The sequence below is a fragment of the Methylobacterium sp. AC832 genome (genome assembly GCF_979256025.1).
The window spans coordinates 1,102,705-1,329,149 of the sequence record NZ_CEEDMV010000001.1 but is presented as its reverse complement, the minus strand read 5'-3'; the positions used below and the strand labels follow the sequence as shown (position 1 = coordinate 1,329,149).

The following is a 226,445-nucleotide window of genomic DNA, read 5'->3' as shown; positions in this document are numbered from 1 at the left end:
CGGGATCGAGCCAGGCGACGTCGTATTGTCGTGCGAAGGATCGGCGTAGCTTGCGGTAACCGCGCTCGTCATGGATCGCCTCGACGCGCAGTTCGGCTTCGTCGGGATCGTCGACGACGTGGAACAGGCGCATGTCGCGCATGAGCTTTGGGCTGAGGAACTGCGCGATGAAGCTCTCATCCCGATAATTCGCCCAGATGTCGCGCAGGGTCGCCATCGCGTCACCCGTGCCGGCGATCTCGGGGAACCAATGCCGGTCTTCCTCCGTCGGCTGCTCCACAATGCGGGCGATGTCCTGCATCATCGCGAAGCCGATGGCGTAGGGATTGTGCCCGCCATAGCCGCGCTCGTTGTAGTTCGGCTGGCGAATGACGTTGGTGTGCGACTGCAGGAATTCGAGATAGGCGGCTTCGTTGATGAGCCCCTTCTCCGACAGCGAGGTCATGATCCGATAGTGGCAATAGGTGGCGCAGCCCTCGTTCATCACCTTGGTCTGGCGCTGGGGATAGAAATACTGCGCCACGAGACGGACGATGCGCAGGATCTCGCGCTGCCAGGGCCGGAGCCTGGGGGCGGCCTTCTCGAGAAAATAGAGCAGGTTCTCCTGCGGTAGCTCCAGCAGCGCCTTGCGGCGCTCCAGGGCCGCATCCGGTCTGGCTCCGGCGGTCTTTTGCGGGAGGGTTCGCCAGAGATCGTTGTAGATCTGTTCGCCATGCTCAGCCCGCTCCCGCTCGCGACGTTGCTCGGAGGCGAGGTCGGGCCGTTTCTTGCGGGGATAGCGATGGATGCCCTGGCTCATCAGCGCATGCGCGGCGTCCAGCACTTGCTCCACGGCATGGTGGCCGTAGCGCTCCTCGCATCGGGAGATGAAGCCCTTCGCGAAGTCGAGGTAATCGAGGATACCCTCGGCATCGGTCCATTGCTTGAACAGGTAATTGTTCTTGAAGAAGTGGTTATGGCCGAAGGCGGCATGCGCGATCACCAGCGTCTGCATCGTCGCCGTGTTCTCCTCCATGATGTAGGAGATGCACGGATCGGAATTGATGACGATCTCGTAGGCGAGCCCCATCATCCCCCGCCGGTAACCGGCCTCGTGCTGGGCGAAATGCTTGCCGAAGGACCAGTGCTTGTAGAACAGCGGCATGCCGATGGAGGCATAGGCGTCGAGCATCTGCTCGGCGGTGATGATCTCGATCTGGTTCGGGTACCAGGACAGGCCGAGTTCCCGCGCCTCGGCCTCGCACGCGTCATGAATGCGGCGGATGGTGTCGAAATCCCAGTCGTTCCCGCTGAACAGGGGTGTCTGGCGGCCCGAGATCGTTTGGGGAAGCGTGAGTGTCATGCGTGGTCCCGATCTATGCGTCGGTATAGTCCGTCCGCCTCATCGCTGAAGACCGAGAGGCCGGAACAGGTCTTCCCTCCTCCGTAGCGGGACGAGGGTCGCGCGCGAGAGCGCCGCTCACCCCTCCGCCTCCGCCCGGGCGTCCTTTCGCCCGAACAGGTCGCGGAAGACGGGGTAGATGTCGCGGCGGTGGTTGACCTTGCGCATGGCGATGGCGCCGCCCGATTTGGCTAGCCCCTCATAGGTGCGCCAAAGGGTGGTGCGGTGCTCCACGAAGCCGGCGCGAGGACCGTTCTCGTCGCCGACTTCGAGATAGGCGAAGTGCTGACAGGCGGGCAGGATATGCGCCCGCAGCAATTCGGTGGCAGTCGGCCCGTCGCTGGAGACGTTGTCGCCGTCAGAGGCCTGCGCGGCGTAGATGTTCCAGTCATCCGGGCTGTAGCGCTCGGTGATGACCCGCTTCATCTCCACCAGGGCCGAAGAGACCAGCGTCCCGCCGGTCTCGCGCGAGCCGAAGAACGTTTCTTCGTCCACCTCCGTCGCCTTGTCGGTATGGCGGATGAAGACGATCTCCACGTGGCGGTAGCGCCGCGTGAGGAAGATGTGCAGCAGGATGTAGAAGCGCTTGGCCAGATCCTTCATGTGCTCGGTCATCGAACCGGACACATCCATCAGGCAGAACATGACCGCCTGAGCGATGGGGCGCGGATAAGGCTCGAAGCGGCGGTAGCGAAGATCGATCGGGTCGACATAGGGAATGCGCCGGGTGCGCTCGCGCAGGGCTTCGAGGGCGAGCTTCATGTCCGGCAGAAGCGGGTCGGTCCCGTGGGCGTCGGCGATCCGCGCCTCGAGTTCCGCGATCTCGTTCGGCTTCGGCCGCTTGAGAGCGATGCGGCGCGACATGGAATTGCGCAGGGTGCGCGTCAGGGCGAGGTTGGCGGGCGAGCCGGACACCGTATAGCCCGCCCGACGCAGTCCCTCGGTTTCCACCACGGAGAGGCGGCGCTTGGCGAGGTCGGGGAGTTCCAAGTCTTCGAGGAAGAGTTCGAGGAACTCATCCCGCGTCAGCACGAAGTTGAAGGCGTCCTCGCTGTTCTCGGAGCCCTCACCGCCCTCCCCCGAGCCCTTTCCGCCGCCGCCGCCGGGGGGACGCTCGATCCGGTCTCCCTCCACGTAGGTCTTGTTGCCGGGAAGAATGTAATCCTGAAATCCGGTGCCGGATTGCCGGCTGAGTCTCGGTTCGCGAACGCCGTCGCCCGGAACCGTGACGCGGCCATCCTTGCCGAGATCTTTGATGTCCTTCTCGCGGGCCGATTCTCGCACGGCACGTTGGGCCATGTCTTTGACCCGGCGCAGGAAGCGCTGACGGTTCGCGAGGCTCTTGCCTCCTGGATTCAATCGACGGTCGACGATGTGCATCCGGTGTTTTCGCCCTCGCCTTCAAGACTCTGGCAGTTCGCTGGTCGTGGCGGGCGGACATCGATGATGCCCGCCCGTCTGTCCGTCGCGACGGGACGCGCTCGTAAAGCTAGCCCGCCTGTTTCACCCTCATGTACCATTCGACCAGCCGTCGGACCTGCCTTTCGGTGTAGCCGCGCGCCACCATGCGGTCGACGAACTCGCCATGCTTCTTCTCGGTGTCGCCGTCCTTCTTCGAACCAAAGGAGATCACCGGAAGCAGTTCCTCCACCTGGCTGAACATCCGGCGCTCGATCACCTCCCGCAGCTTCTCGTAGGAGGTCCATGACGGGTTGCGTCCGCCATGCTGGGCCCGCGAGCGAAGGGCGAACTTCACCACCTCGTTGCGGAAATCCTTGGGATTCGCGATGCCGGCCGGCTTTTCGATCTTGGTGAGCTCCTGGTTCAGAAGTTCACGATTGAGGAGCTGCCCGGTCTCGGAATCCTTGAAGTCCTGGTCCTCGATCCACGCATCGGCGTAGTCGATGTAACGGTCGAACAGGTTCTGGCCGTAATCGTGGTAGGATTCGAGATAGGCTTTCTGGATCTCGTGGCCGATGAACTCGGCATAACGCGGCGCTAGTTCGGTCTTGATGAATTCGAGGTAGCGCTTCTCCGTCTCCGGCGGCAATTGTTCGCGGCGCAAGGCCTGTTCGAGCACGTACATGAGGTGCACGGGATCGGCGGAAACCTCGGTGGTGTCGTGGTTGAACGTCGCCGCCATCACCTTGAAGGCGAAGCGCGTGGAGATGCCGTCCATGCCCTCGTCGACGCCTGCCGAATCCTTGTATTCCTGCATGGAACGGGCGCGGGGATCGACCTCGCGCAGGGATTCGCCGTCATAGACGCGCATCTTCGAGAAGGCGTTGGAATTCGCGTGTTCGCGCAGGCGCGAGAGCACGGAGAAGCGTGCCAGCATCTCCAGCGTGCCGGGAGCGCAGGCCGCGTCCGCCAGTTCGGAGCCCGAGACCAGCTTCTCGTAGATCCGCTGCTCTTCCGTCACCCGCAGGCAGTACGGCACCTTGATCACGTAGATGCGGTCGATGAAGGCTTCGTTGTTCTTGTTGGTCTTGAAGGTCTGCCACTCGGACTCGTTCGAGTGCGCCAGGATGATCCCGGTGAAGGGGATCGCGCCGATATTTTCGGTCCCGACGTAATTGCCCTCCTGCGTCGCCGTGAGCAGCGGGTGCAGCATCTTGATGGGCGCCTTGAACATCTCGACGAATTCGAGAACGCCCTGGTTCGCCCGGTTGAGGCCGCCCGAGTAGGAATAGGCATCGGGGTCGGCCTGGGACAGCGTCTCCAGGCGGCGGATATCCACCTTACCAACGAGGCTTGAGATGTCCTGATTGTTCTCGTCGCCGGGCTCGGTCTTGGCGATGCCGATCTGGCGCAGGCGTGAGGGCCGGACCTTGATGACCTTGAACTGCGAGATATCGCCGTTGAACTCGTCGAGGCGCTTCAGAGCCCAGGGGCTCATCAGCCCGGTGAGACGGCGGCGGGGAATGCCGTAGCGCTCCTGGATCTCGGCCCCCAGCACTTCGGGGTCGAAGAGGCCGAGGGGGCTTTCGAAGACGGGCGAGACCTCGTTACCGGCCTTGAGCACATAGATGGGGTGGACCTCCATCAGCGCCTTCAGCCGCTCGGCCAAAGACGACTTGCCGCCACCCACCGGGCCGAGCAGGTAGAGGATCTGCTTGCGCTCCTCCAAACCTTGCGCGGCGTGCCGGAAGAACGAGACGATCCGCTCGATCGTCTCCTCCATGCCGTAGAATTCAGAGAAGGCAGGGTAGATCCGGATCGTCCGGTTCATGAACACCCGGCCGAGGCGGGCATCCTTGGACGTATCGATGAATTCCGGTTTGCCGATCGCATCGAGGATGCGTTCGGCCGCTGTCGCATACATCAGGGGTTCGTCGCGGCAGGCCTCGAGAAATTCGGAGAGGCTCATCTCCGTGTCGCGGCGTGCTTCGTAACCCCGGGTAAAGCTCTGGAACAGGTCGTTCGTCGATGGCATTGGCATCCCGATCCCTTCACGACTGACGTAGCTTCATCCTGTCTCGGCTAGGATGCAACTGACAGGCCCAGTTTTGTCGCAGTGCGGTCGCGACGGCAATTGAGCGTGGGAAGCTTGCCACAGTGCGGAGTCCGGCGGCGTGGATACAGGCCGCCGGACGCGTCATGCCTGAATGGTCTCAGGCTAGGCTCACAGGTCGGTGGCGCCCTTCTTGCTCTCGTCACCGCCCTTTGTGGCCGAACCGCCGACGGTGATGTTGATCGTCTGGGTCGTGGTCTTCCCATCCGCCTTCTTCACCTCGACCACGACTTCGTCGGTTCCGGTGAACCCGTCCTTGCTCTGGTAGAAGACGCCCGTCGCGGCGGTCTTCTTGTTCGGGCATTTGTGGCTCGACGGGGTCGTGACGCTGCCGGTCTTGGTGATGAGCGATCCATTCTTGGGCGACGTGCTGATGCGGATCTCGGGCATCGAGCCCGGCTTGCAATCGTCCTTCAGGTTCGAGGCGATGAGAATGCGGACGCTCTTGCCGGGTGCCGCGGTCTCAGAGCGGGTCGCGGTGTCCTGGGCGATAGCCGGGACGCTGGCCAGGGCGAGAAACAAGCCTGCTGCGAGAGAGGTCTTCGATTTGACGGCGTACATCGGGCGGTCTCCGGTGATGCCTGGCGACCTTATGGGACGAAAAAAGTGCGACCGCCGTGGCCGGATGCATGTGGGAAGGCGCCTGCCCGCCGTCGAGGGCACCGGAACGTTTCCTTCGCGAGCAGGGGTCCGCACGCTCTCGGACACAAACGATCCATCAGGTGCAAAACGTCCCTCGCGCCGACCCCGATGGACGTCTCAGGAGTGAGCCGAAGGATCCGACGGGTCGCGGAGATGCCGTAGAGCATCCCGGCACGCGTAAAGGTCGTCCAGCACTGCCCTCAGAGCCTGTCGATCGAGGCTCTGGCGCTCGTCGCCGGCGAGATGGCTGACCGCTTCGTCCTCTGCCTCAGAATCCCCGGCGTCCAGATCGCGCTGGCTCGGCGCCGCCACCTCCGCTTCGCCTCGGCCGACCGATTGCACGAAGCGGATGCCATTCTCCTTAAGGACACGCTGGGCACCACGGATCGTGTAGCCCTGGTCGTGAAGCAGGCGGCGGATGCCCTTGATCAGGTCGACGTCTTCGGGCCGATAGTAGCGCCGACCGCCGGCACGCTTGACCGGCCTGACCTGGGTGAACTTGGTTTCCCAGAACCGAAGGACGTGCTGCGGAACGTCGATATCGTCGGCGACTTCGCTGATGGTGCGGAAGGCGCCGGGGCGCTTCTCCACGGTGTCGCGGTGATCCATCAGGCCGGGGATGCTCGCCTCGAAGGAGCCGTCCCTGCCGGAGGTCGGATCGGTCGGAACCTTGGCTGCCAGCGGCATGATGGACCTCAATCGTCGTCCTGTTCCGCAACGCCGTTCACGCCGTTGATCCGGGCCTTGAGCACGTTGGAGGGTTTGAACACCATCACCTGGCGCGGCTCGATGGCAACCTCGACGCCGGTCTTGGGGTTGCGGCCGACGCGCCGGCCTTTGCCGCGAACGACGAAGGAACCGAACGAGGACAGCTTCACCGTTTCACCGGATGCGAGGCAGCTGCAGATTTCCGACAACACGGTCTCGACGAGAGCCGCGGATTCCGTCCGCGACAGGCCGACCTGCTGATAGACGGCCTCGCTCAGATCGGCGCGTGTGACCGTCTTCCCTGCCATGCGTCATTCCCCAAACGAATCGTATTTTCTAACGTATCTCTATGATCGGACACGCTAATCTTCGTTTGCCCCGCGGTCAACCACGCGTCCGATCCAAAGCTTGGCCATGCCATGGAAGCGTGGCGCGCCCTACCAACGGATGAGTGAGGCGCCCCAGGTGAAACCACCGCCGATGGCTTCGATCATCACGAGATCGCGGCGCTTGATCCGACCGTCCTTGCGGGCCGCATCGAGGGCGAGCGGGATGGAGGCCGCCGAGGTGTTGCCGTGCTGGTCGACAGTGAGGACGACCTTGCTCCGGTCGATGCCGAGCTTGTCGGCGGAGGCTTCGATGATGCGCCGGTTGGCTTGATGCGGCACGAACCATGTCAGGTCGTCCGCGCTCGTCCCCGTGGCGGCGAACGCGTCGGCGATGACATCCGTCACCGAGCCTACCGCGAAGCGGAAGACCTCCTTGCCTTCCATCCGCAGGTGGCCGGTCGTGCCGGTGGAGCCGGGGCCGCCATCGACGTAGAGCTTCTCCCGGTGCCGTCCATCGGACCGCAGGTGGCTGGTGAGTACGCCACGATCGTCACTCGTCCCTTCGCCGTCCTGGGCTTCGAGCACGATCGCCCCTGCCCCATCGCCGAACAGCACGCAGGTCGTGCGGTCTTCCCAATCGAGGATTCGCGAAAAAGTCTCGGCGCCGACCACGAGCGCGCGTTTCACGCTCCCGGAGGCAATGAACTTGTCGGCGGTGGCGACGCCGTAGACGAACCCGGCGCAGACTGCCTGGAGGTCGAAAGCGAAACCCGACCGTATCCCCAGCCCCGCCTGGATCTGGGTCGCCACGGACGGAAAGGTATGGTCCGGCGTGGACGTGGCGCAGATGACGAGGTCGATATCCTCCGGACCGAGCCCGGCGTCTTCCAGGGCAGCGGCAGCGGCCTTGATGCCCAGGGTCGATGTGGTCTCACCGGCATCGGCCAAGTAGCGCTGACGGATACCCGTGCGCTGGACGATCCATTCGTCGGAAGTGTCGACGGTCTTCGTCAACTCGTCGTTCGTCACCAGGCGAGCGGGAAGGGCCGAGCCCGTTCCCGCCACTACGGAGCGTATAACCGCCATGTCAGATCCGATCCGGCATCGACCACCTCATGCGGAGGCGGCCATGGGCGTGAGTTCGAGCATGTCGCGAATGGTCCGCATCAGGTCGTGACGCGCCATATCGTGCGCAAGATCGACGGCGGCTGCGAAACCATGGGCATCTTCCGAGCCGTGGCTCTTGATGACGATACCCTCCAGACCGAGGAAGACGCCACCGTTTGCCCGGCTCGGGTTCATCTTGTCGCGGAGTGCCTTGAAAGCCTGCCGGGCGAAAAAGTATCCGATCTTGGCCGAGAGGGTCCGGCTCATGGCCGCGCGCAGGTAGCTGCCGATCTGCTTGGCCGTGCCCTCCGCGGTCTTCAGCGCGATATTGCCGGTGAAGCCTTCGGTGACCACCACGTCCACGGTGCCCTTGCCGAGGTCGTTGCCCTCCACGAAGCCGTGATAGGTCAGGTTCGGCAGATCGCTTTCACGGAGGCGCCGGGCGGCTTCCTTCACCGCCTCGTTGCCCTTCATCTCCTCGGTCCCGACATTGAGCAGGCCCACGGTCGGCTTATCGAGATCGAACACGATCCTGGCCATGGCGGCACCCATCAGGGCCATCTCCACGAGATGCTCCGCGTCTGTGCCAATCGTCGCCCCCACATCGAGGACGACGCTCTCGCCGCGCACGGTCGGCCAGAGGCACGCGATGGCAGGGCGCTCGATACCGGCCAAGGTCTTCAGGCAGATTTTCGACATCGCCATGAGCGCACCGGTATTGCCGGCGGAGACGGCCGCATCGGCCTCCCCGTCCTTCACGGCCTGAATCGCGCGCCACATCGAGGACTTGCCTCGGCCCGAACGCACGGCTTGGCTCGGCTTCTCGTCCATGGAGATCGCCACGGTGGTATGGCGGATCTCCACGGCGCCCTTCAGGCGCGGTTCGGCCGCCACCAGCGGGGCGAGGATGGCCTCGTCCCCGAACATCAGGAACGTCATCTCGGGATGGCGCTCGCGCGCGATGGCGGCGCCGGGGACCACGGTCGTAGGACCGTGATCGCCGCCCATGGCGTCGAGCGAGATGCACACTCTTTGAGACATGTGGTTCGGCCGGAGGCCTCTTTCAGGACGGACAGACCCCTCTTGCAAAAGGGTCGACGAGACGCCCTTCGGCGAGAAGGGATGGTCGAGAGGCATGGACCCGCATGAGCGGGCCCCTCCTCGGCGCGGCGGAAAATAGCGGTTCGAGCCCGGCGGGCAAACGAAATCTCAGCTTTTCCGGAATCCGTATCGCGACTTCGGCGCCGGAACCCTGAAAATCCGTCGCTCGGGCCGAGCGTCAGGCCTCGTCGCGCTTCAACGTCTTGAGGATGGCCAGCGGCGATTCCGTCGCGTCGGTCACGGGCTCGAAGTCGATGCCGGGCTTGCGCGGATACGGATCGAGGCCAAGCGCCAGGAATTCGGCGGTGACCTGTCCGAGGTCGATCGTACCGTTGACGATCGGATCCGGGATATCGGCCTCCTCGTCTCCGGCGTCCTTTTCCGGCTCGTGATCACTGAACACGATCTCGACCGGTTCGGAGATTTCCGCCTCGAACGGCTCGAGGCTGATTGTGCAGACCTGCGTGACGAAGGCCGAGACCGTGCCGGTGATGACGAGGCGGGCGGACGTTCCGCTCCAGTGTAGCCGGCCCACGAGATCGCGGATGGCCGGAATCCGGAAATCCGCCGCCAGCGCCGCTTCTTCCTCGGGGGTCGCATCAATGACGATCCCTGCCCTGTCCCTGGGCAGGCGGTCGACCCGGAATGGCCGCGACAATGGCCCGGCCGTCGACTTTGCCGTCATGTCAGATGTCTCCTGATTGGCTGAGGGTGAGCGGGGAGGGAAAGCCCGGCCCGTACGAGACGATCCGGTCGAGGTCGCGCGCATCGAGAAGATCGACACTTCTCAGCACGTAGCGCGCGAGGCCGGCACCCGCCTCCGGTGTCTCGGTGCCGATGACGTTGCGGGCCAGGGCGGCCTTGAGGCCGTCCTCGTCCCTCGCATCCAGGGCGCCGTCGTAACCCGCCGCGCGACCGTAGAAGGCCGCACCCAGTTTCTTCATGCGCTTGGGCACGCCGAAATCGCCGACACCGAGTTCGCGCAGCGAGGAATCGAGTTGAAGGAAGACCGCGTTGACCAGATCCTGGGCGATGTCCGCCGCGGGAGCCGGCAATTGGTTCATCCGTCGCAGAACCATGATGACGTGGAGCGTCAGGCATTCGAAACGGCCCTCCACGGTGTCGGGGACGCCGAGATGGGTATAGAGCCCCGGCGCCCGCGAGGCTTCGTTGATCCGCAGATGCAACGCCTCGACGACGCTGGCGCGCGCCGAGCTTCGCTTGAAGAATCGCGAAATCATGCCGTCCACCGGAGGCGCGAGGGGTGTGGCCGAGCTTGCCTTGTCAAAACCATAACCTCGCGGTACGGCAACCGACAGCCAGGGCGCAAGCTCCACCGGAACGTCCAGGTGGAGATCTGCACCGAGCTATGACGTTCAAACGTCGTGTTGTCTCAACGGATCAAGGGTGGCTGATGTCGCGCCGTTTCGTCTCGTCGATCAGCCGTCTCGCCGTCATCGGCTTTGTCGGAGTGGGAATCTCCGGCTGCATCGGTGAGGATCTCCGGCACGGATACCAGATCGATCAAGCCGCTCTCGCCACGGTGAAGCCTGGCATGAGCGCGGAGCAGGTGCTCCAGATCCTCGGTACGCCCTCCACGGTATCCACCGTCGGCAACAAGACTTGGTACTACATCACCCAGAACTCGCGCCGCACGGTGCTGTTCCTCGGGGAACAGGTGGAGGACCAGAAGGTCACCACCGTCTATTTCAACGCCGGCTTCAAAGTGGAGCGCATCGCTCTCTACGGCCTCCAGGACGGCAAGGTGTTCGACTTCATCGAGCGCACCACGCCCACGAGCGGCGCCGATCGTGCCTTCCTCGGCCAGTTGTTCCGCGGCCTCACCCGCTACGAGCCCTTCGGTAGCGGCTCGGGCGCTAGCATTGTGCCCGGGGCCAAGAACGGCCTGTAACCCCGTTTCCTAGGGAAACGAAAAAGCCGCGCGCCCCATGGGCGCGCGGCTTTTTCATGTCGATTCTGACTGTGGCGCGATGACGTCCTATACGAAGTCCCGGTGAGCCCGCCCCATGAGGGGCCCTCACCAAGGCCGGGTGTTACGCCGCTTTCCGGGCGATGGCGGCGAGCGCTTCGCGCGGATCGATGCGGCCGTCATAGAGCGCACGCCCGGTGATCGCCCCGGCGAGCATGGCGCAATCGGGTTCGAGCAGGCGATGGACGTCGTCGATCGAGGCCAGGCCGCCAGACGCGATAACGGGGATCGTCACGGCCTGCGCGAGGGCGAGGGTCATCTCGATGTTCAGGCCCTTGAGAATGCCGTCGCGTGCGATGTCGGTGTAGATGATGGCGGCGACGCCCGCATCCTCGAACCGGCGCCCCAGTTCCTCGGCCGTGGTGCTGGAGGTCTTGGCCCAGCCTTCCACCGCCACGCGACCGTCCTTGGCATCGACGCCGACGGCGATCTTGCCCGGATACAGGCGGGCCGCTTCGCGTACGAAGGCCGGGTCGCGTACGGCGGCCGTGCCGATGATGACCCGGCTGACGCCCTTCTCGATCCAGGCTTCCACCGTACGCATTTCGCGAATCCCGCCGCCGAGCTGAACCGGAAGGTTGGTGCGGGCGAGGATGGCGTCCACCGCCGACGCATTCATCGGCGCGCCCGCGAAGGCCCCGTCGAGGTCGACAACGTGAAGCCAGGAGAAGCCCTGCTCCTCGAACACGCTCGCCTGCGCGGCCGGATCGTCGCTGAAGACGATGGCCTGCGCCATGTCACCCTGGACGAGGCGAACGCAACGCCCTTCCTTCAGATCGATCGCCGGAAACAGGATCACGGTGGATGTCGCTTTCTGAATGTCGATGAGCGGTGGGGCGTCTACGGACGCCAACGCAGGAAGTTCGCGATCAGCGCCAGACCGAGATGCTGGCTCTTCTCGGGGTGAAACTGGGTTCCGGCGACGTTGTCGCGCGCAACGAGGGCGGTGACCGGACCGCCATACTCGCTGTCGGCCACGACATCGCGCCGGTCGACCGGATCGAGGGCGTAGCTATGGACGAAATAGGCGTGCAACCCGTTCTCGCCCGTGGCGATGCCATCGAGAAGCGCATGCGGACGCTCGAGCCGAAGGGTGTTCCAACCCATATGGGGAACCTTCAGGTCGGGGTCGGACGGGCGGATCGGGCTGACATCGCCGGCGATCCAGCCGAGCCCCGGCGTGACCTCGTATTCGAGGCCCCGGCTGGCGAGGAGCTGCATGCCGACGCAGATCCCGAGAAATGGGCGGCCGCGTTCGTGGGCGGCATGCGTCATCGCCTCGACCATGCCCGAGACGGAATCGAGGCCCTTGCGGCAATCGGCATAGGCGCCGACGCCGGGCAGCACGACGCGGTCTGCGGACGACACCACGTCGGGATCGCTGGTGACGACGATGCGGGTCGCGCTCAGTCCCGCTTCCCGGGCGGCGCGCTCGAACGCCTTGGCGGCCGAATGCAGATTGCCCGATCCGTAATCGATGATGGCGACGGTCTCGGACATCACGAACGACGCGGCTCGGCGAAGGGGAACATGCCGATGGCCGTATCGACCGGTCGCGCCGATGCGGCGGGATAGGCGCTCGGACCCGGCCTGACCACGGGGGGAGCCGTCAGCCAGCGGTTCACAGCCTTCATCTCGGCCTCTTCGGCGGAATGGGCGACCACGGCGTCACGGGCGGGACGACCGCGCCTGGCATAGGTCCACCGGCGCAGGCTGGATGCCTCCATCCCCACTAGAAGGAGCAGGAGAATCGTTATGAGGAAGCCCGCGAAGGTGCCGAGCCCCAGGAAACGACCGGCAAAACCGGCTGCCACGAGGAGGGCCAGCACACCGAGACCGGCCAGCCAGAGTCGGTGAAAAAAGAACCAGAGCGGACCGAAGACGAAGGCCTGGAGCGAGAACCCGTCGGGGACCAGGATTGCCCGGTCGAGACCGTGAGATTCGCCCGCGACGGCATCCGACGGCAGATGAATGGTGTAGGTGCGCATGCGTCTGTCCGCCTCTTCCCGCCCGCGAAGGCCCTACAGAGAACCCTTCGTCGAGGGAATCCGACCGTCTTCGCGGGGATCGACCGCAACCGCTTTCCGCAAGGCACGGGCCAAGCCCTTGAAGCAGCTCTCCGCGATATGGTGCGCGTTGTCGCCGTACAAAGTCTCCACATGCAGGGTGATCCCTGCATTCATGGCGAAAGCTTGGAACCACTCACGCACCAGCTCGGTGTCGAACTGCCCGATCTTCTCCACCTTGAACGTGGTGCGGAACACGAGGAAGGGTCGCCCGGAAATGTCGATGGCGACCCGCGTCAGTGCCTCGTCCATGGGCATGTGGATATCGGCGTAGCGCGCAATTCCACGCTTGTCGCCCAACGCCCGCGCAAAGGCCTGCCCCAGAGCGATGCCGGTATCCTCGACGGTGTGGTGGTGGTCCACATGGAGATCGCCGGTGACCTTGGCCTCCACGTCGAACAGCCCGTGCCGGGCGAAGAGTTCGAGCATGTGGTCGAAGAAGCCGACTCCCGTCGAGATCGTCGATCGGCCGGTTCCATCGAGTCCGATGGACGCGCTGACGTCGGTCTCCGCCGTCCGGCGGCTGATGCTTGCGGAGCGCATCGCTGAGGGTTCGCTCATGGTTTGACCGTCACGGACAGGGCCGCCTTCAAGAGCATCGGCTCATGGGGGACATCGCCCACGAGCCTATGCCGAACGAGAACTCCGGACCGTCGATCCGGATCGCTATCGGGACCGACGCTCTAGAGGCAAATGCCTTCCTCTGGAAAGGCCTTACTGTCGAATGCTGCCGGGTTCAGGCGTCGAGTACGCGCCCCGCTACGGCGTCGAGCTTGGCCAGCAACTCCGGATCGCGGTGGGATGGTGCGGTCATGATCGCGCCGTCCAGGGCACGGTGCGAGCCCGCCGGGCATTCCTCGCGCTCGGCCGGGAAGTCGCGGGCGATCCGCGAGATCAGCCGGGCCGCCTTGTCGGCATTCGCGCGCGCGACCGCGACGACCGAGGCGACGTCGACATCGGCATGGCCCGGATGCCAGCAATCGAAATCCGTCACCATGGCGATGGTGGCGAAGGTGATCTCCGCCTCGCGGGCGAGCTTGGCCTCCGGCATGTTGGTCATGCCGATCACGTCGTAGCCCAGGCCCTTGTAGGTCCGGGATTCGGCGAAGGACGAGAATTGTGGGCCTTCCATGCAGACATAAGTCCCGCCGCGATGGACAGGCAGCTCCTCGGCAGCGGCGGCTGCCGCGATGCGCGCCTGAAGGGCCGGCCCTACCGGATGGGCGAAGGGCACATGCGCCACGCAGCCATTGCCGAAGAACGACGATTCCCGGCCGTGAGTCCGGTCGACGAACTGGTCGACGAGGACGAACAGGCCGGGATGAAGCTCGCTCTTGAACGAGCCGCAGGCCGAGACCGAGACGATGTCGGTGACGCCGGCGCGTTTCATCACATCGATATTGGCGCGGTAATTGATGCCGGAGGGAGAGAGGCGATGGCCCCGTCCGTGACGGGCAAGAAAGACCACCTTGGTCGCGCCGATCCGACCGATCCGCAGCGAATCGGAGGGTTCGCCCCAGGGCGAGACGACGGCTTCTTCACGGATGTCTTCGAGGCCTGGCAGATCGTAGACACCGGATCCGCCTATCACGCCGAGCACTGCTGCGGTCATGCCGAATCTCCTGTGGTCTTCATTGAGGGCGCGCCGGGCGTGCCCGCAGGGTGGAAACGAAAACGGGCCCGCCACAGCGAGCCCGTCGGTCGTGAACCGCCTTTAAGGGGCTCAGCTCGTCTTGTGAAGCTCCGGCTGCAGGCCGTGGACCTCGCCGCCCACATCCGCCCAGACCTTCTTCTTCACGTAGTAGAGAAGGCCCGACAGGATGAGCAGGAACAGGATCACACGGAAGCCGAGGGCCTTGCGGGCTTCCATATGCGGCTCGGCCGCCCAGGACATGAACGCCGCCACGTCGTGCGAATATTGCTCGACCGTTTCGGGAACGACGGGGTTGCCCTCTGCACCCTTGGCGTAGGTCACCTGGCCGTCGCTCAGGGGCTTCGCCATCGCGATGAGGTGGCCGGGATAATACTTGTTGTAGTTCGTACCCGCCGGGACATCCATTCCCTTCGGGGCGTCCTCGTAGCCGTTCAGGAGCGCGTGGATATAGTCCACGCCCTGTTCCGAATAGCCGATGAAGGGCATCGCATCGAAGATGAAATACGGGAACCCGCGCTCGTAGGTGCGAGCCTTGGCCAGCACCGAGAAATCGGGCGGGGCCTTGCCGCCATTGGCGGCCGCGGCCGCCTTATCGTTCGGGAAGGGCGACGGGAAGGCGTCGGCCGGGCGGCCGGGCCGCTCGAACATGTCACCCGCGTCGTTGGGGCCGTCCTTGATCTTGTACTCGGCTGCCAGAGCCTTGACCTGACCGGCCGTGAAGCCCGGCCCGCCCTTCTCGGCGAGGTTGCGGAACTTCACGAGGCTCATGCTGTGACAGTTCGAGCAGACCTCACGATAGACCTGGAAGCCGCGCTGCAGCTGGGCCTCGTCGAACTTGCCGAAGATTCCGGCGAAGCTCCACTTCTCCCGCGGCGGGTTGGGCGTGGAGTGACCGTCCTCGGCGCTGACCGAGGCCGAGCCGAAAAGGGTCGCGACGAGCGTGACGGCGAGGATGCGCGATGTGTTCATGCTTTTCACGATCCGCACCTCAACCCTTCGACGATGGTGCGGCGGCCGCACCGGCTGGCATGCCCGAACCGCCATATTGCGGATGAGGTCCGGTCACGCTTTCCAGGATCGATCCCGGCATCGCCTTCGGCGTTTCGAACAGCCCCACCAGCGGCATTACGATGAGGAAATGCGCGAAGTAGTAGGCGGTGCAGATCCGCGACGCGAGGACGTAGCCACCCTCGGGCGGCTTGGCGCCGAGCCAGCCGAGCACCACGCACACCGCCACGAACAGCCAGAAGAACTGGCGGTAGATCGGACGGTAGTTGGACGAGCGGACACGGGACGTATCGAGCCAAGGCGCGAAGGCGAGGATGATCACGGCGCTGAACATCAGGATGACGCCGCCGAGCTTGTCCGGAACCGCGCGAAGGATCGCGTAGAAGGGCAGGAAGTACCATTCCGGCACGATGTGGGCCGGCGTCACCGAGGCGTTGGCGGGAATGTAGTTGTCCGCGTGGCCGAGGTAGTTCGGCTGGTAGAAGATCCAGTAGGCGAAGAAGACGAAGAACACGACGGTGGCGAACACGTCCTTGATCGTCGCGTAGGGCGTGAAGGGCACCGCGTCCTTGCCGGTCTTGATCGGGATGCCGGTCGGGTTATTCTGGCCGGTCACGTGGAGCGCCCAGACGTGGAGAACCACGACGCCGAGGATCATGAAGGGCATCAGGTAGTGCAGCGAGAAGAACCGGTTGATCGTCGGGTTGCCGACGGAATAGCCGCCCCAGAGCAGGCTCTGGATGGTGTCGCCCACGACCGGGATCGCGGCCAGGATGTTGGTGATGACGGTGGCGCCCCAGAAGCTCATCTGGCCCCACGGCAGGGTGTAGCCGAGGAAGGCGGTGGCCATCATCAGGAGGTAGATGATCACGCCCAGGATGTAGAGCACCTCGCGCGGGGCCTTGTACGACCCGTAATAGAGCGCGCGGAAAATGTGGATGTAGACCGCCACGAAGAACATCGAGGCGCCGTTGGCGTGCATGTAGCGCAGCAGCCAACCGTAATTCACGTCGCGCATGATGTGCTCGACGGAGTTGAAGGCGTTGCCGGCCGAGGGGTCGTAATGCATCGCCAGCCAGATGCCGGTGACGATCTGCGCCATCAGCATCGCGATCAGGATCGCGCCGAAGGTCCAGAAATAGTTCAGGTTGCGTGGGACGGGGAACGAGACGAACGACGAATGGACCAGCCCGACGATGGGCAGCCGCGATTCGAACCACTTGGCGATCCGACTCTTGGGGACGTAGGTGGCGTGACCGCTCATGAGGTTACCCGCTTCGAAGTCTGTTTCGCTCAGGCCCGTCGCTGCCGGACCCCTCCCCTCATCGCTCGTAAGCGATGCTGCCGAAGTCAGGCGACGGCCTTGCCGCCGTCTTCGCCGATCCGGATCTTGGTGTCGTTCAGGAATGCGTAGGGCGGGATCGGCAGGTTGGTCGGTGCCGGTCCCCGGCGCACGCGCCCGGACGTGTCGTAGAGCGAGCCGTGGCAAGGGCACGACCAGCCTTCATACTGGCCCTGGTGGCCGATCGGCACGCAGCCGAGATGGGTGCAGTTGCCGTAGACCACGAGCCACTTGGCGTGGCCTTCCTTCACGCGGGCGGAATCGGGCTGCGGATCCATGAGCTCGCTGAGCTTCGTGTCCTCCGATTCCTTGATCTCCTTCTCGGAACGGTTGCGCACGAAGATCAGCTTGCCGCGCCAGAACACGTTGACGATCTGGCCTTCCTGGATCGGCGACAGGTCGACCTCGAGGGGCGCACCAGCGGCGATCACCTCCGCATCCGGGGCCATGGACGCCACGAAGGGCCAGGCCAGGGCACCGGCCCCCACGGCGAGACCGGCTCCGGTCGCCAGGAACAGGAAGTCGCGGCGGGACCCGTCGTGACCTGATGAGGGAGGGGTGTTCGCCAAGATCGACACTCCGGTACAGGATGGCTCCGGTTCGGCGACCCGCAAAGTGAGGGCGCCGCTTCCGTTCGCCGAGATTTAGAGGCGCTCGAAAGAAGCGCGTAGGGCAGACGCAGACACGATTGCACAAATCTGTGCAATGCGACCGGGCGTCACCCGAGACGAGCCTTCTGAGGCAGGTTTCTCTGGCACGCCAGATGCGAACCTGTCCAGAGTAGGCCCGTGACGGGAAACAGTATTCGTCACGAGCGCGAAATGACGCTGCCGCTAAGCCATAGCCAGCGCCGCACCAGCATCACGGCGACCACCGCCAGACCGGCGCAGAACCCCATCCAGATCCCCGATCCGCCGAAGCCCAGGCCCCAGGCGGCGAGGATGCCGGACGGGATCCCGACGATCCAGTAGCCGAACAGGGCGATGGCCATGGGCACGCGTGTATCCTGCATGCCGCGCAGGGCGCCGAGGGCGACCGATTGGATGCCGTCCGCCATGGCGAAGAGCGCGGCAAAGCCGATGAAGGTGACGGCGTAGGGGATGACGTCGACATTTCCCGGCGCGTCGAGGTCGAGAAAGAGGCCGATGAGCGGTCGCGGCAGCGTCACCTGGATGAGCGCGCATGCGCTCATGAAGCCGAAGCCGAGGAGGATCGCGATGGCGCCGGCCCGTCGTATGGCCATGCGGTCCCCGGCCCCGAAGGCCCGTCCGACCCTCACCGTCGCGGCTTGGCCGATACCGTTGGGCACCATGAAGCAGATCGCGGCGATCTGGATCGTCACCGCATGGGCCGCCAGCGGGGCCGTGCCGAACAGGCCCATGCCGAGGACGGCGGCCTCGAACAGGCTCGCCTCGGCCAGACCCGTCGCCGCCATGGGCAGGCCGAGGCGGAACATGGTGGCGAGGCGCTCAGCATGAGGGCGCCAGACCCCGAGAAAGAGCCGACGCTGGCGCAGGGACGGCGCCAGCATCATCACGCCGACGAGGGCGGCCAAGGACAGAAACGCGGCGAGCGTCGTGGCGAGGCCGACACCGACCATGCCGAGGCCGAGCAGCCCCGGCCCCTCGAAGGCGAGCCAGATCGCCAGGCCAACATTCACCGGCAGCGCCGCGATGCTGATGGCGAGGGGCCAGCCCGGTCGTTCCAGGGCGGACAGACTGGCGCGCAACGCCATGAAGGCGAGTGCCGGCCACATCGACCATTGCAGGGCGCGCATGTAGAGCCCGGCATCCTCCGCGAGCTTCGGTTGCTGCCCCATGGCGAGCAACAGCGACTCGGTGTGCCAGAGCGCCAGCATCACCGGGACGATCGCGATGGTGACGGCCCAGAGCCCGGCGCCGACGATACGGCGCACGTCGTGCTCGGCCGAATCACCCCGGCCGATGGCGCCCGCGATCAGGGGAGAGACCGCCGAGGCGAGGCCGATCCCGCAGATGAACAGGATGAAGTAGAGGCTCGTCGCCAGGGCGCCTGCCGCCAGCGGCTCCGCCCCGAGACGCCCGAGCAGAACCACATCGGCCGTGACCAGGCCGTGCTGAGCGAGATTGGTCAGGATTAGAGGCGCGGCGAGCACCAGCGTCGCCCGCAGTTCGGTGAGCCACGGACCGCGCGAGGGCCGCTGCCGCTCAGCTGCCCCAGCCGAAGCATCGAGGGCGATCATTCCGCCGCGTCCTCGTAGACGGTCGGCGAGACGTCACCGAGAAAGCCGCCGGACTGGCGCTCCCATAGGCGCGCATAGAGCCCGCCGGTGCGGATCAGCTCCGCATGGGTCCCCTCCTCCACGATGCGGCCGCCATCGATCACGATCAGCCGGTCGAGAGCGGCGATGGTGGACAGCCGGTGCGCGATGGCGAGCACCGTCTTGCCCTGCATGAGGGTGTCGAGACTGTCCTGGATCGCCGCCTCGACCTGGCTGTCGAGGGCGGATGTCGCTTCGTCGAGGATCAGGATCGGCGCGTTCTTCAGGATGACGCGCGCGATGGCGATGCGCTGGCGTTGGCCGCCGGAGAGCTTCACGCCCCGCTCGCCGACCTGGGCGTCGTAGCCTGTCCGGCCCCTGTTATCGACGAGACCGGCGATGAATCCGTCGGCCTCCGCGAGTTGCGCCGCCCGCTGGATCTCCTCCAGCGTCGCGTCCGGCCTGCCATAGGCGATGTTGTCACGGATCGAGCGGTGCAGGAGCGAGGTGTCCTGGGTGACCATGGCGATCGCCTCGCGCAAGGAATCCTGCGTGACGCCCGCGATGTCCTGACCGTCGATGAGGATCCGGCCGTTCTGGATGTCGTGCAGCCGAAGCAAGAGCGCGGTCAGGGTGGTCTTGCCCGCGCCGCTGACGCCAACGAGACCGACCTTCTCGCCCGGACGGATATGGAGGCTGAAATCCTGGATGACCGACGGCGTGCCGTCGCCGTAGCGGAAGCCGACCCTGTCGAAGCGGATGTCGCCCCCGTCGACCACGAGTGTCCGCGCGTTCGGCACATCCACGATCCCGTGCGGGCGCGAGATCGTCTGCATGCTTTCCTGGATCACGCCGACATTCTCGAAGATGCCGCGCACCGTCTGCATGACCCAGCCAGACATCGCCATCAGGCGCAGGACGAGGGCGAGACCCGCCGCCGCCTCGCCAGTGGTCATTCCACCGCTGCGCCAGAGCAGGAGACAGGCAGTCGCGGTTGCGACGATGAGCGCGCTGTTGAGGATGCCAAGCAGCGTCGTCGTGGTCGTCACGAGGCGGAACTGGTGGAGATGCGCCGTGGTGTGGACGTCGATGGCGTCGCGCACGGCCGCGCGTTCTTCCCGGTCGCGGGCGAAGAGCTTCACGGTGAGGATGTTGGTGTAGCTGTCGACGATCCGCCCGATGAGAATCGACCGCGTGTCGGCCGTCACGAGGGAGCGCGCTCGGGCACGGGGCACGAACCACCAGGTCAGCACCGAATAGGCCGCCACCCAGACGATGACCGGCAGGGCCATCCATAACGAGATGGAGCCGAACAGGCCCACCGCCGTCACCGCGTAGATCGCCACGTAAAGAAGCGTATCGATGAAGACCACGGCCAGTTCGCGCACGGCCGGTCCGACCTGCACGACCCGGTTGGCGAGCCGTCCGGCGAAATCGGCCTGGAAATACGAAAGCGAGTGGCCGAGCGTATAGAGATGCGTACGCCAGCGGACCTGGTTGGTCGCCTGCGGCACGAGCAGCTGGTTGGACATCACCTCGTGCAGCCAGATCGTGAAGGGACGAACCACGAGGAGCAGCATTGCCGCGAGGCCGAGCTTCCATCCGTGGTCCTGCAGGATCATGGCCCGGTCGGCATTGTTCAAGAGGTCGATGAACCAGCCCATGAGCAGGTAGAGCGATGCCTCAACCGTCCCGGCAGCCACTGCCACGAGGAACAGCATCACCAAGGCGGTCCGCATCGGCCTGAGATAGAAAGCGGCGAAGCCCGTCACCGTCTTGGGCGGCATCCGCCCGTCTTCGAAAGACGCGAACGGGTCGATGCGGCGCTCGAGCCAATCGAGAAACATAATCTGGTCCGGTGTTGGAGGCTTGCCTGAGGTAGTGGGCCTTGACGACGTGCCAACCGCGAGGCGATGCCGCAGACGCAATGCAGCCGCCCGGTCCGATGCTCCGTCTCGCTCTCTACCAGCCTGACATTCCCCAGAATACGGGGACGATCCTGCGGATGGCGGCGTGCCTCGACGTGGCCGTCGACATCATCGAGCCGGCAGGATTCGATGTGTCCGACCGGCACCTGCGCCGCTCAGGACTCGATTATCTCGACCATGTGGCGATCACGAGGCATCGCTCCTGGGCCGCCTTCTCGCAGTGGCGGGAAGAGACCGGAACACGGGTCGTCCTCGCCACCACCGCCGGCGCCCTTCCCTACACCGCCTTTGGCTTCCTCCCCGGTGACTGCATCCTGCTCGGACGGGAATCGGCGGGTGTCCCCGCATCCGTCCACGAGGCGGCCGATGCCAGGATCGTCATTCCCATCCGCGAGGGAATGCGCTCGCTCAACATCGCCGTGGCGGCGGCGATGATCCTCGGCGAGGGGCAGAGACAGATCGGGTCGAGCGCGTGACATAATTTTGAACGGTGTGCAGTTCAGCACTTGAACGCCGTTCAAATATCGTCGAGACCATGAGTGTGAACAGCGTTCAAACGCCGGAGGCACACCATGCTCAAGTTGTTTCGGCTCCTCGCCCGCAGCGCAGCCGCCCAGGCCGAGGAAGCGGTTATCGATCGCCACGCCTTGCTCATCCTCGATCAGCAGATCCGCGAGACGCGGGTCTCGTTGGAGCGCAGCCGGCTCGCCCTCGCCGCCGCAATGGCGGGTGACAAGGCGGAAGAACGGCGTTTCGCCGAGGTCGAAGCCCGCGCGGCGGATCTCGAAGAGCGTGCCCTGGCGGCGCTGACGGCGGGACGCGAAGAACTGGCGTCTGAGGCGGCTGAGGCCATCGCCGAGCTCGAAGCCGAACGGGACGCCATCGGTGAGGCGCGCCTGAGATTTGCCCGCGAAGTCGCCCGCATCCGCTCCGTCGTCGCCGACGCGACCCGTCGTCAGAGCGAGCTGGAGCGTGGACGCCGCATCGCCGCCGCGGCGGAGGCGGCACGACGCCTCGGCGTTCAGGCCAACCCGAGCGAGCGGGCGACACTCAAGGAAGCGGAGGCGACGTTGAGCCGGCTGCGCGCCCTCCAGACGGAGGCCGCCGACACGGAAGCGGCGCTCGCCGAGACCGAGCCCGGCCTCTCCATCGCGGAACGGCTCGAGCGCGAAGGCTTCGGCTCCAGCACCCGCCCGAGCGGCGGCGCCGTCCTCGACCGCCTGCGGCGCAAGGCTGAGGCGCGCAGGACGACCTGAACCCCTCGCCGCTGTCGATACACACGTCGCCCCACCCAATCGAGAGAAAGACCACGACCATGACCATCAACAACGAGACCACTCAGCATTCCGGCGCCTGGGTGACCTTCACCTACGCGTCCTTCATCGGCTCGGCGGCCATGGTCGGCCTCGGCATCCTGTTCATGCCCATGGATATCTGGATCAAGGGCTACCTCGCCATGGGCACGATCATGCTGGTCCAGTCCTGCATCACCGCCACCAAGACCATCCGCGACGTCCATGAGGGCCGCCGCATGGTCAACCGGATCGAGGATGCCAAGACCGAGCGCCTGCTCATGTCGGTGGGTAAAGATTGACCGGACCTCGATTGACGATGGGCGGGAGGGATGGGACATCCCTCCCCCATGACGATGTCCGAAACGACCCCGCCACCGCCCCCCGAGGCCGAACTCGCGCTCCTCAAGGATGAGGTGACCACATGGTTCGCGAGCCTGCGCGACCGGATCTTGGCGGAACTTGAAACGATCGAGGCGGAGGCCGTAGGGCCGTTCCATCCCGATGCTCCGGCCGAGGCCGGACGTTTCGTGAAGACGCTCTGGCAGCGCACGGACCATAGCGGCACGCCCGGCGGCGGCGGCACCATGTCGATGCTGCATGGGCGCGTGTTCGAGAAGGCCGGTGTCCACGTCTCGCAGGTCTTCGGCGAGTTCGCGCCGGAATTTCGCGCGCAGATGCCGGGCGCATCGGAAGACCCGCGCTTCTACGCCACGGGCATCTCGCTCATCGTCCATCCCTGGAACCCGCATGTTCCGACGGTTCACATGAACACCCGCTTCGTCTCCACGACGAAGACGTGGTTCGGCGGCGGGGCCGACCTGACCCCCGTCCTCGACCGGCGCCGGACGCAGGACGATCCGGATACGCTGCGGTTCCACGCGGCGATGAAGGCGGCGTGCGACGCCCATGCGCCGGCGGCGGATTACGACCGCTACAAGGCGTGGTGCGAGGAATACTTCTTCCTCAAGCACCGCAACGAGCCGCGCGGGATCGGCGGAATCTTCTACGACTACCACTGGACCGGCGATCCGAAGGCCGATCTCGCCTTCACCAAGGATGTCGGCCTCGCCTTCCTCGATGCCTATCCGGCGATCGTGCACGCGAACCTCTCGACGCCATGGACGGAGGAAGACCGGTTGGAGCAGCAGGTGCGGCGCGGGCGCTACGTGGAATTCAACCTGCTCTACGACCGGGGCACCATCTTCGGCCTGAAAACGGGCGGCAACGTTGCCTCGATCCTGTCCTCGCTGCCGCCCACCGTGCGCTGGCCGTGAGCGACGACCTTCCGACCCGGTTCGCGCCCCAGCAGGACGCGGCGCTCAAAGCCATCGCCGAGTGGCGCAAGGCCGGCGGTCCGCAGGTGTTCCGCCTGTTCGGCTATGCCGGCACCGGCAAGACCACCCTGGCGCGCCGGATCGCCGACGATGTCGAGGGCAATGTCGTCTTCGGCGCCTTCACGGGCAAGGCCGCCTCTGTGATGCGGTCGAAGGGCTGCCACGACGCCGCGACGATCCACAGCCTGATCTATCGCAGCAAGGAGACCGAGGAGGGAGGGCCGGCCTTCACCCTCAACCGCACCGGGCTGGTCTCGAAGGCGGAACTCGTCGTCATCGACGAGTGCTCCATGGTCGATTCGGATCTCGGCAACGACCTGCTCTCCTTCGACAGGCCGGTCCTGGTTCTCGGCGACCCCGCCCAATTGCCGCCCGTTCGCGGCGGCGGCTTCTTCACCGAGGCTGAGCCCGACGTGATGTTGACCGACGTCCACCGGCAGGCCGCCGACGACCCGATCGTGCGCATGGCGATGACGATCCGGGAGGGCGGCCGGCTCAGCATCGGCGAGTATGGCGAGAGCCGCGTCGTCTCGCGCCGCTCCCTCGACCCGTCGAGCGTGCTCGAATGCGATCAGGTCCTCGTCGGGATGAACAAGACGCGGCGGCTCTACAACAACCGCCTGCGGGAACTCGCGGGCCATACCGATCCGATGCCGGCGGTGGGCGAGAAACTGGTCTGCCTGCGTAACGACCGCACCAAGGGCCTGCTCAACGGCTCGACCTGGACGGTCCATGCCCTTCGCGCCGCGCCGCGCGCCGACACGATCCGCCTCGATGTCGTGCCCGACGACGACCCGGCCCTGCGCCGCCGGCCCATCGACATCAAGGTCCTGCGGGCGGTGATGTCGGGCTCCGAGGAGGAGATCCCGGCCTTCCTCAAGCGCGAGACCGACGAGTTCACCTATGGCTACGCCCTCACCGTCCATAAGGCGCAGGGCTCGCAATGGGACAATGTCGTGCTCTTCGACGAATCCTTCGCTTTCCGCGAGCACCGGGCCCGCTGGCTCTATACCGGGCTGACCCGTGCCGCCCGCGCCATCACCGTGGTTGTGTGAGCGAGGGCGATGCCGACTTGCCCGCGTCATCGTCCTCTGGGACAACGGCGAGAACGAAGGGGGAACTCACATGGTCTTGACGGGACGGTGCCGCTGCGGAGCGATCCATTACAGCGCCGAGGGCGAGCCGAGCCATAGCGCCCTGTGTCATTGCGCCGATTGCCGGCGCTCGTCCGGTGCTCCGGTGGTGGCCTTTGCCCTGTTCCCAGCCGAGCGGGTGACGATCTCGGGTCACCCGACCGATTACGAATCCTCGCCCGGCGTTATCCGGCAGTTCTGCGGCACCTGCGGCACGGGGCTGTTCTACCGTAACGAGGCGGTCTTTCCTGGCCAGATCGACATCCATACCGCGACCCTGGACGATCCCGAGGCGCTGCCGCCCCAGGTCAGGATTCAGATCGCCGAGGCCGCCTCGTGGTTCGCTCGGTTCGAGACCCTGCCGGCCTTCCAACGCTACCCGGAATAGCGCGGTTACGCTCCGGCGGAGGTTGGAGTCCGCGTTCTGAAAGACTACCTGACACCGGTCAGAACCAGACCGGAGTCAGCCTTGTCCCATTCCGCATCCGGCGGCCCGCCGCAAATGCACGCCACCACGATCCTGATGGTCCGCAAGGGCGGCAAGGTGGTCATCGGCGGCGACGGGCAGGTCAGCCTCGGCCAGACCATCGTGAAGGGCAATGCCCGCAAGGTGCGCCGCCTCGCCAAAGGCTCCGTCATCGGCGGGTTCGCCGGAGCGACGGCCGATGCCTTCACCCTGTTCGAGCGGCTCGAAGCCAAGCTCGATCAGTATCCCGGTCAACTGACCCGCGCCTGCGTCGAACTCACGAAGGATTGGCGCACCGACCGCTACCTGCGTCGTCTCGAAGCGATGATGTTGGTGGCAGACAAGGATGTCAGCCTGCTTCTGTCGGGCGCGGGCGACGTGCTCGAGCCGGAAGGCGGCGTCATGGCGATCGGCTCCGGGGGAAATTATGCCCTCGCCGCTGCCCGCGCCCTGGAAGATGGCGAGCACGATGCAGAGGCGATCGTCCGGCGAGCACTCGGGATCGCGGCGGAAATCTGCGTCTATACGAACGGCAATCTCGTCATCGAGCAGCTTGAGTTTTCTGCATCTTAGTGCCGGATTGCAGCTTCGATTAACGTAAACTTGCGGATGTTCCCCTAGCGCTATCGGCTGTCTTTCTCGGAAAGCTGGCCGACGGCGATGCGCATCAAAGCTAAAATTCTAGGTTTCGTCGGTCTCTGCTCGATGGTGACGCTCGTCGTCGCCACGATTAGCATCATGTCGCTCCAGACCTTCAACACTGCGCTCACGGATGCGAAACTCGCCTCCCAGCGGGCCCTCGATGCCGCGAACATGAACCGGCTCGTCACCAGCGTGGTGGTCGAGTCGCGCGGCATCTACGCGGCCAAGGATACGCAGGATGCCGAGAAATACGCGGCCCGGCTGAAGAAGAACCTCGAGGCGATGAACGTTCTCCTGACCGCATGGGCTCCGAAAGTGCCCGCGAGCGAGCGGGCGCTCTTCGAGAAGATCACCGCCGAAGCCGCCGGCTTCACTACTCTGCGTACGGAAACCGCACGTCTCGGCACGCAGGTTTCGCCGAAGGCCGCCGCCGAACAGGGCTTCAACGAGGCCAACCGCGCCAACCGTCAGGCTTTCCAGGACAGTATCGAGACGCTCGTGGCTCATAGCTCGGCCGAGGTCGAGGCTATCGACCGCTGGACGGACACGCTCTACGCCGAGCGCCTGAACCTGCTCCTGGCCTTGGCGATCGGCGGAACCCTGGGCAGTCTTCTCATCGGTGGCTTCGTCGGAGCGCGGGGGATCGCCCGGCCCCTGGCCGGCGTCTCCGCCGCGATCCGCCGCCTGTCCGAGGGTGATCTCACCCTTCCCGAGACGAAGGCCCGACGCGACGAGATCGGCGAGATCTGGACCAGCATGCGGGTCTTCTCGGCAACGATGAAAGAGGCGGCGGAGCTGCGGATCCAACAGAACGAGGCCGCCGGTATCGCGGGCCGACGTCGCCATGCCGAGATGGGCGCCCTGGCGGATCGCTTCCAGGGAAGCGTCGGCCAGATGGTGGGCACCCTGGCTGGCTCGGCCGCCGAGATGGAACTCACCGCCCGCACCATGGCCGCCACCGCCGACCAGACCAACCGGCAATCCACCGCCGTGATGAACGCGGCCAACGAGACCGCCATGAACGTTCAGGCCGTCGCGGCGGCGACCGAGGAACTCGCGGCGACGGCCAACGAGATCGGCGCACAGGTGTCCCAGACATCCGCCGCCGCCGCCGGCGCAGTGGAAAGTGCGCGCCGGACTTCGGAACGTGTCCGTGTCCTCGCCGACAGCGCGTCCCGCATCGGCGACGTGGTCGCCTTGATCTCCAACATCGCCAGCCAGACCAATCTGCTCGCCCTGAACGCCACCATCGAGGCGGCCCGCGCCGGTGAGGCCGGTCGCGGCTTCGCGGTGGTCGCAGCCGAGGTGAAAGGGCTCGCCGCCCAGACCGCGAAGGCGACGGACGAGATCACGGTTCAGATCGCCACGATCCAGGAGGCGACCCGCGACACGGTGGGCGCCATCGAGGAGATCGGCTCCACCATCGGCACCGTCCACACGATCGCGATGGGCGTCGCGGCGGCGGTGGAGCAGCAGCAGGTGGCCACGCAGGAGATCGCCCGGAGCGTCAACGATGCCGCGCGCGGAACCCAGGCCGTCACCGAAACGATCGCGGACGTGCAACTGGCCGCCGTTCAGACAGGGGCCGGCGCGTCTCAGGTTCTGGCCGCCGCCGAGCAATTGACGCAGCAATCCAACAGCCTGGGCAACGAGGTCGAGGATTTCGTCGGCGGCATCCGCGCAGCCTGACCGTCTTGCCCGACCATCTGGAAAGGGCGGGTGCCGACGCTTAGATCGGGGTCGTGCAAGACCACGTGCTTCTCCTGACCCACCGCAACGATCCCGCCGCAGGCTCGCCGCATCTGGCCGGGCCGGCGGCGTTCCTGCATGAATGGGCTGGCTCTTCCGACAGGTCGGCGTCTCGTCTCATCGCTCGCTTGTCCCGGTGCTCGCCCGCTGCAGGCCGCGTCGGGTATCATTCGCTGACGGATCGGCTCGGCGCCCTCCCCTCATCCCGGGCAGCTCAACTGCCGCATTCGACCGGAGCGTGATGACAACTTTTTCTCCCCGTGAAATCGTCTCGGAACTCGACCGGTTCATCGTCGGCCAGCATGACGCCAAGCGTGCGGTCGCCATTGCCTTGCGGAACCGCTGGCGCCGTCAGCAGCTCGTGGGGCCATTGCGCGAGGAAGTCGCGCCGAAGAACATCCTGATGATCGGCCCCACCGGCTGCGGCAAGACCGAGATCGCCCGTCGACTGGCCAAGCTCGCCGGAGCGCCGTTCCTGAAGATCGAGGCGACGAAATTCACCGAGGTCGGCTATGTCGGCCGCGACGTCGAGCAGATCGTGCGCGACCTCGTGGAGGTCGGCATCGGCCTCAAGCGCGAGGAGAAGCGCCGTTCGGTCAAGGCGAAGGCCGAGGCAGCGGCGGAATCGCGCATCCTCGATGCCTTGGTCGGACCGACATCGGGCCAGGCCACCCGCGAGAGCTTCCGCAAGAAGCTGCGGAACAGCGAGCTCGACGACAAGGAGGTCGAGATCGAATTGTCGGGCGGATCGCCCACCGGTCTGCCGATGTTCGAGATTCCCGGAATGCCCGGAGCCTCCATGGGGGCGGTCAATATCGGCGACATGCTCGGCAAGGCGCTCGGCGGCCAGAAGGGCAAGCCGAGGCGCATGACCGTGCGCGAGGCTTACGCGCCCCTGCTCGCCGAGGAATCCGACAAGTTGGTCGATTCGGAATCGGTGACTCAGGAGGCGATCCGCGAGGTCGAGAACAACGGCATCGTGTTCCTCGACGAGATCGACAAGATCTGCGCGAAGGAAGGTCGTTCGTCGGCCGATGTCTCGCGGGAAGGCGTACAGCGCGACCTGCTGCCCCTGATCGAGGGAACCACGGTGGCGACGAAGCACGGTCCGGTGAAGACCGACCACGTGCTGTTCATCGCCAGCGGCGCTTTCCACGTCTCTAAGCCGTCCGATCTTCTGCCCGAGCTACAGGGGCGCCTGCCGATCCGCGTCGAGCTGCAGCCTCTCACGGTGGAAGATTTCAAGCAGATCCTCACCACCACGGAGGCGAGCCTGCTGAAGCAGACCGTGGCGCTGATGGCGACGGAAGGCGTGACCCTGGATTTCACCGACGATGCCGTGGACGCCCTGGCACGGGTCGCCGTGGAGGTGAACAACTCGGTGGAGAATATCGGTGCGCGCCGGCTCCAGACTGTGCTGGAACGGGTGATCGACGACATCTCCTTTACCGCCACCGACCGGTCCGGGGAGACCGTGGCGATCGACGCCGCCTATGTCCGCGAGCGTGTCGAAAGCCTCGCCGCGAACGCCGATCTCAGCCGGTTCATCCTGTAGCCCTCGTCCCGGCGAGGATTCAGGCCGCGACGGCCGTGAGGAAGCGTCCGATCTCGGCTTCGAGATCGGCCGCCACGTTTTCTACCTGGACGGCGCTGCCCTGGACACCTTCGGCCATCGTGGCTGTGCTGCGGGCTGCCCCCGTGACGGTGCCGAGATCGCGTGCGATCTCCACTGAGGTGGCGGCGGTGTTCCCGGCATTGCGTGAGATCTCGCCGGTCGCCGCGCCTTGTGCGGCGACGGCTGTCGCGAGCTCGGTGGTCATCGCGCTGATCGCACCCATCCGATCCGTCACGCGACCGATGGCATGGGCGGCCTGATCCGTCGAAGTCTGGACGGATGCGACCTGACTGGCGATCTCGTCCGTCGCCTTCGCGGTCTGGCTCGCCAGGGCTTTCACCTCCGCCGCCACGACCGCGAAACCACGGCCGGATTCGCCGGCCCGCGCGGCCTCGATCGTGGCGTTCAGGGCCAGGAGGTTGGTCTGTTCCGCGATGGCCCGGATGAGACCCACGACGGTGCCGATGCGTTGCGCGGTGTCGGCGAGCTGCCCCATCTGCTGATTGGTGGCGGACGCCTCGCTAAAGGCTGTGTCGATCTCGGCCTTGGCGACATCGAGGCGGGCGCCGATCTCAACGATCGAAGCGGAGAGTTCCTCGGCGGCGCTTGCGACGGTCTGCACGTTGGCGGAAGCCTCGCGCGAGCCGGCCGAGGCGCCTTCCACCGCACGGGTGGCGTCCGAAGACGCGTCCGACATGGCGGCGGCGCGGGCGCGAAGCTCGCCCGTCTGCGCGCCGACCAGGCGGACAGATTTTGCGACCTGGGCTCGGAAACGGGCGATCTCCGCATCGATGACCGCACGGCGCTCTTCAATGTCTTTGGCACTTGCCATCCGCTCGGCTTGCAGTTCACGCGCCTTCAGGCTGGTTTCGCGCAAAGCCTCGAGCGCACGGGCCACGGCACCGACTTCGTCCCGTGCGTCGCGATAGGGAATCGCACCCTCAAGATCCCCCGCCACCAGGTGAGAGGTCCGCTCCGCGAGCACGCGAATGGGACGAAACATGCGGAACGCTGCAAAGCCCAGGACGAGACAGGCCAGAACGGCCACGGACAGGATCGTCCAGCGCAGGGTCGAGAGGGTCTGCGCCTGGACGGCGTCATAGGTTTCGAGGGGTACGCCCACGAACAGGATGCCGTTGATCCCACCCTTCGCATCCTGCATCGGTTGATAGACTGTGAGATACCGGCGGCCGAAAAGAGTTGCAGGCCCGAAATATGCCTTGCCGCTTCGAATGAGTGAGTGCGCCGGGTGATCGGCGGCGAGGGCGGTGCCCACGGCTCGTTCGCCATTCTCCTTCTTCACCGTCGTGACGCGCCGCACGAAACGGTCGCCCGCGGGGTCGTAGGTGAAAACCGTAGCGGTTCCCCCGACATAGGCGACGGTGCGGTCGACGATGGATTGATCGCTTAATGCGCCGAGGTCCGGCGATCTGGCCAAGGTTACCCGATCCCCATCGAAATCGATCTCCGCCCCGGGGACCGCATCTCGGTACACCAAACTCAGCGTTCGCAGATGACGGTTCCCATCCGCAGCCTGCTTTTCCTTGAGTTGATGATCGATCTCCCAGTTAGTGACCATGAGAAGTGTCATGGAGACTAGAATTATCATTGCCGCCGTGAGGAGGATCACTTTTCCGGTCAATGATCGAATGTACACCATCATGCCGTAATCCAAATATAGAAATATGATCGAGGCTTGAATTGAAGCACAATAAGTTTATCGGCCTATTAATGCTTTCTATTGATTTGATAAAGGAGCGTAATTTTAAATCTATAATTATATTTCTTCTATATACTCGGTCCATGGCAGATAAGGATATGAGTTGCGCTACTAAAAGGTGCCCGTCTGGAACTGCCGGGCGCCGAACCGCTATCCGTTTCACCGGGTTTCCCAGACTTGTCCCGGACGCAGGGCGACGAACCGCTCCGGCGGAATTCCGCCCGCCGCGCATGCCACCGACAAAGCCTCCGCCGGCTGTTCGATGCCCTCATCGGTGAGGCGGAACGTGCCCCAATGGTGCCCGAGTACCTGGTCCGCCCCGAGCAACCCGGCCGCGACGACGGCGTCGGCCGGGTTCATGTGCTGGGCTTTCATGAACCACCGTGGCTCGTAAGCCCCGATCGGCAGGGTCGCTAGGCGGGGAGGACCGAAGCGCTCGCGGGCATCGCGGAAGATCGCGCCATCGGCGAGACCGGTATCACCGGAATGGTAGACGACACCGGATGGGCTGGTCAGGACGTAGGAGCACCACAGCGCCATGCGCTTGTCGTTCAGCCCTCGCGCCGACCAGTGGTTGGCCGGTGTCATATGCACGGTCAGGTCGCCGCCGAGATCGATGGACTGACCCCAATCACGCGTCTCCACATGCATCGTATCGTCGTAGGACCGAAGGATGCTGTCATTGCCCAGGGGCGCGACGATCAGGGGCTGATAGCTTTGCCAGAGCCGCGCCACGGTCGGCCCATCGAGATGGTCGTAATGGTTGTGAGTGATGAGCACGACGTCGATGGGCGGAAGCGCGTCGAAGGCGATGCCCGGAGGATTGACCCGCTTCGGACCCGCCAGGGAAAACGGGCTGGCGCGGGGGGCGAAAACCGGATCGACGAGGATGTTACGGCGCGCGACCTGGAACAGGTAGCTCGCATGCCCGATGAAGGAGACGCGCAACCCGTCGACGCGCTCGGGCGGCGTATCGCTGAAGGGGCTCGGAAACGACGTCGGCCAAGCGATGCCGGCCCGCTCCCGCTTCCAGCGCAGGATGTCGCCCAGCACCTTGTCAGGCGCCTGATCGACGCCGTGGAATTGAAGCCCGTCGAAATTATCGGTGACGGGGCCGTTGTAATAGGGGTTTCGGCCCTTGCTGCGCCGGTGCGCCGCGTAGCCGACGCCGCCTAGCGTCATGACGGTGACCGCGGACAGGGTCGCGAGAAGGCTTTGCCGTTTCATCGTTCCGAGATGGCGGTGGCCGCCGGGCAATCAAGACGCGTGCGTCAGGCTTCGCACTCCTTCGGCATCACGGCGACCAGTTCACCGGCGAGCGCGCGGATCTTGCGATGAGCCTCGAGCTCGACCTCCTCGCGGGTCTTGTTCTCGGTGGGAATGGCGACCACGCCGGTGATCCGCCCATGCGCGCCGATGAGCGTGAAATTGAATCGTCCCATGCGGCTGCGGCGAACGACGTAATGCGGCAACGGTTCCGTCCCTTCCAGAAGGCATCGGCCTGAAAGGAGCAGCTACGGGGCGGAGAGCCGAAAAGTTTCAGGACCGCCAGCGCAATTCCTGCTGAACCAGCGGGTTGCGGAAGGGCCGCGTCTCGCGCGCCGCCTGAAGGGCTTCCCGCTTGAGACGGAAGTACCATTGCGACGGTAGATCGCTCTGGCCGAACAGCACCATGGTCGGCTTCCGGTCGAGGCCGGCCTGGGCGTGCTGGAGCACCTGCTGGTCCTGCGTCAGGAACTGCCGCATGAGCGGCCGCGCAAGCGGCTTCAGCAGGTTGAGGAGCGGCATGTTCCAATAGAGGGCGTTCGTCAGCAGGGTGCGATTGTGCGTGAGCGGCGTCGCGAAGGTGTAGTTGGCCACCCGCTTGGCTCCGGCCTCGATCCGCTCCAGCCGCACGCCCGGCAGGCGAAACTCGATCTCGACCTCGGGTACACCGCCCAGCAACTTGTAGACCGGCGAACTCGTCGTCGTGGAATGGCTCGACATGGTGAAGCCGTGCGGCGTCGGCGTGAACGTCTTCACCTTCTCCCGTAATTCCTTCGACGGCCGGAACCACCAGGAATCGTGGACGAAGGCCACGTGGCCGGGGTCGACGAGGCTCAATGTGGTGAGGTCGAACGAGGCCTCGACCACGAGTTCGACCACGAGGGAGCCCGCCGCCTCGAAGCCGAGCTCCGGCAGGGGCGGCAGGTCACCGCCCGGCGCACCCAGGAAGGGATTCACCCAGACGAAGCCGGCGCTCTCGCGAATGGGGAAGCGCTGCACCGTGATCCGCGTGAAATCTGCCGCATCGGCGGAGGAGAGGGTCGGTACGTCGCGGCAGCGTCCATCCATGCCGAAGCGCCAGCCATGGAACGGGCAGGTCACAGCTTCGCCGTCGAAACGTCCCTTCGACAGGGCCATGCCCCGGTGCGGGCAGCGGTCCCGCATGGCGAAGGCGGCTCCAGCCCTGTCGCGGCCGAGCACGATCTGCTCGCCGTTGAGTTCGACCGCCCGCAAGGTCCCGGCTTTCAGCGTGTCGGAGCGGCCGACGCAGTAGAAGGCGTCGGGCAGCGGCTGGCGCATGGCGTCCGGGTCGAGGGCCGCGTCGTCGGTCGCCGAATGCGTCGCCGTATCGGCCTTTGCCTGGGTCGGCAGGGATGAGAGCATGACGGGCTGCGATTGTCCTGTATCGGTCTCGCCTCCGGCGACGCCCGATCCGTTCGGATATCGGCCGATGCGTGGCGAAGAGCGCCCCGTCTTACGCTTCGGTGGCGGCGGTGACCATAAGCGGCGGTGACCATGAGCGGGAAGGACCGGCCGCGTTCGGACACCCGCATGCTCGGCTCCGCGCAGCGCCCTTTTTCGCGCGTCTTCGGTGCCCCCCAGCGGCGAGGCGCCGCGCCCACCGCATCGGGGCTTTTCAAGCTGCGGATCCGTGATTAGCTTGGGGTTCTCGCAACGAACGAAAGGAGGTGATCCAGTGTCTCATTGCCTAAATCAGCCGCTTACCTCGGCTAACCGGACCTGGAACGTCGCCTCCGGCGCGCACGCCTAGCGCGTTAGAGGACCCCTCATCGGGTTCGGCCGAACGGATAAGTGGTTCGGCAATGGAAGGGCCGCCCTCATGGGGCGGCCCTTCGTCGTTTGGGTGTTGGCGGTTGGAGCGTTCAACGCTTCTGGAAGAGAGGCTGCGCCAGCGCCTCCGCACGGGCCATCCAGAGATCGCGGTCCGAGCAGGCCTCGGCGAGTTCAGCGGCCTCTCTCTCGGAGCGCATGCGCGCTTCGTCGAGTTCCTCGATCAAAAGGGCCTGCAATTCGCTGAGACGGTCGCGCTCGGCGCGCAACTCATGAAGTTCGGCCATCTCCTTCTCCACATGGGAGCGCAGGCGGCGTAGTTCCTGGGCGAGAACCCCTTGGAGCTGGTCGTACCGGTCGCCCTCGACCTGGAGCTTGGCCTTGAGCATCAGATTCTCGGCCATGAGTTCCGAGAGGTCGTCCTCTGCCGGTTCGGCTTGAGCGGGCGGCGGGACGACCCGGGGAGACCAGGACTGAGCCTGCGGCTCGGGCTTCTCGACCGCGGCCGGCCTCTCGAACAGCGCGACCTTGTCAGCCGCCGGCCTGTGCGGCTCGGCATGCTGCGACGCGACCGCCGCCTGTTCCTGTGCGGTGGTGGCGGCCTTCATGGCCGCCAGCCAATCCCGCAGGGGTCCGGGTGCCGGACGCCCATTTACTTCCTGTGCCTGGTTGTGACGGGCTGGTTCCGACATCGCTCGCGTCCTCATGTGTGAGGAGCATTGGATCAAACCATGCTTAACGAACCGTAAAAGTTAAGGAAAATTAGCTGTCCCGAAACGCGGAAAATCCGAGGCTTTCACATTGAGGCGGACGTCCTCGGGTTGCCTTTGCACGGCGTGGATCGCCCGGGATGGAACCTGCGTCATCGGGCCTCCGGCGACTGGCCCTGACCGGGCGCAATCCGCCAGTGCCGCCAAGCCACTCCCCTCTCCGGCGGGAGCCGGTGCTATAGGGTGGCCGACATTCTCCGAAGGACGGACACGGCGCATGCATATCGAAGCCCCCAGCCTCGCGGGCCAACCCGGCATCAGGCACGCCTTCTTCACCCGTCTTGGCGGCGTCTCGGACGGATTCTATGCCAGCCTCAATGGCGGCCTCGGCTCCCATGACGAGCCGTCCCTCGTCGTCGAGAACCGCCGCCGCATGGCCGAGCATCTCGGGGTCCCGGCGAGCCACCTCGTCAGCCTGTATCAGGTCCATTCGGCCGAGGTCGCCGTGATCGAAGGCCCGATGGCCCTCGCCGAACGTCCCCGCGCCGACGCCATGGTGACGCGGGTGCCGAACTTGGCCCTCGGCATCGCCACGGCCGATTGCGGCCCGATCCTCTTCGCCGATCCGGTCGGTCGTGTCGTCGGCGCCGCCCATGCGGGATGGAAAGGGGCGCTGACCGGCGTGATCGCCGCCACCGTCGACGCCATGGTGCGCCTCGGATCGGAGCGGAGCGACATCGTCGCCGTGCTCGGCCCGACGATCTCTCAATCCGCCTATGAAGTCGGGGACGATTTCCGCAGCCGCTTTTCCGCGGAGGTTCCGGGTTCCGATGTCCACTTCTCTGAAGGCGCGCGCGAGGGGCATGCCCAGTTCGATCTGCCGGGCTTCATCGCCCGTCGCCTGGGTGAGGCCGGTATCGAGAAGGCATCGGTCCTGGGCCTCTGCACCTACGCGGACGCGGAGCGCTTCTATAGCTATCGCCGTACGACCCATCGGGGCGAGGCGGATTACGGCCGTCTGATCTCCGCGATCAGCCTCGCTGCATAGCGGCCACCGTCATACGTTCCCTCGGTGCGACATCTTGTCATGATCTCGAGGCGAAAAAAGCGTGGCCGTAGTTGAACCTTGGCCGTTCATCTGAGTTTTCGGAGTGCACGACCTCCAGCGAGGTGGTCGCCGCCACAAAGGGGCCGTGTTCAACACACGCGGCGTGGTTGCGATGCAACAGCTTCCTGAGGGATGCTGAGATATAGACGGGGAACTGCGCTGGACCGCTCCGAAAAAAGCGGCCGCGCTAACGAGTAGAGGACCAGTCCATGAAATCCTTCCTTCGCGGCACCACCGCCCTTGCCGGCATCGTCATCGCCGGCTCCGCTTTCGCTGCCGATCTGCCGCGCCGCGCCGCTCCGCCGGTCTTCGTTCCCGTGCCGGTCTTCACCTGGACGGGCGCCTACTTCGGTATCAACGCCGGTTACGGCTTCGACGCTGGCAGCAACAGCGACCGTTACAACCTGCCGGCCGGCTCCGTGCTGAACGGCGGCCCGGTCAACCGGGTGTTCAACGCGAACAGCAGCAACGACCTCGAAGGCTTCGTCGGCGGTGGTCAGGTCGGCTACAACTACCAGTTCACCCCGGGTTCGGGCGTTGTCGTCGGTATCGAAGCTGACGCCCAGTACACCGATTTCGGCAACAAGACCCGCACCGTGAACGGCACGTTCAGCCCGGTCGTCGGCGGCCTCAACGGCACCACCGCCGTTCGCCTCCCCGGCAACGAGATGAACTTCTTCGGCACCGTCCGCGGCCGCATCGGTTACGCCTTCGACCGCACCCTCGTGTACGGCACCGGCGGCTTCGCTTACGGCGACGGCGGCACCGGCTCCGACGATTTCCGCACCGGCTACACCGCTGGTGGTGGTATCGAGTACGCTCTCCCCACGGACTCCTTCTTTAACTTCTTCAAGTCGTCCGCTGTGACGCTGAAGGTCGAAGGCCTGTACGTGAACCTCGAGCAGGACGGCCGCGGCAACCGCTCCGTCTACAACCCCACCACGAACGTGCTTTCGCTCAGCCCTTCGGCTCGCGAAGCCGAGTTCGCCGTGGTCCGCGCCGGCCTGAACTACAAGTTCGGCTCGTACTAGGCCTTACAGAACCAACGCTCCGCCTCAGGGCGGAGCACGAGGTCTCTCAGAAGGAGCCCGGCCGAAAGGCCGGGCTCTTTTTGTTGCGTGGCGAAGATGCGTAGCCTCCGGCTCCGTCACCTTTCCGAAATTTCATGCTCCGAACCGGAGCTCCCGTGCATCCGCAACGGCGAAGTTCGCGTTGACCCCCTGACAAAGCCAGTGGCGCCACCCCATCTCGGAGGCGCCGGGGCGGCATGGCCCGCAGGCTTCTCTCAGGAGGACGACCCCATGAATAGCGAAGAACGCGAGGTCATCGGCGGCATTTTCCAGCGTCTGGAGCAGGCCGCGAGCCAGCCCCGCGACGCCGATGCCGAGCGCTTCATCGCGGACAAGCTCCGCGCTCAGCCCTACGCGCCCTATGCGATGGCGCAGCTGATCTATGTCCAGGAAGAAGCGATCAAGAGCTTGAACGAGCAGCTCGAGCAGGCGCGTCAGGCGGCACAGCAGCCGCAGGGCGGCGGCGGCGGCTTCCTGTCGAGCATCTTCGGCGGCGGGTCTCGCCAGCCGGAGCCCCAGCGCCCGTCCGGTCAACCGTGGGGCGGCCAGGGCGGACCTCATCAGGGATATGGGCAGCAGCCGGGCTATGGGCAGCAGCCCGGTTACGGCCAGCAGCCGGGTTATGGCGGACCGCAGCAGGGTGGCCCATGGGCCGGCCAGCAGGCGGCACCCGCTCGCGGCGGCGGCTTCATGGCGACGGCCCTTCCGATGGCGGCCGGTGCGGCCGGTGGCATGCTGCTCGGCAGCGCCTTGTCCAACGCCTTCGCGGGCGGTCATTCGGCTCTCGGCAGCGCGGCGGCGGCAGGACTTCCCTCTGCGGGCGCGACGGCCGGTAACGAAGATCTCGGTTCGGCCCTCGGCGGCGGCAACGACTTCCAGGACGCGTCGTTCGACAGCGATCCGGGCGGGGATTTCGGCGGCGACCTGGGTGGCGGCGGTGACGACGACTGGGTGTGAGCGAAAGCCACATCTATCACCGCGCGTGATGGCCCCATGACAAGAAAGGCCCGGTGCGTGGAGACGCGCCGGGCCTTTCTCATGAGCGGCCCGGAGGCCGTTAGAGGACTTCGACCCGTGTTCCCACGGGGGTCCGTTCATACAGGTCGATGACATCCTCGTTCATCATCCGGATGCAGCCCGACGAGACGGATTGCCCGATCGTGTGCGGCTCGTTGGTGCCGTGGATGCGATAGAGGGACGAGCCGAGATAGAGCGCCCGCGCACCCAGAGGGTTGGCGGGGCCGCCGGCCATGTGGCGCGGCAGGTCGGGGCGACGCTGGAGCATCTCCGCCGGGGGCGTCCAATCCGGCCATTCGCGCTTCTGGCTGATCGTCTTCATTCCCGACCAGGCAAAACCCGGCCGACCGACGCCGATACCGTATCGGATGGCCTGACCGCCTGGCTGGACGAGATAGAGAAACTTCGTCTGGGTATCGATGACGATGGAGCCGGGCTTCTGCCGGCCATCGAACGAGACGACCTGTCGGGCAAAGCGCGCGTCGGGCGCGCGCTCGATTCCCGCGATTTGTCTTTCGGGATCGGCTTGAGCCGGCAGAGCTTGTGACGGCAAGGCAGCGAGCCGCGTGCGAACGGGGGTCTGGTATAGATCGGGATCGGGAATGCGATCGCCCGAATGGAGCACGCGCGGCATCGGCTCGCCACCGTAACCCTGGGCCGCCGGATGTCGTGGAAGCACGCCGTCATCCGCGAGGCCGGGACGCCGGGCGCGCGGCGGCGTTCCATGACCCGTCACCAGGAATTCGATGAAGCCCCCGCCGTATTGGCCGGAGGGAACCTGGGCTTGTGCGGCCCCTCCCGCCACCGTGGCGGACAGGCAGGCCATAGCGACGCACAATTCGAGACGCTTCAACACGCGCGATACTCCGGACCAACACGAACCTCGCGCTCAAGCTGGCCGGACGGGACGAGAATCGGGTGAAAAAACGTGGTGAATCGTTCAGGTCACCGCCGCTCTACTGCTGGCTTCAAAGAACAGCATGAATTGTTTGTAAAAGTGCATCGGCCGTTCTCTGTGTTGAAGAAATGGCAACGACTTTGTCGCATGGTGGCTCGAAGGCTTCTCGTATCGGGATTCGCGTCGTTCACCAGGATGACGGCCCCCGGTCCATGCTGCCCTGTCGCTGACCCAGTTACTCCTGCCGGCTGATCATCCCCGATGAACATGAAGCGCTACCGCATCGAAGACAGCCTCGGTTTGGCAAGCGTGCGACCCGTCGTGGAGGTCACGCACGCCAAGGAGCGTTCCGGCTCCGACGACGTGAAGCTCGATGAGATCCTCTCGGCGATCCAGGAGCTTCGCCGTGTCACGCAGACGAGCACGGTCGAGACCATCGAAGCCTGCCGGAAGGAGCTCAACGAGGCCTTCGCGATGCGCTCCGAACTCGACGTGATGAAAGATGCGATCACCCGAACGAAGAAGGAGATCGCGACGCTCTACCACTCGGAGAATACCGGGAAGGGAATGAAGCGGGTCGCGGGAGAACTCGACGCGGTGGTGGAATCCACCGAGCTGGCCACGAGCACGATCCTCGGCGCCCTGGAAGAGATCGAGACGAATGCCAGTGCGCTGCGGGCCATGCGGCAGGCCGCCGGCGGCGAAAACATCGACATGATCCTCGAGCGGGTGATCGTCGCCTACGAAGCCTGCAACTTCCAGGACCTGACCGGCCAGCGCATCAACAAGATCGTGGGTGTGCTCAAGTTCATCGAGGAACATCTCGACCGCATGATCGAGGCCTGGGGCGGCCTCAATTCGTTTAGCGAGATCCTCGGCGTCGTGCCCCAGGGCCCCAGCATCGACGACGAGAGCTCCCTCCTCAACGGACCCAAGCTCGACAGCGATCCGGGCCATGTGGACCAGGGCGATATCGACGCGCTGTTCGATTAAGACGCGCATGCGCCGACCTTCCCGGGTCGGCGAGACCGGGAGCCCCTTCCCTCTCGAATCCCCGGCGCTTAAGTCTCGGGCATGAGCCGCCAGCCCGCGAAAGACCTGTCTTCCCAGCGAGACCTGCCGCCGGATTCGTTCGACGAGCGCGAGGACGCGGACGAGACCCCGGAACGTATCGACGACGGACCGGAGATCGATTTCGATTTCGAGGAAGGCGCTGTCAAAGCCGGCACGGAGATCATCCGCCGGTTCTGGACGACGCTGCCGTCGGGACCGGGCGTCTACCGCATGTTCGACGAGAAGGGTGATGTCCTCTACGTCGGCAAGGCAAAGAACCTGAAGGCCCGAGTCGGCTCCTATGCGAGGGGCCAAGCCCATTCCAATCGCATCGCCCGGATGATCTCACAGACGGCGGCGATGGAGTTCGTCACCACGGCCACCGAGACCGAGGCGCTGCTGCTCGAGGCCAACCTCATCAAGCAGTTGAAGCCGCGCTTCAACGTGCTGATGCGGGACGACAAATCGTTTCCCTACATCCTGGTCACGGCCGATTCCGAGGCGCCGCAGATCGTCAAGCACCGCGGCGCACGGCGGCGCAAGGGCAGCTATTACGGCCCGTTCGCCACCGTCTGGGCTGTGAACCGCACGGTCAACGCGCTCCAGCGCGCCTTCCTGCTGCGCACCTGCACCGACAGCTATTACGAGAACCGCACGCGGCCCTGCCTGCTCTACCAGATCAAGCGCTGCTCGGGACCCTGCACCGGGGAGATCGGCCTGCCAGAATATCAGGCGCTCGCCGAGAATGCGAAGAGCTTCCTCGCGGGCAAGTCCAACGCGGTGAAGGACCGTATGCGCGAGGAGATGCAGGACGCCTCCGAGAAGCTCGAATTCGAGCGTGCTGCCCGCTTCCGGGACAGGATCAGCGCGCTCTCGGCGATCCAGGGGACCCAGGGCGTCAACACCCAGGGCATCGAGGAGGCGGATGTGTTCGCCCTCGACGAACAGGCCGGCCAGTTCTGCATCGAGGTGTTCTTCTTCCGGAACTTCCAGAACTGGGGCAACCGCGCCTATTTCCCGAAGGCCGATCGCAGCATGACGCCGGACGAGGTGCTCGCCTCCTTCATCAGCCAGTTCTACGACGACAAGCCGGCTCCCCGGATCGTCCTCGTCTCCCATGCGATCGAGGATGCGGAGCTGATGGCAGCCGCCCTGTCGAGCCGCGCCGAGAACAGGGTGGAAGTCCATCAGCCTCAGCGCGGCGAGCGCAAGGCCCTGGTGGAATATGCCCAGCGCAACGCCAAGGAGGCCCTGGCCCGCAGGCTCGCGGACACCGCCTCGCAGGGCAAGTTGCTCGTGGCGCTCGGGCAATCGTTCGGATTGCCCGCCCCACCCCGCCGCATCGAGGTTTACGACAACTCACACATCATGGGCACGAACGCGGTCGGGGGCATGATCGTCGCCGGCCCGTCGGGTTTTGCGAAGACGCATTACCGCACCTTCAACATCAAGTCGGAGGAGCTGACGCCGGGCGACGATTTCGGGATGATGAAGGAGGTGCTCCAGCGCCGCTTCAAGCGTCTCGTGAAGGAAAACCCCCGTACCGCCAACGAGGCGGCGATCTCAGCGAGCGAAGGCGGTGCGGCCGAGCCGGTTCCCGAATCGGACAGCGAGACCATGCCGGCCTGGCCGGATCTCGTCCTGATCGACGGTGGCAAGGGCCAGCTCGAAGCCGCCCGCACGGCGCTGGAGGAACTCGGAGTCACCGATGTCGCCCTCGTGGGCATCGCCAAGGGTCGCGATCGCGATGCCGGACGCGAGACCTTCTTCGTGCCCGGAAAGGCCCCGTTCAAGCTGCCGCCGCGCGATCCGACCCTCTACTTCGTCCAGCGCCTGCGGGACGAGGCCCATCGCTTCGCCATCGGCACGCATAGGGCCAAGCGCAAGCGCGAGATGATCAAGAACCCCCTCGACGAGATCGCCGGCATCGGCCCGACCCGCAAGCGCGCCCTCCTCCACCATTTCGGGACAGTGAAGGCGATCCAGCGCGCCTCCCTGGAGGATCTGGCGACCACGCCCGGCGTCAACGCAGCCACGGCACGTGCGGTGTATGATTTCTTCCATGCCGGAGGCTGAGGCTCAAAAACGCCTGCGTCAGGTGGGTTCGGTGCCGGGGTCGTCGTCTGACCGGCGATACAGAGCCTCGTAATCCTTCCCGCCATAGAAGATGTTGGTGATCCGGACCCTGTCGTCCTCGACCAGATAAGCGATCACGGCGGAACGCTCGAATGGTACCGTGCGAAGGCCGGATACGAGGTCGTCGCGTGGTCGACCGGCACGAGGCGCATCTCCGATCCGATCACATCGGAACTTGATGCGTCGTACGAACGACGCGGCGACCGAGACGCTTCCACTCGCTTCGCGAACTAAGCGAAAAATGTCGCCAGGTCGTCCAACGCATCCGGCCGGAAGAAGACCGGGAGTCTACGCACCCGAGGTCTTGGTGCCCTCGCCGGCGAACAGGCGTGCGAGGTGAAGGTCCGCTTCCATCGCCGTCAGATCCTGCCGGGCGTCACCAAGTGAGCGGCGAACACGAGCCCGTATCTCGGTCAAGCGCTCCGCTTCTTCGAGCCGTTGCCGCTGCCATAGTCGCAGCGCATCACGCATGACCTCGTTGGTCGATGAATACTCACCTGCCTCGATGCTTTCACGTACCGCCTGATGGAGATCGGGCGTCATGGTGATGCTGATCGTGTCTGCGGACGACATGCGTGAGCACTCTATTCCCTCAGCGCATTGGTAGCACAAAATCCGGCTCGGCACATTCGGTTGCGATGGGCCCAGCGCGACGGCCTAGGCGCTATCGAAGCAGCTTGTCCGTTTGCATCATCGTGGTTGACCCCTCCCCCCGCCCATGGTTTCACCGCGTCGATGACTGTCCTTCCTCTCCGACGCCGGTCACCGGCCTGGACGCTGGCGAATTGCCTGACCTACGGGCGGCTCGTCGCCGTCCCCGTCGTCGTGGCGCTGCTGTACTGGCCGGACGAGCATGCGGCACGGTTCGCGGCTCTCGGCGTCTTCATCGCGGCCGCCATCACCGATTATCTCGACGGCTACGTCGCCCGGACCTACGATCAGAGCTCGGCCCTGGGGCGCATGCTCGATCCGATCGCCGACAAGCTGCTCGTCGCCGCCTGTCTGCTGATGCTGGTGGCCGACAAGACGATCCATGACTGGAGCCTGTGGGCGGCCATCGTCATCCTGTGCCGCGAGATCCTCGTCTCGGGCCTGCGCGAATATCTGGCGGAGTTGAAGGTCAGCGTACCGGTCAGCCGCGTCGCCAAATGGAAGACCACCCTTCAACTCGTGGCGATCGGCTTCCTCGTGGCCGGAAAGGCGGGGGAGACGATCCTCCCCCATACCGTCATCGCCGGAGAGGCCCTGCTCTGGATCGCCGCGGCCCTGACGCTCTACACGGGCTACGATTATATGAGAGCCGGCATCCGGCACGTGATGGACGATCCGCGCTGACCCGCCGATGCCACAGCCGGAAGGGCAGACCATGAAGCTCGTCTATTTCGCCTGGGTGCGCGAACGCATCGGCAAGGCCGAAGAGGTTGTGACCCCGCCCGCCGGGACCGAGACGGTCGCCGACCTCGTGGCCTGGTTGAGTGGCAGGGGCGAAGAATACGCCTACGCGTTCGAGAATGCCGGCATCGTGCGGGCGGCCATCGACCGCGTCCATGCCAAGCCGGATGCGCCCATCGCCGGGGCCACCGAGATCGCGTTCTTCCCGCCGATGACGGGCGGCTGAGCCGCCTCGGATCGTCTGCGAGGAGACCCTCACGCGATGACGTCCGTGATCCGTGAATTCCAGGACGCCGATTTCGAGGGCGTCGCGGCCCTATGGCTCGCGGCCGGAATCTCTCGGCCGTGGAACGATGCGGGCAAGGACATCGCCTTCGCCCGCCGCGATCCGCACTCGACCATCCTGGTCGTCGAGCGCGAGGGGGCCGTCGCCGCCACGGTGGGCGAGGACGGTCACCGGGGATGGCTCTATTATGTCGCCGTCGACCCGCGGTATCGCGACATCGGCCTGGGCAGGGCGATCATGGAAGCAGCCGAGCGGTGGCTGTCCGCGCGTGGCGTCTGGAAGGTCCAGCTCCTCGTGCGCGAAGAGAATGAAGCGATCCGCCACTTCTACGAACATCTCGGCTACCGGGACACCCGGACGATCTGTCTGCAGAAAGTCATCGGCGAGACGGCGGGGTGAGTGGCTCCGGCCCAAAACCCCGCCGGGCACTCACTTCTTGCCGAGAGCCGCGCTGAAGGCGGCGATGTTGCTGCGCATCATGGCCACGTAGGTGGCCGCCGGGCCATCGGGACCGGACAGGGCGTCGGAATAGACCTTGCCGCCCACAATGGCTCCGCTCTCCCGCGAAATCTGCTGCATCAGGCGGGGATCGGCCACGTTCTCGAGGAAGACGGCCGGGATCTTGTCGCGCCGGATCTGCCGGATGATGCGGGCCACATCCTTCGGGCTCGCCTCGCTGTCGGTGGAGACGCCCTGCGGCGCGATGAAGTCGAGGCCGTAGGCGGCGGTAAAATAGCCGAACGCATCGTGCGTGGTGATGATCTTGCGATGTTCGGGGGGAATCGCCGCGATGGCCGCGCGGATGTCGGTCTCCAAACCCGCCAGGGTCGTCAGATAGGCCTTCGCGTTGGCTGCGTAGTCGGCAGCGTGTTCGGGATCGATGGTCGAGAGCCCGTCGCTGATGTTGCCGATGTAGATCCGCACATTGGCGATGCTCTGCCAGGCATGGGGATCGTCATGATGCGCGTGCCCCGCATGCCCTCCGCCATGGTCGTCGTCACCCTCGATGGGCTTCACGCCCTTGGTCGCGACGATGACGGGCGCCTTCGTCCCGGAGGCCTTGATCAGCCTGTCGAGCCAGCCTTCCAGGCCGAGGCCGTTGACCACGACGAGATTGGCGGCGGTGAGTTTGCGCGCGTCCCCGGGGGCCGGGTTGTAGCCATGCGCGTCGGCATCGGGGCCGACAAGGGTCGAGACCTCGACGCGGTCGCCGCCCACCTGCTTCACGAGATCGCCGAGGATCGAGAAGGTCGCCACCGCCTTCAGCGGCTCGGCGGCATCCGCATTCCCGCCGAAGGCCGTGAGAGCGAGGGCGATACCGACCCACGCCGTAAGGCCCGTCTTCATGGCGTGACGTCTCGATCGCATACCCGTCGTCCTTCGCATCGGTTCCCGGAAACGGGCAGACCAGATGATCCGTCGCGCCGTGTAATGTAACACTATCACATTGCCAAGCCCGATGGCCTCGCTTGATCTTCCGGTCTCCGACCGGCAAACCCCCGACCGAGAGCCGGGAGCCCCCCCGCGCGACAGACAACGGATGAGCATGGCCCGTCGGCCGCTTCTGAGGGGTGAGACCCTCCCCCTCCTCGGCCGGGTCTGGCGCGAATGGCTGCGGCCGCATCGGGGCACCCTCGCCGTGGTGCTGGTGCTCATCGCCATCATCGGAGCGGCGACGGGTTTGTATCCCGCCCTGATCAAGGGGGCGTTCGATGCGTTCGACCACAAGGACCCGTCGGCCCTCACCTACGGACCGCTCATCGTCATCGCCATCACCTCGATCCGGGGCTTCGCACTGTTCGGGCAGACCGTGCTGACCAATCGGGTCGTCAGCCGTGTCGAGGCCGACATGCAGGCGGCGCTCTACGGCCACCTCATCGATTCCGACCTCGCCCAGCTCGGCCGCGAGAGCCCGGCGGCCTTCACCCAGCGCTTCACCACGGATTTCGCCTTCATCAAGGAGGCGCTGACCCGCATCTCCACTGTGCTACTGCGCGATCTCGCCATGCTGATCGCCCTCGTCGTCGCGTTGCTCTGGATGGACCCGGTGCTCACCCTCGTGGCCGGCGTGGTCGTGCCCTTCGTCGCCGGCCCGATCGGCCGCATCGGCAAGAAGCTCAGGCGGGTCTCTACCACCACGCAGGAGCAGATGGGCCACACCGCCAGCCTCATCACCGAGAGCTTGCAGGGCGCGCGCATCGCCAAGACCTACGCGCTGGAATCCTACCTGAAGGGCCGTGCCTCAGGCGCGTTCGATACCGTCCGCCGCTTGAAGATGAAGGCGGCCAATGCCCGGGGACGCCTCGACCCGTTGATGGAGATAGGCGGGGGCTTCGCCGTGGCGGCGGTGCTGGTCCTGGTGGGCCAGCGCGTCATGTCCGGTGACCGCACGGTGGGCGATTTCACCGGCTACGTGGCGGCCCTGCTCCTGGCCGCGCAGCCCGCCCGCGCTTTGGGCACCCTCAACGCCATCCTTCAGGAAGCCGGGGCGGCGCTCCATCGCTACTTCGCCCTGATGGACGAAGCACCACGCATTCGTGAAAAGCCCGATGCCGTGCCGCTGGTCATCACCGGCGGCGAGATCCGCTTCGAGGAGGTCCGCTTCCGATATCGCGAGGATGCGCCGGCGCTGGAGGGCATCGACCTCACCGTTCCCGCAGGCGCCACCGTCGCCCTGGTCGGCCGTTCCGGCTCCGGCAAGTCGTCTCTGCTGAACCTCGTGCCCCGACTGTACGACGTGACGGGGGGCCGCGTTCTCATCGATGGCGCGGATCTGCGCGACGTGACGATTCCATCCCTGCGCGCGGCCGTGGCAGTGGTCTCCCAGGACGTGGTGCTGTTCGACGATACCATCGCGGCCAATATCGGGTTCGGCCGCCCCGGTGCGACCCGCGCCGAGATCGAGGCCGCTGCGGAGGCCGCCGCAGCGCATGGATTCATCACCCGGCTGACGGAGGGCTACGAGTTCCGCGTCGGCCCCTCCGGCGGGCGGCTGTCCGGTGGCGAACGCCAGCGCATCTCCCTGGCCCGCGCCTTCCTCAAGGACGCGCCGATCCTGCTTCTGGATGAGGCGACGAGCGCCCTCGATTCCGAATCCGAGCGGCTGGTCCAGGGCGCGCTGCTGCGCCTGATGCAGGGGCGGACCACCCTCGTCATCGCGCACCGCCTCTCCACCGTGCGCGATGCCGACATGATCGTGGTGATGGAGGCCGGCCGCATCATCGAGACGGGGACGCATGACGCCCTGATGGCCTCGCAGGGTGGCTATGCCCGTCTGCATCGCATGCAATTGTCCGGAGATGCGGAAGAGCCCGCCGCCCCCTGATCCGCATTCCGTGCGTTGAAGCGTCACGAATCCTCGCGCGTGAAACGGATGCCGGCATGGCAGGACAGGCCTTCGGACGAACGAAGGATGGGAGCCCCGTCACTCGATACAGCCTCGCCCGATCTCGCCTGCGGGTCGACATCCTCGATTATGGCGGCGTGGTCAGCCGGATCGATACGCCCGACCGCGAGGGAGCCTGGACCAATGTCGTCCTCGGTGCGCGTGACGTCGCGGGCTACGAGGCCAGCGACGCGCATTTCGGCGCCATCATCGGACGCTACGCCAACCGCATCGCCCAGGGACGCTTCAGCCTCGACGGACACGAATACCAATTGCCGCTCAATGTCGGTGGCAACACCATGCACGGCGGGACGAATGGGTTCGACCGTCGCGTCTGGCGGGTGATCCGGGCGGACGAGACGACCTTGGTACTCGGCTATCGCTCAATCGACGGCGAAGAGGGCTTCCCCGGCAATCTCGATGTGGAAGTCGCTTACTCCCTCAGCGACGACGAGACCCTGCGGATCGACTACAGGGCCTGGACCGACCGGCCGACCATCCTCAACCTGACCAACCACAGCTATTTCAATCTCTCCGGCGAGGGCTCCGGCGACGTGATGCAACATCGGGTCGCCATCGCGGCGGACCATTACCTCCCCACCGATGCCGACCAGATCCCCACGGGCGAGATCAGACCCGTGGCGGGCACCGCCTTCGATTTCCGCGAGCCCGAAGCCTTGGGCTCACGCATCCGCGACGGGGATTTGCAACTCGCTCTGGCCCACGGCTACGACCACACCTTCGTGCTGCGCGAACCCGGCTCCCTCCGGCATGTGACGTCCGCCGTCGATCCTGCGAGCGGGAGACGGCTCGACGTCGCCACCACCCAGCCGGGCCTGCAACTCTACACCGCCAACATGCTCGACGGCACGGTGATCGGGTCCGGCGGGCGGCTGTACCGATCCGGCGACGCGGTCTGTTTCGAGGCGCAGGGGTTTCCCGACGCGCCGAACCGGGCGGAGTTTCCCTCCACGACGCTCCGCCCCGGCGAGGTCTTCACCGCGACGACGACCTATCGTTTCAGCGCGGACTGACGCACCGCCCGTCATCGCCCGAAGCGGTGGTCGCTTGACTTGGGTTCTTTTATGTCTGTAATTTCTGTTATGACGGAAATTACAGACATCCCCGAAAAGCTCCCCGTGGCGGTGGAGCGCTTCATCCTCCACTGGGGCGATCTCGGCGGGCAATGGGGCGTCAACCGTTCCGTCGCCCAGATTCACGCCCTGCTCTACCTGTCGGACAGGCCCCTGGCGGCGGAGGAGATCGCGGCGACCCTCGGCATCGCGCGCTCCAACGTCTCGACGTCGCTCAAGGAGCTGTCGGGCTGGAACCTGATCCGGCGCGTCCCCGTGCTGGGCGAGCGTCGCGATCACTTCGTCGCCGAGACCGATCTGTGGGAGATGGTCACGCGCATCGCCGCCGGCCGCAAGGAGCGCGAGATCGATCCGGCGATCGCGGCCCTGCGCACCTGCGTGGCGCAGGCCGAAGGCGATCCGACCATCGGCGCCGTCGCCTCTCGCCGCCTCAAGGCGATGCTCGAATTCACCGAGACCATGGATCGCTGGCACAGCCAGATGCTCGGCGTCCCGCACGCGACCCTCGCCAAGCTGATCCGCCTCGGCAGTCGGATCGTGCGCTTCCTGCCCTCCAAGCCCGAAGGCTGAACCGGGGAGCCGCGATCATGACCATGACGGCGATGAGGCGGCCTTCCATGGGCCGGACGGCGCCTCCCCCCGGCGATAGTCCGGTGATGGCCCGTGCGCACGAGGCCGACCTCCGCGACCTGCGCTTTCGCAGCCTGATCGCGGACGAGGACTGGACCACTCTGTCGCCTGCGATCCGCCGGCGCTTCACCAAGCGTCTCCGCCCCGGCACCAGCGCCGTATATGTGGGAACCGTGATCGAGACGCGGATGAGCCGCCTCGGCTGGGTTCTGGCACAAGCCGCCCGCCTCATCGGCGGCCCGCTCCCCACCTCCCGGGCCACGGGCCTCGCCAGCGTCGTCTCCGTGACGGAGGACCGGTCGGGCGGCGGGCAGGTCTGGACGCGGCTCTATGCGCGGCCGGACGGATTTCCCCAGACCGTCAATTCGGCCAAGCGCTTCGCCGGGCCCACCGGCCTCGAAGAGCATGTGGGCGGCGGTCTCGGCATGAGCCTCGATGTCGCCGTCGTCGACGGCGGGCTGGTCTTTTCGAGCCGCCGCTACTTCCTCCGGCTGGGCGGATGGCGTCTGCCGCTTCCCGGTTTCCTGACGCCGGGCACCCTCACGGTGACCCACGGCGAGACCGGGACGAACCGCTTCGCCTTCATCCTCACCGTTCGTCATCCCTGGTTCGGCACGCTGATCCGCCAGGAGGCGGAGTTCCGCGACGTCGTCGACGCCTGATCCATCACGGGGGAGACCCGACATCATGACCTCGACCTTGCTGTGGTCGCTGATCGCCGTGCAGATCGCCATGGGGGCCTTCGACACCCTCTACCACCACGAACTGACCGAGCGCCTCGCCTGGCGCCCGTCCCAGCGCGGCGAGTTGCGTCTCCATGCCGTGCGCAACTGGCTCTATACCCTGCTCTTCCTCACCCTCGGTTTCGCCGAACCCAAGGGGCTGCTCGCCTGGGCCATCATGGGCGTGCTCATCGTCGAGGTCGTGATCACGCTGATGGACTTCGTCGAGGAGGATCTGAGTCGGCGCCTGCCGGCCACCGAACGGGTCAACCACACCCTCCTGGCGCTGAATTACGGTGCGATCCTCGTCCTCATTCTACCGGTGCTGCTCGGCTGGGCCAGGGAGGCCACGGGCATCGCCTGGGTGAGCCACGGAGCCTGGAGCGCCCTCGCCCTCGCCGCCTCGCTCTCCGTCGCGATCTTCGGCCTGCGCGACTGGTTCGCCGCCGGGCGGTCCGAGCGCCTGGGCCTGCCCGCGCCGGCCGGGCTCGCGGACGTGCTCGCTCCGGCGCGGGCGATCCTGGTGACAGGCGCTACCGGCTTCGTCGGCCAGCGCCTCGTGGCGAGCCTCGTGGCGGCCGGCCACGAGGTGACGGTCCTGACCCGTGACGGGGCGAAAGCCGCGGCACTGCCCGCGCCGTTGCGGATCGTCACCTCCCTCGACCAACTGCCGGACGGCGCGCGGCTCGATGCCATCGTGAATCTCGCGGGCGAACCGATCGCCGACGGGCTGTGGACGCCCGCCAAGCGCCGCGCGATCCTCGCGTCGCGCCTGAGGACGACTCGGAGGCTCGCCAAACTGGTGGCCCGCCTCGACAGGGCACCTTCCGTCGTCGTCAGCGGCTCGGCCGTCGGATGGTACGGCCTGCGCGGCGATGACAGCCTCACCGAATCGAGCCCGGCGGCTTCGGCCTTCACCCAAAGGGTGTGCGCGGCCTGGGAGCGGGAGGCGATGGCAATCGCGGCCCTCGGCCCACGGGTCGTCCTCCTGCGCACCGGGCTGGTGCTCGGAATCGAGGGCGGCCTCCTCGCGCGACTTCTCATGCCGTTCGAGTTCGGCCTCGGGGGACGGATCGGCTCCGGGCGGCAATGGATGTCGTGGATTTCCCGCGACGACCTCGTCCGCCTGATCTGCCACGCCATCGCGACGCCGACCATGGCGGGACCGGTGAACGCCACCGCGCCGGAGCCGGTCCGCAATGCCGATTTCGCCGCATCCCTGGCGCGGCAGCTCCACCGCCCGGCAATCTTCCCGCTTCCGGCGCGGCTCCTGCGCTGGCTGGGCGGCGACTTCGCCGAGGAGATGCTCCTGGGCGGGCAGAGGGTGCTGCCCGAGAAAGCGCTCGCCAGCGGGTTCGCCTTCCGGCATGCCCGGCTGGATTCGGCACTTGGATCCATTCTGGGCCGGAATGTCGGGCGGGAGGCGGAGGCCCGGCCCTCGCGGGCCGTCGTCCCGCTGAGAGAATGACCGGCATGGGAACGCGGCGCGCAGCCCCCCTTCGTGATGGAGCGAACCCCTGATCACCGCCCTCGTCTATACCGGCGCCGCTTTGGCCGAGATCGCCGGGTGCTTCGCCTTCTGGGCCTGGCTGCGACTCGGCCGGTCGGCCTGGTGGGCCCTGCCGGGCGTGGCGTCCCTCGTCCTCTTCGCCGTGCTGCTCACCAGGGTGGAGAGCGACGCGGCGGGCCGGGCCTATGCCGCCTATGGCGGCGTCTACATCGCCGCCTCCATCCTGTGGCTGTGGCTCGCCGAGAGCCAGAGGCCGGACCGGTGGGATATGACCGGTGCCGCAATCTGCCTCGTCGGCACCGGGATCATCCTGTTCGCGCCGCGCGCCTGACGACGCGCGTCACATCTCGTGCGGATCGGGCTCCACCAGGATCTCGCGTTTGCCCGCGTGGTTGGCCGAACCGACAATGCCCTCGACCTCCATCCGCTCCATGAGCGAGGCGGCGCGGTTGTAGCCGATCTGCAGGCGGCGCTGGATATAGCTGGTGGAGGCCTTCTTATCGCGCATGACCACCTGCACGGCTTGGGCGTAGAGATCGCCGCCGCTCTCGCCGAAGCTGCCCTGGTCGAAGACCGCGCCGTCGACCTCGATCTCGTCGATCGAGCCCTTGGCCGATTTTCCGCCTTTGGTCCCCTTGTCGTCGTCCTCGCCATCGTCGGCGGTGACAGCTTCGAGATAGGACGGCCGTCCCTGGCGCTTTAGGTGGGCAACGACGCTCTCGACTTCCGAATCCGAGCAGAACGGGCCGTGGACACGGGTGGTGCGGCCACCACCGGCCATGAACAGCATGTCACCCTGGCCCAGCAGCTGCTCGGCGCCCATCTCGCCGAGGATCGTGCGGCTGTCGATCTTGGACGTGACCTGGAAGGAGATCCGGGTCGGGAAGTTCGCCTTGATCGTGCCGGTGATGACGTCCACCGACGGGCGCTGCGTCGCCATGATGAGGTGGATGCCGGCTGCGCGCGCCATCTGAGCCAGGCGCTGGATCGCGCCTTCGATGTCCTTGCCCGCCACCATCATCAGGTCGGCCATCTCGTCGACCACGATGACGATGTAGGGGAGCGGATTGAGGTCCATCTCCTCGGTCTCGTAGACCGCCTCACCCGTCTCGCGATCGAACCCGGTCTGGACCGTACGGGTCAGGACCTCGCCACGCCCACGGGCCTCGGCGAGGCGCGCGTTGAACCCGTCGATGTTGCGCACACCGACCTTCGACATCTTTTTGTAGCGCTCTTCCATCTCGCGCACGGCCCATTTGAGGGCGATGACCGCCTTCTTCGGGTCGGTGACGACGGGGGAGAGCAGGTGCGGGATGCCGTCATAGACGGAGAGTTCCAGCATCTTCGGGTCGACCATGATCAGGCGGCACTCTTCCGGCTTCATCCGGTAGAGGAGCGACAGGATCATCGTGTTGATGGCCACCGACTTACCGGAGCCCGTGGTGCCGGCGACGAGCAGGTGGGGCATCTTGGCGAGATCGGCGATGATCGGCTCACCGCCGATATTCTTGCCGAGGCACAAAGCGAGGCTCTGCTTCGTCTCGACGAAATCCGCCGAAGCGAGAAGCTCGCGCAGATACACGGTCTCGCGCCTGGCATTGGGCAGTTCGATGCCGATGGCGTTGCGGCCGGGCACCACCGCCACGCGGGCCGAGACCGCCGACATGGAGCGGGCGATGTCGTCCGAGAGCGAGATCACGCGGCTCGACTTGGTGCCGGGGGCCGGCTCCAGTTCGTAGAGCGTGACCACCGGGCCGGGGCGGACGGCGAGGATGTCGCCGCGCACGCCGAAATCGCTGAGCGTCGCCTCGAGCAGGGTCGCGTTCTGCTCCAGGGCTTCCGTCGAGATCTGGCTCGCCAGGGACAGGCTCGGTGCTTCGGCGAGCAATTCGAGGGCCGGATGAGCGTAGCTCTCCGCGCCATAGTTTTGGGAGACGGGCGCGCGCCGGATCGGCGCCGGAGCGGGAGACGGTGCCACAGGGGCGACGCGGGAGCGCGGGGCCGGCACAGACGCGACCGGTTCCTCGTTCGCATAGTACTCCTCGCCGCCATCATCCGGCTCGTCGTCGTGCAGGATCGGCTCCGGGAGGGGCCGGCGTGTCACCGGCCGGGGCTCCGCCACGGGCTGCGGCTCGAAGACCGGCTCGCGACGCGCCGAGGCGGCATCGCCTCTCGCCGGGTTTCCCATCTCCTGCGGTGCGTGGGTCGACCAGGGCGCGTCGTCTCCATCCGAGAACGCGCGGCGCGCGGCCAGAGCCGGCGAGGCGCCCGCATAGGCGAGGTCCGTGGCCGCCGCCGCCCTTTCGGCACGCCATTCGGCGATGCGCCTGGCGAGGGCGGTCCGGCCGCCCATCAGGAGATGCGCCAGGGTGCCGAGGGAGACGATGCCGAGGCTCAGCTCGTCCTCCTCATAGCGGCCGTCATGCCGTGCCGAGGAGGGCGGACGCTGGTTGGACGCGGACGGAAGGGGCTGATCGTAGGGCTCCTCCTCCGGCTCCGCTCCGGCGCGGCAGGCACCCGTGAGGCAGAGGATCGCTACGGCCGCGAAGGCGAAGCCCACGAGGGCAGCCGCTGGCGACGCGATGGCGCCGACGATGAGTCGCGCGGTATGGATCAGGGCATCGCCCGCCACCCCGCCGAGACCGGTGGGAAGAGGCCAGCGGGCGGTGGGCGGCAGTGCGCTCGCCACCGCGCTCGCGGCAAAGAATCCGATGATCCAAAGGGTGAGCCGCAGCCCGCCCCGGGGCAATTCGCGCGATCGCATCAGCTGCACGCCCCAGAAGGCGGGCGGCAGGGCGAAAGCGAGAGAGCCCAGCCCGAGGAGCTGCATCGCGAGGTCCGACACCACCGCACCGCCGGTGCCGAGCACGTTGTGCGCGGCATGATCGGTGGCGTGGTTGATGCTCGGATCGTCGATGGACCAGGTCGCCAGAGCGACCGTGAGCGCGGTCGCGCCGGCAAAGAGGATGAGACCGCCCATCTCCGTCATCCGCTTGGCCAAAAATGGCCGAAAGCTGTCGACGAAGGTGTCGTAAGGCGATGCGGAACGGCGGAGCGAGCGCATACGGGACCAGACGCAGGGAGAAACGATCCGGTAACGCTATGGCGACCGAGTTAACGGCTGTTTAAGGCTTAGAGATCGTTAGCGCGGTGCGTACAGATGTCCGTGCTTTCATGCGCTGTCACCACGCGCCTTGCCGGAATTCATCCGCGCCGCCAACGAAGAAAGGCCCCGGATCGCTCCGGGGCCTTCTTTGTCCGTCGCTGAGCTCGGGGCTTAGCGGAAGAGGTTCAGGAGGCCGCCCGGCTCGGCATAGATGCCAGGAGCTGCAGTCGACGTCTGGAAGGTGATCGAGCCGATGACGGCATCGCCACACCACTTGGAGGTTCCGCCGTTGTTGAAGCCGCGGTAGTCGCCGGTGAAGTTGAAGCAGTCGGTCTTGCTCAGGTTGGTGTTGTGGTAGCGAACGTCGAGGACGATGTTCTTGTAGGTGTAGGACAGGCCGACGTTGCCGTAGAGGTAGCTCGGCAGGTTGAACGCGGTCTGGCCGGTAGCCGAGGTCTTGGCGGCGGTCAGGAAGTAGTAGCCGAGCTCGGACGAAAGCGAGAAGCCGCCCGAATAGGCCTCGGGAAGGAACGAGAACCAGTTCGCCGGCAGGGTGTAGGCGGCGGTACCCGAGGTGTAGGTGCCGTTGGCGTGCTGGCCGAGGAAGTTCGGCGAGAAGAACACGTTGAGGCCGAGGGTCAGCGCATCCGACGCTGCCCAGGTGCCCTTGGCGGCATATTCCATGAAGTCGGTGTTGGCGGTGGTCAGGAACGCGCCGCCGGGGCCGAGCAGGCGCTTCTCGTTCGGGTAGAAGTAGTAGAGCACGCCGAGATCGAGGGTGAACTTGTCGAAGGTCGGACGGATACCGGCGGCGAGATCGAACTCCATGTCCGGCTGCGTGGGCAGGCGGGTCTGGTAGGTGGCGAGGCCGGTATAGGCGAAGCCGCCGAAATACTGGGCCTCGAAGAAGGACTGGTAGCTGCCCTGGCGGTTCGACTGCGACACACCGCGGAAGTTGTAGTCCGTCTGGTAGCGCGAGCCGAACGAGAAGCCGATCAGCGGGTCGGCGACCTTCGCCTCGACCGGCATGACCTTCGGAGCGGCAAGGTCGGCGGCGTTGACGCTGCCAACGCTCAGGAACGCGGCGAGGGAAGCGGCAGTCCCCAGTGAAGTCAGCTTCAGTGTCATTAGAGTTCAGCCCCAGTTATTCTGTGAGAGCCAAGTTGCCCAATCCCGCCGATCTTCGCAAAACTAACTTTGATGCAATTGCCCAGCAAATAGGCAAATACGGCTTCTGGCGGGACTTGCCATCGGGATGTTGCATTTGCATCACATTCTCGCCCCAGTCCGGCGGGGTGAGCCGGCCCTGCCCGTATACCGAGGGGCGGTCGATGCCTCTTCGCGGGCTTTCACGGCCATGAAAAAGGCCCCGGTCGCATGGCGACCGGGGCCTCTTGGTGCGGTGAGATCGCGCTAGAGCAGGATCAGTAGTTGTAGGCGCGCTCGCCGTGATCGGCGATGTCGAGGCCTTCGCGCTCTTCGTCCTGGGTCACGCGCAGACCGATGGTCAGGTCGACGAGCTTGTACAGGATGGCGGAGCCGATGGCGGACCACAGGATGGTGAAGCCGACGGCCTTACCTTGGGCGAGGAGCTGGGCCGCCATATCGTAGGCGCCCACAACCAGTTCGCCGGGCTTGCTGGTGTAGTCGGGGATGCCGACGCCGCCGAGGTCCGGGCTCACAAGGATACCGGTGGCCAGGGCGCCGAGGATGCCGCCGATGCAGTGGACGCCGAAGACGTCGAGCGAATCGTCGTAGCCGAGGGCGTTCTTGACGGTGGAGCACATGATGAAGCAGGCGCCGCCGGCGACGAAGCCGAGGACGATCGATCCCATCGGGCCGGCGAAGCCGGCAGCGGGCGTGACGGCGACGAGGCCGGCAATGGCGCCCGAGAGCATGCCCAGGAGAGAGGGCTTGCCCTTCAGCATCCACTCGACGAACAGCCAGGAGACGGCGGCGGCGGCGGTGGCGACGAAGGTGTTGATCATGGCCAGACCGGCCGAACCGTTGGCTTCGAGGTTGGAACCGACGTTGAAGCCGAACCAGCCGACCCAGAGCAGCGAAGCGCCGATCGTGGTCATGGTCAGCGAATGCGGGGCGAGCAGGTCACGGCCGTAGCCGATACGCTTGCCGAGCATCAGGCAGCCGACGAAGCCGGCGATGCCCGCATTGATGTGCACGACGGTGCCGCCGGCGAAGTCGAGGGCGCCCCACTTGAAGAGCATTCCGGCATCGGCGTTGACGGCGTCCAGGGCAGCCTGAGCGGTTGCCTTCGAGGCATCGTCGGTCGCGGCCGCAAGAGCCTTGGCCGCATCGCCGACGACGTCCGGACCACCCCAGTACCAGACCATGTGAGCCATCGGGAAGTAGATCAGGGTGACCCACAGGATGGAGAACACGAGCAGGGCGGAGAACTTCATCCGCTCGGCGAAGGCACCGACGATGAGGCCGGGCGTGATCATCGCGAACGTCATCTGGAAGCAGATGTAGACGTATTCGGGGATCACGACGCCGTTGGAGAAGGTCGCCACGGTGGTGGACGGATCGACCCCCTTCAGGAAGACCTTGGAGAAGCCGCCGACGAAGTCGTTGAGACCGCCGCCATTGGTGAAGGCCATGCTGTAGCCGAAGGCGACCCACAGAAGGCTGACGACCGCCGCGATGGCGAAGACCTGCGTCAGGATCGAGAGCATGTTCTTGGTGCGCACGAGGCCGCCGTAGAACAGCGCCAGGCCGGGCACCGTCATCAGCAGCACCAGGACCGCCGAGATCATCACCCAGGCGGTGTCGCCCTTGTTCGGAACGGGTGCGGCGGCAGCCGGGGCCGAGACGACTTCTGGCGTCGGCGACTGTGCGAGGGATGGCTCGACGAACAGGAGGGCCAGCGCGGCGCCTCCCATCCCGAGCGCAAGGGCATTGCGAAGTTTCATGGAAACGGAACTCCCGGTCGCGGTGCGATGGTGATGTGGGGAAAGCAGGGGAAGGCAGGCCGGAGCGTCGTCCAGCCGGGCCTTTGGATCAGAGCGCGTCGACGTCGGTCTCGCCCGTGCGGATGCGGACGGCCTTCTCGAGCGGCACGACGAAGATCTTACCGTCGCCGATCTGGCCGGTGCGGGCGGCGGCGGCGATGGCGTCGATGACGCTGCTGGTGAGGTCTGACGCGACGGCGACCTCGATCTTCAGCTTCGGCAGGAAGCTCACCGCGTATTCGGCGCCGCGATAAATCTCGGTATGGCCCTTCTGGCGGCCGTAACCCTTGACCTCGGTCACCGTGAGGCCGTGCACGCCGATCCCGGTCAGCGCATCCCTGACCTCCTCGAGCTTGAACGGCTTGATGATAGCCATCACGATCTTCATGGGCGGCGCCCCCTTTGTTCTGGATGCCCCCGGTCACCGGCGCGATCTACGTCGCGGCCCGGCGATCCGGCATTTTCGCACCAGCCAGAATGGCCAAGCGATCGGCGCCCATCATTCAAGGATTATGCCAAAGGGAACTTTTCCCGATTTTGCCATCTGCACACAAAGTGACCGATCACTGACGCGGGATCGGGCGAAATTTCTGCGTCAATCGCCTAAAGAATACTCATTCAGACGATATCGTGAGCAGAGTGGCAGCCAGTAAAGCAAAGGTTGCAGAGGTTCAGGATCCATCGCCGGTCGGGCGTATCAGGCCTTCCTGAGCGACCGACGCCACCAGCTCGCCACGTCGAGTGAAGAGCGATCCTCTGGCGAAACCGCGCGCGCCGGAGGCGGACGGGCTGTCATGGACATAGAGCAGCCAATCATCGGCGCGGAACGATCGGTGGAACCAGAGCGCGTGATCCAGGCTGGCGGATTGGATCGACGCGTCGAACACCGTCTTGCCGTGCGGAATCAGGGTGGCGTCGAGGAGCATCAGGTCGGAAGCATAGGCGAGTACGGCCCTGTGTAGCGCCGGCTCGTCCGGTAGCCGCTCTCGCGCCCGCATCCAGACGTGGAACCGAGGCTCGCGCGGATCGCGCGACAGATAGCGTTCGACCTCCACCGGCCTCAACTCGATCGGGGTGGCCCGTCCGAGATAGGCGCGCATGGTCGCGGGGATCGCCGGCCCCGCCGCCGCGGCGAGAGCGGGGGCGTCGAGCAGCGCCTCGGGGGCCGGCACATCCGGCATGCCGGCCTGATGGAAAGCACCGTCTTCCTCGATGTGGAACGATGCCGAGAGGGTGAAGATCGCACGGCCATGCTGGTGGGCCACGACCCGCCGCGTGGCGAAGCTGCGCCCATCGCGAATCCGCTCCACCGCGTAATCGATCGGGGCGGCGGGATCGCCTCCGAGGATGAAATAGGCGTGGAGGGAATGCGCCGGGCGACTGGCCTCCACGGTGCGCGACGCGGCCACCAGGGCCTGCCCGAGCACCTGGCCGCCGAAGACGCGGAACCAACCGGTCTGGATGCTCTGACCACGGAACAGGTCGTCAGCGAGCGGTTCAAGGTCGAGGCAGGCGAGGAGTTCGTCGACGGATCCGGTCATGCGGGCCTTTGCAGGACAGTGACACCGAGGGTGTCGTGCAACGCGTATTATTGGGCATTGGCATCGCCACACCGGGCACGGAATGCAAGGCGCGCGGGTGAAAGCCACGCATCGGACGTCTCGCCCACGTGCCGAGCCTCGCCAATGCACCAAGCCTCGCCTTCGCGCGTTGGCTCCGGCAAAGCGCATGGCCTCGGGCAAGAAACGTTGCCTCGGATGAAACGCGGTGCCAGTGCAGGCCCGTCGGATCGCAGCCGGCGCGGAGGGGGACGAGGTGAAGAGCATGGGCGGATCGATGGACGGTCGCGCACCTCGCAAGGTGATCGTCGCGGGCGGCGGTATTCCCGGCCTCAGCCTGGCGCTGGCTCTGCGCCAGGCCCATGGCGAATCGTTGGATGTGGCTGTCTTCGATCCGGGGCTGGATCGTGCGGCTTTACGCCATCGGGGGCGTGCCTTCGCGGTGGCGGCCGGCGGGCGGCGCATGCTGACGAGGCTGGGGGTCTGGGACGACATCGCTCATGCGGCCGAACCGATCCTCGACATGGCGATCAGCGACAGTCGGCTGACGGACCCGGTCCGGCCCATCTTTCTCACCTTTGGCGGACATGGCGCCGATGACGTAGCGGAGGCCGGCGAGCCCTTCGCGCACATGGTCGAAGCGGAGTTCCTGGTGGAATCCCTGCTCTCGGCATCGAGAGCCTGCGGCGTTGTCCTGGAACCGGTCGGCATCCGCCATGCACAGGCGCGGGGTGCCGGCATCGCCGTCGCCCTGTCCGACGGGCGCGGGGCCGTCGCCTCCCTGCTGGTGGCCGCGGATGGATCGCGTTCGAGATTGCGCGAGGCCGCGGGGATCGGTTGGGTCGGACGCTCCTATCCGCAGATGGGCATCGTCGCGACGATCGGGCATGAGCGTCCGCATGGTGGCCGCGCCTTCGAACATTTTCTGCCGAGCGGCCCCTTCGCCATCCTGCCGCTGGTGGATGGCGGCGCGCTGGGTCATCGCTCCTCCATCGTCTGGACCGAGCGGACCTCGGATGTGGAGGCGCTGATCGGCGGCAGCCGGGAAGAAACGCTTGCGGAAATCGAACGGCGCTTCGGGCTCAATCTCGGTCGTCTCGTCCTCGAAGACGGGCCGAGCGCCCACCCGCTGTCCCTCGGCATGGCGCGGAGCTTCCGGGGCGAGCGACTCGCCTTGCTCGGCGACGCGGCCCACGTGATCCACCCCATCGCCGGGCAGGGATTGAACCTCGGCCTCGCGGATGCCGCTTCGCTGGCGGAGGAGATCACGGAGGCCTTGCGGCTCGGCCTCGACCCAGGGGCGAAGGATGTGCTGCAACGCTACGAGCGCAGCCGGCGCTTCGATACTTTCGCCATGGCGGCGGCCACGGATGGACTGAACCGGCTGTTTTCCAACGATGTCCTGCCGGTTCGCCTCGCGCGCGATCTCGGGCTCGGCCTCGTCGACAGGCTCCCCGGCCTGAAGTCGCTGTTCATCGGCGAGGCCTCGGCCTCGCGGGCTGCCTCGCCCCGGCTGATGCGGGGCGAGGCGTTGTGAGCGTTGGTGTGATCGGATTTCTCAGTGGCTGCTCAAGGCACAGTAGATCATCCAATCAGACCTCCTCATCCTGAGGCGCCCTTTGCCTGAGCAAAGGGCCTCGAAGGAGCCTTCCAGGGATCGCGCGACCACTGGAGCGCTCCTTCGAGGCCGCTACGCGGCGCCTCAGGATGAGGTAGAGCTTGGACAAACACCTCTTGAACAGGCCCTGAGAGGTCCGTGGTTCAGGCCTTCTCGGCCTTGGCGCGCTCGATACCCTCGTTGATGAGGCGCTGGGCCTCGGCCTTGTCGCCCCAGCGCTTGATCTTGACCCACTTGCCGGGTTCCAGATCCTTGTAATGCTCGAAGAAGTGCTGGATCTGCTGGATCGTGATGTCCGGCAGGTCGGTGTAGTTCTCGATCCGGTCGTAGCGCATCGTCAGGTGGCGCGAGGGCACGGCGATGATCTTCTCGTCCTCGCCGGCATTGTCCTCCATCACGAGGACGCCCACCGGCCGAACGCTGATGACCGCGCCGGGAGCGATGGCGCGCGTATTGGCCACGAGAACGTCGCATGGATCACCGTCACCCGAGAGCGTGTGCGGGATGAAGCCGTAATTCCCCGGGTAATGCATCGCGGTATAGAGAAACCGGTCGACCACCAGAGCACCGGATTCCTTGTCCATCTCGTACTTGATCGGATCGCCGCCGATCGGAACCTCGATAATGACGTTGACGTCGTCCGGCGGATTCTTACCGATCGAGATGGAATCGATGATCATGGGGTCCTCTCTCTAACCTGCAGCAACCTGGGGCGCTGTTTGACGCGTCTCTTAAATCCCTTCCCGGTTAAAAGAAATCGGCCTTCGCCCGTTGCGCGGGGCTTTTGCCCCAAATCGTTACCTCAGGGTGCAGCGACTCTCGCCCGGTGAAGCGTCCATCGAGCCCGCTTCCGGTTGATCGCCACGACGTCCACGTCGTCGATCAGGGCTTGTTCTTCCGCGAGCCGAACCAGCGCTGCCAGACGCCCTCGATCCAACGGGCCGAGCGTTCGAGCGGGACCTTGAGTGCCGGGATGTCCTGGCTGAGGAGAGCCAGTCCCACCGGCAGCATCCAAAGCCCGAGCACGGGCAGGATCGAGAAGATTCCGCCGAGGATGAACAGCAGCGCCGCGCCGATCCTGATCCAGCGGCGATGGGGTTCGCGAAGCCACTCGATGGCCTTGCGCAGCGTGTCGGGCAGCTTCTCGGTGAGGCGGGTGACGCGGTCGTCCCAATCCTGCGCCGTGCAATCGCGGCGCGACACGTCCTGCTGACTGGTGGTCATTGTGGTCCTTGTTCCGGCGCAGGGAAGTCCGGGCCGACCCACGACATGTGGGAGCGGTCCGGCTTCAGCGCAGGATCAACGATCCATGCCGTGCTCAGGGTTCCGTGACGGGGACGTCTGACCGGCCCGGCGGCCGGATGTCATTCGAAGCGGTAGGCCGCCTTGTCGAGGACGGCGCCGGCCATGCGGTCGACGGCCTCGGCCACCCTCTTGCCGCCGAGACCGGCGTAGAACGCGCAGGCGCGCTCGTTGCCCGTCAGCGTCCAGACCCCGATCCGTGTCAGGCCGTGGTCGATCAGGTCGTTGCGGATCGCGCGGAACAGGCGCCGGCCGAGCCCCAGGCCCTGATAGGCCGGCAGGATGTAGAGCTCGTCGATCTCTCCCGCTGCCTTGAGCGCGCTCCCCCTCGCCTGCCCGTAGATGGCGTATCCGACGATCTCGTCGCCGATCTCGACGACGACCAGGGGGCGGTTGCGCTGGGCCGCGCCGACCCACCATTGCGACGAGCGCTGGGAGATCATCCGCTCCAGGGAAATGCCGGGGATGATGCCGCGATAGGCCTCCCGCCAGGTTTCGTCGAAGACGTCGCTCAGCCGGTCGGCGTCTCCCGAACGGGCGCGGCGGATGCTGGTGGTGCTCGTCTTCATGACTGTCCCTACGCTCGGTGGAAACGGGAACGACGTCGCATCGAAATCCACGATACGGGCATGATGAAGGCAAGCCGGATGCCGAATTCTCGTGGCCGGGAATATCGATGCCCGATGGCGCCCTTACGCGACACGCGTTTGCCCGATCCTCTACCGGCTGTTAGAGCCGCAGCACTGTCCTCCCGACCGGTTCCAGCAGCCACCCGTGTTCAACAGATTCATCAAGCCCGAGATCCGCTATGCCCGGCGCATGGCGCGGATCGCCCGCTTCGAGCAGCCGATCTCCGGTCGGAGCGCACGCGTGCGGGCCTGGGCCAACATGCTGCTCGTCGACCACGGCGTGTTCCGTCTCGCCTATCTGAACCGTCACAAGATCGGGACCGGCAAGATCTGGCGCTCGGCCCAGCCCACACCCCACCAGCTCGCCTGGTTCCGGCGGCAGGGCGTGCGCACGGTGATCTCCCTGCGTGGCGGCCGCGAGCACGGCTCCTGGCCGCTCCAGCGCGAGGCCTGCGCCCAGCAGGGGCTGAACCTCGTCGAATTCGTGCTGCGCTCCCGCGAAGCGCCCTCGAAGGAGACGATCCTCGCCGCGAAGGCGTTTTTCGACGGCGTCCAGTATCCCGCCGTGATGCATTGCAAGTCGGGAGCGGACCGGGCCGGCCTCGGCGCTGCCCTGTTTCTGATCCTCCACGAAGGCGTGCCGGTCTCGGAGGCGATGCAGCAGCTCTCGGCCCGGTACGGCCATTTCCGCTTCGCCAAGACCGGGATTCTCGACGCCTTCTTCGACCTCTACCTGCGCGACGGCGAAGCGAAGGGTCTGGATTTCCTGACCTGGGTCGAGACGGTCTACGACCCCGAGGCCCTGAAGCGCGATTTCCGCCCCGGCTTCTGGTCCGACCTCGTGGTCGACCGGGTGATCAAGCGCGAATAGGTCCGCCGCCCGCGCCTACTCCGCCGCCAGCCGCGTCGTTTCGCGGAACGGATGGGCCGGGTAGGTGCCGATGATGCGCAATTCGCGCGAGAAATAGGCGAGTTCGTCCAGCGCGCGGGCGAGGCCCGGATCCTCCGGATGGCCGTCGACCTCCGCATAGAACTGCGTCGCCGAGAACTGGCCTTCGACCATGTAGCTCTCGAGCTTCGACATGTTGACGCCGTTGGTGGCAAAGCCCCCGAGCGCCTTGTAGAGCGCCGCCGGGATGTTGCGGACGCGGAAGATGAAGCTCGTCACCGTCGGTCCGGTATTGGCCGGCACCTCCACAGCCTCGGGCGAGAACACCACGAAGCGCGTGGTGTTGTGGCTCTCGTCCTCCACGTCACGGGCGAGGATATCGAGCCCGTAGACGCCTGCCGCCATGGCCGGCGCCAGCGCGCCGCGACTGGGATCCCCGGCCTCGGCGACTTCGCGCGCCGCGCCCGCCGTGTCGCCGGCCACGATGGCCTTCAGCCCCAGCCGCCGGATGATCTTGCGGCACTGGCCGAGGGCGTGGACATGGCTGTGCACCGTTTTGATCGCCTCGATCGGCGTGCCGGGAAGCGCCATCAACTGGAAATGGATCGGCAGGAAATGCTCGGCCACGATGTGCAGGCCGGATGTGGGGATGAGATGATGAATGTCGGCGACACGGCCGGCGATGGAGTTCTCGATCGGGATCATCGCCAGCGCCGCGCGGCCGTCATTCACCGCCGCAAAGGCTTCTTCGAACGAGGCGCAGGGCAGCGGGGTCCAGTCCGGATAGGCCTGGGCGCAGATGATGTGCGAGTTCGCGCCGGGCTCACCCTGGTAGGAGATCGTCTTACGGGATTCGGACGTGCGGGATTCGGACGTGCGGGGCTCGGTCGTCTGGGACATTGAGGTGATGACTCGGTTCGTCAGTTGAGGCGCCGGGCATTGAGCACGGCCCGCGCGCGCTCGAGGTCGGCGGGGGTGTCGACGCCCAGCGGCAGGTCGTCGACGATGGTGGCGTCGATGCGCATGCCCGCCTCCAGCGCCCGCAGCTGCTCCAGCTTCTCGCGGGTCTCGAGCTCCCCGGGCGGCAGGGCCATGAAGCGGGTGAGCGCACGGCGGCGATAGGCGTAAAGGCCGATATGGTGGAACAGCGGCCCCTCCCCCCAGGGCGCCTGCGCCCTGGTGAAATAGAGGGCGCGCAAGCGGTTCGGCGTCACGTGATGGCCCACGAGTTTCACCACGTTGGGATCGTGCCGCTCCTCGTCGCGGGTGATGAGGGCGCAGAGGGTGGCGATATCCACAGCCCGATCCGCGAGTGGCAGGATCGCGGCCGCGATGGCCGCCGGGTCGATCGTCGGCAGGTCGCCCTGCACGTTGACGATGACGTCGTGGTTGCCCTGCGGATCGATGATCTCGAGGGCCTCGGCCAGCCGGTCCGATCCGGAGGGATGATCGGCCCGGGTGAGGGTCGCGAGGCCACCGACCCGCTCGATGGCATCGACGATCTCGACGGCATCGGTCGCCACCACCACGGGGCCGATGCCGGCCTCCACGGCCCGGCGCCAGACATGCACGATCATCGGCTCGCCGGCGATGTCGGCCATGGGCTTGTTGGGCAGCCGCGTGGCCGCCATGCGGGCGGGGATCAGGACGAGGGGATCTGACATCGACCGGCGGATCTCTCCAGCGAGGGGGCGGATTAGCAGGGGCGATGCGGGTTGTCATCGTCGCCGGGGCGTCGCACGGGTGACAGCTTCGCCTCTGCGACTACGCGGCCAGTGACTCCGGCATTGTCAAGATCGGTCGAGTACCGCTATTCACCCTCGAACATTTCCAGAGTCCGGGGCATCCGCTCACCGGGCCTCGCATGCCGCCGCAACCGGCGGACGCCCCCGGAGTTGTCGAGAATGGACTCTTTCGAGCTGAACAAGGTCGCGGGCGCCGTACTCGGCACGCTTCTTCTCGCCATGGGCTCCGGGTTTGTCGCCGAGTTGATCTATTCTCCGAAGCCCGCCGGCAGCGCGGGCTACGCCCTCCCCGAGCCTCAGCCCGAGGCTGCGGGCGGTGGTGCGGCCGCCGCTGCCAAGGTCGAGCCGCTTCCGGTTCGCCTCGCCAGCGCCAGCGTCGAGAAAGGCACCGGCGCCGCCAAGAAGTGCGCCGCCTGCCACAGTTTCGAGAAGGGCGGCCCCAACAAGGTCGGCCCGCATCTCTGGGGCGTTGTGGATCGTCAGCGCGCCCATGAAGGCGGGTTCGAATACTCCGCCGCCTTGAAGGAAAAGGGTGGCACCTGGACCTACGACGAACTCGACCACTTCCTCGCCAATCCGAAGACCTACGTGCCCGGCACCAAGATGGCCTTCGCCGGGATCCAGGCTCCGCAGGAGCGCGCCGATGTGATCGCGTATCTGCGTTCGCTTGCCGATACGCCGGCTCCGCTCCCCGCCGTGGAGAAGGCCGCGGCTGCGGACAGCCCGGCTGGCGACAAGCCTGCCGATCAGAAAGCGCCGGAAGAGAAGCCCGCGCAGTAGGCTACGCGACCGGGGAAGTTCCCACATCGATGAACGATCAGAAAGGCCGGGCTTGTCCCGGCCTTTTGCGTTCCAGGACGTGAGCCGCGTTTCCAACGAGGGAATCACCCGGACCGACAGCATCCCGCACTGCAGCAAAATAATGTGAAAGCCGGCTCACCCATTGACTGAGGCGGTGCGGATCGCATGATCGTGATGACAGCAAATTAAGCACGATAATCTTGCGCTGTGAGTCGAAAAACAGTCTCCCTGTCGACTTTGTGGAAGGATTTCCCGGTAGGACGGGGGAGTGGGACACCACCACATTGAGTTAGAATTATATCAGTTATTGCATTGCACAATAAAAATGATGCAGGAAAGCCCCGTAATCTGGGCCGTGGAAACGGCGCATAGGTCGAACGGATTTGAAGGGCAGAGTGTTATGAGCGAGCATGCATCGATCCACCGTCGCAAGCTGCTGACGTATTTCTCGACCAGCCCGCTTTTCGCACCGAGCGCTGCCCGCGCCCTGGCCGGCATCGCCGCTTTCGGAACCACCGAAGCCGTGGCCCAGAGCTATGACGTGCTCCGCGCCGCTCCCGTGATGAACGGCGACCTCATCGCCTCCCCGGCGCAGGCCCTCAACGTGTTCGATTTCGAGCCCGTGGCGAAGAAGGAATTGCCCCCGGCGCATTACGGCTACCTCGCCAGCGGCGTCGATGCCGACAAGACGCTGAAGGCCAACCGCGACGATTTCGACAAGATCCATATCCGCGTTCGCCGCCTGATCGACGTGCGCAAGATCGACACGACCGTGACGATCTTCGGTGAGACCTGGGCAAGCCCGATCGCGCTCGCCCCCGTCAGCAGCGTGGGTGCCTTCCACCCCGAGGCGGAGGCCGCCGCCGCCCGCGCCTGCAAGGTGAAGGGTCACCAGATGATCCTGTCCACGGTGGGCAGCACCTCCATCGAGACCGTGATCAAGGAGCGCGGCGCGCCCGTCTGGTACATGCTTTACCCGACCGACGATTGGTCCGTGACCGAGAAGCTGGTGAAGCGGGCCGAGGCCGCCGGCGCCCCGGCCATCGTGCTCACCGTCGATCGCCAGGGCGGCCGCAACACCGAGACGCTGTTCCGCGAGCGCCGCGCCGACACCCGCACCTGTACCGATTGCCACACGCCGGGCTTCAAGAACGAAGTCAGCCGCAAGCCGATGTTCGACGAGATCGACGTGTCGAAGGTGACCAACCTCTACGGCACCGGCATGACATGGGATTACGTGAAACGCCTGCGCGGCATCGTGAAGGGCAAGCTCGTCCTCAAGGGCATAGTGACCCAGGAAGACGCCAAGATCGCCCTCACCCACGGCGTCGATGCCATCATCGTCTCCAACCATGGCGGCCGCGCCGAGGAGAGCCTGCAATCGACCATCGGCGCGCTGCCCGAGGTGGTCGCCGCCGTGAACGGCAAGGTCCCAGTCCTCATCGATGGCGGGTTCCGCCGCGGCACCGACGTGCTCAAGGCCCTGGCGCTCGGCGCCACCGCCGTCTGCGTCGGTCGTCCCTACATCTGGGGCCTCGCCGCCTTCGGCCAGCCGGGCGTCGAGATGGTGCTCACCCTGATGCAGCGCGAATTCGAGACGATCATGCGCCAGGTCGGCGCGACCAAGATCGCCGAGATCACGCCCAAGAGCGTTCAGATCGTCTGACGTCCGGTCGATCGGATTTGTCCTACGGTTGATCAGGCGTGAGCGGATCATCCGTAGAAGTCGATTATCCAATCAGACCACCTCATCCTGAGGTGCCCTTTGCCTGAGCAAAGGGCCTCGAAGGAGCCCTCCAGTCTGCTCTATGGGTTCTGGAGGCCTCCTTCGAGGCCGCTGCGCGGCACCTCAGGATGAGGTAAGCCCTTGGGAGAACAGCCTAAACAGGTTCTTCCCCTCTCTCACGAAACTCCCGCTCCCGCTACGGTGCGGTACGTCGCGGGAAAATCGACCCTGATCTAGAGTTCCGTCAAGCACTCCGACGTCCTTCGGAGGACGGTCCTCCCACGCGTTCAACCGACGCGCCTGGGACTTGCCCGCTTGGCGCGCCCCGCCCCGGCGTCCTAGAAGGACATGCCGCCTGAGCCCTCTACGGCTTCGGCCATGGAATTCGGGAGACAGCCGCCTCGTGAAGCGAACAGCCCTGATCGGACGCCTACTCGCCGCTACCCTGGCAGTCTCCCTCGCCGTGGCGAGCTTCGCGGAGAGTGCGCGCGCCGCCACGCAGGACGGTGGATGGGCCCATGCCCTCACGCTGATGGGCGAGCCGAAATATCCGGCCGATTTCAAGCATTTCGATTACGCGGACCCGAAGGCCCCCAAGGGCGGCCTCGTCCGCCTCGGGGCACAGGGCGGGTTCGACAATTTCAACCTCGTCGTCTCCGGGCTGAAGGGCGATCTCGAGAGCGGGATCGGCCAGATCTACGATACCCTCATGACGGAATCGCTCGATGAGCCCTTCACCTCCTACGGCCTGCTGGCCGAGGGGGCGAAACTCGCCGACGACCTCTCCTCCGTGACCTACCGCCTGCGCGAGAACGCCCGCTGGCACGACGGCAAGCCGATCACGCCCGAGGATGTGGTCTGGTCCTACGAGACGCTGAAGGCCAACAGCCCGTTCTACGCCGCCTATTACCAGACCGTGGCGAAGGGCGAAGTCACCGGCCCGCGCGAGGTGACCTTCACCTTCGCCGAGAAAGGCAACCGCGAATTACCGCAGGTCCTCGGCCAGCTCCGCGTGCTGCCCAAGCACTGGTGGACGGGCAAGGACGCGGAAGGGCGCCAGCGCGACGTCACCCAGACCACCCTCGAGATGCCGCTGGGCTCCGGCCCCTACCGCCTCGCCAAGTTCGAGCCGGGCCGCAGCGCCACCTATGAGCGCGTGGCCGATTATTGGGGCGCCGACCTGCCGGTGAATGCCGGCCGCAACAATTTCGGCACGATGCGCAACGAGTACTTTCGCGATTCCACCGTGCTGATCGAGGCGCTGAAGGGCGACCTGTTCGATTTCCGGGCCGAGAACGTCGCCCGCAACTGGGCCACGGCCTATGACGATTTCCCCGCCGTGAAGGAGGGTCGCCTCATCAAGGAAGAGTTCCCCGATCGCGGGAACGGCACCATGCAGGCCTTCGTTTTCAACACCCGCAAGGCGAAATTCGCCGACGAGCGGGTGAGGCGCGCCTTCAACCTCGCCATGAATTTCGAGGAGATGAACCGCTCGCTGTTCTACGGCCTCTACAAGCGGATCGACTCTTACTACTTCGGCTCGGAACTCGCCTCGTCGGGTCTCCCCCAGGGTGAGGAACTGGCGATCCTCGAGGCGGTGAAGGACAAGGTCCCGGCCTCCGTCTTCACGACCCCCTACGCGAACCCGGTGAACGGCACACCCGATGCCGTGCGCGCCAACCTGCGCGAGGCGGTGCGCCTCCTCAAGGAGGCCGGCTACGAGCTTCGCGACGGGCGCATGACCAACGTGAAGACCGGTGAACCGCTCACGGTCGAGTTCCTTGAATTCCAGAGCGTGTTCGAGCGGGTGATCCTGCCCTTCTCGGCTCAGTTGAAGCTCATCGGCATCCAGACCTCGCTCCGCGTCATCGACCAGGCGCAGTACCAGAACCGGCTGCGCGGCTTCGACTTCGACGTGACCACGAGTTCCTGGGGCCAGTCGCTTTCGCCCGGTAACGAGCAGCGCGAATATTGGGGCTCGGCCGCGGCCGACAAGCAGGGATCGCGCAACCTGATCGGCATCAAGGACCCGGCCATCGATACGCTGATCGAGCGTGTGATCTTCGCCAAGGACCGCCCGGGCGTGCTTGCCGCCACCCACGCCCTCGACCGGGTGCTCCTCGCCCACAACTTCGTCGTGCCGCAATGGGCCTCGAACGTGTCGCGGACCCTGCGCTGGAACCGGTTCGCGCATCCGGCGACCCTTCCGCTCTACGGCTCCTCCGGCTTCCCGACCACATGGTGGTACGACGAGGCGCTCGCCGCCAAGACCGGGGCGCCGCGGTGAAGTTCGCGCCGACCCGCCGGGACTTCGTCGCCGGGGCCGGCGCCCTCGGCATCGCCACCGCCCTGACGAAGCGGGCGTCGGCCGCCCCCACCGGGGCGAGCCACGGCATGTCGAGTTTCGGGGAACTGAAATACCCGGCCGACTTCCCGCATTTCGCCTATGTGAACCCGGCGGCCCCGCGCGGCGGCCGGTTCTCGGCGCAGCTCTCGGCGACCCTCGGCAACCAGGCCGGCGATACGTTCAACACCCTCAACATCTACGTCCTGCGCGGCGACGGCGCTGCCGGCATGAACCTCACCTTCGATTCGCTGATGGTGCGGGCGTTGGACGAGCCCGATTCGCTCTACGGCCTCGTCGCCCGCAGTGTGGAGGCGAGCGAAGACGGCCTCACCTACCGCTTCGCCCTGCGTCCCCAGGCACGGTTCCACGATGGCTCGCGCCTCACCGCCGCCGATGTCGCCTTCTCGCTGCTGCTGCTGAAGGAGAAGGGCCACCCCGAGATTTCCCAGGTGATCCGGGACATGGCGGATGCCGTGGCCGAGAGCGACGAGACGCTGGTGGTGCGTTTCGAGAAGGGCCGCAGCCGCGATCTGCCGCTCTTCGTCGCGACGCTGCCGATCTTCTCCAAGGCCTATTACGCCGGCCGCGACTTCGAAGCCTCCACCTTGGAGCCGCCGATGGGGTCCGGCCCCTACAAGGTCGGGCGCCTGGAAGCCGGCCGCTTCATCGAGCTGGAGCGAGTGGCCGATTACTGGGCCGCCGACCTGCCGGTGATGATCGGGCAGAACAATTTCGAGCAGATCCGCTACGAGTATTTCCGCGATCGCCAGGTGGCGTTCGAGGCGTTCAAGAGCGGCATCTTCACCTTCCGAGAGGAGTTCACCGCCCGCGTCTGGGCGACGGGCTACGATTTCCCCGCCTTCCGCGAGGGTCGTGTCCGCAAGGAAATCGTGCCCGATGCGCGACCCTCCGGCACGCAGGGCTGGTGGATCAATACTCGCCGCGAAGCCTTCAAGGATCGCCGGGTCCGCGAGGCGATCGGCCTGTGTTTCGACTTCCCCTGGGCGAACAAGAACCTGATGTTCGGCGCCTATATCCGTACGGCCTCGTTCTTCGAGAATTCCGACCTCAAGGCCACCGGGAAACCCTCGGCCGAGGAGCTCGCGCTGCTCGACCCCATGCGCGCCGGCCTGCCGGACGAGGTCTTCGGCGAGGCCTGGCAACCCGCGCAGTCCGACGGCTCCGGCCAGGACCGGGCGCTCCTCAGCCGCGCCGTGGCGCTCCTGCGCGAGGCGGGCTGCACGCGGGAGGGCGGCACCATCGCGCTGCCGGGGGGCAAGCCCCTGGAGATCGAGTTCCTCGACGCCGATCCGGCCCTCGAGCCGCACACCCAATCCTTCATCCGCAATCTCGGCCTGATCGGGATCAAGGCCACCATCCGGCGGGTGGACACCTCCCAGTATCAGTCCCGCCTGAAGGATTTCGACTTCGACATCACCTCGCGCCGCTATAGCAACGGCCCAACGCCCGGGCCGGAACTGAGGCAGGTCTACGGCTCGGCCAGCGCCGCGACGCCGGGCTCGGACAACCTCGCCGGGATCTCCAACGCTACGGTGGACGCCCTGATCGGCCGGGTGCTCGATGCGTCCACCCGCGCCGATCTCACCGTTGCCGCCCGCGCCCTCGACCGGGTGCTGCGCTCGGGCCGCTACTGGATTCCGATGTGGTACAAGGCCGATCACCGCCTTGCCCTCTGGGACGTCTACGGCCACCCATCGCCCGGACCGGCCTACGATCTCGGCGCCCCGGCGATCTGGTGGCACGATGCCGACAAGGCCCGGCGAATCGGCAGGAATTGAGGACCAGACGTGCTCGCCTACATCCTGCGCCGCATCGCCCTCATGGTCCCGACAATCTTCGGGATCATGCTCATCACCTTCGTCATCGTGCAATTCGCCCCCGGCGGGCCGGTGGAGCGCGTGCTGGCGCAGCTGCAGGGCCAGAGCGAGGGCAGCCTGTCCCGCGTCACCGGCGGGGCCGGCGATCTCGGCGGCGGCGGGCGCTCGGCCGGCGGCGGCTCGGAGGCGAGCTCGCGCTATCGCGGCGCACAGGGGCTCGATCCGGCCTTCATCAAGAAGCTCGAACAGCAATTCGGCTTCGACAAGCCGGCACCCGAGCGCTTCGCCAAGATGCTGTGGGACTACGCCACCTTCGATTTCGGCAAGAGCTATTTTCGCGACGTCTCGGTGCTGCAGCTGATCCGCGAGCGCCTGCCGGTCTCGATCTCCCTCGGCCTGTGGATGACGCTCCTGTCCTACGCGATCTCGATTCCGCTGGGCATCCGCAAGGCCGTGAAGGACGGCTCGCGCTTCGACCTATGGACCTCAAGCATCGTCATCGTCGGCTATGCCATCCCGAGCTTCCTGTTCGGCATCGCCCTCATCATCCTGTTCGCCGGCGGCTCGTTCCTGCAGATCTTCCCGATTCGCGGCCTCACCAGCGAGGGCTGGGAGACCTTCACCCTCTGGGGCAAGATCGTCGATTACGCCTGGCACATGACGCTGCCGCTCACCGCGCTGGTTCTCGGCGCCTTCGCCACCTCGACCCTGCTCACCAAGAACTCGTTCCTCGACGAGATCCGTAAGCAATACGTGATGACGGCGCGGATGAAGGGCCTCACCGAGCGGCGGGTGCTTTATGGCCACGTGTTCCGCAACGCCATGCTGATCGTGGTGGCGGGCTTTCCCGGCGCGTTCATCTCGGCCTTCTTCGCCGGCTCCCTGCTCATCGAGACGATCTTCTCCCTCGACGGGCTCGGCCTCCTGTCCTTCACCGCCATCGTCGGGCGCGATTACCCGATCGTCTTCGCCACGCTCTACATCTTCTCGCTGATGGGTCTGGCGGTGAACCTGCTCTCCGACCTGATCTACACCTGGATCGATCCGCGCATCGATTTCTCCGCTCGCGCCACATGACCAGCCTGCCTCTCGTCATTCGGCCCGAGCGGCCGGGCGATGCCGATTCCATCGAACGCCTCCACGCCCGCGCCTTCGGGCCGGGACGTTTCGCCCGCACCGCCTATCGCCTGCGCGAAGGCGCCCTGCCCATGGCGGATCTCTGCTTCACCGCGCTGGTCGGCACGTATCTCGTCGGCTCGGTCCGTGTCGCTCCGGCGGAGGCGGGAGGGCCGCTTTTGGTGCTGGGGCCGCTCACGGTGGATCCGAGCTTCGGTAAGCGTGGCATCGGCGGATCGTTGATGCAGGCGAGCCTCGACGCCGCGCGGGCCGGCGGCCACGGGCTCGTCATTCTGGTGGGAGACGCGCCCTATTACCGTCGCTTCGGCTTCGCGCCCGTGCCGCCGGGCCGCCTGCTGCCGCCGGGACCGGTCGACCCCGCGCGCTTCCTCTGGCTCGAACTCCGTCCCGGCGCCTTGGAGACGGTATCTGGGATCGTCAGGCCCGTCCGTCCGTTCGCAATCTTGGGCGGCGAGACGCGAGGCTGACCCTCCCTATAAGGGTGAGACGCGCGCTACTCCTTCTCCCCCTCTGCGGGAGAAGGTGGCCCGCAGCCAAGTCGGATGAGGGGAGCGCCATCATCGGAGAGGTCGCCCCCTCTCCCGGTCGCTCCGCGACCACCCTCCCCCGCAGAGGGGGAGGGTCGACAACCTCTACGCCGCCCGCCCGCGCCGGCCCTCCACCAGCCACATCGCCAGCACCGCACCGGCCAAAGCCACCAGCGCCCACAGACCGAGCGCCAGGGGATAGACCTCGACGCCGCGAATGACGGCGCTGTCGCTGGGGCGGATGCCGATCCAATCGGCGCCGGCCAGACGCCCGCTGCGCACGGCCTGGAGGCGCGGCACCACGGTGGTCCCGCCCGCATCGGCGACGCGGCGGATCGAGCCGCCGGTCCCTTCGGCCAGGGCCTTCAGACGCTCGGTATCGCTGAACACGTCGGTGAGTTCGCGCGGGTTCGGCGGCCCGACGCTGACGAAGGCAATGAGCGAGCCGGAGCGCAGGGTATGGAGCCCGAGTTCCGTCGCTTCGAAGGTCGTGCTGAACAGGCCGGGCTCCCCGGCCGTGAGGGTGAGCGTCCGCTCCGGTCCGGTCGGTCCCTTCACGGTGACGGGGTCGGTAGTCTCGGCCATGGTCTGGCGCTCGACGCGGACTTCGCGGCCATGCCCCGTCGTCTGCGCCCGCAAGGCCTCTTCTTCGAGCGCCGGCTCCTTCATCAGCCAATGGCCGAGGCGGCGCAGCAGGTCGAGATAGGGGCCGCCCTCCTGGTAGCCGCGTGCCCAGAGCCAGGCATGGTCGGACAGAAGAAGGGCGACCCGACCCTTGTCCTCCCGCGAGAGAGCGAGGAGCGGCAGGGCGTTCGGCCCCTGCAGGATCGGCTGGATGCCGGGCTTGGTCTGGGCGGAGACGATGCGCAGCCAGTCACCCCAGGCCGGGGGAGAGGCCTCCGAGCCCGGCAGGGCGCGGGTGACGGGGTGGCGGGTGCCGGTGCCCGTCAGCGCCGCCTTGTAGGGCTGCTCCACCACCCGACCATTGGGCTCGCCCGGCAGGATCTGGGAGAGCCGGGTACGGGCGAGGCTCGCCGAGGAGGCGAATTCCGGCCCCGCCGCGATGAGCAGCGCGCCGCCATCGCGGACATAGCGGACGATGTTGTCGAAATAGGCCGAGGGCAGCACGCTCTGGTTGGCGTAGCGGTCGAAGATGATGAGGTCGAAATCCTTGATCTTCTGGACGAACAGCTCGCGCGTCGGGAAGGCGATGAGCGACAGTTCGGAGATCGGCGTGCCATCCTGCTTCTCCGGTGGCCGCAGGATGGTGAAGTGGACGAGATCGACGTTCGCGTCCGATTTCAGCAGGTTGCGCCAGGTCCGCTCACCCTGGTGCGGCTCGCCGGAGACGAGGAGCACGCGCAGCTTCTCGCGGATGCCCTCGATGGGCAGGACGGCGCGGTTGTTGATGGTGGTCAACTCACCGGGCAGCGGCTCGACCTCGATCTCCACGACGTTGGGGCCGCCATGCTCGATCTTGGTCGTCAGCGAGAAGGGCTGGCCGGTGGGGAAGGTGCGGCGTCCGATCTCCTCGCCGTCGCGGCGCACGGTGACGGTGGCGTTGCCGGTGCCGCCCCGCTCCATCACCTCGGCGCGGATGGTGAGATCGCGCCCGACGATGCCGAAGCGCGGGGCCTCGATCAGCTTGATCTGCCGGTCGCGCTCGTCGGGATGGCCGGTGACGAGGACATGGAGCGGCGCCTTGATGCCGAGCGCCGCGACATTGGCCGGGATGTCGTGGACCACGCCGTCCGTCAGCATCACCACGCCGGCGAGGCGATCCGGCGGAACGTCGGCAAGCCCCTGGGACAGGGCCGTGAACAGCTTGGTGCCGTCATCGCCGTCCTTGGCGTCGGGCACATCGATGAAGCGCGGCTCGATGTTGCTGAGCGATCCGAAGCGCCTCTGCAACTCGGCCCGCACCGTATCGGTCATGGCCGGACGGTCACCGAGACTTTGCGACCCCGACCGGTCGACCACGATGGCCGCGATGTCCTTCACCGGCTCGCGGTCCTCGCGCACCAGCGACGGGTTGGCGATGGCCAGCAGCACGAGCCCGAGGGCCAGCGCCCGCAGGATCGCCGTGCGCCCCCGCGCCACGAAGGCGAGAACGACGAAGATGGCCACCAGAACGCCGAACCCGGCAATGACCGGCCAGGGAATGAGGGGGGTGAAGCTGAGGCTCAGCATGGGCTAGCGGCCTCTGTGGTTGTGATGAACTGGCACGGCGTTGCCGCCGAACCCCCTCTCCCCTCTGCGGAGGAGGGTGGCCCTCGCGTCAGCGAGGGTCGGGAGAGGGGAGCGCGCTGTCCGGAGAGGTCGCCCCCTCTCCCGGTCGCTCCGCGACCACCCTCCCCCGCAAAGGGGGGAGGGACGAGCCCGTCCCGATACGCAGTCTGAAAGCTCATCACTGTCCCAACCGCTCCAGCAGGGCCGGGACGTGGACCTGATCCGCCTTGTAGTTGCCGGTGAGCGTGTAGATCACGAGGTTGATGCCGCCGCGGAACGACATCTCGCGCTGGCGCTGGTCGCCGCCGACGATGGGGTAGAGCGCCTCGCCGCGCTTGCCCACCGCCCAGGCGGAAGCCAGGTCGTTGCCCGTGATGACGATGGGGGAGACGCCGTCGCCGGCCCGCGCGGGGCGGCGTTCAGCCCCGTCTCCGGCGGGCGGCAGGGTCTCGACCCACGTCTGACCGGTGGCGTAGCGGCCGGGAAAATTGTCCACGAGGTAGAAGGCCTTGGTGAGCACATGGTCCGCCGGAACCGGCTCCAGTTCGGGCACTTCCAGCGTGGAGAGCATCTTGCGCAGATAGGCCCCCTCCGGTGTCGGGGGGCCGCCCGGCCGTGCGGTGAGCGCGTCGCGGGTGTCGAACAGGACCGTCCCGCCATTGCGCATGAAGGCGTCGATCCGGCGGATCGCGGCTTCGCTCGGCTGCGGACGGCTGGCGACGATGGGCCAGTAGATGATCGGATAGAAGGCGAGCTCGTCCTTGCCCGGATCGATGCCGATCGGGTCGCCCGGCTCCAGGGCGGTCCGGCTGGCCAGCATCTGCGTCAGGCCGTTGAGCCCGGCGCGGCTGGCCGTATCCGTCGCCTCGTCGCCGGTGACGACGTAGGCCAGACGAGTGGCGAGGGCCGAGTCGAACGTGTTCGGCCGCGCACCCTCCTGCGCATGGGTGCCGCTCGACAGGCCGGCGACGCCGATGCCGGCCACGATGAGCACAGCCGCCGCCCGTCCGGCGAAGCGTCCGAACAGCCCCCCGCGCGACCGGTTGAAGAGGCCGCCGAGCCAGAGGCCGGCGAGGGTGTCGAGGATCAGGAGCATCAGCGCCAGGGTAAACAGCGTGGCGCGCAAGTCGAGGGTGTCTCCGCCGGTGAGCGAACCGGTGCGTGCGTCGGTGAAGGCCGAAAGGTCGAGGGGTTTCAGGCGGTCGTCGGGCCTGAGCGCGTTCACGGCGACGCCGCCATCGGCCGGGCCATAGAACCCGGCCGGATGTTCGAGGCTGGCCCGCTCGCCGTAATCGTCCGGCACCGCCGTGGCGCCGGCGGGCGGGCTGCCGAGTGCCCCGAAACCGTCGAGAGTGAGGCGAGGCGCCAGGACGGCGGCGGGCCGGGTCGACCCCTCCCCTCCGTTCGGCGCAGCGCTGCCCGACAGGGCGACCACGCGGCGCAACATGTCGATGAACAGGCCGGAGAGCGGCAGGTTCGACCAGGTCGTGTCGGCGGTGACGTGGAACAGAACGATCTGCCCCTTGCCGCGCTTCTCGGCGGTGACGATGGGCGTGCCGTCCTGCAGCGACGCCCAGGTGCGGCCCGGCAGGTCGCCATCCGGCTCCGCCAGGATCTGGCGACGCACCCCGATATCCGCCGGGGGGACCAGCCCGGCAAACGGACTCTCCGGGGCAAAGGTCGCGAGCGTCTTGGGGCTGTCCCAGGACAGCGTGCCGCCCAAGGTCCTGCCTCCCCGGCGCAGGCGCACGGGGACCAGGGTGTCGTTGCCGGCAGCCAGGCGCGGCCCGGCGAAGCGCAGCAGCAGGCCGCCCTCGTCCACGAAACTCGCCACCCGGCGCATGGTCGCCTCGTCGAGGGCGCCCACATCGGCGAGGACCAGCACCGAGACCTGATTGTCGAGGAGCTGCCCGACGGATTCGGCCACTCCCTTGGCCCCGCGTGCTTCCTGGACATCCGCGAACGGGGTCAGGGCGCGGGAGAGATAGTAGGTCGGGGCCAGGAGCGGCTGCGCCTGATCGTTGGTGCCGCCGAAGACCAACCCGACGCGGCGGCGCTTGCCGCGCTCGTCCATCAGCGTCACCGCGCCGGCCGAGCGCTCGGCGGCGATCTCGAGCCGGCTGATGCCGTTGCGGAGTTCCACCGGAAGCTCGAACTGAATCTCGGTTTCGGTGGCCCCGTCGGCGAAGCGGAAATCGTGCTCGGCCAGCGGTAGGCCCTTCTGGTCCAGGGCACGGACCAAGCCGGCATCGCGGCCATTGGCCGAAGCGCGCAGCACTCGGGCGGTCAGCCTGCCGCCGCTCTCGGCCGCGGCGAGGGCCAGAGCCGGTGGATTTTCCGCGCGCAGGATGGTGAGACGGGCGCCGGCCTTGTTCAGCGCGTCGGACAAACCCTTACCGAACGCGTCGGATGCGGCACCCGCAACGCCATCGGTGATCCAGACCACAGCGACCGCCGGATGGCGGTCGAGGAAGGCTCCGATGGCGGTCAAATGGACGTCGCGTTGCGGTAGATGCGAGCGCGGCGCGACGGCCCGGAGACGGTCCAGGGCGGCGGCGGGCGTCTTCGCTTCCAACGCGGCCGGGGCGTCGGCCAGGGCGATCACGGCCACAGGGCGACCGTCCCGCGAGGCCGCCTCGATTTCGTCGGTGGCGGCCCGCATGCGCTCGCGCCAATCATGTGCGGCTGAAAACCCGTTATCGATCATGACGATAAGCGGCGTCCGGCCCGAAGTCGCGCCGGTGCCCGATGGGTTCCAGACCGGCCCCGACACGGCGAGGATCAGGCAGGCGGCGGCAATCATCCGGAGGATCAGCAGCCAGGGCGGGGTCCGCGCCGGAGTCTCGCGCTTGGCCATGAGGTCGGCCATGATCCGCAGGGGCGGAAACTCGATCCGCTGCGGGCGCGGCGGGGTCACCCGGAGCAAATACCACAATGCCGGCAATGCGATAAGCGCCGCGAGCGCCAGCGGCGCGGCGAAGGTCAGGGGCAATCCGAACATGCGCTGCTCCTCACCCCGTCCCGCGCGCGGCGGCGACCAGCGTGAGGAGACGCAGGGCCGCCTCGCTAGCCGGCCGGTCGGTACGATGGATCGTCAGGGTCCAGCCCTGGGCTCGGGCGATCTCGGCGAGACCCTCCCGATGCGCGGCGATGCGGGTGCGATAAGCCGCCCCCCACGACGCCGCGTCACCGATATCGAGGCTCATCTTGGTCTCAGGATCGTGCAGCACGGCTTGCCCCGCGAAGGGAAAGGTCTCCTCCACCGGGTCGACCACCATGACGAGATGGCCTCTCGTGCCGGAGCCCGCCAGCGAGCCCACAGACTCTCTAACCTGTTCCAGAGGCGAGAGAAAATCGCTGATTAGGATCGCCTCGTCGAAGCGGCCCGGCGTGGCGCGCGGCGGCATGTCCTGCGTAAGACCTGCTTTGTCGGCCACCAGGGCGTGCGCCATCGTCTCGACAATGCGGCGTGAGGCCGTGGCTCTGGTGAGACCGAGAAGCCCCGCCCGCTCACCCCCCTCGACCAAGGCATCGGCGACGGCAAGGCCGAGCACGAGGGCGCGCTCGACCTTCGGCCCCTGTCCGAGGCTCGACGAGAACCCCATGGAGGCGGAACGGTCGATCCAGAACCAGATATTGTGGGTCGCCTCCCATTCGCGCTCGCGCACGTAGAGCCGGTCGTCGCGGGCGGAGCGGCGCCAATCCACCCGCGCCGCCGCTTCGCCAGCCACGAAGGGTCTGAACTGCCAGAAGCTTTCCCCCTGCCCCGCCCGGCGTCTGCCATGCAGGCCATGCGCGAGCGTCGAGGAGACACGGCGCGATTCAAGGATCAAACGCGGCATCCGCTCGGCGAGAGAGAGCGCGCCTTCGGTCTCGTGTCGCCCAGGAGCGCGCTGGGCCGCGTCGAGAACCCGGGTCGCGATCATCCGGCTAAAGCTTCGCAGCCAGCTGGGCGATGATCCCCGGCACGGTCTCACCGTCGGCGCGCGCCGCAAAGCTCAGCGCCATGCGGTGCTTGAGCACGGGCTCCGCGAGCGCCTTCACATCGGCGACCGAGGGTGCGACGCGGCCTTCGATCAAGGCGCGAGCGCGCACCGCCAGCGTCAATGCCTGACTGGCGCGGGGACCAGGCCCCCATAGGAGCTTTCCCTTCAGAGAAGGATCGCCCCCTTCCGGTCTTGCGGAGCGGACAAGGTCGAGGATCGCGTCCACCACGGCGTCGCCGACTGGCAGGCGACGCACGAGGCGCTGCGCCGTGAGAAGCGCCTCCGTGGACATCACCGCCTGCGGGCTATGGTCTCCGATTCCCGTCGTCTCGATGAGGATCCGACGCTCAGCCGCGCGGTCAGGATAGCCGACATCGATCTCGAGCAGGAAACGGTCGAGCTGCGCCTCGGGGAGCGGGTAAGTACCCTCCTGCTCGATCGGGTTCTGCGTCGCCAGCACATGGAACGGGCGCGGAAGGTCGTGCCGCTCACCGGCCACCGAGACGAAATTCTCCTGCATCGCCTGCAGCAGAGCGGATTGGGTGCGCGGGCTGGCCCGGTTGATCTCGTCCGCCATCAGCAATTGCGTGAAGACAGGGCCGCGCACGAAACGGAACGAGCGGCGGCGGTCCTGGTCCTCGTCGAGGATCTCGGTGCCAAGGATGTCGGAAGGCATCAGGTCGGGGGTGAATTGAACGCGCCGGGCATCGAGTCCAAGCACGGTGCCGAGCGTCTCGACGAGCTTGGTCTTTGCCAGACCGGGCAGTCCGACGAGCAGGCCGTGGCCACCCGCCAGAATGGTGATGAGGGCGAGGTCGACCACTTTTTCCTGGCCGAAGATGACCTTGTGGATCGCGTCGCGGGCCTGTCCCACCTGGCCGAGACACGCCTCCGCGGTGGCAACGATGCCGTCGTCGAGAGAGGTGGCCGTCGCCGGCGTGGAGCCTGAAGTCATGCGTTCGATCCCGGTTTGCCGCGCGGCCGATGGTCAGGATCGCGGTGGCACGTGGGTGCAGCCTGACGGCGGCATTGGGAGAGAGTGTGGCGTTCTTTCCCGCATGCTGGCAAGGTCGGCGCGACGACGCAGGCATTTTGCGGTCCGTCGTCGACGGTGAAGGACGATTTCACGTCTCGGCTACCGCTGGACCCGCTACAAGAATGGCGCATCCGCGATCAGGCTGGAGACGTGCAACGTCGGCAACTCAAGCTTCTCACCGCTGCGGGAAGTTGCCCGGTGATTCAGAAGTGGCTGAAGGAGCGCGTGGCGAAGGCGTACTCACTGCCGTCCGGCCGGCGGAACGCAGGCGGGCGGTCGCCTTCGACGACCGATCCTATCAGCGCCAGCGGAACCCCCAACGAAAGAGCTTCGGCGATGAACGCCTCGACCCGGTCCGGTGCCACCGCGCAAAGGATCTCGTAATCGTCGCCACCGGTTACAATCGGGCTGATCAGCGCCGGATCGAGAGCAAGCGCAGCACGGGCGGCATCGGACAGCGGCACATCGGAAAGCGTGATCTCAGCGGTCCGGCCGGCACCCATCAGCATCTTCGTCAGATCGCCGGCAAGCCCATCGGAGACGTCCATAGCGGCCCGCGCATGGCGGCGGAGAAGCGGTGCGAGGGCGACACGCGGGCGCGGGTGGCGATAGCGGTCGATCAAGACATCGCGACCTTCCCCTCCCAAGCGCTCGGCCCATTCAGGCGTCACCCCGTTCAGGGCCAGTAGGCCGAGGGCCGCGTCGCCGATCGTGCCGCTGACGCAGATGACGTCACCGATTTCCGCACTCATCCGCCGAACCATGCCGCCGCGCGGCACTTCCCCGAGGGCGGTCACGCCAATCAGGGCGGGACCCGCCGCGCGGACGGTATCGCCTCCGAGGAGCGGGCAATCGAAAGCGATCGCCGCTTCCCTGAGGCCGTCGGCGAAGCCGGCAAGCCACGCTTCCGTCCAATCGTCAGGCAGGGCGAGCGTCAGGAGGAACCCACGCGGCATCGCCCCCTTGGCGGCGATATCGGACAGGTTCACCCCGAGCGCTTTGCGTCCGATGGATGCGGGAGGGTCGCCGGGCAGGTAGTGGACGCCCGCCACGATAGCGTCTGCAGTCAACACCAGATCGAAGCCGGGACTTGGCACGAGGGTGGCGGCATCATCCCGCAGCCCATCCGCGCCATAGCCAGCCCAGGGCGCAAAGTAGCGCGCGATCAGCCCGTTCTCATCGGAACGAACGGTGGGGGGCGTGATCGTCAAGCGCGCCCGGAGCCGGGGAGCCCGGCGAATTCCGATCCGCGAACCTCACGGGCTACCTTATCGAGGACCGCGTTGACCATGCCGGGCTCGTCGCCGGCATAAAAGCTATGGGCGACGTCGACATACTCTGAGATCGCAGCGCGAGCTGGCACATCCTTGCGGAACATGAGTTCGTAGGCCCCAGCGCGCAGGATAGCGCGCAAAACTGCTTCGATGCGCTTCAGCGGCCAGCCGCTCGACAATGCCTTGTCCAATTGCGGATCGATCGCACGCTGCTCCTCGACGACACCACGCAAGAGATCGCGGAAGAATGAGATTTCGGCGGGGGGCTGTTCGACGCCGTCGACGTCGCGGCCGATCCAATACGCCTCGAACTCGGCAAGTGCTTCGATGACGCCCTTGTCGGAGATTTCCATCTCATACAGCGCTTGAACCACGGTGAGGCGTGCGCCGCTGCGCTCGATCGTCTTGGCCATGGGGTTCTCAATCCTCTCCCACGGGCGCGGCAGCCGCGGCACGTTTGAGCGCCAGGACGGCGAGGGCTGCCTCCGCGGCACCCGCACCCTTGTTCAGGTCGGAAACGCGGGCGCGGGCAAGCGCCTGCTCCATCGTTTCCACCGTCAGAATGCCGTTTCCGAGGGGAAGGCGACCCACCACGGACAAGTCCATGAGAGCCCGCGCGCTCTCAGTCGCTACGATGTCGTAATGGCCGGTCTCGCCACGGATGACGCAGCCCAAGGCAACGGCAGCGTCATAGGGCTGACCTGCACGGGCGGCCTCCTCCACCAGAATGGCAATGGCGGCTGGGATCTCGAGGGCACCTGGCACCGTCACCACGATGCCCTCGGCCTCCGCTGCGTCGAGGGCACCCTGTGCTCCGGCAAGAAGCTCATCGGAAATGTCGTCGTAATATCGCGCTTCTACCACGAGGACGCGCGCGCCCTTCACGTTCGTAGGCGTTGCCGGCCGGGCGGCGGGTGAGGGCGAAACCATCGTAGGCCTTGTCTGTAGTGGCGAAGGGCAAGATCGGCACGGATGTGACGAATGAGCCGTTAGCGCGGATCGTCGGCGTCGCCACCCAGTATGACCGGGTCGACCCGGTTCGAAATCTTGCGACCGATGACGCCTGAGACGCGGACCGGCGACGTGTCGTTCGCGGTGGGCGAGCGATAGACTGAAGGGTGGCGTATCACAAGATAGCGCGTCAGGAGGCACGATTCTCGAATAGGCGGGCAGCATAGCGAGCGATCAGGTCGACCTCTAGATTGAGCTTGTGGCCGGTTCGCCGGTCACCCCAGGTCGTAACCGCCAGGGTGTGCGGAATGAGCAGGACCGAGAAGAGGTCGCCATCCACAGAGTTGACCGTGAGTGACGTTCCGTCGAGGCAGATCGAACCCTTCTCTGCAATGAAGCGCGATACGGATGATGGCGCACGCAACACGAATCGGTCGCTTGGTGCCCATTGCGGATCGCCGGTCCCACCCGTCACGCTCTCGCGAGCGACGATCTCGGTGACGCCGTCCACATGCCCGGTCACAAGATGGCCGCCGAGTTCATCCCCGATCTTCAACGAACGTTCGAGGTTGAGGCGCGTACCTTCAGCCCAGCCGCCAACGGTCGTCCGCGCTAAAGTTTCGGCCGCGGCGTCAATGGCAAAGATACAGCCCTTGGCCTCGCGCTCGATCGCCACCACGGTGAGGCAGGGACCGGAACACGCGATGGATGCACCGAGGGCGATAGTTGCGGGATTGTAGGAGGACCGGATGCGGATTCGGCGCAGACGCTCATCACCCTCGACACTGAGGACCGATCCCACATCGCTTACCAAGCCAGTGAACATCTAGACGCTCCGTTCGTAGGTAACACACTGGTCCGGTCCGAAAGCGCGAGTTTCGGTAATGCTGAATTCGGGCTCTTGGAGGCGCGCCGTCAACGCATCGCCGACTGCCGGAAGGCCTCCCCCGCCGATGGCACGAGGGCCAGTCACGAGTGTGCAGACATCCACCAGATCTGCGGCTGCAAGAGAATCGGCGAGGTGGGGACCACCTTCGCAGCAGATCCGCGTCACTCCACGCTCGGCCAGTTGTGAGAGCGCGGCACACAGGTCGATCCGACCATGTGAGCAGGCCTCGACCTGGATCGTTTCGACCCCAAAAGAGACGAGCATCCGCTTGGCGTGAATGGGAGCCGATCGTGTCGTCACCACAAGAGTCGGGATGTCCCGTGCGCTTCGCACGAGGTGAGAGGCCGGCGAGAGACGAAGTGTCGAATCGAGGATGATGCGCAGCGGCGATCGTTGCGAGAGACCAGGTAATCGCACCGTCAGCGACGGGTCGTCAGCCCGCGCCGTTCCAATCCCTACGAGAATTGCGTCGGCATGAGCGCGCCAGAGATGGACCGCGCCATCGGCAATGGGGCCCGTGATGCGAAGGCGCTCATCAGGCGCGCCAGCCGCAAATCCGTCCAGGGTACGGGCAAGCTTGAGATGTAGGCTGGGACGTTTCTTCGTCACGCGCGTGACGTGTCCGCGATGATCCCTCGCGGCCTCGTCGCAGAGTACATCCTGTGTCACGGCGATACCGGCCTGGGCGAGGCGGGCATGGCCCCTCCCCGCCACGCGCGGATCCGGGTCTGCGATCGCAGTGACGACTCGAGTGATTCCCGAAGCGATGATAGCGTCGACACAAGGGGGGGTGGCCCCGTGGTGAGAGCAGGGCTCGAGTGTGACGTAGAGAGTCGCGCCGCGCGCGCGCTCTCCGGCCATCGCGAGAGCAAGAGGCTCCGCATGGGGACGTCCTCCCGGTGCCGTTATGCCCTGCCCTATAATGCGCTCCCTGCCCCTCTCACCCGCGACCACCACCGCGCCGACAGACGGATTAGGCCAGGTCCGCCCGAGATTGCGCCTGCCGATCGCCAGAGCCAAGCGTATGAAGCGACGATCATCCGTGCTGGCTGTCTGATAATCGTTCATGACCGCCCTCGCGTTTGGCGCTTCGCAGGCGGTTTGGCCGGCGGGCTACCACCGGGCAAGACTTCATGGAGAGCGTGTTGGTCGCTCATTCCATCGTCTCGTAGCCTCGTGATATCGGGAGTATCACCGAGGGTTCCGAGCAACACTTTGAAGTCGCTCGCCTCTCGGAAGTTCTTGTAAACTGAGGCGAAGCGGACATAGGCCACGTCGTCTAGGCCCTTTAGCCCCTCCATCACCAATTCACCGATGGCCTCGCTGGCAATCTCAGCCTCGCCGCCGCTTTCGAGTTGGCGGGTGATCCCACTGACCAGACGTTCGATCCGTTCCGGATCCACCGGCCGTTTGCGGACGGCCACGTCGATAGAGCGTTGAAGCTTATCGCGATCAAACGGTACGCGCTTACCCGAGCGCTTGAGCACCGTCAGCTCCCGCAACTGTACCCGCTCGAAAGTGGTGAAGCGGCCGCCGCAGTCCGGGCAGACCCGCCGTCGGCGGATCGCCGCCGAATCATCGCTGGGACGCGAATCCTTCACCTGGGTGTCGGGACCGCCGCAATAGGGACACCGCATCGGGCGGATACCTGCATGGTTGGTGAAAAAATGAGAACGGCCGCGGATATGGCGATCCGCGGCCGTCTCTATCATGAGGTCGTCTGCGGGGGCACCCGCAGACGGAGGCTTCAGCCGTAGATCGGGAAGCGGTGCGTGAGGGCGTGGACCTTGTCCTTCACCGCGGCCTCGATCGCCGGATCTCCGCCTTCACCTTTGGCCACCAGACCGTCGAGTACCTCAATGATGAGGGCGCCGATCTGCTTGAACTCCGCGACGCCGAAGCCGCGCGAGGTGCCGGCAGGTGTGCCGAGGCGGATGCCCGACGTGATCGTCGGCTTGGCCGGATCGAAGGGCACGCCGTTCTTGTTGCAGGTGATGTGGGCGCGGCTGAGTGCGGCTTCCGCCGCCTTGCCGGTCAGGCCCTTCTTCTGAAGGTCCACCAGCATGAGGTGGTTGTCGGTCCCACCGGACGTGATGTCGTAGCCGCCGGAAATGAGGGTATCGGCGAGCGCCTTGGCGTTCTCGATCACCTGCTTGGCGTAGATCTTGAACTCGGGCTTCAGTGCCTCACCGAAGGCCACGGCCTTGCCGGCGATGACGTGCATGAGCGGTCCGCCCTGCAGGCCGGGGAAGATCGCGGAATTGAACTTCTTGGCGAGCGCCTCGTCGTTCGTCAGGATCATTCCGCCGCGCGGGCCGCGGAGTGTCTTGTGGGTCGTCGTGGTGGCGACATGGGCGTGTGGGAACGGCGACGGGTGGACACCGGCCGCGACGAGACCCGCGAAATGGGCCATGTCCACGAAGAAATAGGCTCCGACCGCATCGGCGATCTCGCGGAACTTGGCAAAGTCCCAATGACGCGGGTAGCCCGAGCCGCCAGCGATGATGACCTTGGGCTTATGTTCATGGGCCAGACGCTCAACCTGTTCCATGTCGATGCGCTGGTCGTCGCGACGCACGGTGTAGGAGACGGGCTTGAACCATTTGCCGGACACATTCGGCGGGGCGCCGTGGGTCAAGTGGCCGCCAGCAGCGAGGTCGAGGCCCAGGAAGGTGTCACCCGGCTGCATAAGAGCCATGAACACGCCTTGGTTCGCCTGACTCCCGGAATTCGGCTGAACGTTTGCGAATCCGCAATCGAACAAGCGCTTAGCGCGCTCGATTGCAAGGTTCTCAGCGATGTCGACGAACTCGCAACCACCATAATAGCGACGGCCGGGATAGCCTTCCGCATACTTGTTGGTGAGGACCGAGCCCTGGGCTTCCAGGACCGCACGGGAGACGATGTTCTCCGACGCGATCAGTTCGATCTCGTGCTGCTGCCGACCGAGTTCCTGGCCCACCGCCTTCGCGACTTCCGGATCTGCATCGGCCAAGGATGCGCTGAAGAAGGAATTCGAAAAATGCTTGTCGCTTGCAGTACCGGCGCTCATGGAAAGCCTCGATTGTTGAACGGGCGAGGGCGTCCGTTATCCGCTGGCGTAGGGCGGGCGGTCGCTCGAAGCGTGATTTACTACACGTGCCGCGGGGCGAGGCCAAGCACAGCTAATTTGTAGCCCCGGGCAAAAAAAATTCGGTGCATCCTGTATTTGTCGGTGCGCCAATGACATCCGCGGGATACTGGCCGCGCCGATCGAGAGTTTGGCGACCCTATGTCGCGACGCTTGCATGCATGTGTCGCGCTCGAAAGCTGTCGGCGTCTCGCGACTAAGGGGCGAGCAGGAGCCGCGTCATACCATGGCGGCGAACCAAGCTTTCTCGAGGCGATCTGTTTTTCAAGACCTGCGATCGTATATCAAGACCAAAGAGGCGGGATTCGCTCTCGAATCCCGCCACCGGCTTTCGCGCACATAAGTGAAGTGATCAGTTCTCTTCGTCACCCGGTTCGAAGGTCTGAACTTGCTCAGCGCTGGCGACCGGAGTCGGCCCAGACAAGGTTGAAGGCACATTGACACCGTCGCGCTTGTAGATGTCGTCGCGGAACTGGACGAGACCGTCTGGGGTCGCCCAGGCCGTGATGTAGGTCCAGTAGACCGGAACCGGGCTGCTCAGAGTCGCGTCGACGCGCTTGCCGCTCTCGATCGCCTGTTCCACTTGGTCGCGGCCCCAACCGGGCGTGTCTTTGAGAAGCCAGGTGATGTACTCGCGCACATTCTGCACGCGAACACATCCGGAGGAGATGAATCGGAAATCGTCTCCGTACACACCCTTCGAATTCGTGTCGTGCATGAACACGCCGTGCGGGTTCGGGATATTGATGCGGACGATTCCCATCGAGTTGAAATCGGCGCCCGAGTCCTGACGGTAGCGATAGCGCGTACCCTCGTCCGAGTTCCAGTTTACCGAGGCCGGTGAAATCTCGGTGTCCCCAGTGAAGATGCGGATCTTATTCTCGGTGAGGTAATTCGGATCCTTCTGCATCTTGGGGATGAGGTCCTTCTTCACGATGGAAGCCGGAACCGTCCAGAAGGGGTTGAAATTGATCTGCGTCGCCTTGGTATTCATGATCGGCGACTGACGGTCGATCTTGCCGACGCCGGCGGCGTGCAAGGTCACGACTTGGCCATTCTCTACCGTCTGGACCAGGGCGGCGGGAATGTTGGTGATGACGAAGCGATTGCCGAGATTGCCCGCGTAGGAGCGCAGGCGGACGGCGTTCACCTCGAGCTGCTTCAGGCGGATATCGGCCGAGACGTTCATAGCCTGCTGGGTGGCGATGCTCATGGAACCGGTCTGGCTCAGACCGTGACGGGCCTGGAAGCGCTTCACCGCAGCGGCGACGTAGGAATCGTAGACACCCGAGCTGCCCGACGCCGAGTCGATGTCGCCGGTCACGGCGAGACGAGCGCGCAGAGCCGCCACAGCTGGACCCTTGGCGCCGACGCGCAGGCGATCCGCGCCGGAGACCGGGCGCCAACCGCCGCGTGCGACGATGTCCTTGTAGCGTTCGACCATCTGCTCAGTCGCCGCCATCGTCTGCGGAGAAAGAATCGGTGTCGAGGAACGCTGCACCTGCATCGTTGCAGGCGAGGCATAATCCTGGGCCCACTCCGCCTGAGCGAAGCCGGCCGCTTCGCGCGCAGTGGCCGTTTGGACGAAGGCGGCGGCGCTGGCGAGAAGCGCGAAGCCCAGCGAGCGGGCGATGGGAGCCTGTTTCAGCATCGGACGGAAACTCTAATCTGACCTGTGAAGCGGCACGAGGCCGTCGGGGCATGGTTGGGGTGGATACCGACCACCGAAAGTCCTGTGCCGCGAACGTGTCGGGGCACGGTTAAGAAGTCATGCCGTCCGGGCTAGATTGTGGCGCGGCCGCGATAAATCACAGGCTGTGCTGTACTGCAGCGCACATGCAACATGACGGCTCGTCCGATTGTGAAAGAGATGGCGGGATTATGTCCGTTGCGCTAAGCGCTGAAGGATGATGTCGCGAGATTCAGGGGCTGGCGGCTTGCGCGCGATCACTGCTGTGATCGCGCTCTACGCGTTGGTTCTTCAGGTCTTCCTTGGCACCCTGATGCCATTGCCCTCCCTCGGCCATGTCGGTCCGCTCTGCTCGAGTCTGACCGATGGGATGGATACCGATCAGAGCCCGGTGAAGTCCGGGCACGGCAAACACGACTTCTGCTGTACGTCCGCGTCCGCCGTTGCAGTGGCGACAGTGATTGGGCTCGTCTCGAGCCAGACGGTCTGGCCGCTCTCGGCGGGCATCCGCCTGACATGGCTTAGTGAGGCCCGACCCGGTGGGCGCGGTCCCCCTGGCACCATTCCTCAACCGCGTGGTCCTCCTATCGTCTGAAGTGATCCGAAATCTCGATCCCTTCAGACACGGACAGCCATCATGAAACGGATAGTGCGGGCAGAACTTGCCGCGACCCTTCTCCTCACCGTCTCGACCAATGTCGCTTTCTCTCACGCCACGCTCGAGCGGAAGGAGGCTAGCCCGAACGCCACTTATCGGGGCGTCATTCAGATCACCCATGGCTGCGAAGGCACGCCGACGAAACGCGTGAGCGTGACCATTCCAGAGGGCGTCATCGGTGCCAAACCGATGCCGAAGCCCGGCTGGACCCTGTCCTTAGAAAAAGCTCCCTATGCCAAGGCCTATCCATATTACCACGGCGATATTTCAGAAGGCGTGAAAACCATAACCTGGAGCGGAGGAGAACTGCCCGACGATCAGGTCGACGAGTTTACGTTCCTCGCCCGTGTCACGGATACATTCGCCCCCGGTGCGACCGTGTATTTTCCTGTGGAGCAGGATTGCGTGAAGGGCGCGTATCGCTGGAGCGAGATTCCCGCACTGGGCCAGAACGCTCACTCGTTGCAGTCTCCCGCTCCCGGCGTGACCATCGTTGCCGCGCGCACTAAATCGTCGTCGAGCGCTGCGTCCTCCCCTGCGAACACCATCCAGGCCGGTGATCTCGTCATCGATACACCGTGGATGCGTGCCACTCCCGGTGGCGCTACGGTTGCTGGCGGCTACGTCCGGATCACGAACACCGGAACGCGCCCGGACACGCTGATCTCCGCCTCCATTCCGTTGGCTAGCACCGGTTCAATCCATTCCATGACCATGGATGGCGGAGTGATGAAGATGGCCGCGGTGGATGGCGGCCTCGTCATCAAGCCCGGCGAAACCGTGGAGCTCAAGCCCGGCGGCTTCCACTTGATGTTCGAAGGGCTGAGTGCGTCGCTGAAGGTCGGTGAACCGGTTTCCGGAACACTGGGCTTTCAGCGCACGGGTGAGGTGCGAGTCACCTTCGCCGTCGCTCCCATCGGCGCCAAGGCCCCTAATGCGCCTGCTGCGACCGAACCCGCGGCCGGACATCATCAGCACTGACGAATCACGTCGACGAATGGGTTTCCCCTGGGGAAACGTGCTGAAGCATCGATACTGGATTTGATCCCAGGCTTTCCGCTGCCGCGTGATCGCCTGGGCTAAGGGCGATCCCATCTCTTTCTCTTTCAGGATCCGCTGCTCCTCCGCGCTGACCGCGTGGAGTGATTAAGGGCGCGGGGTCCGGAGCCTACTTCCATGCAGAATTCCTACTTGGGAAGTGCGCTCGCCTTCCTACTTCTGTCCTCGACATCGGCCCTCGCCCAAGAAGTGGCCAGTACCGAACTACCCGAACTTAGCGTTCAAGGCGCTTCGGCCGGCTCCCTCACGGTGCCGAGCATCGCGGCGCAACGCGCTACGGTGAATGCCACCGTCGGGTCCGTTGCCTTCGTCGATGCCAAGGATTTTCAGAACCGCTATGCCAACACGCTACGCGATGTTCTCAAAGATACGCCCGGTGTCTTTGTGCAGCAGCGTTATGGTCAGGAAATGCGCCTTTCCCTGCGCGGATCGGGCATCTCGCGCGGTTTTCACCTCCGCGGCATCGAGCTGCTTCAGGACGGATTTCCGGTGAATGCCGCCGATGGAAGCGGTGATTTCTACCAGATCGATCCCCTCGCCCTGCGCTCCGTCGAGGTCTACAAAGGCGGCAACGCCTTGACCTACGGCGCCACGACGCTCGGCGGGGCGATCAACTTCGTGACACCGACGGCGCAGACCGCCCTTGCGCCAAACGTCGTGCGCGTCGATGGCGGCAGCTTTGGTACGATCCGCGAGCATTTCCAGTTCTCGCGTTTATCAGGACCAGCCGATTTCCTCATCAGTGGTACGATCACCAATGCTGATGGGTTTCGGGATCACGAGGCCCAGCGGACGCAGAACTTCAACGCCAATCTCGGCTATCAGCTAGCCCCCGGTGTCGAAACGAGATTCTATGTTGGAGTTTACCTTACAGACCAGAAGCTCCCCGGCACCCTGAGCCTGTTCAACAGTCTGAAAAATCCGACCATCGCGAATCCTGGCGCCATCGCGGGCAATCAGTCCCGGAAGGTGGAGACTGAGCGCGTCGCCAACCGAACCTCGTTTGCCCTCGACGTCGGCAAGCTCGATATCGATACCTGGGCGATCCACAAGTCGCTCTACCATCCGATCTTTCAGGTCATCGACGAGGATGGCTGGACATACGGTATCTCACCTCACTGGGCCGGCACCTTCGACATCGCCGGCTACCGCAACGACACGATACTGGGTCTGCGCGCGTTTGCCGGGCAGAACTCGTCGCTTCGCTTCACCAATCTTGCCGGTCAGCGGGGCGCGCAGACTCTGAATGCGCTGCAAAGTTCATCGAATTACGAGGCTTACGGTGAGAACCGCTTCTGGTTCCTGCCTGATGTCGCGCTGATGACGGGCGCGAAGGCCTTCTCGTCGAACCGGACCTATAGTGACAAGGGCGGCTTCAGCTCGAACTCCGGCGCCAAATTTGACAACCAGACCTATCAGGGCGTCAACCCGAAACTTGGTGTGATCTGGCAGCCTGTGCCGGATGTCCAGGTCTTCGCCGACATCACACGTTCACGCGATGTGCCCGACTTCACTGATCTGACCCAGACCATCGGGGTAACGACGCAGTTCGTGCCGCTTCAGGCTCAACGCGCCTGGACTTACGAAGCAGGCACGCGCGGCCGGCTCGATGGGATTGCCTGGGACGTGACGCTCTATCGGTCGGAAGTTCGGGATGAGCTAGTCAATTTCAGCGTCAATCCGGGACTGAACATTCCGGCAGCTACGTTCAATTCACCGCGTACGATCCACCAGGGTGTCGAGGCGGCAATGACCCTCGACCTCGTTCGCGACGTCACCGGCAGTGGCGACCGTATCTCGGCTTCGCAGATCTGGACGCATAACGACTTTCGCTTCGTAAGCGACCCACAATTCGGAGACAACCGCATCGCCGGAATCCCGCAGGACGTGTTGCGGAGCGTCGTGACCTACACCCATCCGAGCGGTTTTCACCTGAGCCCATCAGTCGATTGGGTACCGCGCGGAGCTTTCGCGGATCATGCCAACACCCTTCAGGTGCCCGGCTACACCCTCGTCAACGTCCAGGCCGGTTTTGACTTTGCCAACGGAGTTTCGCTGTTCCTGGATGCGAGAAACCTGGGGGATATCCGATATGTCTCTGACATTTCGGTGTTGAACGACGCGGCCGCGATGGGCGGCAATCCGATCGCGTTCTATCCCGGCACCGGCCGCAGCGTATTCGGGGGGATCCGCGCCTCGTTTTGACGGCAGGTCGAATGAAGCCGCCTATTCACGCCAGCAGAAGGGCGTTTGATATCGGCACTTTTCTTCGATCGACCGGCGCCGTTATGGCGACACTTCCCGGACCACCGCTCGCCCGAGCGTCGGGTGTCCGGGAAGGGAGAGAGGCAGCCTAATACAATCCGCCTGCCTGCGCCGCACGGTCTGCATCCGCAGGCGCTGCAGCGGGCGCGGAAGGTGCCGCCACATAAGCGTCCGGCGGGGCAGTGCCCGGCTTGAAGGCTTCGAGGATCGTACCTGAACCCTCGCCCGAGCCGGCGCGCATGCCGGAGGCGACATTGACGCGGATCAGCTTGATCCCCGGAGGCACGCGGAAGGGGGTCGGTGGCTTGTCTTTGAGAGCCTGCTTGAGGAAGTCGAGCGCGATGGGCGCCGACAACCCGCCGCCGGTGGCCCGGTCGCCGAGTGAGCGAGGCTTGTCGAAGCCGAGATAGACACCGACCGCGAGATCCGGCGAGAAGCCCACGAACCACGCATCCTTGGCGTCGTTCGTCGTTCCGGTCTTACCGGCCAGGGGCTTCCCAACCTGTTTCAGGATCGTCGCCGTGCCGCGCTGGACCACACCCTCCATGATGGAGACCATCTGGTAAGCCGTCAGCGGATCGAGGACCTGCTCCGAATCGTCCACGAGCTTGGGCTCATCCTGGCCGGACCACTTCTCGGCATCGCAGCCAAGGCACTTACGGTTGTCGTGCTTATAGATGGTCTCGCCGACGCGGTCCTGAATCCGGTCGATCAAGGTCGGACGGATGCGGCGGCCACCATTGGCCAGCATGGAATAGGCCGTGACCATACGCATGACCGTGGTCTCGCCGGCCCCAAGGGACATCGGCAGGACAGGGAGCATGTCGTCATAGACGCCGAAGCGGCGGGCATATTCGGCGATGAGCGGCATGCCGACATCCTTGGCCAGCCGCACGGTCATCAGGTTCTTCGAATGCTCGATGCCGTAGCGCAGCGTGTGCGGACCACCCGACTTGCCGTCATAGTTCGAGGGCGACCACGCTTCCTGGCCTGGTCCAGCCTCGATGGTGATCGGTGAATCCTGCACGATCGAGGACGGGGTGTAACCATTGTCCAGGGCCGCCGAGTAGACGATCGGCTTGAACGAAGAGCCCGGCTGGCGCTGGGCCTGTGTCGCTCGGTTGAACTGGCTCTCGTCATAGGAGAAGCCGCCGACCATGGCGTGGACGCGCCCGGTGAACGGGTCCATCGCGACGATGGCACCAGAGATTTCTGGGCGCTGACGGAGGCGATATTGTCCGCGACCGCCGTCTATAGCTTCGACATAAATGACATCACCGGCGTTCAGCGCGGCCGAGGGTGAGCGACCGGTCCAACGAGTACCGTCAGCGGCGATTGTTCCGGTCTCGCGCTCCTTCGAGACTTGGCCAGAGGCTTCGCGGCGGGGCTGAAGACCGATCTGCGCGACGCCGCCCGTGGTGCTCAGGACGACGGCAAGCCGCCATGGCTGCACGTCGCCAAGGCCCGGAACTTCCGCTACGGCGAGGCCCCAATCACGACCGACGAGATCGACCTTGGCCTGCGCACCGCGCCAGCCATGCGACTGGTCGTATCGGATAAGGCCGTCCACCAGTGCCTTGCGCGCCCAGGCCTGCATCTTTGGATCGAGGGTCGCGCGTACGGAGAGGCCACCCTCATACAGCTTCTTCTCGCCGTAGCGCTCGGTGATCTCTCGCCGGACCTCTTCGGTGAAGTAGTTGGCGTTCGCCGCGTTGGCAAAGGCCACGCGCGGGTTCACGCCCAGCGGCATCTTGCGGGCAGCCTCACCTTCTTCCTTGGTGATGTACCCGTTCTGGGCCATCAGGCCGATGATCTCGTTGCGGCGGTCGAGGGCCTTCTGGGTCTGACGGTAGGGGTGGTAGTTGTTCGGGCCCTTCGGCAAAGCGGCGAGATAAGCGGCCTCGTTGATGGTCAGTTCGTGGACGGACTTGCCGAAATAATCGAGCGCCGCGGCGGCAACCCCGTGTAGGTTGCGACCGGGCACGATGGTGCCGAGGAAGATTTCGTTCAGATAGAGTTCGAGGATCTTGTCCTTCGAATAGGTCGATTCGATCCGAAGCGCGATCAGCGCCTCCTTGATCTTGCGGTCGAAGGTCTGCTCGTTGGTGAGCAGGAAGTTCTTCGCCACCTGCTGTGTGATGGTCGAGGCGCCCTGCTTTTTGCCGCTCTTGGCATTGGTCAGAATTGCGCGAACGACACCTTCGGGGTCGATGCCGCCATGCTTATAGAAATTCTTGTCCTCGGCCGAGAGGAAGGCCGCCACCACGACCTTCGGCATCGCCTGGATCGGTAGGTAGAGACGGCGCTCGTTGGCATATTCGGCGAGCAGGCTGCCATCCGCCGCGTGGACGCGGCTCATCACCGGCGGCTCGTAATTGGCGAGCGCGGCGTGGTCGGGCAGGTCCTGGCTGTAGGTGTAGTAAAAATACGCCCCGGCTGCGGATAGCAGTACGAACAGCATCGCACCGATGCTGAACAGGAAGCCGAAGAAACGAAGGATGAAGCGCATCCGGGTCCCGTCCGTCGATGATCTGCCGCTGCCGGTCCGGCCGAGAGGCGAGGATGACCGAGACCTCGATTATCCCGGAAAGGCAAGAGTGACGCGACGACCCGTGATCGACCGGAGGCGGTGGAACGCCTGTTCCGAGGCCGGGGCGCCGTGAGCCCCGGTTTCACACCGTATCTATGGTGAAACTGGGGCGATTGCCGCAGAGCGGCGCGGCGGCACAGGCCGGGTCAGCGAAGTGCGGTTGGCAAAGAACGCGTCGATCGCCTTCGCCATGCCCCCGGTGACGTCAGCGCGCCAAGCTTCGGATTGAAGCATCTCAAGGTCGCGCTTGCTCGACAGGTAGCCGAGCTCAACCAGCACCGAAGGCACGTCGGGCGAGCGTAGGACCACGAAGCCGGCCTCACGATGAGGCTTGTTGCTCAGCTCCATCACGGGGCTGAGATAGGACATCAGCCCTTTGGCGAAGCCCGACGAGAAGGTCCGCGTCTCGCGCAGGGTCAGTTCCTGGAGGATGTCGGCGATGTGGCCGGGGCCTTCGCTGGAATCCGTGCCGGCGGTCGAATCCGCCTTGTTCTCACGCTCAGCGAGCTTGGCCGATTCGGCGTCAGTGGCTTTCTCGGAGCCGGTATAGATGGTGGCGCCACGCACCTGCGGCGCGGAGGAAATGGAATCGGCGTGAATCGAGACGAAGAGGTCGGCGCTCGCCTCGCGGGCGATCCGCACGCGCTCTGACAGCGGCACGAACACGTCACGATCTCTGGTCATCCGGACACGGTAACGGCCGGAGGCTTCGAGCTTCCCAACCAGAGCCTGGGCGAAGCCGAAGACGATGTCCTTTTCAAAAACACCGCTGGCGGCGATAGCGCCCGGATCGATTCCGCCATGGCCAGCATCGATCATGATGAGTGGTCGGGAATCGGTGGGCTCCGCCACGGCTTCCTTCCGGCTCGGTGGAGACGGGTCGTTGGAAACGGCGGCACGGCGGAAGGCGTCGCGGTCGGCTTTCTGGAACTCGACCGTGAGCAGAATGGCGCCGTCACGCGTACGTGTCGTCGTCTCGATTCGTCCGACTGTAGCTGGCTGCGCGAGATCGACGACGATGCGGGAGCGTCCGGGCGCAAACAGGCCGTAGCGGAACGAGGAAACCAAGCCTTCGCGGCGGCGTCCAGTTTCCGGTCCAAGCTGAAAGTTCACTTCCGCGAGGTCGATGACCGCCCGGTCCGGCCGCTCCATAACGAAGACGCGTGCTTCGGTGGGCTTTGACAATGTCAGGGTCAGCTTCGTCGAGCCGCCCGAACCAGCGGAAAGGTCGGCGGCGATGGCGACCGCCGATTGTTGGCTGGATACCGCTGGGCTGGTTCGCAGACCGTCCTGGGCCACGACCGGAACGGCCGCCGCGACGACACACAGAATCAATGCGGAACGGAGCAGGCGAGCGAGAGGCAGCATCGGTCCGGCAGTCGTTGTCCTGGAACCATAAGGTCCTTCGGAAGCGCGAGCGTTGGTTAAGGGATACGATCGGGATGGTTAACCGTTCCTATCGTCCCTGATTCGCAAAGTGGCTAGGATGGTGCCGTGGGGCGACAGGTGCGAGCCGGATGCCGCGCACCCGACCACGGCGGCAAAGTTGAGACGGCGGCTGCGTTGCTGCTTGCCAAGCGCCCGCGACGATCTGTAATGGTAATGTCCCTTCCTGGGTGCCGTGCGGTCGTCACCGTGGCCCGCGGGTGCGTCATGGCCTTTCGCCGCGGCGCCTCGCAGTCGGCTCTCCGCGTCAAGTTCGCCGGTAACTTCAATCCGGGTGGGTATCGGTGCATGCGGCGATTGTTTCGCCGAAGCGCCGTTCTTGAAATCAGCGGCCGGCGATTGCTCGGCTTCAAATTATTCGTGAGGTCAGGGAGCGGATGGGCGGACGCACAGCATCGGTTGCCGTTGCTCGTGTTCAAAGCGTACGCGTTTCGCGTGGCGCCGGTTCCCCGTCGGCCTTGGCCAGGCTCAACCCCAGTCGCGCCGATCACCGGCGCCTAGCGGCGGTTGACGGCAATCCCTTCCCTAAAGCCCCCTTGGCCCGCTTCTGTGGGCCTAAGCGTGCTCTCCCCTCGACGGCCGATGGGCCGGGATCGGGCAGCGCTTCGCCGGGACAATTCGGCTGCAGAAGGACGACGTCGACCGCCATGAAAGTTCGTCATGGCCAACAACAACAAGATGCTCATCGATGCGATGCACCCGGAAGAGACCCGGGTCGTCACGGTGCATGGTTCCCGGGTTGAGGAGTTCGACTTCGAGGCGGCGAACCGCCGGCAGCTTCGGGGCAATATCTACCTCGCGAAGGTGACCCGAGTGGAGCCATCGCTCCAGGCGGCGTTCATCGAATATGGCGGTAACCGCCACGGCTTCCTCGCCTTCAGTGAGATTCATCCCGACTATTACCAGATCCCCCTCGCGGATCGTCAGGCACTGTTGGAAGACGAGGCGCGGGACGCCGAGGAGCATCGCGAGCGTGAGGAGCGCAAGCCACGCCGGCGCTCGCGCGGTCGCCGCGCTGAAGCCGCATCCGCCAAGACCAGCGATACGGTGAGCGTCGAGGACGTGTCCGAGGCCGTCGCGGCGCGTTCTTCCGACGACGCGACGCCGCAGGATCACACACCGCAGAACAACGAATCGGGTGAACATCCCATTGTGCCCGAGGCTGTCGGGACGCCTGATTCTGTCGTGTCCTCGGAGAATGCCGTCGACGAGTCTGTGAAGGACGAGGCCACTTCAGCCGATCCCGTCGCGCCTGACGCCACTTTCATCGAGCGCGGTTCGGACGCGTCGTCGGACCTGCCACCCGCATCCCTCGAAGGCGAGGCTGCTGCTCCCGTCGAGGCCCCTGCCCTCAACTTGGAGAGGACGGCTCCCTCAGAGGATGCTGTTGAAGAGCCGTCGCCTGAAGCCCATCCGGATGCCTCGGTTGCCGAAGACGAGACCGATGAGGACGACGATTCCGATGAAGACGAATCGGATGAGGACGATGATACGGACGACGAGGACGACTCCGATGACGAAGATTCGGACGACGAGCATGAAGGCGAGGATGGCGAGCACAAGATCGCCCAGGTAGGTGGCAACGGCGACGCGTTGGCCGAGATCCCCGAGCGGCCGCGCACCTATCGCCGTCATTATAAGATCCAGGAGGTCATCAAGCGTCGCCAGATCATCCTGGTTCAGGTCGTCAAGGAAGAGCGCGGCACCAAAGGCGCGGCGCTCACCACGTACTTGTCGCTGGCGGGTCGGTACTCGGTGCTGATGCCCAATACCGGTCGTGGTGGCGGCATATCCCGCAAGATCACTTCGGCAGCGGACCGTAAGCGCCTCAAGGAAGTCGCTCAGGATCTCGAAGTGCCGGAGGGCATGGGCGTAATCCTTCGCACCGCCGGTGCGTCTCGGACCAAGCCCGAGATCAAGCGCGATTTCGAGTATCTGATGCGCCTTTGGGAGAGCGTTCGCGAATTGACGCTGTCCTCATCCGCGCCGGCTCTGGTCTATGAGGAAGGCTCACTGATCAAACGCGCGATCCGCGACCTCTATAACAAGGATATCGACGATATCCTTGTGGCTGGCGACGAGGCCTACCGCGAAGCACGCGACTTCATGCGCATGCTGATGCCGGGCCAGTCCAAGGTGGTGCAGCCCTACCGGGACGCGACGCCGATCTTTGCGCGCCACGGTGTCGAGCAACAGCTCGACGCGATGTTCTCGACCCATGTCACACTCAAATCCGGCGGCTACCTCGTCATCAATCCGACGGAGGCGCTCGTCTCCATCGACGTGAATTCGGGCCGTTCGACCCGCGAGCACGACATTGAGGATACGGCGCTCCGCACCAATCTGGAGGCGGCCGAGGAAGTCGCCCGCCAACTCCGTCTGCGCGACCTCGCTGGCCTCGTCGTCATCGACTTCATCGACATGGAGGAGAAGCGCAACAACCGCGCTGTCGAGAAGAAGCTGAACGATTGTCTGAAAAACGATCGCGCCCGTATCCAAGTCGGTCGGATCTCGCCGTTCGGTCTGCTTGAAATGAGCCGCCAGCGCATTCGCACCGGCATGCTCGAGAGTTCGTCGCTCCCATGTGTCCATTGCGGCGGTTCGGGCTACGTCCGGGCTACGGCATCGGTTGCCCTGCAAATCCTGCGCGCCATTGAGGAATCGCTCCTCAAGAGCACGACGCACAACCTTATCCTGCGTACCCGTACCGAGGTGGCGCTCTACATCCTCAACCAGAAGCGCGCGCATCTGCGCGAGCTGGAGATCCGCTTCGGCGTCAGCGTTACCATTGCTGCAGACGAGCGCTTGGCCGCCACGTCCGCGTTCCAGCTCGATCGAGGTGAGCCGGCGATCCGAAGCGAGGGGCCCGCAACCGGTATACGCGCCGTGGCGATTTCGCCCCAGGTGGATACCGACGACGATTTCGACGGCGACGAGGAAGAAGAGACCGTCGTCGAGGCCGAGGCTGAGGCGTCCGAGGTTGACGGTTCGCGTGAGAATTCGAGTGACGGCAATGGCGAGGGGCGCTCCGGTGGCCGCCGCCGCCGTCGGCGCCGTCGGGGCGGTCGTCACGAGACCGGTGAATCGACGGGTGAGCACTCCGCTAGCGGCGATGATCATTCCGGTGACGGTGACGCCGATGGAGAGAGTCAAGATCCAGACGATCAGGCCGGCGAGGCTCAGGACAATACGGCTCTCGAGAATGCGGCCGACGAGATCGTCGTTGGGGATGCTCCGGACAGCGAGACGACGCCCCGCTCCGAACTGTCAGAAGACGAAGGCGCTGGCCGCCGGCGTCGCCGCGGACGCAGGGGTGGACGCGGTCGGGATCGTAACGAGAGCCGCCCGCGCGACGATGCCGATGAGGAGCGGAACGCTTCAGACCCCGTCCAAGAGGGGACTCCGGTTTCGGTCGATCTTCCGCCAGATGCATCGGAAGCGGCACTCGTACCTGTTTCGGTGGACCTGCCTATTGCTGACGAACCCTCGCTCAAGCCAATCGAGGCGGCGACTCCCGAGGCCCCGGACAACCTTCACGATACGTCTACATCGGACTTGTCCCCTGAGCCGGCTCCGGCGCCAATTCCTGCTCCCGAGCCGGTAGCGGTGGTGCTGACGCCGATTGATCCCGATCGTCCGAAGCGCGCCGGATGGTGGTCGCGGACCAAGGCTGCGCTCACAGGCGAATAATCCAACCTCCGACGCCGAGCGAACCAAAATGGGCCGCATCCTAACTGGATGCGGCCCATTTCATTTCCGGCTCCGTGTGCACCGTGCGAGACCACCGCGCGCGACTGGCCACTCCGCCTCATTGCAGATGAAGGTTCTTAGCGACGGCGATACTTATCGTGCATTTCAAGTATATTTCTTGCGCATATTGCACTTGTATTCGTCTATTTTCGGATTTTTCAATAGGGCCCATGTGATTGGTGGGCTCTGTTGCAGCAAAGTCATTTTTCTCAAAGGCGTAGTCCCTTAAGGACAAGCTTGAGTTAGGGGCGAAAGAGATGACGTCAGAAAAGACAGTCATCATCCCAGCCTTCACTGGCGCTAGAAAACCGAGCTGTTTGCACGTCGATCTAGAAGCCAGGGGGATCTCATTGAAATGGGGTTTGTGTCGCCACAGCCCCTTCGGCGACCACTAGAAGGATCGGGCCATGCGCCGTTTGTACACATCACTCCTGGCCTTCAGTACGCTTGCGAGCGTCGCTGTCTCGCCGACGATTGCAGCCGATCTTTCCGTACCCAAAGTCATGCCGGTCGAGGCGAAGGCTGCCGATCCACTGATCGGCTTCTCGTTCGGCTCTCGCTACCAGACGGATTATAACTTCCGCGGTGTGTCGCAATCGAACCTGCAGGGCAGCTACCAGACCTTTTTCGAAGCACAGTTCTTGAACAACTTCGCCTATGCGGGTTTCGCGACTTATCAGACCCGCCTGCCGACGCGACCAGACATGGAGTTCGATCTGATTGCCGGTATTCGCCCGACCTTCGGTAAGTTCGCCTTCGATCTCGGTATTCTGTACTATTTCTACCCGAACGAGCAGCAGGTCGTCCTGCCCGGCGGTACGGCGTTCTCCACCAAGAACTCTGATTTCTACGAAGCCGCTGGAAAGATGCTGTACACGGCGACGGATTCGCTGACGCTCGGTACGAATGTATTCTTCTCGCCGAACTTCTTCGGCACGCACGCCATCAGCACCTATGCTTCGGGTACTGCCGCTTACGCGCTGCCCGCCTCACTTTTCCCTTTCCTGCCTGAAGCCTATGCAGGCGGGTTCTCGCTGTCGTCAGAACTCGGCTACTTTTTCCTCGGTGCTGCAAAGAACTCCGCTACCGGATTCAACGCGGATATGGGGCGGTTCAACTCGATCAACCTGCCCAGTTACCTCTATGGGAACGTCGGCCTGTCCTACACCTACAAGAACATCGTTCTCGACGTACGCTACCACAACACCGATCTTACCAAGACCGAATGCGCCGTCTTCAGCGGCGACTTCCGCCAGGTTACCAATGGCGGGACCTCGAAATGGTGCGGTGACGCGGTGATTGGTTCGATCACGTTCCAGACCTCCACGGCGGCCCCGGGCATCTATGCCGAGCCGGGCGGATTCCTGAACCTGTTCCGCTAAGCGCGGCGCTCAGATACAAAAAATTGGCCCCGGAGCGCTTCGGAGCCATTCTCATGTCGATGGCCAAAAGCCTTCAACCGAGCCAAGCCTTCAGGCGACGAACCGCCTCTACGCAATCCCGTTCGGACCCCGCGAAGGAGAACCGCACATGGTGGCTTCCCTCCGCGGCGTCGAAATCAAGTCCCGGGGTCGCGGCCACACCGGATTGCTCCAGCATCCGGCGACAGAAGGACGATGCGTCGTCGGTGAGGTTGGCGACGTCGGCATAGAGGTAGAAGGCGCCATCGGCCGGATGGGTACTTCCCAGGCCGAGGGAGGGAAACGCGTCGAGCAACAATGCCCGGTTGGCGGCATAGCCGAGGCGAATCGTCTCCGCCTCTTCCATCGCGTCGAAGGAAGCCAACGCCGCCACCTGCGACAGGTAGGGCGCGGAGATGTAGAGATTCTGCGCTAATCGCTCGACGGGACGAGCTAGCCAAGGCGGAACCACCATCCAGCCAATGCGCCAGCCGGTCATGCAAAAGGTCTTCGAGAACGAGTTGATGACGATGGCATCGTCATCGAACTTCAGTGCGGTTTCGGTGGGCATACCGTAGCTGAGACCGTGGTAGATTTCGTCCGAAATGAAAGGCAGCCCCAAGTCGCGGGCCGTGGCGCAGAGTTCCGCGAGCCGGGCAGGCTCGATGACCGTGCCGGACGGGTTGGCGGGACTCATCACCAGGATGCCGGAAAGTGAGTCGCGACGATGCATGGTGCGCAGAGCCTCACTCGTTGGAGCGAAGCGGTCTTCGTCCCGCAGCGTCATAGGCACCGGAACGAGATCCAATGCGTGGAGAATGCTGCGATAAGCGGGATAGCCCGGTTGTGGCACCGCAACGCGCGCGCCTGCATCGAACAGTCCGAGAAAAGCCAGCACGAAGCCGGCTGAGGAGCCGCTGGTGACGACGATCCGATTGGGTGACACCGTGACACCATAGGTGTCGCGATAATGCCGGGCGATGCGCTCGCGCAGGGCCGGAATCCCACAGGCATCGGTATAAGGCAGCCTGCCGGTTTCCAAAGCACGCTGTGCAGCCTCGATCACACGACGCGGCGCGGGAGCCGAAGGCTGGCCAATTTCCATATGGATCACGCCGTCACCCTGCCTGTCACGCAGAGCAGCGGCGGCCATGATGTCCATAGCGAGAAAGGGCGCTACGCGGCTTGCGCGCAGTGAGGCTCTTGCGGCAATGCTGCTGTCGGGGCGATCGGCGGCTGACGTCATGGTGCTGGCTTACTCCCCTCCGCCCTTCTCTTCCAGGCAGCTTACCCATTCCTCGCCGCCACGGATTATGGCGCATCGGGCGATGCGATTGACCCGCCGCCGCGAAAACGCCTAACCCGGCGACTAACGACCGGTCGTCCCGAGCCGGATCACGGCCGACGGGACGCGACCCCGCGAGGATCAATGCGCCTGCTTCGCCACTTTATTTCGTCCGTCGCCCTCGCTGGCGCTCTGACCTCCGGCGTTTCGAACGCTAATGCGCAGGCGCCGGCTCCCGCTCAGATGGCCCCGGCTTCGGCTGCAGCCTTCACCGATGTGCAGCGCCAGGCGATCGAGGCGATCATCAAGGATTACCTCGTCAAGAATCCCGATGTTTTGCAAGAGGCCATCGCCGAGGGCGAGCGCCGCCAGCAGGAGACACAGAAGCTGGCCCAGGCCGCCGCGCTGAAGGAATCCCGCGAGGCCCTCGTGAACTCGCCGCACGGCGTAGTGGTCGGCAATCCGTCCGGCGACGTCACCCTGGTTGAGTTCTTCGACTATAATTGCGGCTATTGCCGAAAGGCGCTCGCCGACATCCAGACCTTGGTGAAGGGGGATCCCAAGCTGCGGGTCGTGCTGAAGGATTTCCCCGTCCTCGGAGCGGAATCACTGGAAGCCAGCAAGATCTCGCTGGCGGCCAAGCAGCAGCTCAAGGGCGAGAAGCTGTTCGAGTTCCACGTCAAGCTCCTGGAGAGCAAGGGGCGGGTCAACGGCGAGCGCGCGGTTGCGCTTGCCAAGGATATGGGTCTCGACATCGCCAAGCTGCAGAAGGATGCACAGGGAGCGGAAGTGAAGGCGGCGCTGGCAGAGAATGTCGGCCTCGGCGACAAGCTCGGTCTCTCCGGTACGCCGGCCTTCATCATCGGTGAGGAGATCATCCCCGGTGCCGTGGGCGTGGAGCCGATCCGCAAGACCATCAGCGATATCCGGCAATGCGGCCACGCGAGCTGCTGAGGCGCATCATGCCCGGCGATTGCCCGGGCAATGCATCTGTCGCTTCCGGCGGCGATCGTCTAGGACCACCGCCCCGGCTCATTGGTGCGGCCGGCGCTTCGAACGCGATGTCATGATCCCGATCCACGTCCTTCATGGACCGAACCTCAACCTCCTGGGACGCCGCGAGCCAGGCATCTACGGGACCGCCACGCTCGACGACATCGAGCGCGACCTACGCGCGCGCGCCGAAACCCTCGGCGTCATGTTGACCGTCCGCCAGACCAACCACGAGGGCGAACTGGTCGGTTTCGTGCAGGAGGCGGGCCTTGTGGGCGCCGGGGTGCTTATCAACGCCGCCGCCTACACCCATACCTCCGTCGCCCTACGCGATGCGATCGCCGGCAGTGGTGCCATCGCGGTTGAGGTGCATCTCTCGAACGTGCATGCGCGCGAGGCCTTCAGGCATGTTTCGCTCATCGCACCGGTCTGCGCTGGAATCGTCTGCGGTTTCGGTCCGCACAGCTACGGTCTGGGTCTGGAAGCCCTGGTGCGGTTGCTCCAGGCTCGCTTGCCGTCTCTCCCTTCTCTCCTGTCCGATGCTTCGTCGGACGCCAACTCTCAAGACTGACCGGAATGGCCAAGGTGCCGATGCCTAAGAACGAACCTTTCGATCCCGAGCTCGTACGCGAACTCGCCAAACTCGTGACCGAGACGGATCTGACCGAAATCGAGGTGGAGAAGGGTGACCTGCGCATCCGCGTGGTCCGTCGGATCGAGCCCGTCCACGTTCAGGTGGCTGCTCCCGCCCCTGCACTGGCGATGTCGGCTCCCGCGGCGGCTGCGGCGCCTGTCGCCGGCCCCGGCACCGCCGGTGATCGTACCAAGGCCGGGGCGGGACACCCCGGAGCCGTACCCTCGCCAATGGTCGGTACCGCGTATCGTCGACCCTCCCCGGATGCCAAGGCCTTCGTCGATATCGGCTCAACAGTCGCAGCTGGCGAGAAGCTCCTTCTGATCGAGGCCATGAAGACGTTCAATGAGATCGTCGCCCCCCGCGCCGGAACGGTGACCGCGATCTTCTTCGAGGATGGGCAGCCGGTCGAGTTCGGCGAACCTCTCCTCGTCATCGAGTGATTGCGCGTCCCATGTTTGAAAAGATCCTGATCGCCAATCGCGGCGAGATCGCACTTCGCGTCCTTCGCGCGGCCAAGGAACTCGGGATCGCCACCGTAGCGGTGCATTCCACAGCTGATGCCGATGCGATGCATGTGCGGCTTGCCGACGAAAGCGTGTGCATCGGGCCCCCGTCGGCCCGGGACAGCTACCTCAACATTCCGTCAATCATCGCCGCCTGCGAGATCACGGGGGCGGATGCGGTGCACCCGGGCTACGGATTCCTGTCGGAGAACGCCCGCTTCGCCGAGGTGCTGGCGCACCACAATATTGGTTTCATCGGCCCCAAGGCGGAGCATATCCGCATCATGGGTGACAAGATCGAGGCCAAACGAACGGCAAAGCGTCTGGGCATCCCTTGTGTGCCGGGCTCCGAGGGTGGGGTCGACGATCCGGTAGAAGCCAAGCGGATCGCGGCCGAGATCGGATATCCCGTGCTGGTGAAGGCCGCCTCCGGTGGGGGGGGGCGCGGTATGAAGGTGGCTCGGACGGAGGCCGATCTCGAGCAGGCCCTCGATATGGCGCGCACCGAAGCGAAGGCGGCTTTCGGTGACGATGCGGTCTATCTCGAGAAGTATCTCGAGAAGCCGCGCCATATCGAAGTTCAGGTTCTTGGTGATGGCCGAGGCCGGGCCGTCCACCTCGCGGAGCGCGATTGCTCGCTCCAACGGCGGCACCAGAAGGTCTGGGAAGAAGGCGGCTCGCCGGTGATCGACGAGGCGACTCGCGCCGAGATCGGCGGCATCTGCGCCAAGGCGATGCAGGAGCTCGAGTATATCGGCGCCGGCACCGTAGAATTCCTCTACGAGGATGGTCGCTTCTACTTCATCGAGATGAACACCCGCATCCAGGTCGAGCACCCGGTCACAGAGATGATTACGGGTGTCGATCTCGTGGCCGAGCAGATCCGTGTGGCCGCTGGCCTACCCCTCTCCGTGACACAGGACGACATCAAGGTGTCCGGGCATGCCATCGAGTGCCGGATCAATGCCGAACACCCGGCCACCTTTCGTCCATCGCCTGGTCTCATCACCTACTTCCATCCGCCGGGTGGACTCGGCGTCCGCGTCGATTCCGCCGCCTATCAGGGATATCGCATCCCGCCGAACTACGATTCCCTCATTGGGAAGCTTATCGTTCACGGGCGCACCCGCCAGGAATGCCTCATGCGCCTGCGTCGCGCCCTCGATGAGTTCGTTGTCGCTGGCGTCGACACCACGCTTCCGCTCTTTCGCACACTCGTGCGAAATCCGGAGGTCCTCGACGGAGCGTACGATATCCATTGGCTGGAGGGTTTTCTCGAAGCTGGCGGTCTCGCGGACGCCGCAGTCTGAAGAGGTTCTACAATCGGCTAAGCGGAACTGCTCCGCTAGAAGCTCGTTCTTTGGATGAACAGTTTCTCATTGTGCGCAATCGAGCGTGATTGTGCCACCGTGATGAGAACAGGAATCAGCAAGGACGAACTTCATGCGTATCGCAAAGCTCACTGTCGCCGCCATGCTTCTCGCAGCCTCCCCGGCTCTGGCGCAGTCACCTTCGGGTAACGTCTCGCAGCCGGAACGGGCCGTACCGCAGGCTGGCACGACCACAGGTGGGCCGCTCGACAACCCGTCGACGCGCGATATGCCGCCGGCCACGGGCAGCACGAGCCGTCCAGCCGGGGAGAACGGAATGTCGCCGGGTGCCGGCGCGGTCGATTCTGCGAAGGGCGGCAATGCCGATCAGACGAACAAAGGCATGGGGGCCAATACCGGCTCGACCTCCGGCGGCCCCGCCCGCTAATTGCACATAATTCCAAAGTGACGATACAGAACAGTCGGCCTCAACAGGTCGGCTGTTTTGTTTTGCTGGCCTCTGAAAGCGTAGGTCATTCTCGATTAGTGCGGATGAGCACGATGATGGATATTCCTACCTCCGTGATTTGGAAAGCGAGCTAGTCATTTTTTCTAAAAATCACTGCACTGGCGCCTATTAAGAGCAAAATACAGTTCTCTCTGGGGCATCCATAGCATGGCGGTCATCTGATCTGGTTTCTCACCCCCGGTGGGATGTGACACATCGCCGGCTCAATATCTCCGGAACGTCTTGGGTCGTCAGAGCTTATTCTACCAGTCCGGCCCGGCCAGCGCCTTTCTATTCTCACCAGGCAGCCACCGAGAGGCCGATTCTCTTCCTACCGACTGAGTTCCAATCATGCGCACCCTGACACTCGCCCTCGTGGCTGCTACCCTGAGCGCCACCGCCGTTCTGGCCCAGGCACCAACTGACTTTGTTGGTGCGTCCGACAGGATCGTACCGCTAGCGGGTACCAATGGTGTCGACGCAATCGATCGCCCGCCGGTCTACGGTACTTATCGCGATGCAGAAGGCCGTATCGACGTTGAGGACACAGGAAGTCTCCGCGGCGGTTCCTTCAACTCCAATCGTGAGGCCGTGTTCGAGGATTCTGCGAAGGGCGGTAATGCCGAGCAGAACCAGCGCTCCTACCCCAACCTTGGCACGACCTCGGGCGGCCCGGAATTCTAAGGTCGGTTCGTTTAAAACGTCAGTGGGCGGAGCGGAGGCTCCGCCCTTTTTCGTTGGGCGCGACGCTGGGTGACGTTATGTTGCTCTGGCTTTCGCGCGCGGGAGACGTCACATTAGTGGCCATGCACCACGACCACGACGGCGATTGCGTGGACATCACTCCGCAGATCCTGTTGAAAGCCTATGCTGCCGGCATCTTCCCCATGGCGGAGGATGCCGAGGACCCGACGATCTACTGGGTCGAGCCGAAGGCTCGCGGCGTCCTGCCAATCGACTATTTCCACGTTTCGCGTCGGCTTGCCCGAACCATTCGATCCGACCGTTTCGAGGTGCGGACAGATTTCGATTTCGATGGCGTCATCTCGGGCTGTGCCGCTCCGCGAGGCGATGGCGAGAAGACCTGGATCAATGCGCGCATCCGCGAACTCTACGGCGCACTTTATGATGCAGGCCACGCACATACGATCGAGGTCTATGCCGAAAGTCGGCTGGTCGGCGGGCTTTATGGCGTTTCGCTCGGAGCGGCCTTCTTCGGCGAGAGCATGTTTCACATCTCCCGCGACGCTTCGAAGGTAGCCCTCGCGCACCTGATGGCGAGACTGCGGAAGGGCGGATATCGCCTCGCCGACACACAGTTCGTCACGGACCATCTGATTCAGTTCGGAGCCGAGGAGGTTCCGCGCCATGTCTACAAGCGTCGCCTCGCCGAGGCGATCGCTGCCGAAGCAGTTTGGGACGTTTGGCCCAAGGAACGGGCGGTCAGCGGCGAGGAGGTGCTTGCCTCGCTTGCTCAGGCCCAGGAAACCTGAGTCGCGAGCCGCATTAGCGACCTCGATCGAGCGCCATACGAAGTGCGAGGCTCCCCAGGACGCCCCCCATGATCCAGCGCTGGGCCTTCAGCCATCCGGGATTGCGGGACAGGAAGACGGCGATCGATCCCGCCGCCAAGGCGATGAGCGCGTTCACCGCGATGCTGATCACGATCTGAACGGAGCCGAGCATCAGCGTCTGTCCCAGCACCGAGCCGCCTGTTGGCGTCACGAATTGCGGCAGCAGCGCGAGGTAGAGCATCGCGATCTTTGGGTTGAGGAGGTTGGTGAGGAAACCCATGGCGAAGAGCCGCGTCCGGCTGTCGGGGGCGAGCCGGCTCACCTCGAACGGCGAGCGACCGCCGGGCTTCAGGGCCTGCCAGGCGAGATAACCGAGATAGAGGGCGCCGGTCAGCCGCAGCGCGTCATACGCGTAGGGGACCGCCAGGATCAGCGCCGTGATGCCGAACGCAGCGCACAGCATATAGACGACGAAACCCAGCGCGACTCCACAGAGGGAGACCAGTGCTGCCGCGCGGCCCTGGCAGATCGCGCGGGAGACCAGATAGGCCATGTTCGGCCCCGGCGTCAGCACCATCCCAAGCGAGACGCCCGCGAAGGCCAGGAAGGTGACGGCGTCGGGCATGCTGGGGAACTCCGTTGCCCGGCCGATCCTACCGGAAGATCGCGTCGAAGATCGATTGTGGCTGCGGCGGCGGCGCGGGGGCTGGGCCTTCATTCGTCGGGAAGAACTTGCGCGAGGGCTTCTGCTTGGGCTGTACCGGAACGCCACGCGGCGCTTCCACGTCGACCTGCCCGTTTGGATTGACCTGCTGAGCCGTCCGCGTCGGGTCGGTATTTTTCTGGCGTTTCGTCCTTTCCGGCTTCGACGCCATAGCAGGCACGTCCTCCTGCTCTCGCGCCTCGGCGATGATGTCGTTGCCGCCTTTGCAATCAACGAGCCATACATCGTAGATCGGATGCTCGATGGCGTGCAGCCCCGGGCTGGCCGCGAACATCCAGCCCGTGAAGATGCGGCGGTACTTATTGTCGAGGGTCACCTCGTCGACTTCCAGGAAGGCCGTTGTCTTCGGGCTCTCGGTCGGCGGCCGGCTGTAGCAGACGCGCGGCGTCATCTGCAGCGCGCCGAACTGCACGGTCTCGTCGACAGCGACCTCGAAGGACACGATCCGCCCGGTGATCTTGTCGAGGCCGGAGAACACGGCGGTCGGGTTCTTGATCTTGTCGGCGAGGGCCTGCCCCGTCATCGGCAATCCGAGCGCCACCGCGCCCGCGAGCATGAGGCCGGCCCTCAGGGCAATGTGCAATCGGCGTTGAACGAGCATGCGGCTTACCCGGAGCGGGACGATGAGGCGTCTGCCCTAAGCCAGGGCGGTCGCGATGTCATGCACCGATAGACAGACCAAGCATGGTGTAAAAAGGGCGGCGTGCCTGTCCATGGGTGTCGGGCGTTCGCCGATGGCGCTTTACCCCTGCGGGCCGAGGAGAGGGAGCCAGATCGCCAGCGCCGCGAGGGTGACCAGCAGGACCGGCGGGGTGATCGCCATCCCGATCTTCATGTACTGGGCCCAGGTGATGGTCTGTCCCTTCGCGGCCAGCACATGCAGCCAGAGCAGGGTGGCGAGGCTGCCGATCGGGGTGAATTTCGGGCCGAGATCGCAGCCGATCACGTTGGCGTAGATCATCAGTTCGCGGGTCAATGGCGACAGGTCCGGGGCTTGCTGGATCGACAGCGCGCCGATCAGCACGCTCGGCATGTTGTTCATCACCGAGGACAGGATGGCGGCGGCGAAACCGGTGCCGATGGTGGCCACCCACGGCCCCTGCCCGGCCAGCCAGGTGAGGCCCTTGGCCAGTTCACCGGTGAGGCCGGCATTCCTGAGGCCGTAGACCACCAGATACATGCCCAGGCTGAACAGGACGATCTGCCAGGGCGCGCCGGTCAGCACCTTGCGGACCGGGATGATCCGGCCCCGCAGAGCGAGGACGAGCAGCAGCGCGGCACCGAGGCCGGTCACCGCCGAGACCGGCACGCCGAGCGGTGCGGTGAGCGTATAGGCGAGCAGCAGCAAGCCGAGCAGCGGGAATGCAGCCCGGAACACGACGGGATCGCGGATGGCGTCGCTGGGCGGTTCCAACGCGTGCATCGGATAGGCTTCGGGGATGTCGCGCCGGTAGGCGAGCCACAGAACCACCAGGGTCGCGGTCAGCGATACGAGGTTCACCGGCACCATCACGGCCGCATAGCGCCCGAAGGGCACGGCGAAATAATTGGCCGAGACGATGTTGACGAGGTTGGAAATCACCAGCGGCAGGCTCGTCGAATCGGCGACGAAACCGCAGGCGACGATGAAGGCTAAGGCTGCGGGCGGTTTAAAATCGAGCCGCAACAGGACCGCGAGCACGATGGGGGTCAGGAGCAGAGCCGCACCGTCATTGGCGAAGACCGCCGCAATGGCGGCGCCGAGCAGAATCACAAGGGGGAACAACCGCCGGCCCCTGCCGCCGCCCCAGCGGGCAATGTGCAGGGCCGCCCAATGAAAGAACCCGGCCTCATCGAGCAGCAGCGAGATGATGATGAGGGCGACGAAGGTGAAGGTCGCATCCCAGACGATGTGCCAGACGATCGGGACGTCGCCCGGCAGGATGACCCCGGCGGCGAGCGCCAAGGTGGCCCCGGCCAGGGCGCTCCACCCGATCCCGATCCCCTTCGGCTGCCAGATCACGAATACCAGGGTGACGAGGAAGATGGCGAGCGCAAGCATCCGGGTCGTTTCTCGTGATGGGTCGAACCGCGCTCAGGCGGTGGCGACGCGGCGTCCATGCTCGTCCACCACCCGCTCGCCATTCTCCTTGACGAACTCGCCGTGCTGGACCGGCAGAAGGTCGAGCACAACCTCGGAGGGCCGGCACAGGGCGACGCCCCTCGGCGTCACCACGAGCGGGCGGTTGAGCAGGATCGGATGCGACGCGATGGCGTCGAGCAACTCCTCGTCCGTCAGGGTCGGGTCGCTGAGGGCGAGCGACAGGTAGGGTGTGCCCGTCTCGCGCAGGATGTCCCGGACACAGAGCCCGGCCCGGCCGAGCATCCGGCGGATCAGGTCCGAGTTCGGCGGGGACTTCAGATACTCGACCACATGCGGCTCGATCCCTGCATTGCGGATCATCGCCAAAGCGTTGCGGGACGTGCCGCAATCCGGGTTGTAGTAGATCACGACGTCGAACGGTTCAGACATGGGTGCAGTCTCCATAGGCCTCGTCGCTGGTGGGACTGGGACAGGCGGCGAGCGCGTTCACGGCCGGTGCGCAGACCTCCGCCCTGCCCCGGCAGCAATCGCGCATCAGGAACTCGATCAGGCCCGACAGGGCCGGATAGGTGGCGCTGTAGATGATCGATCGGCCGTCGCGCCGGGATTGGATCAACCCGGCATGGCTCAGTTCCTTGGCGTGGAACGACAGGTTGGTGCCGGAGACGCCGACCTCGCCCGCCAGCGCGCCCGCGCTCAACCCGTCCGGACCGGCGGTGACCAGGGCGCGGATGATCCGCAACCGGTTCTCCTGGCCGAGGGCCGCGAAAGCCGCGACGGCTTGCCGTTCTTCGATCATCGGTGCAATATCTCAATCATTATTGAAATATAACGGGAAATTGATCCTTGGACAAGCTCGGACAGCCCTTCACCGACGGATTGCCAAGCCTCAGCGAAGCCCATTTCGCGGTGCCGCTACCGGAGCATCTGCGGGTCAACGAGCCCTTCAGCCACGCGCCGCGCTTCCTGATCCTGTACGGGTCGTTGCGTGAGCGGTCGTTCAGTCGATTCCTCGCCCACGAGGCTGCTCGCCTGCTTGAAGCCATGGGCGGCGAGGTACGCATCTACGACGCAGATGGCCTACCCCTGCCGGATGACGCCACCGCCGCTCATCCGAAGGTGCAGGAGCTGCGCCGGCTCTCGCTCTGGTCGGAGGGGCAGGTATGGGTGTCGCCCGAGCGCCATGGCACCCTGACTGGTGTGATGAAGAGCCAGATCGACTGGTTGCCCCTCAGCGAGGGGAGCGTACGCCCGACCCAGGGGCGCACCCTGGCGGTGATGCAGGTCTCCGGCGGCTCTCAGAGTTTCAACGCGGTGAATGCCCTGCGCCTGCTCGGACGCTGGATGCGGATGATCACGATCCCGAACCAGTCCTCGGTGCCGATGGCCTACAAGGAATTCGACGAGGCCGGCCGGATGCGGCCGGGGCCGCTCTACGAGCGCGTGGTGGATGTCTGCGAGGAACTGATGAAGTTCACGCTCCTGACGCGCGAGAGGGCCGACTACCTCGTCGACCGCTACAGCGAGCGCAAGGACCGCCAACCGGAGCGGCTGAAGGAAGTCGCCGCGGATACCGGCTTTACCAAGCCTCCGGAGGCGCCCTGAGTCACAAAGGGATAGCTGATAGGCGCCGCCCCGCCGGGCGACCGCCGGATTGAGATGCCGGTTCGCTCGGGCTCCGGGTTATTCCGGGCTCCAGGCCGCGTAATCGCCCGCCGTCAGCGGCTTGGAGCCGGGATTGAGCTGAGAGCCCTTCGGCCGGTAGGCCGCGCTGGTGCCGGTCAGATTCTCCACATGCGGCTTCTGCCATTCACGAGGGATGTAGGTCTCCTCGCTCGGAGGCACGTCGCTGTTATGGCACAGCCAGCCGCGCCAGCCGGGCGGTACCTTCGAGGCGTCGGCATAGCCGTTATAGATCACCCAACGGCGCTCCGGGCCGACCGAGCGATCGATCAGCGGGCCGAGCGCCTTGTAATAGGTGTTGCCGAAATCGTCCGTGCCGACGAGCTGGCCATGCCGGGCCGTCATGAGAGCGAGCGACATGGTCTGCCCGTTCCACCACGTGAAGATCCGCAGAAGCGTGTCCTTGAGAGCCATCGCACTTGCCTGAACCGGACCGGCTCGACCGCCCGCCCTTCGTGGGCCGGACTATGGTGAGGGGCCGATGCGAAGTCCAGCTTTTGTCGGGTCCTGCCCGCCGGTCCGGGCGGGACCGGTGCGGCCGGAATCCCACATCGCGAGCTTCTGCACCAAACGCTTACTTTGACCGACCCCCGCCCGGCCTGTGAACCGAAAATTTTCCGCGCCGAATCCTCCAAGCTGAAAGGACACTTATCGGTGTGGCTGCGATATCCACAGGTTTCTAAGCGGAACCACAACATCTAGCGCGGAACGTAGCCGGCACACACAAGTTGTTGACGGGAAGGCCCCGGTCGCGATAGCGTTCGATGGTCACCGGAGCGGTCGAGTCCGCTGGGTGGTTCAAGACATTTCCGGCCAGGGGACAGCGCATCGCGAGCGTTCGCGGGCGCTCGCCTTCGTCAGACTGAGCAAGAATTCGGCGGCGCGCGACGCGGCGTCGCCATCGATACTTCGGCAAGGGATACAGGGTTCATGCGGTTCGAGCGGCGTTACACCACGGCCGGGCAATCCCCCTACGCGACCATCGCCTTCCGCAAGGCGCTGAGCGAGATCCGCAACCCGGACGGATCCATCGTCTTTCGCCTCGACGGTATCTCGGTGCCGGAGAGCTGGAGCCAGGTCGCCAGCGATGTGCTGGCGCAGAAGTATTTCCGCAAGGCCGGCGTGCCGGCGCGTCTGAAGAAGGTCGAGGAGAACGACGTTCCCTCCTTCCTGTGGCGCTCGGTGGCCGATGAGGCCGCCCTGGCGGAACTGCCCGAAGCCGAGCGTTCGGGCTCTGAGATCTCCTCCACACAGGTGTTCGACCGCCTCGCCGGCTGCTGGACCTACTGGGGCTGGAAGGGCGGCTATTTCACCTCTGAGGAGGATGCCGCCGCCTTCCTCGACGAGCTGCGCTTCATGCTCGCCCGCCAGATGGTGGCGCCGAACTCGCCGCAATGGTTCAATACCGGTCTTCACTGGGCCTACGGCATCGACGGCCCGGCGCAGGGCCACCATTACGTCGATTACCGCACCGGCGAACTGGTGAAGTCGGCCTCGAGCTACGAGCACCCGCAGCCGCATGCCTGTTTCATCCAGGGCGTGCAGGACGACCTCGTGAACGAGGGCGGCATCATGGATCTGTGGGTCCGCGAGGCGCGCCTGTTCAAGTACGGCTCCGGTACCGGCTCGAACTTCTCGATGCTGCGCGGCGAGAACGAGAAGCTCGGCGGCGGAGGCAAGTCCTCGGGCCTGATGTCCTTCCTGAAGATCGGCGACCGGGCGGCCGGCGCGATCAAGTCGGGCGGCACCACGCGCCGCGCCGCCAAGATGGTCATCGTCGACATCGACCACCCGGATATCGAGCAATACATCGACTGGAAGGTGAAGGAGGAGCAGAAGGTCGCCGCCCTGGTGACCGGCTCCAAGATCGTTTCGAAGCATCTCCAGGCGGTAATGAAGGCCTGCACCCAGTGCGAGGCCGAGGGTGACGCCTGTTTCGATCCCGAGCGTAACCCGGCGCTGAAGAAGGCCGTGAAGGCCGCCCGCAAGGAGATGGTGCCGGATGCCTACACCAAGCGGGTGATTCAGTTCGCCCGCCAGGGCTTCACCAAGATCGATTTCCCCGTCTACGACACCGACTGGGATTCTGAGGCCTACCTCACCGTCGCCGGTCAGAATTCGAACAATTCCGTCTCGCTCACCGACGACTTCCTTCGGGCGGTCGAGGCCGATGGCGACTGGAACCTGACCGCCCGCACCACCGGCAAGCCGGTGAAGACCCTGAAGGCGCGTGAGCTGTGGGACAAGATCGGAGAGGCCGCCTGGGCCTCGGCCGATCCGGGCCTGCACTTCAACACCACGATGAACGACTGGCACACCTGCCCCTCGGCGGGCCGGATCCGCGCCTCGAACCCGTGCTCCGAGTACATGTTCCTCGACGACACGGCCTGTAACCTCGCCTCCGCGAACCTGCTGACGATGTATGACCGCGCCAGCGGCCAGTTCGACGTCGCCGCCTTCGAGCATCTCAACCGTCTCTGGACCGTGGTCCTCGAGATCTCGGTGATGATGGCGCAGTTCCCGTCGAAGGAGATCGCGGAGCTGTCCTACCGATACCGCACCCTCGGCCTCGGCTTCGCCAATATCGGCGGCCTGCTGATGAGCATGGGCCTGCCCTACGATTCGCATCAGGGCCGGGCCCTCGCCGGGGCGCTGACCGCGATCATGACCGGCGTTGCCTACGCCACCTCCGCCGAGATGGCGGCCGAGCTCGGGCCGTTCCCCGGCTACGATGAGAACGCGGACGCCATGCTCAAGGTGATCCGCAACCATCGTCGTGCCGCTCACGGCGAGGCCGCGGGCTACGAGTTCCTCTCTATCGCCCCCGTTCCCCTCGACATTGCCAACGTGCCCCAGGCCGATCTGGCCGAGCGTGCCAAGGTGGCGTGGGACCGGGCCCTGGCGCTCGGCGAAGAGCACGGCTACCGCAACGCCCAGGCCACCGTCATCGCGCCCACCGGCACGATCGGCCTCGTAATGGATTGCGACACGACTGGCATCGAGCCGGACTTCGCCCTGGTGAAGTTCAAGAAGCTCGCTGGCGGCGGCTACTTCAAGATCATCAACCGCGCCGTGCCGGATGCGCTGCGCTCCCTTGGCTACCGCGAATCCGAGATCGCCGAGATCGAGGCCTATGCGGTCGGCCATGGCTCGATGGGTCAGGCCCCGGCCATCAACCCGGGCTCCCTGCGTGCGAAGGGCTTCACCGACGACAAGCTCGCGGCCATCGAGGCGGGCCTGAAATCGGCCTTCGACATCAAGTTCGTCTTCAACCGCTGGACGCTCGGGGACGACTTCCTGACGAGTGTGCTGAAGGTCCCGACCGAGAAGCTGGCCGACCCTACCTTCGAGATCCTGCCCTTCCTCGGCTATTCGAAGAAGGACATTGAGGCCGCCAACACGCATATTTGCGGTGCGATGACCCTCGAAGGTGCGCCGTTCCTGAAGCAGGAGCATTACGCGGTCTTCGATTGCGCCAACCCGTGCGGCCGCATCGGCAAGCGCTACCTCTCGGTGGAAAGCCACATCCGCATGATGGCGGCGGCGCAGCCCTTCATCTCGGGGGCGATCTCCAAAACCATCAACATGCCGAACGACGCCACGGTCGAGGATTGCAAGAGCGCCTACAAGCTGTCCTGGACGCTGGCCCTCAAGGCCAACGCCCTTTACCGCGACGGCTCGAAGCTGTCCCAGCCCCTGAACTCGGCGCTCATCGCCGATGAAGAAGAGGATGCCGAGGAGGCGATCGAGGCGCTGGTGGCCCAGCCGGCCAACGCCAAGGCGGCGCAGCTCGCCGAGAAGATCGTCGAGCGCGTGATCGAGCGGGTGGAGCGCATCCGGTCCCGGGAGAAGCTTCCCGACCGGCGCAAGGGCTACACCCAGAAGGCCGTCGTTGGGGGCCATAAGGTCTACCTGCGCACCGGCGAATACGAGGACGGCCGCATCGGCGAGATCTTCATCGACATGCACAAGGAAGGCGCCGCCTTCCGCTCGCTGATGAACAACTTCGCCATCGCGATCTCGATCGGCCTGCAATACGGCGTGCCGATGGAGGAATATGTCGACGCCTTCACCTTCACCCGGTTCGAGCCCTCGGGCTTCGTGCAGGGCAACGACGCGATCAAGAACGCCACGTCGATCCTCGACTACGTGTTCCGCGAACTCGCCGTCTCCTATCTCGGCCGCATGGACCTCGCCCATGTCGACCCGTCCGAGATCGGCAACACGGTGATGGGCAAAGGCGAAGGCGAAGGCACCCGCAACGGCGACCGGCCGGACACGATGGCCTCGAGCGTCGTTTCGCGCGGGCTGCTGCGCGGCTCGGCCGACCGGCTCACCCTGATCCAGGGTGGCCCGGACGGCGGGACGGTGGGCGTCGGATCCGGCACGGCCGGAACCAGCGCTCCGGCTGGGGGCGTCGTCCACGCCCTGCGGGGAGCGACGGCGCTAAAGGCCGAGCCGGAAGTGGCGGGCCAAGCCGAAAGCCTCGTCACCGCCCTCCCCTTCGCCAAGGCCGAACGCACCGTGTCGGACCGCCGAGCCGAGGCCAAGTTGAAGGGTTATGTCGGCGAATCCTGCCCGGAATGCGCGAACTTCACCCTCGTGCGCAACGGAACTTGCCTGAAATGCGATACGTGCGGGTCCACGACCGGTTGTTCGTGAGAATTTGTCACCCGACCCATAACATGACGGACACTATAAAATTGCGTTTTTAGCGGTGTTTGTGACTATTAAAACAGCATAACGCTGCGTTTTGAGAAAAAGCGCTCGGTAAATTCCGAGCGTTTTTTCTTTTATTTACAGTGGTTTAGGATCCGGCGGCATCACGAGCGCTGAATCGCTCGCAATCATGGTCTTAGGAATCGGCCCTCGGAGCCTGGGGGCAACACCGAACGATTCCAATGCTCGAGCTACAGACCGCCGTTGAGTTCCGTAGAACCGCGCGCGCCTGTCGACGCCCGATGCGGTCGCGATGCGGGCGGACTGGACCAAGGCAGACCCGGTCATCCTCGCCTTCCTGCGCCGCTTCGGACGCTTTGGGATCCCGTTCGTGGCCGTCTACGGGCCCGTCCTGCCGCGCGGCGAGGCAATGCCGGAACTTCTGACGCCGGCAACGCTACGGGCTGCCATTGAGCGAGCGGAGCGCGAGAGTCCAGACAAGATCACGACGGATTTTTCGCCCTGACCAGTAACCGTCGTCGGCACCCCTTCGAAATACAATCCAGTACCGCCAAGATTTTCGGTACACCCCAGAAGGATCGCCTCACATGAGCACTCTCTTCCGCGTCGCCGCTGCTCTCGTCCTCGCCACCGCCGTCTCCGGTGCGCCGGCTTATGCCGTCGATTCCATGGCCAAGGACAGCATGGCGAAAGACTCCATGGCCAAGGACGGAATGAAGAAGGACGGGATGAGCAAGGATTCCTTGGTTAAGGATTCGACGGCCAAGGACAGCATGGCCAAGGATTCGATGGGTAAGGACGGCATGGCCAAGGACGGCATGGCCAAGGACTCGATGAAGAAGTAAGTTCGGCCTCATGCGGACGGTGCGGGTCGGCCATTCGGGCCGCCCGTTCCTCATGCCGGGTTTCTTCCCGGCTCTCCCCGCAGCGTCCGGAATCCCCGATCCCATGTCCGTTCGATCAGCGGCATTGTCCGGCGAGGCATCCCTGTCCGCCGCGATGCAGGCGGCACAGGTCGGCGATGCCGCTGCTTACCGGGCACTCTTGCGCGATTGCCTGCCGGTGATCTCCGCAATGGCACGAGCCAAGGGAGTTCAGGGAGCAGCGCTCGACGATGTAGTGCAGGACACCCTGCTCACCCTCCATCGCGCGCGGGCGACCTACGATCCGGCCCGGCCGTTCCTGCCCTGGTTACGCGCCATCACACAGCGACGGGCGATCGACGCGTTGCGCCGCAAGGGGCGTCGTCCGCATGAAGTCCACGAGCCGATCGCCTATGAGGCGCGTGCCGACGACGGCCCTGGGCCGGGTGACGACCTGGAGCTTCGCGAGCGTGCATCGATCCTCGCTGCGACCGTCGCGCATCTCCCCGAAGGACAGCGAGAGGCGATCGAGCACATCGCCCTGCGCGACTTGTCCCTCGACGAGACATCGACGCTCACCGGGCGGACCAAGGGGGCGCTCAAAGTCAACTTCCATCGTGGTCTCAAGGCCCTCCGCGTATCGCTCTCATCCCGCAAGGAAGACACGGATGTCTGATCCGGCCACCCAAGACCCGGCCACCCAGGACCCGTCCAGCCGAGACCTTTCCACCCACGATCTCGTCGAGGATCTGGCCCGGTCGCTCACGCCGGTCCGCCGGCTCCCGAGCCCGGGGCGCCGGGCCCTGGTCTGGTCCGGCGCGGTGCTCATGGTGGGCCTCCTCCTCGTCCCGATGTCTGACGTCTCGGGATTGCGGGCGCGTCTCGGTGTGCCGGACCTGCACTGGGCGGCCCTCGGCGCGATCCTCACGGCCATCGCGGCTGCGCTAGCGGCCTTCCAGAGCAGCGTGCCCGGCCGAAGCGCAACCTGGTCATGGCTGCCGCTCCCCCCGCTCGTCCTCTGGCTCGGCGCCAGTGGCCTCGGCTGCCTTCGTGGTTGGCTCGCGCCGGCCGCCAACCTCGCCGAGCCGGAGGAGATGCGGGGCTGCTTCGTGTTCCTGATGGGAGTCTCGTTGCCGCTGTCCGTCCTGCTGGTGCTGATGCTGCGGCGGGCCTGCCCGCTTCGCCCCAATCTAACGGCAGCCCTCGGGGGCCTCGCCGCAGCCGCGGCGGCGGCGGCCTTGCTGGTGCCGTTCCATCCGCACGACGCCACCGCGACGGACCTGCTGGTCCACCTCGTCGCTGTCCTCATCGTCGTCGGTCTGAACGGTCTTTTCGGCGGCCGCCTCCTCGACAGAAATGCCGGACCGCGAGACCGGCCTGTAACCAGCTCGATCCGCAAGGCGAATGACTGACCAGAGCCTCTGGAAGGAGCCCGGTATCAAGGAACTCGGCACCATGGACCGCAGACAGATCCTCACCGCCGGCGTCTCGGCACTGGGCATCCTGACATTCCTTCGTGTCGCCGGAGGGTCTCTGGTCGGTGGCCCCGCCGCGGCCGAAACCTTCGCCGTCGCGAAGAGCGAAGCCGCTTGGCGGGCGCAGCTCGGGTCTGACGGCTACGCGGTTCTGCGCAGGCACGGCACCGAACGCGCCGGTTCGAGCCCACTCAACGCCGAGAAACGCGCCGGTCGCTTCGTTTGCGCCGGTTGCGACCAACCGCTCTTCGCCTCCAGTGCGAAGTTCGAGAGCGGGACCGGATGGCCAAGCTTCACCGCTCCCCTTGCGGAGGCCGTGGGGACGACGACGGATTCCAGCCTGGGGATGAGCCGGACGGAAGTGCATTGCCGGCGCTGCGGCGGGCATCTCGGCCACGTCTTCACCGACGGACCCGCCCCCACGGGACTTCGCTACTGCATGAACGGTGTCGCGCTGCGCTTCGAGCCCGCCTGACCGATTGCGTCTTTACCGTCCCGTAAAGGACCGCCCCCATGTTTCCGATCCCTAAGCCCGCGACCATTCCGCCCTATCGCACGCGCCACAATGCGGTGCTCATCGGTGGTGTCCTGGCCCTGCTCGGCCTCGGCCTCCCCATGACGATCGAACGGGCCGGTGCGGAGGAAGCGAGCCGGCAACTGCCGGCCGCCGCGACACCGGCGCGTGAACCCGCCCGGCTCCAGAACGCGGTATTCGCCGGTGGATGCTTCTGGGGCGTGCAGGGGGTGTTCCAGAACGTCCGTGGCGTCACCCAGGCGGTTTCGGGCTATGCCGGCGGAGACGGAGCAAGCGCGAATTACCAGACCGTCTCCAGCGGGCGTACGCGTCACGCTGAGGCTGTTCGGGTGACCTACGATCCGCGCGTGGTCTCCTACGACACCTTGCTCCGGGTCTTCTTCTCCGTCGCCCTCGATCCGACGCAGGTCGATCGGCAGGGACCGGATCATGGCCCGCAATACCGCTCGGCCCTGTTCCCGGCGAGTGCCGAGCAGGGCGCCGTGGCTCGCGCATACATCGCGCAACTCGACGCCTCCGGAGGCTACGGCGCGCCGGTCGCCACCCGGATCGAGCCCGGTGCTGCGTTCTACCCGGCCGAGGCCTACCACCAGGACTTCATGGTCCTGCATCCCGCCCACCCGTACATCGTCGCCAACGACGCCGCGAAGGTGCGCGACCTGAAACGCTTCTTTCCCGAATTCGCCGCGCCGGCTCCTGCCCTCGTCGGACACGACCCCGCCTGACGCGATCCCACTCCTCGGGCTCGACGGTCAAACAGCCAGCAACCTTTCAGGACGGTCCCGATGCATCCCCCTTCGCCGCGGGCCGAGCGCCCGATCCATCCCCTCGTCGTTCGGATCACCCACTGGGTGAACGCACTGGCCATGCTGATCATGATTACCAGCGGATGGCGCATCTACAACGCCTCACCGATCTTCGGCGACTGGACCTTTCCGAAGCCGGTCACCCTAGGTGGCTGGCTCGGTGGAGCGCTGCAATGGCACTTCGCGGGAATGTGGCTCCTCGTCGCCAACGGCCTAGTCTACCTGACCTATGGACTGATCTCGGGCCACCTGCGCCGACGCCTCACACCCCTGCGACCGCGTGAGATCGCCCACGATTTCGTCGCGGCCCTGAGGTTCCGGCTCCCCCACGACCCAGGCGTCTACAACGCCGTTCAGCGCCTCCTCTACGTGGCAGTGCTGCTCATCGGAATCGTCATCGTGCTCTCCGGTCTCGCGATCTGGAAGCCGGTGCAGTTCGCGCCCCTGACTGCCCTGATGGGTGGCTACGATACGGCGCGGATCGTCCATATCCTCGCCATGGCCGGGATCGCCGGCTTCGTGGCAGTGCATCTCGCCCTGGTGCTCGTGGTTCCCAAGACCCTGCCGACGATGATCATCGGCCGGGAGATCCATTTCGGCCGCAACCGCGTGGTGAAGCCATGACGCCCCTCGATCGCCTTCTCCGCCGTCCACGACTGGATCTCACGGTTCCCAAGACACCCCTCGTCCGGGCCGACCGACGCCTGTTCCTCCGCGGCGGCCTCGTCGCGGCGGGGAGCCTCGCGCTCGGCGGTTGCGACATCTCCAACAATCCGCAGGTGGAAAGCATCCTCGGTGGGATCTCGCGGCTGAACGATCGCGTCCAGGGTGCCCTCTTCGGGGGCACGCGTCTTGCCCCGACCTTCGATGTCGCGGACATCACCCCGGACTTTCCCTTCAACGCCTATTATCCGGCGAGCAAGATCCGGGTGATCGACGGTTCGACCTGGAAGCTCGAACTCGCCGGTCTCGTTTCTGACAAGGCGCCGTGGACGCTCGACAGGCTGAGGACCCTGCCGCAGGAAGCGCAGATCACCCGCCACGTCTGCGTGGAGGGCTGGAGCGCCATCGGGCAATGGTCTGGGGTCCCGTTCCGGACCTTCCTCGAACGGATCGGGGCCGACACGACCGCACGTTACGTCCGCTTCGCCTGCGGCGACGACTACTGGACGAGCATCGACATGCCGAGCGCGCTTCACCCCCAGACGATCCTGGCGCTCGACTACGCCGGCGCGCCCCTGCCACCGAAATACGGCTTCCCAGTGAAGCTGCGCATCCCGACGAAGCTCGGGTTCAAGAACCCGAAGCACATCATGGCGATTACGGTGACGAACGATTATCCGGGCGGTTACTGGGAAGATCAGGGCTACAACTGGTTTTCCGGGCTGTAGTGAGTCTGAACGTGAATCGCCCGACATCCATCGATCGATGACATGTGGACCGCAGCTAAACGGGTGTTGCCGAGCGGTTTGGCGGCCACCGGCTCCCGGAACGGCATGAGGTTTTGAAATGCTGAAATTCTTTTTCAATGGCTCTCCGAACCCGACGAAGGTCGCGCTGCTGCTGGAGGAGCTCGGACTGCCCTACGAGCCCATCCCGATCGACACCCGCAAGGGTGACCAGTTCGCGCCTGATTTCATGGCCCTCAATCCGAACGGCAAGGTGCCGGTCCTCGTCGACGACGCGGACGTGATCTTCGACAGCAATGCTATACTGCTATACTGCTCTACCTCGCCGAGAAGACCGGACGATTCCTGCCGCCCTTGGGTAGCGACCGAGCTCCGCTCCTGTCCTGGCTGATGTTCGTCGCGACGGGCGTCGGGCCGTTCTCCGGCCAAGCGGTCCATTTCCAGCACTTCGCCCCGGAGCAGGTGCCCTATGCCCAGGCGCGTTACAGCTTCGAGGCACGCCGTCACTACGACGTGCTAGACGCACCACCGGCCATCCGGCCGAGTCCCACGTCACGGACCTGCTCGGCGAAAACGGGCCGCAGGCCGGCCACGACACGCCGCCGTAGCGAACGACGCCGATTGAAGCATCCCCTCCGGGGGGATAGGATAATGGGATGGAACACGCCTCGCATCCGGACATCGTCAAGCGCCTGAAGCGCGCGCACGGCCACCTCGCCGGGGTGATCGCGATGATCGAGGAGGGCCGCCCCTGCGTGGACCTCGCCCAGCAACTGCACGCGGTCGAGAGCGCGATCACGAACGCCAAGCGCGTCCTCATCGAGGACCACATGGAGCACTGCCTGGCGGACGGCTTCGGGCACGGAGGCAAGTCCACCAAGGACGCCCTCGCCGAGTTCAAGCTGCTCGCGAAGTACCTGTGAGGCGCGCCCGATGCTGAGCGTCCTCGCCCATCGCACCTACCGGCACCTGTTCGCGGCCCAGGTCATCGCCCTGATCGGTACGGGCCTGCTCACGGTCGCCCTCGGGCTTCTCGCATTCCGGATCGCCGGTGACCGCGCCGGAACCATCCTCGGGACGGCGCTGGCCATCAAGATGGTGGCCTACGTCCTCGTCGCCCCTGTGGCTCAGGCATTCACGGGCGGGTTGCCACGACGCGCATTCCTGGTGGCCACGGACCTCGTCCGCGCCGCCATCGCCCTGACGCTGCCCTTCGTCGATCAGGTCTGGCAGGTCTACGCCCTGATCTTCGTCCTGCAATCGGCCTCGGCGGCGTTCACCCCGACCTTCCAGGCCACCATCCCCGACATCTTGCCGGACGAACGGGACTACACCCGCACCCTCTCGCTCTCCCGCCTCGCCTACGACCTGGAGAACCTGCTCAGCCCGACCCTGGCGGCCCTTCTCCTGACGGTGGTGCCCTACAACGCGCTGTTCGGCGGCACGGTCGTCGGCTTCCTGTGCTCGGCGGCCTTGGTGGTGCCCGTGACCTTGCCGACCGCCACTCGGTCCGACCCGCATGGCGGCGTCTACGACCGCACGACTCGGGGCCTTCGGATCTACCTCGCGACGCCGCGCCTGCGCGGGTTGCTCGCCCTGAACCTCGCGGTCGCCGCGGCGGGCGCGATGGTCATCGTCAACACCGTGGTGATCGTGCAGGGACTCCTGGACCGGCCCCAGGCCGACGTGGCCCTCGCCCTCGGCCTGTTCGGGGGCGGCTCCATGATCGCCGCACTGACGCTGCCGCGCCTGCTCGACCGGCTCCCGGACCGCGCCGTCATGATCCCGGCGGCGGCCCTGCTCGGCACGGTGCTCCTCGGCGTCGCCGCCGTGACATGGGGCGGTACCATCGGATGGCCGCTCCTGCTTTCGACCTGGCTCGTCCTCGGCACCGCCTATTCCGCCGTCCAGACGCCGACCGGACGGCTCCTGCGCCGGTCCGCGACCCAGGAGGACCGGCCCGCCGTCTTCGCCGCGCAGTTCACCCTGTCCCATGCCGCCTGGCTCGTCACCTATCCGCTCGCGGGTTGGCTCGGCGCATCGGTCGGAATGCCAGCGACGCTCGCGGTCCTCGGTGCCCTGACGCTCGCCGGGGTTGCGGCGGCGGCTTGGACGTGGCCGGCTGCCGATCCCGACGTGATCGAGCATGCCCATGCCGACCTCGCTCAAGGGCACCCGCACCTTCACCAGGGCAAGCGCCATGCGCACGCCTTCGTCATCGACGACCTCCATCGGCAGTGGCCCGCACACGCGGGATGACGGAAGGGACGCGAGGGGATGTTCCCCGGAGGCCCGGACGCGTCCTTCGACGTCCGGGACGCGCGGCGCCGGTGCCGTCACCGTTCGGACGATCCCGCAAGTGCATGCGGAAGAGGGGCGAGGACGGGTGATCCGGTCGAGCCGGCGCCCCGTCGAGGCGGGTGGCGACCCAAGTCGGCGCGAGGGCCCGCGGGGCCGAAGCAACCGTGGGAAGAACGTTCCCTTATCCATGCTCGGCCCAGGAGTACGCACCTCGCGGAACGGTGCTGGAAGCATGGCCGTTCACAGGTGTCGCCGGATTGGTCTCTGACCCGATCCAGGCCACCAACAACCTGAGAGGAAGCCTGATGAGGAAGTCCCTGTTCGCCGTCGCCGCCCTGGCTGCGCTCGGCGCCATCGGCATCGCCGCACCTGCGTCCGCCGCTCCCGGCATGATCGGCGCCGTCGATGCCACGACCAACGTCGTCGACGTCCGCATGGACGGCATGCACGGTCACCGCGGCCACGGCCGCATGATGGGCCATCGTCACGGGCACCGCCACATGATGCGCCACCATCACCACCGCGGCCACATGATGCGCCACGGTCATGGTCATCGCCACCACCGCATGTGATCGTCCAGGGGCCCTTCGGGGCCCCTTATTTTTTCTCGATTGAAACGACGGACTTCAAGGCAAGCAGGTCGCACGGGCTTGCGGGAGCGAACTTACATTCGCTCCTTGATGCCGGAGCCGACGAGCCACCAGTTCACCGGGTAGCTGGTTAGGAATCCGGCGACCATGGCGACCTGCATGGCGAACCAGAACTCGACCGAGTTCACCGGCGCGCGCTCCCCGGCAAGGTGCGGGAACAGGACGAACTGGGCGAACGCCATGAAGCCGTACATGCCGACCTGCCAGGCGATCAGCGACAGGGTGTCGGCCTTGAGCGCGGCAACGATGCCCTGGCCGGGGGAGAGCCCACGCATTGGGACGATGGCGTAATACTGGAACACGATCCCGAGCCCGAAGGCGAAGACGAAGTCCAGCACCCAGACCGCGTACATCTTCTCGTCGAAGAGCGACTGCCAGCCGAACCAGACAGCCACCGCCGGCACCAGGAAGGCGAGCCACTCGGCGGCGACGTCGCCCAGCATGCAGCCGCTCCCGCAGTGGAGCGCGCCCTTGCCCCCCATCACCGGGAACGGCGTTTGCGTCATGTTCGGCGGCTTCTCGTCCCGCTCCATCGCGCGGTGATGCGTCTCCATGGTCGCGAGGCGGCCATAGCGAAAGTAGGCCCAGACCACGACCACCGTCCCGAACAGGGCGGTGACCGGCCAGACGACATTCATCACGGTCATGTGCTGCGGATGCCGGATGACCTGCACCGACAGAAGGATCGAGCAGGCGGCACCGAGCAGCAGTGCCAGGATCGAGAGCGCGTGGAGCCAGGAGGGGAACATCGTGGCCATTCCGTTCAATGCCCCATTGCCAGCATCCAGACGGCCATGGCGACCATCATCACGTTCTCGGTCAGCGAGACGAAGCCAAGCGGCACCTTGCTCGACCCGCCGACGCAGGCGCACTTGATCTCGCGCTTCTCGACGTAGACCGCCTTGAACACCGAGATCGCGCCGATGGTGCCGATGAACAGGGCCACGGGGATCGACAGCCAGTTCAGGGCGCCGGCCACCATCAGGACGCCGGCGATGCCCTCCAGGAACGGGTAGGCGTAGGCGTAGCGCACCCAGCGCTTGGCCAGCAGGTCGTAGCCGAGGAACATCGACGAGAAGGTCTCGACGTCCTGCAGCTTCAGGAGGGCAAGGACGCACATGCTGAAGGCGATGAACCACTCAGCCGCCCGGACCGTCAGGGGCGTGCCGTACACGGCGTAGCTCGCCGCGAGCGCCATCAGCGCCGTCATCGAGAACACCGCCACGACCGGCGTATAGGTCGTCGCGTTCGGGTCGTTGGCGGCCTGGCCGAAATGCCGTCTGAGGTCGTCGAAACCCCCGACGCGCTCCCCGTTAATGAAGGTCTGGGGCGTCGACTTGACCCCGTGCTCGGCCTTGAAGCCGTCGGTCTCCTCGCGGGTGGTTAGCCAATGGTCTTCCACCTGGAAGCCCTGGCGTTCGAGGAGGTCCTTCGCCTTGAGGCCGTAGGGGCACGTGTGCTGCGGCATCATCATGCGGAATAGGACGGCCTTGCGGGACGCGGTGGCTTGCATCGGAAACTCCGTGGGTAGTCTGGCAGGGATGCCGTCCGCTCGATGCCGTGGAAACGACGGATCGGTTGCGGCCGATTGAGCTTGCGGACCTTCCTGCACCTTCCCATTATAGGAAGGTCAACGGAGGGGCTCTCACGATGAACATCGGCGAGGCGAGCCGGGCCTCGGGGGTCTCGGCCAAGATGATCCGGCACTACGAAAGCATCGGGCTCGTGCCCCCGGCGGACCGTCGCGACAGCGGCTACCGCGATTACGGGACCGCCGACCTTCACCGGCTCGGCTTCATCCGGCACGCCCGGGACCTGGGCTTCTCGCTGGACCGCATCCGGGTGCTGCTCGGGCTCTGGAGCGATCCCGACCGCAGCAACGCCGACGTGAAGGCCATCGCCAGGGCGCACGTGAAGGAACTCGAACAACGGGCCCGCCAACTGAGCGAGATGGCCGACGCCCTGCGGTCCCTGGCCGACGCCTGCGACGGCGACGGCCGGCCTGACTGCCCGATCATCGCCAGCCTGGAGACCGGGGCGAACGTCCCGTCCTGCCATCCCGGCACCTCCCCGGGGCCGGCGCGGCCTTCCTCGCCTCGCAGGAAAGCCGTGGCCGGTCGCTGAACCCGAACCGGCCCCGGCGGCTCTTCGGTCAGGCGGCCATCTTCCGGCAGCTCTCGGCGCAGCGGCGGCACTGCTCGACGCAATGCTGCATGTCGCCGACCTGCTCGCAGCTTCGGGCACAATCCTCGCAGACGTCGGCGCACTCGGCGCAGGTGTGCTTGTGATGCCTCGTCCCGATCAGCATGAAGTGCGCCGACGTCCGGCACATCTCGGCGCAGGCCAGCATCAGGCGGAAGTGCTCGGGCTCGACGTGCTTTCCGCCGGCCGGCAGGCAGTGGTTCGAGGCCATGCCGAGGCAGGTCTGGTAGCAGCGAAGACATTCGTCGATGCAGGACTGCATCTCGCTCGACATATTGCTCATGTGAAGCTCCCTGATATTAGACAAAAAGAAACGAGCGTCAGCACTGGATGACAGTACGCCTCCAGTATTGCCTTGCTCATTCTGTCAACTCAGGCGGCTATAGTTCGTTCTAATAAATTCCTTTTTTCTTGCCCGGGGTACTCAATCCGTCCGCAAGCGCCTACTCCGCCGCATCGCGGTAAGCGGGTCGTTCGGCCGGGGCGACGCTCGCCGGCGTCTCGGCAGCCGCGGACAGACCCCATCCCTTCACGAGGGCGTAGACCGCCGGGATGACGACCAGCGTCAGCACTGTCGAGGACACCATCCCGCCGATCATCGGCACGGCGATGCGCTGCATCACCTCGGAGCCGGCGCCCGTGCTCCACAGGATCGGGATCAGGCCGGCCATGATGGCGGTCACGGTCATCATCTTCGGGCGAACCCGCTCGACCGCACCGACCATGATCGCCCGCCGCAGGTCCTCGCGGTTCAGGGGCCGCCCCTCGCGTGCGCACGCGGCCCGGACCTCGTCGAGGGCGTGGTCGAGGTAGACCAGCATGATCACCCCGGTCTCGGCGGCGACGCCGGCGAGCGCGATGAAGCCCACCGCCACGGCCACCGACATGTTGAAGCCCATCCACCACATCAGCCAGATGCCGCCGACCAGGGCGAACGGCAGTGACAGCATGACGATGAGCGTCTCGGTCAAGCGCCGGAAGTTGATGAACAACAGCAGGAAGACGACGAGCAGCGTCAGCGGCACCACGACCTTCATGCGCGCCTCGGCCCGCTCCAGGTACTCGTACTGCCCGCTCCACTGCAGGGTCGTGCCCTGTGGGAGCTTGACCTCGTCCGCCACGGCCTTGCGCGCCTCGGCCACGTAGCCGCCGAGGTCGCGCCCATTGATGTCGACGAAGATGTAGACCGCAAGCTGTCCGTTCTCCGTGCGGATCGAGGTCGGGCCCCGGGTGAGTTCGACCTTGGCGACCTCGCGCAACGGCACCGTGCCCCCGGCCGGGAGTGGCACCTGCACCTCGTCGGCGATGGCCCGCGGATCGGACCGGAAGGCCCGAGGGTAGCGCACGTTGACGGTGTAGCGCTCGCGTCCCTCGACGGTGTTCGTCACGCTCTGACCGCCGAGCGCCGTGGCGATGACGTCCTGCACGTCGCCGACCATCAGCCCGTAGCGCCCGAGCGCCTCCCGGTCCGGCGTGATATCGAGGAAGTAGCCGCCGATGACCCGCTCGGCGTAGGCGCTCGACGTGCCCGGCACGTTGCGCACCACCGCCTCGACCCGGCGGGCGACCCCTTCCATCTCCTTCAGGTCCGTTCCCAGCACCTTGATGCCGACCGGGGTGCGGATGCCGGTCGAGAGCATGTCGATTCGGGCGCGGATCGGCTGCGTCCATGCATTCGACACGCCCGGGAACTGCAGCGCCTTGTTCATCTCGGCCTTGAGGCTCGCCAGCGTCACGCCCGGCCGCCACTCGGACGGCGGCTTCAGCGCGATGACCGTCTCGAACATCTCCATCGGCGCCGGGTCGGTCGCGGTGTTGGCGCGGCCCGCCTTGCCGTAGACCGAGGCCACCTCCGGGAAGGATTTTATGATGCGGTCCTGGGTTGCGAGGAGCTCGCCGGCCTTGGTCACCGACAGGCCCGGCAGGGTGGTCGGCATGTACATCAGCGTGCCCTCGTTGAGGTCGGGCATGAACTCCGAGCCGAGCTGACGGGCCGGCCAGACGGTCGCCGCGAGGACGCCTAGGGCGAGCAGGACGGTCAGGACCCGCGCCCGCAGCACGCCCGCGATCAGCGGCCGGTAGAGCCAGATCAGGAGCCGGTTCAGCGGGTTCCTGTGCTCCGGGATGATCCGGCCCCGCACGAACAGCACCATCAGCGCGGGGACCAAGGTCACCGACAGGATCGCGGCCGCCGCCATGGCGAAGGTCTTGGTGAAGGCCAGCGGACCGAACAGGCGACCCTCCTGGCTCTCCAGGGTGAAGATCGGCAGGAAGCTGACCGTGATGATGAGGAGCGAGAAGAACAGCGAGGGGCCGACCTCCGAGGCCGCCTCCACCAGGATCTCCGTCCGCGGCTTGTCCGGTGGCGCCCGTTCCAAGTGCTTGTGGGCGTTCTCGATCATGACGATGGCCGCGTCGATCATGGCGCCGACCGCGATGGCGATGCCGCCCAGGCTCATGATGTTGGCGCCGAGACCCAGGGCCCGCATGCCAACGAACGCCATCAGGATGCCAACCGGCAGCATCAGGATGGCGACCAGCGCGCTCCTCACGTGCAGCAGGAAGACGATGCAGACGAGCGAGACGACGACGCTCTCCTCGACCAGCGTGTGCCGCAGGGTGTCGATGGCCGCGTCGATGAGCTGGGAGCGGTCGTAGACCGGCAGGATCTCGGTGCCCGCGGGAAGGCTTTTCGCCACCTCCGCGAGCTTCGCCTTAACGCCCTCGATGACGTTCAGCGCGTTCGCGCCGAAGCGCTGCAGGACGATGCCGCCGGCGACCTCGCCCTCGCCGTTCATCTCGGTGATGCCGCGACGCTCGTCCGGTCCGAGCTCGACCCGGGCGACGTCCCGGACCCGCAGCGGCGTGCCGCCCGCGGTCTTGAGGACGATGTTCTCGATGTCGGCGACGCCCCTCAGGTAGCCGCGCCCGCGGACCATGAACTCGAACTCGGAGAGCTCGACCGTGCGGCCGCCGACGTCGGCGTTGCTCGACCGGATCGCGTCCCTGAGCTTGTTGAGGGAGATGCCCTGGGCGCGTAGCCGGTTCGGGTCGACCACCACGTTGTACTGCTTCACGAAGCCGCCGACGCCGGCGACCTCGGCGACGCCCTCTGCCCGCGAGGCCCCGAACCGGACCACCCAGTCCTGCAGGGAGCGAAGCTCGGCGAGCGTCCGTTCCTTGGCGACCACCACGTACTGGTAGACCCAGCCCACGCCCGTGGCGTCGGGGCCGAGCGTCGGGGTCACGCCCGCCGGCAGGCGGCTCGCCGCCGCGTTGAGGTACTCCAGCACCCGCGAGCGGCCCCAGTACGGGTCGGTGCCGTCCTCGAAGATGACGTAGACGAACGACACCCCGAAGAAGGAGAAGCCGCGCACCACCTTCGCCTTCGGCACCGTCAGCATGGCGGTGGTCAGCGGGTAGGTGACCTGATCCTCCACGACCTGTGGGGCCTGCCCCGGGTACTCGGTGTAGACGATGGCCTGCACGTCCGAGAGGTCGGGGATGGCGTCGAGCGGCAGGGTCCGCAGCGCCAGGACGCCTGCCGCGACGGCGAACACGGTGCCCACCAGAATCAGGACGAGGTTGCGGGCCGACCATCCGATGAGGCGCGCGATCATGGCGTCGCTCCCGCGTCGGCGGCCTGGCGGTCGTCCTTGGGAGGCGCCAGGTCCTGCAGCGCCGCCTTCAGGTTGCTCTCGGCGTCGATGAGGAAGTTGGCCGAGGTCACCACCCGGTCGCCGGTCGAGACGCCGTCGCGGATCTCGGTGTAGCCGCCGCCGTGCACGCCGACCTTCACGGCCTTGGGCTCGAAGCGACCCTCGCCGCGGTCGATCAGCACGACCTGTCGCTCTCCGGTGTCGATGACGGCGTCGTCGGGCACGGCCACGACCGGCTTGGCGTCACCCGTCGCGATCTCGACGTCGGCGTACATGTCCGGCAGCAAGGTGCCGTCCGGGTTCGGGAGCTCGATGCGCACCCGCGTGGCCCGGGTCTCCGGGTTCACCTGCGGGTAGATCGTCCCGACCTTGCCGGAGAAGGTGCGGCCCGGGGCGGAGCGCAGGCGGATCGTGGCGGCCTGCCCGACGCGGACGTTGGAAAGGTCGCGCTCCGGCACGTCGGCGAGCAACCACATGGTGGAGATGTCGCCGATCCGGAACAGGGTATCCCCGGCCGCGGCCTTCATGCCCTCGATGGCGGTCCGCTGCAGGACGATGCCGTCCCGGGCCGAGGACCAGGTGATGGCCATCGGCACGTTCCGGGTGCGCTCCATCTCGTCGATCACGGTCTCGGAGACGTTCAGGTTCCGCAGGCGCCGCCTCGCGCCGTCGAAGCCCGGGTTGGCGATGAGCTGGGCCGCCGCGGCGTTGATCTCGGGCGAGTAGACGTGGACCAGCGCCTGCCCCTTGCGGACGCGGTCGCCGGTGGTGACGTTCTCGACATGGTCGACGTAGGCGTCCGACCGGGTCGCGATGACCGTCACCCGCCGCTCGTCGAGGGCGACGGTACCGGGGACGCGCACGGGCTGGGCGACCACCCGGCGCTCGACCACCTCGGTCCGTACGCCGGTGCGCTGGACCTTGCCGGGCGAGACGATCACGACGTTGCCGTCGCTGTCCTCGCCCTCGTAGACGGGGATGTAGTCCATCCCCATCGAATCCTTCTTTGGCGTGGCCGAGGTGTCCGGCAGGCCCATCGGGTTGCGGTAGTAGCGTATGGGCCGGGCGCCCGCGGCGGCCTTCGTGTCCCCGGCCTTCCCCATGTCCTGGGCGGCCATGTCGTGCCCAGCCATCCCCCGCCCGGCCATGTCGGCGGGCATGGCCTCCTCCGCATCCGGCTCGTCGAAGCGCACGTCCTCGCTGGCGTGGACCGCCCGGAACTCCCGGCCATCCGCGGTCGCCATCGGCGACAGCGAGTAAACCGGCTTTCCGTCCGGGTCCTGGTAGTAGACCACCGGCCCGGTCGCCTTCGCGGGGGGCGTAGCCTGCGCGGCTGGCATGGGGGCCGGAGACCACCGGGCGAACTCCGTCCGGGCGCGCTCGGCGAGTGCCGGCACGGGGTTCTCCCCGTGCCCCGCGACATAACCGATGCCCCCCGCTGCCAGCGCGACGAGGGTTCCGACGAGTAAGGCCACGCGGCTCACTTGGCGGCCTTGAAGACCAGCTTGTCCTCGACCGTGCCGGTCTCGCCCTGGACCTTGGCCCCGAGCGACAGCCGCCAGCCGCCGGCCATCGTGAGCTTCGCCTTGAAGCGGTAGACGCCCGGCTCGGTCGTGGGGAGCTGCTCGATCTTCGAGGTCATCTCGTCCATGCTGTCGGGGGCCATGTCGATGCGCTTGGCGAAGATCACGGCGTCGGGAACCGGCTTGCCGCTGCGCTTATCGAGAAGGCGCACCGACAGGACAGCTTCGCCGACTTTGGCTTCCTGCTGCACGAGCTCGAAGCGGTAGTCCTTGGTGTCGGCAAGCGCCGGGAACGCGGATGCCGACAGGGCGGCACCGAGCAGCGCCGCCGAGACGGCGCACGAAAAAGGCTTCTGGGTCACGGGGGATGTCTCCTGAACACGACGGGAAGGGACGCATGGTCATGCGTCACCGTGCCGGCGCATGCGGCGCCGGCGTCATCGGTTCAGGCTCGGGGGGGCTCGGGTAGCGGCGTCCCATGCACGCTCGCGAAGGACGCCGAGGCGGGCCAGGACAGGGTCGCACGGGACGCGACGGGAGCCGGGACGGCGACCGTCCCCGGCAGCAGGAACGCGGCACTTGCGAGGCACAGGGCCATCAGCGGGCAGCCCTTGGTGCAATCGGGCTTCTTCGCCGTTTCCTTCGGGCAGCAGGGCATGTCGTCCATGGCCATCGCGGCCATGTCCATCGCACCCATGTCGGCATGATCCATGACCATGCCGTGGTGAACGACCGGCATCGAGGCCGCGGCCTCGTGAGCCATGGACGCATGCATGCCCGCAGTGGCCGCCGGAGCGGTCACCGGCGTCAGGGCGAGGCTGAGAACCGCCAGCAGCGGCAACAGTCGCCTAAGGGCAAGCCAGAGGGTCACTGATGAAGGATGCCAAATTCTACAGTCGGGCGAAAGCCCGTTCCGAATTCCTCGAACGACGCAGGACCAGGTTGGTTGCAAGCACCCGTCAAGCGGGCACCGCTGGGAACCCGGCCGCAACGATGGCTCCGGCGATCCGGTCGGCCGGGCCGGCGGCATCGGACACGGTCACGAGCTTGGCGCCGAGGTCCACATCCACCCCGGCTCCCGGCTCGATCCCAAGCACCGCGCGGGTCACGGACTTGGCGCATCCGCCGCATCCCATTCTGTCGACCTTGTATCGGAACATGACGCTCTCCCTTCGATGGCGTCACGTCGAGATGGGGCTTCCCATAGTGGTAAGGTCAAGGGTCGCCGGCCGATGTCCTCTCACGCTTGCCCAAATGCTTGAACGATGCCCCCGACGGCGCGTGCGGCGGCATCTGGCGGGCATCCAATTCCGTGAACCCAGGTGGATCGGGAAACGGGCCGGCGCTTAGCGTACGCGCCACAACAACAGGGCGAGCACTACGTTGCCCAGGGCAAGAACGGTCAGGACGGTATAGGTCGCATCGGCTCCGCCATGTGTCAGCACGACGGCCCCGAGGTATGGCGCGAGCGCCTGCGCCACCAGGCCCGGACGTGCCAACCGGCCGACGAGCGGGGCGTAGCGTTCCGGACCGAACAGGGCCAGGGGCACCATACCCCGTGCAATCGAGTAGATCCCGTTGCCGGCCCCGTAGAGGACCAGCGCCAGCCCGACCAAGGGTAGGCCGGCCGCCAGCATCGTGACCCCGAGGACCACCAGGATCATGGCGGCGGTCAGGGTCCAGAGTGGGTGATGCCGGCCCTTCCCGGCCATCTCGACGATGCGCGCCCCCACCTGCGACGGTCCGATCAGGGCGCCGTAGGCGACGGCCGAGGCCAGCGCGACGCCACGGGCTTGCAGCAGGGTGATGAGGTGCACCGACACCATGGCCATCACCGTGCCCCCGAGGGTCAGCACCCCCGTCATGAGGAGGAAGGCACGGTGTTCCCGACCATGGAGACGAATGACGGGGCTCGGGCCTGCGGGTCGCGTGACTGGGTGTGGGGGCGGGCGGGGGATCGCGAGCAGGACGAGCGGCAGCGTGACCGAAAGGTGCAACCCGGCATAGGCGAGGCAGGTCCCGCGCCAGCCGACCAGTTCGACGAGGAAGGCCGAGAGCGGCCAGCACACCGTGCTGGCGAAACCGCCCCACAGGGTCAGGGTCGTGATGGCGGACCTGGCCTCGGCGCCGTAGAGGCGTCCGAGCGTGGCGAAGGCGGGGTCGTACAACCCGATGCCCATGCCGAGGCCGACGAGAAGCCAGGCCGCCAGGTAAGCCGTGAGGTTCGGGGCCAGGGCGAGGCCCGTGAGGCCCAGCGCCAGGGCGATGGCGGCGAAGGCCAGCACCGGCCGCCCGCCATGCTCCCCGATGAAGGCTTCCACCCGCGGCGAGACGAGGCCCGCGACGAGGAGGCCGGCCGACAGCCCTCCGATGACCCAGCCGAGGGGCCATCCCGTATCCTTCGACATCGGCGCGGCCAGCACCGACAGTAGGTAGAACGAGGAGCCCCAGGTCAGGATCTGGACGACGCCCAGGGCCGAGATCACGGGCCATCGACGCGTCGGGGGCATCGCCGTGCTACCGAGCCCCGAGCAGGGGCAGCCACAGTGCCAGGGCCGCCAGGGTGACGAGCAACACCGGCGGGGTGATCACGAGGCCGACCCGCATGTACTGACCCCAGGTGATGCGCTGGCCCTTGGTATCGAGGACGTGGAGCCAGAGCAGGGTCGCCAGACTCCCGATGGGCGTGAACTTCGGTCCGAGGTCGCAGCCGATGACGTTGGCGTAGACCATGAGCTCGCGCATCAGGGGCGGCAGGTCCGGGGCCTGCTGGATGGAGAGCGCGCCGACGAGCACGCTCGGCATGTTGTTCATCACCGAGGACAGGATGGCGGCGGCGAACCCGGTCCCGAGGGTGGCGATGACTGGTCTGAAGCCCGAGAGCCAAACGAAGCCCTGAGCCAGGTAATCGGTCAGGCCTGCGTTCTTCAGACCGTAGACGACGAGGTACATGCCGAGGCTGAACAGCACGATCTGCCACGGCGCGCCGGCGAGTACCTTGCGGATCGGGATGACCCGGCTCCGGTTGGCCAGCACCAGGAGAATGAGGGCGCCGGCGCAGGTCACGACCGAGACCGGCACGCCGAACGGGGCCGTCACGAAGTAAGCGACCAGCAGCAGCCCGAGGAGCGGGAAGGCCGCCTTGAACACAAGCGGGTCCTTGATCGCGTGGCGGGGCGCTTCGAGCTCGGCCACCGGGTACGCGGCCGGAAGGTCGCGCCGGTAGAACAGCCACAGCACCACCAGGGTCGCGGCGAGCGAGACGAGGTTCACCGGCACCATCACCGCGGCGTAGCGGCTGAACGAGATGTCGAAGAAGTTCGCCGAGACGATATTGACGAGGTTCGAGATCACCAGCGGCAGGCTGGTGGAATCGGCGACGAGCCCGCAGGCCACGATGAAGGCCAGCGCAGCCGCCGGCTTGAAGTCGAGGCGCAGCAGGATGGCCAGCACGATGGGGGTCAGCAGCAGGGCGGCGCCGTCGTTGGCGAACACCGCCGCGATGGCTGCGCCGAGGAGGATCACCAACGGGAACAGCAAGCGGCCCCGTCCGCCGCCCCACCGGGCGATGTGGAGCGCCGCCCAGTGGAAGAAGCCGGCCTCGTCGAGCAGCAGCGAGATGATGATCAGCGCCACGAAGGTGAAGGTGGCGTCCCAGACGATGTGCCAGACCAGCGGGATGTCGCCGGGATGGATGACCCCGGTGGCGAGCGCGACCGCGGCCCCGATCAGGGCGCTCCACCCAATCCCGAACCCCTTCGGCTGCCAGATGACGAAGACGAGGGTGACCACGAAGATGGCGAGCGCGAGCATCGGGACCGTTTCTTGTTCTTGCCGATCTGGGCAGGATCAGGCGGTGGCGACGCGCCGGCCGTGCTCGTCGACGACCCGCTCGCCGTCCTCCTTGACGAACGCACCCTGCTGGGCGGGCAGGAGATCGAGGACCGCCTCCGACGGGCGGCATAGCGCGACGCCCTTCGGGCTTACGACGATGGGTCGGTTGAGCAGGATCGGGTGCGTCTCGATGGCATCGAGAAGCCGGTCGTCGGTGAGCGCAGTATCGGCCAAGCCGAGCTCCGCGTAGGGCGTACGCTTTTCCCGAAGGAGATCACGGATTGTGACGCCGGCTCGCTCGGCGAGCTGGCGGACTAGCGTTCGGTTCGGCGGGGTCTTCAGGTACTCGACGACGTGCGGCTCGATGCCGGCGTTGCGGATCAGGGCCAGGGTGTTGCGGGACGTCCCGCAATCCGGGTTGTGATAGATGACGACGTCCATCACGCGACCTCCGGACGGGGCGAGGTGGTGCCAGCCTGCTGGCCGATCTCGCGAACCTTGGACGTCAGGGAGACCTGGTCGAGGCTCGCCATCGGCAGGGCGAGGAAGGCCGAGATCCGGTTCTTGAGGTAGCGCTGCGCGGTCACGAAGGCCGTCTTGCGCGCGATGTCGCTACCCTCGACCGCGGCAGGGTCCTCGATGCCCCAGTGCGCCGTCACCGGCTGGCCGGGCCAGAACGGGCAGGCCTCGCCGGCGGCGTTGTCACAGACCGTGAAGACGAAATCCATGACCGGTGCGTCGGGCTTGGCGAACTCGTCCCACGACTTCGAGTGCATGCCCTCCGTCGGGTAGTCGCTCTCGCGCAGGACCTGGAGCGCCATCGGGTTCACCTCCGGCTTGGGCTGGCTGACGGCGGAGAAGGAGCGAAAGCGACCCTTGCCGTCCTTGGCAAGCATCGCCTCGGCGAGGATCGAGCGGGCGGAGTTGCCGGTGCAGAGGAACAGGACGTTGTAGACGCGGTCAGGCATTGGCGGTGTTTCCCGTGGGTAGGCAACAGGCGGACAAGGCAGCGACGGCGGGGGCGCAGACCTCGGGTCGGCCCTGGCAGCAATCGCGCATCAGGAACTGGATGAGCTCGGACAGGTCCGGGTAGGCGGCGCTGTAGATGATCGAGCGCCCCTCCCGCCGGGAGGTGACCAGCCCCGAATGGCTGAGTTCCTTGAGGTGGAACGACAGGTTGGTGCCGGACACGCCGACGGCCTCCGCCAGCATGCCGGCCGCCATGCCCTCCGGCCCGGCGGTGACGAGCTGGCGTACGATGCGCAGCCGATGCTCCTGCCCGAGGGCCGCGAACGCGGCGACGGCTTGCCGGTCGCCCATCATAATGTCAATGTCTCAACCATCGTTGAAATTTAGAGGAATGGAACGTCTTGGACAAGCCCCTCCAGCCCTTCGCCGATGGAATGCCGAACCTGAGCGAGGGGCATTTCGTGGTCCCGACGACCGACGTGCTGCGGGTGGCGACGCCGTTCACCCACGCTCCACGCTTCCTGGTCCTGTACGGATCGCTGCGGGAGCGCTCATTCAGCCGCTTTCTCGCCTACGAGGCCGCGCGCCTCCTAGAGGCGATGGGCGGCGAGGTTCGGATCTACGACGCGCACGGCCTACCGCTTCCCGACGACGCCACGGCCGACCATCCCAAGGTGCAGGAGCTCAGGAACCTCTCGATCTGGTCGGAGGGTCACGTCTGGGTCAGCCCCGAGCGCCACGGCAACATGACCGGCGTGATAAAGAGCCAGATCGACTGGCTACCACTGTCCGAGGGGTCGGTGCGTCCGACGCAGGGCAGGACCCTCGCCGTGATGCAGGTCTCCGGTGGCTCTCAGTCGTTCAACGCGGTCAACAACCTTCGCATCCTGGGGCGCTGGATGCGGATGATCACCATCCCGAACCAGTCGTCGGTGCCGATGGCCTACAAGGAGTTCGACGACGCCGGCCGGATGAAACCCGGGCCGCTCTACGACCGGGTGGTCGACGTCTGCGAGGAGCTCTTCAAGTTCACGCTCCTAACCCGCGAGCGCTCCGACCATCTCGTCGACCGCTATTCCGAGCGGAAGGAGCGCGAGCCGGAGCGCCTGAAGGCCGTTGCCGCCGACATCGGGTTCCAGACCCGGCCAGCATGAGGATCACCGATCTGAAAACCCGTCAGGTCGCGCGATGGATCTCGTCGACGACCTTGGCGGCGTCGTAGGGCTTCGGCAGGAACGGGCCGTGATCGGGGATCTCGCCATCGGCGGACCGTTTAAGTCTTAAGGTGACGACGAGGCGGATGTCGGGTCCAGTCTCGTGGACGCGCTCTGCCATGGTCACCCCGCACATGCTGCCCGGCATGTCGAAGTCGCAGAAGGGCGCCCAGATATCGGAGCGCTCGTGCGGCATGAACCACGCCCCTACGGCATGGTGTGCTTCGATGGTCGCGGAGCCCGCATGCACCCCGGTCGTACCGCTTTCCGGCCATCGACGACTTGGCCGGCGGCGCTCCGAAGTCACGCCCACCCTCGCCACACTTCTGAGGCAGGCGAGCACGATACCCGCCGGTCGTAGCCGGTACCGGTCGACGGGCGTCTCCGGTCATGCCCTGGGGCGTGGGTTCATGCCGTCGCTTCGGCCCAGGGACGCGGCCTCTCGGGATCGGGGCGGCGCCCCCTGTCCGGCCTGGGTGCCAGCAGGAGCACTAGGGCGCCCAAGGCCATGCAGCACAGCGAACCGAGCAGGACGCCGATCTTGGTCTCCGCTTCGAGTTCCGGGCTGGCGGCGAAGGTCAGCAGCCCGATGAAAAGGCTCATGGTGAAGCCTACGCCGCACAGCAGCGACAGGCCGTAGAGGTGCCACCATCCCGCATGGGCCGGCCGCCGCGCCCACCCCAGCCTCACCGCGGCCACCACCGCCCCGAACACCCCGACCTGCTTGCCCACGAACAGGCCCAGCGCCACGCCGAGCGTTACCGGATCGAGCAGCGTCTTCCCCGACATGCCGGCGAACGAGACCCCGGCATTGGCGAACCCCAACACCGGGAGCACCAGGCAGGCGGACCATGAATGGATCGCATGCTCCAGCTTGTGCAGGGGCGAGGTCGGGTCGTCCGGCTTTCCGACGCTCGGGCGGAGATGAATCGTCAGGGCCAGGAGGACGCCCGCGATGGTCGCGTGGATGCCGGATTTCAGCACCAGGAACCAGAGCACCGCGCCGAGGACGAGGTAGGGCGTCAGCCGGCTCACCCCCGCCTTGTTCATGCCGAACAGGACCGCGAACACGGCCGCCGCCCCGCCGAGCGTCGGAAGCGACAGGTCCGCGGTGTAGAAGGCGGCGATGATGAGGACCGCCCCGAGGTCGTCGATGATGGCGAGCGCGGTCAGGAAGACCTTGAGCGACACGGGCACGCGCGACCCGAGCAGGGCCAGCACCCCGAGGGCGAAGGCGATGTCGGTCGTGGTCGGGATCGCCCAGCCGCGCAGGGTCTCGGGGGACGACCGGTTGGTGGCGACGTAGACCAACGCCGGGGCGACCATGCCGCCCAGCGCCGCGATGCCGGGCAGCACCCGGTCGGGCCAGGTCCGCAGGCGACCGTCGAGGACCTCGCGCTTGATCTCCAGGCCGACGAGCAGGAAGAACGCCGCCATCAGGCCGTCGTTGACCCAGTGCAGGACGCTGAGCCCGCCGACGTGGATCTTCAGGATCGCGAAGTAGGTCTCCGACCAGCCGGAGTTCGCGACGGCCAGCGCCAGGGCGGCGCTCGCCATCAGGATCAGGCCGCCGGAGGCCTCGCCCTGCAGGACGTTACGCAGGGCGGAAATCGGGCGGGGGGGGCAGCGGCATGGGCATAGGTCTCCCGCGCTGGCGGCCCGACCAACGCTGAAGCCTGCCGGTCCGAAGGTCGGACCGCGCACCCATGGCCGGCTATCGCATCCGTGGTCCCATCCGGCAATCCGAAGCCCGGAGCGTCCTGGGACGGTTCATGTCAAGCAGCCCGCCCCGCCGCACCGACGCCGACCTGGCTGACGCTCCAATGCTCCAGGTGCTTGTAGACGATGACCTTGTTCGCGAGTTGGGCACCGTGCCGGCTGCAGAAGCCTTCGAGCTGCTCGCGGGTGCCGATCAGCTCGACGCACATGGTCAGCTCGGGGTTGAGCGACTCGGCGCTGTCGTCCTGGATCGGCCCATGGTTGCTGTAGCCATGGTGGGACTGGTGGGCGACGGCGTTCATGAGGCCCTCCGCCTTGGCCTGGGCGACGAGCTCCCGATAGAGCGGCTTCGAGCCAGAGAACCACCGGCCCTTGCCGCCGCCGCCGCGCTCGCCCGGCTTCATGTAGATACGGATCATGCCGGTGTCGGCGGCGACGACGCGATGCGATGGGGTCATGACGTCTCCTCGGTGATGGGGCGCTCGGCCAACGGTGCGACGGTCGGCACCCGGCCCGTACGGGCCTGGCGCAGGGTCATGCCGTCCGGGATGTTGGCCGCCGCCGACTTCGGGACCGCGATGCGCTGCGACAGGTAGATGCCGTTGTGACCCGAGCAGAGGTAAGCCAGGAAGCACGCGACGGCGAGATAGACCCCGTGCGTCGCGCCGAAGAGCTCGATGCCCATCAGCGTGCAGGCGAGCGGCGTGTTGGCTGCGCCGGCGAAGACCGCGACGAACCCCAGCGCCGCGAACAGGTCCACCGGCGCGCCGAGCGGCCCGGCCAGGGCGTTGCCGAGCGCGGCCCCGATGAAGAACAGCGGCGTGACCTCGCCGCCCTTGAACCCGGCGCTGAGGGTCACGACCGTGAACAGGATCTTCAGGGCCCAGCTCCAGGGATGGATGTCCGGTCCGAAGAAGGTGTTGATCGTGAGCCCGTCGGGCGTGGCCGCCGAGACGCCGAGCCCGAGGTAGTCGCGCGTCCCGAGGGCGTAGACGAGGCCGATCACTACCAGGCCGCCGATCACCGGGCGAAGCGGCCCGTACGGGACCAGGCGCTTGAGCCATCCGCCGAGGAGATGGTTGGCCTCCGCGAACAGCAGCCCGGCGAGGCCGAACGCGACGCCGGCGAGGGCGACCTTGGCAAGGAGCAGCGGATCGACGGTCAGGGCCTTCGCGCCGCCGGCGAGGAAGTCCACGTGGTAGAAGCCGTGGTGGATGCCCCAGGCCTGGCAGGTCCAGTCGCCGACCACCGCGGCAAGGAGGCAGGGCACCAGCGCGGCGTACTCGACGCGACCGACCGCGAGCACCTCCAGCGCGAACACCGCGCCGGCGATGGGCGTGCCGAAGACCGCGCCGAAGCCGGCGGCGATACCCGCCATCAGGAGCAACCGGACCCCGGCCGCATCGACCCCGAAGAGCTTGCCGAAGGCGCTGGCGAGGCTGCCTCCCATCTGGACGGCGGTACCCTCGCGCCCGGCCGACCCGCCGAACAGGTGCGTGACGATGGTGCCGAGGAAGATAAGCGGCGCCATCCGGAGCGGCACGCCGCCGTCCGGCTCGTGGATCTCCTCGACGATGAGGTTGTTGCCGCCTTCCACGCTCTTGCCGAACAGGTGGTAGAGCAAGCCGACGGCACAGCCCCCGAGCGGAAGCAGGAACAGGAACCAGGGATGGTCGAAGCGCGCCTGGGTGGCCGCGTCGAGGCTCCACAGGAAGGCCGCGCAGAGGGTGCCGACCGCCGCGGCCATCGGCACGAGGATGGCCGACCACCGCGCCACCGAAACGGCATGGGCGTGCCGCGTGCGGACGAACGCCGAGAGGTTCAGGCTGTCGAAGAGATTTTGGAAGGTCGCGCGCATGAGTCCCCCTTGTTGCGGCGCCGCAAAAGGTAGGAGTCATTAGCCCAGGGGGCGGTTTGGCCGAAAGGCCCGGCAGATTCCATTGCCGTGGACGGGAGATGCCTTCGCCTCGCCCGTTCGTCAAGACCCAACTCCCGCGCGCCCGGGCCCCATCCCGAGTGGGGATGGGGCCCGGGTCGTTCGAAAGCATCACGAAAGACGGTGGATGGTCCAGGTTCCGGGACATGTCTATGCCGTCCGCGGCCGAGGCCGGCGCGTTCGACGCCGGCCCGGGGCGGAGCGCATCCCATGACCCTTTCCTGGCTCGGAGCCGTCATCACCTTCCAGGTGACCTTCACCGAACTCTTCATCGCCGCGACGGTGATGATGGCCGGGGCGTACCGGTTCGGATGGCGCAGCGTCCTGGCGGGCTCCATCCTTGGCGGGCTGGCGGTGTCGATCCTCGCGGTCGTCCTGCGCAAGGCGGCCTACCTCCTGGCCCTGAACGTCCTGGATTGGATCTCGGCGGTCTTGCTGCTCGGGTTCGGCCTGTACCTGCTCTACGAGTTCATCGACGGGCTCTCGAAGCGCGATGCCGGCACGGCCCCCGGCTCGACGGACGCGAATTGGTCGCGGCCGATCAACACCGCGGGCCTCGGCGTCGCCGCCTGGGCCCTGGTCGCCGAGGGGCTTGAGATCCTGGTGGTCTGGCTCGGCGTCTCGCTTCGGGAGGGCGCGGGAACGGCGACCCTCGGGGTCGGCATCGGGGTCGTGCTCGTGGCGACCTTGGCTTTCGCCCTCGGCGGCACCGGGATCTTCCGGAATGTGCCGCCCTACGTCCTCGACGGGGTCGCGGCCCTCATGGTGACGGCCTACGGCGCCTATTTCCTGTCCCTTGCCGTGACCCGCGCGTGATCGGTCGACGAAGGGATTGACCCGGACGACGGATTAATCCACGTTCCCGGACGTGGGATGGGGATGAAGCTCCCCGATAACTGCCGGCCCCCTATGGGCCGGACGATAGCTTCTACCGAGCGCTTCGGCGCGGGTAGAGCTATGTGTTGGCCCGCACCGTCACGCTCATGACCGCAACCGGATCGCCCCAAGGCGGTCCCTCATGAGCCGACCGATGACCCTGCCCGATCCAAGACCGTCCTGATGCCCGCCGTCGCCCACCAGGCGCGGTCCGGGCCTTTTCCCGTTCGCGCACGAAAAAAGGCGGAGCCATAAGGCTCCGCCGCGACCAGGGCACACGCCTCCGAGCGGTCACAAGAATACATGTGATTAGGTCTAGTCTGTCGCAGGAATAAGGATAGCCACTCGATAGTCTGAGTCAACGCATAAAAGCGATGTCTCGGAATAATAAAGAGCGGCATCTTTATTTAAAAAACAGGACTATTTGCGCCCCTGATAAGGCCATGGCTTTTTCGGGCGACGTTGTATTGGCTAAATCAGTATCTGCATGATAATGACTGGATAATTCTGTCGCACTTAGAAAATGCTTATTGCGCTGGTCTTATAATTCGATACTTCTACCGGCGCTCCACTTGTGCTCCCGGACGATGATCTTGGGGCTCAAGGGGAATGCGGCCCCGGTCCGGGGCCCGGCGCGGAAGCGCGCAGGGCCGACACGTCGCCGCCGACGGACCGGGATGCGGTGACGAAACCCCTGGCGGACACAACGTCCGGGTTCAAACGCTCAAATGGAGGAACACCTATGAGGAAGATCGCCTTTGCGGCGTCCGTCGCCTACGCCGCGACGCTCCTGCCGGCCGCCATGCCGGCCATCGCGAACGAAAACCTGATGAAGCTGATGCAGGACCCCAACCAGTGGGCGTTCCCGGGCCTCGACTACACGAACCAGCGCTATTCGAAGCTCGACCAGATCAACAAGGACAACGTCAAGAACCTCCAGGTGGCCTGGACCTTCTCGACCGGCGTGCTGCGCGGCCATGAGGGCGCCCCGCTCGTCATCGGCAACATGATGTACGTCCACACCCCGTTCCCGAACATCGTCTACGCGCTCGACCTCGACCACGAGGCCAAGATCGTGTGGAAGTACGAGCCCAAGCAGGACCCGTCGGTGATCCCGGTGATGTGCTGCGACACGGTCAACCGTGGCCTGGCCTACGCCGACGGCGCCATCATCCTGCACCAGGCCGACACCACGGTCGTCTCGCTCGACGCCAAGTCCGGCAAGGTGAACTGGTCGGTCCAGAACGGCGATCCGAAGAAGGGCGAGACCAACACCGCCACCGTGCTGCCGGTGAAGGACAAGGTCATCGTCGGCATCTCGGGCGGCGAGTTCGGCGTACGCTGTCACGTGACCGCCTACGATCTCAAGTCCGGCAAGAAGGTCTGGCGCGCCTACTCCGTCGGCCCGGACGACGAGATGCTCGTCGACCCGGAGAAGACCACCTACCTCGGCAAACCGGTGGGCAAGGATTCTTCGCTGAAGACCTGGGAAGGCGACCAGTGGAAGACCGGCGGCGGCTGCACCTGGGGCTGGTACTCGTACGACCCCAAGCTCGACCTGATGTACTACGGCTCGGGCAATCCCTCGACCTGGAACCCCAAGCAGCGTCCGGGCGACAACAAGTGGTCGATGACCATCTGGGCGCGTAACCCCGACACCGGGCAGGCCAAGTGGGTCTACCAGATGACCCCGCACGACGAGTGGGACTACGACGGCATCAACGAGATGATCCTCACGGATCAGAAGGTCGACGGCAAGGAGCGCCCGCTCCTGACCCACTTCGACCGCAACGGCTTCGGCTACACCCTGGACCGCGCCACCGGCGAACTCCTCGTCGCCGAGAAGTTCGATCCGGTCGTCAACTGGGCCTCCAAGGTCGACATGGACAAGGGCTCCAAGACCTACGGTCGCCCCCTCGTCCAGGCCAAGTTCTCCACCGAGCAGAACGGCGAGGACACCAACTCCAAGGGTATCTGCCCGGCCGCGTTGGGTTCGAAGGACCAGCAGCCCGCTGCGTTCTCGCCGAAGACCAACCTGTTCTACGTGCCCACCAACCACGTCTGCATGGACTACGAGCCGTTCCGGGTGACCTACACCCCGGGCCAGCCCTACGTCGGTGCGACCTTGTCGATGTACCCCGCGCCGAACAGCCATGGCGGCATGGGTAACTTCATCGCCTGGGACGGCGTGAAGGGTAAGATCGCGTGGTCCGATCCCGAGCAGTTCTCGGTCTGGTCGGGCGCCCTCGCCACCGCCGGCGACGTTGTCTTCTACGGCACGCTCGAAGGCTACCTGAAGGCCGTCGACTCCAAGACGGGTAAGGAACTCTACAAGTTCAAGACCCCGTCGGGCATCATCGGCAACGTGATGACCTACCAGCACAAGGGCAAGCAGTACGTCGGCATCCTGTCGGGTGTCGGTGGCTGGGCCGGCATCGGCCTCGCGGCCGGCCTGACCGACCCGAACGCCGGCCTCGGCGCGGTGGGCGGCTACGCCGCCCTGTCGAGCTACACCAACCTCGGTGGCCAGCTCACCGTGTTCGCCCTGCCGAACTGATCGGTCGCGAACACCAAGGAGCCTAGGGTGCCGGTGCGGGTCCTCCGCGCCGGCATTTCCCTGTCCGCACCACCCTTCGCCCGGAGTCCGCGTGATCGCCTCCCCAGTACCCCCGCCGGGGCGATGTCTCGTCCTCGTCCGCCATGGCCAGAGCCAGGCCAACGCCGACGGCCTTTTCACGGGACTGCTCGACTCACCCCTCACCGAGCGGGGCCGACAGGAAGCCTGCTCGGCCGGGCTGCGGCTCAAGGACGAAGGATTTCGCTTCGCCTCAGCCTTCACGTCGACCCTCGCGCGGGCCATCGCGACCTCCCGGCTGGCGCTCGATGCCCTGGGGCAGGCCGATCTGGTGCCCCTCCGGGATGCCGCCCTGGACGAGCGCGACTACGGCGACCTCAGCGGCCTTGGCAAGCAGGGCGCCTACGAACGTTTCGGGGCGGAGCGGATCGAGGGCTGGCGGCGCTCCTACAAGGGTCAGCCGCCGAACGGCGAGAGCCTCCGGGACACCGTCGCCCGGGTCGTGCCCTTCCACCTGAGGCATATCCAGCCGGCGGCGATGCGCGGTCCGACGCTGGTCGTCGCCCACGGCAACTCGTTGCGGGCCTTGGTGATGGTGCTCGAAGGACTGGGCCCAAGGGAAATCGAATCCGTCGAGATCGCGACCGGATCGATCCGGGTCTACGAGTTCGGTCCGGATACCACCATCGCATCCCGCCGCATCATCGACTGAGCTCCGGCTCCGTGCCCGTTCCGGATCGAGCCGGTGCGGCCTCGGCTCCTTCCCGCTCGATCTCGCCGCGGGATTGAAGCCAGAGGGCGAGGATCCAGCAGGACACCGCCCAGGCAGCGCCCACGCACCATCCGGCGAGGACATCGCTCGGGTAGTGCACGCCGAGGTAGATCCGGCTCAGCCCAACCGCCACCGTCAGGAACACGCTCAGGCCCATGAAGTACGACTTCACCCGGCGGTCGGCGCTCCCTCGGGTCAGGAGGACGCCGAGTGTCAGGAAGGTGACGGTGGCAAGCGTTGCGTGACCGCTCGGGAAGCCCGGCGTGAAGACCCGCACCGCGTTCGGGAAGTCCGGCCTGGGGCGGTCGATGCCGTACTTGAGCAAGGTACTTGCGATTGCGCCGCCGAGGACCGCGGCCACCATCACCATCGCGAGGCCGCGCTTGCGGACCAGCATGAGGTAACCAACGGTCGCGGCCGAAAGGAAGCCGAGGAAGACGAAGCTTCCCAGCGCGGTGACGTCCCGTCCCGTCTCCTGCACCCAGGCCGGTCCTATGGGGATGGCGAGATCCTTGCCCGTTCGAAGCGCGGTGAGCACCGCCAGGTCGAACCGTGCCGTTCCGCCCTCGATCACCTCGTCGGCGAGAAGCCCGAAGCCGAGGAGTAGTGCCACGACGAGGAAGGCGCCCGCCGCCAGCCCGAAGTCGCGCTGCCCCATGCGTGCTAGGAGCGATGGGGTGATCCCGGCGGCCTTGATCCCATCGGTCGCGACCGGCAGCGAGGGCCGGGTCATCGCGGCGCCCCGGAACGCCTGAGGACGCTTTCCACCAGGATTAGGCCAAGCCCTCCGAACAGGAAGATCGCGGCCGATGTCGTGCCGGCCTGTCCGTAGGCGCGCACCAGCCAAGCCGCCCCGACCCAGGCGACGATGGAGGCGGCGAAGCCGACATCGTCCACGACCAATCCCAGGAGTTCGCGAAGGACGGTTCCGAGCCAGTGCATGCGGATGCCTAGAGGTTGGGGAGGGGACGAAGGGCGGCGGCACGTCGACGGCACGTCGGCACGGCCAGAACCGAGAGGCCGAGGAAGCCCGCGGTCAGCGCCGCGACCGCCCAGTCGCCGCCGGGCCAGTCGAGGCCGATGCCCTCGCCGACCCAGAACGCGCCGAAGGCCGACAGGAGGACGCCGACCGTGAACTTGAGCGTGTTCTCCGGCACCATCGACAGGGGGCGGTGAAGCGCGACGCCGAGCGCCACCACGACGATCAGGGCGCCGAGCGCCCCGAGGCTGGCGGGGACCAGGAGTCCCGCCCCGCCCGCACCGACGGCGACGACGATGAAGACGACTTCCAGGCCTTCGAGCATGGTGATCTTGAAGGCGGTGGTCACGGCCACCGCATCCCATCGAAGGCGGCCGCCGCCTCCGGTGCCCAGCGCGGCCGCCTGCTTGCCGTAAGCCTCGTTCTCGTCGTGCAGGGCGATGACCCCGGCGGAGCGGAGGATGGCCTTCCTCAGCCAACGCATGCCGAACAGCAGCAGCAGGCCGCCGACGACGAGTTGTACGTCCCGCAGGGGGATGCGGGTCAGCAGCGGGCCGAAGAGCAGCACGATGGCAAGGAGGACGGCGAGGGCGCCCGCGGCGCCCGCGAGGGCGTTCTGCCAACCCCGGGTCGCGCCGACGGCGAGCACGATGGTGAGGGCCTCGACGAACTCGACGATGGAGGCGAGGAACGCCGCAAGTGCCGTGGGCCATGCATGCACCCAGTCGATGGCCATTCCGATCCTCCCTGCCGCTCGACCGCTGGGCCGGACGCGGTTTCCGTCGAGAGGAATTGTTGCTCTTGCTACCGATGTCAACGTTAATGTAGAAAATGCTACATCATGGTTCCAAACGGGGCACCACCGACTGGCGGAGGCGAAGCCGATGGCGGACGAGTTCGGCGACACGGTCCGGTGGCTGATGCCATCCCTGTCCCCCGCCGTTGCCCGGGTCGCGGGTTACCTGGATCAGAACCGGGCGACGGTTCTCGCAAGCTCGGCCCAGCAGATCGCCACGCATCTCGCGACATCGGACGCGACCGTGATCCGCGCCGTCCAGGCGCTGGGGTTCGATGGCCTGCCCGATCTCAAGCAGGCGCTCGCCGCCGGACTCGACGGCCGACGGACGCCGGCGACCGACATGCGTCGAACGCTGGCGGAAGTCGGCGCCACCACCGGCGATGCCATCGATGCCGTGCTGGAAGCGCACCGGGAGGGGATGGAAGCGCTCCAGACGGAGGACGGACGCGCGGGTATCCTCGCGGCGGTCACCGCCCTGCATCCAGCGACCCGGATCGGCGTCTTCGGGATCGGCCCCTCCGCGCATCTTGCCCGGTACGTGGCCTTCCAACTTACGCGCTCGGGACGGCAGAGCCTGCTTCTAGATGCGACGGGATGGTCGCTGGCCGACCAGTTGCTGGGCCTGCATGCCGACGACGCGGTCGTACTCCTGGCCTACGGCAAGCCCTACCGCGAGGTGCAGGCCGTGATGGGCGAGGCGCACCGTCTGGGCCTGCCCGTGGTCCTCGTGACCGACACGGAGACCAGCACCATCGCCCGCAAGGCCACGGTCGTGCTGTTGGCCCGTCGCGGCCGCGCGAACCAGGTCGCCCTTCACGCCACCACGCTCGTCGCCCTGGAGGCCGTCATCCTCGGCCTGGCCGCGGCCGAGCGCGACACCGCCCTTCGGCAACTCGCCAACCTCGACCGGCTGAGGAAGCTGATCGGGTCCTGAGCGGCAGCCGTGACGCCGCCGACCCATCGACCTGACGGAGGACCCATCCATGGCCGACGACCGAACCGGTATCGAAGCGAGCAAGGTCCCGGAGATCACGCTGGCCTTCTGGGGGATCAAGATCGTTGCCACGACCCTGGGCGAGGTCGGCGGCAACGCCGTCACCCTGACGTTGGGTCTGGGCTACCTCGTCGGCACCCTGATCTTCGCGACCCTCCTGGCTGTCGCCGTGGCGGCCCAGATCAAGGCCAAGCGGTTTCACCCGTCCCTGTACTGGGCCGTCATCACTGCGACGACCTTGGCGGGAACGACGATGGCCGATCTCTTCGACCGGTCGCTGGGCATCGGCTACCTTGGCGGGTCGCTATCCCTCCTCGCGCTCGTGCTGGGCTCGCTCGGCCTCTGGTACAGGTCGGAGGGGACGGTCGCGGTCGAGACCGTCTCGACCCCGAAGGTGGAATGTTTCTACTGGCTGACCATCATGTTCTCGCAGACGCTCGGCACCGCGTTGGGCGACTGGATGGCCGACGACACCCCACTCGGCTACAACGGAAGCGCCCTGCTGATCGTCTGCGCCCTGGCCGTCACGGCCGGTCTCTACTTCTTCACGAAAACCTCCCGCACGGCGCTGTTCTGGGCCGCCTTCATCCTGACGCGTCCGCTCGGTGCGACGGTCGCGAACTCGCTCGACAAGCCCTCTGCCCAGGGTGGCCTGGGGAACAGCGACCTGACCATCTCGGTGGTGCTCGCGGCGTTGATGGTCGTATGCGTTCTGGTCGTTCCCCAGAGGGCCGGCCACCATCCGGCGTCGGCTTAGCCTCGACGTTCCGAGGAAGGCCGAGGCGGGAATTTCGCGGGTCGTCGATTTCTGTGCCTCCACCCTTGAGGCAGATCGAGGACCGGCGTCGCTCCCATGTGGGCCTTCCCCCTGATCGCGAAAGCGTCGGGGATACGGTCGCGCGGATCGTCCCGTCCCACCTGACACTCGTCCAACGGGCCGCGATGCGGGGCGCGGGCGCGGTCCCCGGCCAGGGCAAAGCGTTGCGGGCGTCGGCGATGGTGCCGAAGGGCCTTTGGCCGAGAGAGGTCGAGCGTCATCGAGGTCGCGACCTCCCGACAAACGCCGCAAACCTGCCGACCCGACTTTCGGACCGCGCACCCAAGGGGCCTGTCGCACCGGCGGATGAAGACGGCAGCCCGCATCCGTCCGCCCTTGCGAAGGATGACGCCACGGTCAGTTGCCGCCCACGGCGAAGGTCGCCCCCGGCTTGTCGTGGGTGCCGACGCACTCGACCATCGTGGCCGTCGCCTCGTTCATGCCGACGACGTCGACCGCGATGCCGTGATGACGGAACTTCAGCACGACCCGGTCGAGGGCGTTGATGGCCGGGATGTCCCAGAAGTGCGCCGCCTGCAGGTCAGTCACGACCGCCCGCAGGGCCTCCTCGCGAAAATCGAAGGCGGCGTGGAAGGCTTCGGCCGTCGCGAAGAAGATCTGCCCGGTGACCTGGTAGGTCCGCACGTCGCCCTCACCGTGGGACGACCGGACGGCGAAGAACCTCGTGACCTTGTGGGCGAAGAACAGACCGCTGAGGACCACGCCGAAAAGGACGCCCTTGGCGAGGTCGTGGGTGGCGACCACCACCGCCACGGTGCCGAGCATCACGAAGCTCGACGCCTTCGGGTGGGTCACCAGGGTCCCGAGCGACTTCCACTGGAAGGTGTTGATGGCCACCATGATCATCACTGCAACGAGGGCGGCCATCGGGATCCGGGCCACGTAGGGACCAAGCACGACGATCAGGAACAGCAGTCAGGATCTATGAGCTTGCTGCGGACACGACGATCACGGCCCGCTGGATCGACGGGTGAATCCGCCTGTCGGCCCCCCACAATGGGTCTCCGCAAACTCTGAAGGGGTCCTCATTTCATCTATTTCAAAGATGAAAAGCATCTAATCATTCCGTTGGAGTGAATGAACGGGATCTGGGATTTTCCGGCATCACATCGGAGTCATCCATGTCCACGCCCAGACTTTTCTCCCACTCTCGTTCGACGCGTGCCTTGGCCGGCACGAGAGCCATCCTTCCGGGCCTGGGCCTCTGCGTGGCGGTCACTGCCGCAGCGGTCGGCTTCGAGGCCGTCGAGACGCACCTTTTCGGTCGCGCTTGGCTCGAAGCCCTGGTGCTGGCGATCCTGCTCGGGAGCGCAATCCGCACCGCCTGGACCCCGTCGCAGCGTTTCTTTCCCGGCATCGCCTTCGGGGCCAAGACCGTGCTGGAGATCGCGGTCGTACTACTCGGCGCGTCGCTCAGCCTCGCGACGATCCTCGCCGCCGGACCGGGCCTGCTCTTCGGCATCGCGGGCGTCGTCGTCGTGGCGATCCTGTCGAGTTACGGCATCGGCCGGGCGCTCGGGCTGCATCCGCGCATGGCGATCCTCGTGGCCTGCGGGAACTCGATCTGCGGCAACTCGGCGATCGCGGCCACGGCACCGGTGATCGGCGCCGACGGCGAGGACGTCGCGGCCTCCATCGCCTTCACCGCGGTGCTGGGCGTGCTGGTGGTGCTCGGCCTGCCGCTGCTGGTGCCGCTGCTCGGTCTGTCGCCGATGCAGTACGGCGTGCTCGCCGGCCTCACCGTCTACGCTGTTCCGCAGGTCCTCGCCGCCACCGCGCCGGTCGCGGCGCTCAGCGTCCAGGTCGGAACCCTGGTGAAGCTCGTCCGGGTGCTGATGCTAGGCCCGGTCGTCCTGATGCTCTCGCTCGGTGCGAGCCGGCTGCGCGAGGAAACCGACGAGGCCGCCCCCGGCGTCACTGCCGGCGACCGCCCGGCTCGCGCCGGCCTCGCGATCCACCGCCTGGTGCCGTGGTTCATCCTCGCCTTTCTTGCGCTCGCGGGCCTTCGCTCGGCCGGGCTGGTTCCGCAGGTCGCGCTCGCGCCGATGTCGGAGACCGCCAATCTGCTCACCGTGGTCTCGATGGCGGCGCTCGGCCTCGGGGTCGATGTGCGCAGCGTCGCCAAGGCCGGGGCGCGGGTGACCCTGGCGGTGGTCGCCTCGCTCGTCGCACTCGGCGCGGTCAGCCTCGGTCTAATCCGCGTGCTGGGCCTCGCTTGAACCGATCGGATGCGCCCGAGCCCCGGTCAGGCCCCGGCGAGGCAGGGCGAGACGAAGAGCTCCCCGCGATAGGCCCCGCGCAACGTGCGCACGGACACGATCAGCCAGAGCAGGGTCAGCAGGCCGACGAGGACCGCTCCGAGCCAGGCGAACCCGCTGAGTGTCGTCACTTCGCCGATCCGCAGGGTGGCCAGGGCATAGACGCCGAGCGGGAAGATGTAGCCCCACCAGCCGAGGTTAAACGGAAGGCCGGCGCGTAGGTAGCGAACCGTAACGGCGAGCGAGAGCAGGAACCACCAGGCCCCATAGCCCCAGAGAATCAGTGCGCCGATCAGACCCACGATCCTGAGGATGTCCGGAGCTCCAGCAAAACCGCCCGCCGCGAGAATCGGGCCACCGGCCTGCCCCAGCACGAGCAGGCCGAGCGCCCCGGTTCCGAGCGGACCGAGGGAGAGCCAGCTCGATGCGGCCATCTCCCGCGGCGGCAAATTGTGCAGCGCCATGCGCAGCACCAGGATCGCCAGGATGCTCAGCGCCAGCGGGACCGAGACGCCCCAGAGCACGAAGCTCGTGACGATGACGGCGAGTTGTTGGCTCTCGCCGCTTAAGGCTGGAGCGAGCAGGCCACCGGAGACGGCGACGACCTCGGCTGTCACCACTGGCAGCAGCCAGACGGCCGTCATCTGGTCGATGCGGTGCTCCTGACGGGTGAACATCAGGTAGGGGATCGCGACGGCACAGATCAGAGCGAGCGCCACGTCGAACCACCACAGCGGCAGGGCGATGCGGACGGTCTCTGCACCGAGATAGGGCGGACCGAATATCAGTAGCCCGTTCAGAAGCGTCGCCAGTGCCATCGGGATCGCCCCGAAGAACATCGACACCGTCGAGTGTCCGAAGATCCGTCGGGCGCCGTCGAAGTAGAAGATCCAGCGCGCGCCGTAGACCAGGCAGAAGGTGGCGAAGAGCACGACGGAGGCGAGCCAGAGCCCGAGCGGGACAGGGGCCAGCAGGGCATGTGTCGCCGGCAGACGGTCGAGGGCCAAGGCGACCACGCCAGTGCCCATCACCACGGTGAACCAGTTCGGCGTGAATTGCCGGATCACGTCACGCGGATGCTGGAGGCGCGAGAGCGGCTTTAGGCCTGTGCTGATCGCCAGCAGACTGGATTCGGACACGGGGTGCTCTCGGGCTTCGGAGGGTCAACGCACCGGCTCTAGCACGACCCTGCATCGCGCGCCGCCGCGATAGACAGCAGCTCGCAAGCGGCGCTTAATCATCAAAACAATCGATTAGAACTAGCTAATCAAACTATTGGAACGAATGATTATCGGCCGCTACCTTCCTGTGATCACGAACCGACGTGACGACCCCACCAGAAGGATATCGACCATGACACGTACGATCGCCGCCGTCGCCCTCGCCGCCTCCGTCTTCGTCGGCATGACGGTCCTCTCGCAGGCCCAGGGCCTCCGCGCTCCGCAGGCCCACTCCATCACCAGCCCATCCGCACTGATCTACGGCGACGCCGATGGCGCCAACGCCAAGAACCCGGCGCTCCCGGCCTACGCCCGTGGCCGCGGCCAGGAGACCGGCGGCCCGGCGCGGGAACTGATCGGACGCTGACAGCGCCCCCTTGGCCGCCGGGCATCCGTCCGGCGGCGCGTGAAGCCTTCGACCACCCGAATGGCAGGGAGATCCATCATGACCCGACCCACCTTCGAGACCACCGACGAGGCCCGGCAGGGCGAGACAAGCGGTCACATGCGCTGGGTCCTGTTCTGGACGGTCGCCCTGACCGTCGCCGCCGTCGGCACCGTCTGGCTGACGATCATCTGACCCGCCCGCCCGCCATTGATCGGAGATCGGAAATCTTCGGATGATCGCAATCGGAGATCGTTGAAATCTCAAACGATCATTGGATGGAATAATCGTCTCGCTGTAGCATCTCCTTTACGGAGGAACGCCTTTCCGCCGGGATGACTTGGATCGACGACACGATTTTCCGGCGGCGAGACCGAACCGTCCCGACCGACGCCAATGCCGTCCGCCGACGGCGACACCGAGATCTAGCGACCGGCCGACGCGGCCCAACAAACGATTCCAGGGAGACATCATGCGCCATCTGCACGAACCGTTGAACCGCCGCCTCGTCTTGGGTGGCCTAGGGCTCGGCAGCCTCGGCGCCGCCATGCCGGCCTGGGCGGCTGGCTCGGTGAAGCTTCCGCTGCCCGGCGGCCCGGACGAGCGGGCGCTGACCACGGCCTTTCCGGGCAAGGGCGAGATGATCCTCCAGCGCACCCATCCGCCGCTGCTGGAGACGCCGTTCTCGGTGTTCGACGAGGGTGTATTCACCCCCAACGACCGCTTCTACGTGCGCTGGCACTGGGCCTCGATCCCGACCGAAGTCGATGCCGGCACCTTCCGGCTTAAGGTCCACGGCCACGTCGAGAAGGAACTCTCGCTCTCGCTCGACGCCATCGCCGGCCTGCCGCGCTTCGAGATCGCCGCGGTCAACCAGTGCTCGGGCAATTCGCGCGGGCTGTTCGAGCCGCGGGTGCCCGGCGCGCAATGGGCCAACGGCTCGATGGGCAACGCCCGCTGGACCGGCGTGCGCCTCAGGGACGTGCTCGAAAAGGCCGGGGTGAAGGCCGGTGCCGTGCAGGTGCGCTTCAACGGCCTCGACGAGCCGGTGGTCGACGACGCGCCGGACTTCAAGAAGTCGCTCGATCTCGACCACGCCAACAATGGTGAGGTGATGATCGCCTACGCGATGAACGGCGAGCAGCTCCCGCTGCTCAACGGTTTCCCCCTCCGCCTCGTAGTGCCGGGCTGGTACTCGACCTACTGGGTCAAGATGCTGTCCGACATCGAGGTGCTGGACAAGCCCGACGACCAATATTGGATGAAGACCGCTTACCGCATTCCGGACGTGCCGGGCGCCAACATCAAGCCCGGCCAGACCGGCTTCAAGACGGTGCCGATCAACAGGATGGTGCCGCGCTCGTTCGTCACCAACCTGCAGGACGACGCCAAGGTGGCAGCCGGAACGCCGGTGGCCATCCGCGGCATCGCTTTCGGCGGCGATTGCGGGGTAAAGGCGGTCGAGTTCTCCGGAGACGGCGGGGCGACGTGGTTTCCGGCGCAACTCGGCGCGGACGAGGGCCCCTACAGCTTCCGCCGCTTCGACGGCAGCCTGCCGGCGCTGGCCGCCGGCACCCACACGGTCAGGGTCCGCTGCACCAACACCAACGGCGTCGCGCAGGGCATGGGCCGGGTCTGGAACGGGGCCGGCTTCATGCAGAACGGCATCGAGGCCGTGTCCTTTCAGGCCGCTTGAGGAGACCAGCCATGAACCCGATCCATCCGGCGGCCCTGATCGCCGCGCTCGCCTTGTCTCCTCTGGTGGCGCTTGCCGCCCCGGCCCCCGAGCCGATGCGCTTCACCTCGCAATCCATCGCGATGCCGACCTCCGACCGGACCTTCCCGGACGGGCCGGGGGCTGAGGCGGTCAACAACAACTGCCTCGCCTGCCACTCGGCCGGGATGGTGCTGACCCAACCCAAGCTCACGAAGGCGCAGTGGACCGAGACCGTGAACAAGATGGTCCACGTCTACAAGGCGCCCGTCGATCAGGCCGACGTGCAGACCATCGTCGACTACCTCACGGCGTTGAAGCCGACGCCCTGAACCCCCGAATCCCGAGGCCGCCGCACTTTTTTCGGCGGCCTCGGGGAATAGACCGCACCTTCTGGCATCTCCCCTGGGGGATGCCTGGCCGGATCGGTCTCGCATCACATCATCTGATTTCAACTCCGCCCTCACGGCCGGCCCCTGGCCGCCGAACGAGCGCGCATGCCCGAGAGACACGCTTCATGACCCACGTCCGCACCAGCCTGCGCGCCCTCGTCGCCGGAGCCGCCTTGCTCCTCGCCCAGGGCCAGCCCGGGTTCGCCGCCGGCTTCGACGGGGCGATCAAGAACAACGCGCTGGCGCTGAACGCCGCCGGGACCGTCGCCGCTGTGTCGAACAGCGAAGAGAGCGCCGTCGTCGTCTACGACGTCGCCAAGGGCACGGTGCTGCGCCGCCTCGACGGCTTCGTCACGCCGCGTAACATCGTGTTCGCGCCGGACGGCGCCCGCTTCTACGTCTCCGACAGCGGTACCGGCAGGATCACGGTCTACGAGACCGCCACCGGCAAGGAGGCCGGCGTTCTCGCCGCGGGCCCCGGCGCGTTCGGCACGGTGCTCTCGGCCGACGGGACCAAGCTCTACGTCAACAACGAGGCCGCGAGCACGCTGACCGTGTTCGACACCAAGACCATGCTCGCCGAGGCCGTGATCCCCGGCTTCGCGCAGCCGCGCCAAGGCGTGAAGTTGTCGCCGGACGGCAAGACTGTGTTCGTGACGAACTTCCTCGGCGACAAGATCACGTTGGTCGATACCGCCACGAACAAGATCACCGGCGAGATCGCCGGGTTCGACAAGCTGCGCGCCATCTCGATCACCAAGGACGGTAAGACGCTGTTTGCCGCCAACAGCGGCCGCAACACCATCGGCGTGGTCGATGTCGCCGCCCGTAAGGTCACCTCCGAGGTGGCAGTGGGCAAGGACCCCTACGGCGCCGCGCTGACCCCGGACGGGCACTTCGTCTATTCGGGCAACCTCAAGGACAACTCGCTCTCGGTGATCGACACCGGCACCCTCAAGGTCGTCGCCACGGTGACCGGCCTGAACGAGCCGCGCCAGGCAATCGCGTTCTCGGCCGACAACGCCCACGCCTACGTCCTCAACCGCGACCTCAGCGTCGCCGTGGTGGACCGGGCGAAGAACGCGGTCATCTCGACCATGAAGCCCTGAGGCGTCGCGCGTCGGGTGCCTTCTCGGCTCCCGGCGCGTTCCCGATGTCGACACGTCACGAACGCAGGACAAAGACCCCATGCTCGGCCTGTTCCAGCGCAAGGACCGCCTCATCGTCCACGGAAAGGCGCCCTACAACGCCGAGCCGCCGCTCGATCGCCTGCGCGCCGCCTTCCTTACCGATCAGGCCGACTTTTACGTCCGCAGCCACGGCGACATCCCGGACCTCGACGAAGACAGCTACCGTCTGATTATCGACGGGATGGTCGCGTCGCCGCTCGACCTCTCGCTCGCCGATCTCAAGGAACGCTTCGCGCCCGTCACCGTCACGGCGGTGATGCAATGCGCCGGCAACCGCCGGGCCGACATGCTGGCGGTGGCGCCGGTCTCCGGCGACCCGTGGGCGCCCGGCGCCATTGGCAATGCGGAGTGGACCGGGGTGCGCCTCGCCGACGTGTTGCGCGCCGCCGGAATCGACGCCAGCGGCGAGCGCCACGTGGCCTTCGAGAGCCATGACCGGATCGCGGAGACGGACACCCGCTTCGGCGCCTCGATCCCGCTCGCTAAGGCGCTGGCCCCCGAGACGCTGCTCGCCTTCGCGATGAACGGCGAGCCTCTCGCCCCCGAGCACGGCCATCCGTTGCGCGCGGTCGTTCCAGGATTTGCCGGCATCCGCAGCCCGAAATGGCTCGCCCGCATCACGGTGCAGGATCACCCCTCCGACAACCCGATGCAGGCCGACGACTACAAGCTGTTTCCGCCCGACGTGACCGCCGAGACCGCCGTCCCGGCCCACGGCATCACCATCGAGGCGATGCCGCTCAACAGCGCGATCTGCGAGCCCGCCCGCGGCGCAGCGTTGAAGGCCGGCCGGCAAGCGATCCGCGGCTACGCCATCGCCAGCGACCGCGCGGTCGCCCGCGTCGATGTCTCGACGGATGGCGGTCGCAGCTGGGCGCAGGCCCGGATCGACCGCGACGCCGACGCGCCCTACGCCTGGACGTTCTGGGAGATCGAGCGCGAGCTGACGACCGGCGAGCACGAACTCGCGGTGCGGGCCTGGGATTCCGCCGGCCAGACCCAGCCGGCCGCGCCCGACGACACCTGGAACTACAAGGGCTACCTCAGCGCCGCTTGGCACCGGGTGCGGGTAACGGTGGCCTGACTGTCACGCCCAGAGCAGGGCGGTGGCCGCGAGGCCCGAGATCGCGATGAGCAGGGCCGCAACCCCGATGGTGAGGATGCGCGGCATCATCGGGATCTCGGCATGAGCGAGTCGCGCTCGGATCGCCCGGTCCCGCCATGCGGCGCCGGCGAACGAGGCGAGCGCACAGGCGATCAGCGTGAGCGACAGCACCTTCAGTGGCCAGACCGCCAGCACCTCTCGCAGGAAGCGCTGCGCGGCCAGGCCGACGCCGAGGAAGGCGAGCCCGGTGCGAAGCCACGCCACGAAGGTGCGCTCGGCTGCCAGCACCGTGCGGTCCTCGGCGAGCCTGACCCGCGGGTCGTCGGGGGGAACGGGCTTCGCAGGTTCCCTCATCCGGCAGCCGCCGTTGCGATCAAATCGAGCAGCGCGTCGGCGGCCCGGCTGCGGTAGCGTTCCTTGTGGCGCAGCACCCGGAACGGACGGCTCGGCAGGGCAAACGCCGCCCGCACCAGCGTTCCGGCCCGAAGCGCAGCTGCCACTACGGTCTCGGACAGAACGGCGGCCCCGCCTCCGGCCTCGACGGCGGCGCGGACCGCCTCGTTGGAAGGCAGTTCGAGCGTGACCCGGAGCCGGGCCACGGCCAGACCGGCCTCCGTGAGCGCCGCCTCGAAAGCCGAGCGGGTTCCCGATCCCGCCTCGCGCAGCACCCAATCGGCCCCGGCGAGGTCCTCGGGTGCGAGCGCGGTCACCCCTGTGAAGGGATGTGTTGGGGCGACCACGAGGACGAGTTGGTCCCGCGCAATGGTGGTGCTCGCAAGCGTCGGGTCGTCCAACGCCCCCTCGACGAAGCCGAGTTCGGCCGTCCCCGCGCGCACCGCGTCGGCGGCATCGGCGGTATTGCCCACGGCCAAGCGAACGGCGATCTCGGGATAGGCCCGGCGGAAGGCGACGAGGTGGCGCGGCAGCCAGTCGCTGGCGATGGTCTGGCTGGCGTAGAGCGTCAGCGTCCCCCGTCGCAGGCCGCTGAGGTCGGCGAGCACCAGTTCGGCGGCTTCCGCCCGGGCGAGCACCGCGCGAGCCTCGATGAGGAACACGCGCCCCGCCTCGGTCAGCTCGATCCCGCGGCCGACCCGGTGAAACAGCTTCGTCGCGTGCCGCCCCTCGATATTGGCGATCGCCGTGCTGACCGCCGACTGGACGAGGTTCAGTGCCTCGGCGGCCCGCGTCACGTGCTGCCGCTCGGCCACCGCCACGAAGATGCGAAGCTGGTCGAGGGTCATGGCTGCTGCCGATCCGGCGCGAGGCCGCGGACCTGCGCATCAACCGCCTGCGCGACGGTGAGCAGCCGGGCCTCGTCGGTCCGACCGGTGACGACGTAGGACATGCCGCCATCGACCCAGGAGAAAGCGGCGACGTCGCCCTCGCGGGCGAAGCGGAACACTGTGCGGCCATCCGCATCGCCCACGCGGCTGTAGAGCGTCAGCCGGGTGCCGTGGTCGTCGTCGTACATCAGCATCGCTGCGGATTCGGACCCGGCGGGCAACAACCGCCCGCCCATCAGGCGGAAGCCGTAGGCCGTGAGGTCGGGGGTGGTCACCGCCCGGCCGAGGCGCTTCGAGAGCCACGTCACAAGGTGCGGCTTCTCGTCGGCGCGCACCTCCACCGGATGCACCGCCTCGACCACGTAGGTGCGGAAGGCCGCCACTGCGTCGTCGGTCGCCGGCTCGGTTCGCGCGAGCGTGACCGTGGGTACCTGCCGCGCGGCATGGCCGAACCAGCCGGCGGCACCGCCGACCGCGAGGCAGAACACGGCCGCAGCCGCGACCGGAAGCCAGCGCCCGGTTATTGGGCGATATCGCGAGCGGATGTTGGCCACCCGGAGCCGCGCCGGGATCGCCTCCTCGGCAATCGGCGCGAGGCGGGTACGCAAGCGCTCGCGCAGGGCGCGATCCGCCGAGACCTCGGCCGCACGTGCAGGGTTTCCCCTGAGCCATGCCTCGACCAGCGCCTGCCGCTCCGGTTCGAGATGACCGTCGATCAGGCCGTGCAGGTCGTCCTCGCCGACCGGGCGCGGATCCCCGCTCATTTCACCCTCCTCAACAAGCCGGTTCGGCCCGTTTCCAGAAAACTTCGCATCCGCTCCCGGGCTCGGCTTAACCGCGACATCACCGTGCCAAGCGGTACTCCGAGCACCTGCGCCGCTTCCGCATAAGACAGATCCTCGACCGCGACGAGGAGCAGCACGGAGCGCTGCTCCTCGGGCAGGGCGTCGAGCCCGGTGAGCACGTCGCGTGCCCCCATAGCGGCCTCGGGGTCGGCACCCGGATCGGGCACCTGCTCCAAAGCCTCAGCGCCGACATCGATGCCGCGCCGGCCCCGGCGTCGAACAGTGCCGAGGAACAGGTTGCGCTCGATCGTGAACAGCCAGGCTCGCAGGTCGCCATCGCGGCTGCGCCCGGACCAAGCGGACAATGCCCGCTCCAGGGTGTCCTGGACGAGGTCGTCGGCTGCCTCGCGGTCCCGCAACAGCGCGACGGCGTAGCGCCGCAACGCCGGGATCTGCGGTTCGATGAGGGCGGCGATCTCGTCCAACGACGTTTCCCGGTCAGAGGGGGCCGAGCCCGGCATTCAGCGATTATGGCTTGGCGATGTGCCACGCGCCGTTGAGGAAGCCGTCGCCGGTGATGTCGCCCGGCTTGGTGTCCTTGGCGAAGGTGTAGAGCGGCTTGCCCTTGTAGGCCCACTGCATCGTGCCGTCGTCCCGCGTCACCATCGTCCAATCGCCGCTGGCGGCCGAGCCGGAGGCGGCCATCAGGGCCGGCCAGTTGGCGGCGCACGGGCCGTTGCACATCGACTTGCCGCCCATGTCCTTGTCGAAGGTGTAGAGGGTCATGCTCTTGGCATCGACCAGGGCCGGCCCCTTGGCGGTCTCAGCCGTCATCGCAGGCGCGGCGGCTTGGGCGGCCACGGCGGAGAAGGTGATGGCCGCAAAGGCGGCGCGGATCAGCAGATTGCGCATGGGTGAGGTCTCCCGCGGTCGAGAATGACCGCATCGGGAGGGATGTCGAACGGGCGATTCTATTCCGGGGACACCCGAAAAAGATCGATCACGTCAGTGTGATCGCCGATTCGTCCCCGGCCGCGGAATAAGCCCGTCGTCCCGGTATCTCCCCTTCAACAACGAACAGGGAGGACGGCTCATGCGCGGAGCACTGGGATTTGCGCTTACGATCGCCATGATGGCCGGTGGCCTCGTCGGCGGCCGGATGATGATGCGCCCGACGCTGGCCGCCGCCGAGTCGCCGGTCCCCGTCTCCGCGTCCTTCGACGCGATGATGGCGCGCTCGATGGCGCGGATGCATGCCGACATGATGGTCCCGCCCTCGGGCGATCCGGACCGCGACTTCGCCGCGATGATGATCCCGCACCACGCGGGCGCGATCGCGATGGCCAAGGCGGAGCTGCTCCACGGCAAGGATCCGGTCCTGCGCCGCCTCGCGCAGGGAATCGTCGTCGAGCAGGGCCAGGAGATCGATGTGATGCGCCGCGCGCTCGCCGATCGCCCCGCGATGCCGGGTTCGTCCACCGGCGCCCCTCCCGTTCACCACCATAGCGCGGCACCTGCCGCCGAGATGCCTTCGGAGACCCGCCGATGAAGACCGCCCTGACCGTCCTCGCCCTCGCGCTGCTCTCCGGCTCGGCCCTCGCCGGGCAGGCTCCGGGCGCCGCCTCCGCACCCAACGTGCCGATCAGCGGTAAGGATCGGTTCTACACCTCCGACCAGTTCTCCAACACGGTCTCGGTGGTCGATCCCGCCGCCAACGTCCTGCTCGGCGTGATCCGGCTCGGCGACCTGACGCCGATGAACCTGAGCCCGCTCTATCGCGGCCAGCTCCTCGTCCACGGCATGGGCTTCTCGCCCGACCACAGGACGCTGCTCGCGGTCTCGATCGGCTCAAACTCCGTGAGCTTCATCGACACGGCGACCAACACGGTCCGCCACACCGCCTATGTCGGCCGCGCGCCGCACGAGGCCTTCTTCACGCCGGACGGCCGGGAGGTCTGGGTGAGCGTGCGCGGCGAGGACTACATCGCCGTGCTCGATGCCGCGACCGCCAAGGAGACGCGCCGGATCAGCGTGCCGAACGGGCCCGGCATGACGATCTTCTCGCCGGACGGCGCCTACGGCTATGTCTGCTCCAGCTTCAGCCCCGAGACGGTGGTGATCGACACGAAGACCCACACCATCGTCGGGCGCGTGAAGCAGGAGAGCCCGTTCTGCCCCGACATCGCCGCGACACCGGACGGCAAGCATGTGTGGTTCACCCTCAAGGATGTCGGCCGGACCCAGGTGTTCTCTGCGACGCCGCCATTCGCGCCGCTGAAGACGATCGAGACCGGGCCGATCACCAACCACGTCAACATCGTCTCGACCAAGGCCGGCCAGTTCGCCTACGTGACGGTCGGCGGCCTGAACCAGGTCAAGGTGTTTCGCACCGACGACTTCACCCAGGTCGCCACCATTCCGACCGGCGCCCTGCCGCACGGGCTCTGGCCCTCGGGCGACGGCAGCCGCGTCTATGTTGGCCTGGAGAACGCCGACAAGGCGGCGGTGATCGACACCGCGTCGAACACGGTGATCGCCGAGGTGCCGATCGGCCAGGGTCCGCAGGGCGTGGCCTACGTCCCGAACGCCGTGCCGGAGGGGGACGGACGGCAGAACCTCCAGCCGCTAGGAGCCGCCGGCAAGACCAGCGCGCTGACGCTCGCGGGTACCGATGGCAAGCCGGCGACGCAGGTGACCCTGTTCGACCAGGGCGTGCTGCAGACGCTGCAGGCCGCGGTGACCGGACTGCCCCCGAAAATGCCATTCGTGCTGGCGCTGTCCACCGATCCGAAGGGCGCGACCGGCCTGGAACCGCTCGCCGCCTTCATGACCAACCCGGCCGGCGCGGCCATCGTCAACGCGATCGGCCCGATCCGGCAGGTCACCCGCACGGATGCCGGCGCGAGCCGGCGCTACCTCGTGGTAGTTTCGGGCAAGCCCAGTGAACTCGGCGGTGTCGTCCAAGCGCAGTCCGAGGATTGATCGGGCGGCCTCACCAGCCGGATAAGAGGGAATTCGAGAGCATGCCTTCGCGGCGCGCGCCCGGATGCAACGTCTGCTTTCGAAAACAGCGTTGACCACCTCCTGTGTCGTAGTTGGGTCGGACGCGGCAGATCTGCCTTTTAAGCCTGGCAGCTCCGTGGCACGAATCCCGAACGTTGAACCGCGTTGTATCGCGGCGCCGCCAAATCGCTTCAAGCTCCGTCGGAATGGCCGAGCGAGCGCTACGGTCTTGTCTGGACACGCGAGCGCTGAGGGAATGAAGGGTCCTTCGCCCAAATCCCGCGGCGCCTACTGGTCGGCGACAACTGCGATTCGGACGAATTCCACCCCATGAGGATGAAACGCTCATGTTGCCCATGACAGGCGAACGCGCTGTCCGCTGGAACGTTGATGGGCCACGACCAGGAAAATGTCCAAATCAGTTCCAACGGGTGACCGATGAGCCAAAGGCGAAAAGTGGACCGGCGTCCCACCGTGGTGGTGACCGGTGCAAGTGCGGGGGTGGGGCGGGCGATTGCCCACGAATTTGCCCGGCATCTCTGGAACGTCTCGGTGCTGGCGCGGGGAAAAGCAGGGCTCGACGGTACCGTACGGGACATCGAGAACGCCGGGGGCCGGGCGCTGGCGCATCGGGTCGACGTCGCGGACGCCGATGCCGTCATGCAGGCGGCGGACGAGACCGTAAGGGCATTCGGTGGCATCGACGTTTGGATCAACGTGGCGATGGTGACGATCTACGCGCCGGTGCAGCAGACATCGCCTGAGGAGTACAAGCGGGCGACCGAGGTGACGTATCTCGGACAGGTCTACGGCACGCTGGCGGCCCTCAAGCACATGCAGCACCGAAACGCCGGCTCCATCGTCTGCATCGGCTCCGCCCTGGCGTACCGGTCGATTCCGCTCCAATCGAGCTACTGCGCGGCGAAGGCCGCCGTGCGGGGCTTCGTCGACAGCCTGCGCAGCGAGTTGCTGCACGATGGTTCGCGGGTGCGGTTGACGATGGTGCAGCTTCCGGCGGTGAACACGCCGCAGTTCGACTGGGCGCGAACGCGCATGCCGCGTCGGCTGGAACCGGTCCCGCCGATCTATCAACCAGAGGCGATCGCGCGCCATGTCTATCGCGCGGCCCAGACCTCGCCGCGCGAACTCTGGATCGGCTTCCCGACCTGGAAGGCGATCATCGGCAACATGATCATCCCGGGCTGGATCGACGGCTACCTCGCGCGGCACGGCTATCGCGGTGAAATGACGAGCCAAGCTGCGATCGCAGGGCGGCCGGACAACCTCTACGATCCCGTCGACACCGATCCGGGTGCGCATGGGAGGTTTGATGATCGCTCGCTCACGTCGGTGCCGGCTGCCGACCCGCGCTGGCTCAAACTCGGCATCGCCGCGGCACTCGGAACGGTGCTTGTCGGAGCCTTGACGGTTGCGAGGGCTTCACCGACCCCGCGCCGCCTCCGGTGAGGGATGGGCAGCCCCTCGCCGCGACTACATCATCCGCATACGCAGGTTGAGCAGTACGACGAGGGTGCCGCCCACCATCAGCCCGATGATGAGGGTGGAGAACAGGATCAACTGCAGATCGTCGCGGGATGAGCGGCGCAGATCCACGTGCAGGAAGCAGCGGAAGTGCACCACGGCTTGGACCAGGGCCAGTGCGAAAACGATCCCAAGCGCCGTCGTGCCTGCTGCCCATCCCCAGGTCACGACCGCAAACGCGGCGCCGGTGAGGAGAAGGGCGAAAACGTACCCGATGCCGTAGGTCAGCAGGTCGCGACGTTTGGCATGCTTCTCATCGCTCGATCGCAGGCGTGCCCTGGCCTCGTCTCCCCGTCGATTCCTCGCGATCGCCGCGCCGCCTGCCAATGCTCTCGCAGTGCCGATCAGAGCAGCCGCGCCGGCAGCCTTTAGCAACACGACGCCCTTCGAGGGCCCTCGGGTGGTCATGTGAGAGTTCCCTGAAGATAGACCACGGAGAAGATTGCGATCCAGATGATGTCGAGGAAATGCCAAAATAGGCCGAGCTTCAGCAGATTCAGCTTGACCCTGGCGTCCAGGCCGAACACCGCGATCTGTGCGAGCATCACCACGATCCAGATGCAGCCGGCGGTGACGTGCAGGCCGTGCGTCGGTACCAGTGCAAAGAAGGCCGACAGGAAGCCGCTGCGGTTCGGCGTCGCTCCATCGGCGAACATCGTCCGGAAATCGCTGAGTTCGAAACCAAGGAAGACGATCCCCAGGACGAGCGTTAGTAAAAGCCATGCGACGACGCCTATCCGACCTCGGTCATACTTCATGGAGATGGAGGCAAGGCCGAAGGTCAGGCTGCTGGTGAGCAGGATGAGCGTCTCAATGAAAGCGGGGCCGAGCTTGAACTCCGCGGCCGGCCCAGGAGCACCGGCCGTCGCCGAAAGCTGCGTCCCGTAGATCGCGAAGAGCAACGCAAACAGGATCGCGTCGCTCATCAGGAAGATCCAGAAGCCGTAGAGGCCGATGGCGGCCTCCCCCGGCTCCATCTCATCCGAGTCGAGGAGGTTGAGCCCGACATGCTGGAGCTGCGGGGCGCTCATGACGGCACCTGTGTGGGGAAGGGTCGGGCGAGCCCAAGATTGGCCGGCTCGGTTTCGAGTTCGCGGGGGACGGGACGCGTCGTGCGGGCCAGATCGAGCCATCGCCGGTCCGTCGCCTCGACCTCGGACGCGGAAATCGTCCGATGGACATCGCGCACAAAGCTGCGCGCGACGACCGGTGCCCAAACGCCGATGAAACCGAGAATGGTCAGCCACCAGATGTGCCAGACGAGGCCGAAGGCGCAGACCGCACCGGCCAGCCCGACCAGCGGGCCAACCCAGCTATTCTTCGGCATGACGATGGCCTGATAGTGGTCGGCCGGCTTGTAGGCCTCCTTGCGCTCCTTGAGCCAATAGAAAGGATCGAGCCGATCCACGTGCGGGATCGTCGCAAAGTTGTACTCCGGCGGCGGTGCCGAGACCGACCACTCCAGGCTGCGTGCGTCCCAAGGGTCGCCGACCGGGACGCGGTTCGCTTCGCGATCCCTCACACTGACCCAGAGTTGGACGAACAGGGTGACGAGGCCAGCGAGCAAGAGGAAAGCGCCGACGATCGCCACGAGGAGCCAGGGTCGGTAATCGGGTTCGAACAGGGCCTGGCTTCGACGCGCCATGCCGCCGAGGCCGAGTACATAGAGCGGCATGAAGGCGAGATAGAACCCCGAGACCCAGAAGCCAAAGGAGATCCGGCCCCAGATCTCCGATAGCCGGAAGCCGAAGGCCTTGGGAAACCAGTACATGTATCCCGCGATCATGCCGTAGAGCAGGCCCGGGATCAGGACGTTGTGGAAGTGTGCCACGAGGAACACAGTGTTGTGGACCACGAAGTCGATGGGCGGGATCGCGAGCAGGATGCCGCTGAGACCTCCCAGGACGAAGGTGACGATGAAGGCGAGGGAAAACAGCATCGGCGCGGTGAAGCGCACCTCACCGCGAAACATCGTCCAGATCCAGTCGTAGATTTTGACCCCTGTCGGGATGGCGATGGTCATCGTTGCGACGCCAAAGAAGGCGTTGACGTCTGCGCTCTGGCCCATCGTGAAGAAGTGGTGCAGCCAGACCGTGAACGAGAGTACGCCGATCACCATGGTGGCGGCGGCGAGCGACTTGTAACCGTAGAGTTCCTTTGACGAGAAGGCCGAGATCACCTCGGAGTAGACACCGAAGGCCGGCAGGATGAGGATGTAGACCTCCGGATGACCGAACAGCCAAAAGAGGTTGACGTAGTTCATCATGTTGCCGCCGAGATCGTTCGTGAAGAAGTGGAAGTCGAGGTAACGATCAAGGGCGAGGAGAGTGGTCGCGAGCGTCAACGGCGGCATCGCGAAGATCATCAGGATCGAGGTGCAGAGTGCTGTCCAGCAGAACAGTGGCATGCGCGTGAGATGCATTCCGGGGCAGCGCTTCTTATAGATCGTCGCTGCAAAGTTGAGCCCCGAGAAGGTCGTACCGAGGGACGACAGCGTGATCGCCCAGATCCAGTAATCCGGGCCGACGCCGGGCTGGAAGACTTTCCCCGTATAGGGCGGATAGCCCGACCATCCGCCAGTCGAGAACTCGCCGACGGCGAGCGAGATCATCACGAGGCCGGCCCCGCCCGCGGTCAGCATCAAGCTGATCGAGTTCAGAAGTGGAAAGGCGACATCGCGGGCACCAATCTGCAACGGCACCACGTAGTTGATCAGCCCAGTTAGGAACGGCATCGCCATGAAAAAGATCATGATCGTGCCATGCGTGCTGAAGAGCTGCGCGAAGTGTTCGGGCGCGACGATACCGGGAGCGTTGACCGCGAGCGATTGCTGCGCGCGCATCAGGACCGCCTCGACGAGGGCGCGGCTGAGCATCACGCCGGCGATCACGATGTACATGATCCCGATCTTCTTGTGGTCGAGGCTGGTCAGCCAGTCGAGGAAGAGCGGACGCCACCAACGTTTCCATGTCAGCAGCGCGACGAGGACGACCGCACCGACGATCACGAGTGCGCCGGCAAAGGCGCCGATGAGTTCGCTGAGGTTGGGATTCTCCCAGGCCCGCACGAACGGGAACGCATGCGAGTCCAACCGGCCGAACAGGAAGGACCGAAGACCGTCGTTGCTCATTTGGAGTGATGTCCGTGGGCAGAGTGCATGCCCGGATCGTTCTGGGCGAGGATCGTCTTGAACAGGCCCGACGTCACCGACCCGAACAGGATCGGCTCGGCCTGGACCGTGCGGGCGGCGAGGGCCGCATAGGCCCCTGCGTCGAGGGTCTTCCCCCCCGAACGGGCTTGCGCGAGCCAGGAGGCGTATTCGTCGGTCGATTTGGCCAGGACCGGGAACTTCTGGTTCTGGAAACCCATGCCGTTGAACTGCGTGTTCTCGCCACGGAAGCGACCAGGCCGGCTGGCCGCGAGGTTATGCTGGGTGGTCATGCCGGCCATGGCGTAGATCTGGCCAGCGAGTTGCGGAACGAAGAACGATTGCATGACCGTGCCGCTCGTCAGGCTGAGATGTACCGGGCGGTCGGCGGGGAAGACGAGTTCGTTGACACTCGCCACGCCCTCGTCGGGGTAGATGAACAACCACTTCCAATCGAGGGCGACCACCTGCACCTCGATGGGGGGGTATGGTGAGGCCAGCGGCTTGTACGGGTCGAGCTTGTGGGTGTCGCGCCATAGGAACACCGCGAGCACGATGACGATGATCGCAGGTGGGATCCAAATGAAGCCTTCGAGAGGCCAGTTGAAGCCCCATTGCGGTCGATAGGCGCTTTTGGTGTTCGACAAGCGGTAGTGCCAGGCGAAGATCGGCGTTAGCAGTAGGACCGGCGCGGCGACGAAAAGCAGGATCGTGCAGACGAGCAGGAACAGGCTGCGGGTCTGGTCTGCGACCGGGCCAGCGGCGCCCAGCACGCCGTGATCGAGCACGCCGCAGCCGCCGAGGGGCAGCAGCGCAACGATGACTGCGAGTGACGCGCTGCGAAGCGCATACCGGCCTGGACGGCCTCCACGGCTAGGGTCGGCGACGGCGGTATCGGTCATCACGACGGTTTCCACGATGGACGATGGTCCCGGGCTGAGCCATTCCCAGGACGCTGTGACATCGGTGTAGCAGAATCGAAGGGCCGTCGCGGCCCTGCACCCGGGACAGACGGCTCCGGCATGATCGACGTATCTTGGGAGTGGCGATCGGCTCGTTCCCGCGGGGCAGACGGGAGCCGCACGCAGCCTCTCGTTAACCACCGCGGACGCCGCATGCACGGACAGATCTCTCGAACCACGGTATCGTGATGCCTTTGTCCCGCCGTCAGCCGCCACCGCGATCGATGACGGGTCCGCTCAGGCCCAACGCGGTGTTCACGACGCCGATATGCGTTAGCGCTTGCGGAAAATTCCCTGCGAGACACCGGCCGGGAACGTCGTACTCTTCCGAAAGAAGACCGACGTCGTTGGCCACGCCGAGCACGCGTTCGAGATAGGCCTCGGCGAGTTCTTGCCGTCCCTGGAGGCGCAGGCAATCCGCCATCCAAAGCGAGCAGGGTAGGAACGCCCCCTCGTCGCTGCCGTCGCCCTTCGTCCGTATGCGACGGATCAGGCCGTCCTGATCGAGGTCCTCCCTGATCCGCTCGATCGTCGCCGCCATACGTGGCTCGTCGGCCTTCAGGAAACCGACGAGCGGCAGGAGCAGGAGGCTCGCGTCGAGCTCATGGCTACCGTAGCTTTGCGTGAAGGTCCCGAGCCCCGCGTTCCAACCCTCGCGGCAGATTTCGGCCCGAGCCTCGTCGCGGCAGGCGGTCAGCGACGCGCGAAGCGCCTCGGTGAGGTCGCCGTGCCGTAGGACCCGGTCGAAGCCGACCCAGCACATGGCCTTCGAATAGGTGTAGCGCTTCGGATCGCCGCGCGATTCCCAGATCCCGGCACCACGGTCCCGCCACACCTCGGCGAGGTGTTCGGCGAGGCGGCGCTCGACGGAGCATTGATGGTCCGTCGATGCGATGCCCGCCCGTCGCGCTAATGCCAGGGTGTCGAGGACCTCGCCGTAGATGTCGAGCTGCTTCTGCGTGGACGCGGCGTTGCCGACCCGTACCGGTCGCGCCTCGCGGTAGCCGGGCAGCGCATCCACGGTCCACTCGGACAGGTGCCTGGAGCCATCCACCCGGTACATGATGCGGAGCGCATCTGGGTTTCCGGCGATGGCGCGCAGGAGCCAGTCCCGCCACGCCGTCGCCTCGGTCTCGAAGCCCGCGTTGATGAAGGCACCAAGCGTGAAGGTCGAATCCCGCAACCACGAATATCGGTAATCCCAGTTCATCGCGCCCGCCGGCACCTCCGGCAAGCTCGTGGTCGGTGCGGCGACCAGACCGCCCGAACGCGCGTGCGTGAGGGCCTTCAGCGTGAGGAGAGACCGCTTGACAGCCGCCGGCCAGCGGGTGCGCGTCGCGTCGAAGCCCGAGATCCAACGCTCCCAATGCGCCTGCGTCGCGTCCAGCGAGGCCTCGACATCGAGATGGGGCGCATCGGCTTCCCAAGCGTCCGTCCGGCACAGCACGAACGTTTGCCGCCCGCCCTCTTGCAGCGTGAACCCGGCTTTCACTCCACCGTCATCGACGTCGACGGGAATGCTGGCGTGGAGGGTCAGGCGATGTCGGCCGGCCACAGCCACGGCGCCACCCTTGCGCGCCTCCCACCACGGCGCCAGCGCACCGTAGTCGAAACGCGGGCTGAGATCGAAGTCCAACGTGACGGTGCCGGCCAACCCCTCCACGATCCGCACGAGCGCCGAGACCGTCTTGCGGATGGGCATGAAGTCGGTGACGCGAACGGCGCCATCCGCCGTTTTCATTACGGTTTCCAGGATCATGGTGTCGCCGCGATACCGTCGCGTCGTGTCGATGACGGGTCCCATGGGTGCGATCGACCAACGACCGTCCTCCTCGGTGCCGAGGAGTGCACACAGGCACGCGTCGTCATCGAAGTTCGGCCAGCACAGCCAATCGATCGAGCCGTCCCGCGCGACGAGTGCGGCGGTCTCCCCGTCGCCGATCAGGGCATAGTTCTCGATGGGTTTGCTCAACGTTCGTTTCCTTCGCCCGACCGGTGCCCAGAAGGCATCGCCGTTTCGTCTTCATCGTGCTGGGTGTGAGGGGATTTTCAGCTAGACGAGCCGCTCGGCGAGGTGGTCGGCGACGCGCAGCGCATTTGCGATGATCGTCAGCGTCGGGTTCACCGCTCCGATCGACGGGAAGAAGCTCGCGTCAGTGACGTAGAGGTTGTCGAGCTCGTGCGCCTTGCAATTCAGGTCGAGCACCGACGCCTTCGGGTCGGTGCCGAAGCGCAGCGTGCCGGCCTGATGCGCGGTGCCGCTCAAGGGGATGTTCTTGCCGAGGTAAAGCGAACGTTCGAACAGGTAGGTGTAGAGGCCGCCGGGCCGGAGCAGCTCTTCGAGCTTGCCGCGCAGGCGGTCGTGCGCCTCGCGGTTGGTTTCGCGCACGTCGAGTATGACGCGGCCGTCACGTCCGAGCATCACCCGGTTGTCGGGGTGCGGCAGGTCTTCGCTCTGCAGCCAGAAGTCCATCGAGTGGCGGGCCACCATCTCGAACGGGGCGTCGGGCAGGAAGCCAGTCCATTTCGGGAACTCTTCGCCGCGGATCTGCTCCGGATGCGTCTTGGCGCACATCTGGATCAGCCCCATCGGGAACTCCCAGTCCTTCGACTCGAAGTAGAAGTCCGAGACCGCGAGCGTCTTCTGGAAGACGGTGGCGTTGACCTCCTTCGACAGCGCCATCAGCACTGACATGTTGTGGCGCATGTAGTTGCGCCCGACCTGGTCCGAGCCGTTGGCGAGCCCGTTCGGGTGGGCGGCGTTGGCCGAGCGCAGGAGCAGCAGCGCCGACGACAGCGCGCCGCAGGCGACCACGACGACGTCCGCCGAGTAGCGTTCGGCCCTGCCCTCGCGGGTGACGTTCACCGCCGTAACCGTCCGGCCCGACGGGTCGGTCTCCAGCGTTGAGACGTAGGCGTTCACGAGCAGGGTGACGTTGTCGTGTCGGGCCAGCGTCGGGTCGACGGTCATCACCTGCGCGTCGGCCTTGCCGTTCAGCAGGCACGGGAAGCCATCGAAGGCGTCGCAGCGAATGCAGATGCTCGTCGGCGTCGGCTTGCCGTTGCGCTCGTCGAGCTTGATCCCGAGGGGCAGGTGGAATGGGTTGAGGCCGAGTTTCCCCCAATCGTCCGACAGCTTCTGAATGCGCGGCTCGTGGCTAACGGGGGGATGGTCGTAGGGGCCGCTCGACCACGGCTCGCTCGGGTCCTCGCCGCGCTGGCCGTGTACCGCGAACAAGGTCTCGGCCTGCGTGTAGTACGGTTCGAACTCCGCATAGGAGACCGGCCAGGCCGGCGAAAGGCCGTCCACGTGGCGGACGTCGCCGAAGTCGCGCTCGCGCATCCGGAACAGGGCCGCGCCGTAGACCTTCGAATTGCCGCCGACATAATAATGCAGCGCCGGGCTGAACGTCCGACCGTCGCCGCCGTACCACGTCTCCTTCGCCTGGTAGGCGCCGTCGACGAACACGGTCTTGGACGACCAGTTGTCCTGCGATCGCGGCAGGTAGTCGCCGCGCTCCAGGAGCAGAATGCGCTTGCCGGACTCCGCCAGCCGTGCGGTGAGCGAACCGCCGCCGGGACCGGAGCCGATGACGATGACGTCGTAATGGTCCTGCGGCATCGGCCAGCCTCGCACTGCAACACACTCGAAGAAAACTCTGCGGCCAACGGGGCAAGGCTGGAGGCGTTCCAAGTTGCCTGGTCACGGCATCGTGCTCGCTGCGGCGCAGCAATCCCGGTGGTCTCCGAGGGGCCCGAGCGCAACCGCCGCGACCGAGCGACGTTGGGGACGGGACTCCCGCTTCGAGCCCCCGATGCCTGCCACTCCGGACCACCCATGACGTCGTCGATACCTTGGCTCGACCTCGTGGCCGTGCCGCTGCTGGCGAAGGTCTGCCTCGTCTGCATGTTTCCGTTGAGCGCCTACGACAAGGTCGCCCATTGGGACGAGGCGATAGGGCAGGCGCGCTCCGGCCCCCTGCCCTTACCGGCACTACTTCTGATCCTCGGCATCCTGGTCGAGGCGGTGACGCCGGTGCTGATCGTGATCGGGGTGTTCGACCGCGCGGCGGCCTTGGTGCTCGCCGGGTTCTGCGCGGTCACCGCGTTGATGTACCACCCGTTCTGGCGCTTCCCCGGCTTCTGGTCGACGAACGGCGAGGGCCGAGCCCATTTCTGGGACTTCTTCAAGAACTTCGGGCTCGTCGGCGGATTGCTGCTCGTGGTGATCGGCGGTGCCTACGCACCGGCCCGCGCGGTGATCGCCCATCCTCTCGCCAACGGCCCGACGTCCGCTCCCACCGCCGCCGACAACCGCTGAAGGATTCGTATCATGGCCGATCAGGCGAAGGGCGGCACGCCCCCGACCATGCCGTACTGGCACGTCTACACCGATGCCGAGGGCGTCAGCCGCCAGGAGAAGTTCGATCTCTCGGCCTTCAAGTTCGAGGGCATCGACGCCGAGACGGCGCCGCAATGGAACGACAAGCAGGAGCCGTCGCAGGCCGGCGTCACCTTCACCGTGCTCCCCGTCGGCTGGGTCGGGCAGTGGCACGAGAACCCGAGGCCCCAGTGGATCGCGATCCTGTCGGGCCGCTGGTTCGTCGAGACCATGGACGGCACCCGCGTCGAGATGGGGCCGGGCGAGCTGATGATGGGCGAGGACCAGAACACCAAGGCGCGCGACGGCCGGAAGGGTCACCTCTCCGGCACGGTCGGCACCGAGCCCTGTACGATGATCGTCACCGGCCTCGATGTGACGCCGACCTTAAACCAGCCTGGGCGCTTTCGCTGATCGACGACGAGGACGTGCGGATGTCGCAGGACACGACAATCTCACCAGGGCGCCTGCTTCGCCGAGTCGGACGACCGGGCAAGCTTGACGGCTCCACTGACATTGAGGTGGATAATCCCCGCCTAGTGCAGTGACGCGGTCGGAGGGTTCACGAGGCGGGTGTGTTCGTCGACCAGCGTCAGGATGCGCAGGCTACGCCCGTCATGAGTCTGGTCATGCACAAAGTCGAAGCTTCAGACGTGATTGCGATGGAGAGGCCGCAGCCGAACGCAGGAGCCATCGTTCAACCAGAGACGGCTGCATGGTCGATAATTTTGCGGGACCTTGAGGCCCTCACGACGCCAGATCCGCTGAACTCGGTCCTTGCCCAACGGCTAGCCCGCTGCCTGCAGCAGCGTGGTGACACGGCGGTAGCCGTAGCGTCCGTACTCGGACGCCAAGGCGATGATGGCGCGGGTCAGCGCATCCTCATCGGCCGGCACGGTGGGCACGTAGCGTTGCGTGCCCCGGTGCTGGCCAACGAAGGTTTGTGAGCTTGCATATGCGGTTGGCGGGTGCCGGCCCGCCCCTCTAGGGCGTATCCAGCTGCACCTCAGCGATGCCCATCTCTACCCGAACGGCCTTTCGGAAAACTGGCTCTGGAAGGAGTGGGGGCATCGTCATTGACATTTGATCGCCCAGGCCCGCGGCAGCGCGGCTGCTGGGTTCGGTTCCGTGGACCGCCAGCCCATCTACGCTTGCAGTTGCGGCATTATCGGTCCCACCAGGCGGTCCTACGAGAAGTATTCCTACCTACCCCATTTTCCGTTTACCCCTGAAGCGAAGTTGCCGGACGGCCGACGAATGGCTGCTTAAGGGAAGCGCCGGCGGCGGTCCGGGCGGCTGGGTTGGGTCGGGACCCGTCTGTCCGTTCTACGACCAGGTCGGGTGGTTTTGAGCCAGTCCTCTTTTGGGCAGTGAGGATGAGAAAGCGGACGTTGGCGTTATACTGGTACGTTGTTCCGAACCGGCGAAGTCATAATGAGAGGTCCGCCAAGCGTTATGCTTGGCGGACCAGCCGGCATTCGTTGCTGAGGGGGCAAAAAGCAACGGAAACCGGCATCTCCTGCAAGGCGCGGTGGGTCTTGTGCAGTCCGCGTCGCAACCTCGAACACGAAGGGCGCATCGGGGCCTAGGTCGGCGACGGTGCAGTTTGCCCGGAGGGCTCAGACCCGACCGGAACGACCTTGCCGGCTGAGCGCTTTTCCCAATCCAGAAGGAGGGAGATCGCGCACGGCAGCATGGTCAGGGTCAGCAGCGTGGCGACCGCGAGCCCGCCGATGATGGCGTAGGCCATCGGCCCCCAGAACACCTGCGGCGCGATGGGCACCATGCCGAGGATAGCGGCGCAGGCGGTGAGCAGGATCGGACGGGCGCGATGAGTCGAGGCATGGACGATGGCTTTGCGACCGTCATCGCCGGCGGCGACGTTGGTGTCGACCTCCTCGATGAGGATGACCGCGTTGCGGATGATCATGCCGGCGAGCGCGATGACGCCGAGCTGTGCCACGAAGCCCATGGGCGTGCCCGTTGGCAGCATCGCCATTACGACCCCGATCAGGCCGAACGGAGCCATCGCCAGGGCGAGGAACACTCGGGAGAAACTCCTCAGCTGCACCATCAGCAGGGCGAGCATCACTAGCAGCGTCATCGGCAGCACGGCGATGATGGATGCGTTGCCCTTGGCGGCCTCCTCGACCGCACCGCCGACCTCGATGCGGTAACCCGTGGGGAGGCGCGAGGCATACTCGTCGACCGAGGGGGCCAGCATGCTGACGACGGTTGCGGGCTGAACCCCCTCACGGATGTCGGCCTGCAGGGTGATCAGCGACAGCCGCTGGCGCCGCCAGACGATGGGCTCCTCCACGCCATACGAGAGGTCGGCGATCTGGCGCAACGACACGCTGCGTCCCTCGGGCCCGCGAATCTGCAGGTTGGCGAGGGTCGCGAGGTCGGTCCTTGCACCGATGGCCGCCCTGGCCATCACGTCGACCAGCCTGTCCTGGTCACGCACCGTTGTCACCGTCACCCCCGAGAAGGTCGCCGCCATGGTGCTTGCGACATCCTGCGACGAAAGCCCCAAGCTCCGGGCCTGCGTCTGGTCGATCCGGACCTTGACGCTACGCTCGGGCTCGCCCGAGTTCAGGTGCACGTCCCGCGCGTCCGGGCTCCCAGCCACGACGTTGGCGAGGCCGGCGGCGATATCCCGAACCTTGGACGCGTCCGGCCCGGTCACACGATACTTCAGCGGCCAACCTACGGGGGGACCGAGTTCGAGCGGGGTGGCACGGGCGATCAGGTGCGAGAAGTCCTTCCGGAACGCCGCTTCCAGCCGCGCCTTCAGGGCATCCCGCGCCTTCAGGTCCTTGGTGACGACGACCGTCTGGGTGACGTTCTCGTTCTGCAGGAGGACGTCCATGGGCAGATAGAAGCGGATCGCACCCGAGCCGACGTAGGTCGAGTAGCGCTCGATGCTCGCATCGCCATGGAGGAGGGCCTCAAGCTTGCCGGCTTCGCGCTGGGTCGCCTCCACCGACGCGTTCTGAGGTAGCGACAAGCTCACGAGGAGATCGGGCCGGTCCGAGGGCGGGAAGAACTGTTCCTCCAGGTATGCGGATGCCCAGAGCGATACGCCGAGGGCGGCGACGGCCGCCATCGCGGTGGTCCAGCGATGCCCGAGCAACCAAGACAACCCGGCCTCGTAGGTCCGCATGATCCGACCTTTCCCGTGGGCGTGCTGCGGCATCGAGTTCGGCAGGATGAGTGTGCCCAGCAGCGGCGAGAACAGGACGGCGACGATCCAGGATGCCGAAAGCGAGATCAGCACGACCATGAACATCGAGAAGCAGTATTCTCCCGAGCTCGATTGCGCGAAGCCGATGGGGATGAAGCCTGCGATCATGACGAGCGTGCCCGTCAGCATCGGGAACGCCGTCGACTCGTACGCGAAGCTCGCCGCGCGCGTGAGGTTCCAGCCGGTTTCCAGCTTCCCCACCATCGCCTCGACGGTGATCATCGCGTCGTCGACTAGAAGGCCAAGGGCGATGATGAGGGCGCCCAGCGAGATGCGCTGGAGGCCGATCCCGGTGAGCTCCATGCCGATGAAGGTCATCGCGAGCACGAAGGGGATGGATATGCTCACGACGAGTCCGGCCCGGACGCCCAGGGAGAGGAACGAGACGCCGAGAACGATGGCGATGGCCTCCAGCAGCACCTTCACGAAGCTGCTCACGGCCTCCGTCACCACGGTCGACTGGTCGGCGACCTGCGTGACCTCGATGCCGTAGGGCAGCGTCGCCTTCACCTCGGCCATGCGGGCCTTCACGGCTTCCCCGAAGTTCAGGAGGTTGCCTGTCGGTCCCATCGAGATGGCGAGACCCATCGCCTTCTGGCCGTTGACCCGGAAAAGCGGTGCCGGAGGATCCATCGGACCTCGCTGGATCGTGGCAAGCTCGGCGAGCGGGACGAAACGGTCGTTCGCGCGAAGCGTCACGCTTCTGAGGGACTCCTCCGAGGTGAAGGCGCCGCTCACCCGCAGCGAGACCTTCTCGTCGGGCAACCGGATGGTGCCTGAGGGCTCGACGGCGTTCTGGGCCTTCAGCGCCTGGACCAGTGCCTGCTCGTCAAGTCCATAGCCGGCCAGCGTGCCGGGCGAGAACTCGACCCGTATCCGCTCCTCCTGCACGCCGAGAAGCTGCACTTTGCCGACGTCGGGCACCCGGAGGATCTCCGCGCGTACCCGGTCGAGGTGGTCGCGCAGTTCCCGGTCGGAGAAGCCCTCTGCGCTGAAGCCGTAGATCTGCCCGAATGTGTCGCCGAACTCGTCGTCGAAGAACGGTCCCTGAACACCGGTCGGCAGGGTAGCAACAATGTCGGCGATCTTCTTGCGGGCCTGGTACCAGGCATTGCCGACCACATGCGCCGGGGCATCGTCGCGCAGGTTGACCATGATCACGGTCTCGCCGGCGCGCGTGTAGCTGTCGAGACGGTCCAGGTAGGGCACCTCTTCCAGCTTCTTCTCAAGGCGATCCGTGAGAAGCTTCACCGTGTCGGGAACCGTCGCGCCGGGCCACAGGGCGGAGACGACCATGGTCTTGATGGTGAAGGGCGGATCCTCGTTGCGACTGAGCCGGGTGTAGCTCAGCACGCCACCGACCAGCGTCACCAGCATGAGGAAGAAGATCAGCGGCTTCTGGGCGAGCGCCCAGGCCGAGAGGTTGAAGCCATCGCTGGCTGCTGGGGAGGGACCGTTCGCACTCATCGCGCAGGGCCCTCCGAAGCACTTTCCGGGCCTCGTTCGTAGGCGACCTTCTGGCCCTGGCGCAGCTTGCTCACCCCGGCGGTGACCACGGGGTCGCCCTCTCGAAGGCCGGTGGCGATAAGAACCTGGGCTGCCCCGTATCGGGCGACCTGGACGGGCTTGCGCACCAGTTCCCGCTTGTCGGCGTCGACGACGAACACGGCCGGATGCCCGTCCTCGCTCGTCATCGCGGAGGCTGGCACCGCCATAAGGGGGGCCCCGGAGATGATCAGCCGCCCCGTGACGATGGCGCCGAAGGACATCGAGGCGGGGGCGTCCGGCAGGGCGATGCGGACGCGGTAGGATCGGGTCGTCGCGTCCGCGGTCGGGCTGACGTCGCGGATCGGGCCGACGACCTTCACAGCCGGGTTCGAGACGAGGGAGACCTCAATGCGGGCATCCTCGGGCGCGGCGTTGATCAGGCGTTCCGATACGTTGAAGACGGCATCCTTCTCGCTCGTCGAGGCCAGCTTCACGGCCATCTGACCGGCGTTCACGACCTGGCCGGCATTGACGCCGATGGCGCTGACGATTCCCTCGGTCGGCGCGCGCAACTCGGTGTAGTCGAGCTTGTTGCGCACGCTTTCCAGGTTGGCCTTGACGGCCTTGCGACGCGCATCGGCGCTCCGCCAATTCGCCTCGACCTCCTCGACCCTGGCCAAGGCGACGATCTCCTTCGAGAAAAGAATGCGCTGCCGGTCGAGGTTGGACCTGGCCAGGGCTTCAGCCGCCTCGGCGCTCCTAAGGTCGGCCTCGACGCTCTGGACCTCGTTGCGCACGTCCTCCGGGTTCAGCGTCGCGAGCAACTGCCCGCGGGCGACGAGCGCGCCGACCTCGACGTTCCGGGTCGCGACGCGCCCGTTGATGCGAAACCCGAGATCGGTCTCGATGTGTGGCTGGACATCCCCGGTCTGGGCGACCTCCTCGCCGATGGCGCCGGCCTTGGCGATGACGGTGCGAACGGGACGTGGCGCCTCCGCTGCCCGCTCCTCCTCCTTGCATCCGCCCAAGGCGACGAGGAGCGCGAACACGCAGGCATGGACCGCCACGATGCTTCCCAGATAGGCCAACGTCAGATCTCCTCAGGGGGTCGGGCAAGACCGCGAAGGACGGTCCGTACGGCGGAGGCGACAAGGGTGTCGGCGTCGCTGAAGTCGATCTCGCGGACCGTGACCGCCATGACGACGATGCCATGGACGCTCGCGACGAGGATCCGCGCGATGTCGCCGGTTTCCATCGGGCGGAACAGTTCGAGACCTTGCGCACGCTCGATGGTGGCCAGCAGCACCCTGTAACCATCGAGGATCCTGGGATCGGTCATCTCGATTTTACCGACAGCGGCATCGAGGAAGATGATCCGGAAGCGGTCCGTATCTTCGAGCGCGAAGGCTCCGTACGCGACGGCCATCCGCTCGATGGAACGCAGCGCCTCTGTTTCGTCGGCATCGATAGCCAGCAGCCGCTTCGTGAAGCTGTCCAACGCCTCGGCGCAGTAGGCCATCAGGACGTGCTGCTTGGTCGGGAAGTAGCGGTACAGCGCCCCGGCGGTCAGCCCCACCGCGGCGGCGAGTGTCCGCATCGAAAGTCCGGCATAGCCCTTGGAAACGACGATGCGACCCGCTTCGGCAACGATGCCGTCGCGGGTTGCTGCCAGATGCTCGTCAGTCAATGCTGGTCGCGGCATAGAAACCCCGTTCACTGAACGCGTTCAATAAACACGTTCAGTGAACGATGCAAGTGGGCGGTCGTCAGGGTCGGGAATGCTTCGCCCGCGACGTCGAAAAAAGACGTCCGCCGCGGTGGGGCCTCTTTGCCTTACGGGTTGGCACTGGCTCGGGGGAAAGATCATCTTCGGCCGAAAAGCTTCAGAAGATGGTATCGAGCTTCATCGATTTTTGAGCAGAGCTCGCTGTGTCACGGACCTGAATGGACGGAGGTCTGCTTTGGGGCCAGATCAAAACAGCGTCGAAGGGCTCGAACGGGTCGGGAACTGTCCGTCCGCCCTGCGATCGGGTTGGGTTGGGACCCACCTGTACCCTTTCGGACGCGTGGATCGCCATTCCGTCGCCCCGCACATATCGCCTCGGGCATCCGCCCTTTGCCGCCCTTCGATGACCGATGCCTGTGCGGGAAAGCGGAATGTGACTTGAAAGATACCGAACGGTCTGTATGTATCTGCTCATCGATTCACCGGTGAGACCATGCCGAGCCAAGCCTTCGCCTACGCCGCCTTGACCGTCGCCATCCTCTGCGAGGTTGCGGGCACGACCTTCCTGCAGAAGTCCGAGCAGTTCACACGGCTCGTGCCGACGCTGGCGATGGCAGCATTCTATGCCGGCGCGTTCTACCTGATGACGCATGCCCTGAAGGTCATGCCGCTCGGGATCACCTACGCCATCTGGAGCGGGGTCGGCGTCGTGCTGACCGCCGTGATCGGCGCCACGGTCTTCAAGCAATCGCTCGACCTGCCCGCCATGGTCGGCATCGCCATGATCCTCGGTGGCGTCGTGGTGATGCAGGTGTTCTCGACGACGACGGGGCACTGACCATGGAGAACGCCTACCGCCGCAGGAAGCAGCCGGAGCTCGTTCGGCGCACGCTGCTCGACTGCGCGGCCAAGCTCGCCATCGAGCAAGGGCTCGCCGCCGTGACCGTGCAGGCGGTCTGCGCGGCGGCGGGCGTCACCAAGGGTGCGATGTTCCACCACTTCGCGAGCAAGCAGGCACTCATCGACGCGGTGGTCGCCGAACTCCTGGAGAAGCTCGACGCCGACATCGAGGCGGCGATGGCGACCGATCCGCAGCCGTACGGCCGCTTCACCCGGGCCTACGTGACGGTGACCCTGGACGACCTGATGCTGAACCAGGGCAGCCAGTGGACTGCCCTTTACATCTCGTCGCTGACCGAACCGAGCCTGCGACGGGTGACGGCGGCGTGGTTCTTGAAGTTCGTTGAGCGGCACCGCGCGACCGACGACCACCCGACGCTGGAGATCGTGCGACTGGCGGCCGACGGTGTCTGGCTCGCCGGCCTCCTGCGCGACGATGGCGGCCCGATGCCTGATCTCCCCGCCCTCCGCCGGCGACTGGTGGCGATGACGCTTCCCGACTGAGCGGTCCCGCCGGACCGTCCTTCCCACCGTCCCGGACCAAGGACCCGCCACCCCATGCGAGAGCGTGAACGCAGACGCCTGCCCATCGTCCCGGTGATTACGACCTGCATCGTGATCCTAGCCCTCTTCGGCTGCAAGCCGAGCGCCACCGACCCGACGACGCCCGGGGCGGAGACGCCCCCCATGGACGTGTCGACCGTGACCGTGGCGGCGACCACCATGCCACGCATGCTCGACCTGCCTGGGCGGCTGGCCTCGACCCGCGTGGCCGAGGTCCGGGCGCAGGTCTCCGGCATCATCCAGCAACGCACCTTCGAGGAGGGCAGCGTTGTCGGAAAGGGGGACGTGCTTTTCCAGATCGATCCGGCGATCTACAGGGCGGAGGTCGATGCCAAGACTGCCGCGGTCGCCCGAGCCGAGGCCACGCGGGTGCAGGCCCAGCGCCAGTCCGAGCGCACCGAGACACTGGTCGAGCGACAGGCCGCCAGCACCGCCCAGAACGACATCGCGGTCGCCACCCTTCGGCAGGCCGAGGCCGATGCGGCCAGTGCCAAGGCGCAGCTCGCCCGCGCCCGGATCGACCTCGACTTCGCCACCGTGCGGGCTCCCATCGCGGGACGGATCGGGCGTGCCCTGATTACCGAAGGGGCGCTGGTCGGCGGGACCGACGCGACGAAGCTCGCGGTGATCCAACAGATCGACCCGATCTTCGCCGACTTCAACGCTTCCGCCTCGGACCCGGGCCGGCTCACCGAGCGCGCCGCCGGCAAGGAGGCGACGGAGGTGAGGCTGGTCCGGGCTGACGGCAGCTCGTACCCTGATGCGGGCCGCCTTCTGTTCACGGATGTCGGCGTCGACCCGGGTACCGGGCAGGTCAGCCTGCGCGCGACCTTCCCGAATCCGAAGGCCGCACTGCTGCCGGGGACCTACGTCCGCGTGCGGGTCGCGCAGGGCATGAAGGCCGACGCCGTCATCGTCCCGGCGCAGGCGATCCAGCGTAGCAGCGCCGGGGAGGCCCAGGCCTACGTCGTCGAGGACGGGAAGACCGCCTTGCGACCGCTGCGCACCAGCGCGCTTACCGATGCCGGCTGGATCGTCGAGGAGGGGCTCAAGGCCGGGGAGACCGTCGTGGTCGAGGGCTTCCAGAAGGTCCAGCCCGGCATGGCCGTCAATCCCGTCGCCTGGACCGGTGGCAGGACGGCCGCCGCCCCCGAACCCCGCTGACTTCGGTCCAAAACCCCCGTCGTCTCGGCCCCGCTTGCGCAGGCGAATTCCCATGACCCGGTTCTTCATCGACCGCCCGATCTTTGCCTGGGCGATCTCGCTCTTCATCATGCTGGTGGGCGCGATCTCCATCGCCGTCCTGCCGGTGTCGCAGTACCCGGAAGTGGCGCCTGTCACGATCCAGGTCACGGCGACCTACCCGGGCGCCCCGCCGGAGCGGCTCTACGACGGCGTCACCCGCATCATCGAGGAGGAGCTCAACGGCATCCCAGGGCTGATGTACTTCGAGAGCACCAGCGATACCTCCGGCACGGCCCAGATCATGGCCTCCTTCGCGCCGGGCTCGGACGCCTCGAAGGCGACGGTCGCGGTCCAGAACCGGATCAAGCGCATCGAGGCGCGGTTGCCGCGCGCCGTGACCCAGCAGGGCGTGATCGTCGAGGAGGCGAGTACGAGCTTCCTCCAATTCGTGGCGCTGAGCTCACGCGATGGCAAGATGAGCGACACCGACCTCGGCGACCTTGCCGCGCGCCGGGTGGTGGGCGAGCTGCGCCGGGTACCCGGCGTCGGACGCGCCACCCTGTTCTCGTCCGAGAAGGCGCTGCGCATCTGGATCGACCCGGTCAAGCTCGTCGGCCTCAACATGACGCCCGGTGACGTCACGGCGGCGGTGGGGGCGCAGAACGCCCAGATCGCCTCCGGCATCGTCGGGGCGCAGCCGGCCAGGGAAGGCCAGCGCATCGCCGCCAACGTCCTGGTGAAGGGACAGCTGACCACGCCGCGCGAGTTCGGTGAGATCGTCCTGCGCGCCAACATGGACGGATCGTTGGTGCGCCTGCGCGACGTCGCCGAGGTCGAGCTCGCCGGCCAATCCTACACCATGCAGACCCGCCTCGACGGACGCCCGGCCGCCGGCATCGGCATCCAGTTGGCGCCCGGCGGCAACGCGTTGGCGACGGCCACCGGCGTGAAGGCCAAGATCGCTCAGCTCGGCAAAACCCTGCCGCCGGACGTCGCCATCACGGTTCCCTACGACACCACACCCTTCGTCGAGGTCTCGATCCGGAAGGTGCTGATGACGCTCGCCGAGGCGATGGCGCTCGTCTTCGCGGTGATGTTCCTGTTCCTCCAGAACGTGCGCTACACCCTGATCCCGACCATCGTGGTGCCGGTGGCCCTGCTCGGCACCTGCGGCGCGCTGCTGCTCGCGGGGTTCTCGATCAACGTGCTGACCATGTTCGGCATGGTGCTGGCCATCGGCATTCTCGTCGACGACGCCATCGTCGTGGTCGAGAACGTCGAGCGCATCATGAACGAGGAGGGCCTGCCCCCGAGGGCGGCGACCGCCAAGGCCATGGGCCAGATCACCGGCGCCATCGTCGGCATCACCCTGGTGCTGATCGCGGTGTTCGTGCCGATGGCGTTCTTCCCCGGCTCGGTCGGGGTGATCTACCGCCAGTTCGCGGTCAGCATGGCGACCTCCATCGCCTTCTCCGCCTTCCTGGCCCTGTCCCTGACCCCGGCGCTCTGCGCGACCCTGCTCAAGCCGATCGAGGCCGGCCATGCCCATGGCAAACGCGGTGTCTTCGGCTGGTTCAACCGCCGCTTCGCTTCGGGGACGCACGCCTACCGTTCTGGCGTGGCAGGCATGCTGCGCCGCCCGATGCGCGCGCTGCTCGTCTACGCAGTGCTCGTCGCCGCGCTCGGCTGGGGCTACGTGCGGATGCCGTCGGGCTTCCTCCCCGTCGAGGACCAGGGATACGTCATCGTCGACGCACAGACGCCGCCGGAATCCTCCGCCGAACGAACCCTCGACGTCGCCAAGCGGATCGAGGAGCACTTCGCCCGCGAGCCCGGCGTCGACAACCAGATCCTGCTGCTCGGCTACGGCTTCTCGGGCCAGGGCCAGAACGCGGCGCTCGCCTTCGTCGGATTGAAGCCGTGGCAGGAACGCGGCCCGAACGACGGCGCCGAGGCCATCACTGCCCGTGCCAATGCAGTGCTCGGCGCCTTGCCCGACGCCATCGCCATGTCGCTCGCCCCGCCGGCCATCGACTCCCTCGGCAATTCCAGCGGCTTCAGCTTCCGCCTTCAGGACAAGGGGCAGCAGGGCTACTTGGCGCTCGCCGCTGCGCGCGACCAACTGCTGGCTGCCGCCTCGCAGAGTTCGGTCCTCCAGGGCGTCTACGTCGAGGGCCTGCCGACGGCGCCCCAGGTCGAGCTCATCCTCGACCGTGAGAGGGCAAACGCGCTCGGCGTCACCTTCGCCGACATCAACGACACGCTCTCGACCAGCCTCGGCTCGGCCTACGTCAACGACTTCCCGAACCAGGCCCGCATGCAGCGGGTCATCGTCCAGGCAGTGGCCGGACAGCGGATGAAGGCTGAGGATCTGCTCGATCTCAACGTGCGCAACGCCAAGGGTCAGATGGTCCCCCTGCAATCGTTCGCGCGGATCGAGTGGAAGATGGGCCCGTCGCAGGTGGTGGGCTTCAACGGCTACCCGAGCATCAAGTTCGGCGGCAGCGCGGCGCCAAGCTACGCCAGCGGCGACGCCATGGCCGAGATGGAGCGCCTCGCGTCGAAGCTTCCGTCCGGGTTCGACCACGCTTGGACCGGACAGTCCCTGCAGGAAAAACTCTCCGGGAGCCAAGCGGTCTACCTGCTCGCCCTGTCGCTGTTCTGCGTCTTCCTCTGCCTCGCGGCGCTCTACGAGAGCTGGTCGATCCCGCTGGCCGTCCTGCTCGTGGTGCCGACCGGCGTGGTCGGCGCCATCTTCGCCATGCTGCTGCGGGACATGCCCAACGACGTCTACTTCAAGGTCGGCCTCATCACGGTGATCGGCCTGACCGCGAAGAACGCCATCCTCATCATCGAGGTGGCCAAGGACCTCGTGGCGCAGGGCCGCTCGGTCCGCGACGCGGCGCTGGAGGCGTGCGAGCTGCGCTTCCGCCCCATCGTGATGACCTCGTTCGCCTTTATCCTCGGCGTGGTGCCGCTCGCCGTCGCCACGGGCGCGAGCATGAACAGCCAGCGGGCCATCGGCACCGGCGTGCTCGGCGGCATGATCACGGCGACGGTGCTGGCGGTGTTCGTCACCCCGCTGTTCTTCGTGCTGATCGCCTCGGCCTTCCGCGGCAGGCCGGGAGACACGTCTTCGCGTGCGGCCGATGAAACGATGAGCTTGCCCTCGGACATCGATATGACGCGCGGTGTTCGATGAAGAGTGACGGATTGCCGGAGGTTTGCCTCTGGCAATCAACCAATCCGACCTCTCACGCTGTCCACGCAGACCGCCCATGAACCGTCACGCACGGCGCAACGAACGGCCGCTTTCCGGGTGGCCCAGGTGAGAGAGCGGTGACCGGGTTGGGTCGGATGCGGAACGTCCGCTTCCAGGTAGACAGCCAGCTTCCGCTTATGGCGCACAGCGGCGATGATGAATGGCCTAGTTGGGTGGATTTTTGCTTGTCCGATTCTGATCTGCAAAACTGCTACAGCCGTCGTTCGCTACGCTGGCGATGCTTTGGCAGCTCTGCGTCATCTTCGGACCTTCGAACGCATACGGTCGAAGGTCCACTTATTGTACAAGACCGGACTAAATCACAAAAGGAAACCCTGAGAAACGGCCTCGGGGTTATTCCTGCTTCGTTCCCGGGTTCTCCCTGATAGGTCTCGGCCGCGGCATCTCCTAACGTTACGGCGCACAATTCGGGAGCTAGCCATGAAACCGTTGAGACTGATGACGCTCGCGATCCTGGCGCTTGGCGCGCTTCTCACGACAGGTTCAATCGACCAGGGGCGGATCGGCGTTGGCACTGTCCAGGCCGCCGGCGGGTGCGGCGTTGGCTTCCACCGCGGACCCTATGGCGGCTGCCGGCCCAATGTTTATGGTGGCTACTACGGGGCGCCAGGCTACTACCGGGGTGGCGCTGTTTATGGTGGGCGTGCGGTCTACGGCGGACGCGCGGTCTACGGACGGCGCGTCTACGGCGGTCGCGGCGTCTACGGCCGACGTGCCGGGGTATATCGCGGTTTCCATGGTGGCGGTCGCGGCTTCCACGGTGGTGGGCGCTTCCACAGGTAGGCTGGCCTGCGGTCAGGAGGAACTGCCGCCGCTCGGTACCGTCGCAGTGACTCGGAAACCGTCGTTTCGGGGCATGATCGCCAACGATCCGCCCAAAGCCTCGACCCGGTCTCGCATACCTCGGATGCCGGCTCCCTCGACCATAGGTGACATGAGAGGAGCGCCAGCAGGCCGACTGGTGGTCACGTTGTCGACCTCAAGTTCTATTTGTCCAGAATGGCCCAGCCGAAACGCCATGCGGGCCGCTTTCGTTGCGGAATGGCGCTGCACGTTGGTGAGCGCCTCCTGCGCCACCCGGTAGAGCGCGATCTCGACCTCCGGCGGCCAGCGCCGCCCGGCAAGCTCCTCCGCGACCATGACGGCTACACGCACACCTGCACGCTTCTCGAATCCCTCGGCCAAGGTCGGTAACGCGACGCCGAGTCCCGCCTCGTCAAGGAGAGCCGGATGAAGGACGTAGGCCAGGGTGCGGAGTTCGCTCACGCTCGCTTCGATCAAAGAACGCGCGTGAGACAGGGCTTCTCGAACCTCCGGCAACGGAGCGACCATGCCCCGCTCAACGGCTCCGAGCTCGAAGCCCGCGGCGATTAGGTTTTGTCCGGTCGTGTCATGAAGCTCGCGCGCGATGCGCCGGCGCTCAGTGTCTTCGCGGCGAAGCACGTCCTCGGTGAAGCGGCGCAGCCCGCTCTCCACCTCGCCTTCGGGCGTCCGTGCCATCTCGGTGGCGGCACCGAAGATGTAGCCCTCGCGACCGCTGGCATCAGTCAGTGGCACAAGGACGGTGCTCCAGGTGAACTCGCTGCCTCCAAGATGGACGCGACGTTCGGTGCGTCGCGTCTGGCCCGAGGCGAGCACGGAGCGGTAGTCGGTCTCGATCAGGTCCACGTCCTCTGGCGCGAAGAATTCACGTGTGGTCCGGCCGACGAGGCGCGCAGACATCCGGCCGAGCTCTCCCGATCGAGTGAACGTGAGCGCTTCCAGCACGAACCTACCATCGGGCTTCGCTGCAATGATGAATTGGACATCGGATGAGCCGGCCACGAGTCCGCGCAGCCCTGTGTGCTGTCGTAGGCGCCGAGCCCGTCGGCGGCCAACGGCGGGCACAAGGAGGGCTGCCGCAGCCAGCAGCACTCCTTCGGCCCCCGCGATGAGGTAGACCTGCTCCCGCCAGGAGCGAAGAGCGTTGCTCTTCGAGCGGCACACCTCGACAGTGAGGTTGCCGACCTTCACTTTCTCTGCAAATGCCATCGAATCCGTAGTGGCATTCGCTTCCCCGGGCCCGCACGGAGCCTCGGGTGCTGGCCTCTCCCCTACGTCGTATTCGCCACCGTCTTCCGACCGCCACTCGACGAGGAAGCGGCCGTTGCCGTTCGTCAGCTGAATGAGGTCCGCCTTACCCCTGCCCACGCCCTGAAACACCACCCGGACCTGGTCGACGTTGATCACCGCGGCCACGATGCCCTCGAAGGCTCCGTCCTTCGCAGGCAGGCGCCGGCTCATCGGCAGGGCAAGGCCTGCCATGAAGGGCGAGCGGCGTTGCATGCCGACGTAGAGCCCTCCGTCCCCCTCTTTCTGCGCAACAAAGTAGTCGCGATCCGCGACGTTGACCTGCGGCGTGTCCGGGCCGTAGGTGACGACGTCCCCGTTCGGTCGCACGAAGCCGAGAATGAGGTAGGGTGAGAGCCGCTGGTTGTTCGAGCAGAGCGGCGACGGACAGAGCTTATCCGTGCTGGCACTCCCGAAGTTCTCGCCGGGGGCCAATTCCGAGAGCCGCCTCAAGACGACGTCGATTAGGCCGAGCAGGCTGCCGACCGAGTTGGCTGCGGACGCTGCCGCGCTCGAAACATCGTCACGCGCTGCGGAGAGTGCGGCGTCGCGGGCCCCATAAGCCCATAGGACGGTCGGTACGACGACGGCCGTGGCGCAAGCCGTCCAGCCCAACCAGAGGAGTGCAACCGCAGTGGCATGGCGGGCTCCCCCCGTCTTACGCAGCCAGCCGCTTACACGCCCAAACCATCCTGCCGAAGCGCCGCCACCATCCTGCCCGCCCGGGTTCGGTTCCAAGGATGCCCCCCTCGTCCCAGACAGCCGCACCTCGGAATCCCGATCGCCCTCTGTCGGTGATCCGTAAGTTCCCTATCGAAGCAGGGGTAACAAAGCGTCTCAGGGACTCGTAAATTTGCGCCAAATCGAACAGTTGTGGGGCACTATTGACGGCGATTGACTGTCGCCTCTGCAAGCACTGTATCCAGAATACATCGTCGCGCGCAATAGCAACTTCTCAGGGTTTTTATGTTGCCGACCTAGGGTTTTCCCCGATTGTCAGCCGCGGGCCAAGTCACCGACCTTATAGATCGACCAACGTTTGGGAGGCCGACATGGGACCCGTCATGCGTCACCTCGTCGGTGGAATGGTCCTGGCGACCGCTACCGTGCTCACCATCTCGGCCCACGCGGCGGAGGGTGGCCTGAGCTTCTACATTGAGGGGCAGGCCGTGCCGCTCGGCGGCATTGTGCCCCCACCCGGCCTCTACTTCGACAGCACCACCTACTTCTACAACGGCAAGCTCGGTGGCAATCGCACGACCCAGATCGGTGGCAATGTGGTCGCCAACGTCAACGTGAACCTCGTAGCCGACTTTGCGACAGCTCTATGGGTCACGCCCGTGGATCTGTTCGGCGGCAACCTCGCTTTCGCCTTCGTGATGCCGTTCGGCGAACCGGCGGTACGGGCTGGCATCCTTCTCGACGGCCCGCTGATCAACCAGCGCGTGGGCCGCCCTGTTGGGGCCAGTGTAAGTGATAGCACCCTCAATCCGGGCGACCCCATCGTGTCGGCCAGCCTCGGCTGGCACTCCGGCAACTGGCACTGGAAGCTGGCAGGCGTGCTCAGCATCCCGGCCGGCGGCTACGAGCCGGGGCAGCTCTCGAACATCGCGCTGAACCGCTACATCGGCGACATCTCGGCCGGTGCCACCTACCTCGATCCTGTCCTCGGTATCGAGCTTTCGACGGCGGCCGGGTTCACGATCAACGGTACGAACCCCGCGACGCGCTATGCGACGGGCAACGAGTTCCACGTCGACGTCTCGGCCTCGAAGTACCTATCCAAGGAAGTCTCCGTCGGCGTTATCGCCTCGCACTATCAGCAGATTACCGGCGATAGCGGCCCTGGCGCCCGGCTCGGACCGTTCAAAGGCCGTGTGACGGCAGTGGGCGGGACTATCGGCGTTACCGGGGAACTCGGAAAGACTCCGGTCACGGCCCGTCTAAAGGTACTGCGCGAAGTTGAGGTCGAAAACCGATTCCAGGGCACCATCGGCTTCTTTGAGGTCTCGTTCCCGCTCTGGGTCGCTCCACCGAGGGCGGCGCCCGAGCCCAAGCCGCTGGTAAGGAAGTCCTGAAGGAACATTACGTCTCTGCAGCTCAAGGCATCATTATCGGAGCACCGAAGCTTGCAGAATGCGAGCGAGAGGGGCCTGATGGAGTAAGACACAGGCTCACCGCCCAGCCCGGGGCGGCGAGCGTTCGGCATGCCCGGGAGCTACGCGGGAGATCGTCATCTCGTGACTGTGAGCATTCTGATCGTTGACGACCACATCGCCATCCGACGCGGGGTCCGGTCCATCCTGGAAGGGCGCGACGGCTTCACGGTCGTCGCCGAGGCGAGCACAGGCGCTGAGGCCATCGACTTCGCCGCGGGACATCAGCCGGATGTGGCGGTCATCGACTACTCGATGCCGGCGATGAACGGATCCCAACTGACCCGGCGCCTCCGGGAGGCCAGTCCGCGCACCGAGGTGCTCGTCTACACCATGCACGAGAGCGACGCTCTTGTGCGAGACGTGCTGGGCGCTGGCGCACGCGGGTACCTCCTCAAGTCAGATGCCGACCAGCACCTCGTCGCCGCCGTCGACGCACTGGCCCGGCACCAGCCCTATTTCACGAACCGCGTGAACGAGGCGCTGCTGGCCCACTACCTGGCCCATCCAGGTGAGAGTTCGCAAATCGATCTCCTGACCTGCCGCGAACGCGCGGTGGTCCAACTCATCGCCGAGGGTCACTCCAGCAAGCAGGTCAGCGTGGCGCTGGAAGTGAGCTTGAAGACCATCGAGAGCCATCGGGCCTCCGCCATGCACAAGCTCGGCCTAGACTCGACGGCCGCTCTGGTCCGCTACGCCGTGCGCAACAAGCTTGTGGAACCCTAAGGGCATTTCTCCGTCTGTCTCAGGTAATTTCCCTGACTCACTTAGGGTTTTACCCAATAGGACAGGCGCCAAGCGTCTCCTAATGTTTCCCCAGGTTAGGGCTCAAAGATTTCGTGGCAAATGCCACTGAATTCGCCGGGCGGCCATCCTCACAGGGGGTGTCGATGCGGGTCCACTACAAAGCACTGTGCCTTGCAGTCGTCACGTTCCTCATTTCGGGGGCACCCGAGCCAACCCAGGCTGCTCCTCTTAGCTCGGGGGCTGTCATTGGCTCCCTCCCGGAAAGCACGGTTAAGCTCGTCGCACGACGGCATGCATTCCGGGGCGATTTTAGGGGCGGTGGCGTCAGGGGCGGTTTCGCCGGCCGCCGGATGGGTGGCTACGGACGCGTCGGGCGTCCTGGGTTCGCAGCAGGCGGCGTGCAGCGTCGTGGTATAGCAGGCGGATATGCCCGTCGGGGCGGGGTTGTCGTGCGCCGGAACGTTGTGGTCGCTGGCGTCTACCGGCCCCGCGGTGCTTGGTGGCCCGCAGGTGGTGCACTCGCCGCAGGTACCGCCATCGGCTTCGTGGGAGCCGCCACGGCCGCAGCCTGGGCCGGTGCGCCCCCGGCACCCGGTTACTGTTGGTTCTACACGGATTCCTCGCGGACACAGGGCTTCTGGGACCGCTGCCCGGCCTGAGCACAGGAGGTTGCCATGGACATCCGTAAGTGCATCGCCGAGGCCATCGGCACTGCGCCCTCAGCCGAAGTCACCGGCTTGTCGCCAACCGCCCCGGCGGAGTGACCCCGCAACAAAACTTCGCTGATTCCTTTCCTGGAGCGACCGATGTCGGGTGCCATCGTTCTCGACCGACCTGCCGTGCCGGAGGCGGTAGACGACATGATCCTCGTGCCGGGCGGGACCTTCCGCATGGGCTCGGAGCGGCACTACCCGGAGGAAGCGCCAGTCCATCGCGTCACCGTCGACGCGTTCCGGATCGACCGCACTCCCGTCACCAACGCTCAGTTCCGGGCCTTCGTGCGCGCTACCGGGTACATTACCGTGGCGGAGAAACGCCCCGACGCGATGGACTACCCAGGGGCCTTGCCACACATGCTTCAGGCAGGCTCGCTTGTGTTCAAGCCTCCGAAGGGGCCAGTGGACCTGCAGGCCTGGGGTTCGTGGTGGCGGTTCAAGTTCGGTGCGCACTGGCGCCGTCCCAGGGGGGCTGGCTCATCCATCGCCGGCCTCGACGAACATCCGGTGGTCCACGTCGCCTACGCGGACGCCGAAGCCTATGCCCGCTGGGCCGACAAGGATTTGCCGACCGAGGCCGAGTGGGAGTTCGCGGCCCGTGGGGGCCTCGACGGTGCTGAATTCGCATGGGGCGATGAACTAACCCCGGGCGGGCGGCACATGGCCAATACCTGGCAAGGCGCCTTCCCGCACCAGAACTTGGCCGAGGACGGCTACGAGCGCACCTCGCCTGTCACCGCCTTCCCGCCGAACGGCCACGGGCTCCACGACATGATCGGCAACGTCTGGGAGTGGACGGCCGACTTCTACTCAAACCGGCACCCGGGCGAGGCGCCCAAGGCCTGCTGCGTTCCCCAGAACCCCAGGGGCGGCGGAGAGGACGGGAGCTACGACCCGAACCAACCCGAGATCCGGGTTCCCCGCAAGGTGATCAAGGGCGGTTCGCATCTGTGCGCACCGAACTATTGCCGTCGTTACCGCCCGGCTGCGCGCCACCCGCATCCAGTCGACACGTCCACCAGCCACATCGGTTTCCGCTGCGTCATCAGGAAATGAGGAAAGCCATGAGCCACGATGAGGGGAACGGCCGGATTGAAGGTGCTTCGAGCCCGCATGACGCAAGCCTCAGCCGCCGGCGGATGTTGCTCGCCGGAACGGCGCTCGCGGCGACTGGCTTCACGAGCGGGGCGCCCCTGGCTCAAGGTCAGCCCCCGGCGCAGCCATCCGCGCCGCCAAGACCCGGGTCTACGGGCGGGGGCTCGAAGCCGAACATCCTCGTGATCTGGGGCGACGACATCGGCATCGCGAATATCAGCACCTACTCCAACGGGCTCATGGGCTACGAGACTCCCAACATCGACCGCGTTGCCAAGGAAGGCCTTAAGTTCCAACACTACTACGGCGAGCAGTCCTGCACGGCCGGCCGCTCAGCCTTCCTCACCGGACAACACATCATCCGGACCGGTCTCAGCAAGGTCGGTTTCCCCGGCGCGCCCATGGGCATGAGCCAGCTCGACCCCTCTATCGGAGGCTTGCTGAAGAACCTCGGCTACGCCACCGGCCAGTTTGGCAAAAACCACCTCGGCGACCGTAACGAGTCGCTGCCAACCGTGAACGGGTTCGACGAGTTCTTCGGCAACCTCTACCATCTCAATGCCGAGGAGGAGCCGGAACTGCCGGACTACCCGAAGGACCCGGCTTACAGGGCCAAGTTCGGCCCGCGCGGTGTCCTACGGTGCAAGGCGACCGATGTCGACGACCCGACCGTCGATCCGCGCTTCGGCAAGGTCGGTAAGCAGACCATCGAGGACACCGGCGCCCTCACCAAGAAGCGCATGGAAACCATCGACGACGAGACCTCGGCCGCGGCCGTCGACTACATGAAGCGACAGCAGGCGGGGGGGAAGCCGTTCTTCGTCTGGTTCAATGCAACGCGCATGCACCTGCGGACCCACGTCCGCGGCGAGCACCGCGGCCGCTACAAGCATGGCGACAGCGAGTACATCGATGGCATGCAGGAGCACGATGACACCGTTGGCGTCCTGCTCAAGGCGCTGGATGACATGGGCGTCGCGAACGACACCATCGTGGTCTACTCGACCGATAACGGACCGCACATGAACACGTGGCCGGACGGTGCCATGACCTGGTTCCGCTCCGAGAAGAATACGAACTGGGAAGGCGCCTTTCGCGTGCCCTGCCTGGTCCGCTGGCCGGCCCGCATCAAGGCCGGCACCGTGACCAACGAGCTCATGAGCCATAACGACTGGATACCGACGCTCTGCGCAATCGCCGGTGAGCCGGACATCGTCAACAAGCTGAAGGCCGGTTACGTGGCCAACGGCATAAACTACAAAGTTCATCTGGACGGATACGACCAGTCCGCGTTCCTTCAGAACGTCAGCGGTAGCGCGGCCAACAACAACGGTACGAAGAGCGCCCGCGACAAGTTCTTCTACGCCGACGACGACGGCCTGCTCGTCGGCGTGAGGCAGGGAGACTTCAAGTACGTCTTCTCCGAACAGCGAATGCAGGGCACGATGGGCCTATGGGCCGAGCCGTTCACAACGCTCCGCCTGCAAAAGATCTTCAACCTGATGCAGGACCCGTTCGAGCGGGCCGATATCACCTCCAATACCTATTGGGACTGGAATCTCAACCACGTCGGCAGCGCCTACGGCATGATGGACGAAGTCTTCCACTTCGTAGCGACATTCAAGGAATTCCCACCGCGCTCCTTCCCGCCGAGCTTTAATCCGGCCAACATCCTCGAAAGCACGCTCGATGGCATCAAGCGACGGGAGGATTTTAGAAAAAACCTGGACCTCGACCGCATCCGGGGTGGCCTGAACAAGATGATCGACCAGCGGATCCAGAGCCCCGGCCTGCGATGACGGGTCGAGCCGGCCTGCCAATCCGGTGGGCCGGTCCACGCCTAGTGAGCAACCTTCCCTTTCATGGTGCTGCGATGAGCAAGACCAATGAGCTTCCGCGACGTGTGGTGCTTGTCGCGATCCTGACTTTCGCTGCCGCGATGGACATTGGCGTCGCTCTCGCGCAGGTCGATGCTCTGCCCTCCTGGAACGAGGGCGCGGCGAAGCGATCGCTCATAGGCTTCGTCGGACGCGTAACCCAGGCCGGTGGTCCCCACTACGTGCCGCCGGCCGAGCGCATCGCAGTCTTCGACAACGACGGCACCCTATGGGCGGAGCAACCTGAATACTTCCAGGCTCTTTTCGCCTTCGACCGCATCAAGGCGCTCGCTGTTGGGTTTCCCGAATGGAGGGACAAGCAACCCTACAAGGCTGTCATCGAGGGCGACGCGAAGGCCCTCGCGGCGGCAGGCGAGAAGGGAATCATCGAGGTCCTGAACGTCACGCATACAGGGATGTCGACGCAGGCATTCGCCGGGATAGTCTCGGATTGGCTATCCAGCGCGCGGCATCCCCGCTTCGACCGGCCCTACGGCGGCCTGGTCTACCAGCCGATGCTTGAACTGCTCGGCTACCTGCGTGCCAACGGCTTCAAGACCTTCATCGTCTCCGGCGGTGGGGTGGAGTTCATGCGTGTCTTCGCCGAGAGGGCCTACGGCATCCCGCCGGAACAGGTCGTTGGTTCGTCCGGGGTCACGCGGTTCGAGATAAGGGCGGACGGCAAGCCAGTCCTTATCAAGGAGCCCGAGGTCGAGTTCGTCGACGATGGACCGGGCAAGCCGTCGGGCATCAATCGCTTCATCGGGCGCCGGCCGATCCTCGCATTCGGAAATTCCGACGGCGACCAGCAGATGCTGGAATGGACCGCCGCTGGGGAAGGTGCGCGCTTCCTAGGCATCGTCCATCACACGGACGCCGAGCGCGAGTACGCCTATGACCGCCGGTCCCACATTGGTCGCCTCGACAAGGTCCTCGACGAGGCGGATCGCCAGGGCTGGATCGTCGTCGACATGAAGCGGGACTGGAACGCGATCTTCCCGCCCTCACCAAGGAGTGAGCGATGATGGCAATCACGCCCATCTCCGCCGTTGTCCAAGGCGATGGCAAGCATCCACGCTCGGTCGCTCGATGGGTGTTTTTCCTGACAGCCCTTGCCGTTGCGACACCGGTTGTCGCGCAAGCCCCGCCTTCGCCAGCGAACGGCTGGGACAACGCCTACTACCAGATCCTAGCAGACAGTCTGCGCCGGGCGGGTCGAGGAAAGTGGGTCTACAGCTCGGATGGCCATGCCGCCGGGCGCATCGCCGACGTGCGTACCTCAGCCGATGGCATGCACGAGGTCATCGTGGTGAACGTGCGTCGCCTGATGGGTGGTGGCGAGATCGCATTCCCAATCGACCGTCTCGTCCGAAACAAGGGCCGCATTGTTGCGAAGGACGACCGAGCCGCGATCCGTACCATGGCTCGGATCGACCGGGTTCGCGCAGGACGAAGCTGATGCGGGGCCTCGTATGGTGCGTTACCCTGGTGTTGGCAGCGCTGTTCCTGCCGGCCGCTGCTATGGCGCGACAGGGCTCACATGACGGCGGACGCATCCGGGTCGTCTACGAGCCCCCGAAGAAGGCGGCCTACCGCGAGATCTACGACGCCATGCGGGAGCGGCGCGTCCTGGAACGTGTGGGGGCCGTCGTCGGGCTCGTACGCCTTCCGACCCGTCTGACCTACCGCCTTAAGGAATGCGCCGGCGAACTCAACGCTTGGTACGCACCTGAGAACCGCAGCATCACCGTCTGCTACGAACTCATCGACAGCATCGTTCGCACCGCGCCCAAAAAGAAGTCGCCAGAGGGTGTCACCCACCAAGAGGCGATCCGGGGGCCGGTCTTCCAGATCCTCATGCATGAGAGCAGCCATGCCCTGTTCGACCTGCTGAACGTGCCGATCCTCGGGCGCGAGGAGGATGCCGCGGATCAGGTCGCCTCGCTGATCCTGCTGCACCTTTCGCCGGCCGATGCCCGGATGGTCGTTGACGGAAGCGCGTACTTCTTCGCGACAACGGCCAGGTACGAACCGGTCGACAAGGGCGCCTATGCCGACGTCCACGGACTGTCCTGGCAGCGGTTCTACAACCTCGCCTGCCTCGCCTATGGCTCGGACAAGCGCCGCTACCACGCCATGCTGACCAAGGGCTATCTGCCGAAGGAGCGGGCCGAAGGCTGCGAGGAGGAATACGGGCAGATCGCCTTCGCGACCGAGAAGCTCATCGGTCCGCACCTGCGCGTGCAACCCAGTGACGGGAAGCGTCTGCGTCGCGCCTTCCGTCCCGCTTCCAAGTAAGGCTCGCCGCGATGCCGCTCATCGACATCTTTACCTGGGTCGTCTTGCTGGTGGTGGCCGCCACCCTCGTCGCATCCCTCATCGCGCTCGGTGTCATGCCGGGTCGCATCGCCCGCAAGCGCGGCCACCCTTGGGCGCAGGCCGTGTCTATCGGAAGCTGGGCCACGCTGGTTTTCGGCTTCGTGTTCTGGCCGCTCATCCTGGTTTGGGCCTACGTTGACGTACCGACCAAACGGGAGACGGTCCAATGATCGTCGTCCTGCTAAATAGCTACATCGCGCTCCTTGTCCTGTTCGTCTGGCTTGGCTTCGTCCGCCTGAACCTTTTCTGGAAGATCTCACCCGTTCTCGTGCTCCTCGCCCTGCTCATCGGATTGTTCATCCCGATGGGATGGGGTGCGCCATGGGGCTCGGCGGCGGTCATCCGCAACTCGGTCCAGATCGTCCCCTCCGTGGCGGGCGAGGTCGTCGACGTACCGGTCGTCGCGAACAGAGCCGTCAAGGAAGGCGACGTCCTGTTCCGCATCGACCCGGTTCCATACAAATCTCAGGTCGATGCCATCCATGCGCAGCTCAAGCTCGCAGAGACCCGCCTCAGCGAGATGACCCAGTTGCAGACCCGAGGGACGGGGCGCGCCTTCGACGTCGAGCAGCGTCATGCCGAGGTGGATCAGCTGAGAGCCCAGCTCGACGGGGCGAAGTGGAACCTCGACAAGACCACAGTGCATGCGCCGGCCGCCGGCTACGTGACGAACCTGGCGCTTCGGAAAGGTGCTCGGGTTACCGCCCAATCTCCCGTCATGGCCTTCATCGACACCTCCGAAACGATCCTGGGCGCGGAGATCGCGCAGATCAACACGCGCTACATCGAACCCGGTCAGCTCGTGGAGGTGACGTTTAAGGCTTTCCCCGGCGAGGTCCATGCCGGCCGGGTCGAGGCAGTGTTGCAGGCCATCGCGACCGGACAGGCGCAGCCTGGCGGGTTCGCGGTCGCGCCGTCGGAGATCCTGGCGGCGCCCTTCGTCGTCCGGTTCAAGCTCGATGACCCAGAGGTGGGCCGCCGCCTGCCGGCAGGGAGCACCGGAACCGCTGCAATCTACACCGACCGTGTCCAATCGCCTCACGTCATCCGAAAGGTCGTGCTCCGGCAGACCGCGATCCTGAACTACGTAAACCCATTCTGAGCACGTCATCGCTTGACAGGGAGATAGCCATGAAGAGGACCGTCCTCGCAGCGCTTACTGCGGCCTGTCTCGCCTCCGCGGCTCAGGCGCAGGAGGCAAACCCACAGGAGGTGGCTCGCCGCGCCATCGAGCGCCGCGCTACCGAGGCGGTCGTCTGGGGTATGCCGGCCGTCAACTACGACCTTATGCTTCAGGAAATGCTGACGAAAACCGCCGGCAAGGTGAACCAGGTAATCTATTGGGGCCGCCCGCTCGATTGGCGCAACCAGACCCTCACCCCCAATCCGGACACGCTCTACCTCATGACGTTCCTCAATACGAAGGACGTCGGGCCGATCGTGATCGAGGTGCCGCCGGCGGACGGTGGTGGGTCCATGAACGTCAACATCGTCAACATCTGGCAGGAGCCGCTTGAGGATGCCGGCCTCCTCGGGATCGACAAGGGCAAGGGCATCAAATTCTTGATGCTGCCTCCTGATTTCTCCGGACAGGTCCCAGAAGGCTACGCTGCCCTTCGACCGGGCACGCATGGGAGCTACAGCCTTTTCCGCTCGAACCTCGCCAGCCACGCGGATGCCGACGTCGCCAGATCGGTGGCCTACGGCAAGCGGATCAAGATCTACCCTCTCTCCCAGGCAGCCAATCCGCCCACGACTCAATTCACCGACGTTGGGAATGCGGTGTTCGACTCGACCATCCGTTACGACGGGCGCTTCTTCGATGGGCTCGACCGGATCGTGCAAGCCGAACCGTGGTTTGGCCGTGACCGGGCCATGATCGACCAGCTGAGGTCGATCGGCATCGAGAAGGGAAAGCCCTTCGCCCCTACCGCCGAGACGAAGCAGGCGCTCACCAGCGGTGTGCGCGAGGCGCAGGCGTGGCTTGAGGCGCGATACGCCGCCGGCCTCCCGCCCTTTTTCGAGGGGACACATTGGACCTTCCCGGCCACTCCCGAACTCGTCCAGGCTGCTCAAGCCGAGTTTGCTGAACCCAATCGCTATCCCGTCGATGCGCGGGGTCTCGCCTACAGCTACGCCTACATCGGCTTCAAGCGACTGGGCACGGGGCAGTTCTACCTCATCAACATCCGGGATAAGGAGGGGAACAGCTACGACGGCGGTTCGACCTACCGCCTGACCGTGCCACCGAACGCCCCGGTCGAGCAGTATTGGTCCGTCACGGCCTACGACCGGCAGACCCACGCGCTCATCAAGAACGTCGCTCGCGCCAGCCGTGCGTCGAACAGCGGCGAAGTGCAGAAGAACCCCGATGGGTCCGTCGATCTGTACCTCGGCCCACAGGCGCCGGTTGGGAAGGAATCCAACTGGATCCCGACCGACCCCGCCCGTCAATTCGAGCTGATGTTCCGCCTCTACGCACCAACGAAGGCCCTTTTTGATAAGGCCTGGAAGCTGCCGGACGTCGAGAGGGTCGCGTCCGCCGAACCAGCCCGATCACCTTCAGGCGCCGCGCCGTCCGGTACCAAGGGTAGCCTCGTTCCCGTCACGCCCGACAATTTCGCCCGAGCCGAGAGCGATCTCTACTTCAGCAACATCGTCAAGGACGGCGGCCTCGGCCGGTTTGTCCACCGGCGTGAACCGGCTGCCATCGACAACCAGACGATCATCCGGCTCAACCGGGACACCCTGTATTCCGCGGCTATCTTCGACCTCAATGCAGGCCCGGCGACCATCACTCTGCCCGATGCAGGCGGTCGCTTCATGTCGATGCAGGTGATCGACGAGGACCAGTACACCCCACCGGCGATCTACGAACCAGGCCCGCATACCCTCACGAAGGACAAAATTGGGACGCGCTACGTCCTCGCTGCGGTGCGGACCCTAGTTGATCCCGGGAGCACGGCTGACCTTTCCAAGGTTCATGACCTGCAGAATGCCATCAAGGTCGAGCAACCAGGCGGCCCCGGCAAATTCGAGGCACCCGCCTGGGACCCGGCGAGCCAGAAGAAGGTCCGGCAGGCGCTGCTGTCCCTTGCGACGACGGTCGTGGATACCAGCAGGGCCTTCGGCACGAAGGATCAGGTCGATCCCGTCCAGCGCCTCATCGGAGCGGCTTCGGCCTGGGGTGCCAATCCGCCGAAGGATGCCACCTACCTCAACGTCGTGCCGGCACGGAATGACGGAAAGACCGTGCACAAGCTGACCGTCAAGGACTTGCCGGTCGACGGCTTCTGGTCGGTCAGCCTCTACAACGAGCAGGGCTTCTTCGAGAAAAACGACCTCGACGCCTACACCCTCAACAGCATCACGGCTGGGAAGAGCGCGGACGGCTCGGTCGACATCCAGTTCGGCGGCTGTGACGGGAAGACCCCCAACTGCCTGCCGACCCCTCCGAAGTGGAATTACATGGTTCGCCTGTATCAACCCCGCGAGCAGGTCCTGAACGGCAGTTGGAAGTTCCCTGAGGCGCAACCAGCGAACTAAGCGCTGAGCCGGTGCGGATCCTCGGCTGATGATGGGTCGTCTGGCCGCCACCATCAGCCCCAGAGGGAGATAGGCTGCCTTGCCTGCCAGCATATTCTGCGGAACGCCGAACCCTGGACGCCGCAAAGACCATGCTCAAGGATGTACCGATCGATGAGATCACGCGGGTCATCGGTCTGGCGACCGCGCCGGCCTTCCTGCTTGGCGCCGTTGCCGCGCTCCTCTCTCTTCTCGTTCAACGACTTGCTCGCATTGCCGACCTTGTCCGTAGCTTGATGAGCAAAGGGGAGAATGCCCTTGCCCCTGAACGTGAGGCGGTGCTGCAGGATGCGCTCAAACGACTTGGACACACTCGGTGGGCGATCACCCTCTGCGTACACAGCGGAATTGTAACGGGTTGGATGGTGGTTCTGACCTTCGTTGATGCGCTGTTCGGCTTTCACAACAGCCGGGCCATCGCGCTGACCTTCATAGCTGCGTTCTTCGTGCGTTATCACCTCGCCGATATCCCGACCTCCATCGATCCAGACCTGTTCAGGCTGGAGGTAAGCGGCCATGTCGACAGGCCGATCTTCCTCTCCTTGAGGGAACTGAAGAGCCTTCCCGTCATCGACCTCGTGGCCGTGAACCAATGCTCGGGGAACTCTCGGGGCTTCTTCTTGCCCCGTGTCGCCGGGGGGCAACTCGGCAATGGCGCCATGGGGAATGCCCGCTGGACCGGCGTCTCGCTCAAATCCGTGCTCGACAAAGCCGGGGTGAAGCAGGGCGCCGTGCAGGTGGCGTTCACCGGTCTCGACGGGCCGGTTCTGTCCGAGACGCCGCGTTACGCCAAGGCTCTCGCTATCGATCATGTCGAGGAGGGCGAGGTGATGCTGGCCTGGGCAATGAACGGAGAGGAGCTTCCCTGGCTTAACGGCTACCCGTTGAGGCTCGTGGTACCGGGTTTCTACGGCACCTACTGGATCAAGCACCTGAGCTCGATCACGGTGCTGGACACCCCCTTCGATGGGTTCTGGATGCAGAAGGCCTATCGCATCCCCGACAACGAGTGTGCCTGTGTCGAGCCGGGAGCCGCCTTGGGGAAGACGGTACCGATCCATCGGCTGCCCGTTCGCTCATTCATCACCAACCTGACGGATGGTGCGACGGTTCGCGCGGGGACGGTAGCTCTGCGCGGTATCGCCTTCGATGGAGGTTCCGGCATTACGGCCGTCGACATCTCATTGGATGACGGGACGACATGGTCGGCAGCACGGCTCGGCCAAAATATTGGCCAATACTCGTTTCGGTCCTGGAGTTATGAGGCCGATCTCAAGTCAGGCTCGCACCTGGTTCGTGTCCGCGCCAAGGCCGGAGACGGGACGACGCAACCGACGGAGGCGCGTTGGAATCCGGCGGGATACATGCGGAACGTCATCGAGACCACCCGCCTTGAGGCGCTGTGAGGAGAAGCGAGATGAGACACCATCGTTTCGCGGCCGCCTTTGGATCGCTCGCCCTTCTCATCGGTGGAACGGCCTGGGCCGCACCGCGCAGTTATGACGTCCCGGAGCCAACAGCGGAGTTGCTGCCCGTTCAGGGTCACGAAGCCGGTTTCGAGGCGGCGCAAACCTATTGCACCGCGTGTCACTCGGTGGATTACATCCTCACGCAGCCGCCCGGAAAAGGCGCCGCGTTTTGGAATGCCGAGGTCACAAAGATGGTGAAGGTCTTTCACGCACCGATCGAGGAAGCCAAAGCGATCGCCGCCTATCTCGCAGCCGCCTACTAACTGGCGGCCATCGATCTCAGTCTAGCGGATCGCCGTGACGAAAGCCGCGATCTGCGCCTGGGTAAGCGTCATCGTCTGATCGAAGGTCTGCTCGCTGAAATAGATCCGGCCCGCGGTGAGCGTAAGTGCCAGAGTCCAGAACACTGCGATAGCGGCATTGCGTGCGCGCCGATCACCCTGCATCGTGGAAGCGTTGCGGTCGTCGCTGACCGGTTCGCCATACGGATCGAAACTGGTGGAGCCGAAATTCGAACGAGCACTCATACGCGTTAAGATCGAGGTTTGGTTGCCATCGATCAATGGATGGGTCTTTTGAAGTTAGAGCCATATGGAGAGGGGTTTTCTCCTTTCTTCGCCCAAGGCAGAAGTTTGTTTTTGGAACGGCCTGCTGGCTGATCCCGGCAGGTGGAATGGGCGTGAAAACATCATCGAAGACGGGTCTTCCCGTGGGTGAGACCACCACGCGCATGCGGCCGGCGCTGCTGCCGGGCCTGATGCTTTGCCTCGCCGTGACCGCTTCCGCCATGGTTATCCAGGCTTGGGAAGAGCGGGCCACCGGTCACCCCTATATAGAGGCATTAGTCATCGCGATCCTGTTCGGTATCGCCATCCGCACCGCATGGGTGCCGGGTGAACGCTTCCGAGCCGGGATCGCCTTCAGCGCGAAGCAACTGCTCGAAATCGCCGTGACGTTGCTGGGTGCTTCCATCAGCCTCGGTGCCATCGTTGCCTCTGGCCCGGCTCTGCTCACCGGCATCGTCGGAACGGTGTTTCTCGCGATCCTGGCGAGTTACGCGATCTGCCGGGGGCTCGGTCTGCCGGCCCGCATGGCGATCCTTGTCGCCTGCGGCAACGCCATCTGCGGGAACTCGGCTATCGCTGCCGTGGCGCCGGTGATTGGGGCCGACAGCAAGGACGTCGCTGGCTCCATCGCATTCACCGCCGTGCTCGGCGTGCTGATGGTACTCGGGCTGCCCTTGTTCATTCCCCTCGCCGGCCTGTCAGACCACCAATACGGTGTGCTCGCCGGCCTGACGGTTTATGCCGTGCCCCAAGTCCTGGCCGCTACGGTACCGGTTGGGCTCCTAAGCACCCAGGTCGGCACGCTGGTCAAGCTGGTTCGCGTCCTGATGCTCGGACCCGTCGTGGTGGCGTTCTCGCTTCTCGCCCACCGGTTGCCCCGGGAGAAAGGCCTACAAAGCGCGTCGCCCCGGAGACTGGGATTCACCAGACTCGTGCCCTGGTTCATCCTCGGATTCCTCGGGCTCGCCACCCTGCGCTCCCTCGGGCTGATCCCTGACGCTGCCTCCGGCCCGGTGCGGCAAGTGGCCGGTTTTCTCACGATCATGTCGATGGCTGCCCTTGGGCTCGGAGTCGATGTCCGGGTCCTGGCGCGCATGGGCGGCCGGGTCACCCTGGCCGTCACCGGCTCGCTCGCCGTCCTCCTCGCCATCAGCCTCATCCTCATCAGGGCCCTCGGCATCTCCTGATCAGCGCAAAGCTGATGAGCGGTAAGAATGCCGGACTGGTTCGCTGTGGTGGCGCCGGTGCCGACCGGCTACGGTCGGGTCTCTGCCGGTTCAGCGGCTCCGAATCCTCCTCAAGCAGTCGCCCGATGGTTCATACCGGCTACAATCCCGCCCTCGTCGCCCTGTCCGTCGCCATCGCGATCTTCGCGTCCTACACGGCTTTGGATCTTGGAGCTCGGGTACACAATGCAGCGCCTGGCCGCCGCATCGCGTGGATCGGAGGAGCGGCGCTGGCCATGGGTGGCGGCATCTGGTCGATGCATTTCATCGGCATGCTCGCCTTCGAGATGGGGATGCCCACCTCTTACGAGGCCGGTCTCACCGTGCTCTCGCTCGTCATCGCCATTGGCGCAACCGGCGGCGCCTTCGCCTGGGTCGGCCGACCGGGAGCGAAAGCGCAGGACATCCTTGTGAGCGGCACGCTGATGGGGATCGGCATCGCCGGCATGCACTTCATCGGCATGGCCGCCCTGCACATGCCCGGTAGCGTTACCTACAACTTGCTCCTCGCCGCCGTATCGGTGCTCATTGCCGTGACGGCAGCGGCGGTCGGGCTCTGGCTCACGTTCCGAAATCACGGAGCGTGGCAAAAAATCATCGCTGCTTTCGTGATGGGGTTCGCCGTCTCCGGGATGCACTATACCGGCATGGCCGCCGCGACCTTCACGACCGGAGAAACCGGCGCGCATACGAGCCACGTTACGGGCCTCGCCCCAAGCCAGCAGAACCTCGCCCTCTTCGTCGGGGCGGCGACCTTCCTCACTCTGTTCCTCGCCATGCTGGCCTCCTCCATCGACCAGCAGCGCGTCCAGCGTGAGTTGAGCAATAGCGAGGCGCGGTTCCGCGCGGCGATTCAGGCTGTGCGCGGCGTGCTCTGGACCAACGATGCCGAGGGGCGGATGGTCGGCGAACAGCCGGGTTGGTCAGCGATCACCGGCCAATCCTTCGAGGAGTACCAGGGGTTCGGATGGGCCAACGCCGTGCATCCGGACGATTCTCGATCGTCCGTGGACGCATGGAACGAAACGGTCCGGGAGAAGCGAACCTTCGTCCACGAGCATCGCGTCCGGGTGAGCGACGGGACGTGGCGGCATTTCGCGATCCGTGCCGTCCCGGTTCTGGCCCCCGATGGGTCAATTCGTGAATGGGTCGGCGTACATACCGACATCACCGAGCAGCGCGAGGCGGAAGCGGAACTCCGAGAATCCAACGAGGAGATTCAGCGCTATGCCTACATCGTCAGCCACGACCTTCGCGCTCCCCTCGTGAACGTCATGGGTTTCACGAGTGAGCTCGATGCTACGCGTGAGGACATCCGTTCCGCCCTGAAGTCCCATCCCGACGCGGAGAGGATCGACGCTGATCTTGGTGAGGCGCTCGGCTTCATCAGCGCCGCGGTGACGCGGATGGAAAGTCTGATCGCCGCGATCCTGAAACTGTCCCGCGAAGGGCGGCGAAGTTTCAGGCCAGAACCCCTCGACCTTCACGCGCTGCTTCAGCGCCTCGCCGATGCCCAGCGTCATCAGACCGACGCGGCCGGCGCGGCAGTCACCGTCGCGCGCGATCTGCCGAGGATCACGGCGGACCGACTCGCCCTCGAACAGATCTTCGGCAATCTCCTCGACAATGCGGTGAAGTATCTGGATCCCACTCGCGCCGGTCGAATCACAGTGACTGCCGCGGCCGTTGGGCCGCGAATCCGTATCGACGTCTCAGATAACGGGAGGGGAATCGCTGAACGTGACCATTCCCGCGTGTTCGAACTGTTCCGCCGCTCCGGAGCGCAGGATCGACCGGGCGAAGGGATCGGTCTCGCCCATGTGAAAGCTTTGGTCCGGTCGCTGGGTGGACGGATCGACGTCGCCTCCAAGCTCGGTGAAGGCACCACCTTCAGCGTGACGCTGCCCCGCGGGAGCGCTACAGCTGCATACGAGGGTGTCCCGGCGACGTCCCTCGCAGCGGAATGAGGCGCGATCCGAACGTGAACCCCGTCAGTATCGTAATGATCGAGGATGACGAGGGTCATGCCCGGCTCATCGAGCGCAATATTCGCCGCGCGGGCGTCAACAACGAGATCATTCCGTTCCGGGACGGGACGTCGGCGCTCGCTTATCTGCTCGGACCGGACGGCACCGGAGAGGCCAGCGCCAAGCGCCCTCTGCTGATCCTGCTCGATCTCAATCTTCCCGATATGACCGGGATCGACATCCTGGAGAAGGTCAAGGCGAACCCGCATACGCGGCGCTCGCCCGTGGTCGTTCTCACGACGACGGACGACAGCCGCGAGGTCCAGCGTTGCTACGATCTCGGCGCGAACGTCTACATCACCAAGCCGGTGAATTATGAGGGCTTCTCGAACGCTATTCGTCAGCTCGGGTTGTTCTTTTCCGTGATGCAGGTGCCCGAGAACCCATGAAAATCCGCACCGCATGAGCGCTCCCCTCGCCCCGGAGCGCGGTCGCATCCTCTATGTCGACGACGATCCCGGCCTCGGGCGCCTCGTGCAGAAGGGCCTGAACGCACGCGGCTATATCGTGGAACTTGCCGCCACCGGCGACGAGGGTCTTGCGCGTCTGAGCCAGGGCGGCATCGATCTCGTGGCCCTCGATCATCACATGCCTGGCCAGACCGGTCTCGACGTGCTCCCAGCCATCCGCGCCATGCCTTCCGCCCCGCCGGTAATTTATGTCACCGGGTCTGAGGACAGCCGCGTCGCGGTGGCCGCTCTGAAGGCCGGGGCCGTGGATTACGTCTGGAAAGACCTGCAGGGTCAGTTCCGCGAACTCCTCGGCGAAGCGATCGACACGGCTCTGCGCCAGGAGGCCATGAGGCGCGACAAGGAGCGGGCCGAGGCAGAGGTCCGTGAGGCTCGAGACCGCGCGGTCATGTTGTTGCGCGAGGTGAATCACCGGGTCGCCAATTCTCTCGCCCTCGTGGCGGCCTTGACGCATATGCAGACCAACGCCGTCTCCGATCCCGCTGCCAAAGCGGCCTTGCGCGAGATGCAGGCGCGGATCTCGGCCATCGCCGGCATTCATCGGCGGCTCTACACCTCCGATGATGTCGAGGCGGTGGAACTCGACGCCTATCTTTCGAGCCTCGTGGAGGAACTGCAGGGAGCGATGAAGGCAGCCGGACGCGACCATGCCATTCGCCTCGTCGCGGAGCCGATCCGGCTTGCCACCGACAAGGCGGTCTCCGTCGGCGTCGTGGTCACCGAACTCGTGACGAACGCCTACAAATATGCGTATCCGCCGGAAGTCCCCGGCGAGATCCGGGTAGCGGTGGCGCGCGACGGGACGGACGGTTTGAGCCTGACCGTCGAGGATGACGGGATCGGGTGGACGGGCGAAGGCCAGCCTCGCGGCACCGGTCTCGGCTCGCGCATCGTCAAGGCCATGGCCACTAACCTCCGTTCCTCCCTTATCTATCGAGAGAGCGGACCCGGAACCAAGGCGACGCTGCTGTTCCAGGGCTGAGCGGACGGCTGCTTTGCCCGCGAACCCAGCACTTCGCTTACCGTGTGGAATGCAGTATTTCCCGTGCCCTCCTCATCGGACATCCGGGCCGGATCATGAAACCTGTCGTCGTCGCCGTCGCCATCACCGGTTCCGTCCCGCGCAAGACCGACAATCCGGCCCTTCCGGTGACGGTCGCCGAGCAGATCGAATCGACGCGCCAGGCCTACGAGGCGGGTGCCGCCCTGGTGCACATCCATGTGCGCAACGACGACGAAACGCCCTCGTCCGATCCCGACCGCTTCGCTGCCGTACAGGAGGGAATTCGCCGCCATTGCCCCGGTATGATCGTGCAGTTCTCCACTGGAGGACGCGGACGCGATCCGGCCAGCCGTGGCCTGTCGCTTCACCACCGGCCGGATATGGCCTCGCTCTCCACCGGCTCGGTCAACTTTCCGACCATCGTCTATGAAAATCCGGCGAGCCTCGTCAGCGATCTCGCTGGTCAGATGCGGGCGCATGGTGTCCGGCCGGAAATCGAGATCTTCGATCTCTCACATCTTCATGGCGCCCGGCGGCTGGTGGATGAAGGGCTCATGGATGCCCGCCCCCACGTCCAATTCGTCATGGGAGTGAAGAATGCTCTGCCGGCCGACGAGCGCCTGCTCGATCTGCTCCTGGGCGAACTGAAGCAGGTACTGCCCGAGGCGACCTGGACCGCTGCCGGCATCGGACGCCATCAGGCCGAGGTCATGGACTGGGCACTTGCCCGTGGGGCGTTCTCGGTACGGACCGGATTGGAGGACAACATCCGGGTGACGAAGCACCAACTGGCAGCGAGCAATGCCGAACTGGTCGGGCTGGCTGTGGAGTGCGTGCAGCGGCACGGTCGTACCGTGGCGACACCCGCCGAGGCTCGAGCCGCACTGGGGTTGGCAGCCTGAGCGTTAGCGGGACCGATTGGGGACAGGCTAAGAACCGGACGAGGCGAGGCTCGTCCGGGTATAAGGGTCGGGTTCAGTTCACGCCGAGCAGTTCCACGTCGAAGATGAGCGTGGCATTCGGCGGAATCAGCCCACCGGCACCGCGTGCGCCGTAGCCGAGGTCAGAGGGGATGATGAGCGTGCGCTTGCCGCCGACCTTCATCGTGGCGACACCCTGATCCCAACCACCGATCACCTGGCCGATGCCGAGGGTGAAGCTGAAGGGCTGGCCGCGGTCGCGCGAGGAGTCGAACTTCTTGCCCGGCTTACCGCCCTCATCGAGCCAGCCGGTATAATGGACGCTGACTTTCTTGCCGGTCTGCGGCGTAGGGCCGTTCCCGACGACTTCGTCGCGATATTGCAGGCCCGAAGGCGTGGTCACGGTCTCGGCGGATGCGGAAGCGGTCATGGCGATCAACAAAGCTCCGGTGAGGGCAAGAAGCGGACGACGCATGCGGATGGTTCCTGTCTGGCGTGCCGAACCGGCCGAGTAGCATGCCTATGCCCGCCCGTCAGCGCCTGCCCAGGGCCCGTTTGACGCGGACCATGGCGCGCCGCTCCATCGAGATTAGGCGGATTCGCTGTTCGACCGTGATCATACGCGCGGCACCGCTAGGGGCGGCGACGATCTCGCAGATCGTCTCTCGATCAGGATAAAGATTCTCGAGGACCGAGCCGGCGAGCGTGGCCGAATCGAGCCGTTCGGCAAAGCCGGTCCCGTACAGAGCTTCGATGATCCGTGCCTCCAGCAGCAGGCCCGGAGCGCTGGAGCGCTCATTCTCTTCAAAGGTGGTCTTCAAGAGCGTGGCCGTACCGCTCGCTACGAGGGCAAGGCTGATCGAGAGCGGGCGACCATCCAACAGAAGGCTATCCGCCCGGACGTGGACCGGGCCATCGGCTCCGGTGAACAAGGCACGCGCGAAAGCCTCGTGCTGTGGGCGAGAAGCGAGCGCCGTCCCGGCCCTCCCCTTCCACCCGGCCTTCTCCAGTCTGAGAAAGCCCGCGACGGCATCGTTCAGGCGGTCGCCGCCGGTGGCGATGTCATGGCTGAGTGTGCCTCGCTTCGACAGGTTGCGATGGCGACGGCTGAGATCCTTCATGCGCGATCGGTGCGGATGCTCATCGAGGAAACCGGCATATGACCCGCGACGCTCGACGATCGGTCGCTCGAAACGGCTGGCGATGCCTCTCTTCCAGCCGGCGCGATCCATGGCCTCGAGCAATCCGCGACCGAGCTTCATCTCGGTGGGGAGCAGGGGCCAGCGCCAGATCCGCCCCTTGGAGGCGGATTGGAGCCCTTTCACCAACAGATCGAGGAGGTCGGGCAGGTCGGGAGCATCCGCAACGAGAGGGCTCGTCTGGGTGATGAAGGGCGACAGGAAGGGACGGGCAATGCGCGTTCCGAGCCCGCTCACATCGCGTTTCCATTCGAAGGGCAACAGAGCCTCCAGCCCGAGCCGGCCTTGCACAACGACGAAGGCGAGGTCGGTGGCGGCCAACCCCGCCCTCCGATGAGCCGCCATGACATGGCGGCTGTAATGCGGGTGCGTGGTGAGCGCGTTGGCCATGAGCGCATCCCAGGGATCGGGATCGGCAGCCAGTTCCGAATATGTGGCGAGCGAGACCGAGCGTCCCGAGCGCAGGTCTTGTAAGACCGTCTTCATGAGCCAAGCCGACCGGCGAACGGCAGGACCGTCGTAACGATACCGTGCACACGGAAAGCGGCCAAAGCCATTCCCAACCCGCGAAGCACGTTGGCCAGAGCCATCGCGATGGCCGCTCCCATGATTCCGAGGACCGGCACCAGAATCAGACAGAGCAGAGCGGCCAGGGCCAGCATCGCCAGGGTGATGCCAGCGCAGAGACGTTCACCGTCGATCATGGTGAGAAGGTCTTCGCCGGGTCCGAACAGGCTCGCTCCGACATTGCCCGCGACCAGCACGGCGAGAAGCGGATAGCTCGCTCCAAATTCCGGCCCGAACATCGCGAGCAGGAATGGGCCCGCTGTCACGATGAAGAGACCGACGATCACCGTGGCGGCGAAGGTAAGGCGGGCCTGCATGCGGACGAAGCGCGTCAGCCCGTCTGCATCCCCGGATGCGTGGATGGCGGCGAAACGCTGAGCGGTGGCCGCGGACGCAGCGTAATGCACGAAGGGGACGAATTGCTGGATGCGGGTCGCGACAAAATACAGGCCCACCGCCGCAGGTGGCATCAGCATGCCGAGTATGACCACGTCGATCATGCTGAACGCGGAATATGCGAGGTCGGCGGCCGCGATCGGAAGGCAGGCCCGGAGCCAGATCCGCCAGCGGTATCGCGGTTTCGCAGGGAGCAGACCGTCACGAAGGCGCAGGATCAGGAGCCATGCTTGGATCGCCAGGGCGATTCCAGTGGCGACTAGGGTGCAGGCGATGGCAACCCATGCCTGAGCCGGTGCCCCGATGGTGACGGCGCCCGCCATGATGAACATGATGAGCCCCTGGCGCAGGAGGTAGGGCGGCGCGATGGCGAGCACCGCCCAGTTCTGGCTTCGAGCGACGCCCTCCAGATAATCCTGCATCGTGAAGAGCGGCAGAACGAGTGCTGCGAGGAGCAAAGGCCCAGCATACGGCCCATCGAGGAGGATGCCCTGCATCCAGGCAATGGCGAGGCCGATGCCTGCAACTATAGACGCAGCGGCAATGGTCACCCATGCGCCCACGAGGAGGAACCCGCGCATATGGGCGGCATCGCCTCTCGCCTGATCGGCGGGCAGGAAACGGCAGGCACCTTGAGCGAAACCCAGTGTGGAGGAATGGCCGAGGATGGCGATCCACACCCATATCGATGCGAACACTCCGTATTCTGAGCGCCCCATGAGGCGCGCCATCATGACCTGTGCCCCGTAGGCGAAGATGGCGGCGGCAATGCGAATCGCGAAGACGTCGAGCGCCGCTCCCGCCGCGCCTGCGCGAAACGTCCTCAAGCGGCTGAAGGCCGCGCCGAGGGTCCAGCCCTCCGTCCCGTCCTTCACTGACCCCACTCCACGCCCCGAACGCTCAGGCCGACCCTATCTGTCTCACCACCGAGTCCGTTACGCTTTCGGGCTCTGAGCGAAACCCGTCCCGGAATGGACACGAAAAAGGGCTCTTTTCTAGCTTCGCCCCGGAAGGTCGCCCGGCTTTCGATGACGGCCCACGTGTTCGCGTCAGCCTACAACACCATCCGAACGAGACATTGCACGATGGCCCTATAGATCGATGACCTACGGACCGACCGAGTATCCGCCGCGATCGCTATGGCAAGCCGATCAGGGTTGCTCTTGAAGCGACGCACCACCGCTCCGGGGCGGTGAAGGCGGCTTCACCGCCGCATCCTTCGGCGGCGCGACGATGACCGACGGAGCAGTTGCGGTTCCGGTCGCAGACGGGTCGGGCTGGAGCAGCGAGAGGGTGATGGCTCGCGTAACATGCTCGGCCATGCAGCGCAGGCCAAGGTCGTTGAGACGGAACTGTCGTCCCAGCATATGTGCTTCGCCCTTGTCGCTGCTCCCGGACAGGTAGCGCATCGCCTCGTAGCGCTGCACGAGCGGCACTCCCTCGCGCAGTGCAACCTCCTGCACCTTCCGGACAATGCTGCTGTAATACTCGTCCTGGGCAAGCGAAGCCGTGTAGACTGGATTGACCAGCACCACGTCGATCTCGTGGGACTTGATCCACTGAACCGTCTCGTCGAGGACGCTGGCGAAGGCGTCGAGATCGACCCGGGCGAGCGCGTCGTGGGTACCGACCTGCCAGACCACCAGGTCGGGTTCGACCTCGGCCACCATGCTGCGCAGGCGCTCCGCAGCGCCCGAGGCGATCTCGCCCTGCATGCCTCGGCTCTCGACCTCCACATCCACGTTGGGAAGCGAGCGCTCAAGGGCCGTTTCCAGCTTGACCGGATAGGTCGCCGAGGCCCCTGCCCCCGCCGAGGACGACCCGATGGCGAGAACCCGTACGGGCCGCTTCTCCTTGAGCGCGGCCTTCACCGAGCTCAACCGGGCCAGAGTATAGAGCTTCGATCCCGGCACCCGGCATTCGGGCGACAGGCTCACATCGACGGCCTCCGACGCTTCGCCACCGGGAGCCGGGGCCGCCGCAGTCGGGGGTGAGACGATCGTCGCGCTGCCTTCCGCTCCGGCGCGGGATGATCCGCAGATCGTCCCGAGGGAGGCAAGGCCGAGTGAGATCAGGAGAGCCGAGGTTTGCGCGAGCGCCATTCGACGAACCATGCAGTGAAGCCCAGAGCGAACAAACCGAATCCCATGGCGCCGACATCCACGAGAAGGCCGCCCCCCGTCCAGAACCGCACGAGCTGCGCGGCGAGGCTCAAGAGCGAGCCGATGGAGAAGACTGCCAGTGAATTACGACCGAGTCCCGCCAAATATCGACCGATCGCACCGATGTGTGGGACGATGAGCGCGTAGACGCCTTGAAAGGCGAGCAACACGCCGATGAAATGGATCAGTCGCGCCGGCGAAAGATACGTTTTGTCGAAGGAGAAGACGAGACGAGGATCGGGAACGAGCAGCGGGTCTGGCCGGAGGTCGAACACGGACAGGACAATTCCGAGCACGACGATGACGACGCCGAGGGGCATCAGCCGTTGAGACCAGCGCCGGAGCGTGCCGGATCGCTGGTTCAGGTCCTGGGCAACGAAGCCGAGCACCAGAAGAAGCTGCCAGCACAGAGGATCGAAGAACCAATCCCCCTCGCCCGGCCAGGACGGCAAGTTCCATTCGAAGACGAGGCTTGCCGAATAGAGGCCGAAGGACAGGCCGAGCGCCGCGACCCGGCTCACGCGGGCGATCAGGATGAAGATCGGGGCAATGCCCAACAGCACCACGTAGAGCGGCAGGATATTGAAGAAGCCGAGCTGATGCGTGAGCGCGACGAAACCGATTGTGGTCTGGATCGGGTCGGCGAAGAAGCCTCCGGCATTGTGCCATTCGAGAAGGAGCGGATTGTCGAGGATCAGAGCCGTCCCGGCGATCATGGCCAGCGCGATCGCCATAGTGGTGATCTGTGCACGGTAGACTTCGATCGTGCGCGACAGGAGCCTCAGCACGCTTTTCAGACGGGGTTCCGGCTGGCCGTCACGCCCGCGCGTGGCGATTCCGATCGACCATCCGGCCAGGAAGACGAACAGTTCCGCGGCATCCGAGATGCCGTACTGCGAATAGGTGTAACGTTCGAATGTGTTGCCCGGGATGTGGTTGACGTAGATCGTCACGAGGGCGAGGCCACGCCAGAAGTCGATCGCGTTCGGTTCGCGCATTATGGGATCCGAACTCCGGACTATCAGGTTGTGGGAGGAGCGCGAGGCGGTAGCGGCTGCCGCCTCGCAGCGCGGCGGCACGGTCTGATAAGGCGACGCACGACAATCTGCAAAGCCTGTTATTCCCGCCCTCTCGAATGGCATCGGCTCCTGGTGTGGCCGATTTATCGAGGACAGACCCGCCGGGGAAATTTATGTTGAACCGTTGCCGTATCCACCGGACATGATGATGCCATCCAGTGACGCCCCCGACGCCCAACCGATCCCAACGGGAGTGCCGGGGTTCGATGGCATCCTTTCGGGAGGTTACGCGGCCCGCCGTGCGCATCTCGTGGAGGGTCGGCCGGGAAGTGGCAAGACGACCCTCGGCCTCCAGTTCCTCATCGACGGCGTGGCGCAGGGGGAGACCTGCCTCTACATCACCCTGTCGGAAAGCCGGCGGGAGTTGCTCTCCGTGGCGGGACGCCATGGCTGGTCCCTGGACGGGATCGAGATCTACGAGCTCGTGCCGCCGGAGCTGAGCCTCGATCTGAAGCAGCAGCAGAGCCTCGTCCATTCGTCCGACCTCGAACTGGGCGAGACCGTCCGCATGGCCCTGGGCGAGATGGAGCGGGTGAAACCGAGCCGCGTCGTCTTCGATAGCCTGTCGGAGATCCGGCTGCTCTCGCAAGGATCGCTGCGCTACCGCCGTCAGGTTCTCGCGCTCAAGAGCTACTTTCTTCTCAACGACATCACGGTGCTGATGCTCGACGATCTCAGCGCCGAGCATGACGATCTGAACCTACACTCCATCAGCCACGCGGTGATCCGGCTCGAACAGGTGACCCCGCCTTACGGCGCGGTTCGGCGGCGCATCCACGTCATCAAGATGCGCGGAACCGAGTATCAAGGCGGCTACCACGATTTCGTCATCAGGAAGGGCGGCATCCGCGTGCATCCGCGCTTGGTAGCAAGCGAACACCATCGCAGCTTCGTCATCGATTCGGTGGCGAGCGGCGTTCCCGAACTCGACCGGGTTCTCGGCGGTGGCCTCGATCGCGGGACGGCGAGCCTCGTGATCGGGCCATCGGGGGCCGGGAAATCGACGCTCGCCGTGAGCTACCTCGTCGCGGCGCTGAAACGCGGGGAACGAGGGCTGATCATCAGCTTCGATGAAACGCGCAACATCCTGCTGCAGCGCGCCCAGAGCGTGGGAATGCCTCTGGGGGCTTTTGTCGAAGCCGGAATGCTGCAGATCGAGCAGATCGACCCGGCCGATATCTCGCCCGGCGACTTCTCCGGCCGCATCCGCGACGCTGTAGAGCGAGATGGAACGCGGATCGTCATCATCGATAGTCTGACCGGCTATCTCAGCGCCATGTCGGGTCAGCCGTACCTAGTCATGCAGATGCACGAACTGGTCACCTACCTGAACCAACAGGGGGTCGTGACGATTCTGATCCTGGCCCAGCATGGCATGGTCGGAAAGATGGAATCGCCCGTGGACCTGACCTATGTCAGCGACACCGTGATCATGCTCCGCTTCTTCGAAGCCGCCGGCCGGGTCCGTAGGGCTCTGTCCGTCCTGAAGAAGCGGACAGGCGCGCATGAGGATACGATCCGCGAGTTCAAGATCGATGCAGGCGGATTGCGGGTGGGCGAACCGCTGGAGCGGTTCCGCGGTGTTCTCACGGGCGTTCCTACCTATGACGGCGACCGGGATCATCTACTCGCGGAACGGATCCGGACGGATGGAGCGATCGTGAACGAGCCCGGCCGCGATGCCGCATCCTGAACCGGTTGTCCTGATCCTCGCGCCGCTCGGACGGGATGCGATGGTGGCAGCGACGATCCTAGCGGAAGTCGGTATCGCGTCGAAAGCGACGTCGACCTTGGACGATCTCGTGGCCCATCTGGACCACGCCGCCTGCGCGGTGATGACGGAGGAAGCGCTTCTGCATTGGGACCGGCAGGAGATCGCTCGATGGGTCGAGCGGCAACCGCCCTGGTCGGACTTTCCTTTCGTGCTGCTCAGCTATCGCGGCGGCCCGCCGGATGTGAGGCTCACCGACCTACTCGGCAACGTCACGGTGCTGGAACGGCCGTTCCATCCGGCCGTGCTGGCGAATGCGGTTCGCTCGGCCCTCCGCGCGCGACGGCGGCAACGCGAAGTGCAGGCGTATCTGGAAGAACGCCAGCGGACGCACGAGCGCCAGGCGCTGCTGATCCGCGAGCTTCACCACCGCGTGAAAAACACGCTCGCAACGGTGCAGGGGCTCCTCGGTGCCACGGCGCGTTCGACCAAGGATGTGGACACATTCTACCAGTCCTTCTCGGACCGGATCGTCTCGCTCGGCAAGACGCATAACCTGCTCACGGAGGATTACTGGCAGACGGCGCCCCTGCGCGAGCTTCTCCAGAACGAGCTCGGCCATTACAATGACGGGACAGCCAATCGGATCACGCTCGAAGGGCCCGCGGTCGAGCTGGCCGCAGATCTTGCCGTACCCACCGGTATGGCCATTCACGAACTGACCACTAATGCCACCAAATATGGGGCGCTGTCGCTGCCGAGCGGGCGGGTCACGGTCAGCTGGAGCGTGGATCAACGCGATGCCGAGCGCGTCCTGGAACTCAGCTGGGTGGAATCGGGCGGACCCGTGGTCAAAGCTCCGGAACGCAAGGGCTTCGGCTCGACGCTGCTCCAGCGCGTGCTCGCACAGCAATGCAATGCCGATGTCGACATCAGCTATGAGGCCGAGGGCCTGCACTTTCGCATGGTAGCGCCCTTGCCCGGAGACAGGTTGGTGCCGGCCTATTGATCCGACCGGTCAGGATTTGACGATCCGGTCGAGGCGACCGTTGACGAAGAAATACAGCTCCTTCGCTCCCGGCTCGCTGTAGAGCACCTGTACCTCCCGGCCTGAACGGCCTTCGCCGATCAACACGTCCGTCGCAGGCTTCGCCTTCAACCGGACGAGATCGCATTCGCCGATCCCAGGCTCGATCACGGACGCGCTGGCTGCGGAGGTCTGGCTGCACGTCCCATCGGCGTTGAGCACCGGGCCCGTGACGGACGGCGACGGGAGCGGTGCGACGGCAACCTTCGCCGGTACCGCCGCCGGTGCCTCGCGCTCGCTCGTCGTACACGCGCCGACGATATTGAGACCCATGAGACAAGCGGCGAAGCCCAGCCGCGACGACATCCTCCTCACTTCACGTCCTTTGCAGCGCCCGACCGCGCCTTGAGCGATGCAGCGTATAGCTCGGCCGCATCCCTATGAAAGGCCGCACGCGAATCGGGCCGCGAATAGAACATATGGCCGCCGGGATACACAGTGAGGTCGATCCGCCTGTCCGTGCCGAAGGCCGGTAACTGGTCGATGAGGAGTTTCGAGGTGAAGTACGGGGTCACGAGATCGGTGAAACCGTGGGCGACGAGGACGCGCAGGTTACCATCGAGCGCCATGACGCCGCGCAGGGCTCCGAGCGATTCCGGTGCCATGCGTCCGCCGCCCCAGCCCCACCCTCGGCTGACCGCACCGTTGAGGAGTTCGTAGCGAAGATCGGGCACGCGATAGTTCAGTTTCGTGCCGTAGAGTTCGAGCATGGCGCTGGTCAGCGGCGCCTGCATGGCTGTGAGCAGCGGGTCCTCGAAGCCCGAGAATGTGGCGGCCGGGTCCGGATCCCATCCGGTGATGCCGGTATCGTAGGCGCTGGCGACCCTCCCCTCCTCCTGGCCGATCTCGCGTTGGACGCTGTTCGAACTCAGGCGTCCGGCTTGGCGGCGGACGAAGTTCGGATCGAGACCCGTGATGGCTCCGACCCTTTCGCCGAGCCGGGCCAGCGCCGCTTGGTCGGACGGGCCCTTGAGCAGGTCGGTGAGATAGTCGCCGGTGGCATAGGCCTCGGTCTCTGCCAGAGCCTTCCGGCTCGGCGTGCCACCGGCTCGTTCGATGGCGGCGGCGGCAAAGGACGGCAACTTCGTCACGTGGCCCCAGGGGGTCGTGCGCGGCGATTGCAACCAGGCGAAATCGAGGACGGGTGACAGGAGAAGCATGCCGGAGAGGCCGATGCCGATCTCCTCCTGCAGCTTTGCCGCGATGAGCGGCCCGCGGAAACCGCCATAGCTCTCGCCGACGAAGAACTTGGATGCCGCGATCCGATCGTTCGTCCGCAGCCAGCGGGCGATGGCCGAGGACAGGACCGACGCATCCGAGTCGACGCTCCAGTAACGCTTGGCATCGCCGTCCGATGCGCGGCTGTATCCGGTCCCCACCGGGTCGAGGAAGACGAGATCGGTGAAATCGAGCCAAGTGCCGTCGTTGGGGACGAGGCTCACCGGCGTGGAGGGGCTGATGCTCGTGCCGTCGAGAGGAAGGCGCCAGGGGCCGATCGCGCCGATATTGAGATAGGCCGATGCCGCGCCGGGACCGCCGTTGACCGCGAAGGTGACGGGCCGGGTCGCTTCGCTCGTGTCCGCGAGACGATAGGCGATGAAGGCGATCTCTGCTTGGAGTTTTCCGCTCTCATCCACGAGGGGAAGGCTGCCCGCGGTGGCGGTAAAGCGAAGAAGGCGTCCATCCGGCAGGGTGACACTGTGCTCGGTGGTGACGTCGGAGGGAAGCTTGCGTCCCTCTGGGCCCCGTTCGGCGGCCCGCCGCTCCTGAGGCTTGTCGGCACCGTGGGGGGACTGCGCCATGGCGGGCTGCCCGGCGACGAGGAGCATGGCGGACAAGACGAGTGCGAGGCGCCTGGTGCCGCCTGCCAGAATGGACCGAAGCCCCGCGGGGATTGTGCCCAGTTTGGCCACACCACCGGGCCGGCATAAAACCGTGACGGTCGAACCTCGGTTCATGCGATTCTCGCTACAATGATGGGCCAAAGCGCTCACGCTTTTTTCTGCCAGCGTCCGGATTCGTCCTGCTGCCAATAAGCGATGGCATGGCCCGCTTCCTTCGCCTGCTTCCACTGCGCCCGCGCACCGAGCAACGCGTCCTGATCGTTACCGTCGAACAGGATGCATATCCGCTGATAGTCCGACGCATCCGGCGGCAGTGGGGCGCCGTCCACGAGAAAGCGGATGGCGGCGGCGTTGGGATTACCATCCTGGAGCGTCAGGACGACGGGCTGGCTCGCCGCTTGCGGATCGCGATCCGTCCCATGCGGCAGAAAGCTATCGTCGCGATAGGTCCAGAGGTGATCGTCGAGAGCCTGAAGCCGCTCCTCGCCCGATGCCTGGATTGCCGCGCGCCAGTTGCGCTCCAGAGATCGCTCCACGAGGTTCGGTAGAACCGTCTCGAGAGGCTGCTGCTGGAGATGATAGAAGAGGATTTCGGTCACGGGAACCAGGATAGGGTAAAGCCGCCGATTTGAAAGCGGCGGGTTGCCGCTCTCAACCAGGCTCGATGAAGTGAGGGACGAACAGGGCTGAATTGCCGGTGATCGGTCCCGCGCTTTCGCGAACGCACAGCCCCGCCGGTTCGTCGCCTACGATCCAGGAGCCGATCACGGGGCGGCGGCCTTCGAAATCCGGCAATTCGGCCAGGGCCTGTCGCACGCAGCGCCCGCCGCCATAGGGTCCGTGATCCTGTGCCAGCACGGCACCGTCGCGCAGCATGAGGATGTTCGCCCCCTCCCGTGAAACCAACGGCTTCTTGACGAAGGAGGTGCCCAATGACGCCTTGCGGGAATCGTTCTCGAAAAAGGAGGGCAACAGGTTGGGATGGCCGGGCTCTCTCGCATGGAGATGGGCCAGCAATCCCTTGTTCGAAAGGACGGCCTTCCAGGGTGGCTCGATGAACCGGGTCGTCGTGGTGCCGAGATCCTTTCCGAAAGCGTCGCTGAAGGCCCATTCCCAGGGATAGAGCTTGAACAGGCGCGGGATCGGCGCATCGACCCGGTCGACGAAGCGTCCGTCCTCGTCACGTCCGATGTCGGAGAGGTCGAGGAAGCAGGTCGCGAGCCCCGCTTGGCGCGCGCAATCTTCGAGATACGCCACCGTCCCCCTGTCCTCGGGCTCAACGGCATAAGCGGTGAAGGCCATCGCTCCGTCACCGCGAAGCGTGCGGAACCGGGCGATCAGCTTTTCGTGAAGGGAATTGAACTGGTCGGCTGTCTCGGGGAGCAAGCCGGTTCGCAGCCCTTCTTCCAGCCAGAGCCATTGAAACACGCCGGACTCGTAGAGGGCTGTGGGCGTGTCGGCATTGTATTCGAGGAGCTTTGCCGGCCCGGCGGATGCCCCTCCGTAGGAGAAATCCAGGCGTCCATAGAGGGAGGGGTCTCCCCGCCTCCAGCTCGCGCGGATCGCGTCCCAGGCATGGGAAGGAATGTCGAGCGAGGCCAGGATCCGCTCGTCCTCCACCGCATCGGCGACGAAAGCGAGGCACAGGGCGTGGATCTCGGTGCTCGGCGCTTCGAGATCGTCCTCGATCTCAGCCAGCTTGAAAGCGTAGGCGTGGCTCTCGGACCAATACGCTTCGCCATCGAAGGTGTGGAAGGTGAAACCATGCCGGCGCGCGGTCTCCCGCCAATCCGGTCGTTCGCCGATGGGCACGCGCCGCATCAGCCGCCGCTTCCATGGCTCGACCAGCCGTGCGACGAGAACGAACGGCCCGTGCTTCCAAAGCCACCGTATGCGACCTTGCGCACCGCCGAAGACGCGACCCGCGCGCTGGAGGACGCACCGCCCGAAGACGTGGTGATCCGTCCGCCCCAACTCGTGCAATAGCCGGCGCCACCCGAGTGGCCGGCGCTTCCGCTATGGGACGCTTCCGAATTCGGAGCATGGTCGAAGATCGGCTGTGGCGGCAGGTTCTGATCGATCCGCCTGCCGATGACGTAGCCGGCCATCCTCGGGACGAAGCGTCCGGCAGCACTCACGGCGACGCCGTCTCCGGGCAGGCAATGCGATGGGCCGTGATGCGCCTCGCAATCGGTCACCGTGGCGTAACGCGGTGCGACCTCGGGATAGGCGGCACGCGCCGTCAGGTACTCGCTCCGGCAATCCTCCTCCGTTCGCCTGGTTCCGGCGATACAGGCGTCCGCATTCGCATAGACGAGCACGGATTCTTCGTCCTGCGACGGATCGAGACGAGCAAGCCCGAAGGCGGCGGCGCCCGCACCCGCCAGCATGACGAGGGTCACCGTCTGCGAGCGCATGAGGCGCGGCGGCTTTACGGGTGTCGGAGTATCGGCCTCGGATGGCATCCTACTGAGGACCGCCTTTCGACGATCCGCTCCCTCACGGCACGATGCCGCACAGACCCGAATGTAGGATCGAGCTTGGCCGTTTGAAACCGGCGATGGGACATTTCCCCGAACGCCGGCTCAGTAAGTCATGGATGCCGCGTTGACGATGCCGCCCGCCAGGGACGACGCGGCGAGCAGGATGGATGCAGCGATCTCACCGGCTTCGATGCGCCGCGAGAGGTCCGGCAGGATCAGCCGCACGACGAAATAGGCCAGGATCTGCACGATGAGGGCGACGAGGCCCCAGACGATGCAGTCGAGGATCGATTGAGCGTTATAGATCGCCACCGAGAGCGGCAGCGTATAGCCGATGAGGCTTCCGCCCAGCGCGATGGCGGCCGAGGCATTGTTGGCGCGGATCAGCGCGATCTCGCGATGGGACGTCGCCGACAGGTAGACCGCGAGATAGACCGCCACGAGGCCGAACGCCGCCGCAACATAGGCGATGAAGGCGGGCAGACCCGAGATCGAGACCATGGCGCCCGCCCCTCCCTCAGACCAGCCGGCTCTGGACGATGGCGGCCGAGATGAAGCTCTTGAACAGCGGATGTGGCTCGAACGGCCGCGACTTCAGTTCCGGGTGGAACTGCACGCCGATGAACCAGGGGTGGCCTGCATGTTCCACCGTCTCGGGAAGCAGACCGTCCGGTGAGAGACCCGAGAACCGCAAGCCCTTGGCTTCCAGCCGCTCGCGATAGGCCATGTTGACCTCGTAGCGGTGCCGGTGACGCTCGGAAATCTCGGTGCCGCCGTAGATCTCGGCGATCTTGGTATCCGCGCCGAGGGTCGCCTTGTAGGCGCCGAGCCGCATGGTGCCGCCGAGATCGCCCTGTGCAGCGCGCCGCTCCAGCTCGTTGCCCTTGAGCCATTCCGTCAGCAGGCCGACCACGGGCTCGCCGGTCTCCCCGAACTCCGTGGAATTGGCGTCCTCGACCCCGGCCAGGGAGCGAGCCGCTTCGATCACGGCCATCTGCATGCCGAAACAGATGCCGAAATATGGGATCTTGCGCTCACGGGCGTAGCGGGCCGCGCGAATCTTACCCTCTGCGCCGCGCTGTCCGAAGCCGCCGGGGACGAGAATGCCGTTGATACCTTCAAGGAACGGCGCCGGATCTTCACGCTCGAAGACCTCGGATTCGATCCATTCGAGGTTCACCTTCACATTGTTGGCGATGCCGCCATGCGTCAGCGCCTCGGACAGGGACTTATAGGCGTCCTTGAGGCCCGTATATTTGCCCACGATGGCGATGGAGACCTCGCCTTCGGGATTGCGCACGCGCTCGGAGATCGTCGTCCAGCGCACGAGATCCGGTTCGCCCTTCGGTTCGATTCCGAAATGCGCGAGCACCTCACGGTCGAGGCCGGCCTCGCGGTAGGACAGCGGCACGTCATAGATCGACGCCACGTCGCGCGCCTCGATGACGGCTGTCTCACGCACGTTGCAGAACAGACCGAGCTTGCGCCGCTCTTCCACCGGAATCGGACGGTCGCAGCGGCAGAGCAGGATGTCCGGCTGGATTCCAATGGAGCGGAGTTCCTTGACGGAATGCTGCGTCGGCTTGGTCTTCAATTCGCCTGCCGAGGGGATGTAGGGCAGCAGAGTTAGGTGGACGAAGGCGACAGTGCCGCGAGGCAATTCCTGGCCGAGCTGGCGGATCGCCTCGAAAAACGGAAGGCCCTCGATGTCGCCCACCGTGCCGCCGATCTCGACGAGGACGAAATCGAACGCTTCGTTGCCGTCGAGTACGAACGTTTTGATGGCGTTGGTGACGTGAGGGATGACCTGGATCGTCGCGCCGAGATAATCGCCGCGCCGCTCCTTCGTGATGATGTCGAGATAGATGCGACCGGTGGTGATGTTATCGGCCTTAGTCGCCGGAAGACCGGTGAAACGCTCGTAATGGCCGAGGTCGAGATCGGTCTCCGCACCGTCGTCGGTAACGAAGACCTCGCCGTGCTGCGTCGGGCTCATCGTGCCCGGATCGACGTTCAGGTAGGGGTCGAGTTTGCGCAGGCGGACCGTGTGGCCGCGCGCCTGCAGGAGAGCTGCGAGAGCCGCAGATGCGAGGCCCTTGCCGAGCGAGGAGACCACGCCGCCGGTGATGAATACGTACCGCGTCATGGGCTTCGGCTCATAAACAAGGGTGGATGATTCGACAAACTTCAAACGACCCCGCCGCTGGTGGCGGCAGGGCTGCATCGGTTCGGATTCTGTGGAACGCCGGGTGGGGACGGTTCGGAGCGAGAGGTGTCCGAGCCGTCATTCCGCATCGACCTTCGATCAGCGCGACTGGGGCGCTTCGGGCGTGGCAGGCTGAGCCGGCGCGGTCTGGCCAGCGCCCTGACCGGGACGAAGGGTCTCGAGAATATTGCCGTTGGGCGCCGCCGGCTGCGTCGTCGCGGCTCCGTCGAGGATCGACTTCGGCGCGGCGCTCCGGTGGGAGATCACCGCGAGGGTCATGCTCGTCGTGAAGAACAGGGCCGCCAGGATCGCTGTAGCCCGCGTGAGGGCGTTGGCCTGGCCACGTCCGGTCATGAACCCCGACACGCCGCCACCGCTGCTACCACCGCCGAGCCCGAGTCCGCCCTCAGAGCGCTGCAGCAGGACCACGGCGATGAGTGCGAGAACCACGATGAGGTGAATGGAGATCAGGACGGCATTCATGTCGTTTCAGTCCGATGTTCCTGGTCCGTGAACCACGTAGGCCGTATCCGGCGCCCGAAGAGGCCCGGCGAGGAACGTCCGCAAAGGGCAGGCTCCTACACGAGATGGTGTCTCACGCCAAATCCTGCATCGCCCCAGGGTGCGAATGTTTCAGGAGTAGGCGGCCGCTATCCCCAGGAAGTCGGACGCCACGAGACTGGCGCCTCCGACCAGCGCCCCGTCCACATTCTCTACCGCCATCAATTCGCGGGCGTTACCCGGCTTCACCGAACCGCCATAGAGGATACGGACCTTGGCGGCTTCCGCGCCGATGAGTTGTCCGAGCATCTCACGCAGGGAAGCATGGACTTCGGCGATGTCGGACGGGGTCGGGGTCAGGCCGGTGCCGATGGCCCAGACAGGCTCGTAGGCGATGACCGTATCGGAGGCCTTCGCCCCCTTGGGGACGCCGATGGCGAGCTGGGCGCGGACGATATCGAGCGTCCGGCCCTCTTCCCGTTCCTCCTGCGTCTCGCCGACGCAGATGATGCCGCAGAGTCCGGCGCGGCGGGCACCCAATGCCTTGGCATGCACGCCATCGTCGGTCTCGTGGTGATAGGCGCGGCGCTCCGAATGCCCGACGATGACGTAGCTCGCCCCGAGATCGGCCAGCATCTCGGCGGAGATGCTGCCGGTGAAGGCGCCGCTGGCCTTGGCATGAAGGTTCTGACCGCCGATGGCGATGGCGGACCCGTAGACCGCCGCCACACAGGAAGAAATCAGCGTCGAAGGGGGGCAGACGAGGACGTCGATCCGGGATGCGAGTTCGGGCGAGAGCCCGTCGCGGATGGCCTCGACCACGGGAACCGAACTGCGCAGGCCGTTCATCTTCCAGTTGCCGGCGATCAGCGGCCGCCGTCCCGACTTCGACATCGTATTCCTCGCGCTCAGATGCTGCTGGTCCGGCTTCACCGGATCGTGAGCGGGGCCGTAACAGAGCCGACTAGCGGGCGCAAACATGGGCTCGAGGATTCGCCCGGCCTTTGCTGGGGCCACCGGATGGGCTATCGCGGGCGGCCTGGAGCGTGCCTTAGGTACGCCATCACGACGGATTTTCGAACGTTCCGATGCTGCAGAACATGCGTAGTGCGAGCCAGCATTGGCTCGGCAAGATCATTCTTACGGTGGTCTTCACCTTCCTCATCGCCGGCGTCGCGATCTTCGGCGTGGAAGATTTCTTCCGCTCGAACTCCGCCACGACCGTGGCCACGGTGGGCAAGACGCAGATCACTTCGGAGGCGGTGCGCTCGGCCTATCAGCTGCAGCTGCAGCGCTATCAGAGCCAGCTTCAGCGCAGCCTGACTCCCGAACAGGCCCGGGGCCTCGGTCTCGACCGGCAGGTCCTTTCGCAGCTGATCAGCGAGGCCTCCCTCGACCAGCAGGCCAAGGATCTCGGTCTCGTCATCCCGGATTCGGCAGTATTGCGCGCGATTCAAGAAGAGCCGACCTTCAAGGGGGCCAACGGCTCCTTCGACCAGACGCTCTTCTTCCAGACGCTGCAGCGCGCCGGCATCAACGAGGCGATGTTCGTGCGCGACCAGCGCGCCGCCGCCGGACGGCTCCAGATCGCCGAGGCCGTGGCCGCGGACATTCATGTCCCCGCCGCCCTGCGCGAGGCCGTGCATCGCTACACCACCGAGCGCCGGTCGGCCTCCTTCATGATGCTGCCCCCTTCCGTGGCAGGTGATATTCCAGCACCGACGGACGAGGAGGTGAAGGCCTTCTACGACGAGAACAAGAGCGCATTCCGCGCGCCGGACTACCGGGCCGTGACCCTCCTCGCCCTCGATCCGCAGGCGATGGCCAAGCCCGACGCTGTCACGGACGAGGATGTGCAGAAGCGCTACGATCTCGCCAAGGCGCAATACGGCACGCCGGAGCGGCGCACGATCCAGCAGATCGTGTTCCCCGACGAGGCCTCCGCCGAGGCGGCGCGCAAGGAGATCGAATCCGGCGAAAAGCCGTTCGAGGCCGTCGCTCTGGCGCGCGGCGTGGACGCGAAGGAACTGTCTCTGGGGAACCTGACGAAGGCCGAACTGTTCGACCCGGCCGTCGCAGAGGCCGCCTTCTCGCTTGCCCAGAACACCGTGAGCGCCCCGGTCAAGGGTCGCTTCGGCACCGTGCTCCTCCGAGTCACGGCCATCGAACCCGAGACACGCAAGCCCCTCGCCGACGTGGCGCCGGAGATCCGCAAGACCATCGCTCTCGAGCGCGCCAAGAACGCCGTTGAAAAGGACCACGACACGATCGAGGACGAGCGCGCCAACAGCAAGCCGCTGGCCGAGATCGCCAAGGAGCGGGGCCTCACCCTCGTGACGGTGCCGGCGGTGAGCGCCCAGGGACTCGACCCGTCGGGCAAGCTCGTCGATTCCATTCCGGATCGCGACACGACGCTGCCGATCGTGTTCCGCTCCGAGATCGGGAGCGACACCGAGGCGCTTCGCCTGAAGTCCGGCGGCTACGTCTGGGTCGACGTCACCGGCATAGACCAAGCCCATGACAAACCCCTCGACCAGGTGCGCGATCAGGCAGCCACCCAATGGCGCGCTGCCGAGGTGGCCAAGCGCCTGTCCGACAAGGCACGCAGCCTGACCGAGCGTCTGGACAAGGGCGAGGCCATCGACACGCTCGCGGCGGAAGTTGGCGTGCAGGTGCAAA

The 226,445-nt window shown here is 65.8% G+C and carries 210 protein-coding genes, 4 pseudogenes and 2 riboswitches (2 of these 216 only partly in view); of the genes and pseudogenes, 101 read left to right on the top strand and 113 right to left on the bottom strand.

Translation table 11 applies throughout. The features are described from left to right. The 10 genes from AC0IXR_RS06180 to AC0IXR_RS06135 all read right to left on the bottom strand — a co-directional run. Positions 1-1,342: the 5' portion of a SpoVR family protein gene (locus AC0IXR_RS06180; protein ID WP_471760078.1), read on the bottom strand. The gene continues 218 nt to the left of window position 1, outside the view; only the first 1,342 of its 1,560 coding nucleotides appear in the window; its start codon is at positions 1,340-1,342; the stop codon falls past the left edge of the window. Between the two features lie 117 nt (positions 1,343-1,459). Then, the gene (locus AC0IXR_RS06175) at positions 1,460-2,761 is read right to left on the bottom strand and encodes a YeaH/YhbH family protein (RefSeq protein ID WP_471760077.1); all 1,302 of its coding nucleotides are present in this window, start codon (positions 2,759-2,761) and stop codon (positions 1,460-1,462) included. Positions 2,762-2,870: 109 nt separating this feature from the next. After that, complete coding sequence (locus tag AC0IXR_RS06170) at positions 2,871-4,823, bottom strand: PrkA family serine protein kinase (RefSeq protein ID WP_471760076.1); 1,953 nt, start codon at positions 4,821-4,823, stop codon at positions 2,871-2,873. Positions 4,824-5,006: 183 nt separating this feature from the next. After that, a complete protein-coding gene (locus AC0IXR_RS06165; RefSeq protein WP_056429894.1) occupies positions 5,007-5,456 on the bottom strand; it encodes a hypothetical protein in 450 nt (149 codons plus the stop codon). A 198-nt stretch (positions 5,457-5,654) separates the two neighbouring features. After that, complete coding sequence (locus AC0IXR_RS06160; protein ID WP_056430493.1) at positions 5,655-6,146, bottom strand: MerR family transcriptional regulator; 492 nt, start codon at positions 6,144-6,146, stop codon at positions 5,655-5,657. 86 nt (positions 6,147-6,232) lie between these two features. Next, positions 6,233-6,553: an integration host factor subunit alpha gene (locus AC0IXR_RS06155; RefSeq protein ID WP_056429891.1), complete on the bottom strand. Its 321-nt coding sequence runs from the start codon at positions 6,551-6,553 to the stop codon at positions 6,233-6,235. A gap of 129 nt (positions 6,554-6,682) precedes the next feature. Further along, positions 6,683-7,660, bottom strand: a complete 978-nt coding sequence (locus tag AC0IXR_RS06150) for a beta-ketoacyl-ACP synthase III (RefSeq protein WP_056429888.1) — start codon at positions 7,658-7,660, stop codon at positions 6,683-6,685. 27 nt (positions 7,661-7,687) lie between these two features. Next, the gene (plsX, locus tag AC0IXR_RS06145) at positions 7,688-8,722 is read right to left on the bottom strand and encodes a phosphate acyltransferase PlsX (RefSeq protein WP_056255658.1); all 1,035 of its coding nucleotides are present in this window, start codon (positions 8,720-8,722) and stop codon (positions 7,688-7,690) included. Between the two features lie 238 nt (positions 8,723-8,960). Then, on the bottom strand, positions 8,961-9,467 hold the full coding sequence (locus AC0IXR_RS06140) for a YceD family protein (protein ID WP_056429883.1): 507 nt from the start codon (positions 9,465-9,467) through the stop codon (positions 8,961-8,963). Between the two features lies 1 nt (position 9,468). After that, positions 9,469-10,023, bottom strand: coding sequence for a ubiquinol-cytochrome C chaperone family protein (locus AC0IXR_RS06135; RefSeq protein WP_311275387.1), 555 nt, complete (start codon positions 10,021-10,023; stop codon positions 9,469-9,471). 173 nt (positions 10,024-10,196) lie between these two features. Between AC0IXR_RS06135 and AC0IXR_RS06130 the strand changes: the two genes are divergently transcribed. Beyond that, positions 10,197-10,694 carry an outer membrane protein assembly factor BamE gene (locus AC0IXR_RS06130; protein ID WP_471760075.1) on the top strand — a complete coding sequence of 166 codons (498 nt, stop codon included), beginning with the start codon at positions 10,197-10,199 and terminating at the stop codon, positions 10,692-10,694. 142 nt (positions 10,695-10,836) lie between these two features. Here the strand turns inward: AC0IXR_RS06130 and hisA are convergent, their stop codons facing one another. From hisA to AC0IXR_RS06080, 10 genes are all read right to left on the bottom strand, one after another. Beyond that, complete coding sequence (gene hisA, locus AC0IXR_RS06125) at positions 10,837-11,571, bottom strand: 1-(5-phosphoribosyl)-5-[(5-phosphoribosylamino)methylideneamino]imidazole-4-carboxamide isomerase (RefSeq protein ID WP_056430488.1); 735 nt, start codon at positions 11,569-11,571, stop codon at positions 10,837-10,839. Between the two features lie 41 nt (positions 11,572-11,612). Next, positions 11,613-12,272 carry an imidazole glycerol phosphate synthase subunit HisH gene (hisH, locus tag AC0IXR_RS06120; RefSeq protein WP_311275388.1) on the bottom strand — a complete coding sequence of 220 codons (660 nt, stop codon included), beginning with the start codon at positions 12,270-12,272 and terminating at the stop codon, positions 11,613-11,615. Next, positions 12,272-12,760 (bottom strand): DUF2628 domain-containing protein, encoded by a 489-nt coding sequence (locus AC0IXR_RS06115; RefSeq protein WP_471760074.1) that lies wholly within the window; start codon positions 12,758-12,760, stop codon positions 12,272-12,274. Before AC0IXR_RS06115 ends, hisH begins: the two co-directional genes overlap by 1 nt. 33 nt (positions 12,761-12,793) lie before the next feature. Next, complete coding sequence (gene hisB, locus AC0IXR_RS06110; RefSeq protein WP_471760256.1) at positions 12,794-13,381, bottom strand: imidazoleglycerol-phosphate dehydratase HisB; 588 nt, start codon at positions 13,379-13,381, stop codon at positions 12,794-12,796. Between the two features lie 193 nt (positions 13,382-13,574). Next, the gene (locus AC0IXR_RS06105) at positions 13,575-14,450 is read right to left on the bottom strand and encodes an S-methyl-5'-thioadenosine phosphorylase (RefSeq protein WP_207413598.1); all 876 of its coding nucleotides are present in this window, start codon (positions 14,448-14,450) and stop codon (positions 13,575-13,577) included. 111 nt (positions 14,451-14,561) lie between these two features. After that, a complete protein-coding gene (locus AC0IXR_RS06100) occupies positions 14,562-15,461 on the bottom strand; it encodes a cytochrome c1 (protein ID WP_471760073.1) in 900 nt (299 codons plus the stop codon). Between the two features lie 19 nt (positions 15,462-15,480). Further along, the gene (locus tag AC0IXR_RS06095) at positions 15,481-16,764 is read right to left on the bottom strand and encodes a cytochrome b (RefSeq protein WP_056429863.1); all 1,284 of its coding nucleotides are present in this window, start codon (positions 16,762-16,764) and stop codon (positions 15,481-15,483) included. A gap of 86 nt (positions 16,765-16,850) precedes the next feature. After that, positions 16,851-17,411 carry a ubiquinol-cytochrome c reductase iron-sulfur subunit gene (gene petA / locus AC0IXR_RS06090; RefSeq protein WP_056430481.1) on the bottom strand — a complete coding sequence of 187 codons (561 nt, stop codon included), beginning with the start codon at positions 17,409-17,411 and terminating at the stop codon, positions 16,851-16,853. A 239-nt stretch (positions 17,412-17,650) separates the two neighbouring features. Then, positions 17,651-19,063 carry an MATE family efflux transporter gene (locus AC0IXR_RS06085; protein WP_471760072.1) on the bottom strand — a complete coding sequence of 471 codons (1,413 nt, stop codon included), beginning with the start codon at positions 19,061-19,063 and terminating at the stop codon, positions 17,651-17,653. Then, positions 19,060-20,928 (bottom strand): ABC transporter ATP-binding protein, encoded by a 1,869-nt coding sequence (locus AC0IXR_RS06080; protein WP_471760071.1) that lies wholly within the window; start codon positions 20,926-20,928, stop codon positions 19,060-19,062. Before AC0IXR_RS06080 ends, AC0IXR_RS06085 begins: the two co-directional genes overlap by 4 nt. Positions 20,929-21,026: 98 nt before the next feature. On the opposite strand from AC0IXR_RS06080, the gene AC0IXR_RS06075 reads away from it, so the two are divergent. From AC0IXR_RS06075 to hslU, 9 genes are all read left to right on the top strand, one after another. Next, positions 21,027-21,485 (top strand): tRNA (cytidine(34)-2'-O)-methyltransferase, encoded by a 459-nt coding sequence (locus AC0IXR_RS06075; RefSeq protein WP_471760070.1) that lies wholly within the window; start codon positions 21,027-21,029, stop codon positions 21,483-21,485. A 96-nt stretch (positions 21,486-21,581) separates the two neighbouring features. After that, entirely contained in the window at positions 21,582-22,265 is a 684-nt protein-coding gene (locus tag AC0IXR_RS06070; RefSeq protein WP_471760069.1) for a PspA/IM30 family protein, read from the top strand. Between the two features lie 59 nt (positions 22,266-22,324). Further along, positions 22,325-22,603: a YiaA/YiaB family inner membrane protein gene (locus AC0IXR_RS06065; RefSeq protein ID WP_056255675.1), complete on the top strand. Its 279-nt coding sequence runs from the start codon at positions 22,325-22,327 to the stop codon at positions 22,601-22,603. Between the two features lie 48 nt (positions 22,604-22,651). After that, positions 22,652-23,578 (top strand): oxygen-dependent coproporphyrinogen oxidase, encoded by a 927-nt coding sequence (gene hemF, locus AC0IXR_RS06060; RefSeq protein ID WP_471760068.1) that lies wholly within the window; start codon positions 22,652-22,654, stop codon positions 23,576-23,578. Beyond that, positions 23,575-24,693 (top strand): ATP-dependent DNA helicase, encoded by a 1,119-nt coding sequence (locus AC0IXR_RS06055; RefSeq protein WP_471760066.1) that lies wholly within the window; start codon positions 23,575-23,577, stop codon positions 24,691-24,693. The genes hemF and AC0IXR_RS06055 overlap by 4 nt, the downstream gene beginning before the upstream one ends. 70 nt (positions 24,694-24,763) lie before the next feature. Further along, complete coding sequence (locus AC0IXR_RS06050; RefSeq protein WP_207413589.1) at positions 24,764-25,159, top strand: GFA family protein; 396 nt, start codon at positions 24,764-24,766, stop codon at positions 25,157-25,159. Between the two features lie 114 nt (positions 25,160-25,273). Further along, complete coding sequence (gene hslV, locus AC0IXR_RS06045) at positions 25,274-25,810, top strand: ATP-dependent protease subunit HslV (RefSeq protein ID WP_056429836.1); 537 nt, start codon at positions 25,274-25,276, stop codon at positions 25,808-25,810. Positions 25,811-25,897: 87 nt separating this feature from the next. Beyond that, complete coding sequence (locus AC0IXR_RS06040; RefSeq protein ID WP_471760065.1) at positions 25,898-27,568, top strand: methyl-accepting chemotaxis protein; 1,671 nt, start codon at positions 25,898-25,900, stop codon at positions 27,566-27,568. A 301-nt stretch (positions 27,569-27,869) separates the two neighbouring features. Continuing rightward, positions 27,870-29,183: an ATP-dependent protease ATPase subunit HslU gene (gene hslU / locus AC0IXR_RS06035; protein ID WP_471760064.1), complete on the top strand. Its 1,314-nt coding sequence runs from the start codon at positions 27,870-27,872 to the stop codon at positions 29,181-29,183. Positions 29,184-29,202: 19 nt separating this feature from the next. On the opposite strand, the gene AC0IXR_RS06030 is transcribed toward hslU, so the two are convergent. From AC0IXR_RS06030 to AC0IXR_RS06010, 5 genes are all read right to left on the bottom strand, one after another. Continuing rightward, positions 29,203-30,681 carry a methyl-accepting chemotaxis protein gene (locus AC0IXR_RS06030; RefSeq protein ID WP_471760063.1) on the bottom strand — a complete coding sequence of 493 codons (1,479 nt, stop codon included), beginning with the start codon at positions 30,679-30,681 and terminating at the stop codon, positions 29,203-29,205. Positions 30,682-31,122: 441 nt separating this feature from the next. Continuing rightward, on the bottom strand, positions 31,123-32,190 hold the full coding sequence (locus AC0IXR_RS06025) for an MBL fold metallo-hydrolase (RefSeq protein ID WP_471760062.1): 1,068 nt from the start codon (positions 32,188-32,190) through the stop codon (positions 31,123-31,125). Positions 32,191-32,234: 44 nt separating this feature from the next. Next, positions 32,235-32,405 (bottom strand): hypothetical protein, encoded by a 171-nt coding sequence (locus tag AC0IXR_RS06020; RefSeq protein ID WP_471760061.1) that lies wholly within the window; start codon positions 32,403-32,405, stop codon positions 32,235-32,237. 97 nt (positions 32,406-32,502) lie between these two features. Further along, positions 32,503-33,612: an aromatic ring-hydroxylating oxygenase subunit alpha gene (locus AC0IXR_RS06015; RefSeq protein WP_471760060.1), complete on the bottom strand. Its 1,110-nt coding sequence runs from the start codon at positions 33,610-33,612 to the stop codon at positions 32,503-32,505. Positions 33,613-34,112: 500 nt separating this feature from the next. Beyond that, complete coding sequence (locus AC0IXR_RS06010; protein WP_244478089.1) at positions 34,113-34,712, bottom strand: hypothetical protein; 600 nt, start codon at positions 34,710-34,712, stop codon at positions 34,113-34,115. Between the two features lie 295 nt (positions 34,713-35,007). Here AC0IXR_RS06010 and pgeF point away from each other — a divergent pair, with 295 nt between their 5' ends. The 3 genes from pgeF to AC0IXR_RS05995 all read left to right on the top strand — a co-directional run bounded on the left by pgeF (position 35,008) and on the right by AC0IXR_RS05995 (position 37,865). Continuing rightward, a complete protein-coding gene (pgeF, locus tag AC0IXR_RS06005; RefSeq protein WP_419951549.1) occupies positions 35,008-35,778 on the top strand; it encodes a peptidoglycan editing factor PgeF in 771 nt (256 codons plus the stop codon). Positions 35,779-36,047: 269 nt separating this feature from the next. Further along, the gene (locus tag AC0IXR_RS06000) at positions 36,048-36,869 is read left to right on the top strand and encodes an outer membrane protein (protein ID WP_056429813.1); all 822 of its coding nucleotides are present in this window, start codon (positions 36,048-36,050) and stop codon (positions 36,867-36,869) included. 270 nt (positions 36,870-37,139) lie between these two features. Further along, positions 37,140-37,865, top strand: a complete 726-nt coding sequence (locus tag AC0IXR_RS05995) for a DUF2076 domain-containing protein (RefSeq protein ID WP_471760059.1) — start codon at positions 37,140-37,142, stop codon at positions 37,863-37,865. A gap of 100 nt (positions 37,866-37,965) precedes the next feature. Here the strand turns inward: AC0IXR_RS05995 and AC0IXR_RS05990 are convergent, their stop codons facing one another. Beyond that, positions 37,966-38,751, bottom strand: coding sequence for a L,D-transpeptidase (locus tag AC0IXR_RS05990; RefSeq protein WP_207413611.1), 786 nt, complete (start codon positions 38,749-38,751; stop codon positions 37,966-37,968). Between the two features lie 333 nt (positions 38,752-39,084). Between AC0IXR_RS05990 and AC0IXR_RS05985 the strand changes: the two genes are divergently transcribed. Both AC0IXR_RS05985 and uvrC read left to right on the top strand, forming a co-directional pair. Further along, the gene (locus tag AC0IXR_RS05985) at positions 39,085-39,816 is read left to right on the top strand and encodes a chemotaxis protein (RefSeq protein WP_471760058.1); all 732 of its coding nucleotides are present in this window, start codon (positions 39,085-39,087) and stop codon (positions 39,814-39,816) included. Positions 39,817-39,897: 81 nt separating this feature from the next. After that, a complete protein-coding gene (gene uvrC, locus AC0IXR_RS05980; RefSeq protein ID WP_056429803.1) occupies positions 39,898-41,952 on the top strand; it encodes an excinuclease ABC subunit UvrC in 2,055 nt (684 codons plus the stop codon). A gap of 18 nt (positions 41,953-41,970) precedes the next feature. Here the strand turns inward: uvrC and AC0IXR_RS05975 are convergent, their stop codons facing one another. Continuing rightward, complete coding sequence (locus AC0IXR_RS05975) at positions 41,971-42,192, bottom strand: type II toxin-antitoxin system RelE/ParE family toxin (protein ID WP_471760254.1); 222 nt, start codon at positions 42,190-42,192, stop codon at positions 41,971-41,973. Between the two features lie 108 nt (positions 42,193-42,300). Further along, positions 42,301-42,585, bottom strand: coding sequence for a ribbon-helix-helix domain-containing protein (locus tag AC0IXR_RS05970; protein WP_471760057.1), 285 nt, complete (start codon positions 42,583-42,585; stop codon positions 42,301-42,303). Between the two features lie 162 nt (positions 42,586-42,747). On the opposite strand from AC0IXR_RS05970, the gene pgsA reads away from it, so the two are divergent. From pgsA to AC0IXR_RS05955, 3 genes are read left to right on the top strand one after another with little or no spacing between them, the layout of a single operon-like run. Continuing rightward, positions 42,748-43,347: a CDP-diacylglycerol--glycerol-3-phosphate 3-phosphatidyltransferase gene (gene pgsA, locus AC0IXR_RS05965; RefSeq protein ID WP_419951554.1), complete on the top strand. Its 600-nt coding sequence runs from the start codon at positions 42,748-42,750 to the stop codon at positions 43,345-43,347. Between the two features lie 31 nt (positions 43,348-43,378). After that, positions 43,379-43,630, top strand: coding sequence for a molybdopterin converting factor subunit 1 (gene moaD, locus AC0IXR_RS05960; RefSeq protein WP_056430470.1), 252 nt, complete (start codon positions 43,379-43,381; stop codon positions 43,628-43,630). A gap of 36 nt (positions 43,631-43,666) precedes the next feature. After that, complete coding sequence (locus tag AC0IXR_RS05955; protein ID WP_471760056.1) at positions 43,667-44,089, top strand: GNAT family acetyltransferase; 423 nt, start codon at positions 43,667-43,669, stop codon at positions 44,087-44,089. A 30-nt stretch (positions 44,090-44,119) separates the two neighbouring features. On the opposite strand, the gene AC0IXR_RS05950 is transcribed toward AC0IXR_RS05955, so the two are convergent. Next, a complete protein-coding gene (locus tag AC0IXR_RS05950) occupies positions 44,120-45,037 on the bottom strand; it encodes a metal ABC transporter solute-binding protein, Zn/Mn family (RefSeq protein WP_244478087.1) in 918 nt (305 codons plus the stop codon). A gap of 199 nt (positions 45,038-45,236) precedes the next feature. Here AC0IXR_RS05950 and AC0IXR_RS05945 point away from each other — a divergent pair, with 199 nt between their 5' ends. The 6 genes from AC0IXR_RS05945 (at position 45,237) to AC0IXR_RS05920 (ending at position 51,362) form a co-directional block, all read left to right on the top strand. Further along, positions 45,237-47,015, top strand: coding sequence for an ABC transporter ATP-binding protein (locus AC0IXR_RS05945; protein ID WP_471760055.1), 1,779 nt, complete (start codon positions 45,237-45,239; stop codon positions 47,013-47,015). 56 nt (positions 47,016-47,071) lie between these two features. Next, positions 47,072-48,109, top strand: coding sequence for an aldose epimerase family protein (locus tag AC0IXR_RS05940; protein ID WP_471760054.1), 1,038 nt, complete (start codon positions 47,072-47,074; stop codon positions 48,107-48,109). A 69-nt stretch (positions 48,110-48,178) separates the two neighbouring features. Continuing rightward, entirely contained in the window at positions 48,179-48,739 is a 561-nt protein-coding gene (locus tag AC0IXR_RS05935) for a GbsR/MarR family transcriptional regulator (protein ID WP_056429788.1), read from the top strand. Between the two features lie 86 nt (positions 48,740-48,825). Next, positions 48,826-49,461, top strand: coding sequence for a DUF4166 domain-containing protein (locus tag AC0IXR_RS05930; RefSeq protein WP_471760053.1), 636 nt, complete (start codon positions 48,826-48,828; stop codon positions 49,459-49,461). 25 nt (positions 49,462-49,486) lie between these two features. Beyond that, positions 49,487-50,989 (top strand): TIGR01777 family oxidoreductase, encoded by a 1,503-nt coding sequence (locus AC0IXR_RS05925; protein ID WP_471760052.1) that lies wholly within the window; start codon positions 49,487-49,489, stop codon positions 50,987-50,989. A 49-nt stretch (positions 50,990-51,038) separates the two neighbouring features. Continuing rightward, complete coding sequence (locus AC0IXR_RS05920; RefSeq protein WP_207412440.1) at positions 51,039-51,362, top strand: YnfA family protein; 324 nt, start codon at positions 51,039-51,041, stop codon at positions 51,360-51,362. Positions 51,363-51,371: 9 nt separating this feature from the next. Here AC0IXR_RS05920 and AC0IXR_RS05915 read toward each other — a convergent pair whose 3' ends face one another. From AC0IXR_RS05915 to tesB, 5 genes are all read right to left on the bottom strand, one after another. After that, positions 51,372-54,095, bottom strand: coding sequence for a DNA translocase FtsK (locus AC0IXR_RS05915; RefSeq protein ID WP_471760051.1), 2,724 nt, complete (start codon positions 54,093-54,095; stop codon positions 51,372-51,374). A gap of 213 nt (positions 54,096-54,308) precedes the next feature. After that, on the bottom strand, positions 54,309-55,265 hold the full coding sequence (locus AC0IXR_RS05910) for a TorF family putative porin (protein WP_244478085.1): 957 nt from the start codon (positions 55,263-55,265) through the stop codon (positions 54,309-54,311). Between the two features lie 296 nt (positions 55,266-55,561). After that, on the bottom strand, positions 55,562-57,067 hold the full coding sequence (locus AC0IXR_RS05905) for an ammonium transporter (RefSeq protein WP_056429781.1): 1,506 nt from the start codon (positions 57,065-57,067) through the stop codon (positions 55,562-55,564). An 88-nt stretch (positions 57,068-57,155) separates the two neighbouring features. After that, complete coding sequence (locus AC0IXR_RS05900; protein WP_018044676.1) at positions 57,156-57,494, bottom strand: P-II family nitrogen regulator; 339 nt, start codon at positions 57,492-57,494, stop codon at positions 57,156-57,158. A 283-nt stretch (positions 57,495-57,777) separates the two neighbouring features. Then, on the bottom strand, positions 57,778-58,647 hold the full coding sequence (tesB, locus tag AC0IXR_RS05895; protein WP_471760050.1) for an acyl-CoA thioesterase II: 870 nt from the start codon (positions 58,645-58,647) through the stop codon (positions 57,778-57,780). Between the two features lie 283 nt (positions 58,648-58,930). On the opposite strand from tesB, the gene AC0IXR_RS05890 reads away from it, so the two are divergent. Next, positions 58,931-60,202: an FAD-dependent monooxygenase gene (locus tag AC0IXR_RS05890; protein WP_471760253.1), complete on the top strand. Its 1,272-nt coding sequence runs from the start codon at positions 58,931-58,933 to the stop codon at positions 60,200-60,202. A 224-nt stretch (positions 60,203-60,426) separates the two neighbouring features. Here the strand turns inward: AC0IXR_RS05890 and ppa are convergent, their stop codons facing one another. The 3 genes from ppa to AC0IXR_RS05875 all read right to left on the bottom strand — a co-directional run bounded on the left by ppa (position 60,427) and on the right by AC0IXR_RS05875 (position 62,154). Then, complete coding sequence (gene ppa, locus AC0IXR_RS05885; protein ID WP_018044679.1) at positions 60,427-60,963, bottom strand: inorganic diphosphatase; 537 nt, start codon at positions 60,961-60,963, stop codon at positions 60,427-60,429. A 202-nt stretch (positions 60,964-61,165) separates the two neighbouring features. Continuing rightward, on the bottom strand, positions 61,166-61,507 hold the full coding sequence (locus AC0IXR_RS05880; protein ID WP_056429778.1) for a hypothetical protein: 342 nt from the start codon (positions 61,505-61,507) through the stop codon (positions 61,166-61,168). 140 nt (positions 61,508-61,647) lie between these two features. Then, complete coding sequence (locus AC0IXR_RS05875) at positions 61,648-62,154, bottom strand: GNAT family N-acetyltransferase (protein ID WP_056429776.1); 507 nt, start codon at positions 62,152-62,154, stop codon at positions 61,648-61,650. A gap of 205 nt (positions 62,155-62,359) precedes the next feature. Here AC0IXR_RS05875 and AC0IXR_RS05870 point away from each other — a divergent pair, with 205 nt between their 5' ends. Then, positions 62,360-63,085 carry a fused DSP-PTPase phosphatase/NAD kinase-like protein gene (locus AC0IXR_RS05870; protein WP_461224883.1) on the top strand — a complete coding sequence of 242 codons (726 nt, stop codon included), beginning with the start codon at positions 62,360-62,362 and terminating at the stop codon, positions 63,083-63,085. A 15-nt stretch (positions 63,086-63,100) separates the two neighbouring features. On the opposite strand, the gene AC0IXR_RS05865 is transcribed toward AC0IXR_RS05870, so the two are convergent. Both AC0IXR_RS05865 and AC0IXR_RS05860 read right to left on the bottom strand, forming a co-directional pair. Then, a complete protein-coding gene (locus AC0IXR_RS05865; RefSeq protein WP_207412424.1) occupies positions 63,101-64,003 on the bottom strand; it encodes a prephenate dehydratase in 903 nt (300 codons plus the stop codon). Positions 64,004-64,023: 20 nt separating this feature from the next. Further along, complete coding sequence (locus AC0IXR_RS05860; RefSeq protein ID WP_461229586.1) at positions 64,024-64,767, bottom strand: 3-deoxy-manno-octulosonate cytidylyltransferase; 744 nt, start codon at positions 64,765-64,767, stop codon at positions 64,024-64,026. 240 nt (positions 64,768-65,007) lie between these two features. Between AC0IXR_RS05860 and AC0IXR_RS05855 the strand changes: the two are divergent. The 6 genes and pseudogenes from AC0IXR_RS05855 to AC0IXR_RS05830 all read left to right on the top strand — a co-directional run. Continuing rightward, positions 65,008-65,619 (top strand): annotated as a pseudogene (locus AC0IXR_RS05855) (c-type cytochrome); the annotation flags it as partial. A gap of 430 nt (positions 65,620-66,049) precedes the next feature. Continuing rightward, positions 66,050-67,315: an alpha-hydroxy acid oxidase gene (locus tag AC0IXR_RS05850; protein WP_471760049.1), complete on the top strand. Its 1,266-nt coding sequence runs from the start codon at positions 66,050-66,052 to the stop codon at positions 67,313-67,315. 478 nt (positions 67,316-67,793) lie between these two features. Next, complete coding sequence (locus AC0IXR_RS05845) at positions 67,794-69,662, top strand: extracellular solute-binding protein (RefSeq protein WP_471760252.1); 1,869 nt, start codon at positions 67,794-67,796, stop codon at positions 69,660-69,662. Then, positions 69,659-71,521, top strand: a complete 1,863-nt coding sequence (locus tag AC0IXR_RS05840) for an extracellular solute-binding protein (RefSeq protein WP_471760048.1) — start codon at positions 69,659-69,661, stop codon at positions 71,519-71,521. The genes AC0IXR_RS05845 and AC0IXR_RS05840 overlap by 4 nt, the downstream gene beginning before the upstream one ends. A gap of 9 nt (positions 71,522-71,530) precedes the next feature. Beyond that, a complete protein-coding gene (locus tag AC0IXR_RS05835; RefSeq protein WP_471760047.1) occupies positions 71,531-72,637 on the top strand; it encodes a microcin C ABC transporter permease YejB in 1,107 nt (368 codons plus the stop codon). After that, positions 72,634-73,164, top strand: a complete 531-nt coding sequence (locus tag AC0IXR_RS05830) for a GNAT family N-acetyltransferase (protein ID WP_471760046.1) — start codon at positions 72,634-72,636, stop codon at positions 73,162-73,164. Before AC0IXR_RS05835 ends, AC0IXR_RS05830 begins: the two co-directional genes overlap by 4 nt. Positions 73,165-73,329: 165 nt before the next feature. Here AC0IXR_RS05830 and AC0IXR_RS05825 read toward each other — a convergent pair whose 3' ends face one another. From AC0IXR_RS05825 to AC0IXR_RS05770, 12 genes are all read right to left on the bottom strand, one after another. Next, positions 73,330-75,414 carry a hypothetical protein gene (locus AC0IXR_RS05825; protein ID WP_471760045.1) on the bottom strand — a complete coding sequence of 695 codons (2,085 nt, stop codon included), beginning with the start codon at positions 75,412-75,414 and terminating at the stop codon, positions 73,330-73,332. 217 nt (positions 75,415-75,631) lie between these two features. Beyond that, entirely contained in the window at positions 75,632-78,454 is a 2,823-nt protein-coding gene (locus AC0IXR_RS05820; protein ID WP_471760044.1) for a DUF4159 domain-containing protein, read from the bottom strand. 10 nt (positions 78,455-78,464) lie between these two features. Then, the gene (locus tag AC0IXR_RS05815; protein ID WP_419951568.1) at positions 78,465-79,379 is read right to left on the bottom strand and encodes a DUF58 domain-containing protein; all 915 of its coding nucleotides are present in this window, start codon (positions 79,377-79,379) and stop codon (positions 78,465-78,467) included. Positions 79,380-79,383: 4 nt separating this feature from the next. Next, entirely contained in the window at positions 79,384-80,394 is a 1,011-nt protein-coding gene (locus AC0IXR_RS05810) for an AAA family ATPase (RefSeq protein WP_056429747.1), read from the bottom strand. A gap of 284 nt (positions 80,395-80,678) precedes the next feature. Beyond that, complete coding sequence (gene thiL, locus AC0IXR_RS05805) at positions 80,679-81,680, bottom strand: thiamine-phosphate kinase (protein WP_471760251.1); 1,002 nt, start codon at positions 81,678-81,680, stop codon at positions 80,679-80,681. Between the two features lie 2 nt (positions 81,681-81,682). Further along, a complete protein-coding gene (nusB, locus tag AC0IXR_RS05800) occupies positions 81,683-82,162 on the bottom strand; it encodes a transcription antitermination factor NusB (protein WP_056429745.1) in 480 nt (159 codons plus the stop codon). 7 nt (positions 82,163-82,169) lie between these two features. Further along, positions 82,170-82,679, bottom strand: coding sequence for a 6,7-dimethyl-8-ribityllumazine synthase (gene ribH / locus AC0IXR_RS05795; RefSeq protein WP_056429743.1), 510 nt, complete (start codon positions 82,677-82,679; stop codon positions 82,170-82,172). Positions 82,680-82,890: 211 nt separating this feature from the next. Next, entirely contained in the window at positions 82,891-83,526 is a 636-nt protein-coding gene (locus tag AC0IXR_RS05790) for a riboflavin synthase (protein WP_056429741.1), read from the bottom strand. Then, positions 83,527-84,657, bottom strand: a complete 1,131-nt coding sequence (ribD, locus tag AC0IXR_RS05785; RefSeq protein ID WP_471760042.1) for a bifunctional diaminohydroxyphosphoribosylaminopyrimidine deaminase/5-amino-6-(5-phosphoribosylamino)uracil reductase RibD — start codon at positions 84,655-84,657, stop codon at positions 83,527-83,529. Continuing rightward, positions 84,654-85,226, bottom strand: coding sequence for a transcriptional regulator NrdR (gene nrdR, locus AC0IXR_RS05780; RefSeq protein ID WP_471760250.1), 573 nt, complete (start codon positions 85,224-85,226; stop codon positions 84,654-84,656). The genes ribD and nrdR overlap by 4 nt, the downstream gene beginning before the upstream one ends. A 110-nt stretch (positions 85,227-85,336) precedes the next feature. Further along, the gene (gene glyA / locus AC0IXR_RS05775; RefSeq protein ID WP_056429738.1) at positions 85,337-86,641 is read right to left on the bottom strand and encodes a serine hydroxymethyltransferase; all 1,305 of its coding nucleotides are present in this window, start codon (positions 86,639-86,641) and stop codon (positions 85,337-85,339) included. A gap of 430 nt (positions 86,642-87,071) precedes the next feature. Beyond that, positions 87,072-88,370, bottom strand: coding sequence for a L,D-transpeptidase family protein (locus AC0IXR_RS05770; RefSeq protein ID WP_471760040.1), 1,299 nt, complete (start codon positions 88,368-88,370; stop codon positions 87,072-87,074). 676 nt (positions 88,371-89,046) lie between these two features. Here AC0IXR_RS05770 and AC0IXR_RS05765 point away from each other — a divergent pair. Both AC0IXR_RS05765 and AC0IXR_RS05760 read left to right on the top strand, forming a co-directional pair. Continuing rightward, the gene (locus AC0IXR_RS05765) at positions 89,047-90,048 is read left to right on the top strand and encodes a DUF1775 domain-containing protein (protein ID WP_471760038.1); all 1,002 of its coding nucleotides are present in this window, start codon (positions 89,047-89,049) and stop codon (positions 90,046-90,048) included. 195 nt (positions 90,049-90,243) lie between these two features. Beyond that, entirely contained in the window at positions 90,244-92,331 is a 2,088-nt protein-coding gene (locus tag AC0IXR_RS05760) for a TonB-dependent receptor family protein (RefSeq protein ID WP_471760037.1), read from the top strand. A gap of 148 nt (positions 92,332-92,479) precedes the next feature. Here the strand turns inward: AC0IXR_RS05760 and AC0IXR_RS05755 are convergent, their stop codons facing one another. Together AC0IXR_RS05755 and AC0IXR_RS05750 are read right to left on the bottom strand one after the other, a co-directional pair. After that, on the bottom strand, positions 92,480-94,900 hold the full coding sequence (locus AC0IXR_RS05755) for a penicillin-binding protein 1A (RefSeq protein ID WP_207412408.1): 2,421 nt from the start codon (positions 94,898-94,900) through the stop codon (positions 92,480-92,482). 174 nt (positions 94,901-95,074) lie between these two features. Next, complete coding sequence (locus tag AC0IXR_RS05750) at positions 95,075-96,349, bottom strand: N-acetylmuramoyl-L-alanine amidase (RefSeq protein WP_471760035.1); 1,275 nt, start codon at positions 96,347-96,349, stop codon at positions 95,075-95,077. 738 nt (positions 96,350-97,087) lie between these two features. Between AC0IXR_RS05750 and AC0IXR_RS05745 the strand changes: the two genes are divergently transcribed. Both AC0IXR_RS05745 and AC0IXR_RS05740 read left to right on the top strand, forming a co-directional pair. Next, positions 97,088-100,117, top strand: a complete 3,030-nt coding sequence (locus AC0IXR_RS05745) for an Rne/Rng family ribonuclease (RefSeq protein ID WP_471760033.1) — start codon at positions 97,088-97,090, stop codon at positions 100,115-100,117. A gap of 467 nt (positions 100,118-100,584) precedes the next feature. Continuing rightward, positions 100,585-101,559, top strand: a complete 975-nt coding sequence (locus AC0IXR_RS05740; RefSeq protein ID WP_471760031.1) for a TorF family putative porin — start codon at positions 100,585-100,587, stop codon at positions 101,557-101,559. 73 nt (positions 101,560-101,632) lie between these two features. Here the strand turns inward: AC0IXR_RS05740 and AC0IXR_RS05735 are convergent, their stop codons facing one another. Further along, entirely contained in the window at positions 101,633-102,823 is a 1,191-nt protein-coding gene (locus tag AC0IXR_RS05735) for a pyridoxal phosphate-dependent aminotransferase (RefSeq protein ID WP_471760029.1), read from the bottom strand. A gap of 183 nt (positions 102,824-103,006) precedes the next feature. Between AC0IXR_RS05735 and AC0IXR_RS05730 the strand changes: the two genes are divergently transcribed. From AC0IXR_RS05730 to aat, 7 genes are all read left to right on the top strand, one after another. Further along, on the top strand, positions 103,007-103,816 hold the full coding sequence (locus AC0IXR_RS05730) for a DsbA family protein (RefSeq protein ID WP_056430642.1): 810 nt from the start codon (positions 103,007-103,009) through the stop codon (positions 103,814-103,816). A gap of 112 nt (positions 103,817-103,928) precedes the next feature. Beyond that, the gene (gene aroQ / locus AC0IXR_RS05725; protein WP_471760027.1) at positions 103,929-104,426 is read left to right on the top strand and encodes a type II 3-dehydroquinate dehydratase; all 498 of its coding nucleotides are present in this window, start codon (positions 103,929-103,931) and stop codon (positions 104,424-104,426) included. Positions 104,427-104,446: 20 nt separating this feature from the next. Beyond that, positions 104,447-104,932: an acetyl-CoA carboxylase biotin carboxyl carrier protein gene (accB, locus tag AC0IXR_RS05720; RefSeq protein ID WP_461229569.1), complete on the top strand. Its 486-nt coding sequence runs from the start codon at positions 104,447-104,449 to the stop codon at positions 104,930-104,932. 11 nt (positions 104,933-104,943) lie between these two features. Next, positions 104,944-106,305 (top strand): acetyl-CoA carboxylase biotin carboxylase subunit, encoded by a 1,362-nt coding sequence (gene accC / locus AC0IXR_RS05715; protein WP_056430648.1) that lies wholly within the window; start codon positions 104,944-104,946, stop codon positions 106,303-106,305. A gap of 133 nt (positions 106,306-106,438) precedes the next feature. Further along, on the top strand, positions 106,439-106,753 hold the full coding sequence (locus AC0IXR_RS05710) for a hypothetical protein (protein ID WP_056430650.1): 315 nt from the start codon (positions 106,439-106,441) through the stop codon (positions 106,751-106,753). A 411-nt stretch (positions 106,754-107,164) separates the two neighbouring features. Then, positions 107,165-107,497, top strand: coding sequence for a hypothetical protein (locus AC0IXR_RS05705; RefSeq protein ID WP_471760025.1), 333 nt, complete (start codon positions 107,165-107,167; stop codon positions 107,495-107,497). 122 nt (positions 107,498-107,619) lie between these two features. Then, positions 107,620-108,306: a leucyl/phenylalanyl-tRNA--protein transferase gene (aat, locus tag AC0IXR_RS05700; RefSeq protein ID WP_311276469.1), complete on the top strand. Its 687-nt coding sequence runs from the start codon at positions 107,620-107,622 to the stop codon at positions 108,304-108,306. 13 nt (positions 108,307-108,319) lie between these two features. Here the strand turns inward: aat and AC0IXR_RS05695 are convergent, their stop codons facing one another. From AC0IXR_RS05695 to AC0IXR_RS05675, 5 genes are all read right to left on the bottom strand, one after another. Continuing rightward, the gene (locus AC0IXR_RS05695) at positions 108,320-108,952 is read right to left on the bottom strand and encodes a LysE family translocator (protein WP_311276439.1); all 633 of its coding nucleotides are present in this window, start codon (positions 108,950-108,952) and stop codon (positions 108,320-108,322) included. 28 nt (positions 108,953-108,980) lie between these two features. After that, entirely contained in the window at positions 108,981-109,652 is a 672-nt protein-coding gene (locus tag AC0IXR_RS05690) for a DUF2155 domain-containing protein (protein ID WP_056430663.1), read from the bottom strand. 141 nt (positions 109,653-109,793) lie between these two features. Beyond that, the gene (locus AC0IXR_RS05685) at positions 109,794-111,092 is read right to left on the bottom strand and encodes an arsenic transporter (RefSeq protein ID WP_471760023.1); all 1,299 of its coding nucleotides are present in this window, start codon (positions 111,090-111,092) and stop codon (positions 109,794-109,796) included. A 33-nt stretch (positions 111,093-111,125) separates the two neighbouring features. After that, a complete protein-coding gene (gene arsC, locus AC0IXR_RS05680) occupies positions 111,126-111,563 on the bottom strand; it encodes an arsenate reductase (glutaredoxin) (protein ID WP_471760021.1) in 438 nt (145 codons plus the stop codon). Beyond that, a complete protein-coding gene (locus tag AC0IXR_RS05675) occupies positions 111,556-111,933 on the bottom strand; it encodes an ArsR/SmtB family transcription factor (RefSeq protein ID WP_471760019.1) in 378 nt (125 codons plus the stop codon). The genes arsC (AC0IXR_RS05680) and AC0IXR_RS05675 overlap by 8 nt, the downstream gene beginning before the upstream one ends. A gap of 47 nt (positions 111,934-111,980) precedes the next feature. On the opposite strand from AC0IXR_RS05675, the gene arsH (AC0IXR_RS05670) reads away from it, so the two are divergent. Next, entirely contained in the window at positions 111,981-112,739 is a 759-nt protein-coding gene (arsH, locus tag AC0IXR_RS05670; RefSeq protein WP_471760017.1) for an arsenical resistance protein ArsH, read from the top strand. A 78-nt stretch (positions 112,740-112,817) separates the two neighbouring features. Here arsH (AC0IXR_RS05670) and AC0IXR_RS05665 read toward each other — a convergent pair whose 3' ends face one another. Continuing rightward, complete coding sequence (locus AC0IXR_RS05665; RefSeq protein WP_207412393.1) at positions 112,818-113,231, bottom strand: NADH:ubiquinone oxidoreductase subunit NDUFA12; 414 nt, start codon at positions 113,229-113,231, stop codon at positions 112,818-112,820. 516 nt (positions 113,232-113,747) lie between these two features. Here AC0IXR_RS05665 and AC0IXR_RS05660 point away from each other — a divergent pair. From AC0IXR_RS05660 to AC0IXR_RS05600, 13 genes and pseudogenes are all read left to right on the top strand, one after another. Next, a complete protein-coding gene (locus AC0IXR_RS05660; protein WP_471760015.1) occupies positions 113,748-117,479 on the top strand; it encodes a vitamin B12-dependent ribonucleotide reductase in 3,732 nt (1,243 codons plus the stop codon). Positions 117,480-117,789: 310 nt separating this feature from the next. Then, on the top strand, positions 117,790-118,002 hold the full coding sequence (locus AC0IXR_RS05655) for a thioredoxin domain-containing protein (protein ID WP_471760013.1): 213 nt from the start codon (positions 117,790-117,792) through the stop codon (positions 118,000-118,002). An 82-nt stretch (positions 118,003-118,084) separates the two neighbouring features. Beyond that, a complete protein-coding gene (locus tag AC0IXR_RS05650; RefSeq protein ID WP_471760011.1) occupies positions 118,085-118,342 on the top strand; it encodes a pentapeptide MXKDX repeat protein in 258 nt (85 codons plus the stop codon). A 103-nt stretch (positions 118,343-118,445) separates the two neighbouring features. Beyond that, on the top strand, positions 118,446-119,036 hold the full coding sequence (locus tag AC0IXR_RS05645; RefSeq protein ID WP_471760009.1) for a sigma-70 family RNA polymerase sigma factor: 591 nt from the start codon (positions 118,446-118,448) through the stop codon (positions 119,034-119,036). After that, complete coding sequence (locus AC0IXR_RS05640) at positions 119,029-119,772, top strand: NrsF family protein (protein WP_471760008.1); 744 nt, start codon at positions 119,029-119,031, stop codon at positions 119,770-119,772. Before AC0IXR_RS05645 ends, AC0IXR_RS05640 begins: the two co-directional genes overlap by 8 nt. 43 nt (positions 119,773-119,815) lie before the next feature. Then, entirely contained in the window at positions 119,816-120,310 is a 495-nt protein-coding gene (msrB, locus tag AC0IXR_RS05635) for a peptide-methionine (R)-S-oxide reductase MsrB (RefSeq protein WP_471760249.1), read from the top strand. Between the two features lie 38 nt (positions 120,311-120,348). After that, the gene (msrA, locus tag AC0IXR_RS05630) at positions 120,349-121,095 is read left to right on the top strand and encodes a peptide-methionine (S)-S-oxide reductase MsrA (protein WP_471760006.1); all 747 of its coding nucleotides are present in this window, start codon (positions 120,349-120,351) and stop codon (positions 121,093-121,095) included. Between the two features lie 60 nt (positions 121,096-121,155). Next, positions 121,156-121,800, top strand: a complete 645-nt coding sequence (locus AC0IXR_RS05625; RefSeq protein WP_471760004.1) for a cytochrome b/b6 domain-containing protein — start codon at positions 121,156-121,158, stop codon at positions 121,798-121,800. Next, positions 121,797-122,567, top strand: a complete 771-nt coding sequence (locus AC0IXR_RS05620) for a molybdopterin-dependent oxidoreductase (protein WP_471760002.1) — start codon at positions 121,797-121,799, stop codon at positions 122,565-122,567. Before AC0IXR_RS05625 ends, AC0IXR_RS05620 begins: the two co-directional genes overlap by 4 nt. 118 nt (positions 122,568-122,685) lie before the next feature. Next, positions 122,686-123,107: pseudogene (locus AC0IXR_RS05615) on the top strand (glutathione S-transferase family protein); the annotation flags it as partial. Positions 123,108-123,241: 134 nt separating this feature from the next. After that, positions 123,242-123,508 carry a metal-sensing transcriptional repressor gene (locus tag AC0IXR_RS05610; RefSeq protein WP_153873546.1) on the top strand — a complete coding sequence of 89 codons (267 nt, stop codon included), beginning with the start codon at positions 123,242-123,244 and terminating at the stop codon, positions 123,506-123,508. 10 nt (positions 123,509-123,518) lie between these two features. After that, a complete protein-coding gene (locus AC0IXR_RS05605) occupies positions 123,519-124,844 on the top strand; it encodes an MFS transporter (RefSeq protein ID WP_471760000.1) in 1,326 nt (441 codons plus the stop codon). Between the two features lie 347 nt (positions 124,845-125,191). After that, entirely contained in the window at positions 125,192-125,458 is a 267-nt protein-coding gene (locus AC0IXR_RS05600) for a hypothetical protein (RefSeq protein WP_056488048.1), read from the top strand. Positions 125,459-125,550: 92 nt separating this feature from the next. On the opposite strand, the gene AC0IXR_RS05595 is transcribed toward AC0IXR_RS05600, so the two are convergent. Beyond that, entirely contained in the window at positions 125,551-126,285 is a 735-nt protein-coding gene (locus tag AC0IXR_RS05595) for a DUF4396 domain-containing protein (RefSeq protein WP_153873548.1), read from the bottom strand. Between the two features lie 14 nt (positions 126,286-126,299). Continuing rightward, positions 126,300-127,049, bottom strand: a complete 750-nt coding sequence (locus AC0IXR_RS05590) for a MauE/DoxX family redox-associated membrane protein (protein ID WP_471759999.1) — start codon at positions 127,047-127,049, stop codon at positions 126,300-126,302. 137 nt (positions 127,050-127,186) lie between these two features. Between AC0IXR_RS05590 and cueR the strand changes: the two genes are divergently transcribed. Then, on the top strand, positions 127,187-127,660 hold the full coding sequence (gene cueR, locus AC0IXR_RS05585) for a Cu(I)-responsive transcriptional regulator (protein ID WP_153873624.1): 474 nt from the start codon (positions 127,187-127,189) through the stop codon (positions 127,658-127,660). Positions 127,661-127,688: 28 nt separating this feature from the next. Here the strand turns inward: cueR and AC0IXR_RS05580 are convergent, their stop codons facing one another. The 11 genes from AC0IXR_RS05580 to AC0IXR_RS05530 form a co-directional block, all read right to left on the bottom strand. Next, a complete protein-coding gene (locus AC0IXR_RS05580; protein WP_153873550.1) occupies positions 127,689-128,021 on the bottom strand; it encodes a four-helix bundle copper-binding protein in 333 nt (110 codons plus the stop codon). Between the two features lie 160 nt (positions 128,022-128,181). Further along, positions 128,182-131,358, bottom strand: coding sequence for an efflux RND transporter permease subunit (locus AC0IXR_RS05575; protein WP_471759998.1), 3,177 nt, complete (start codon positions 131,356-131,358; stop codon positions 128,182-128,184). Continuing rightward, positions 131,355-132,881 carry an efflux RND transporter periplasmic adaptor subunit gene (locus AC0IXR_RS05570; protein ID WP_471759996.1) on the bottom strand — a complete coding sequence of 509 codons (1,527 nt, stop codon included), beginning with the start codon at positions 132,879-132,881 and terminating at the stop codon, positions 131,355-131,357. The genes AC0IXR_RS05575 and AC0IXR_RS05570 overlap by 4 nt, the downstream gene beginning before the upstream one ends. Next, positions 132,878-133,282: a FixH family protein gene (locus AC0IXR_RS05565; RefSeq protein WP_209688456.1), complete on the bottom strand. Its 405-nt coding sequence runs from the start codon at positions 133,280-133,282 to the stop codon at positions 132,878-132,880. Before AC0IXR_RS05565 ends, AC0IXR_RS05570 begins: the two co-directional genes overlap by 4 nt. Positions 133,283-133,365: 83 nt before the next feature. Beyond that, on the bottom strand, positions 133,366-133,791 hold the full coding sequence (locus tag AC0IXR_RS05560) for a hypothetical protein (RefSeq protein WP_471759994.1): 426 nt from the start codon (positions 133,789-133,791) through the stop codon (positions 133,366-133,368). Between the two features lie 88 nt (positions 133,792-133,879). Then, positions 133,880-134,080: a heavy-metal-associated domain-containing protein gene (locus AC0IXR_RS05555; RefSeq protein ID WP_471759992.1), complete on the bottom strand. Its 201-nt coding sequence runs from the start codon at positions 134,078-134,080 to the stop codon at positions 133,880-133,882. Positions 134,081-134,266: 186 nt separating this feature from the next. Further along, positions 134,267-135,430 carry an MFS transporter gene (locus AC0IXR_RS05550; RefSeq protein WP_471759990.1) on the bottom strand — a complete coding sequence of 388 codons (1,164 nt, stop codon included), beginning with the start codon at positions 135,428-135,430 and terminating at the stop codon, positions 134,267-134,269. A 7-nt stretch (positions 135,431-135,437) separates the two neighbouring features. Next, complete coding sequence (locus AC0IXR_RS05545) at positions 135,438-136,733, bottom strand: arsenic transporter (RefSeq protein WP_471759988.1); 1,296 nt, start codon at positions 136,731-136,733, stop codon at positions 135,438-135,440. Positions 136,734-136,769: 36 nt separating this feature from the next. Beyond that, complete coding sequence (arsC, locus tag AC0IXR_RS05540) at positions 136,770-137,195, bottom strand: arsenate reductase (glutaredoxin) (protein WP_153873556.1); 426 nt, start codon at positions 137,193-137,195, stop codon at positions 136,770-136,772. Then, positions 137,195-137,722: an arsenate reductase ArsC gene (locus AC0IXR_RS05535; protein WP_153873557.1), complete on the bottom strand. Its 528-nt coding sequence runs from the start codon at positions 137,720-137,722 to the stop codon at positions 137,195-137,197. Before AC0IXR_RS05535 ends, arsC (AC0IXR_RS05540) begins: the two co-directional genes overlap by 1 nt. Beyond that, on the bottom strand, positions 137,715-138,074 hold the full coding sequence (locus AC0IXR_RS05530) for an ArsR/SmtB family transcription factor (RefSeq protein ID WP_194939334.1): 360 nt from the start codon (positions 138,072-138,074) through the stop codon (positions 137,715-137,717). Before AC0IXR_RS05530 ends, AC0IXR_RS05535 begins: the two co-directional genes overlap by 8 nt. 50 nt (positions 138,075-138,124) lie before the next feature. Here AC0IXR_RS05530 and arsH (AC0IXR_RS05525) point away from each other — a divergent pair, with 50 nt between their 5' ends. After that, positions 138,125-138,877 (top strand): arsenical resistance protein ArsH, encoded by a 753-nt coding sequence (arsH, locus tag AC0IXR_RS05525; protein ID WP_153873559.1) that lies wholly within the window; start codon positions 138,125-138,127, stop codon positions 138,875-138,877. A 22-nt stretch (positions 138,878-138,899) separates the two neighbouring features. Here arsH (AC0IXR_RS05525) and AC0IXR_RS05520 read toward each other — a convergent pair whose 3' ends face one another. The 4 genes from AC0IXR_RS05520 to AC0IXR_RS05505 all read right to left on the bottom strand — a co-directional run bounded on the left by AC0IXR_RS05520 (position 138,900) and on the right by AC0IXR_RS05505 (position 142,514). Further along, complete coding sequence (locus AC0IXR_RS05520) at positions 138,900-139,133, bottom strand: response regulator (RefSeq protein ID WP_153873560.1); 234 nt, start codon at positions 139,131-139,133, stop codon at positions 138,900-138,902. A gap of 212 nt (positions 139,134-139,345) precedes the next feature. Further along, positions 139,346-140,548, bottom strand: coding sequence for a Na+/H+ antiporter NhaA (gene nhaA, locus AC0IXR_RS05515; protein WP_471760248.1), 1,203 nt, complete (start codon positions 140,546-140,548; stop codon positions 139,346-139,348). A gap of 164 nt (positions 140,549-140,712) precedes the next feature. After that, the gene (locus tag AC0IXR_RS05510) at positions 140,713-141,114 is read right to left on the bottom strand and encodes a DUF190 domain-containing protein (protein ID WP_471759986.1); all 402 of its coding nucleotides are present in this window, start codon (positions 141,112-141,114) and stop codon (positions 140,713-140,715) included. Further along, positions 141,111-142,514, bottom strand: coding sequence for a voltage-gated chloride channel family protein (locus AC0IXR_RS05505; protein WP_471759984.1), 1,404 nt, complete (start codon positions 142,512-142,514; stop codon positions 141,111-141,113). Before AC0IXR_RS05505 ends, AC0IXR_RS05510 begins: the two co-directional genes overlap by 4 nt. Positions 142,515-142,537: 23 nt before the next feature. After that, positions 142,538-142,610, bottom strand: a riboswitch (Fluoride riboswitch). Positions 142,611-142,802: 192 nt separating this feature from the next. Between AC0IXR_RS05505 and AC0IXR_RS05500 the strand changes: the two genes are divergently transcribed. The 3 genes from AC0IXR_RS05500 to AC0IXR_RS05490 all read left to right on the top strand — a co-directional run bounded on the left by AC0IXR_RS05500 (position 142,803) and on the right by AC0IXR_RS05490 (position 146,755). After that, positions 142,803-143,408 (top strand): hypothetical protein, encoded by a 606-nt coding sequence (locus AC0IXR_RS05500; protein WP_471759983.1) that lies wholly within the window; start codon positions 142,803-142,805, stop codon positions 143,406-143,408. Between the two features lie 50 nt (positions 143,409-143,458). Then, positions 143,459-143,530: riboswitch (Fluoride riboswitch) on the top strand. A 740-nt stretch (positions 143,531-144,270) separates the two neighbouring features. Beyond that, complete coding sequence (xoxF5, locus tag AC0IXR_RS05495) at positions 144,271-146,025, top strand: lanthanide-dependent methanol dehydrogenase XoxF5 (protein ID WP_471760246.1); 1,755 nt, start codon at positions 144,271-144,273, stop codon at positions 146,023-146,025. 91 nt (positions 146,026-146,116) lie between these two features. Further along, entirely contained in the window at positions 146,117-146,755 is a 639-nt protein-coding gene (locus AC0IXR_RS05490) for a 2,3-bisphosphoglycerate-dependent phosphoglycerate mutase (RefSeq protein WP_147840828.1), read from the top strand. On the opposite strand, the gene AC0IXR_RS05485 is transcribed toward AC0IXR_RS05490, so the two are convergent. Genes AC0IXR_RS05485 through AC0IXR_RS05475 form a run of 3 tightly spaced genes read right to left on the bottom strand, consistent with a single transcriptional unit; the run spans position 146,745 to position 148,530 of the window. Beyond that, positions 146,745-147,548 (bottom strand): phosphatase PAP2 family protein, encoded by an 804-nt coding sequence (locus AC0IXR_RS05485; RefSeq protein WP_147762556.1) that lies wholly within the window; start codon positions 147,546-147,548, stop codon positions 146,745-146,747. The two genes, AC0IXR_RS05490 and AC0IXR_RS05485, sit on opposite strands and share 11 nt — an antisense overlap. Beyond that, on the bottom strand, positions 147,545-147,757 hold the full coding sequence (locus tag AC0IXR_RS05480) for a hypothetical protein (RefSeq protein ID WP_147762555.1): 213 nt from the start codon (positions 147,755-147,757) through the stop codon (positions 147,545-147,547). Before AC0IXR_RS05480 ends, AC0IXR_RS05485 begins: the two co-directional genes overlap by 4 nt. Positions 147,758-147,765: 8 nt before the next feature. After that, entirely contained in the window at positions 147,766-148,530 is a 765-nt protein-coding gene (locus AC0IXR_RS05475) for a TMEM165/GDT1 family protein (protein WP_153873566.1), read from the bottom strand. A gap of 148 nt (positions 148,531-148,678) precedes the next feature. On the opposite strand from AC0IXR_RS05475, the gene AC0IXR_RS05470 reads away from it, so the two are divergent. Continuing rightward, positions 148,679-149,527, top strand: coding sequence for a MurR/RpiR family transcriptional regulator (locus AC0IXR_RS05470; protein ID WP_471759981.1), 849 nt, complete (start codon positions 148,679-148,681; stop codon positions 149,525-149,527). Positions 149,528-149,576: 49 nt separating this feature from the next. Further along, on the top strand, positions 149,577-150,344 hold the full coding sequence (locus AC0IXR_RS05465) for a COG4705 family protein (RefSeq protein ID WP_471759980.1): 768 nt from the start codon (positions 149,577-149,579) through the stop codon (positions 150,342-150,344). 417 nt (positions 150,345-150,761) lie between these two features. On the opposite strand, the pseudogene AC0IXR_RS05460 reads toward AC0IXR_RS05465, so the two are convergent. Further along, positions 150,762-151,340: pseudogene (locus AC0IXR_RS05460) on the bottom strand (STAS domain-containing protein); the annotation flags it as partial. A gap of 206 nt (positions 151,341-151,546) precedes the next feature. Here AC0IXR_RS05460 and AC0IXR_RS05455 point away from each other — a divergent pair. Then, positions 151,547-152,644: a YeiH family protein gene (locus AC0IXR_RS05455; RefSeq protein WP_471759979.1), complete on the top strand. Its 1,098-nt coding sequence runs from the start codon at positions 151,547-151,549 to the stop codon at positions 152,642-152,644. 26 nt (positions 152,645-152,670) lie between these two features. Here the strand turns inward: AC0IXR_RS05455 and AC0IXR_RS05450 are convergent, their stop codons facing one another. Continuing rightward, a complete protein-coding gene (locus AC0IXR_RS05450) occupies positions 152,671-153,822 on the bottom strand; it encodes a TDT family transporter (protein WP_471759978.1) in 1,152 nt (383 codons plus the stop codon). Positions 153,823-154,036: 214 nt separating this feature from the next. On the opposite strand from AC0IXR_RS05450, the gene AC0IXR_RS05445 reads away from it, so the two are divergent. From AC0IXR_RS05445 to AC0IXR_RS05420, 6 genes are all read left to right on the top strand, one after another. Further along, positions 154,037-154,270: a hypothetical protein gene (locus AC0IXR_RS05445; protein WP_153873569.1), complete on the top strand. Its 234-nt coding sequence runs from the start codon at positions 154,037-154,039 to the stop codon at positions 154,268-154,270. A 78-nt stretch (positions 154,271-154,348) separates the two neighbouring features. Next, positions 154,349-154,483 (top strand): hypothetical protein, encoded by a 135-nt coding sequence (locus tag AC0IXR_RS05440; RefSeq protein WP_274533822.1) that lies wholly within the window; start codon positions 154,349-154,351, stop codon positions 154,481-154,483. 277 nt (positions 154,484-154,760) lie between these two features. Beyond that, the gene (locus AC0IXR_RS05435) at positions 154,761-155,984 is read left to right on the top strand and encodes a molybdopterin-dependent oxidoreductase (protein ID WP_471759977.1); all 1,224 of its coding nucleotides are present in this window, start codon (positions 154,761-154,763) and stop codon (positions 155,982-155,984) included. A gap of 11 nt (positions 155,985-155,995) precedes the next feature. Next, positions 155,996-156,334, top strand: a complete 339-nt coding sequence (locus AC0IXR_RS05430; protein ID WP_153873571.1) for a c-type cytochrome — start codon at positions 155,996-155,998, stop codon at positions 156,332-156,334. Positions 156,335-156,519: 185 nt separating this feature from the next. Continuing rightward, complete coding sequence (locus AC0IXR_RS05425) at positions 156,520-157,503, top strand: beta-propeller fold lactonase family protein (RefSeq protein WP_153873572.1); 984 nt, start codon at positions 156,520-156,522, stop codon at positions 157,501-157,503. Between the two features lie 79 nt (positions 157,504-157,582). Next, a complete protein-coding gene (locus AC0IXR_RS05420; protein ID WP_471759976.1) occupies positions 157,583-158,668 on the top strand; it encodes a sulfite oxidase in 1,086 nt (361 codons plus the stop codon). Between the two features lie 3 nt (positions 158,669-158,671). On the opposite strand, the gene AC0IXR_RS05415 is transcribed toward AC0IXR_RS05420, so the two are convergent. From AC0IXR_RS05415 to AC0IXR_RS05395, 5 genes are read right to left on the bottom strand one after another with little or no spacing between them, the layout of a single operon-like run. Beyond that, positions 158,672-159,043: a YidH family protein gene (locus AC0IXR_RS05415; RefSeq protein WP_147853412.1), complete on the bottom strand. Its 372-nt coding sequence runs from the start codon at positions 159,041-159,043 to the stop codon at positions 158,672-158,674. Continuing rightward, positions 159,040-159,930 (bottom strand): LysR family transcriptional regulator, encoded by an 891-nt coding sequence (locus AC0IXR_RS05410; RefSeq protein ID WP_471759975.1) that lies wholly within the window; start codon positions 159,928-159,930, stop codon positions 159,040-159,042. The genes AC0IXR_RS05415 and AC0IXR_RS05410 overlap by 4 nt, the downstream gene beginning before the upstream one ends. Continuing rightward, on the bottom strand, positions 159,927-160,736 hold the full coding sequence (locus AC0IXR_RS05405; RefSeq protein WP_471759974.1) for an anti-sigma factor family protein: 810 nt from the start codon (positions 160,734-160,736) through the stop codon (positions 159,927-159,929). Before AC0IXR_RS05405 ends, AC0IXR_RS05410 begins: the two co-directional genes overlap by 4 nt. Next, the gene (locus AC0IXR_RS05400; RefSeq protein ID WP_471759973.1) at positions 160,733-161,242 is read right to left on the bottom strand and encodes an RNA polymerase sigma factor; all 510 of its coding nucleotides are present in this window, start codon (positions 161,240-161,242) and stop codon (positions 160,733-160,735) included. The genes AC0IXR_RS05405 and AC0IXR_RS05400 overlap by 4 nt, the downstream gene beginning before the upstream one ends. Before the next feature lie 43 nt (positions 161,243-161,285). Continuing rightward, positions 161,286-161,669: a COG4315 family predicted lipoprotein gene (locus AC0IXR_RS05395; RefSeq protein WP_153873577.1), complete on the bottom strand. Its 384-nt coding sequence runs from the start codon at positions 161,667-161,669 to the stop codon at positions 161,286-161,288. A 181-nt stretch (positions 161,670-161,850) separates the two neighbouring features. On the opposite strand from AC0IXR_RS05395, the gene copM reads away from it, so the two are divergent. The 3 genes from copM (at position 161,851) to AC0IXR_RS05380 (ending at position 165,227) form a co-directional block, all read left to right on the top strand. Then, on the top strand, positions 161,851-162,306 hold the full coding sequence (copM, locus tag AC0IXR_RS05390) for a CopM family metallochaperone (RefSeq protein ID WP_471759972.1): 456 nt from the start codon (positions 161,851-161,853) through the stop codon (positions 162,304-162,306). After that, complete coding sequence (locus tag AC0IXR_RS05385) at positions 162,303-163,739, top strand: YncE family protein (RefSeq protein ID WP_471759971.1); 1,437 nt, start codon at positions 162,303-162,305, stop codon at positions 163,737-163,739. Before copM ends, AC0IXR_RS05385 begins: the two co-directional genes overlap by 4 nt. Positions 163,740-164,198: 459 nt before the next feature. Then, positions 164,199-165,227 (top strand): SDR family oxidoreductase, encoded by a 1,029-nt coding sequence (locus tag AC0IXR_RS05380; RefSeq protein WP_471759970.1) that lies wholly within the window; start codon positions 164,199-164,201, stop codon positions 165,225-165,227. 24 nt (positions 165,228-165,251) lie between these two features. On the opposite strand, the gene AC0IXR_RS05375 is transcribed toward AC0IXR_RS05380, so the two are convergent. The 6 genes from AC0IXR_RS05375 to AC0IXR_RS05350 all read right to left on the bottom strand — a co-directional run bounded on the left by AC0IXR_RS05375 (position 165,252) and on the right by AC0IXR_RS05350 (position 173,034). Then, the gene (locus AC0IXR_RS05375) at positions 165,252-165,710 is read right to left on the bottom strand and encodes a cytochrome o ubiquinol oxidase subunit IV (protein ID WP_471759969.1); all 459 of its coding nucleotides are present in this window, start codon (positions 165,708-165,710) and stop codon (positions 165,252-165,254) included. Further along, a complete protein-coding gene (locus AC0IXR_RS05370; protein WP_153873582.1) occupies positions 165,707-166,333 on the bottom strand; it encodes a cytochrome c oxidase subunit 3 in 627 nt (208 codons plus the stop codon). The genes AC0IXR_RS05375 and AC0IXR_RS05370 overlap by 4 nt, the downstream gene beginning before the upstream one ends. Then, positions 166,330-168,432, bottom strand: coding sequence for a cbb3-type cytochrome c oxidase subunit I (locus AC0IXR_RS05365; protein WP_471759967.1), 2,103 nt, complete (start codon positions 168,430-168,432; stop codon positions 166,330-166,332). The genes AC0IXR_RS05370 and AC0IXR_RS05365 overlap by 4 nt, the downstream gene beginning before the upstream one ends. Further along, positions 168,429-169,352, bottom strand: coding sequence for a COX aromatic rich motif-containing protein (locus AC0IXR_RS05360; protein ID WP_471759966.1), 924 nt, complete (start codon positions 169,350-169,352; stop codon positions 168,429-168,431). Before AC0IXR_RS05360 ends, AC0IXR_RS05365 begins: the two co-directional genes overlap by 4 nt. Before the next feature lie 265 nt (positions 169,353-169,617). Then, entirely contained in the window at positions 169,618-171,384 is a 1,767-nt protein-coding gene (locus AC0IXR_RS05355; RefSeq protein ID WP_471759965.1) for a glycoside hydrolase family 15 protein, read from the bottom strand. Between the two features lie 81 nt (positions 171,385-171,465). Continuing rightward, entirely contained in the window at positions 171,466-173,034 is a 1,569-nt protein-coding gene (locus tag AC0IXR_RS05350) for a GMC family oxidoreductase (RefSeq protein WP_153873586.1), read from the bottom strand. 216 nt (positions 173,035-173,250) lie between these two features. Between AC0IXR_RS05350 and AC0IXR_RS05345 the strand changes: the two genes are divergently transcribed. Both AC0IXR_RS05345 and AC0IXR_RS05340 read left to right on the top strand, forming a co-directional pair. Next, a complete protein-coding gene (locus tag AC0IXR_RS05345; RefSeq protein WP_153873587.1) occupies positions 173,251-173,733 on the top strand; it encodes a DoxX family protein in 483 nt (160 codons plus the stop codon). A gap of 12 nt (positions 173,734-173,745) precedes the next feature. After that, the gene (locus AC0IXR_RS05340) at positions 173,746-174,207 is read left to right on the top strand and encodes a cupin domain-containing protein (RefSeq protein WP_153873588.1); all 462 of its coding nucleotides are present in this window, start codon (positions 173,746-173,748) and stop codon (positions 174,205-174,207) included. Positions 174,208-174,362: 155 nt separating this feature from the next. Here the strand turns inward: AC0IXR_RS05340 and AC0IXR_RS05335 are convergent. The 4 genes and pseudogenes from AC0IXR_RS05335 to AC0IXR_RS05320 all read right to left on the bottom strand — a co-directional run. Then, positions 174,363-174,728 (bottom strand): annotated as a pseudogene (locus AC0IXR_RS05335) (IS3 family transposase); the annotation flags it as partial. A gap of 650 nt (positions 174,729-175,378) precedes the next feature. After that, positions 175,379-178,507, bottom strand: coding sequence for an efflux RND transporter permease subunit (locus AC0IXR_RS05330; RefSeq protein ID WP_471759964.1), 3,129 nt, complete (start codon positions 178,505-178,507; stop codon positions 175,379-175,381). Beyond that, positions 178,504-179,616 (bottom strand): efflux RND transporter periplasmic adaptor subunit, encoded by a 1,113-nt coding sequence (locus AC0IXR_RS05325; RefSeq protein WP_471759963.1) that lies wholly within the window; start codon positions 179,614-179,616, stop codon positions 178,504-178,506. The genes AC0IXR_RS05330 and AC0IXR_RS05325 overlap by 4 nt, the downstream gene beginning before the upstream one ends. A 2-nt stretch (positions 179,617-179,618) precedes the next feature. Then, on the bottom strand, positions 179,619-180,230 hold the full coding sequence (locus AC0IXR_RS05320) for a TetR/AcrR family transcriptional regulator (protein ID WP_471759962.1): 612 nt from the start codon (positions 180,228-180,230) through the stop codon (positions 179,619-179,621). 481 nt (positions 180,231-180,711) lie between these two features. On the opposite strand from AC0IXR_RS05320, the gene AC0IXR_RS05315 reads away from it, so the two are divergent. From AC0IXR_RS05315 to AC0IXR_RS05295, 5 genes are all read left to right on the top strand, one after another. Further along, positions 180,712-181,092, top strand: coding sequence for a DMT family transporter (locus tag AC0IXR_RS05315; protein WP_471760245.1), 381 nt, complete (start codon positions 180,712-180,714; stop codon positions 181,090-181,092). A 2-nt stretch (positions 181,093-181,094) separates the two neighbouring features. Continuing rightward, positions 181,095-181,658 carry a TetR/AcrR family transcriptional regulator gene (locus AC0IXR_RS05310; protein ID WP_471759961.1) on the top strand — a complete coding sequence of 188 codons (564 nt, stop codon included), beginning with the start codon at positions 181,095-181,097 and terminating at the stop codon, positions 181,656-181,658. A 54-nt stretch (positions 181,659-181,712) separates the two neighbouring features. Beyond that, the gene (locus AC0IXR_RS05305; protein WP_471759960.1) at positions 181,713-182,882 is read left to right on the top strand and encodes an efflux RND transporter periplasmic adaptor subunit; all 1,170 of its coding nucleotides are present in this window, start codon (positions 181,713-181,715) and stop codon (positions 182,880-182,882) included. A 52-nt stretch (positions 182,883-182,934) separates the two neighbouring features. Then, on the top strand, positions 182,935-186,105 hold the full coding sequence (locus AC0IXR_RS05300) for a multidrug efflux RND transporter permease subunit (RefSeq protein WP_471759959.1): 3,171 nt from the start codon (positions 182,935-182,937) through the stop codon (positions 186,103-186,105). A gap of 501 nt (positions 186,106-186,606) precedes the next feature. After that, positions 186,607-186,969, top strand: coding sequence for a GCG_CRPN prefix-to-repeats domain-containing protein (locus tag AC0IXR_RS05295; RefSeq protein ID WP_471759958.1), 363 nt, complete (start codon positions 186,607-186,609; stop codon positions 186,967-186,969). 12 nt (positions 186,970-186,981) lie between these two features. On the opposite strand, the gene AC0IXR_RS05290 is transcribed toward AC0IXR_RS05295, so the two are convergent. Next, on the bottom strand, positions 186,982-189,033 hold the full coding sequence (locus AC0IXR_RS05290; RefSeq protein WP_471759957.1) for a histidine kinase: 2,052 nt from the start codon (positions 189,031-189,033) through the stop codon (positions 186,982-186,984). 314 nt (positions 189,034-189,347) lie between these two features. Between AC0IXR_RS05290 and AC0IXR_RS05285 the strand changes: the two genes are divergently transcribed. From AC0IXR_RS05285 to sorB, 12 genes are all read left to right on the top strand, one after another. Continuing rightward, a complete protein-coding gene (locus tag AC0IXR_RS05285; RefSeq protein ID WP_471759956.1) occupies positions 189,348-190,373 on the top strand; it encodes a SphA family protein in 1,026 nt (341 codons plus the stop codon). A 162-nt stretch (positions 190,374-190,535) separates the two neighbouring features. After that, positions 190,536-191,177 carry a response regulator transcription factor gene (locus AC0IXR_RS05280; protein WP_471759955.1) on the top strand — a complete coding sequence of 214 codons (642 nt, stop codon included), beginning with the start codon at positions 190,536-190,538 and terminating at the stop codon, positions 191,175-191,177. 827 nt (positions 191,178-192,004) lie between these two features. Next, positions 192,005-192,970, top strand: a complete 966-nt coding sequence (locus AC0IXR_RS05275; protein ID WP_471759954.1) for a formylglycine-generating enzyme family protein — start codon at positions 192,005-192,007, stop codon at positions 192,968-192,970. Positions 192,971-193,053: 83 nt separating this feature from the next. Next, positions 193,054-194,808, top strand: a complete 1,755-nt coding sequence (locus tag AC0IXR_RS05270; protein ID WP_471760244.1) for an arylsulfatase — start codon at positions 193,054-193,056, stop codon at positions 194,806-194,808. Positions 194,809-194,882: 74 nt separating this feature from the next. After that, positions 194,883-195,911, top strand: coding sequence for an HAD family hydrolase (locus AC0IXR_RS05265; protein WP_471759953.1), 1,029 nt, complete (start codon positions 194,883-194,885; stop codon positions 195,909-195,911). Then, the gene (locus AC0IXR_RS05260) at positions 195,908-196,345 is read left to right on the top strand and encodes a hypothetical protein (protein ID WP_471759950.1); all 438 of its coding nucleotides are present in this window, start codon (positions 195,908-195,910) and stop codon (positions 196,343-196,345) included. The genes AC0IXR_RS05265 and AC0IXR_RS05260 overlap by 4 nt, the downstream gene beginning before the upstream one ends. Then, entirely contained in the window at positions 196,345-197,184 is an 840-nt protein-coding gene (locus AC0IXR_RS05255; RefSeq protein ID WP_471759949.1) for a DUF4344 domain-containing metallopeptidase, read from the top strand. Before AC0IXR_RS05260 ends, AC0IXR_RS05255 begins: the two co-directional genes overlap by 1 nt. An 11-nt stretch (positions 197,185-197,195) precedes the next feature. Then, complete coding sequence (locus AC0IXR_RS05250; protein ID WP_471759948.1) at positions 197,196-197,435, top strand: DUF3302 domain-containing protein; 240 nt, start codon at positions 197,196-197,198, stop codon at positions 197,433-197,435. Continuing rightward, complete coding sequence (locus AC0IXR_RS05245; RefSeq protein ID WP_471759947.1) at positions 197,432-198,367, top strand: HlyD family secretion protein; 936 nt, start codon at positions 197,432-197,434, stop codon at positions 198,365-198,367. Before AC0IXR_RS05250 ends, AC0IXR_RS05245 begins: the two co-directional genes overlap by 4 nt. A gap of 29 nt (positions 198,368-198,396) precedes the next feature. Next, positions 198,397-200,811: a DUF1214 domain-containing protein gene (locus AC0IXR_RS05240; RefSeq protein WP_471759946.1), complete on the top strand. Its 2,415-nt coding sequence runs from the start codon at positions 198,397-198,399 to the stop codon at positions 200,809-200,811. 131 nt (positions 200,812-200,942) lie between these two features. Continuing rightward, positions 200,943-202,256 (top strand): molybdopterin-dependent oxidoreductase, encoded by a 1,314-nt coding sequence (locus AC0IXR_RS05235; RefSeq protein WP_471759945.1) that lies wholly within the window; start codon positions 200,943-200,945, stop codon positions 202,254-202,256. A gap of 11 nt (positions 202,257-202,267) precedes the next feature. After that, positions 202,268-202,582: a SorB family sulfite dehydrogenase c-type cytochrome subunit gene (sorB, locus tag AC0IXR_RS05230; protein ID WP_471759944.1), complete on the top strand. Its 315-nt coding sequence runs from the start codon at positions 202,268-202,270 to the stop codon at positions 202,580-202,582. Between the two features lie 21 nt (positions 202,583-202,603). Here the strand turns inward: sorB and AC0IXR_RS05225 are convergent, their stop codons facing one another. Next, the gene (locus AC0IXR_RS05225) at positions 202,604-202,846 is read right to left on the bottom strand and encodes a hypothetical protein (protein WP_471759942.1); all 243 of its coding nucleotides are present in this window, start codon (positions 202,844-202,846) and stop codon (positions 202,604-202,606) included. 146 nt (positions 202,847-202,992) lie between these two features. Here AC0IXR_RS05225 and AC0IXR_RS05220 point away from each other — a divergent pair, with 146 nt between their 5' ends. From AC0IXR_RS05220 to AC0IXR_RS05200, 5 genes are all read left to right on the top strand, one after another. Next, on the top strand, positions 202,993-204,072 hold the full coding sequence (locus AC0IXR_RS05220) for a YeiH family protein (RefSeq protein WP_471759941.1): 1,080 nt from the start codon (positions 202,993-202,995) through the stop codon (positions 204,070-204,072). Between the two features lie 125 nt (positions 204,073-204,197). Next, on the top strand, positions 204,198-206,078 hold the full coding sequence (locus AC0IXR_RS05215; protein ID WP_471759939.1) for an MHYT domain-containing protein: 1,881 nt from the start codon (positions 204,198-204,200) through the stop codon (positions 206,076-206,078). 35 nt (positions 206,079-206,113) lie between these two features. Then, entirely contained in the window at positions 206,114-206,527 is a 414-nt protein-coding gene (locus AC0IXR_RS05210) for a response regulator (protein ID WP_405030676.1), read from the top strand. 13 nt (positions 206,528-206,540) lie between these two features. After that, entirely contained in the window at positions 206,541-207,590 is a 1,050-nt protein-coding gene (locus AC0IXR_RS05205; protein ID WP_471759937.1) for a response regulator, read from the top strand. 95 nt (positions 207,591-207,685) lie between these two features. Beyond that, on the top strand, positions 207,686-208,513 hold the full coding sequence (locus AC0IXR_RS05200) for a 3-oxoadipate:acetyl-CoA acetyltransferase (RefSeq protein WP_471759936.1): 828 nt from the start codon (positions 207,686-207,688) through the stop codon (positions 208,511-208,513). A 73-nt stretch (positions 208,514-208,586) separates the two neighbouring features. Here the strand turns inward: AC0IXR_RS05200 and AC0IXR_RS05195 are convergent, their stop codons facing one another. The 5 genes from AC0IXR_RS05195 to AC0IXR_RS05175 all read right to left on the bottom strand — a co-directional run bounded on the left by AC0IXR_RS05195 (position 208,587) and on the right by AC0IXR_RS05175 (position 213,853). Then, positions 208,587-209,006, bottom strand: a complete 420-nt coding sequence (locus AC0IXR_RS05195; RefSeq protein ID WP_471759935.1) for an FKBP-type peptidyl-prolyl cis-trans isomerase — start codon at positions 209,004-209,006, stop codon at positions 208,587-208,589. A gap of 58 nt (positions 209,007-209,064) precedes the next feature. Beyond that, the gene (locus AC0IXR_RS05190; protein ID WP_471759934.1) at positions 209,065-210,216 is read right to left on the bottom strand and encodes a GNAT family N-acetyltransferase; all 1,152 of its coding nucleotides are present in this window, start codon (positions 210,214-210,216) and stop codon (positions 209,065-209,067) included. Next, positions 210,213-211,577, bottom strand: coding sequence for a lipopolysaccharide biosynthesis protein (locus tag AC0IXR_RS05185; protein WP_471759933.1), 1,365 nt, complete (start codon positions 211,575-211,577; stop codon positions 210,213-210,215). The genes AC0IXR_RS05190 and AC0IXR_RS05185 overlap by 4 nt, the downstream gene beginning before the upstream one ends. A 267-nt stretch (positions 211,578-211,844) precedes the next feature. Then, positions 211,845-212,795, bottom strand: a complete 951-nt coding sequence (locus AC0IXR_RS05180) for an SGNH/GDSL hydrolase family protein (protein WP_471759932.1) — start codon at positions 212,793-212,795, stop codon at positions 211,845-211,847. Next, positions 212,765-213,853: an OpgC family protein gene (locus tag AC0IXR_RS05175; RefSeq protein WP_471759930.1), complete on the bottom strand. Its 1,089-nt coding sequence runs from the start codon at positions 213,851-213,853 to the stop codon at positions 212,765-212,767. The genes AC0IXR_RS05180 and AC0IXR_RS05175 overlap by 31 nt, the downstream gene beginning before the upstream one ends. A gap of 229 nt (positions 213,854-214,082) precedes the next feature. Here AC0IXR_RS05175 and AC0IXR_RS05170 point away from each other — a divergent pair, with 229 nt between their 5' ends. Together AC0IXR_RS05170 and AC0IXR_RS05165 are read left to right on the top strand one after the other, a co-directional pair. Then, positions 214,083-215,627 (top strand): ATPase domain-containing protein, encoded by a 1,545-nt coding sequence (locus AC0IXR_RS05170; protein ID WP_471759928.1) that lies wholly within the window; start codon positions 214,083-214,085, stop codon positions 215,625-215,627. Next, positions 215,614-216,654 (top strand): sensor histidine kinase, encoded by a 1,041-nt coding sequence (locus tag AC0IXR_RS05165; RefSeq protein ID WP_471759927.1) that lies wholly within the window; start codon positions 215,614-215,616, stop codon positions 216,652-216,654. Before AC0IXR_RS05170 ends, AC0IXR_RS05165 begins: the two co-directional genes overlap by 14 nt. Before the next feature lie 9 nt (positions 216,655-216,663). On the opposite strand, the gene AC0IXR_RS05160 is transcribed toward AC0IXR_RS05165, so the two are convergent. The 9 genes from AC0IXR_RS05160 to tpiA all read right to left on the bottom strand — a co-directional run bounded on the left by AC0IXR_RS05160 (position 216,664) and on the right by tpiA (position 224,660). Beyond that, entirely contained in the window at positions 216,664-217,038 is a 375-nt protein-coding gene (locus tag AC0IXR_RS05160) for a hypothetical protein (RefSeq protein ID WP_471759926.1), read from the bottom strand. 5 nt (positions 217,039-217,043) lie between these two features. Continuing rightward, positions 217,044-218,561 (bottom strand): S10 family peptidase, encoded by a 1,518-nt coding sequence (locus AC0IXR_RS05155; RefSeq protein WP_471760243.1) that lies wholly within the window; start codon positions 218,559-218,561, stop codon positions 217,044-217,046. Between the two features lie 161 nt (positions 218,562-218,722). Continuing rightward, on the bottom strand, positions 218,723-219,175 hold the full coding sequence (locus tag AC0IXR_RS05150; RefSeq protein ID WP_207412378.1) for a DNA polymerase III subunit chi: 453 nt from the start codon (positions 219,173-219,175) through the stop codon (positions 218,723-218,725). Between the two features lie 52 nt (positions 219,176-219,227). Then, positions 219,228-220,397: a glutathionylspermidine synthase family protein gene (locus AC0IXR_RS05145; RefSeq protein WP_471759925.1), complete on the bottom strand. Its 1,170-nt coding sequence runs from the start codon at positions 220,395-220,397 to the stop codon at positions 219,228-219,230. After that, positions 220,397-221,041, bottom strand: a complete 645-nt coding sequence (locus AC0IXR_RS05140) for a DUF1190 domain-containing protein (RefSeq protein ID WP_244477892.1) — start codon at positions 221,039-221,041, stop codon at positions 220,397-220,399. Before AC0IXR_RS05140 ends, AC0IXR_RS05145 begins: the two co-directional genes overlap by 1 nt. 120 nt (positions 221,042-221,161) lie before the next feature. Further along, complete coding sequence (locus AC0IXR_RS05135; protein WP_056427008.1) at positions 221,162-221,560, bottom strand: DUF350 domain-containing protein; 399 nt, start codon at positions 221,558-221,560, stop codon at positions 221,162-221,164. A 16-nt stretch (positions 221,561-221,576) separates the two neighbouring features. Beyond that, a complete protein-coding gene (locus AC0IXR_RS05130) occupies positions 221,577-223,205 on the bottom strand; it encodes a CTP synthase (protein WP_207412375.1) in 1,629 nt (542 codons plus the stop codon). A 159-nt stretch (positions 223,206-223,364) separates the two neighbouring features. Continuing rightward, positions 223,365-223,748: a preprotein translocase subunit SecG gene (gene secG, locus AC0IXR_RS05125; protein ID WP_056427002.1), complete on the bottom strand. Its 384-nt coding sequence runs from the start codon at positions 223,746-223,748 to the stop codon at positions 223,365-223,367. Positions 223,749-223,898: 150 nt separating this feature from the next. Continuing rightward, a complete protein-coding gene (gene tpiA / locus AC0IXR_RS05120) occupies positions 223,899-224,660 on the bottom strand; it encodes a triose-phosphate isomerase (protein ID WP_471759923.1) in 762 nt (253 codons plus the stop codon). A 194-nt stretch (positions 224,661-224,854) separates the two neighbouring features. Here tpiA and AC0IXR_RS05115 point away from each other — a divergent pair, with 194 nt between their 5' ends. Beyond that, a protein-coding gene (locus AC0IXR_RS05115) for a peptidylprolyl isomerase (RefSeq protein ID WP_471759922.1) crosses the window boundary here: on the top strand, positions 224,855-226,445 show its 5' portion. It continues 311 nt past the right edge of the window; only the first 1,591 of its 1,902 coding nucleotides appear in the window; its start codon is at positions 224,855-224,857; the stop codon falls past the right edge of the window.

What these genes read in the sequence shown, in the direction of transcription:
- nrdR (WP_471760250.1), bottom strand. Translation starts at nt 85,226, where the DNA reads ATGCGGTGTCCCTATTGCGGCGGTCCCGACACCCAGGTGAAGGATTCG.
- AC0IXR_RS05175 (WP_471759930.1), bottom strand. Translation starts at nt 213,853, where the DNA reads ATGCGCGAACCGAACGCGATCGACTTCTGGCGTGGCCTCGCCCTCGTG.
- AC0IXR_RS05760 (WP_471760037.1), top strand. Translation starts at nt 90,244, where the DNA reads ATGCAGAATTCCTACTTGGGAAGTGCGCTCGCCTTCCTACTTCTGTCC.
- AC0IXR_RS05770 (WP_471760040.1), bottom strand. Translation starts at nt 88,370, where the DNA reads ATGCTGAAACAGGCTCCCATCGCCCGCTCGCTGGGCTTCGCGCTTCTC.
- AC0IXR_RS05510 (WP_471759986.1), bottom strand. Translation starts at nt 141,114, where the DNA reads ATGACCCCATCGCATCGCGTCGTCGCCGCCGACACCGGCATGATCCGT.
- AC0IXR_RS05530 (WP_194939334.1), bottom strand. Translation starts at nt 138,074, where the DNA reads ATGGGCGACCGGCAAGCCGTCGCCGCGTTCGCGGCCCTCGGGCAGGAG.
- AC0IXR_RS06160 (WP_056430493.1), bottom strand. Translation starts at nt 6,146, where the DNA reads ATGGATCACCGCGACACCGTGGAGAAGCGCCCCGGCGCCTTCCGCACC.
- AC0IXR_RS05205 (WP_471759937.1), top strand. Translation starts at nt 206,541, where the DNA reads ATGAGCGCTCCCCTCGCCCCGGAGCGCGGTCGCATCCTCTATGTCGAC.
- msrB (WP_471760249.1), top strand. Translation starts at nt 119,816, where the DNA reads ATGGACCGCAGACAGATCCTCACCGCCGGCGTCTCGGCACTGGGCATC.
- AC0IXR_RS06170 (WP_471760076.1), bottom strand. Translation starts at nt 4,823, where the DNA reads ATGCCAATGCCATCGACGAACGACCTGTTCCAGAGCTTTACCCGGGGT.
- AC0IXR_RS05305 (WP_471759960.1), top strand. Translation starts at nt 181,713, where the DNA reads ATGCGAGAGCGTGAACGCAGACGCCTGCCCATCGTCCCGGTGATTACG.
- AC0IXR_RS05860 (WP_461229586.1), bottom strand. Translation starts at nt 64,767, where the DNA reads ATGTCAGATCCCCTCGTCCTGATCCCCGCCCGCATGGCGGCCACGCGG.
- AC0IXR_RS05915 (WP_471760051.1), bottom strand. Translation starts at nt 54,095, where the DNA reads ATGCGCTCGCTCCGCCGTTCCGCATCGCCTTACGACACCTTCGTCGAC.
- AC0IXR_RS05955 (WP_471760056.1), top strand. Translation starts at nt 43,667, where the DNA reads ATGACGTCCGTGATCCGTGAATTCCAGGACGCCGATTTCGAGGGCGTC.
- glyA (WP_056429738.1), bottom strand. Translation starts at nt 86,641, where the DNA reads ATGAGCGCCGGTACTGCAAGCGACAAGCATTTTTCGAATTCCTTCTTC.
- arsC (WP_153873556.1), bottom strand. Translation starts at nt 137,195, where the DNA reads ATGGACGTCGTCATCTATCACAACCCGGATTGCGGGACGTCCCGCAAC.
- AC0IXR_RS05260 (WP_471759950.1), top strand. Translation starts at nt 195,908, where the DNA reads ATGATGGCAATCACGCCCATCTCCGCCGTTGTCCAAGGCGATGGCAAG.
- AC0IXR_RS05520 (WP_153873560.1), bottom strand. Translation starts at nt 139,133, where the DNA reads ATGCCGCACGAGCGCTCCGATATCTGGGCGCCCTTCTGCGACTTCGAC.
- AC0IXR_RS05340 (WP_153873588.1), top strand. Translation starts at nt 173,746, where the DNA reads ATGGCCGATCAGGCGAAGGGCGGCACGCCCCCGACCATGCCGTACTGG.
- AC0IXR_RS05375 (WP_471759969.1), bottom strand. Translation starts at nt 165,710, where the DNA reads ATGACCACCCGAGGGCCCTCGAAGGGCGTCGTGTTGCTAAAGGCTGCC.
- AC0IXR_RS05990 (WP_207413611.1), bottom strand. Translation starts at nt 38,751, where the DNA reads ATGGCCTGCCTGTCCGCCACGGTGGCGGGAGGGGCCGCACAAGCCCAG.
- AC0IXR_RS06025 (WP_471760062.1), bottom strand. Translation starts at nt 32,190, where the DNA reads ATGAAACGGCAAAGCCTTCTCGCGACCCTGTCCGCGGTCACCGTCATG.
- AC0IXR_RS05285 (WP_471759956.1), top strand. Translation starts at nt 189,348, where the DNA reads ATGGGACCCGTCATGCGTCACCTCGTCGGTGGAATGGTCCTGGCGACC.
- AC0IXR_RS05735 (WP_471760029.1), bottom strand. Translation starts at nt 102,823, where the DNA reads ATGACGTCAGCCGCCGATCGCCCCGACAGCAGCATTGCCGCAAGAGCC.
- AC0IXR_RS05170 (WP_471759928.1), top strand. Translation starts at nt 214,083, where the DNA reads ATGCCATCCAGTGACGCCCCCGACGCCCAACCGATCCCAACGGGAGTG.
- AC0IXR_RS05745 (WP_471760033.1), top strand. Translation starts at nt 97,088, where the DNA reads ATGGCCAACAACAACAAGATGCTCATCGATGCGATGCACCCGGAAGAG.
- AC0IXR_RS06150 (WP_056429888.1), bottom strand. Translation starts at nt 7,660, where the DNA reads ATGGCGGTTATACGCTCCGTAGTGGCGGGAACGGGCTCGGCCCTTCCC.
- AC0IXR_RS05220 (WP_471759941.1), top strand. Translation starts at nt 202,993, where the DNA reads ATGGGCGTGAAAACATCATCGAAGACGGGTCTTCCCGTGGGTGAGACC.
- AC0IXR_RS06175 (WP_471760077.1), bottom strand. Translation starts at nt 2,761, where the DNA reads ATGCACATCGTCGACCGTCGATTGAATCCAGGAGGCAAGAGCCTCGCG.
- AC0IXR_RS05640 (WP_471760008.1), top strand. Translation starts at nt 119,029, where the DNA reads ATGTCTGATCCGGCCACCCAAGACCCGGCCACCCAGGACCCGTCCAGC.
- AC0IXR_RS05275 (WP_471759954.1), top strand. Translation starts at nt 192,005, where the DNA reads ATGTCGGGTGCCATCGTTCTCGACCGACCTGCCGTGCCGGAGGCGGTA.
- AC0IXR_RS05195 (WP_471759935.1), bottom strand. Translation starts at nt 209,006, where the DNA reads ATGCGTCGTCCGCTTCTTGCCCTCACCGGAGCTTTGTTGATCGCCATG.
- AC0IXR_RS05345 (WP_153873587.1), top strand. Translation starts at nt 173,251, where the DNA reads ATGACGTCGTCGATACCTTGGCTCGACCTCGTGGCCGTGCCGCTGCTG.
- AC0IXR_RS05660 (WP_471760015.1), top strand. Translation starts at nt 113,748, where the DNA reads ATGCGGTTCGAGCGGCGTTACACCACGGCCGGGCAATCCCCCTACGCG.
- AC0IXR_RS06065 (WP_056255675.1), top strand. Translation starts at nt 22,325, where the DNA reads ATGACCATCAACAACGAGACCACTCAGCATTCCGGCGCCTGGGTGACC.
- AC0IXR_RS05365 (WP_471759967.1), bottom strand. Translation starts at nt 168,432, where the DNA reads ATGAGCAACGACGGTCTTCGGTCCTTCCTGTTCGGCCGGTTGGACTCG.
- nusB (WP_056429745.1), bottom strand. Translation starts at nt 82,162, where the DNA reads ATGGCCAAGACGATCGAGCGCAGCGGCGCACGCCTCACCGTGGTTCAA.
- tesB (WP_471760050.1), bottom strand. Translation starts at nt 58,647, where the DNA reads ATGACCGGATCCGTCGACGAACTCCTCGCCTGCCTCGACCTTGAACCG.
- AC0IXR_RS05320 (WP_471759962.1), bottom strand. Translation starts at nt 180,230, where the DNA reads ATGCCGCGACCAGCATTGACTGACGAGCATCTGGCAGCAACCCGCGAC.
- copM (WP_471759972.1), top strand. Translation starts at nt 161,851, where the DNA reads ATGCGCGGAGCACTGGGATTTGCGCTTACGATCGCCATGATGGCCGGT.
- AC0IXR_RS06040 (WP_471760065.1), top strand. Translation starts at nt 25,898, where the DNA reads ATGCGCATCAAAGCTAAAATTCTAGGTTTCGTCGGTCTCTGCTCGATG.
- AC0IXR_RS05435 (WP_471759977.1), top strand. Translation starts at nt 154,761, where the DNA reads ATGCGCCATCTGCACGAACCGTTGAACCGCCGCCTCGTCTTGGGTGGC.
- AC0IXR_RS05610 (WP_153873546.1), top strand. Translation starts at nt 123,242, where the DNA reads ATGGAACACGCCTCGCATCCGGACATCGTCAAGCGCCTGAAGCGCGCG.
- pgeF (WP_419951549.1), top strand. Translation starts at nt 35,008, where the DNA reads ATGCATATCGAAGCCCCCAGCCTCGCGGGCCAACCCGGCATCAGGCAC.
- AC0IXR_RS05265 (WP_471759953.1), top strand. Translation starts at nt 194,883, where the DNA reads ATGAGCAAGACCAATGAGCTTCCGCGACGTGTGGTGCTTGTCGCGATC.
- AC0IXR_RS05925 (WP_471760052.1), top strand. Translation starts at nt 49,487, where the DNA reads ATGACCTCGACCTTGCTGTGGTCGCTGATCGCCGTGCAGATCGCCATG.
- AC0IXR_RS05575 (WP_471759998.1), bottom strand. Translation starts at nt 131,358, where the DNA reads ATGATCGCGCGCCTCATCGGATGGTCGGCCCGCAACCTCGTCCTGATT.
- AC0IXR_RS05130 (WP_207412375.1), bottom strand. Translation starts at nt 223,205, where the DNA reads ATGACGCGGTACGTATTCATCACCGGCGGCGTGGTCTCCTCGCTCGGC.
- AC0IXR_RS06155 (WP_056429891.1), bottom strand. Translation starts at nt 6,553, where the DNA reads ATGGCAGGGAAGACGGTCACACGCGCCGATCTGAGCGAGGCCGTCTAT.
- AC0IXR_RS05505 (WP_471759984.1), bottom strand. Translation starts at nt 142,514, where the DNA reads ATGCGCGCGACCTTCCAAAATCTCTTCGACAGCCTGAACCTCTCGGCG.
- AC0IXR_RS05900 (WP_018044676.1), bottom strand. Translation starts at nt 57,494, where the DNA reads ATGAAGATCGTGATGGCTATCATCAAGCCGTTCAAGCTCGAGGAGGTC.
- AC0IXR_RS05380 (WP_471759970.1), top strand. Translation starts at nt 164,199, where the DNA reads ATGAGCCAAAGGCGAAAAGTGGACCGGCGTCCCACCGTGGTGGTGACC.
- AC0IXR_RS05405 (WP_471759974.1), bottom strand. Translation starts at nt 160,736, where the DNA reads ATGAGCGGGGATCCGCGCCCGGTCGGCGAGGACGACCTGCACGGCCTG.
- ribD (WP_471760042.1), bottom strand. Translation starts at nt 84,657, where the DNA reads ATGAACGATTATCAGACAGCCAGCACGGATGATCGTCGCTTCATACGC.
- AC0IXR_RS05830 (WP_471760046.1), top strand. Translation starts at nt 72,634, where the DNA reads ATGACCAGCCTGCCTCTCGTCATTCGGCCCGAGCGGCCGGGCGATGCC.
- AC0IXR_RS05985 (WP_471760058.1), top strand. Translation starts at nt 39,085, where the DNA reads ATGAACATGAAGCGCTACCGCATCGAAGACAGCCTCGGTTTGGCAAGC.
- AC0IXR_RS05410 (WP_471759975.1), bottom strand. Translation starts at nt 159,930, where the DNA reads ATGACCCTCGACCAGCTTCGCATCTTCGTGGCGGTGGCCGAGCGGCAG.
- AC0IXR_RS05705 (WP_471760025.1), top strand. Translation starts at nt 107,165, where the DNA reads ATGCGCACCCTGACACTCGCCCTCGTGGCTGCTACCCTGAGCGCCACC.
- AC0IXR_RS05465 (WP_471759980.1), top strand. Translation starts at nt 149,577, where the DNA reads ATGGCCGACGACCGAACCGGTATCGAAGCGAGCAAGGTCCCGGAGATC.
- AC0IXR_RS05755 (WP_207412408.1), bottom strand. Translation starts at nt 94,900, where the DNA reads ATGCGCTTCATCCTTCGTTTCTTCGGCTTCCTGTTCAGCATCGGTGCG.
- AC0IXR_RS05310 (WP_471759961.1), top strand. Translation starts at nt 181,095, where the DNA reads ATGGAGAACGCCTACCGCCGCAGGAAGCAGCCGGAGCTCGTTCGGCGC.
- AC0IXR_RS05765 (WP_471760038.1), top strand. Translation starts at nt 89,047, where the DNA reads ATGAAACGGATAGTGCGGGCAGAACTTGCCGCGACCCTTCTCCTCACC.
- AC0IXR_RS05210 (WP_405030676.1), top strand. Translation starts at nt 206,114, where the DNA reads ATGATCGAGGATGACGAGGGTCATGCCCGGCTCATCGAGCGCAATATT.
- AC0IXR_RS05940 (WP_471760054.1), top strand. Translation starts at nt 47,072, where the DNA reads ATGGCAGGACAGGCCTTCGGACGAACGAAGGATGGGAGCCCCGTCACT.
- AC0IXR_RS05865 (WP_207412424.1), bottom strand. Translation starts at nt 64,003, where the DNA reads ATGTCCCAGACGACCGAGCCCCGCACGTCCGAATCCCGCACGTCCGAA.
- AC0IXR_RS05600 (WP_056488048.1), top strand. Translation starts at nt 125,192, where the DNA reads ATGAGGAAGTCCCTGTTCGCCGTCGCCGCCCTGGCTGCGCTCGGCGCC.
- AC0IXR_RS05485 (WP_147762556.1), bottom strand. Translation starts at nt 147,548, where the DNA reads ATGACCCGGCCCTCGCTGCCGGTCGCGACCGATGGGATCAAGGCCGCC.
- AC0IXR_RS05160 (WP_471759926.1), bottom strand. Translation starts at nt 217,038, where the DNA reads ATGTCGTCGCGGCTGGGCTTCGCCGCTTGTCTCATGGGTCTCAATATC.
- AC0IXR_RS05695 (WP_311276439.1), bottom strand. Translation starts at nt 108,952, where the DNA reads ATGCCCGACGCCGTCACCTTCCTGGCCTTCGCGGGCGTCTCGCTTGGG.
- AC0IXR_RS06020 (WP_471760061.1), bottom strand. Translation starts at nt 32,405, where the DNA reads ATGGGACGATTCAATTTCACGCTCATCGGCGCGCATGGGCGGATCACC.
- AC0IXR_RS05330 (WP_471759964.1), bottom strand. Translation starts at nt 178,507, where the DNA reads ATGAGTGCGAACGGTCCCTCCCCAGCAGCCAGCGATGGCTTCAACCTC.
- AC0IXR_RS05875 (WP_056429776.1), bottom strand. Translation starts at nt 62,154, where the DNA reads ATGAAGACGAGCACCACCAGCATCCGCCGCGCCCGTTCGGGAGACGCC.
- AC0IXR_RS05225 (WP_471759942.1), bottom strand. Translation starts at nt 202,846, where the DNA reads ATGAGTGCTCGTTCGAATTTCGGCTCCACCAGTTTCGATCCGTATGGC.
- AC0IXR_RS05295 (WP_471759958.1), top strand. Translation starts at nt 186,607, where the DNA reads ATGAAACCGTTGAGACTGATGACGCTCGCGATCCTGGCGCTTGGCGCG.
- AC0IXR_RS05580 (WP_153873550.1), bottom strand. Translation starts at nt 128,021, where the DNA reads ATGAGCAATATGTCGAGCGAGATGCAGTCCTGCATCGACGAATGTCTT.
- accB (WP_461229569.1), top strand. Translation starts at nt 104,447, where the DNA reads ATGCCTAAGAACGAACCTTTCGATCCCGAGCTCGTACGCGAACTCGCC.
- AC0IXR_RS05810 (WP_056429747.1), bottom strand. Translation starts at nt 80,394, where the DNA reads ATGACTTCAGGCTCCACGCCGGCGACGGCCACCTCTCTCGACGACGGC.
- AC0IXR_RS05790 (WP_056429741.1), bottom strand. Translation starts at nt 83,526, where the DNA reads ATGTTCACTGGCTTGGTAAGCGATGTGGGATCGGTCCTCAGTGTCGAG.
- aroQ (WP_471760027.1), top strand. Translation starts at nt 103,929, where the DNA reads ATGATCCCGATCCACGTCCTTCATGGACCGAACCTCAACCTCCTGGGA.
- AC0IXR_RS06105 (WP_207413598.1), bottom strand. Translation starts at nt 14,450, where the DNA reads ATGACCGCAGCAGTGCTCGGCGTGATAGGCGGATCCGGTGTCTACGAT.
- AC0IXR_RS06140 (WP_056429883.1), bottom strand. Translation starts at nt 9,467, where the DNA reads ATGACGGCAAAGTCGACGGCCGGGCCATTGTCGCGGCCATTCCGGGTC.
- AC0IXR_RS05820 (WP_471760044.1), bottom strand. Translation starts at nt 78,454, where the DNA reads ATGTTCGGATTGCCCCTGACCTTCGCCGCGCCGCTGGCGCTCGCGGCG.
- AC0IXR_RS05930 (WP_471760053.1), top strand. Translation starts at nt 48,826, where the DNA reads ATGGCCCGTGCGCACGAGGCCGACCTCCGCGACCTGCGCTTTCGCAGC.
- AC0IXR_RS05545 (WP_471759988.1), bottom strand. Translation starts at nt 136,733, where the DNA reads ATGCTCGCGCTCGCCATCTTCGTGGTCACCCTCGTCTTCGTCATCTGG.
- AC0IXR_RS05970 (WP_471760057.1), bottom strand. Translation starts at nt 42,585, where the DNA reads ATGTCGTCCGCAGACACGATCAGCATCACCATGACGCCCGATCTCCAT.
- AC0IXR_RS05555 (WP_471759992.1), bottom strand. Translation starts at nt 134,080, where the DNA reads ATGTTCCGATACAAGGTCGACAGAATGGGATGCGGCGGATGCGCCAAG.
- AC0IXR_RS05455 (WP_471759979.1), top strand. Translation starts at nt 151,547, where the DNA reads ATGTCCACGCCCAGACTTTTCTCCCACTCTCGTTCGACGCGTGCCTTG.
- AC0IXR_RS05135 (WP_056427008.1), bottom strand. Translation starts at nt 221,560, where the DNA reads ATGGTCTCGATCTCGGGTCTGCCCGCCTTCATCGCCTATGTTGCGGCG.
- AC0IXR_RS05690 (WP_056430663.1), bottom strand. Translation starts at nt 109,652, where the DNA reads ATGCTCGTTCAACGCCGATTGCACATTGCCCTGAGGGCCGGCCTCATG.
- hslU (WP_471760064.1), top strand. Translation starts at nt 27,870, where the DNA reads ATGACAACTTTTTCTCCCCGTGAAATCGTCTCGGAACTCGACCGGTTC.
- AC0IXR_RS06050 (WP_207413589.1), top strand. Translation starts at nt 24,764, where the DNA reads ATGGTCTTGACGGGACGGTGCCGCTGCGGAGCGATCCATTACAGCGCC.
- AC0IXR_RS05385 (WP_471759971.1), top strand. Translation starts at nt 162,303, where the DNA reads ATGAAGACCGCCCTGACCGTCCTCGCCCTCGCGCTGCTCTCCGGCTCG.
- AC0IXR_RS05550 (WP_471759990.1), bottom strand. Translation starts at nt 135,430, where the DNA reads ATGCCCCCGACGCGTCGATGGCCCGTGATCTCGGCCCTGGGCGTCGTC.
- AC0IXR_RS05825 (WP_471760045.1), bottom strand. Translation starts at nt 75,414, where the DNA reads ATGCTGAGCCTCAGCTTCACCCCCCTCATTCCCTGGCCGGTCATTGCC.
- aat (WP_311276469.1), top strand. Translation starts at nt 107,620, where the DNA reads ATGCACCACGACCACGACGGCGATTGCGTGGACATCACTCCGCAGATC.
- AC0IXR_RS05935 (WP_056429788.1), top strand. Translation starts at nt 48,179, where the DNA reads ATGACGGAAATTACAGACATCCCCGAAAAGCTCCCCGTGGCGGTGGAG.
- AC0IXR_RS06015 (WP_471760060.1), bottom strand. Translation starts at nt 33,612, where the DNA reads ATGCTCTCATCCCTGCCGACCCAGGCAAAGGCCGATACGGCGACGCAT.
- AC0IXR_RS05425 (WP_153873572.1), top strand. Translation starts at nt 156,520, where the DNA reads ATGACCCACGTCCGCACCAGCCTGCGCGCCCTCGTCGCCGGAGCCGCC.
- AC0IXR_RS05590 (WP_471759999.1), bottom strand. Translation starts at nt 127,049, where the DNA reads ATGCAAGCCACCGCGTCCCGCAAGGCCGTCCTATTCCGCATGATGATG.
- AC0IXR_RS05235 (WP_471759945.1), top strand. Translation starts at nt 200,943, where the DNA reads ATGCTCAAGGATGTACCGATCGATGAGATCACGCGGGTCATCGGTCTG.
- AC0IXR_RS05645 (WP_471760009.1), top strand. Translation starts at nt 118,446, where the DNA reads ATGTCCGTTCGATCAGCGGCATTGTCCGGCGAGGCATCCCTGTCCGCC.
- AC0IXR_RS05350 (WP_153873586.1), bottom strand. Translation starts at nt 173,034, where the DNA reads ATGCCGCAGGACCATTACGACGTCATCGTCATCGGCTCCGGTCCCGGC.
- AC0IXR_RS05665 (WP_207412393.1), bottom strand. Translation starts at nt 113,231, where the DNA reads ATGGCTCTCAAGGACACGCTTCTGCGGATCTTCACGTGGTGGAACGGG.
- AC0IXR_RS05440 (WP_274533822.1), top strand. Translation starts at nt 154,349, where the DNA reads ATGACCCGACCCACCTTCGAGACCACCGACGAGGCCCGGCAGGGCGAG.
- AC0IXR_RS05475 (WP_153873566.1), bottom strand. Translation starts at nt 148,530, where the DNA reads ATGGCCATCGACTGGGTGCATGCATGGCCCACGGCACTTGCGGCGTTC.
- AC0IXR_RS05500 (WP_471759983.1), top strand. Translation starts at nt 142,803, where the DNA reads ATGACCCTTTCCTGGCTCGGAGCCGTCATCACCTTCCAGGTGACCTTC.
- AC0IXR_RS05180 (WP_471759932.1), bottom strand. Translation starts at nt 212,795, where the DNA reads ATGGCGCTCGCGCAAACCTCGGCTCTCCTGATCTCACTCGGCCTTGCC.
- AC0IXR_RS05850 (WP_471760049.1), top strand. Translation starts at nt 66,050, where the DNA reads ATGAGCGAGCATGCATCGATCCACCGTCGCAAGCTGCTGACGTATTTC.
- hemF (WP_471760068.1), top strand. Translation starts at nt 22,652, where the DNA reads ATGACGATGTCCGAAACGACCCCGCCACCGCCCCCCGAGGCCGAACTC.
- cueR (WP_153873624.1), top strand. Translation starts at nt 127,187, where the DNA reads ATGAACATCGGCGAGGCGAGCCGGGCCTCGGGGGTCTCGGCCAAGATG.
- AC0IXR_RS05215 (WP_471759939.1), top strand. Translation starts at nt 204,198, where the DNA reads ATGGTTCATACCGGCTACAATCCCGCCCTCGTCGCCCTGTCCGTCGCC.
- AC0IXR_RS05815 (WP_419951568.1), bottom strand. Translation starts at nt 79,379, where the DNA reads ATGATCGCGACCCGGGTTCTCGACGCGGCCCAGCGCGCTCCTGGGCGA.
- AC0IXR_RS05710 (WP_056430650.1), top strand. Translation starts at nt 106,439, where the DNA reads ATGCGTATCGCAAAGCTCACTGTCGCCGCCATGCTTCTCGCAGCCTCC.
- AC0IXR_RS05655 (WP_471760013.1), top strand. Translation starts at nt 117,790, where the DNA reads ATGCGGGCGGACTGGACCAAGGCAGACCCGGTCATCCTCGCCTTCCTG.
- AC0IXR_RS05420 (WP_471759976.1), top strand. Translation starts at nt 157,583, where the DNA reads ATGCTCGGCCTGTTCCAGCGCAAGGACCGCCTCATCGTCCACGGAAAG.
- AC0IXR_RS06095 (WP_056429863.1), bottom strand. Translation starts at nt 16,764, where the DNA reads ATGAGCGGTCACGCCACCTACGTCCCCAAGAGTCGGATCGCCAAGTGG.
- AC0IXR_RS05890 (WP_471760253.1), top strand. Translation starts at nt 58,931, where the DNA reads ATGGGCGGATCGATGGACGGTCGCGCACCTCGCAAGGTGATCGTCGCG.
- AC0IXR_RS06135 (WP_311275387.1), bottom strand. Translation starts at nt 10,023, where the DNA reads ATGATTTCGCGATTCTTCAAGCGAAGCTCGGCGCGCGCCAGCGTCGTC.
- AC0IXR_RS05730 (WP_056430642.1), top strand. Translation starts at nt 103,007, where the DNA reads ATGCGCCTGCTTCGCCACTTTATTTCGTCCGTCGCCCTCGCTGGCGCT.
- AC0IXR_RS05605 (WP_471760000.1), top strand. Translation starts at nt 123,519, where the DNA reads ATGCTGAGCGTCCTCGCCCATCGCACCTACCGGCACCTGTTCGCGGCC.
- hslV (WP_056429836.1), top strand. Translation starts at nt 25,274, where the DNA reads ATGCACGCCACCACGATCCTGATGGTCCGCAAGGGCGGCAAGGTGGTC.
- AC0IXR_RS05190 (WP_471759934.1), bottom strand. Translation starts at nt 210,216, where the DNA reads ATGAAGACGGTCTTACAAGACCTGCGCTCGGGACGCTCGGTCTCGCTC.
- AC0IXR_RS05145 (WP_471759925.1), bottom strand. Translation starts at nt 220,397, where the DNA reads ATGCGGCGCGTGCCCATCGGCGAACGACCGGATTGGCGGGAGACCGCG.
- AC0IXR_RS05200 (WP_471759936.1), top strand. Translation starts at nt 207,686, where the DNA reads ATGAAACCTGTCGTCGTCGCCGTCGCCATCACCGGTTCCGTCCCGCGC.
- AC0IXR_RS05625 (WP_471760004.1), top strand. Translation starts at nt 121,156, where the DNA reads ATGCATCCCCCTTCGCCGCGGGCCGAGCGCCCGATCCATCCCCTCGTC.
- AC0IXR_RS05880 (WP_056429778.1), bottom strand. Translation starts at nt 61,507, where the DNA reads ATGACCACCAGTCAGCAGGACGTGTCGCGCCGCGATTGCACGGCGCAG.
- AC0IXR_RS05620 (WP_471760002.1), top strand. Translation starts at nt 121,797, where the DNA reads ATGACGCCCCTCGATCGCCTTCTCCGCCGTCCACGACTGGATCTCACG.
- AC0IXR_RS05470 (WP_471759981.1), top strand. Translation starts at nt 148,679, where the DNA reads ATGGCGGACGAGTTCGGCGACACGGTCCGGTGGCTGATGCCATCCCTG.
- moaD (WP_056430470.1), top strand. Translation starts at nt 43,379, where the DNA reads ATGAAGCTCGTCTATTTCGCCTGGGTGCGCGAACGCATCGGCAAGGCC.
- AC0IXR_RS05740 (WP_471760031.1), top strand. Translation starts at nt 100,585, where the DNA reads ATGCGCCGTTTGTACACATCACTCCTGGCCTTCAGTACGCTTGCGAGC.
- AC0IXR_RS05395 (WP_153873577.1), bottom strand. Translation starts at nt 161,669, where the DNA reads ATGCGCAATCTGCTGATCCGCGCCGCCTTTGCGGCCATCACCTTCTCC.
- AC0IXR_RS05270 (WP_471760244.1), top strand. Translation starts at nt 193,054, where the DNA reads ATGTTGCTCGCCGGAACGGCGCTCGCGGCGACTGGCTTCACGAGCGGG.
- AC0IXR_RS05415 (WP_147853412.1), bottom strand. Translation starts at nt 159,043, where the DNA reads ATGAGGGAACCTGCGAAGCCCGTTCCCCCCGACGACCCGCGGGTCAGG.
- hisB (WP_471760256.1), bottom strand. Translation starts at nt 13,381, where the DNA reads ATGCGCTCCGCAAGCATCAGCCGCCGGACGGCGGAGACCGACGTCAGC.
- AC0IXR_RS06085 (WP_471760072.1), bottom strand. Translation starts at nt 19,063, where the DNA reads ATGATCGCCCTCGATGCTTCGGCTGGGGCAGCTGAGCGGCAGCGGCCC.
- AC0IXR_RS06100 (WP_471760073.1), bottom strand. Translation starts at nt 15,461, where the DNA reads ATGAACACATCGCGCATCCTCGCCGTCACGCTCGTCGCGACCCTTTTC.
- AC0IXR_RS06000 (WP_056429813.1), top strand. Translation starts at nt 36,048, where the DNA reads ATGAAATCCTTCCTTCGCGGCACCACCGCCCTTGCCGGCATCGTCATC.
- AC0IXR_RS05155 (WP_471760243.1), bottom strand. Translation starts at nt 218,561, where the DNA reads ATGCTCCTCGTCGCCGGGCAGCCCGCCATGGCGCAGTCCCCCCACGGT.
- AC0IXR_RS05360 (WP_471759966.1), bottom strand. Translation starts at nt 169,352, where the DNA reads ATGACCGATACCGCCGTCGCCGACCCTAGCCGTGGAGGCCGTCCAGGC.
- AC0IXR_RS05905 (WP_056429781.1), bottom strand. Translation starts at nt 57,067, where the DNA reads ATGAAACTTCGCAATGCCCTTGCGCTCGGGATGGGAGGCGCCGCGCTG.
- AC0IXR_RS05245 (WP_471759947.1), top strand. Translation starts at nt 197,432, where the DNA reads ATGATCGTCGTCCTGCTAAATAGCTACATCGCGCTCCTTGTCCTGTTC.
- AC0IXR_RS06075 (WP_471760070.1), top strand. Translation starts at nt 21,027, where the DNA reads ATGCTCCGTCTCGCTCTCTACCAGCCTGACATTCCCCAGAATACGGGG.
- tpiA (WP_471759923.1), bottom strand. Translation starts at nt 224,660, where the DNA reads ATGTCGAAGTCGGGACGGCGGCCGCTGATCGCCGGCAACTGGAAGATG.
- arsC (WP_471760021.1), bottom strand. Translation starts at nt 111,563, where the DNA reads ATGTCTGAACCGTTCGACGTCGTGATCTACTACAACCCGGATTGCGGC.
- AC0IXR_RS05300 (WP_471759959.1), top strand. Translation starts at nt 182,935, where the DNA reads ATGACCCGGTTCTTCATCGACCGCCCGATCTTTGCCTGGGCGATCTCG.
- AC0IXR_RS05950 (WP_244478087.1), bottom strand. Translation starts at nt 45,037, where the DNA reads ATGAAGACGGGCCTTACGGCGTGGGTCGGTATCGCCCTCGCTCTCACG.
- pgsA (WP_419951554.1), top strand. Translation starts at nt 42,748, where the DNA reads ATGACTGTCCTTCCTCTCCGACGCCGGTCACCGGCCTGGACGCTGGCG.
- AC0IXR_RS06070 (WP_471760069.1), top strand. Translation starts at nt 21,582, where the DNA reads ATGCTCAAGTTGTTTCGGCTCCTCGCCCGCAGCGCAGCCGCCCAGGCC.
- AC0IXR_RS05430 (WP_153873571.1), top strand. Translation starts at nt 155,996, where the DNA reads ATGAACCCGATCCATCCGGCGGCCCTGATCGCCGCGCTCGCCTTGTCT.
- ribH (WP_056429743.1), bottom strand. Translation starts at nt 82,679, where the DNA reads ATGGTTTCGCCCTCACCCGCCGCCCGGCCGGCAACGCCTACGAACGTG.
- ppa (WP_018044679.1), bottom strand. Translation starts at nt 60,963, where the DNA reads ATGATCATCGATTCCATCTCGATCGGTAAGAATCCGCCGGACGACGTC.
- AC0IXR_RS06130 (WP_471760075.1), top strand. Translation starts at nt 10,197, where the DNA reads ATGTCGCGCCGTTTCGTCTCGTCGATCAGCCGTCTCGCCGTCATCGGC.
- hisH (WP_311275388.1), bottom strand. Translation starts at nt 12,272, where the DNA reads ATGTCCGAGACCGTCGCCATCATCGATTACGGATCGGGCAATCTGCAT.
- AC0IXR_RS05140 (WP_244477892.1), bottom strand. Translation starts at nt 221,041, where the DNA reads ATGCCATCCGAGGCCGATACTCCGACACCCGTAAAGCCGCCGCGCCTC.
- AC0IXR_RS06165 (WP_056429894.1), bottom strand. Translation starts at nt 5,456, where the DNA reads ATGTACGCCGTCAAATCGAAGACCTCTCTCGCAGCAGGCTTGTTTCTC.
- uvrC (WP_056429803.1), top strand. Translation starts at nt 39,898, where the DNA reads ATGAGCCGCCAGCCCGCGAAAGACCTGTCTTCCCAGCGAGACCTGCCG.
- xoxF5 (WP_471760246.1), top strand. Translation starts at nt 144,271, where the DNA reads ATGCCGGCCATCGCGAACGAAAACCTGATGAAGCTGATGCAGGACCCC.
- AC0IXR_RS05650 (WP_471760011.1), top strand. Translation starts at nt 118,085, where the DNA reads ATGAGCACTCTCTTCCGCGTCGCCGCTGCTCTCGTCCTCGCCACCGCC.
- AC0IXR_RS05675 (WP_471760019.1), bottom strand. Translation starts at nt 111,933, where the DNA reads ATGATCGAAGAACGGCAAGCCGTCGCGGCTTTCGCGGCCCTCGGCCAG.
- AC0IXR_RS05370 (WP_153873582.1), bottom strand. Translation starts at nt 166,333, where the DNA reads ATGAGCGCCCCGCAGCTCCAGCATGTCGGGCTCAACCTCCTCGACTCG.
- plsX (WP_056255658.1), bottom strand. Translation starts at nt 8,722, where the DNA reads ATGTCTCAAAGAGTGTGCATCTCGCTCGACGCCATGGGCGGCGATCAC.
- secG (WP_056427002.1), bottom strand. Translation starts at nt 223,748, where the DNA reads ATGAATGCCGTCCTGATCTCCATTCACCTCATCGTGGTTCTCGCACTC.
- AC0IXR_RS05480 (WP_147762555.1), bottom strand. Translation starts at nt 147,757, where the DNA reads ATGCACTGGCTCGGAACCGTCCTTCGCGAACTCCTGGGATTGGTCGTG.
- accC (WP_056430648.1), top strand. Translation starts at nt 104,944, where the DNA reads ATGTTTGAAAAGATCCTGATCGCCAATCGCGGCGAGATCGCACTTCGC.
- AC0IXR_RS05535 (WP_153873557.1), bottom strand. Translation starts at nt 137,722, where the DNA reads ATGCCTGACCGCGTCTACAACGTCCTGTTCCTCTGCACCGGCAACTCC.
- AC0IXR_RS05240 (WP_471759946.1), top strand. Translation starts at nt 198,397, where the DNA reads ATGAAGAGGACCGTCCTCGCAGCGCTTACTGCGGCCTGTCTCGCCTCC.
- AC0IXR_RS05685 (WP_471760023.1), bottom strand. Translation starts at nt 111,092, where the DNA reads ATGCTTGCGCTCGCCATCTTCCTCGTCACCCTGGTATTCGTGATCTGG.
- AC0IXR_RS06115 (WP_471760074.1), bottom strand. Translation starts at nt 12,760, where the DNA reads ATGCGCACCTACACCATTCATCTGCCGTCGGATGCCGTCGCGGGCGAA.
- AC0IXR_RS05910 (WP_244478085.1), bottom strand. Translation starts at nt 55,265, where the DNA reads ATGACACTGAAGCTGACTTCACTGGGGACTGCCGCTTCCCTCGCCGCG.
- sorB (WP_471759944.1), top strand. Translation starts at nt 202,268, where the DNA reads ATGAGACACCATCGTTTCGCGGCCGCCTTTGGATCGCTCGCCCTTCTC.
- AC0IXR_RS05445 (WP_153873569.1), top strand. Translation starts at nt 154,037, where the DNA reads ATGACACGTACGATCGCCGCCGTCGCCCTCGCCGCCTCCGTCTTCGTC.
- AC0IXR_RS05995 (WP_471760059.1), top strand. Translation starts at nt 37,140, where the DNA reads ATGAATAGCGAAGAACGCGAGGTCATCGGCGGCATTTTCCAGCGTCTG.
- AC0IXR_RS05595 (WP_153873548.1), bottom strand. Translation starts at nt 126,285, where the DNA reads ATGTTCCCCTCCTGGCTCCACGCGCTCTCGATCCTGGCACTGCTGCTC.
- AC0IXR_RS06080 (WP_471760071.1), bottom strand. Translation starts at nt 20,928, where the DNA reads ATGTTTCTCGATTGGCTCGAGCGCCGCATCGACCCGTTCGCGTCTTTC.
- AC0IXR_RS05750 (WP_471760035.1), bottom strand. Translation starts at nt 96,349, where the DNA reads ATGCTGCCTCTCGCTCGCCTGCTCCGTTCCGCATTGATTCTGTGTGTC.
- AC0IXR_RS05255 (WP_471759949.1), top strand. Translation starts at nt 196,345, where the DNA reads ATGCGGGGCCTCGTATGGTGCGTTACCCTGGTGTTGGCAGCGCTGTTC.
- AC0IXR_RS05945 (WP_471760055.1), top strand. Translation starts at nt 45,237, where the DNA reads ATGGCCCGTCGGCCGCTTCTGAGGGGTGAGACCCTCCCCCTCCTCGGC.
- AC0IXR_RS06010 (WP_244478089.1), bottom strand. Translation starts at nt 34,712, where the DNA reads ATGTCGGAACCAGCCCGTCACAACCAGGCACAGGAAGTAAATGGGCGT.
- AC0IXR_RS05250 (WP_471759948.1), top strand. Translation starts at nt 197,196, where the DNA reads ATGCCGCTCATCGACATCTTTACCTGGGTCGTCTTGCTGGTGGTGGCC.
- AC0IXR_RS05165 (WP_471759927.1), top strand. Translation starts at nt 215,614, where the DNA reads ATGCCGCATCCTGAACCGGTTGTCCTGATCCTCGCGCCGCTCGGACGG.
- msrA (WP_471760006.1), top strand. Translation starts at nt 120,349, where the DNA reads ATGTTTCCGATCCCTAAGCCCGCGACCATTCCGCCCTATCGCACGCGC.